Annotated in this window: 216 protein-coding genes and 5 tRNA genes (2 of these 221 cut by a window edge); 134 read left to right on the top strand and 87 right to left on the bottom strand. The window is 61.8% G+C overall.

Translation table 11 applies throughout. From position 1 onward, the window contains the following. From M9924_17705 to M9924_17680, 6 genes are all read left to right on the top strand, one after another. Positions 1 to 543, top strand: the 3' portion of a protein-coding gene (locus M9924_17705; protein ID MCO5066232.1) for a WYL domain-containing protein. Its footprint begins 324 nt before the window's first position; the window shows 543 of its 867 coding nt (coding positions 325-867); its start codon lies off the left edge, out of view; its stop codon occupies positions 541 to 543. 25 nt (positions 544 to 568) lie between these two features. Then, a complete protein-coding gene (locus M9924_17700; protein ID MCO5066231.1) occupies positions 569 to 4072 on the top strand; it encodes a DUF3883 domain-containing protein in 3504 nt (1167 codons plus the stop codon). Then, positions 4069 to 4920 carry a hypothetical protein gene (locus M9924_17695; protein ID MCO5066230.1) on the top strand — a complete coding sequence of 284 codons (852 nt, stop codon included), beginning with the start codon at positions 4069 to 4071 and terminating at the stop codon, positions 4918 to 4920. The genes M9924_17700 and M9924_17695 overlap by 4 nt, the downstream gene beginning before the upstream one ends. After that, complete coding sequence (locus M9924_17690) at positions 4917 to 7712, top strand: DUF1156 domain-containing protein (protein MCO5066229.1); 2796 nt, start codon at positions 4917 to 4919, stop codon at positions 7710 to 7712. The genes M9924_17695 and M9924_17690 overlap by 4 nt, the downstream gene beginning before the upstream one ends. A 13-nt stretch (positions 7713 to 7725) precedes the next feature. Then, a complete protein-coding gene (locus tag M9924_17685) occupies positions 7726 to 11022 on the top strand; it encodes a DUF499 domain-containing protein (protein MCO5066228.1) in 3297 nt (1098 codons plus the stop codon). Between the two features lie 104 nt (positions 11023 to 11126). Then, positions 11127 to 11936 carry a toll/interleukin-1 receptor domain-containing protein gene (locus M9924_17680; protein ID MCO5066227.1) on the top strand — a complete coding sequence of 270 codons (810 nt, stop codon included), beginning with the start codon at positions 11127 to 11129 and terminating at the stop codon, positions 11934 to 11936. A gap of 128 nt (positions 11937 to 12064) precedes the next feature. Here M9924_17680 and M9924_17675 read toward each other — a convergent pair whose 3' ends face one another. The 10 genes from M9924_17675 to M9924_17630 form a co-directional block, all read right to left on the bottom strand. Beyond that, positions 12065 to 13975, bottom strand: coding sequence for an ATP-dependent helicase (locus tag M9924_17675; GenBank protein MCO5066226.1), 1911 nt, complete (start codon positions 13973 to 13975; stop codon positions 12065 to 12067). Further along, a complete protein-coding gene (locus tag M9924_17670; GenBank protein ID MCO5066225.1) occupies positions 13972 to 15882 on the bottom strand; it encodes an AAA family ATPase in 1911 nt (636 codons plus the stop codon). Before M9924_17670 ends, M9924_17675 begins: the two co-directional genes overlap by 4 nt. A gap of 62 nt (positions 15883 to 15944) precedes the next feature. Beyond that, complete coding sequence (locus tag M9924_17665) at positions 15945 to 16940, bottom strand: hypothetical protein (GenBank protein MCO5066224.1); 996 nt, start codon at positions 16938 to 16940, stop codon at positions 15945 to 15947. Positions 16941 to 16958: 18 nt separating this feature from the next. Continuing rightward, positions 16959 to 17321 (bottom strand): helix-turn-helix domain-containing protein, encoded by a 363-nt coding sequence (locus M9924_17660; protein MCO5066223.1) that lies wholly within the window; start codon positions 17319 to 17321, stop codon positions 16959 to 16961. A 4-nt stretch (positions 17322 to 17325) separates the two neighbouring features. After that, a complete protein-coding gene (locus M9924_17655; protein MCO5066222.1) occupies positions 17326 to 17691 on the bottom strand; it encodes a type II toxin-antitoxin system RelE/ParE family toxin in 366 nt (121 codons plus the stop codon). 44 nt (positions 17692 to 17735) lie between these two features. Further along, on the bottom strand, positions 17736 to 18155 hold the full coding sequence (locus M9924_17650; GenBank protein ID MCO5066221.1) for a nuclease: 420 nt from the start codon (positions 18153 to 18155) through the stop codon (positions 17736 to 17738). Further along, positions 18152 to 19405 (bottom strand): site-specific integrase, encoded by a 1254-nt coding sequence (locus tag M9924_17645; GenBank protein MCO5066220.1) that lies wholly within the window; start codon positions 19403 to 19405, stop codon positions 18152 to 18154. Before M9924_17645 ends, M9924_17650 begins: the two co-directional genes overlap by 4 nt. Before the next feature lie 176 nt (positions 19406 to 19581). Beyond that, entirely contained in the window at positions 19582 to 20202 is a 621-nt protein-coding gene (radC, locus tag M9924_17640) for a DNA repair protein RadC (GenBank protein MCO5066219.1), read from the bottom strand. Between the two features lie 88 nt (positions 20203 to 20290). After that, positions 20291 to 21118, bottom strand: coding sequence for a type I methionyl aminopeptidase (gene map / locus M9924_17635; protein ID MCO5066218.1), 828 nt, complete (start codon positions 21116 to 21118; stop codon positions 20291 to 20293). 131 nt (positions 21119 to 21249) lie between these two features. Then, positions 21250 to 21519: a DUF2934 domain-containing protein gene (locus M9924_17630; GenBank protein MCO5066217.1), complete on the bottom strand. Its 270-nt coding sequence runs from the start codon at positions 21517 to 21519 to the stop codon at positions 21250 to 21252. A 355-nt stretch (positions 21520 to 21874) separates the two neighbouring features. Here M9924_17630 and M9924_17625 point away from each other — a divergent pair, with 355 nt between their 5' ends. Beyond that, positions 21875 to 22222: a hypothetical protein gene (locus tag M9924_17625; protein ID MCO5066216.1), complete on the top strand. Its 348-nt coding sequence runs from the start codon at positions 21875 to 21877 to the stop codon at positions 22220 to 22222. A gap of 79 nt (positions 22223 to 22301) precedes the next feature. Beyond that, positions 22302 to 22640, top strand: a complete 339-nt coding sequence (locus M9924_17620) for a hypothetical protein (GenBank protein ID MCO5066215.1) — start codon at positions 22302 to 22304, stop codon at positions 22638 to 22640. 5 nt (positions 22641 to 22645) lie between these two features. On the opposite strand, the gene M9924_17615 is transcribed toward M9924_17620, so the two are convergent. Further along, positions 22646 to 23518 carry an ATP-binding protein gene (locus tag M9924_17615; GenBank protein ID MCO5066214.1) on the bottom strand — a complete coding sequence of 291 codons (873 nt, stop codon included), beginning with the start codon at positions 23516 to 23518 and terminating at the stop codon, positions 22646 to 22648. A 171-nt stretch (positions 23519 to 23689) separates the two neighbouring features. Between M9924_17615 and yajC the strand changes: the two genes are divergently transcribed. From yajC to M9924_17590, 5 genes are all read left to right on the top strand, one after another. Continuing rightward, a complete protein-coding gene (gene yajC / locus M9924_17610; protein MCO5066213.1) occupies positions 23690 to 24031 on the top strand; it encodes a preprotein translocase subunit YajC in 342 nt (113 codons plus the stop codon). Between the two features lie 60 nt (positions 24032 to 24091). Continuing rightward, positions 24092 to 26656 carry a protein translocase subunit SecDF gene (gene secDF, locus M9924_17605; GenBank protein MCO5066212.1) on the top strand — a complete coding sequence of 855 codons (2565 nt, stop codon included), beginning with the start codon at positions 24092 to 24094 and terminating at the stop codon, positions 26654 to 26656. Between the two features lies 1 nt (position 26657). Beyond that, positions 26658 to 27044, top strand: a complete 387-nt coding sequence (locus tag M9924_17600; protein MCO5066211.1) for an Mth938-like domain-containing protein — start codon at positions 26658 to 26660, stop codon at positions 27042 to 27044. Next, positions 27045 to 27884, top strand: coding sequence for a phytoene/squalene synthase family protein (locus M9924_17595; protein ID MCO5066210.1), 840 nt, complete (start codon positions 27045 to 27047; stop codon positions 27882 to 27884). A gap of 105 nt (positions 27885 to 27989) precedes the next feature. Then, positions 27990 to 30134 (top strand): hypothetical protein, encoded by a 2145-nt coding sequence (locus M9924_17590; protein MCO5066209.1) that lies wholly within the window; start codon positions 27990 to 27992, stop codon positions 30132 to 30134. 6 nt (positions 30135 to 30140) lie between these two features. Here M9924_17590 and rsmA read toward each other — a convergent pair whose 3' ends face one another. The 6 genes from rsmA to lptF all read right to left on the bottom strand — a co-directional run bounded on the left by rsmA (position 30141) and on the right by lptF (position 37706). After that, positions 30141 to 30968: a 16S rRNA (adenine(1518)-N(6)/adenine(1519)-N(6))-dimethyltransferase RsmA gene (gene rsmA, locus M9924_17585; GenBank protein MCO5066208.1), complete on the bottom strand. Its 828-nt coding sequence runs from the start codon at positions 30966 to 30968 to the stop codon at positions 30141 to 30143. Then, positions 30968 to 31975 (bottom strand): 4-hydroxythreonine-4-phosphate dehydrogenase PdxA, encoded by a 1008-nt coding sequence (gene pdxA / locus M9924_17580; protein ID MCO5066207.1) that lies wholly within the window; start codon positions 31973 to 31975, stop codon positions 30968 to 30970. The genes rsmA and pdxA overlap by 1 nt, the downstream gene beginning before the upstream one ends. A gap of 19 nt (positions 31976 to 31994) precedes the next feature. Then, positions 31995 to 32933 carry a peptidylprolyl isomerase gene (locus tag M9924_17575; protein ID MCO5066206.1) on the bottom strand — a complete coding sequence of 313 codons (939 nt, stop codon included), beginning with the start codon at positions 32931 to 32933 and terminating at the stop codon, positions 31995 to 31997. A gap of 88 nt (positions 32934 to 33021) precedes the next feature. Beyond that, positions 33022 to 35280, bottom strand: coding sequence for an LPS-assembly protein LptD (locus M9924_17570; GenBank protein ID MCO5066205.1), 2259 nt, complete (start codon positions 35278 to 35280; stop codon positions 33022 to 33024). Between the two features lie 159 nt (positions 35281 to 35439). Then, entirely contained in the window at positions 35440 to 36528 is a 1089-nt protein-coding gene (lptG, locus tag M9924_17565; GenBank protein ID MCO5066204.1) for an LPS export ABC transporter permease LptG, read from the bottom strand. Continuing rightward, the gene (gene lptF, locus M9924_17560; GenBank protein MCO5066203.1) at positions 36525 to 37706 is read right to left on the bottom strand and encodes an LPS export ABC transporter permease LptF; all 1182 of its coding nucleotides are present in this window, start codon (positions 37704 to 37706) and stop codon (positions 36525 to 36527) included. The genes lptG and lptF overlap by 4 nt, the downstream gene beginning before the upstream one ends. A gap of 569 nt (positions 37707 to 38275) precedes the next feature. Here lptF and M9924_17555 point away from each other — a divergent pair. From M9924_17555 to M9924_17525, 7 genes are read left to right on the top strand one after another with little or no spacing between them, the layout of a single operon-like run. Beyond that, on the top strand, positions 38276 to 39769 hold the full coding sequence (locus M9924_17555) for a leucyl aminopeptidase (GenBank protein MCO5066202.1): 1494 nt from the start codon (positions 38276 to 38278) through the stop codon (positions 39767 to 39769). After that, positions 39766 to 40215: a DNA polymerase III subunit chi gene (locus tag M9924_17550; GenBank protein ID MCO5066201.1), complete on the top strand. Its 450-nt coding sequence runs from the start codon at positions 39766 to 39768 to the stop codon at positions 40213 to 40215. Before M9924_17555 ends, M9924_17550 begins: the two co-directional genes overlap by 4 nt. 30 nt (positions 40216 to 40245) lie before the next feature. Beyond that, positions 40246 to 40851 (top strand): hypothetical protein, encoded by a 606-nt coding sequence (locus tag M9924_17545; GenBank protein ID MCO5066200.1) that lies wholly within the window; start codon positions 40246 to 40248, stop codon positions 40849 to 40851. A 16-nt stretch (positions 40852 to 40867) separates the two neighbouring features. Next, positions 40868 to 41725, top strand: coding sequence for a 23S rRNA (adenine(2030)-N(6))-methyltransferase RlmJ (gene rlmJ / locus M9924_17540; GenBank protein ID MCO5066199.1), 858 nt, complete (start codon positions 40868 to 40870; stop codon positions 41723 to 41725). Positions 41726 to 41780: 55 nt separating this feature from the next. Next, positions 41781 to 42254, top strand: coding sequence for a hypothetical protein (locus M9924_17535; GenBank protein MCO5066198.1), 474 nt, complete (start codon positions 41781 to 41783; stop codon positions 42252 to 42254). Positions 42255 to 42261: 7 nt separating this feature from the next. Beyond that, positions 42262 to 42924, top strand: a complete 663-nt coding sequence (locus M9924_17530) for a ribonuclease T2 (GenBank protein ID MCO5066197.1) — start codon at positions 42262 to 42264, stop codon at positions 42922 to 42924. A gap of 5 nt (positions 42925 to 42929) precedes the next feature. Next, positions 42930 to 43529 (top strand): glutathione S-transferase family protein, encoded by a 600-nt coding sequence (locus tag M9924_17525; protein MCO5066196.1) that lies wholly within the window; start codon positions 42930 to 42932, stop codon positions 43527 to 43529. Positions 43530 to 43652: 123 nt separating this feature from the next. On the opposite strand, the gene M9924_17520 is transcribed toward M9924_17525, so the two are convergent. Beyond that, positions 43653 to 44312, bottom strand: a complete 660-nt coding sequence (locus tag M9924_17520; protein ID MCO5066195.1) for a porin family protein — start codon at positions 44310 to 44312, stop codon at positions 43653 to 43655. 70 nt (positions 44313 to 44382) lie between these two features. On the opposite strand from M9924_17520, the gene M9924_17515 reads away from it, so the two are divergent. Next, positions 44383 to 44553 (top strand): hypothetical protein, encoded by a 171-nt coding sequence (locus tag M9924_17515; protein ID MCO5066194.1) that lies wholly within the window; start codon positions 44383 to 44385, stop codon positions 44551 to 44553. A gap of 3 nt (positions 44554 to 44556) precedes the next feature. On the opposite strand, the gene M9924_17510 is transcribed toward M9924_17515, so the two are convergent. Beyond that, positions 44557 to 44913 carry a dihydroneopterin aldolase gene (locus M9924_17510; GenBank protein ID MCO5066193.1) on the bottom strand — a complete coding sequence of 119 codons (357 nt, stop codon included), beginning with the start codon at positions 44911 to 44913 and terminating at the stop codon, positions 44557 to 44559. Between the two features lie 3 nt (positions 44914 to 44916). Continuing rightward, a complete protein-coding gene (locus M9924_17505) occupies positions 44917 to 45678 on the bottom strand; it encodes an SDR family NAD(P)-dependent oxidoreductase (GenBank protein MCO5066192.1) in 762 nt (253 codons plus the stop codon). A gap of 159 nt (positions 45679 to 45837) precedes the next feature. Between M9924_17505 and serS the strand changes: the two genes are divergently transcribed. From serS to M9924_17485, 4 genes are all read left to right on the top strand, one after another. Beyond that, positions 45838 to 47142 carry a serine--tRNA ligase gene (gene serS / locus M9924_17500; GenBank protein ID MCO5066191.1) on the top strand — a complete coding sequence of 435 codons (1305 nt, stop codon included), beginning with the start codon at positions 45838 to 45840 and terminating at the stop codon, positions 47140 to 47142. Positions 47143 to 47147: 5 nt separating this feature from the next. Then, a complete protein-coding gene (surE, locus tag M9924_17495) occupies positions 47148 to 47906 on the top strand; it encodes a 5'/3'-nucleotidase SurE (GenBank protein ID MCO5066190.1) in 759 nt (252 codons plus the stop codon). Beyond that, positions 47903 to 48550, top strand: a complete 648-nt coding sequence (locus tag M9924_17490) for a protein-L-isoaspartate(D-aspartate) O-methyltransferase (protein ID MCO5066189.1) — start codon at positions 47903 to 47905, stop codon at positions 48548 to 48550. The genes surE and M9924_17490 overlap by 4 nt, the downstream gene beginning before the upstream one ends. A 109-nt stretch (positions 48551 to 48659) precedes the next feature. Next, positions 48660 to 49841, top strand: a complete 1182-nt coding sequence (locus M9924_17485) for a peptidoglycan DD-metalloendopeptidase family protein (protein ID MCO5066188.1) — start codon at positions 48660 to 48662, stop codon at positions 49839 to 49841. A gap of 49 nt (positions 49842 to 49890) precedes the next feature. Here the strand turns inward: M9924_17485 and M9924_17480 are convergent, their stop codons facing one another. From M9924_17480 to M9924_17445, 8 genes are all read right to left on the bottom strand, one after another. Further along, on the bottom strand, positions 49891 to 51708 hold the full coding sequence (locus M9924_17480; GenBank protein MCO5066187.1) for a TRAP transporter large permease subunit: 1818 nt from the start codon (positions 51706 to 51708) through the stop codon (positions 49891 to 49893). Further along, entirely contained in the window at positions 51705 to 52289 is a 585-nt protein-coding gene (locus M9924_17475; protein ID MCO5066186.1) for a TRAP transporter small permease subunit, read from the bottom strand. The genes M9924_17480 and M9924_17475 overlap by 4 nt, the downstream gene beginning before the upstream one ends. 155 nt (positions 52290 to 52444) lie before the next feature. Beyond that, positions 52445 to 52792, bottom strand: coding sequence for a monovalent cation/H(+) antiporter subunit G (gene mnhG / locus M9924_17470; protein ID MCO5066185.1), 348 nt, complete (start codon positions 52790 to 52792; stop codon positions 52445 to 52447). Beyond that, complete coding sequence (locus tag M9924_17465; GenBank protein ID MCO5066184.1) at positions 52789 to 53070, bottom strand: K+/H+ antiporter subunit F; 282 nt, start codon at positions 53068 to 53070, stop codon at positions 52789 to 52791. The genes mnhG and M9924_17465 overlap by 4 nt, the downstream gene beginning before the upstream one ends. Beyond that, positions 53067 to 53552, bottom strand: a complete 486-nt coding sequence (locus M9924_17460; GenBank protein MCO5066183.1) for a Na+/H+ antiporter subunit E — start codon at positions 53550 to 53552, stop codon at positions 53067 to 53069. Before M9924_17460 ends, M9924_17465 begins: the two co-directional genes overlap by 4 nt. After that, positions 53549 to 55150, bottom strand: coding sequence for a monovalent cation/H+ antiporter subunit D (locus M9924_17455; protein ID MCO5066182.1), 1602 nt, complete (start codon positions 55148 to 55150; stop codon positions 53549 to 53551). The genes M9924_17460 and M9924_17455 overlap by 4 nt, the downstream gene beginning before the upstream one ends. A gap of 2 nt (positions 55151 to 55152) precedes the next feature. Beyond that, the gene (locus tag M9924_17450) at positions 55153 to 55491 is read right to left on the bottom strand and encodes a Na+/H+ antiporter subunit C (GenBank protein ID MCO5066181.1); all 339 of its coding nucleotides are present in this window, start codon (positions 55489 to 55491) and stop codon (positions 55153 to 55155) included. After that, positions 55491 to 58412, bottom strand: coding sequence for a monovalent cation/H+ antiporter subunit A (locus M9924_17445; protein MCO5066180.1), 2922 nt, complete (start codon positions 58410 to 58412; stop codon positions 55491 to 55493). The genes M9924_17450 and M9924_17445 overlap by 1 nt, the downstream gene beginning before the upstream one ends. A gap of 104 nt (positions 58413 to 58516) precedes the next feature. Here M9924_17445 and M9924_17440 point away from each other — a divergent pair, with 104 nt between their 5' ends. Then, on the top strand, positions 58517 to 58759 hold the full coding sequence (locus M9924_17440; protein MCO5066179.1) for a helix-turn-helix transcriptional regulator: 243 nt from the start codon (positions 58517 to 58519) through the stop codon (positions 58757 to 58759). Between the two features lie 12 nt (positions 58760 to 58771). On the opposite strand, the gene M9924_17435 is transcribed toward M9924_17440, so the two are convergent. Both M9924_17435 and cysK read right to left on the bottom strand, forming a co-directional pair. Beyond that, positions 58772 to 60256: an aspartate aminotransferase family protein gene (locus M9924_17435; protein MCO5066178.1), complete on the bottom strand. Its 1485-nt coding sequence runs from the start codon at positions 60254 to 60256 to the stop codon at positions 58772 to 58774. Between the two features lie 12 nt (positions 60257 to 60268). Further along, a complete protein-coding gene (gene cysK / locus M9924_17430; protein ID MCO5066177.1) occupies positions 60269 to 61354 on the bottom strand; it encodes a cysteine synthase A in 1086 nt (361 codons plus the stop codon). Positions 61355 to 61450: 96 nt separating this feature from the next. Here cysK and M9924_17425 point away from each other — a divergent pair, with 96 nt between their 5' ends. From M9924_17425 to M9924_17415, 3 genes are all read left to right on the top strand, one after another. After that, positions 61451 to 63481 carry a transcriptional regulator gene (locus M9924_17425; GenBank protein MCO5066176.1) on the top strand — a complete coding sequence of 677 codons (2031 nt, stop codon included), beginning with the start codon at positions 61451 to 61453 and terminating at the stop codon, positions 63479 to 63481. A gap of 28 nt (positions 63482 to 63509) precedes the next feature. Then, positions 63510 to 63911, top strand: coding sequence for a DoxX family protein (locus M9924_17420; GenBank protein ID MCO5066175.1), 402 nt, complete (start codon positions 63510 to 63512; stop codon positions 63909 to 63911). A 99-nt stretch (positions 63912 to 64010) separates the two neighbouring features. Then, a complete protein-coding gene (locus tag M9924_17415; protein ID MCO5066174.1) occupies positions 64011 to 64250 on the top strand; it encodes a hypothetical protein in 240 nt (79 codons plus the stop codon). A gap of 269 nt (positions 64251 to 64519) precedes the next feature. Here the strand turns inward: M9924_17415 and M9924_17410 are convergent, their stop codons facing one another. After that, the gene (locus M9924_17410; protein MCO5066173.1) at positions 64520 to 65563 is read right to left on the bottom strand and encodes a glycosyltransferase family 1 protein; all 1044 of its coding nucleotides are present in this window, start codon (positions 65561 to 65563) and stop codon (positions 64520 to 64522) included. Positions 65564 to 65573: 10 nt separating this feature from the next. Continuing rightward, positions 65574 to 66410 (bottom strand): UDP-2,3-diacylglucosamine diphosphatase, encoded by an 837-nt coding sequence (locus M9924_17405; GenBank protein ID MCO5066172.1) that lies wholly within the window; start codon positions 66408 to 66410, stop codon positions 65574 to 65576. Positions 66411 to 66573: 163 nt separating this feature from the next. Here M9924_17405 and M9924_17400 point away from each other — a divergent pair, with 163 nt between their 5' ends. The 10 genes from M9924_17400 (at position 66574) to M9924_17355 (ending at position 78511) form a co-directional block, all read left to right on the top strand. After that, positions 66574 to 67083 carry a hypothetical protein gene (locus M9924_17400; GenBank protein ID MCO5066171.1) on the top strand — a complete coding sequence of 170 codons (510 nt, stop codon included), beginning with the start codon at positions 66574 to 66576 and terminating at the stop codon, positions 67081 to 67083. A gap of 205 nt (positions 67084 to 67288) precedes the next feature. Continuing rightward, positions 67289 to 68083: an IclR family transcriptional regulator gene (locus M9924_17395; protein ID MCO5066170.1), complete on the top strand. Its 795-nt coding sequence runs from the start codon at positions 67289 to 67291 to the stop codon at positions 68081 to 68083. Positions 68084 to 68129: 46 nt separating this feature from the next. Next, on the top strand, positions 68130 to 69455 hold the full coding sequence (locus M9924_17390; protein ID MCO5066169.1) for a sugar ABC transporter substrate-binding protein: 1326 nt from the start codon (positions 68130 to 68132) through the stop codon (positions 69453 to 69455). 36 nt (positions 69456 to 69491) lie between these two features. Continuing rightward, positions 69492 to 70388: a sugar ABC transporter permease gene (locus M9924_17385; GenBank protein ID MCO5066168.1), complete on the top strand. Its 897-nt coding sequence runs from the start codon at positions 69492 to 69494 to the stop codon at positions 70386 to 70388. Continuing rightward, on the top strand, positions 70385 to 71212 hold the full coding sequence (locus tag M9924_17380; GenBank protein MCO5066167.1) for a carbohydrate ABC transporter permease: 828 nt from the start codon (positions 70385 to 70387) through the stop codon (positions 71210 to 71212). Before M9924_17385 ends, M9924_17380 begins: the two co-directional genes overlap by 4 nt. A gap of 10 nt (positions 71213 to 71222) precedes the next feature. Beyond that, positions 71223 to 72401 (top strand): ABC transporter ATP-binding protein, encoded by a 1179-nt coding sequence (locus M9924_17375; protein ID MCO5066166.1) that lies wholly within the window; start codon positions 71223 to 71225, stop codon positions 72399 to 72401. Positions 72402 to 72422: 21 nt separating this feature from the next. Beyond that, positions 72423 to 74240, top strand: coding sequence for an amidohydrolase family protein (locus M9924_17370; protein MCO5066165.1), 1818 nt, complete (start codon positions 72423 to 72425; stop codon positions 74238 to 74240). Positions 74241 to 74249: 9 nt separating this feature from the next. After that, positions 74250 to 75917 carry a CocE/NonD family hydrolase gene (locus M9924_17365; GenBank protein ID MCO5066164.1) on the top strand — a complete coding sequence of 556 codons (1668 nt, stop codon included), beginning with the start codon at positions 74250 to 74252 and terminating at the stop codon, positions 75915 to 75917. Between the two features lie 41 nt (positions 75918 to 75958). After that, entirely contained in the window at positions 75959 to 76846 is an 888-nt protein-coding gene (locus tag M9924_17360) for a 3-keto-5-aminohexanoate cleavage protein (protein ID MCO5066163.1), read from the top strand. A gap of 6 nt (positions 76847 to 76852) precedes the next feature. Further along, on the top strand, positions 76853 to 78511 hold the full coding sequence (locus M9924_17355) for a GMC family oxidoreductase N-terminal domain-containing protein (GenBank protein ID MCO5066162.1): 1659 nt from the start codon (positions 76853 to 76855) through the stop codon (positions 78509 to 78511). An 8-nt stretch (positions 78512 to 78519) separates the two neighbouring features. Here the strand turns inward: M9924_17355 and M9924_17350 are convergent, their stop codons facing one another. Continuing rightward, entirely contained in the window at positions 78520 to 79542 is a 1023-nt protein-coding gene (locus M9924_17350; GenBank protein ID MCO5066161.1) for a DUF1214 domain-containing protein, read from the bottom strand. 81 nt (positions 79543 to 79623) lie between these two features. After that, positions 79624 to 81006, bottom strand: a complete 1383-nt coding sequence (locus M9924_17345; protein ID MCO5066160.1) for a DUF1254 domain-containing protein — start codon at positions 81004 to 81006, stop codon at positions 79624 to 79626. Positions 81007 to 81100: 94 nt separating this feature from the next. Between M9924_17345 and M9924_17340 the strand changes: the two genes are divergently transcribed. Beyond that, positions 81101 to 81790, top strand: a complete 690-nt coding sequence (locus M9924_17340) for a Crp/Fnr family transcriptional regulator (protein MCO5066159.1) — start codon at positions 81101 to 81103, stop codon at positions 81788 to 81790. A 7-nt stretch (positions 81791 to 81797) separates the two neighbouring features. Here M9924_17340 and M9924_17335 read toward each other — a convergent pair whose 3' ends face one another. Beyond that, positions 81798 to 82265 (bottom strand): HXXEE domain-containing protein, encoded by a 468-nt coding sequence (locus tag M9924_17335; protein MCO5066158.1) that lies wholly within the window; start codon positions 82263 to 82265, stop codon positions 81798 to 81800. A gap of 23 nt (positions 82266 to 82288) precedes the next feature. Beyond that, a complete protein-coding gene (locus tag M9924_17330) occupies positions 82289 to 82525 on the bottom strand; it encodes a hypothetical protein (GenBank protein MCO5066157.1) in 237 nt (78 codons plus the stop codon). Between M9924_17330 and M9924_17325 the strand changes: the two genes are divergently transcribed. From M9924_17325 to M9924_17295, 7 genes are all read left to right on the top strand, one after another. After that, positions 82509 to 82967 carry a GNAT family N-acetyltransferase gene (locus M9924_17325; protein ID MCO5066156.1) on the top strand — a complete coding sequence of 153 codons (459 nt, stop codon included), beginning with the start codon at positions 82509 to 82511 and terminating at the stop codon, positions 82965 to 82967. The two genes, M9924_17330 and M9924_17325, sit on opposite strands and share 17 nt — an antisense overlap. A gap of 117 nt (positions 82968 to 83084) precedes the next feature. Beyond that, a complete protein-coding gene (locus M9924_17320) occupies positions 83085 to 83969 on the top strand; it encodes a LysR family transcriptional regulator (protein ID MCO5066155.1) in 885 nt (294 codons plus the stop codon). A 128-nt stretch (positions 83970 to 84097) separates the two neighbouring features. Beyond that, positions 84098 to 84961 carry a transporter substrate-binding domain-containing protein gene (locus M9924_17315; protein ID MCO5066154.1) on the top strand — a complete coding sequence of 288 codons (864 nt, stop codon included), beginning with the start codon at positions 84098 to 84100 and terminating at the stop codon, positions 84959 to 84961. A 14-nt stretch (positions 84962 to 84975) separates the two neighbouring features. Next, positions 84976 to 86043, top strand: a complete 1068-nt coding sequence (locus M9924_17310; protein MCO5066153.1) for an arginine deiminase family protein — start codon at positions 84976 to 84978, stop codon at positions 86041 to 86043. A gap of 4 nt (positions 86044 to 86047) precedes the next feature. Then, positions 86048 to 86773 carry an MBL fold metallo-hydrolase gene (locus M9924_17305; protein ID MCO5066152.1) on the top strand — a complete coding sequence of 242 codons (726 nt, stop codon included), beginning with the start codon at positions 86048 to 86050 and terminating at the stop codon, positions 86771 to 86773. Further along, on the top strand, positions 86770 to 87459 hold the full coding sequence (locus M9924_17300; protein ID MCO5066151.1) for an amino acid ABC transporter permease: 690 nt from the start codon (positions 86770 to 86772) through the stop codon (positions 87457 to 87459). Before M9924_17305 ends, M9924_17300 begins: the two co-directional genes overlap by 4 nt. Continuing rightward, complete coding sequence (locus M9924_17295) at positions 87456 to 88223, top strand: amino acid ABC transporter ATP-binding protein (protein ID MCO5066150.1); 768 nt, start codon at positions 87456 to 87458, stop codon at positions 88221 to 88223. Before M9924_17300 ends, M9924_17295 begins: the two co-directional genes overlap by 4 nt. A 65-nt stretch (positions 88224 to 88288) precedes the next feature. Here the strand turns inward: M9924_17295 and M9924_17290 are convergent. The 3 genes from M9924_17290 to phaC all read right to left on the bottom strand — a co-directional run bounded on the left by M9924_17290 (position 88289) and on the right by phaC (position 91695). Further along, a tRNA-Glu gene (locus M9924_17290) sits at positions 88289 to 88363 on the bottom strand. Positions 88364 to 88467: 104 nt separating this feature from the next. Next, positions 88468 to 89607 carry a YcbK family protein gene (locus M9924_17285; GenBank protein MCO5066149.1) on the bottom strand — a complete coding sequence of 380 codons (1140 nt, stop codon included), beginning with the start codon at positions 89605 to 89607 and terminating at the stop codon, positions 88468 to 88470. A gap of 255 nt (positions 89608 to 89862) precedes the next feature. Then, positions 89863 to 91695, bottom strand: coding sequence for a class I poly(R)-hydroxyalkanoic acid synthase (gene phaC, locus M9924_17280; protein MCO5066148.1), 1833 nt, complete (start codon positions 91693 to 91695; stop codon positions 89863 to 89865). A gap of 91 nt (positions 91696 to 91786) precedes the next feature. Between phaC and M9924_17275 the strand changes: the two genes are divergently transcribed. From M9924_17275 to recJ, 5 genes are all read left to right on the top strand, one after another. Next, positions 91787 to 92137, top strand: a complete 351-nt coding sequence (locus M9924_17275; GenBank protein MCO5066147.1) for a hypothetical protein — start codon at positions 91787 to 91789, stop codon at positions 92135 to 92137. A gap of 69 nt (positions 92138 to 92206) precedes the next feature. After that, positions 92207 to 93424, top strand: coding sequence for an LL-diaminopimelate aminotransferase (locus tag M9924_17270; GenBank protein MCO5066146.1), 1218 nt, complete (start codon positions 92207 to 92209; stop codon positions 93422 to 93424). Between the two features lie 30 nt (positions 93425 to 93454). Continuing rightward, positions 93455 to 94777 carry a homoserine dehydrogenase gene (locus tag M9924_17265; GenBank protein MCO5066145.1) on the top strand — a complete coding sequence of 441 codons (1323 nt, stop codon included), beginning with the start codon at positions 93455 to 93457 and terminating at the stop codon, positions 94775 to 94777. 90 nt (positions 94778 to 94867) lie between these two features. Then, positions 94868 to 95851: a class II fructose-bisphosphatase gene (gene glpX, locus M9924_17260; GenBank protein MCO5066144.1), complete on the top strand. Its 984-nt coding sequence runs from the start codon at positions 94868 to 94870 to the stop codon at positions 95849 to 95851. Beyond that, positions 95848 to 97641, top strand: a complete 1794-nt coding sequence (recJ, locus tag M9924_17255) for a single-stranded-DNA-specific exonuclease RecJ (GenBank protein ID MCO5066143.1) — start codon at positions 95848 to 95850, stop codon at positions 97639 to 97641. The genes glpX and recJ overlap by 4 nt, the downstream gene beginning before the upstream one ends. A gap of 9 nt (positions 97642 to 97650) precedes the next feature. On the opposite strand, the gene M9924_17250 is transcribed toward recJ, so the two are convergent. The 5 genes from M9924_17250 to folE all read right to left on the bottom strand — a co-directional run bounded on the left by M9924_17250 (position 97651) and on the right by folE (position 102471). Next, the gene (locus M9924_17250) at positions 97651 to 98883 is read right to left on the bottom strand and encodes a hypothetical protein (protein MCO5066142.1); all 1233 of its coding nucleotides are present in this window, start codon (positions 98881 to 98883) and stop codon (positions 97651 to 97653) included. A 130-nt stretch (positions 98884 to 99013) separates the two neighbouring features. Next, entirely contained in the window at positions 99014 to 100252 is a 1239-nt protein-coding gene (locus tag M9924_17245; protein MCO5066141.1) for a hypothetical protein, read from the bottom strand. 97 nt (positions 100253 to 100349) lie between these two features. Then, complete coding sequence (locus M9924_17240) at positions 100350 to 101309, bottom strand: patatin family protein (protein ID MCO5066140.1); 960 nt, start codon at positions 101307 to 101309, stop codon at positions 100350 to 100352. A gap of 105 nt (positions 101310 to 101414) precedes the next feature. Then, positions 101415 to 101828 carry a phosphoribosyl-AMP cyclohydrolase gene (gene hisI, locus M9924_17235; GenBank protein MCO5066139.1) on the bottom strand — a complete coding sequence of 138 codons (414 nt, stop codon included), beginning with the start codon at positions 101826 to 101828 and terminating at the stop codon, positions 101415 to 101417. Positions 101829 to 101832: 4 nt separating this feature from the next. Further along, positions 101833 to 102471 (bottom strand): GTP cyclohydrolase I FolE, encoded by a 639-nt coding sequence (gene folE / locus M9924_17230; protein MCO5066138.1) that lies wholly within the window; start codon positions 102469 to 102471, stop codon positions 101833 to 101835. 236 nt (positions 102472 to 102707) lie between these two features. Here folE and M9924_17225 point away from each other — a divergent pair, with 236 nt between their 5' ends. Then, positions 102708 to 103154 (top strand): iron-sulfur cluster assembly scaffold protein, encoded by a 447-nt coding sequence (locus M9924_17225; protein ID MCO5066137.1) that lies wholly within the window; start codon positions 102708 to 102710, stop codon positions 103152 to 103154. A gap of 9 nt (positions 103155 to 103163) precedes the next feature. Here the strand turns inward: M9924_17225 and M9924_17220 are convergent, their stop codons facing one another. Continuing rightward, positions 103164 to 104069, bottom strand: coding sequence for a LysR substrate-binding domain-containing protein (locus tag M9924_17220; GenBank protein ID MCO5066136.1), 906 nt, complete (start codon positions 104067 to 104069; stop codon positions 103164 to 103166). A gap of 246 nt (positions 104070 to 104315) precedes the next feature. Here M9924_17220 and yidD point away from each other — a divergent pair, with 246 nt between their 5' ends. Further along, complete coding sequence (gene yidD, locus M9924_17215) at positions 104316 to 104672, top strand: membrane protein insertion efficiency factor YidD (protein MCO5066135.1); 357 nt, start codon at positions 104316 to 104318, stop codon at positions 104670 to 104672. Here the strand turns inward: yidD and M9924_17210 are convergent. Continuing rightward, entirely contained in the window at positions 104650 to 106731 is a 2082-nt protein-coding gene (locus tag M9924_17210; protein MCO5066134.1) for a tetratricopeptide repeat protein, read from the bottom strand. The two genes, yidD and M9924_17210, sit on opposite strands and share 23 nt — an antisense overlap. A gap of 296 nt (positions 106732 to 107027) precedes the next feature. Here M9924_17210 and thrS point away from each other — a divergent pair, with 296 nt between their 5' ends. Further along, positions 107028 to 108995 (top strand): threonine--tRNA ligase, encoded by a 1968-nt coding sequence (gene thrS, locus M9924_17205; GenBank protein ID MCO5066133.1) that lies wholly within the window; start codon positions 107028 to 107030, stop codon positions 108993 to 108995. Positions 108996 to 109004: 9 nt separating this feature from the next. On the opposite strand, the gene M9924_17200 is transcribed toward thrS, so the two are convergent. Further along, positions 109005 to 110282, bottom strand: coding sequence for a peptidoglycan DD-metalloendopeptidase family protein (locus M9924_17200; GenBank protein MCO5066132.1), 1278 nt, complete (start codon positions 110280 to 110282; stop codon positions 109005 to 109007). A 543-nt stretch (positions 110283 to 110825) separates the two neighbouring features. Between M9924_17200 and gor the strand changes: the two genes are divergently transcribed. From gor to M9924_17175, 5 genes are all read left to right on the top strand, one after another. Continuing rightward, positions 110826 to 112217 carry a glutathione-disulfide reductase gene (gor, locus tag M9924_17195; GenBank protein ID MCO5066131.1) on the top strand — a complete coding sequence of 464 codons (1392 nt, stop codon included), beginning with the start codon at positions 110826 to 110828 and terminating at the stop codon, positions 112215 to 112217. Then, on the top strand, positions 112214 to 113359 hold the full coding sequence (locus M9924_17190; protein ID MCO5066130.1) for a YvcK family protein: 1146 nt from the start codon (positions 112214 to 112216) through the stop codon (positions 113357 to 113359). Before gor ends, M9924_17190 begins: the two co-directional genes overlap by 4 nt. 122 nt (positions 113360 to 113481) lie before the next feature. Then, the gene (locus M9924_17185; GenBank protein MCO5066129.1) at positions 113482 to 114855 is read left to right on the top strand and encodes a 3-deoxy-7-phosphoheptulonate synthase class II; all 1374 of its coding nucleotides are present in this window, start codon (positions 113482 to 113484) and stop codon (positions 114853 to 114855) included. Positions 114856 to 114935: 80 nt separating this feature from the next. Beyond that, a complete protein-coding gene (locus M9924_17180) occupies positions 114936 to 115631 on the top strand; it encodes a DUF502 domain-containing protein (GenBank protein ID MCO5066128.1) in 696 nt (231 codons plus the stop codon). Between the two features lie 80 nt (positions 115632 to 115711). Continuing rightward, a complete protein-coding gene (locus M9924_17175; GenBank protein ID MCO5066127.1) occupies positions 115712 to 117835 on the top strand; it encodes a molybdopterin oxidoreductase family protein in 2124 nt (707 codons plus the stop codon). A gap of 9 nt (positions 117836 to 117844) precedes the next feature. On the opposite strand, the gene trmFO is transcribed toward M9924_17175, so the two are convergent. The 3 genes from trmFO to M9924_17160 all read right to left on the bottom strand — a co-directional run bounded on the left by trmFO (position 117845) and on the right by M9924_17160 (position 119916). Beyond that, on the bottom strand, positions 117845 to 119269 hold the full coding sequence (gene trmFO / locus M9924_17170) for a methylenetetrahydrofolate--tRNA-(uracil(54)-C(5))-methyltransferase (FADH(2)-oxidizing) TrmFO (GenBank protein MCO5066126.1): 1425 nt from the start codon (positions 119267 to 119269) through the stop codon (positions 117845 to 117847). Positions 119270 to 119592: 323 nt separating this feature from the next. After that, positions 119593 to 119733 (bottom strand): DUF1127 domain-containing protein, encoded by a 141-nt coding sequence (locus tag M9924_17165; protein ID MCO5066125.1) that lies wholly within the window; start codon positions 119731 to 119733, stop codon positions 119593 to 119595. A 42-nt stretch (positions 119734 to 119775) separates the two neighbouring features. Further along, complete coding sequence (locus tag M9924_17160; protein MCO5066124.1) at positions 119776 to 119916, bottom strand: DUF1127 domain-containing protein; 141 nt, start codon at positions 119914 to 119916, stop codon at positions 119776 to 119778. A gap of 283 nt (positions 119917 to 120199) precedes the next feature. Here M9924_17160 and M9924_17155 point away from each other — a divergent pair, with 283 nt between their 5' ends. Beyond that, on the top strand, positions 120200 to 121309 hold the full coding sequence (locus M9924_17155; protein ID MCO5066123.1) for a DUF2157 domain-containing protein: 1110 nt from the start codon (positions 120200 to 120202) through the stop codon (positions 121307 to 121309). Next, a complete protein-coding gene (locus tag M9924_17150) occupies positions 121309 to 121893 on the top strand; it encodes a GDYXXLXY domain-containing protein (GenBank protein ID MCO5066122.1) in 585 nt (194 codons plus the stop codon). Before M9924_17155 ends, M9924_17150 begins: the two co-directional genes overlap by 1 nt. Before the next feature lie 4 nt (positions 121894 to 121897). Here M9924_17150 and M9924_17145 read toward each other — a convergent pair whose 3' ends face one another. Beyond that, positions 121898 to 122467 carry a hypothetical protein gene (locus M9924_17145; GenBank protein MCO5066121.1) on the bottom strand — a complete coding sequence of 190 codons (570 nt, stop codon included), beginning with the start codon at positions 122465 to 122467 and terminating at the stop codon, positions 121898 to 121900. A gap of 56 nt (positions 122468 to 122523) precedes the next feature. After that, a tRNA-Leu gene (locus M9924_17140) sits at positions 122524 to 122608 on the bottom strand. 327 nt (positions 122609 to 122935) lie between these two features. Between M9924_17140 and tig the strand changes: the two genes are divergently transcribed. The 5 genes from tig (at position 122936) to M9924_17115 (ending at position 128284) form a co-directional block, all read left to right on the top strand. Then, positions 122936 to 124399 carry a trigger factor gene (gene tig, locus M9924_17135; GenBank protein MCO5066120.1) on the top strand — a complete coding sequence of 488 codons (1464 nt, stop codon included), beginning with the start codon at positions 122936 to 122938 and terminating at the stop codon, positions 124397 to 124399. 69 nt (positions 124400 to 124468) lie between these two features. Then, entirely contained in the window at positions 124469 to 124846 is a 378-nt protein-coding gene (crcB, locus tag M9924_17130) for a fluoride efflux transporter CrcB (GenBank protein ID MCO5066119.1), read from the top strand. Between the two features lie 41 nt (positions 124847 to 124887). Beyond that, positions 124888 to 125871, top strand: a complete 984-nt coding sequence (locus M9924_17125; GenBank protein MCO5066118.1) for an RluA family pseudouridine synthase — start codon at positions 124888 to 124890, stop codon at positions 125869 to 125871. 27 nt (positions 125872 to 125898) lie between these two features. Further along, positions 125899 to 126732 carry an ATPase gene (locus tag M9924_17120; protein ID MCO5066117.1) on the top strand — a complete coding sequence of 278 codons (834 nt, stop codon included), beginning with the start codon at positions 125899 to 125901 and terminating at the stop codon, positions 126730 to 126732. A gap of 76 nt (positions 126733 to 126808) precedes the next feature. After that, a complete protein-coding gene (locus tag M9924_17115) occupies positions 126809 to 128284 on the top strand; it encodes a hypothetical protein (GenBank protein MCO5066116.1) in 1476 nt (491 codons plus the stop codon). Positions 128285 to 128394: 110 nt separating this feature from the next. Here M9924_17115 and M9924_17110 read toward each other — a convergent pair whose 3' ends face one another. Then, positions 128395 to 128670, bottom strand: a complete 276-nt coding sequence (locus M9924_17110; GenBank protein ID MCO5066115.1) for a hypothetical protein — start codon at positions 128668 to 128670, stop codon at positions 128395 to 128397. Positions 128671 to 128890: 220 nt separating this feature from the next. On the opposite strand from M9924_17110, the gene M9924_17105 reads away from it, so the two are divergent. Then, positions 128891 to 130777, top strand: a complete 1887-nt coding sequence (locus M9924_17105; GenBank protein ID MCO5066114.1) for an MFS transporter — start codon at positions 128891 to 128893, stop codon at positions 130775 to 130777. A gap of 127 nt (positions 130778 to 130904) precedes the next feature. Here M9924_17105 and glnA read toward each other — a convergent pair whose 3' ends face one another. Continuing rightward, on the bottom strand, positions 130905 to 132314 hold the full coding sequence (gene glnA / locus M9924_17100; protein MCO5066113.1) for a type I glutamate--ammonia ligase: 1410 nt from the start codon (positions 132312 to 132314) through the stop codon (positions 130905 to 130907). A gap of 51 nt (positions 132315 to 132365) precedes the next feature. Continuing rightward, on the bottom strand, positions 132366 to 132704 hold the full coding sequence (locus tag M9924_17095; protein MCO5066112.1) for a P-II family nitrogen regulator: 339 nt from the start codon (positions 132702 to 132704) through the stop codon (positions 132366 to 132368). Between the two features lie 333 nt (positions 132705 to 133037). On the opposite strand from M9924_17095, the gene M9924_17090 reads away from it, so the two are divergent. Next, positions 133038 to 134540 carry an NAD(P)H-hydrate dehydratase gene (locus M9924_17090; protein MCO5066111.1) on the top strand — a complete coding sequence of 501 codons (1503 nt, stop codon included), beginning with the start codon at positions 133038 to 133040 and terminating at the stop codon, positions 134538 to 134540. Here M9924_17090 and M9924_17085 read toward each other — a convergent pair. Both M9924_17085 and uvrA read right to left on the bottom strand, forming a co-directional pair. Next, the gene (locus M9924_17085; protein MCO5066110.1) at positions 134521 to 135324 is read right to left on the bottom strand and encodes a DUF72 domain-containing protein; all 804 of its coding nucleotides are present in this window, start codon (positions 135322 to 135324) and stop codon (positions 134521 to 134523) included. The genes M9924_17090 and M9924_17085 overlap by 20 nt on opposite strands. A 19-nt stretch (positions 135325 to 135343) precedes the next feature. Next, positions 135344 to 138268: an excinuclease ABC subunit UvrA gene (uvrA, locus tag M9924_17080; GenBank protein MCO5066109.1), complete on the bottom strand. Its 2925-nt coding sequence runs from the start codon at positions 138266 to 138268 to the stop codon at positions 135344 to 135346. Positions 138269 to 139004: 736 nt separating this feature from the next. On the opposite strand from uvrA, the gene M9924_17075 reads away from it, so the two are divergent. Beyond that, positions 139005 to 139511, top strand: coding sequence for a single-stranded DNA-binding protein (locus M9924_17075; GenBank protein MCO5066108.1), 507 nt, complete (start codon positions 139005 to 139007; stop codon positions 139509 to 139511). A 28-nt stretch (positions 139512 to 139539) separates the two neighbouring features. Here the strand turns inward: M9924_17075 and M9924_17070 are convergent, their stop codons facing one another. Next, on the bottom strand, positions 139540 to 140178 hold the full coding sequence (locus M9924_17070; protein MCO5066107.1) for a MarC family protein: 639 nt from the start codon (positions 140176 to 140178) through the stop codon (positions 139540 to 139542). A gap of 322 nt (positions 140179 to 140500) precedes the next feature. Here M9924_17070 and gyrA point away from each other — a divergent pair, with 322 nt between their 5' ends. The 15 genes from gyrA (at position 140501) to glpK (ending at position 156356) form a co-directional block, all read left to right on the top strand. Beyond that, a complete protein-coding gene (gyrA, locus tag M9924_17065) occupies positions 140501 to 143263 on the top strand; it encodes a DNA gyrase subunit A (GenBank protein MCO5066106.1) in 2763 nt (920 codons plus the stop codon). Between the two features lie 379 nt (positions 143264 to 143642). Then, positions 143643 to 144152 carry a pantetheine-phosphate adenylyltransferase gene (gene coaD / locus M9924_17060; protein MCO5066105.1) on the top strand — a complete coding sequence of 170 codons (510 nt, stop codon included), beginning with the start codon at positions 143643 to 143645 and terminating at the stop codon, positions 144150 to 144152. A gap of 19 nt (positions 144153 to 144171) precedes the next feature. Continuing rightward, the gene (locus M9924_17055) at positions 144172 to 144759 is read left to right on the top strand and encodes a peptidylprolyl isomerase (protein ID MCO5066104.1); all 588 of its coding nucleotides are present in this window, start codon (positions 144172 to 144174) and stop codon (positions 144757 to 144759) included. Then, positions 144756 to 145283, top strand: coding sequence for a peptidylprolyl isomerase (locus tag M9924_17050; protein MCO5066103.1), 528 nt, complete (start codon positions 144756 to 144758; stop codon positions 145281 to 145283). The genes M9924_17055 and M9924_17050 overlap by 4 nt, the downstream gene beginning before the upstream one ends. A 7-nt stretch (positions 145284 to 145290) precedes the next feature. Beyond that, entirely contained in the window at positions 145291 to 145743 is a 453-nt protein-coding gene (locus M9924_17045; protein ID MCO5066102.1) for a DMT family transporter, read from the top strand. Next, positions 145743 to 146825: a tRNA preQ1(34) S-adenosylmethionine ribosyltransferase-isomerase QueA gene (gene queA / locus M9924_17040; protein MCO5066101.1), complete on the top strand. Its 1083-nt coding sequence runs from the start codon at positions 145743 to 145745 to the stop codon at positions 146823 to 146825. The genes M9924_17045 and queA overlap by 1 nt, the downstream gene beginning before the upstream one ends. Then, complete coding sequence (tgt, locus tag M9924_17035) at positions 146815 to 147945, top strand: tRNA guanosine(34) transglycosylase Tgt (protein ID MCO5066100.1); 1131 nt, start codon at positions 146815 to 146817, stop codon at positions 147943 to 147945. The genes queA and tgt overlap by 11 nt, the downstream gene beginning before the upstream one ends. Before the next feature lie 58 nt (positions 147946 to 148003). Continuing rightward, on the top strand, positions 148004 to 148240 hold the full coding sequence (locus M9924_17030) for an Lrp/AsnC family transcriptional regulator (protein ID MCO5066099.1): 237 nt from the start codon (positions 148004 to 148006) through the stop codon (positions 148238 to 148240). 176 nt (positions 148241 to 148416) lie between these two features. Beyond that, positions 148417 to 149811 (top strand): circularly permuted type 2 ATP-grasp protein, encoded by a 1395-nt coding sequence (locus tag M9924_17025; GenBank protein ID MCO5066098.1) that lies wholly within the window; start codon positions 148417 to 148419, stop codon positions 149809 to 149811. Positions 149812 to 149838: 27 nt separating this feature from the next. After that, positions 149839 to 150780, top strand: coding sequence for an alpha-E domain-containing protein (locus M9924_17020; protein ID MCO5066097.1), 942 nt, complete (start codon positions 149839 to 149841; stop codon positions 150778 to 150780). 14 nt (positions 150781 to 150794) lie between these two features. Next, positions 150795 to 151589 (top strand): transglutaminase family protein, encoded by a 795-nt coding sequence (locus M9924_17015; protein MCO5066096.1) that lies wholly within the window; start codon positions 150795 to 150797, stop codon positions 151587 to 151589. A 31-nt stretch (positions 151590 to 151620) separates the two neighbouring features. Beyond that, positions 151621 to 152349: a proteasome-type protease gene (locus tag M9924_17010; GenBank protein MCO5066095.1), complete on the top strand. Its 729-nt coding sequence runs from the start codon at positions 151621 to 151623 to the stop codon at positions 152347 to 152349. Between the two features lie 83 nt (positions 152350 to 152432). Next, a complete protein-coding gene (locus M9924_17005; GenBank protein MCO5066094.1) occupies positions 152433 to 153200 on the top strand; it encodes a DeoR/GlpR family DNA-binding transcription regulator in 768 nt (255 codons plus the stop codon). 101 nt (positions 153201 to 153301) lie between these two features. Then, the gene (gene glpD / locus M9924_17000) at positions 153302 to 154843 is read left to right on the top strand and encodes a glycerol-3-phosphate dehydrogenase (GenBank protein ID MCO5066093.1); all 1542 of its coding nucleotides are present in this window, start codon (positions 153302 to 153304) and stop codon (positions 154841 to 154843) included. 19 nt (positions 154844 to 154862) lie between these two features. Continuing rightward, a complete protein-coding gene (gene glpK / locus M9924_16995) occupies positions 154863 to 156356 on the top strand; it encodes a glycerol kinase GlpK (GenBank protein MCO5066092.1) in 1494 nt (497 codons plus the stop codon). Between the two features lie 14 nt (positions 156357 to 156370). Here glpK and M9924_16990 read toward each other — a convergent pair. Further along, positions 156371 to 156445, bottom strand: a tRNA-Lys gene (locus tag M9924_16990). Between the two features lie 109 nt (positions 156446 to 156554). Next, entirely contained in the window at positions 156555 to 157733 is a 1179-nt protein-coding gene (locus M9924_16985; protein ID MCO5066091.1) for a glycosyltransferase family 4 protein, read from the bottom strand. 229 nt (positions 157734 to 157962) lie between these two features. Between M9924_16985 and M9924_16980 the strand changes: the two genes are divergently transcribed. The 4 genes from M9924_16980 to M9924_16965 all read left to right on the top strand — a co-directional run bounded on the left by M9924_16980 (position 157963) and on the right by M9924_16965 (position 162448). Beyond that, complete coding sequence (locus tag M9924_16980) at positions 157963 to 158706, top strand: cytochrome c biogenesis CcdA family protein (protein ID MCO5066090.1); 744 nt, start codon at positions 157963 to 157965, stop codon at positions 158704 to 158706. 65 nt (positions 158707 to 158771) lie between these two features. After that, positions 158772 to 160121 carry a bifunctional UDP-N-acetylglucosamine diphosphorylase/glucosamine-1-phosphate N-acetyltransferase GlmU gene (glmU, locus tag M9924_16975; GenBank protein MCO5066089.1) on the top strand — a complete coding sequence of 450 codons (1350 nt, stop codon included), beginning with the start codon at positions 158772 to 158774 and terminating at the stop codon, positions 160119 to 160121. A 122-nt stretch (positions 160122 to 160243) separates the two neighbouring features. Further along, a complete protein-coding gene (glmS, locus tag M9924_16970) occupies positions 160244 to 162067 on the top strand; it encodes a glutamine--fructose-6-phosphate transaminase (isomerizing) (GenBank protein ID MCO5066088.1) in 1824 nt (607 codons plus the stop codon). 33 nt (positions 162068 to 162100) lie between these two features. After that, positions 162101 to 162448, top strand: coding sequence for a diacylglycerol kinase (locus M9924_16965; GenBank protein MCO5066087.1), 348 nt, complete (start codon positions 162101 to 162103; stop codon positions 162446 to 162448). A 6-nt stretch (positions 162449 to 162454) separates the two neighbouring features. Here M9924_16965 and M9924_16960 read toward each other — a convergent pair whose 3' ends face one another. After that, entirely contained in the window at positions 162455 to 163039 is a 585-nt protein-coding gene (locus tag M9924_16960) for a DedA family protein (GenBank protein MCO5066086.1), read from the bottom strand. Further along, entirely contained in the window at positions 163039 to 163587 is a 549-nt protein-coding gene (locus M9924_16955) for a DUF1003 domain-containing protein (protein ID MCO5066085.1), read from the bottom strand. The genes M9924_16960 and M9924_16955 overlap by 1 nt, the downstream gene beginning before the upstream one ends. 73 nt (positions 163588 to 163660) lie before the next feature. Here M9924_16955 and M9924_16950 point away from each other — a divergent pair, with 73 nt between their 5' ends. Continuing rightward, on the top strand, positions 163661 to 164377 hold the full coding sequence (locus M9924_16950; GenBank protein MCO5066084.1) for a DNA-3-methyladenine glycosylase I: 717 nt from the start codon (positions 163661 to 163663) through the stop codon (positions 164375 to 164377). A gap of 2 nt (positions 164378 to 164379) precedes the next feature. Here M9924_16950 and M9924_16945 read toward each other — a convergent pair whose 3' ends face one another. After that, the gene (locus tag M9924_16945) at positions 164380 to 165792 is read right to left on the bottom strand and encodes a PLP-dependent aminotransferase family protein (GenBank protein ID MCO5066083.1); all 1413 of its coding nucleotides are present in this window, start codon (positions 165790 to 165792) and stop codon (positions 164380 to 164382) included. A gap of 94 nt (positions 165793 to 165886) precedes the next feature. Here M9924_16945 and M9924_16940 point away from each other — a divergent pair, with 94 nt between their 5' ends. After that, entirely contained in the window at positions 165887 to 166105 is a 219-nt protein-coding gene (locus M9924_16940) for a DUF1127 domain-containing protein (GenBank protein MCO5066082.1), read from the top strand. Here the strand turns inward: M9924_16940 and M9924_16935 are convergent. After that, on the bottom strand, positions 166102 to 166842 hold the full coding sequence (locus M9924_16935; GenBank protein MCO5066081.1) for an NUDIX domain-containing protein: 741 nt from the start codon (positions 166840 to 166842) through the stop codon (positions 166102 to 166104). The genes M9924_16940 and M9924_16935 overlap by 4 nt on opposite strands. A 13-nt stretch (positions 166843 to 166855) precedes the next feature. After that, complete coding sequence (locus M9924_16930) at positions 166856 to 167299, bottom strand: PaaI family thioesterase (protein MCO5066080.1); 444 nt, start codon at positions 167297 to 167299, stop codon at positions 166856 to 166858. A 114-nt stretch (positions 167300 to 167413) separates the two neighbouring features. Here M9924_16930 and M9924_16925 point away from each other — a divergent pair, with 114 nt between their 5' ends. Beyond that, positions 167414 to 168238: an enoyl-CoA hydratase gene (locus M9924_16925; protein ID MCO5066079.1), complete on the top strand. Its 825-nt coding sequence runs from the start codon at positions 167414 to 167416 to the stop codon at positions 168236 to 168238. Next, positions 168238 to 168657, top strand: coding sequence for a VOC family protein (locus tag M9924_16920; protein MCO5066078.1), 420 nt, complete (start codon positions 168238 to 168240; stop codon positions 168655 to 168657). The genes M9924_16925 and M9924_16920 overlap by 1 nt, the downstream gene beginning before the upstream one ends. A gap of 280 nt (positions 168658 to 168937) precedes the next feature. On the opposite strand, the gene M9924_16915 is transcribed toward M9924_16920, so the two are convergent. Continuing rightward, entirely contained in the window at positions 168938 to 169747 is an 810-nt protein-coding gene (locus M9924_16915) for a hypothetical protein (GenBank protein MCO5066077.1), read from the bottom strand. Between the two features lie 42 nt (positions 169748 to 169789). Between M9924_16915 and M9924_16910 the strand changes: the two genes are divergently transcribed. The 3 genes from M9924_16910 (at position 169790) to M9924_16900 (ending at position 172085) form a co-directional block, all read left to right on the top strand. Beyond that, positions 169790 to 170311 carry a CoA-binding protein gene (locus M9924_16910; protein ID MCO5066076.1) on the top strand — a complete coding sequence of 174 codons (522 nt, stop codon included), beginning with the start codon at positions 169790 to 169792 and terminating at the stop codon, positions 170309 to 170311. A gap of 146 nt (positions 170312 to 170457) precedes the next feature. After that, positions 170458 to 171741 carry an O-acetylhomoserine aminocarboxypropyltransferase gene (locus M9924_16905; GenBank protein MCO5066075.1) on the top strand — a complete coding sequence of 428 codons (1284 nt, stop codon included), beginning with the start codon at positions 170458 to 170460 and terminating at the stop codon, positions 171739 to 171741. A gap of 2 nt (positions 171742 to 171743) precedes the next feature. Continuing rightward, a complete protein-coding gene (locus M9924_16900) occupies positions 171744 to 172085 on the top strand; it encodes a cupin domain-containing protein (protein ID MCO5066074.1) in 342 nt (113 codons plus the stop codon). Here M9924_16900 and M9924_16895 read toward each other — a convergent pair. Continuing rightward, positions 172082 to 173341: a cytochrome P450 gene (locus tag M9924_16895; protein ID MCO5066073.1), complete on the bottom strand. Its 1260-nt coding sequence runs from the start codon at positions 173339 to 173341 to the stop codon at positions 172082 to 172084. The two genes, M9924_16900 and M9924_16895, sit on opposite strands and share 4 nt — an antisense overlap. An 86-nt stretch (positions 173342 to 173427) precedes the next feature. Continuing rightward, positions 173428 to 174153 carry a hypothetical protein gene (locus M9924_16890; protein MCO5066072.1) on the bottom strand — a complete coding sequence of 242 codons (726 nt, stop codon included), beginning with the start codon at positions 174151 to 174153 and terminating at the stop codon, positions 173428 to 173430. A gap of 218 nt (positions 174154 to 174371) precedes the next feature. On the opposite strand from M9924_16890, the gene M9924_16885 reads away from it, so the two are divergent. The 4 genes from M9924_16885 (at position 174372) to M9924_16870 (ending at position 179735) form a co-directional block, all read left to right on the top strand. Further along, positions 174372 to 175001 carry an ATP-dependent Clp protease proteolytic subunit gene (locus M9924_16885; protein MCO5066071.1) on the top strand — a complete coding sequence of 210 codons (630 nt, stop codon included), beginning with the start codon at positions 174372 to 174374 and terminating at the stop codon, positions 174999 to 175001. Positions 175002 to 175334: 333 nt separating this feature from the next. After that, positions 175335 to 176606, top strand: coding sequence for an ATP-dependent Clp protease ATP-binding subunit ClpX (clpX, locus tag M9924_16880; GenBank protein ID MCO5066070.1), 1272 nt, complete (start codon positions 175335 to 175337; stop codon positions 176604 to 176606). A 246-nt stretch (positions 176607 to 176852) separates the two neighbouring features. After that, positions 176853 to 179264, top strand: coding sequence for an endopeptidase La (lon, locus tag M9924_16875; protein MCO5066069.1), 2412 nt, complete (start codon positions 176853 to 176855; stop codon positions 179262 to 179264). A gap of 198 nt (positions 179265 to 179462) precedes the next feature. Then, positions 179463 to 179735, top strand: coding sequence for an HU family DNA-binding protein (locus M9924_16870; protein MCO5066068.1), 273 nt, complete (start codon positions 179463 to 179465; stop codon positions 179733 to 179735). A 164-nt stretch (positions 179736 to 179899) separates the two neighbouring features. Here the strand turns inward: M9924_16870 and M9924_16865 are convergent. Then, positions 179900 to 179976: transfer RNA gene (locus M9924_16865), tRNA-Asp, on the bottom strand. Positions 179977 to 180193: 217 nt separating this feature from the next. Here M9924_16865 and M9924_16860 point away from each other — a divergent pair. Together M9924_16860 and M9924_16855 are read left to right on the top strand one after the other, a co-directional pair. Then, positions 180194 to 180269 (top strand) — tRNA-Val (locus M9924_16860). 8 nt (positions 180270 to 180277) lie between these two features. Further along, positions 180278 to 181429: a glycerophosphodiester phosphodiesterase family protein gene (locus tag M9924_16855; protein MCO5066067.1), complete on the top strand. Its 1152-nt coding sequence runs from the start codon at positions 180278 to 180280 to the stop codon at positions 181427 to 181429. Between the two features lie 55 nt (positions 181430 to 181484). On the opposite strand, the gene rpsI is transcribed toward M9924_16855, so the two are convergent. From rpsI to topA, 5 genes are all read right to left on the bottom strand, one after another. Further along, complete coding sequence (gene rpsI, locus M9924_16850; GenBank protein MCO5066066.1) at positions 181485 to 181961, bottom strand: 30S ribosomal protein S9; 477 nt, start codon at positions 181959 to 181961, stop codon at positions 181485 to 181487. Positions 181962 to 181963: 2 nt separating this feature from the next. Then, positions 181964 to 182425: a 50S ribosomal protein L13 gene (rplM, locus tag M9924_16845; GenBank protein ID MCO5066065.1), complete on the bottom strand. Its 462-nt coding sequence runs from the start codon at positions 182423 to 182425 to the stop codon at positions 181964 to 181966. 213 nt (positions 182426 to 182638) lie between these two features. Beyond that, on the bottom strand, positions 182639 to 183112 hold the full coding sequence (locus M9924_16840) for a DUF983 domain-containing protein (GenBank protein MCO5066064.1): 474 nt from the start codon (positions 183110 to 183112) through the stop codon (positions 182639 to 182641). Further along, complete coding sequence (gene rnr, locus M9924_16835) at positions 183109 to 185469, bottom strand: ribonuclease R (protein MCO5066063.1); 2361 nt, start codon at positions 185467 to 185469, stop codon at positions 183109 to 183111. The genes M9924_16840 and rnr overlap by 4 nt, the downstream gene beginning before the upstream one ends. Beyond that, a complete protein-coding gene (gene topA / locus M9924_16830; protein MCO5066062.1) occupies positions 185420 to 187984 on the bottom strand; it encodes a type I DNA topoisomerase in 2565 nt (854 codons plus the stop codon). Before topA ends, rnr begins: the two co-directional genes overlap by 50 nt. 208 nt (positions 187985 to 188192) lie before the next feature. Here topA and M9924_16825 point away from each other — a divergent pair, with 208 nt between their 5' ends. Then, on the top strand, positions 188193 to 188420 hold the full coding sequence (locus M9924_16825) for a hypothetical protein (protein ID MCO5066061.1): 228 nt from the start codon (positions 188193 to 188195) through the stop codon (positions 188418 to 188420). Here the strand turns inward: M9924_16825 and dprA are convergent. Genes dprA through M9924_16805 form a run of 4 tightly spaced genes read right to left on the bottom strand, consistent with a single transcriptional unit; the run spans position 188403 to position 192364 of the window. After that, the gene (gene dprA / locus M9924_16820) at positions 188403 to 189521 is read right to left on the bottom strand and encodes a DNA-processing protein DprA (protein MCO5066060.1); all 1119 of its coding nucleotides are present in this window, start codon (positions 189519 to 189521) and stop codon (positions 188403 to 188405) included. The genes M9924_16825 and dprA overlap by 18 nt on opposite strands. A gap of 3 nt (positions 189522 to 189524) precedes the next feature. Beyond that, a complete protein-coding gene (plsY, locus tag M9924_16815; protein ID MCO5066059.1) occupies positions 189525 to 190106 on the bottom strand; it encodes a glycerol-3-phosphate 1-O-acyltransferase PlsY in 582 nt (193 codons plus the stop codon). Between the two features lie 12 nt (positions 190107 to 190118). Continuing rightward, positions 190119 to 191405, bottom strand: coding sequence for a dihydroorotase (locus M9924_16810; GenBank protein MCO5066058.1), 1287 nt, complete (start codon positions 191403 to 191405; stop codon positions 190119 to 190121). After that, on the bottom strand, positions 191402 to 192364 hold the full coding sequence (locus M9924_16805) for an aspartate carbamoyltransferase catalytic subunit (GenBank protein ID MCO5066057.1): 963 nt from the start codon (positions 192362 to 192364) through the stop codon (positions 191402 to 191404). Before M9924_16805 ends, M9924_16810 begins: the two co-directional genes overlap by 4 nt. A gap of 148 nt (positions 192365 to 192512) precedes the next feature. Here M9924_16805 and M9924_16800 point away from each other — a divergent pair, with 148 nt between their 5' ends. Together M9924_16800 and M9924_16795 are read left to right on the top strand one after the other, a co-directional pair. Further along, the gene (locus tag M9924_16800; protein ID MCO5066056.1) at positions 192513 to 194135 is read left to right on the top strand and encodes an acyl-CoA dehydrogenase family protein; all 1623 of its coding nucleotides are present in this window, start codon (positions 192513 to 192515) and stop codon (positions 194133 to 194135) included. A gap of 157 nt (positions 194136 to 194292) precedes the next feature. After that, positions 194293 to 194631, top strand: coding sequence for a DUF6105 family protein (locus M9924_16795; GenBank protein MCO5066055.1), 339 nt, complete (start codon positions 194293 to 194295; stop codon positions 194629 to 194631). Here M9924_16795 and ruvX read toward each other — a convergent pair. Continuing rightward, positions 194585 to 195055 carry a Holliday junction resolvase RuvX gene (gene ruvX, locus M9924_16790; protein ID MCO5066054.1) on the bottom strand — a complete coding sequence of 157 codons (471 nt, stop codon included), beginning with the start codon at positions 195053 to 195055 and terminating at the stop codon, positions 194585 to 194587. The genes M9924_16795 and ruvX overlap by 47 nt on opposite strands. Positions 195056 to 195124: 69 nt before the next feature. Between ruvX and M9924_16785 the strand changes: the two genes are divergently transcribed. The 6 genes from M9924_16785 to M9924_16760 all read left to right on the top strand — a co-directional run bounded on the left by M9924_16785 (position 195125) and on the right by M9924_16760 (position 200564). Beyond that, a complete protein-coding gene (locus M9924_16785) occupies positions 195125 to 195829 on the top strand; it encodes a metal-dependent hydrolase (GenBank protein ID MCO5066053.1) in 705 nt (234 codons plus the stop codon). Between the two features lie 75 nt (positions 195830 to 195904). Next, positions 195905 to 196192 carry an Asp-tRNA(Asn)/Glu-tRNA(Gln) amidotransferase subunit GatC gene (gene gatC, locus M9924_16780; GenBank protein ID MCO5066052.1) on the top strand — a complete coding sequence of 96 codons (288 nt, stop codon included), beginning with the start codon at positions 195905 to 195907 and terminating at the stop codon, positions 196190 to 196192. Between the two features lie 5 nt (positions 196193 to 196197). Continuing rightward, positions 196198 to 196665: a GNAT family N-acetyltransferase gene (locus M9924_16775; GenBank protein MCO5066051.1), complete on the top strand. Its 468-nt coding sequence runs from the start codon at positions 196198 to 196200 to the stop codon at positions 196663 to 196665. Further along, positions 196662 to 198143 carry an Asp-tRNA(Asn)/Glu-tRNA(Gln) amidotransferase subunit GatA gene (gatA, locus tag M9924_16770; protein ID MCO5066050.1) on the top strand — a complete coding sequence of 494 codons (1482 nt, stop codon included), beginning with the start codon at positions 196662 to 196664 and terminating at the stop codon, positions 198141 to 198143. Before M9924_16775 ends, gatA begins: the two co-directional genes overlap by 4 nt. A gap of 521 nt (positions 198144 to 198664) precedes the next feature. After that, positions 198665 to 200065 carry an L-serine ammonia-lyase gene (locus M9924_16765; GenBank protein ID MCO5066049.1) on the top strand — a complete coding sequence of 467 codons (1401 nt, stop codon included), beginning with the start codon at positions 198665 to 198667 and terminating at the stop codon, positions 200063 to 200065. A gap of 61 nt (positions 200066 to 200126) precedes the next feature. Beyond that, positions 200127 to 200564 (top strand): DUF1489 family protein, encoded by a 438-nt coding sequence (locus M9924_16760; protein MCO5066048.1) that lies wholly within the window; start codon positions 200127 to 200129, stop codon positions 200562 to 200564. Here M9924_16760 and M9924_16755 read toward each other — a convergent pair whose 3' ends face one another. Beyond that, positions 200565 to 200831 carry a hypothetical protein gene (locus M9924_16755; GenBank protein MCO5066047.1) on the bottom strand — a complete coding sequence of 89 codons (267 nt, stop codon included), beginning with the start codon at positions 200829 to 200831 and terminating at the stop codon, positions 200565 to 200567. A 36-nt stretch (positions 200832 to 200867) separates the two neighbouring features. Next, the gene (locus M9924_16750) at positions 200868 to 202163 is read right to left on the bottom strand and encodes a D-alanyl-D-alanine carboxypeptidase (protein ID MCO5066046.1); all 1296 of its coding nucleotides are present in this window, start codon (positions 202161 to 202163) and stop codon (positions 200868 to 200870) included. A 281-nt stretch (positions 202164 to 202444) separates the two neighbouring features. Between M9924_16750 and M9924_16745 the strand changes: the two genes are divergently transcribed. From M9924_16745 to clpA, 3 genes are all read left to right on the top strand, one after another. Beyond that, positions 202445 to 202774: a phasin family protein gene (locus tag M9924_16745; protein ID MCO5066045.1), complete on the top strand. Its 330-nt coding sequence runs from the start codon at positions 202445 to 202447 to the stop codon at positions 202772 to 202774. Between the two features lie 238 nt (positions 202775 to 203012). After that, positions 203013 to 203342, top strand: a complete 330-nt coding sequence (gene clpS, locus M9924_16740) for an ATP-dependent Clp protease adapter ClpS (protein ID MCO5066044.1) — start codon at positions 203013 to 203015, stop codon at positions 203340 to 203342. Between the two features lie 7 nt (positions 203343 to 203349). Continuing rightward, entirely contained in the window at positions 203350 to 205797 is a 2448-nt protein-coding gene (gene clpA, locus M9924_16735) for an ATP-dependent Clp protease ATP-binding subunit ClpA (GenBank protein ID MCO5066043.1), read from the top strand. A gap of 49 nt (positions 205798 to 205846) precedes the next feature. Here the strand turns inward: clpA and M9924_16730 are convergent, their stop codons facing one another. After that, entirely contained in the window at positions 205847 to 206635 is a 789-nt protein-coding gene (locus M9924_16730; protein ID MCO5066042.1) for an adenylate/guanylate cyclase domain-containing protein, read from the bottom strand. Positions 206636 to 206801: 166 nt separating this feature from the next. Here M9924_16730 and M9924_16725 point away from each other — a divergent pair, with 166 nt between their 5' ends. Continuing rightward, positions 206802 to 207542: an AzlC family ABC transporter permease gene (locus M9924_16725; GenBank protein MCO5066041.1), complete on the top strand. Its 741-nt coding sequence runs from the start codon at positions 206802 to 206804 to the stop codon at positions 207540 to 207542. Then, on the top strand, positions 207539 to 207886 hold the full coding sequence (locus M9924_16720; protein ID MCO5066040.1) for an AzlD domain-containing protein: 348 nt from the start codon (positions 207539 to 207541) through the stop codon (positions 207884 to 207886). Before M9924_16725 ends, M9924_16720 begins: the two co-directional genes overlap by 4 nt. A gap of 9 nt (positions 207887 to 207895) precedes the next feature. On the opposite strand, the gene M9924_16715 is transcribed toward M9924_16720, so the two are convergent. Then, positions 207896 to 208324 carry an HIT family protein gene (locus M9924_16715; protein ID MCO5066039.1) on the bottom strand — a complete coding sequence of 143 codons (429 nt, stop codon included), beginning with the start codon at positions 208322 to 208324 and terminating at the stop codon, positions 207896 to 207898. 82 nt (positions 208325 to 208406) lie between these two features. Between M9924_16715 and M9924_16710 the strand changes: the two genes are divergently transcribed. Then, positions 208407 to 208742, top strand: coding sequence for a multidrug efflux SMR transporter (locus tag M9924_16710; protein ID MCO5066038.1), 336 nt, complete (start codon positions 208407 to 208409; stop codon positions 208740 to 208742). Here M9924_16710 and M9924_16705 read toward each other — a convergent pair whose 3' ends face one another. From M9924_16705 to M9924_16695, 3 genes are read right to left on the bottom strand one after another with little or no spacing between them, the layout of a single operon-like run. Beyond that, entirely contained in the window at positions 208743 to 209948 is a 1206-nt protein-coding gene (locus M9924_16705) for a GNAT family N-acetyltransferase (GenBank protein ID MCO5066037.1), read from the bottom strand. 40 nt (positions 209949 to 209988) lie between these two features. Beyond that, the gene (locus M9924_16700; protein ID MCO5066036.1) at positions 209989 to 210711 is read right to left on the bottom strand and encodes a glycerophosphodiester phosphodiesterase; all 723 of its coding nucleotides are present in this window, start codon (positions 210709 to 210711) and stop codon (positions 209989 to 209991) included. A 12-nt stretch (positions 210712 to 210723) separates the two neighbouring features. Next, positions 210724 to 211188 (bottom strand): RidA family protein, encoded by a 465-nt coding sequence (locus tag M9924_16695; protein MCO5066035.1) that lies wholly within the window; start codon positions 211186 to 211188, stop codon positions 210724 to 210726. A 139-nt stretch (positions 211189 to 211327) separates the two neighbouring features. On the opposite strand from M9924_16695, the gene M9924_16690 reads away from it, so the two are divergent. From M9924_16690 to M9924_16645, 10 genes are all read left to right on the top strand, one after another. Next, on the top strand, positions 211328 to 212143 hold the full coding sequence (locus M9924_16690) for a cell envelope integrity EipB family protein (GenBank protein ID MCO5066034.1): 816 nt from the start codon (positions 211328 to 211330) through the stop codon (positions 212141 to 212143). A gap of 184 nt (positions 212144 to 212327) precedes the next feature. Beyond that, positions 212328 to 213116, top strand: a complete 789-nt coding sequence (rpsB, locus tag M9924_16685; GenBank protein MCO5066033.1) for a 30S ribosomal protein S2 — start codon at positions 212328 to 212330, stop codon at positions 213114 to 213116. A gap of 130 nt (positions 213117 to 213246) precedes the next feature. Beyond that, positions 213247 to 214170 carry a translation elongation factor Ts gene (gene tsf / locus M9924_16680; protein MCO5066032.1) on the top strand — a complete coding sequence of 308 codons (924 nt, stop codon included), beginning with the start codon at positions 213247 to 213249 and terminating at the stop codon, positions 214168 to 214170. A gap of 118 nt (positions 214171 to 214288) precedes the next feature. Then, positions 214289 to 215011, top strand: coding sequence for a UMP kinase (gene pyrH, locus M9924_16675; protein MCO5066031.1), 723 nt, complete (start codon positions 214289 to 214291; stop codon positions 215009 to 215011). 36 nt (positions 215012 to 215047) lie between these two features. Beyond that, positions 215048 to 215602, top strand: a complete 555-nt coding sequence (gene frr / locus M9924_16670; GenBank protein MCO5066030.1) for a ribosome recycling factor — start codon at positions 215048 to 215050, stop codon at positions 215600 to 215602. Between the two features lie 39 nt (positions 215603 to 215641). Beyond that, complete coding sequence (locus tag M9924_16665; GenBank protein MCO5066029.1) at positions 215642 to 216361, top strand: isoprenyl transferase; 720 nt, start codon at positions 215642 to 215644, stop codon at positions 216359 to 216361. A gap of 26 nt (positions 216362 to 216387) precedes the next feature. Further along, the gene (locus M9924_16660; GenBank protein ID MCO5066028.1) at positions 216388 to 217200 is read left to right on the top strand and encodes a phosphatidate cytidylyltransferase; all 813 of its coding nucleotides are present in this window, start codon (positions 216388 to 216390) and stop codon (positions 217198 to 217200) included. 150 nt (positions 217201 to 217350) lie between these two features. Then, the gene (rseP, locus tag M9924_16655) at positions 217351 to 218460 is read left to right on the top strand and encodes an RIP metalloprotease RseP (GenBank protein ID MCO5066027.1); all 1110 of its coding nucleotides are present in this window, start codon (positions 217351 to 217353) and stop codon (positions 218458 to 218460) included. A gap of 76 nt (positions 218461 to 218536) precedes the next feature. Then, positions 218537 to 219241, top strand: a complete 705-nt coding sequence (gene rpiA, locus M9924_16650; protein MCO5066026.1) for a ribose-5-phosphate isomerase RpiA — start codon at positions 218537 to 218539, stop codon at positions 219239 to 219241. A 72-nt stretch (positions 219242 to 219313) separates the two neighbouring features. Beyond that, positions 219314 to 219826, top strand: a complete 513-nt coding sequence (locus M9924_16645; protein MCO5066025.1) for a DUF2059 domain-containing protein — start codon at positions 219314 to 219316, stop codon at positions 219824 to 219826. Positions 219827 to 219829: 3 nt separating this feature from the next. Here M9924_16645 and M9924_16640 read toward each other — a convergent pair whose 3' ends face one another. After that, positions 219830 to 220321, bottom strand: coding sequence for a peroxiredoxin (locus tag M9924_16640; protein ID MCO5066024.1), 492 nt, complete (start codon positions 220319 to 220321; stop codon positions 219830 to 219832). Positions 220322 to 220408: 87 nt separating this feature from the next. Between M9924_16640 and M9924_16635 the strand changes: the two genes are divergently transcribed. The 7 genes from M9924_16635 to tuf all read left to right on the top strand — a co-directional run. Then, a complete protein-coding gene (locus tag M9924_16635) occupies positions 220409 to 223795 on the top strand; it encodes a DUF3971 domain-containing protein (GenBank protein ID MCO5066023.1) in 3387 nt (1128 codons plus the stop codon). 92 nt (positions 223796 to 223887) lie between these two features. Then, the gene (locus M9924_16630; GenBank protein ID MCO5066022.1) at positions 223888 to 224568 is read left to right on the top strand and encodes a response regulator transcription factor; all 681 of its coding nucleotides are present in this window, start codon (positions 223888 to 223890) and stop codon (positions 224566 to 224568) included. A 157-nt stretch (positions 224569 to 224725) separates the two neighbouring features. Then, a complete protein-coding gene (locus M9924_16625) occupies positions 224726 to 225760 on the top strand; it encodes a cysteine synthase A (protein MCO5066021.1) in 1035 nt (344 codons plus the stop codon). Then, positions 225760 to 226497: an alanyl-tRNA editing protein gene (locus M9924_16620; protein ID MCO5066020.1), complete on the top strand. Its 738-nt coding sequence runs from the start codon at positions 225760 to 225762 to the stop codon at positions 226495 to 226497. Before M9924_16625 ends, M9924_16620 begins: the two co-directional genes overlap by 1 nt. 14 nt (positions 226498 to 226511) lie before the next feature. Then, positions 226512 to 227357: a 3-mercaptopyruvate sulfurtransferase gene (gene sseA / locus M9924_16615; GenBank protein ID MCO5066019.1), complete on the top strand. Its 846-nt coding sequence runs from the start codon at positions 226512 to 226514 to the stop codon at positions 227355 to 227357. Next, a complete protein-coding gene (locus M9924_16610; GenBank protein ID MCO5066018.1) occupies positions 227354 to 227929 on the top strand; it encodes a GNAT family N-acetyltransferase in 576 nt (191 codons plus the stop codon). Before sseA ends, M9924_16610 begins: the two co-directional genes overlap by 4 nt. A 178-nt stretch (positions 227930 to 228107) precedes the next feature. Next, on the top strand, positions 228108 to 229042 hold the 5' portion of the coding sequence (tuf, locus tag M9924_16605) for an elongation factor Tu (GenBank protein ID MCO5066017.1). Its footprint extends 241 nt past the window's final position; 935 of the gene's 1176 nt are visible here — the first part of the coding sequence; it begins with the start codon at positions 228108 to 228110; its stop codon lies beyond the right edge, outside the window.

Genomic DNA, 229042 nt, shown 5'->3' with positions numbered 1-229042 from the left:
GCCCTGACGCCCAAGCGGGACATCGACATCGAGGTCCTGCGCAAGATTCTCGATGCGGTGCGTGAGGGCGTGGCCGTCGAGGTTTTCTACCAGTCGATGAACAAGGTGCGCCCGGACCCGATCTGGCGCAGGATCACGCCACACGCCTTCGGCTATGACGGTTTCCGCTGGCATGTCCGGGCCTATTGCCACCTCGAGCACAAGTTCAAGGACTTCCTTCTGCCGCGCATATTGGAGGTTGGTGCCACCGGCGTTCCCGGCGCGACGGGAGAGCAGGACTGGCTCTGGAACAATTATTTCGATGTGGTCATCGGTCCGCACCCTGCTCTGACCGAGAGTCAGAAGAAGGTCGTCGCCAAGGACTATGGCCTGGATCAGGGCAATGGCGTCCTGTCGGTTCGCTACGCAATGCTTTTTTACGTCTTGAAAAGACTTGGCCTGCTCGGCGAGGCGACCAAGCAAAGCGCTCGCACACAGCATATCGTTACAATAAACCGCAAGGAAACCGAGGCTGCGCTAGAGAAGGCGGAGCTTCAGCTATGAAGACGCAGGGGGGAAGCGCCGGGTAATGGGGGCGAGGCTCGAAGACATAAAGAACGGCGCGTCGGTTCGCGGCATCGCGTCCGCGCAGCTGGTGCAGGTCGTTTCGGTTGACTGGATCGGCGACCAAGCGATCAGCATCGTCTACCGCGACCATAATGGCTCGGTCGCGGAGACCGTGCTTTACCGCGACGACGAGCATCGGCTCGAGGTCGAGCAGAGTGGCCGGCCCTGGTCGTTCGACGCCGATGGTGAACTGTTGCGCCTCGTCACCGAGGCCAACCGGATCAAGCTGGCGCACTATTTCGATCCCTATCTCGCGATCCACACCAGTCTGGTCGATCCGCTGCCGCATCAGATCTCGGCGGTCTATGGCGAGATGCTGCCGCGCCAGCCCCTGCGCTTCCTGCTTGCGGACGATCCCGGCGCCGGCAAGACGATCATGGCCGGCCTCTTCATCAAGGAGTTGATCGCGCGCAGTGACCTGGAGCGTTGCCTCGTCGTCGCGCCGGGCAGCCTCGTCGAGCAGTGGCAGGACGAACTCGGCCAGAAGTTCAATCTGGAATTCGACATCCTCACCCGCGACATGATCGAGACCTCGCGCTCGGGCAATCCGTTCAGTGACCGGGACCGGCTGATCGTCCGGCTCGACGTGCTGGCGCGCAATGAGGAGCTTCAGGAGAAGCTCATGAGCGCGCGCGAATGGGACCTGATCATCTGCGACGAAGCGCATCGTATGTCGGCCACCTATTTTGGTGGCGAGGTGAAATATACGCGGCGCTATCAGGTCGGCCAGAAACTCGGTCAGGTTTGCCGCCACCTGCTGCTGATGTCCGCCACGCCGCACAACGGCAAGGAAGAGGATTTCCAGCTCTTCATGGCGCTGCTCGACGGCGACCGCTTCGAGGGCCGCTTCCGCGACGGTGTCCATTACGCCGACACCGAGGACATGATGCGGCGGCTGACCAAGGAGGAGCTGCTCAAGTTCGACGGTCGGCCGCTATTCCCGCCCCGCCGCGCGCGCACCGTGAAGTATCAGCTCTCGGAAGGGGAGGCCGCGCTCTACACCGCCGTCACCGACTATGTCCGTAACGAGATGAATCGGGTGGAGCGGTTCGCCGACGGCGACAACAAGAAGCGCAACAATGTGGGCTTCGCGCTGCAAATCCTCCAGCGACGCCTCGCCTCGTCACCGGCCGCTATTTATCAGTCGCTGAAGCGTCGCCGCGAGCGGCTAGAAGCCGAACTCGGCGAGGCGCGGCTCACGGCCAAGGGGCGCCGCGCCGAGGTCGCCGAGCCTGCGGTCAATCCCGACATGCTGGGCAACATCGATGAATATGGCCAGGAAGAGGTCGACGAACTCGAAGAGCTGATCTCCACGGGCGCGACAACGGCGGAGACGGTCGAGCAGCTCGCGCTGGAGGTCGAGACGCTGAAAGGGCTCGAATCCATGGCGCTGGGCGTGCTGCGCTCGGGCGTGGATACCAAATGGACCCAGCTCAACCGTATTCTCGATGACGAGCTGATGGTCGACGCAGCGGGCAACCGCCGCAAGCTGATCATCTTCACCGAGCCCAAAGACACGCTCCACTATCTGCTGGAGAAGGTGCGCGCGCGCCTGGGCAACCCCGAAGCGGTGGATGTGATCCATGGCGGGGTGACGCGCGAGGAGCGGCGCAAGGTCATCGAGCGCTTCATGCAGGACAAGGACCTGCTGGTGCTGATCGCCAATGATGCCGCTGGCGAGGGCGTCAACCTCCAGCGCGGGCATCTGATGGTCAATTACGATCTGCCGTGGAATCCCAACAAGATCGAGCAGCGCTTCGGCCGCATCCACCGCATCGGCCAGACCGAGGTTTGCCACCTCTGGAATCTGGTTGCGGCGGAGACGCGCGAGGGCGAGGTCTATGCCCGCTTGCTCGAGAAGCTGGAAGCCGCGCGTGAAGCGTTGGGCGGCCGCGTCTACGATGTGCTCGGCGAGTTGTTCGAAGGCACCTCGCTCAAGGACCTCCTCTTCCAGGCGATCCAATATGGCGAGCGGGAGGACGTGAAGGCCTACCTGTTCCGCCAGGTCGATGGGGCGGTCGACCAGTCGCATCTCCTGGAACTGTTACGCCGGCGGGCACTGACCAACGACACCATGCCCGCAGCCAAGGTCGAGGAACTGCGGCTGGAGATGGAGAAGGCCGAGGCACAGCGTCTCCAGCCGCATCACATCCAGAGCTTCTTCATCGAAGCGTTCCAGCATCTCGGCGGCCGGTTAAAGCGTCGGGAGGAAGGCCGTTGGGAAGTCACCCACGTCCCGGTGCGTATTCGCGAGCGTGATCGTCAGATCGGCACCGGCGCGCCGATCCAGAAACAATATGAGCGGATCTGTTTCGACAAGAGCCAGATCAATCAGCAGCCGGTCGCAGCCTTCATCTGCCCCGGGCACCCGCTGCTCGAAGCGGTGATCAGCCTCATCTGGGAGCAATATGAGTCCATCATGCGCCAGGGCGCGATCCTGGTGGATGAAACCGATCCGGGCGAGGCGCTCTCGGCGGTCTTCCTGCTCGAACACGCGGTGCAGGACGGGCGCACGACCAGCGCGGGCAAGCCGCATGTGATCTCGCAGCGGCTGCAGTTCGCAGCCATCAACAAGGCGGGCCAGGCGACAAATGCCGGGATCGCTCCGCATCTCAACCTCCGCCCGGCGGCGGCCGAAGAGATCGAGGCCGTGCGCGACCTGCTCGGTGAAGACTGGCTGACGAGCGAGCTGGAGAAAACGGCCGTGCGCTTCGCCACGGTGGAGCTGGCCCAGGAGCACGTCGCCGAGGTCAAGGCGCGTCGCATACCCGAGATCGACAAGGTCGAGCAGGAGGTCCGGTCCCGCCTCAAGAAGGAGATCAACTATTGGGACTCGCGAGCCTTCGAACTCAAGGAGGAGGAGAAGGCCGGCAAGAAAACGCGGCTCAACTGGCAGAACGCACAGCGCCGCGCCGAGGAGCTGGCGGAGCGTCAGAAACGCCGGATGGACGAGCTCCAGCAGGAACGGTTCATCTCTTCGCAGCCGCCGCGCGTGCGGGGCGGCATGGTGGTCATCCCGCGCGGTCTTCTCGATGCTCGTAAGGCGCCCAGCGTCCCGAACCACTTTGCTGAAGACCCTGCCGCCCGCAAGGAGATCGAACTCGCGGCGATGCGGGCGGTGATGACGGCGGAACGCGCGCTGGGGCACGCTCCGGTCGACGTCTCCGCCCAGAAGATCGGCTACGACATTGCCTCGCACGATCCGAAGTCGGGGCATCTGCGCTTCATCGAAGTGAAGGGCCGGATCGACGGCGCGGACTCCGTGATGATCACCCGCCAGGAAGTGATCACCTCCCTGCATGAGCCGGAGAAGTTCATCTTGGCGATCGTCTCCGTTACCGGCGGCTTCGCCCATGCGCCACGCTATGTGCGCGGCCCTCTGGTCGAGCGGGAACCGTCATTCCTCGAAACGGCGATCCAGTTCGACCTTCCGCGCCTGCTTGAGCGCGCGGAGGAGCCGAGATGAAGTTGGATTTTACTGAATTTTCGTATGGTTACGCTTTCACGGAGAATTTGATCCGGGCTAGTTCCACGGCTCCGGCGGCAGCTCCCGTCTTTCCGAACCTCGTCCAAGAGGCGCAGCTTGGATACGATGTTAAGGTCGATCTTCCGGGGTTGCCGCTGTTCTTTCAGTTCAAACTGCCGGAGCTGATGGTACGGGAGACAGCGCGGGAAATCTCACAGCTCGCGCTTCGCGGCCTTTCAGTACCGTTTTTTCGTATGCCGCTCATGCGTCGCAATTTGTCAGATCAGCATATCCACTTGATTGGGCTAGAGGCGCGCTTTCCCAATACCGTCTTCTATGCTTCGCCTACTTTTGACAGCGCGTTGACCTTCAACAACGCATACGGCTTCGCTGAGGTTCATTCACGTTCTGCATTGTTTTCGCCAACTGACATCGGACCTCTCCCTGACGACGACGCTCATGCGGTCTCATACGCATCAGGCTCCCATGTTGCTTGGAGATGCTCCGAGCCAAAAGAGGTCAAGGCACTGACCTTCGCCTCTTTGGCGCAAGAGGTAACTGAGAAGCTGACCGGGCGCGCCGGTCGTACTCTTGATGATACGACCCGCGAAATTCGAGAGGGAGTCTGGCAATTGCTATCGCCAGAGCTGCGCCGTGCTGAGAACGCGGTTCGCGATCGGATCGAAGCTCGCCGTCAGACTGCAGCCGATGCTGTGAGCGCTGATGGGCGTATTCGAGCGGTCACGACAGAAATACTTGTCTTACAAGAACTTTCGCGTGTTGGATTGGGTGTTGAATTACTGATTGCCCAGCCTCGAAAATCTAAGAAGGCGACTAAACAGCCATGAATAACAGTTACAAGAAGAAATTGATCGAGGTCGCGATCCCGCTCGAAGCGATCAATGCGGCCTCGGCGCGTGAGAAGTCGATCCGGCACGGGCATCCTTCCACGCTGCATCTGTGGTGGGCGCGCCGACCGCTGGCGGCGTGTCGCGCGGTGCTGTTCGCTCAGCTTGTCGATGATCCATCGAGCGACCTTGAGAAATTCCCCACGCACGAAGCGCAGGAGGTCGAGCGTAAGCGGCTGTTCGGGATCATCGAGGATTTGGTGAAGTGGGAGAACTCGACTAACGAGGAGGTGCTAGAGCGCGCCCGTGCGGAAATCCGCAAGAGCTGCGGCGGCGAGCTTCCCCCGGTTTATGACCCGTTCTCGGGCGGCGGCTCGATCCCGCTGGAGGCGCAGCGCCTCGGTCTGCCCGCCTATGGTTCGGATCTGAACCCGGTCGCGGTGATGATCGGGAAGGCGATGATCGAGATCCCGCCGAAGTTCAAGGACAAGGAACCGATCCATCCCGGCGTGAAGGACCGGCAGTTTTACCGCAATGCCGAGGGGCTCGCAGAGGACGTTAAATACTATGGCGAATGGATGCGCGAGAAGGCGTGGGAGCGCATCGGGCATTTCTATCCGCAGGTGGATCTGCCCAAAGAGCGCGGCGGCGGCAAAGGGACGGTGATCGCGTGGATCTGGGCACGAACAGTGCCCAGCCCCGATCCTGCCTTCTCCGACGTGCAGGTGCCGATCGCGTCGAGCTTCCTGCTTAGCACCAAAGCCGGCAAGGAGGCTTGGGTCGAGCCTATTGTCGATAAGAAGGCGAAGACCATTTCCTATCGGATCAGGCATGGCGGCACGAAAGCCGAACTCTCTGCTGCGAAGGATGGCACGAAGGCGGGGCGCGGTGCGAACTTCCGATGCCTCATATCTGGCACGGCGATCACGCCTAAACACATTACGTCGGCTGGCAAGGCCGGCAAGATGGGGCAAACCCTCATAGCTATAGTATGTGAAGGTAAGGGCGGTCGCGCTTATGTCGCGCCAGCAACAGAGCATGAAACCGTTGCTTTTTCCGCCGAGCCGCAATGGAAGCCTGAGCAACATCAACCAGAGAATCCTCGTTGGTTTTCACCGCCAGCCTACGGCATGGAAACCTTCGGTGATTTGTTCACCGACCGGCAGTTGGTGGCTCTGAATACTTTTAGCGATCTGGTGCATGATGTCCGATCGCAGATAGAGGCGGATGCGATCGCCAATGGTCTCTCATCGGACCCCACACCGTTGCGCGACGGAGGCAACGGCGCCAAAGCGTATGCTGAAGCGGTCAGCGTGTATTTGTCGTTTGCGATTGATCGGCTTGCCGATGCTGGCAGCTCTATAGCCACATGGTCGTCATCGGAGTTTATACGCTTCACGTTTGCTCGACAGGCGATCCCGATGACTTGGGATTTCGCTGAATGCAATGTCTTTAGCGATAGCACAGGAAATTATCTCGGCGCCGTCGATTGGGTCTGGAAGGCCCTTTCAGGTTTAGGGCCAAACGCCGCCGGCACTGAGATTCAGCACGATGCACAGAATGTACATTTGCCGGATGGGGCAGTCGTCTCAACTGATCCACCATACTACGACAATATTGGCTATGCCGACCTGTCCGACTATTTCTATGTCTGGCTCAGGCGAAACCTCAAAGACGTATATCCTGATCTCGGAAGCACCATCTCTGTTCCCAAAGAAGAGGAGTTGGTGGCGACGCCTTATCGCCACGGTGGGAAAGCGAAAGCTGAAGAACACTTCCTCACAGGTATGACGGCGGCGATTTCGAGTCTTGCACGTCAATCATCATCGTTGTTTCCTGCCACGATCTACTATGCCTTTAAACAAAGTGAGGTTGAGCAAGACGGCTTGAGTTCGACCGGGTGGGCGACCTTCCTTCAGGCCGTGATTGAAGCGGGTTATGCGATTGTCGGCACTTGGCCAGTTCGCACGGAGCGCTCAGCCCGGACAATCGCTACTGGCACCAATGCGCTCGCAAATTCTGTCGTTCTTGTTTGCCGGAAGAAGGAGGCCACCGCCGAGAGTATTACCCGCGCCGAGTTCATCCGCGCCCTGAAACGCGAACTGCCTCCAGCGATCTCCGAGCTGCAGGCCGCTAACATCGCGCCAGCGGATATGCCGCAATCGGCCATTGGTCCCGGCATTGGAGTGTTTTCACGCTACAAAGCCGTTCTTGAATCCGACGACAGCCCGATGAGCGTGAAGACCGCACTTCAGCTCATTAATCGGGAACTCGACGAATATCTCGGCGGCATCCAGGGTGAGTTTGACGCCGACACGCGGTTCGCCATCACCTGGTTCGAGCAGAACGGGACCGGCAAGGGGGATTACGGTGTCGCAGACAACCTTGCCCGCGCTCGCGGTATTTCTGTCGATAATGTCAAGCACGCGGGCATCGTCGAAAGCACCGCGGGCAAGGTCCGTATCCTCTCGCGTGATGAACTCGACGACGATTGGGACCCGGAAGACGACCGCCACCTGACGATTTGGGAGTGCCTTCAGCACCTGGTCCGGCAGCATGAGAAGGACGGCGTTTCCCACGACACTGCCGTCCTGCTGAAGAAGATCAACACCAAGGCCGAGGCCGTGAAGGATCTCGCCTACTGCCTTTACGACATCAGCGCCAACAAGCGGAAAGATGCGAAGGAGGCCACGGCCTACAACGCCCTGATCGCTGACTGGACCGAGCTGACGAAGGCGGCAGCGGCTATCTACGACACGAGCGGGGATCGCCAGACCCGCATGGATATTTGAGGGGGAACGGGACGTGGCAAAAAGCACGCGCCAATATGTGTTTGAAGGGATGGAACTGCTGCCGGCGGCGCTGATCCCCTTCGTCGAAAAGCGGCTTGAAACCTCACTCAAGGGGCACTGGCAGGTCCAGGTTCTGGAAAAGCTGCCGAGCCTGCGCCCCAACAGCAACGGCGAGGTCGGCTGGGACCAGGCCGCGCTGTTCAACGCGATGGATCGTTTCTGGAGCGAGGCGTTCAAGACGGTTCTCGGCCGCGCGGAACGCTCGTTGGTCAATGAACTGGGCGATGTCCGCAACAAGCTCTCGCACAACGAGACCTTCACCTACGACGACGCCGAACGCGCGCTCGATTCAATGCGTCGCTTGATGGAGGCGATCAGCGCCGGCGAGACGGCCGAGCAGCTTGGCAAGATGCGCGACACCATCCTGCGCACCAAGTTCACCGAGCTTCAGCGCAATGAGGAGCGGCGGAAAACCCAGCGCCTCGAAATCTCGGTCGAGACGGTGGCGGGGCTTCTACCGTGGCGCGAGGTGGTCGAGCCGCACCAGGATGTCGCCACCGGCGAGTTCCAGCAGGCCGAGTTCGCAGCCGACCTCGCCAAGGTGCATTCCGGCAGCGCGCCACCGGAATACCGCGACCCGCGCCAGTTCTTCAGCCGCACCTATTTGACGGAAGGCTTGAGCGCGCTGCTGGTCGGAGCCGCGAAGCGGCTGTCCGGCAGCGGCGGCGATCCGGTCGTCGAACTGCAAACCAACTTCGGCGGCGGCAAGACGCACTCGATGCTGGCCCTCTATCATATGGCGGGGCCGACGCCTGTGCAGGACCTCTCTGGCCTGGACCAGTTGCTCGAGAAGCAGGGGCTCAGCGTGCCGCAGGGCATCAACCGCGCGGTGCTCGTCGGCACGTCGCGGGGGCCGCAGGACGTGCTCCATGCCGAGGGTGACCGGAAAATCCGCACGACCTGGGGTGAACTCGCCTGGCAGCTCGGCGGCGCCGACGCTTACGCGATGGTGGCGGAAAATGACGCCAGCGGCATCGCGCCGGGCTCGAACCTGCTGGAGGCGCTCTTCCAGAAACATGCGCCGTGCCTGATCCTGATCGACGAATGGGTCGCCTATCTGCGGCAGATCTACAAGGTCGAGGGGCTGCCGTCCGGGTCGTTCGATGCGAACCTGTCCTTCGTTCAATCGCTGACCGAAGCGGTCAAGGCGAGTCCCGGCACGCTGCTGGTCGCCTCCTTGCCGGCCTCGCAGATCGAGGTGGGTGGTGAAGGCGGTCAGGAAGCGCTGGCGCGACTCAAGCAGACCTTCAGCCGGGTGGAATCCTCGTGGCGGCCAGCGAGCCAGGAAGAGAGCTATGAGATCGTCCGGCGGCGTCTGTTCAAGGACATCCCCGGCGACAAGTTCCATCACCGCGACAATGCGATTAAGCAGTTCGCCAAGCTCTATCGGGACAACGCCAACGATTTCCCGCAGGGCTGCGCGGACGAAGACTATCGGCGCAAGCTGGAGAAGGCCTATCCGATCCATCCCGAGTTGTTTGACCAGCTCTATACGAGCTGGGGATCGCTCGAAAAATTCCAGCGCACGCGCGGCGTGCTGCGCCTGATGGCGCAGGCCATTCACGAGCTTTGGATGAACGCCGACCCGTCGGTGATGATTATGCCCGGTAGCGTGGCGGTGAGTTCGCCGCGCGTGGAGCCGGAATTGCTCCACTATCTCGACGTGAGCTGGCAATCGATCATCGCCGGCGATGTCGATGGCACGGCGTCCACTCCCTACAAGATCGATCAGTCAGCGCCCAACCTGAACCGCTATTCGGCGACCCGGCGTGTCGCGCGCGCGATCTTCATGGGGACCGCGCCGACGCATCAGCAGCAGAACACCGGCCTCGACGATAAGCAGATCAATCTCGGCGTCGTGCAGCCCGGCGAGCGTCCGGCGATCTTCGGCGACGCGCTGCGGCGGCTCACCAACCAGGCCAAGTTCATGCACGCCGATCTTGGCCGTTACTGGTATTCGATGTCCGCGAGCCTCAACCGCATCGCGGCGGACAAGGCGACGCAAATCGAGGCGGCGCTGGTCGATATGACGATCGACTCGGAACTCGGCAAATATGTGAACGGCCTCGCCGATCGCGGGCATTTCGACGCTGTGCAGGTTACGCCAGCCTCTTCGGCCGAAGTCCCTGACGAAGCAGGTGGTGTGCGCGTCGTCGTGCTGGGCGTCAAATATCCGCACAACGGGCGCGACGGCTCTGAAGCGCTCGTCGAGGCTAAAGACATCCTCATGCAGCGCGGCAGCACGCCGCGCGTCTATCGCAACATGCTGGTGTTCATCGCTGCGGAAAGCCGCCAGCTCGATCATCTGAAAGACGCGGTGCGTGCCACCCTCGCCTGGGGGGAGATTGTCCGCGACACGGAGCGGCTGAACCTCACCCAGAGCGACAGCGCGCTCGCCAAGACGAAACTGGCCGAAGCCAACGATACGATGAAGACGCGCCTGAAAGAGGCGTGGTGCTATCTGCATTATCCGGCTCAGGAGAACGCCCAGGCGGATTGGGAGTGGGTTTCCGGCAAGATTCCGGCGCAGGACGGGTTGCTGGCTCGCGCGAGCAAGAAGCTGGTGGCTGAAGAGGGCTTGCTCGTCGAGCTGGGGCCGTCGCGTCTCGATCGCGATCTCCAGAAATACATCTGGAACGGCAAGCCGCACCTGTCGCTCAAGGATCTGCGGGAGTACCTCAACCGCTACATCTATCTGCCGCGGCTGAAGAACCAGGAGGTCCTGATCAAGGCCGTGCAGGCCGCGGTCAGCGGCATGCTGCCCGGTCCCTTCGCCTATGCCGAGCGATGGGACGAGAAGACCGATACCTATCTGGGTCTGGCGATCGAGCGCGCCGGCACTGCGGTTGTGGTCATCGATGGCGATAGCGTCATCGTGAAACCCGACGTCGCCGAAGCACATAGGCCGGCTCCTGCTCAGCCGGGGTCCACTGGCGGCCAGGAAGCGCCCGGAGGGAACCCACCGGAAGCAGGAGGCGAGTCGGCTGGAGGAACGCCAGGCTCGCCTGCGCCGGAGAAAAAGCCGACCCGGTTCACCGGGGCAGTCATGATCTCACCGGAGCGACCGGCAAGGGACATCCATCAGATCGTCGAGGCGATTGTCGAGCAACTCACGACACTTCCGGGCAGCCAGGTGAGGCTCAGGCTGGAGATCGAAGCCGATGTCCCGGGCGGGCTTGAGCGCGCCAAGGTGCGGACGCTGGTCGAGAACGCCAATACGCTCGGTTTCGTCGAGAAATCGATCGAATGATGGCGAGGTCGTTCCATCACCCGCCGATCCGGCGATGTCCGCCGCTCGTCCAGAGCGAGCGGAAGCCCAATCGTGCTCGTCCGTTTGGATGGGGAGCCCGAGGGATGAATGCGATCGCGCCGATTGAACGGGACCTGATCTTCATCTCCAAGGCGACGCCCGGCGACGACCAGTTCGTGCTGTGGCTCGCTCCACGTCTCGAAGCCGCGGGCTACAAGGTCTTCGCCGACATCTTCGATCTCGATGCCGGCGACGAATGGCGCGGCAAGCTCACGACAGCCCTTCAGACACGGGCGATCAAGATGTTGCTGTGCTGTAGCGACGAAACCCTCGCCAGAAGGGGTGTCCGGGAGGAAATCTCAATCGCGGAGGACCTGACAAAGCAGCTCCAGGATCCCAATTTCATCGTCCCTCTCAAAATTCGCACTTTTCAGAAGCTCTTCGGTATCGGCGGTCTCCAGTATGTCGATTTCGAAGGCGGCTGGGCCAAGGGGCTTGCGAGTCTTCTCAAGTCGCTTGAAAGGCAGCAGGTGCCGAAGGCAGGCGGCGGAATTATCCAGCCCGAGTGGTATGCGTATCTCCGCCGGCGTGCCGTGAAGATCGAGGCGGCTCCCGAAGTTCTGATGTCCAACTGGCTCCGAACTGTGGGGATGCCGGAGAAGCTGAATCATCTGGTTCCGCGCAACCGGGCCGAGAGCGCGTTGCTACGCAAGCTGGGGGCTTCCTTTGAATTCCCAATGGCCGAATTTGGCGATGGCTTTCTGACCTTCGCGAACCCGCTCGATCTGACGGAGCATTTCGAGCGGGTCAGGCCGCCGCCAGGAAGGCGCGAGTCGATTTCAGTGATCCCGAACGGAAGCACCGATTTCACGCGCTGGCCCCTGCCTTCGATCTTCTCGATCTGCGCGCAATGACTCTATGGCGGGCTCCGGCCGCAAATTCCTCGTTGACCTCTGGGAACGGGTTCAGCATCATGTTCTCTATTTGTTCTATCTTTCCCGCGAGAGAGTCAAGAGTGATATGCTTCTTGAGTGAGCGGCGCTCAGGGATCGGTAAAGCCCATTTCGGACAGGAACCGGGATGGGCCTTTTGACCAGTTTCGATAGTGGGTCGCGCGCGTAAGGATCAGCGTCTTTCGAGTGCGCGTTATCGCAACGAAGCAATTTCGGCGTTCCTCTTCCATCTCCGGAGACTGGTCGCCCGCGCTGACGCTCTGCCATGATGGCATGATCGATTCTGCCAGTCCCGCGACATAGACGACGTCGAACTCCAATCCCTTTGAGGCGTGAACGGTGAGCAGCGTCACGGTAGATGGATCGCGCGGGGGTTCCTTGGATCGCAGGGCGAGTCCTTGAATCAGCTCATCGAGTTCGACATCAGCACCTTTCTCGGCCCGAATTTCCTTCACACAGACATCCCATGCCGCCTTGTCATCGGCAGCGTCGCTGACGACGCCTTCGGCGCTCCCGCCAGAATTCGTGAGAACCGGGATGGCTTCCCGAATAACCTGCCGCCAAGAATTTCGCGATTGTGCGAGACGGATAGCGAAGGCTCCGAGTGCAGCGCCGATCGGATCATCGAGTTCAACGGCAGTCTTGCCCCAATGTTCGAAGTACGCGGCACCAGCGGCATCTGCCTCGGCAGCGAGTATCGCGGCGTCGAGATCTTGCCCCGCCACTCGGTTGGCCGAGTCAACGAGTACCTTGAAAGTCCGAACATCCGTGGGGCGAAGCGCTTGATCTAAACACGCTTGGAGCCATGTGAACTGCGGTGAGATGAAGCGATCGCGCCGTTGAGCGATCACCGACTTAACGCCTCGCGAGGCCAAGGCCTGCTGAATTGGAATTAGCAGAGAGCGCGTCCTGCCGAGGACGGCTGTCTGGCCTCGGTTCGCCACGTCACCATCCGCGATTTCCGCGGCAATGCCTTCACTCTCTGCGACGTCTGTATCGAATAACCGCAAGCTCACCGAAGGCGCCGTCGCCGCTTTAGCGGCAACGAGCGGTTTCTTACCAGGCGTTCGGATGGTGTTGTGGGCGACGAGCAGGTTAGCAGCGCCCACGATCTCCGGCGGGCAACGGTGGTTTTCAACGAGTTGGATGAGTTCTGGACGGAAATCCGCCCGCATCTTTTCAATCTGCCGGTAACTCGCACCAGCCCATTGATAGATGATCTGATCGTCGTCAGCGACGGCAAAGAGATTCTTGAATTTGTCTCCGGCCGCGAGCTGAATCAGACGATATTGAGCTGGCGTAGTGTCCTGAAACTCGTCGATCAACCAGTAAGGGTACGTCCGCCGTGTTCTTTCCGCAACGCCTGCGACGTCTCTGAACAGGCGGCATGCGCCCAGGATAAGCCCATTGAAGTCGACGGTATTTCGTTCGCCCAACGCTTGCTCATATAGCCGATATACCTGCGCGACCACTTCGCCAGTCGAGGCATCCCGAAATTGCGACGCTGCTTTTTCAGGTACGACCAACCGGGACTTCAGTTGATCGATTGTCCGAAGCCACCGGACACCTTCACGAACGTCGATCTCGCCGCGAGCCGTGCCGGCCGCTAGTGCGTCCGCGAGAAGTGCCTCCCGGTCGGCGTCTTGGTCGAAAATCGCAAAGTCAGGTGACATCCCTAGATGCGACCCGTGTTGGCGCAGCAACTGCGTGCAAAAGGCGTGGAACGTGCCGATGAATGTCCTCTCGGTCAGCCCAGGCACCAACTGCTCGACTCGTTCGCGCATCTCGGCGGCGGCCTTAGTCGTGAAGGTTAGTGCCAGAATGCGGAAATTCTTTCCGCGACTGTCGTCGAGAATCTTTGCGATCCGAGAAGTGAGCACCCGGGTTTTTCCCGAGCCTGGCCCGGCAAGCACCATCGCGGAGCCATCGCTCCACGTGGCGGCTTCCCTCTGAATAGGACTAAGACTGGAAAGGACTGCGTCTAACTCAGGCGTCATCATGCACCTCCCTTCAAGGCCTTAACGAGGTCCACGAATGGCTTTGGCATCGACTCGGCCAGGGCCGGGTCGCCTTCGACCTGAAGCGCGAGCCGGCTGATGCAGCCGATTTTCTCGTTCTTGAGCCGCTTGAGAAAGTCGTCCTGGGCGCACGTTAGGGCGGAGTTGCTGGTTGCGTCCGCGAGGATTGCCCTTAGGCGCTGTTCGTGGCCGTCTGCGACAAGCTGATCTTCCAGGCCATGGGGTGGAGTAAGCGTTGCCAATCGGTCGGCGAGATCGCCTTCGACAAAACCTCGCTTAATGAGCTGCGCCCGAAATTTCGCAGCTTCTCCGTCACCGTCGGTGATCATCCACCACCGAATGTCGAACGACGTCGCGAGCGCCGGGTATATAGCTGCATCGCCATTGTTCTGAAAATCGATCACTGCAATGCCGTGGCGATCGAGCGGATAATCGAGTGCCCTTCCAATCGCGTGAAGCAGTACGTATTCCGACTGGCCCTCCACGAGGACCCATCGGCGGGCAAAGAAAATCTCACCGCGAATGCGCCGGCCAAGAAAAGACAATTCGTGCTCTTCCTGTCGCGTGACCATTCCGCGGCACTCGTGACGCAGGTTGGCGATTGCCGTGGAGACCGCGTCTTGATCACCATTGTCTTTGTAGCAACCGGCGAGATTCGTCGCGATCGTCTGGTCGAACCATGATGTCGCGCTGACCTTCCCAGTCGCTGGGTCCTTCGCAAGCATTTTCCCCTGATGTACGGCCAGCTGAGCTACCGCATCGTTCCACGGCAACTGAGACACCACTGATCGAGGCATGTAGGCTAATTCGGTTCGCCCGTCTTGCAATCGAACGAGCCGGAGGTTGTGAAGCGGCACGTGCTGGACGAAGTAGGGTGAGTGCGTGGTCACCACCTTTTGGCCGGGTAGCTCGCTGACGCGATCCCACAATGTTCGAGCTGCTTGGGGGTGTAGGTGGGCTTCGGGCTCTTCGAGAAGGAATATCGGCTCGGTCCCGGGCTGCTCCTCTTCTAACTGCTGGAAGGCCGCAGCTTGGAACAGGAAAATTACGGAAAGGCTTTGCAACCCCTGACCATGATGGTCCAGCGGGAGCCACGGACGAAGGTCCTCGTTCTTGAGCACGACCGCGGCCCGGGAGATCAAGTCCCATGTGTTCATGGGCAGCATTCGCAATCTCGCGTCACCCTCGCTCTGCCCGACCGCAATTTTTGCTGCTTGGCTGATCGTCTTTGCGATATCTGCTAGTCGTGGATCGGCGGCCAACAGTTGTGTGTCGAGTCCGTCCAGCGTGGTTTGAACCTCTGCCTCGACTGCTCCGGGGATGCGAATGGATTTGAGCAGGCGCCCCCAGAGCGAAGAGCGCGGACCGAACTCGTCGGCCGCATCGCGGAGGGCTGCCAGGTAAAAGAGCGGAGCGTAGGAGAAAAAGCCGGACAGGTTGGTCGCACGCTGCGCCTTTTGTGTCAGCGGCTCACCTTCGGGGTTCAGGAATTCCCACGAGGGTTCGAACGCTTCCGACTCCTGCTTCCACTCGCACGTGACACGAAGCGAGATGAGATTGCGGCCGGCGTCGCTCAGTACAACCAAATCATCCAGCGCAGAGACCATGTCCGGGTCCCATTCCTCGGCTTCGGTTTCCTCGAGGCGAAGGAACACGCGGACGGGCGGAGCGGTTTTTGGATCCTGCGTTTCTCCAGGGGAGTGCACGTCATGTTCGGTGAAGCCAGTTCCCCTTCGGCCCCATCGACGCGAGAGCGCAATCCGGATTGCCTCTAGGATCGCGGTTTTTCCGGAGTTGTTGGCACCGATAAACACGGTCGTGTCCTCAAGGCCTACATCCAGCTCGCGGATGCACCGAAAGTTTTCAATTCGGACCTGGCTGATTTTCATGTTTCCCCCAAGTAAAGGCTGCCAGATCCTGTATCTTGATAGTTAAGGGATCCGCTGATTGTTCATTCGAAAATGTTGACCCACATGGGCGTGTCGACGGAGCGCTGGCATATGATTTTGTAGGTGTTGGCTGCTTCCACGACCGAGTCATTTAGTACGAAGAATTCGCTCAACTCTTCCCACTGACCCGCCCGCTCAAATAGGTCGCGTACGCGCTCGTGAAGCGCATCAAACCAATCGTGCAGGCCGAGCTCCTCGAGCTTATCCGCGAGGCGGCCTTCCGTATCGTAGATGTCGATGCCCGCCCCGTCGGCGTGACCGAGAAGGTATCCCGAGAACTTCATGACGCTCCCGATTGAGCTAAATACCGCATCGACGACGAGCTCTAGATCGCGATCCGACCAAAACTGGTCCTTAGCGGCGTTTATGCGCTCGTCGGCGCGCTCCAAAGCTGTGATTACCGTATCGCGATAGCCATCAATGAAAGCAGGATTGAGCGGCGCGCTCCACCGAGATGCGAAGTACTCGTCCCAGCATGCGCTGCTGTGGCGATAGAGGATAGAGGCGTAGCCGTCTTCAATAGGCTGCAGCATCACGCCGGGCAGAGCTTCCTCGACAATGAGGTGGCAGCCGACGTGGCTTAGCTCGTGGGCGATTGTATGAACAGCAAGGGTGCGATCTTCTTCGCTGTCGCCGATCAATGCATACGCAAACCAGGCACTCATCACGACTCGAGTCTTGATGACGCCATTTCGAACGACCGTTGGCGACATTGCGACGCCAACACCGAAGTCCTCCTGGGTCGCGGTGAGGGCGCCACTAGCGCCGAACCCTCGGTCAAGCTCAGCGAGCGCTGCAGCGTAATCATTGGCGAAAGTGAAGCCATCCAGCCGCCCAAGCGGAAGGTAACGGCTCATCGCGGATACAACCGCACTCACCTGTGGAGCAATGCGTTCTGCGGTCTCCTGGTCCGCGCAATCCCTGAAGCTGATCTGATAGTCGGGAACACGAGACGGCGTCTCATCTTCTTCCGCCACTTGTTCGACCTGTTCCGTCATCGCCCCCCCTGGCACGCTCTAGCGTCTTGCGGAGCCGCGGCGCGCGGAAGTATGAGGCGAGGAGCGAGCCAGATCTCCGAGAGAGTGGATTGTTACCGGGGGACGGGCCGGGAGCTTCACTGTCAGTTCGAGCTTGCCACCGACCGCCTCAACATAGCTGCGCAAGGTCGAGAGATACATATCGGCCTGGTTCTCGATCTTCGACACCGAAGGTTGTTTGATCTTCAGCGCTGTCGCGACGTCCTCTTGCGCCTTGCCCGCGATTTGGCGCAACTCTCGGAGGCCTTCGACTTCCTGCTTCAGGTCATTATAACGCGCCTCGATCAGCTCCTGTTGATCGTGGGGCAGCGAAGCTATTACTTCATTCAGGCTCCGTCCCATAGGATCATCCCTTCTTCGCGGATTTCAGGTTTTCCAGGTGATCGGAAAACCGGCTGTCCGCCTTTGCGATAAGCTGCTTGTAGAAGCGCTTCTGGCTAACGCCCGACTTATCACCCGCGATCAGGAGGATAGCCTTCCGTTCGGGATCAAACGCGAAGGCTGCGCGCCATTCGCCGTCGGCGGCCGAGAAGCGCATCTCCTTCATGTTGGTGTGTTTGGAGCCGTTGAGCGTGTCGACATAGGGCCGACCGAGCTGCGGACCGTATTCGGCGAGAAGTTTTGCCATAGCCAGCAGTTCGGTCTGGACCTCGCGCTCGAAAGCCAGGAACTCCACCTCGAAGGAATCGTGCAGTCTGACGTCCCAAGTCATATAGCTTCCAAGCTATGTCAGGTCAAGGGTGGAATATGCCGGCATCAGTTGCCACCCGCGACGATGCCGGCCCGGCGAAGGAGGTCGCCGATGCTGTCGGGACCAATCTGGCAGCGTGCGATTACACGGTCGAATGAGACGACGCGCCCGCCGCGGCCGCGTTCGGCTCTGCATGTGACCTGGCGACCGAGAGCAATGCGCGCGAGCGCCGCCTTGGCCGCGGCGCCGTCAGCTTGGTGAAGCTCGGGCGCGTCGAAGTCGGCGAGGCGGACCTCGATCCACTCCGTGGGGTCGGCCGTCCTGCCGACACAGAGGCCATCGCCGTCACCAATATAACGGACCGCGCCGGAGAATCGCTCTCCGGCCTGTGTCGGCAGGGGGGCCTCGCATGGATCTGCATGGGCAGGGGCGGCCGAGCTGAAAAAGGCAAGCGCGCCGGCAAGAAGGAGCGGCCGGCGGCTCACGCGGCCTCCTGCAACGTTCTGCTGCTCTTCTTCGTTTTCAGGAGCGCTCGGACGAACTTGTCCCATTTCGCCATGGCGGCGCGCTTCTCTGGCATGTAGTTCCAGCGGTCATAGCTCTTGGAGCTGACATCCTGCAGCGTGTGGTTCTGCAAGCGATCCCGGATTTCCTTGGACAGGCCGGCTTTGCCGGCGAGCGTTTTCCACGTCCGCCGCAGATCGCGGTTGGTGACGTAAGGAATGACCTCACGGTCCCGCTGGCGCCACATGAAGGAATAGAGGGTCCCGTGGCTCACCGGCTTTGAGGGATCGGTTGCCGAAGGAAAGAACCAGCCATACTCATTCACGTTGATGGACTCGATGAGCTCGGCCGCGACCGTCGGCACAGGGATCGCGTGCGGTTTTCCGTTCTTGGTTTTCGACCAGTCGATGATCCGTTCCTTCGCGTCCCACTGGTCGATGTGCAGGCGGGCGATCTCCTGCACGCGCTGCCCCGTAAGCATTAGAAGTCTGACCGCGCGGGTGTATGGCGGATGCACGGGAGCGTCGGGGCATTCGAGCCAGCGGTAGAGCCGGAGGAATTCGTCCTCGTCGAGCCAGCGCGTTCCGACCTTCTTGGGTTCGGTCGGTATGCCTGCGGCCGGATTGTAGACGAGACGGAACCGGCGCGCGGAAGCCGAGCGGTAGTCGTGCTCCGACTTCAGGCCCCAGCTGTAAGCCGACCGAATGTAGCTTCGCACATGATCCGCCATCGACCGCTTACCGCGTTCATAGATCGGGCGCAGGATCGCCGTGATCTCATCCGGTTCGATGTCGCGGGCAGGGCGATTACGACCGAGCGTGTCCGCAATCTTGTTGAGGCCCTTCTCCGCCTCCTTCCAAGAGGATTTCTCCGCGCCCTTGAGATAGGCGACATAGGCTTCGAACAGGTCGGCGACGGTCCCGGGCCTCGTGTCACCGGCGATTTTGATGCTGCGACCCTTCTGAATCATCTCCGCGAAATCGCGATTGAACACCTCTCGTGCTTTGCTGAGCGACATCGAGGGATATGACCCGAGCTTCTTCTTGATGCGCTTCTGATCGCGCCACTGCTGGGCCATCCAGTCGGCGGTGACACGGGTCGGCATCGGCTTCATCACGAGAACGAGGCGCCCCGTTCCGTGTCCCTCGCCATCGACGAGGCTCAGCTGTTTTCCGGTCTGTTCGACCTCTTTCAAGGCGCGGCGAATTTCTCCATCGGTAAGGCTTGGCACTGGGGTTCTCCATCGGCTTCCAAGTGGGGTCGCCAGACGGATTTGTGGGGTCGGCGACTGGGGTCAAAAAGGGCTTCAATCCCCTTAAGACCGACCCCACTATGCCACGGTATCCGACTCTACGACAACCCCAAAAAGCCTTGATAATCAGCGTTATCCAGCGTGATCCAGCGTGATCAAAAAAGGTGAGTGGGATGGTTATGGACGAGGATGATAGCCGTTGCGGAAAGCTCCAGCGCCCGCTTCGCGACCTCGCGCGGATAGGCGGGCGTGTGGTCGACGGTTCCGGTCTGTTGCACTTCGTCCGCGATCAGCGCGTTGCGCTTGTCGAGAAACAGGATGCGGAACTGTTCCCTCGATTCATACGCCATTGCGGTGCGCACATAGTCCAGCAGCGATTGCCACGAGGACAAGATTTCGCGCTGTGCGACTTCGCCCTTGGCCATTCTGCGCGCGGCCGCCGCAACGACCTTGAGGTCGAATGCGACGGCGTCGCCGATGCCCTCCACTTCGCGCAGCAAGTGCTGCGCCGCGCCCAGCACCTCGCCCAGCGATCCGAAACGCTGGATCAGCGCCTTGGCGCGGGTTTTGGTGTCGGCACGCGCGATCGAGCGAAACAGCAGCAGCTCCAGCATTTCATAGTCCTGCAGCGCTTCCGGCCCCGCATCGCGCAGTCGTTGGCGCAGGCGCTCGCGATGGCCGAGATAGTGCGGCTTGTCCGTCTTGGCTTTGGCTCTTGTCAGCGGCTTGACCGGCTGCTCGCCGAAGAAACCGCGCTCATCCTGCTCGTCCTGCATGCTTCATCCTGCGCCGCACACCATTATATTAGGGTGCGCTTAAGAAGTATTGAAGCGGGCAGACGTGATTATTCCCGAGGATTTCGGTTCAGGAGGGCAGGCCGGGCCGATCCAGCCCCTTGGGCGACAGTGTGAAGATCTCGCAGCCGGTGCCGGTCACTCCAACCGTATGCTCATATTGCGCCGAGAGCGAGCGGTCGCGCGTCACCGCCGTCCAGCCGTCGGAGAGCACCTTCACATGCGGACGTCCGAGATTGATCATCGGCTCGATGGTGAAGATCATGCCCTCGCGCATCTCGACGCCTTCATGCGCCGAGCCGTAATGCAGGATGTTGGGCGCGTCGTGGAACAGTCTGCCGACCCCGTGGCCGCAGAAGTCGCGCACGACTGAGCAGCGCTCCCGCTCGGCATAGCTCTGGATCGCCGCACCGATTGCGCCGGTGCGTGCGCCGGGCTTCACGGCGGCCACGCCGCGCATCAGGCACTCATGCGTCACTTCCAGCAGGCGCTCGGCGGCGCGCTTGATCTGGCCGACCGGATACATGCGGCTGGAATCACCATGCCAGCCCTCCAGAACATAGGTGACGTCGATGTTGACGACATCGCCCTCGCGCAGCGGTTTGTCGTCGGGAATGCCGTGGCAGACCACATGGTTGATCGACGTGCAGGAGGATTTCGTATAGCCGCGATAGTTGAGCGTGGCGGGCAGGGCGCCGTGATCCATGCCGAACTCGAAAACGAAACGGTCGATCGTGTTGGTCGTCACGCCGGGCGTCACAAGCTCCACGAGTTCGTCGAGGCAGCGCGCCGTGAGCTGGCACGCCTTGCGCATGCCTTCAAAGGCCTCAGGCCCATAAAGGCGGATTTGGCCGGTGTTGCGCAGCGGCGCTGTTTCGGCGTCGAGATAGGTAACCATGTCAAAGTCTCAGGGTCTTGCCCGCAGGCGTGTCCAATTCCCTTCGATTTGGCACCTTGGCTCGAAAATTTCAACAGCGCGGGTCGAACTGGCAACGTGCATGTCCGGCGATCCGTGAAAATCGAACCCGTTCAACCCTTCGCCGGCTTCTTCGCGTCCTTGGAGCGTTTCGCAAGGGCAGGGCCGGCACCCGCCGTCTTGGTCGATGCGCCCTCGGCCTTCGGCTTCCTGGCCACGGCTGCTTTCTTCGCGGCAGGCTTCTTGGCCGGCGCACTGTCTTCCTGGGCGATTTCCTGTTCGGCCTGTTGCCAGTGGCGCTGTGCAGCGCCCTCCGGCCTGCCTTCGCGATCCCAGATAGCGTGTGCCCGTTGTCTTATGCGCTCGTCACGATTTGCGCTCATATCGAACTCCCGGTTGGCGTTTGTACGGCCGAAGCAAGCAGGAATCGGTAGGCGGAGTCAGGCCGCGCATGCAGCCTGCCATAGAGTGCAATTGGTGCAAAGCAAGAATATGCCGCGACTGTCTTACACAGAGGCATATGTCGCTCTGATGACCCGGCGATGCGGGATCAGACACAAGCGAAGGCTGTAGGGTGTATCGCCTACCCTCCTCTAAGTGCTGAATTGTATTGCACTTCGGGGACGCACTAGGATCAGGCACTCATCGCGGCTTTCCCTTAGCGCCCGCCCGAAGCCGTATTGAGTGTGCCCGCCGACTTCGGTCGGCGGGCGCTGTGTCAGTTCTTGGGTTAGAGTTATGACATCAGATCTATTTCCGCTCCCGGAGGTTCGCTTTCCGCTGAGCGTCGACACAATCGGGCAGCATCTGGCGCTTGGCTATGAAGTCTGGGCTTCATGCGACACCACGGGTTGCAACCACACCGTTCGGGTCAATCTCGTGGTCGTGGCAAAATATCTGGGGTCCGGCCACGGCGCGCGCGCCGAAGACCTGAAGCCTTATTTTTATTGTCCGAAATGCAGGGAGGCGGGGCAGCACGATCGGCTGATCGACTTCACCCATTTTTCCTGCACCGCGCCACACTCGATCGTCGTGGCGGCGCAGCGGGACAATCAGGTCGAGGTCGTACAGGCGAAAGCAGGCTAAGCATCGCGCTGGCGCTGGCCCACATACTCCCGTATGGGCTAGCCCAAACGAGCGAGTTGAGTCAGTTTGTGCCTAGATCATGCGGCACAATCTGTTTCCACTTCCCGCTGTACCGGACCCGGCAGACATCAGGACGCTGGGACAGTACATTGCGCTCGGTGTCGATATTCGCGCCCGCTGCACCAGCACGGGATGCAATCACAACGTGCACCTGAACCTCGTCGTTCTGACGCGCTATCTCGGCCCGCACCACAGCGCGTTCGCGTCCGATCTGAAGCCTTACTTCTATTGTCCCGATTGCCGCACGGCAGGACTGGCGGACGAGAATATCGCCTTCTCGTACTATGCCTGCACTGCGCCGCACACGGTTCTCGATGAGATCGTGCACGAAGAGCACCGGCAACTGACGGCAGCCTGACCCGTTCAGTCCAGTGGTTGTCCAAGCCGACCGGCGAGATCCTGGATGAACTGCCACGCGACGCGGCCCGAGCGACTGCCGCGCGTGGTGGCCCATTCAAGCGCTTCGGCACGCAACTGGTCGGCGTCGATCTTGAGGTCGTGATGGCGCACATAGGCGTCGACCATATCCAGATATTCGTCCTGGCTGCATTTGTGAAAGCCGAGCCACAGGCCGAAGCGGTCCGACAGCGACACCTTTTCCTCCACGGCCTCGGACGGATTGATCGCAGTCGAGCGTTCATTGTCGATCATGTCTCGCGGCAGCAGATGGCGGCGGTTCGACGTGGCGTAGAAGATCACGTTCGAAGGCCGGCCTTCGACGCCCCCTTCAAGCGCTGCCTTGAGAGACTTGTAGGACGTGTCGTCGTGGTCGAACGACAAGTCGTCGCAAAACAGGATGAAGCGGCAGGGCGAAGCCTTGAGGATGGCCAGCAGGCGCGGCAGCGTGTCGATGTCCTCGCGATGGATCTCGATCAACTTGAGGGCATCGGCAGGCGCACGTCCCGCATTGATCGCGCTATGGGAAGCCTTGACGAGCGATGACTTGCCCATGCCGCGCGCACCCCACAGCAGGACGTTGTTTGCGGGCAGGCCGGCTGCAAATCGTTCGGTGTTGTCGACCAGTATGTCGCGCACCCGATCCACCCCGCGGATCAGCTCGATTTCGACGCGGTTCACGCGCTGGACCGGGTCCAGCACGCCGGTTTCGGCGTTCCAGACAAAGCAGTCGGCGGTGGAAATATCGGTCGGTTGAGGCGGTGGCGGCGAAAGCCGGCTGATTGCCGCAATCAGTTCATCAAGCTTCGAGTTCAGTGTTTCAATCGTCTTTTCAGTCATTTGCAGGCTTGTGTTCGAGGGAGTTTTCCGGCGGCAGGTCTATCACGCGCCGCCGCGCACGCAAAGGTGACAACTAGCGCAGTTCGTGTGTTGCAATGGGGGCGCGAGCGACTATATTCCGCGCACTTTCGGGCAGGCGGCAAAGAGCCTGCATTTTGTGGGGAGTTCCTTATGTTTGTAACACCGGCTTATGCGCAGACGGCGGGCACAGGACCCGAAGCGCTGGTAAGCATTCTGCCGTTCATACTCATTTTCGTCATTATGTATTTCATGATTATCCGTCCGCAGCGCACGCAGATGAAAAAGCGCGGCGAGATGCTCACGGCGATCCGCCGTGGGGATACGGTCGTGACCGGTGGCGGACTGGTCGGAAAGGTGACCAAAGTGAACGAAGGCAGCGACGAGCTTGAGGTTGACCTCGGCAACGGCGTAAAGGTGACCGCGGTGCGGCAGACCATCGCCGAGGTGCGCGTCAAGGGCGAGCCGGTCGCAAACCAGAACGTCAAGAAATAAGCCTGCTCAGGCAAGGCCGCCGGGCGGGACTGACCCGGCCGGTCGGAACGGAAGACGGATATGCTCTATTTTTCGCGTTGGAAGACGTTTTCGATCTGGGCGGTCGTGCTGCTCGGCGTGATATTGGCGCTTCCAAACCTGTTTTCCAAAGCGACGCTTGAATCCCTGCCGGGCTGGGTGCCCAAGCAGCCGATGACGCTTGGCCTCGATCTTCAAGGCGGTTCGCACGTTCTTCTGGCGGTCGATCAGGAAGACCTGATCAAGGAACGACTTCAGGCGACGCGCGACGACATTCGCACCCTGCTGCGCGACGCGAAGATCGGATATACCGGACTGACCAGCGGAGAGCGTCACGTAACGGTACGCATCTCCGAGGCCAACGACCTCGACAAGGCCAAGCAGGCGCTGGAGGTCCTTACGCAGCCGATTTCTTCCGGCTTGTTCAACGGCGGCGCGATCCGGGAATTCGCGTTGCAGGAGCCGCAGCCGGGCGTGCTGCAATACAATATGACGGACGAAGGGCTGAACTATCGGATCGGCAGCGCCGTGACCCAGTCCATCGAAGTCATCGGCCGCCGCGTCAACGAACTTGGCACCACGGAGCCGATTATCCAGCGGCAGGGTGCCGACCGTATCCTTGTTCAGGTTCCCGGCCTCCAGGATCCGCAGCGCCTCAAGGAAATTCTCGGCCAGACCGCTAAGCTGACTTTCCAGATGGTCGACCAGTCGGTGCCCGTCCAACAGGCGATCAACGGTCGTCCGCCTGCCGGCTCGACCGTGATGTATTCGACCGACGATCCGCCGGTTCCCTATCTGATCGAGAATCGCGTCATCGTCTCCGGCGAAAACCTTGTCGACGCGCAGGCGACGTTCGACCAGCGCACCAGCGAGCCGGTCGTGTCGTTCCGCTTCGACGCCAAGGGCGCGCAGCGATTTGCACAGGCCACGCAACAGAATGTCGGTCGCCTGTTCGCGATCATTCTCGACAGCGAAGTGATATCAGCACCGCAGATTCGCGAGCCTATCCTTGGCGGCAGCGGACAGATATCCGGCAATTTCACGCCACAGAGCGCAAACGATCTTGCCGTACTGTTGCGGGCGGGCGCGCTTCCGGCGGACCTCACCATCGTCGAGGAACGCACGGTCGGCCCAAGCCTAGGCGCGGATTCCATCGACGCCGGCAAGTTCGCCTCCGTGATCGCCGGCATCCTCGTCGTCGGGTTCATGCTGATCGCCTACGGCACGCTTGGCCTGATTGCGAACATCGCGCTTGCGGCGAACGTCATCCTCATCGTCGCGATCCTGTCCCTGCTTGGTGCGACGCTCACCATGCCCGGCATCGCCGGCATCGTGCTGACCGTCGGCATGGCGGTCGACTCCAACGTCATCATCTATGAACGCGTGCGAGAGGAGAGGCGATGGGGGCGCTCACTGGTCCAGTCGCTGGATTCCGGCTTTTCGCGAGCGCTGGCAACCATCGTGGATGCCAACTTCACGACCTTTATCGCCGCCGTCATCCTGTTTTTCCTCGGCTCCGGCCCGGTCAAGGGCTTCGCCGTGACGCTCGCCATCGGCATCATCACCACGGTCTTCACGGCCTTCACGCTGACCCGCTGGCTGGTTGCGGTCTGGCTGCGCCGGATGAAGCCCAAGGAACTGCCGAGCGGGCTTATCACCTTCGTGCCTCACGACACGAAGCTGCCCTTCATGTCCTGGCGCAAATATGCCTTCGGCCTGTCGGCCGCGCTCTCCATTGCCGCCGTCATCCTGTTCTTCTCCATCGAGATGAACTACGGCATCGACTTCCGTGGCGGCACCTCGATTGAGGTTCAGGCAAAGAGCGGCCAGGCAGATTCCGCCGACGTGCGCGCCCGCCTCAACGAACTGAACATGGGCGACGTGCAGGTGCAGGAGTTCGGCTCGCCGAGCGAATTGCTGATCCGCGTGGAAGGCCAGAACCTGGGCGACAAGGCGGAACAGAGCGTCGTCGACAAGGTGCATCTCGAACTGAACGATGATTACGATTTCCGTCGCGTCGAGTCGGTCGGGCCGACTGTCTCCAGCGAGCTTGCCTTCAATGGCGCGATGGGCGTGCTGGCGTCGATGGTCGCGATGCTCATCTACATCTGGTTCCGCTTCGAATGGCAGTTCGGACTTGGCGCGATCATTGCCACCATCCACGACGTCACCATGATGATCGGCCTCTATGTGATCACGGGGCTGGAGTTCAACCTGACCAGCATCGCCGCCATTCTGACGATTGTGGGCTATTCGATCAACGACACGGTTGTCGTCTATGACCGCGTGCGTGAGAACCTGCGCAAATATAAGAAGATGCCCATCGAGGAGTTGCTCGACCTGTCGATGAACCAGACATTGTCGCGCACCATCCTGACCGGCGTCACGACGCTGCTGGCTCTCATTGCGCTCTATATCTGGGGCGGTGAAGTCATCCGCTCGTTCACCTTTGCGATGATCTTCGGCATCCTGGTCGGTACTTATTCCTCTGTCTTCGTCGCTGGCCCGCTGCTGATCCTGTTCAGGCTTCGGCAGGAAGGAACGGAGACTGACAACAAGGAGCAGTTGCCGGCAGCGCCTGCGGGTGCGCAACCTTCAAAGGGCTGAGATGGCAGGAATCGTCATCCGGGAGGCGCATTTTCCCGGGCGCGCGCCAATCGAGGCCTATGGCAATGGCGGATTCCGTTTCGCCGACATGTCGCATCGCGGCTCGATCCTGTGCCTGCCGTCTGGAATCTATGGCTGGGAACCGGCCAATGCCGACGCGCTTGCCACGGACGATTTCGCAAAGCTCATCGCCGAAGCTGACAGCGTGGAAATCCTGCTGGTCGGAACCGGACCGGACCTCAAGCCGCTGGATTCGTCATTGCGGGCGGTGCTGAGGGAAAACCGCATCAGTGCCGACCCCATGTCCACGGGTGCCGCGGTGCGCACCTACAACGTGCTTCTCGCGGAAGACCGCGCGGTGGCGGCCGCGCTCGTCGCCGTGGACTGAATGCCGCAGGAGCCGGACATAGCGGCCGAACTGCGCCGCGCCGACCCGGACCGCTACCTGAGCGTTCTCTATGCTTCGCAGGCGAGCCGCGCCGCGCTGTTTGCGCTCTATGCCTTCAATGTCGAGATCGCCTCGGTGCGCGACCGCATCCACGATCCGATGCCCGGCGAAATCCGCTTGCAATGGTGGCGCGATGCTATTGATTCAACGTCGACCGAAGCCGCTGCCGGTCACCCACTGGCATCCGGGTTGATGCAAGCCATCGCCCGCCATGAGCTGCCGCCCGGTGCCTTCGATAACTACATCGAGGCCCGCATCTTCGATCTCTACAACGACCCCATGCCGTCGCGCACCGATCTGGAGGGCTATTGCGGCGAGACGGCATCGGCGCTCATCCAGTTGTCGGCGCTTGTGCTCGATAAGGCTGCCGCCCCATCTTTCGCGGAACTTGCCGGGCATGCAGGCTGCGCGCAGGCCATTGCCGGGCTGCTGCGGCTCCTGCCGCTGCACCGCGCGCGTGGCCAGTGCTATGTTCCGGCGGAAATCCTCGCGGCGTCGGGCCTCTCCGTGGAGAGCCTTCTCAACGGCGGAGACAACGCCGCGCTTGGCCGCGCCGTTGCAGCGATGACGGCGCTGGCGCGAGAACATCTCACGGCTTTTCTCAGTCAGGCAGGCGACTTGCCCCTGTCACTGCGCCCTGCATTCCTGCCCGTTGCGCTGACTGGCGCCTATCTCGACGCCATCGACAGGAAGGGCTTCAAGGCGGCGCATGAGGTCGCCGACATCCCTGGGTGGAAACGGCATTGGTTGCTGTTCCGCGCGGCGAGCCGGGGCTTTTAGTCCGTTCTTCACTCTCCGTCTCAGGTAACCATGAATGTCTGCCATCGATTGACGGCGCGGAGCCTGTCGGTCACCCTTCCGCCACCGAAAACGAGGGCGGCTTTCATGTTTCGGGCGATTTCGATTCTGACGGTTCTGCTATTTTCCTGCCTGGCGGCTGCGGCGCAGCCATCCATCGACTGGCGCGTGCAGCATCCGTTCCGTTTCTTCACCAACAACGCCGATTTTGAGATGCAGCGCGAGGCGCTGGCCGATGTGCTGGCGGCTGAGGGCGGAACCGTTCCGGCGACCATTGTCTCGGACCTCGAACGATTGCTCAACGACCCGCGCTGGCTGCGTGAGTGGTACAAGACCGACGGCACGCTCTATGCGAATCCGAGAACGAGCGGTCGGCCCGAGCGCGGCTGGGCGCATCATATCAATCGCCGCAAGGCATTTTGCTGGGACGCCAACCTGCAATGGCATTCTTCCTGCGTGGTGGACCGATTTGGCGAAGGCCGTCGCACCGACTACGTGATGCCGCAGGGCCATACGGTTGTGTTGAAGCTCGAGGAACCGCCGCAAGGCGAGTGCATCTGGAAAGCAGATCGCGACGCGCTCATCCGCAACGCGTCGCTCGTCCCGGAGCGGACCACCGATTGCACGGCACAGATCGAAGCCAGAATCCCGTTCGAGCCGGACCGGCCCGAAGCGGAGCAGGGGGTCGCGATCACTGTCACCCTGCCTGACGCCACGGAGGTGACCGCCCCCCGCATCGTGGTCAAGGACCGTCTGGTCGTCGGTATCGGCGACAGCTTCTCTTCAGGCGAAGGCAATCCCGATTCGCCGGTGGAGATCGACCGCCAGTCGCAGCGCGCCAATCTCAACAAGGCGTTCGTCTACGACGAGGTGACGCAGCGGATCAAATACAAGAAGTCCCATTCCCTGCCGGTGCGAGGGCCGAACGGCCCCGCCAACTGGCTGGACCGCAAATGCCACCGCTCGGCCTACAGCTACCATCTGCGCACTGCGTTGCAGATCGCGCTTGCCGATCCGAAGCACAGCGCCGTCACCTTCCTCGGCTATGCCTGCTCGGGCGCGGAGGTGGCGGAAGGATTGCTGCTGCCGTTCAAGGGTGCGGAGGGCATCGACCCCGGACAATTGACCGGCGACGGGCCGCGCCGGCGCGACATGAGCGAGATCGACAGGCTGACCATCGAACTGTGCCGCGACGCGATCACGCGTGCGAACCCGGTGCCGCTGTCACTCAACCAGCCGATTTCGCAAAACGGAAAGACCTACACCTCCGTCCCCCTGCGGCGCTGTCCGCAGGGGCGTTTCCTTCGGCCCATCGACCTGCTTCTGGTTTCGATTGGAGGCAATGATGTCGGCTTCACGCCCTTGATCGTTGACGTGCTGACTAAAACGCGCCCACCGCTGGCCGGCTTCGCCACGCAGTTCAATGTGGTGGGACAAAGCCTTTTGACGCGCATGGCCAGCATCGTGAAGGCGCAGAATGTCGTTGAGGCCGAGCGTCGGGTGCAGGCGCTGCCCGCGCGTTTCTCCGCGCTGAGGAAGGCGCTTGCGCTGCTGCCGATCCGCTCCTCGAACGGCCAGCCCAACGTCATCATGACGGCCTTTCCGAAAATTGAACTCAACCAGAATGGGCGCGTGTGCGGCGAGCAGAACCCGCGCGAACGCATGGATGGATTCAATGTTGGCGGGATGCTGTTCATAGACGTGCCGACGCTGCGTCTCGTGAGCGATTTCGCCAACAAGAAGCTCTACCCGGCGTTGAAATCGGCGGCGGCCGCAGGCAACTGGCACTTCGTGGATTCGCATCGCGAGGCTTTTGCAAAACACGGCGTGTGCGCGCAGAAGCGCACCGCTTCATCGGTCTCTGCGCTGGAAAACATGATGCTGCCCTATGTGGATCGGGTGAACCAGCAGTTCCGTTGGTTCGATTTCGAACCTTTCTCGCCTTACCGCGACCTCGACTTCAGCGCAGTGCGCGACACACGGCCATACGCGCCCCGCCAGCGCTGGGTGCGCACGCTGAACGACATCTGCCTTTTCGTGCAGTACCGGGCGAGCGGCACCCCGCCGCCTCCCAGTCAATGGGGCGTCCTGGACCTTATCGAGGCGTGCCTAGGTGGACCGTTCCACCCGACCGCCGAGGGCCATGCGCATATTGCCGACGCCGCCTATGCGGAGGCGGCGCGCATCCTCGCCCTGCCGCCGCCGGATGTCGCGTCGCTGCGACCGGACTGACGCGCGCTAAATTGCATTTGCAAGCGCGACGAATTCGGCGACCGCAAGCGTTTCGGCGCGCCGGGTTCCGTCGATCCCGGTTGCCGCCAGAAGGCGCTCGCCGCCGAGCGATTTCAGGCTCTGCCTGAGCATCTTCCGGCGCTGGCCGAACGCGGCTTCCGTCACGCGCGCCAGCCGCGCGACATCCGCCGGAAGCGGCTCATGCCGTGGCACGAGATGGACAACCGAAGAGGTCACTTTCGGTGGCGGCGTGAACGCCTGCGGCGGCACGTCGAAAACGATGCGGGCATTGGTGCGCCATCCGGCAAGCACGCCGAGCCGCCCATAGGCATCGCTGCCCGGAGCGGCGACGATGCGTTGCGCGACCTCGCGCTGGAACATCAGCGTCATGGATTCGTAGCTGGGCGGCCAGTCCGGCACGGTGAGCCAGCGGACCAGCAGTTCGGTGCCGACATTGTACGGAAGATTGGCCACGATCTTGAGCGGCAGTCCATCCGCCAGCGCGGACATATCGATCTTCAGGGCATCCCCGAAAATCACTTCGAGCCGTCCGGGATAGTGGGCCGCGATATCATCAAGCGCCGGTCGGCATCTCTCATCGCGCTCGACGGCGATGACTTTCCTTGCGCCGTTCAGCAGAAGGGCGCGCGTCAGCCCGCCGGGTCCGGGTCCAATCTCCAGCACGGTCGACTGCGTCAGGTCGCCCGCGCTGCGGGCGATCTTCGAGGTCAGGTTGAGATCGAGCAGGAAGTTCTGGCCGAGCGCCTTCTTCGCATTCAGCCCGTTTTCCTCGATCACCGCGCGCAAGGGTGGCAGTCCGTCGAGCGCGGCCATCAGAGGCCCTCGCGCCATGCCATGCCGGCGGCCATGCGCAAAGCTGCGACAAGGCTTTCGTGCTTCGCCACGCCCTTGCCGGCAATGTCGAACGCCGTTCCATGGTCAGGCGATGTGCGCACGAAGGGCAGCCCAAGCGTTACGTTGACGGCTTCGTCGAATGCCAGCGTCTTGGCCGGAATGAGCGCCTGGTCGTGATACATGCACAGCGCCGCATCATAGGTCGCACGTGCGCGGGCGTGGAACATCGTGTCCGCGGGGAGGGGGCCTCGCGCATCAATGTCTTCGCCGCGCAGCCGCTCGACGGTCGGAAGCACGATCTCTGCATCCTCGCGACCGAGCGCGCCACCTTCACCTGCATGCGGGTTCATCCCCGCTATCGCCAGCCTCGGCCTTTCGATTCCAAAGCGCGCGGTCAGGTCGTGCGCAACGATCCGCGCGGTGTCGAATATGAGATCGGTGGTCAGTTGTCGCGGCACTTCGGCCAGCGGAATATGGATCGTCACCGGCACCGTCCTGAGATCGGGTCCGGCAAGCATCATCACGGGAAGGACAGCCTTGCCGGTTCGCGACTGCGCCAGATGCGCAAGATATTCGGTGTGTCCGGGGAAGGCGAAGCCCGCATCATAGAGCGGCTTCTTTGCAATCGGGCAGGTGACGACGGCTGAGGCATCGCCGGCCATGACCAGTTCGACCGCGCGGTCGATGGCCTCGATCACCCCGGCTGCATTTTCCCGCAACGGCGTTGCAGGGCTATCGGCGAAGTTAGCGGCAAGTGGCACGACCGGCAGGGCATCGGAAAACGCCGAGGCGGCCGTCTGCGGATCGGCGATCGCGATTGGGATGTTCATATCCAGGCGGCGCATGCGGCTTCGCAGGAAGTCGGGATCGGACAGCAGGAAGAAGGGCGGCAGGCCGAGCGGATGCCGAAGCCGCCAGCAGGCCAGCGCGAGTTCAGGTCCCACCCCGGAAGGATCGCCCGAAGTGAGCGCCAGAATCTTGGTCATATGCGCGTCGAAAAGTGCTTTAGCGTTGTGTGATCTTGGCCTTGTCACGAAGCTCCTTCAGGAACTTCTTGGACAGATCATCGCCGCCTGCGTCCGGACCGCCGTTTTCTTCCTGCTGGAATACCATCTGCGCAACGCGGTCGTCCGACACTTCGCGGGCACTGCAAATCCCGATGAATTCCACGCCGCGTTCCGTATCGCGAACCTTGGTGGCGCCTCCGGCCTTGGTCGCCTTGATCGAATCCGCCCAGTCGATCGGCAGTTGGGGCTCAAGTACGCGTCCGAGATCGCGCACGGTCACGTCGATCAGGCCCTTCGCGAGCTCACGCGACGCATTGCAGCCGTTGAACCTGTTGCGCATCGCCTCCGCTTCACGGCGGCGCGCCGGCAGCTTCGCGCGCTCCTTGGCGGGAACCACAAAGATCACCTGCTGGAGCATGTATTCGGTCGCGCGCGGCTTCTGGCCGCCCTGCTGAAGCATGCGGCGCACGGCTTCCTGCTCGGTGACGCGCCCGTCGCCATTGCCGCCCGCCTTGGCGTTCACGACCTGCCCCCAGCCCATCTGGCTGCGGATGTACTCCTTGAAATGAGATTTCGTCACGCCTGATTTGCTCATGACAGTGTCGAGCTGTTCGAGCGTCATCTTGTTGTTCTTTGCGAACCTGGCATAGGCGTCGTCCACCTGCCGATCGCTGATGCGGATATTCATCCGCTTCATTTCCGCCTGTTTGAGCGATTGCTCGATCATCTGGTCGGAAGCAAGCTGGTTGACGTTCCCCTTCGCGCGCTGAAGCTTCAGGAAAGCGGCGCGGCGCTGGATGTCATAGGTGGTGATCGCCTGTCCGTTGACGATGTACTTGACCTCGCTGGCGACCGCAGGAACGCTCGTGCCTACAGCTCCGGCTGCAAATGCGGCCAGCACACTCAACAGGACCAGTCTTTTCCTCACACCGCGCATCAATTCCGTCCCAATGAATCTGTTTTTGAGGCTCTGCCAATTTTATGCGGCGAAACGATGATCGCCGGATAGGGGTGCAATGATCCGGCTATTGCAGGAAGTTGCTGCTGCTGTTGCCGAAATCGCCGATCGTGCGGAAAGACAGCTGAAAACCTATGTTCTGAGTGTCGTCGGTTTCCCGCGTGTCGCCGATGAGCGTGCGTGACTCGCTATATGTTAACGCGAAAGTGAAGCACTCGTCGGCATATCCGAAGCCGAAAGAGTTCGCCGACACATAATCCGACTCAAGATCATATGTGCCCGAACCGAACACTCTCCAGGATTCGTGGAACCTCAGGCTGCCGCCTACGGTCACTTCATGTCGGTCGGTCGCGAAGCCGTACACGGGCTGGGCCTGGATGAAAGCATATTTGGCGGTGATCGAGACCGGCGAATTTGTGTAGGCGGCGCGCGCCTCGGTGCGACGCGCCTCGAAAGTCTCCTCGTCGAACCGGCCACTCAGCGAGGCGGACAATCCGAACGGGCTGGCAAAGCCGACAAGGCCGACATAGTCCGAACGGTCCGTCTCCAGTCCGGATTCGGCGCCGGCGTTTACGAGGTCAGGCGCGGCGAATGAGTTGAGGCCGCCCAGATGGTAGGATTGGCCGAACAACGCGTTGGTGGTCCAGCCGCTCGCAAGCGATCCGGTATAGCGGATGCCGAGATTCGCGCGCGTCCCGCCTTCGATGCGGTCATAGCCGGCGAACTTGTCCCGGTCGAAGAGGGAGGTCGCGTCGAACACGAAGCTCTGCGAATCCTCGTTGGATATGCCGAGGTCCCTTACATCCTGCTCGTCGGGGCGTACGAAGAGCTGCGCGACGGGCTCCAGAATGTGGGTCGAACTCGTTGTCGAGAACAGAACCGGCCAGCGGACGTCAAGCCCGGCAGTCGCCATATAGCGATAATATTCTGACCGCACGTCCGCGCCGACGCCAAGCTGATTGGCCATGTTTTCGATAGCGGCGGTCGAGGAATCGCTCTGATCGGCCATGCGCGCCTCACCCAGCAGGGCGAGCACCGGCGTAATGACCAGCCCGCCCGGAGCAACGAATTCGCGCTTCCACTCGGCTTCACCGCTCAGCCGGCCATCCGTGCCCTCGATGCCGCGTACCGCCGTCACGTCTGCATCGTCGGGCAGGTCGCTGTCCACGACGTAATCAAGCTCCGAGCGGTTGATGACACGCGAATTGAGCGTGAGCTTCAGCTCACCGCCTGCCACTGGCTCGTCGGGGATCGCAACATAATCGAAGCTCGGCAGCACCCAGGGCTGTTTGTCGTCGCGCGAAGAGGAATTGTCGTCACGCTGCTTTTCCTGCACCTGGAATTTCATGAAGCGCAGGTCGAAATAGTTCCTCTCGCCGAGCCCGGTCAGGTAGACCTCCGACCGATGAATCCACTCGTTGAAGCCTTCGATCGAATAGGTGCGCGAGAAATTCTTGTCGGACTGAAGCAGCAGGTCCCAGCCGAACGTCCAGCGCGGATTGATCTCGAAGCGGCCCTTGGTTCCGACCATGCCGCGCAGCTTGTTGGGGTCGCCGGGCGGGCCGCGATCCACCGAATAGGATTCGAACGCATCCGGGTCGGCCTGATCGATGCCGGCAATCTTGAGATTGTATTCCCCGGAATTGAACTTCTGTCGCCATTCGGCCTCGCCGAGAAAGCCCTGTTTCGTATAGCCGGTGCCCTTGAGCGTGAGGTCATAAGTCGGCGAAAGCGCGATGTAGTAAGGAACCGTGATGCCGGTGCCGAGCTTGCTGTTGAACACGATGCCAGGGAACAGGAAGCCGCTCTTGCGCTTGACCGTCGGGTCGGGGACCTCGAATGCGGGCAAGTAAGCAATGGGCATTCCGAACATTTCGAAATGCGATCGCTCGAAGCGGATCGTCTTTTCCTGTCCGTCCCAGATGATCTTGCGCGACTTGACGCGCCAGATCGGCGCCTTGTTCGGCTGCTCCTCGCAAGGTTCGCAGGCCGTGTACACGCCGTTGTTGAATGTGGTGACGTTGCCGCCCTTGCGGTCGGCGCTCTCGGCGGCGAAGTAGGTCTTTTCGATGGTCTCGACGCGCAGGCTGTTGATGAAGCCGTCCGCGAAATCGTCCGTGACGTCGATCTCGTCGGTGTAGATCTTGTTGCCGTCCTTCTCGACGATCTCGACATTGCCGATCGCCTTCAGCCGCCCCGTATTGCGGTCGTAGGTCACGCGTTCCGCCACGAGGCGGTTGCCTGCATATTCGATGCGAACCTGCCCCGAGGCGCTGACAGTGTTGGCGTCCTGGTCGTAGGTCAGTACGTCCGATTCCAGCAGCATCTGGGAATCGGAAGGGACATCGGCGGCATAGGGGCTGAGGTCCTGCGCAACGGTCGGGTACACGCCGAGCGACAACGCGAACAGGCAGGCCAGCGCCGTCTGCCGGCACAGCCTTTGTGTCGCACTGCGCGTGAGGCTATGTCCCCTCAATGCCCCCACCTAGCCGTCTTCCTTGTACAACAGGAACGTTACTCCAAAAAAACTCGCCACCACGACCGGAATCCAGGCAGCCACGACAGGCGGCACGAGTCCGGCGTTGCCAAACGCCCGCACAAGCACCGATACGACATAAAGCAGAAAGCCAGCCGTGACGCCACCCAGAATCATTACTGAGGATTGACCCATTCTGGCAAACCGCATTGAAACTGTCGCGGCGATCAAAGTCATCGCAATCAGCAAAAAAGGCAATGCAATCAAGGAATGAAGCTGCATGGAGAACGCGTCGGCGCGCAGCCCGAAGGAACGCGCCGCCTCGATCTTGCCGGGCAGTTGGTAGAACGGGATCGTTTCCGGGCGGGCGAGCCTTTCCTGCACGAATTCGGGCTTGAGATTGGTCGGGATGCGCATGCCCGGCAGCATCTCGGTCGCTTCGCCGTCACGGAAGCGCTGCACGCCGACAAGCTCCCAATAGCCGTTGCGCAGGAAAGCCTGCCTGGCGTCGTGGCGCTCGACGATATCGCCGTCGCGATCGAATGAAATGAACACGGCATCGGACAGCGTCATGCCCTGGTCGAGCACGGCGCGCGCGCCGATGATCGTGTCGCCTTGCGAGGTCTTCTGGCGGAGCCACGGGGCGGAGAAGGAAGAAACCTGGTTGGAAGCGCCGGAGCGGATCTGTGTCTCGATCTGCTCGACCTGTCCGATGCCATAGGCGGCCAGCGGATTGAGGATGCCGATTGCGAGCAGGCCGAACGCAAAGGCCCCGACGCAGGGGGGAAGCAGGAATTGCCAGGCCGAAATCCCGGCTGAACGGGCAATGACCAGTTCATATCTGCGGTTAAGCGAGATCAGCATGGCTATCGCCGAAAACAGCGCGATGAACGGAACGGTTTGCAACATGATCATGGGCACGCGCAAACCCGACATCGCCAGGCCGAGCGGCACCGTGAAGCCGGGCAGGCCGCTGATGCGACTGGTCAGCTCGGTGAAATCGACGAGGAAGGCGAGGCAGAAAACGCCAAGGAAAATCCACATCGTGATGCTGGCGTAGCGGCGCAGGAAATATCGGTTGAGCGTCCAGCCCATCACGCGCCCCCCGCTGCCGCATGCCTGCGCGGGACGATGGCGCGCCAGATCGAACCGAAGAGCGAGGCGACCCAGTCAACCACGCCCATCGGCAGCTCCAGCGCGCGGTTCGCCGCGATGAACCCGATGGCGATGGCGCTCGCCAGTGCGGGCGCCCCATACATCGCATAGACGAATACGGGTTCCGTTTCGGCGCGGTCGCTGACGAAATAGCCGACCCACCACCAGAACAGGGCAATGACGATGGCTGTAATCATCGGATGCACCCGTGCCTCCCGGTGGGACCGCGCATCTCCCGCCACCGCAATGGCAATCAGCGCGAAAATGGCCGGATAAAGCCATTCGGTCAGGCGTCGGTGCAGCTCGGCGCGGTAGGCCTGCGGCTTTCTCTGGAAATTGCGGTCGTTAGGGTCCGGGTTGAGCAGATAGGAAAAGGTCTGGTCCTTCGGCTGGAATGTCACCTCGTTGACTTCCGCCGTGAATGTGCCGAGGTCGAAGGAGTAGGAAGCGAAGCGAATGACCGACACGCCGCCTGTCGGTGTTTTCCGCTGCACCACGCCGTCGAACATCAGCAATGCGGACTTGTCCTCAGTCCGGACGACGGTGCCGGTCTTTGCGTAGTAGATGAAGTCGATGTTCGGCTCGCGCGAATCCGCAACGAAGATCTGGCCGAGCTTGCCGTCCGGCAGTCGCTCCCCGATCTGTACATAAAGGCCGTCCTCAATGCGGCGGAATGCGCCTTCCTGAAGCAGCAGCGACAACAGGTCGCCGCGCGAATCGGCGATAAGTTCGCGGTTCTTCTGGCGTGCCGCTGGCTCGACCAGATTGTCGACGGCGAACGAGAGCACGCTTACCGCAAGCGCCAGCAGCATGATGGGCTTGATGACCGTCATCCGCGATGCGCCGGATGCGCTTATCACGGCGAGTTCTGAATCACTGTTCATCGTCGCGAGCGTCTGCGTGATGCCGATGATCAATGCAAACGGCAGGACCAGCGGGATGACGGTCGGCATGACCAGCGTCGCGATCTGGAAGAAGGTAAGCGCCGTCTGGCCGCTGTCGGTCACCAGGTCGATTCGCGCCAGCACCTGTGTCGTCCAGACAATAGCAAGGGTCCAGCCGAGGGCTGCCGCAAAGACGGCGAACACGCGCCGCAATATGTAGCGTTCAAGGACCTTCATGATGATTTGGACTGGTTCGCGCCGCCGGCACCGGGTTGCTCGACATCACGTCTTATCTGGTGCGAGCGAGTCCCTTTGGGGTCCTTCCTTCTGCGAGTCAAAAATGGTCCCGACCTGATGGGTGATACTGGTTTGGATTGGCTTACAAAAGCCGAATAGACATGGTTATCAGTTTATTGACAGAATAACGACCACAGTGGGCTTTTCTTCCAAATCTGGTATGCCACCGGAGAGGGCGCGCTTGCAAATGAGCGCAAATGGAAGAAACCTCCGGCCTGCGGCCAATTCTGATGTGAGATTGCTAGGGTCAGGACCTGTTGATTTGAACGAAATGGCGCCTGAAACGGCAAGAAGATGCAAGGAGAGGCGCGAAGGTCGATGGGGTTCCATCGTCCGAGCGGTTCGACGCGGCAGCTTGCAGCCGTTCCGGTGTCCTTCGGATGTGGTCCATCCGGCCCGCAACTTCGTCGCAAGGAATTTGAAAATGCTTACATTTCCTTCGTCCTTGCTCCTCGTATCGGACCGGATGGCCTCGCACCATTTCGTCCAAATCAACAGGTCCTGACCCTATGAACGCCAAGCCGACGATCACATTTGCCAAGCTCTCCGTTCCGCGCAAGGGATCGGCGATTCTGCTCGTGGCCGACGACCTGTCCCTCTCGCCTGCCGCTACGGCCTGCGATTCCGGCGGTCATCTGGTGCGCAGCTTTTCGATCAGCGGCTTCAAAGGTCCGTTCGGTGGGTCGAGTGAAGTGCTGGCGCCGGGCGGTTCTCCGCTGGACAGGATCACCGCGCTTGGGATCGGCAAGATCGCGGCGCTGAACGAATTTTCCTGGCTGCGCCTGGGCGGGGCGGCGGCTGCCGCCTTTCGCGGGCGCGGCGAGGTCACCATCGTGGCCGAACTGCCGGGCGTGCCGGTCGGTCCGGCGCAGGCCGCCGCGATCGGCGCTGGCATCCTTTTGCGCAGCTATCGTTTCGACAAATACAAGACGAAGCGCGACGATGAGGAACAGGAACCAACCCCGGCGCTCCGGGTCACGATTGCCTGCGCCGAGCCGACGGCGGCAAAGCGCGCCTTCACCGCGCTGGCCAATGTGGTCGAAGGCGTCTGTCTCGCCCGCGACCTCGTCAACGAACCGGCGAACACACTCGGACCGATTGAGTTCGCCGCTGCCGCCAAGGCATTGGAATCCATTGGACTTTCGGTCGAGGTGCTGACCGAGCGGGAAATGAAGAAGCTCGGCATGGGCGCTCTGCTCGGCGTGGGGCAGGGTTCGTCGCGCCCGTCGCGCGTGGTCGTCATGAAATGGAACGGCGGCAAGCCGCGGAACAAGCCGGTTGCTTTCATCGGCAAGGGGGTGGTGTTCGACACCGGCGGCAACTCGATGAAGACCGCATCGGGCATGGAGGACATGAAGGGCGACATGGGCGGTGCCGCCGCCGTCGTCGGGGCGATGCGCGCCATTGCGGGCCGCAAGGCCAAGGCCAATGTCGTTGGCATCATTGGCGTCGTCGAAAACATGGTCGACGGCAATGCACAGCGTCCGGGCGACATCGTCAAATCCATGTCCGGGCAGACAATCGAGGTGATGAACACGGACGCGGAGGGCCGCCTCGTCCTTGCCGACGTGCTCTGGTACTGCCAGCAGCGCTTCCAGCCGAAGCTGATGATCGACCTCGCGACCCTGACCGGCGCTATCATGGTTTCCCTCGGCCAGTTCCATGCGGGGCTGTTCTGCAATGATGACGAGCTTTCGCAGCAGCTCGTCGCCGCCGGCCTGTCGACGCATGAGCGCCTCTGGCGCATGCCGATGGGCGAGGACTACGACAAGCTTATCAACTCGAAAAACGCCGACATGAAAAATGTCGGAGGCCGCTATGGCGGCGCGGTTTCGGCGGCGCAATTCCTCCAGCGCTTCGTCAAGGACACGCCGTGGGCGCATCTGGACATTGCGGGCACCGCAATGGCCGCGCCGCCCAGCGAAATCAACCAGTCCTGGGGAACGGGCTTCGGCGTGCGGCTGCTCGACCGCTTCGTGCAGGACACATGCGAGGGCGCGTGACGGAAGTCCTCTTCTATCATCTCACCGTTTCGACGCTGGAGGACGCGCTGCCCGGCCTGCTGGAGCGCAGCGTCGCGCGCGGCTGGCGCGCGGTCGTCCAGACGGCGAGCGAGGAGCGGCGCAACGCGCTCGACACGGTGCTCTGGACATTTCGCGACGATTCGTTTCTGGCGCATGGGCTGGACACCGAGCCGAATGCGCCCGACCAGCCCATATTGTTGACGACCGGAACGGCGAACGCAAACGATGCGCAAATCCGGTTCATGGTCGAAGGCGCGGAGCCGCCCGACCTTGCCCCATATCAGCGCGGCGTGCTGATGTTCGATGGACATGACGAATCGCAACTCTCGTCGGCTCGCGGCTATTGGCGCGACCTCAAGGCAAAGGGCCACGAGGTGACCTACTGGCAGCAGACCGACGACCGGCGCTGGGAACGCAAGGTGTAACCGAAGAAATATAAGAAGTATCTGAATATCATGCGCTTTTTGTCCCTTCTCCTTCTTCTCGCGGGCGTCGCCCTGGCCGGGATCTATCCGTGGTACCAGAACAATTTCAGCGGCCGTGATCTCGGATCGATCACCGTTTTCGAGCAGTCGACCGGCTTCCGGCCCGTCACCGTGCGCCTTGCCCCGGAAGATGATCCGGTTCGCGTGATGGTCGATCTGGCGAGCCGGGGACCCGCCAATTTCTCGGGCAATATCGCGGTGCTGACGCTTACGGCATCGGTGGGCGGACGCAACGTGCTGACGGACAGGATGTCGTTTTCGAGGTCGGTGCAGCGCGAGCAGAGCCCGCAGTCTACCGAAACGATATTTCGCGACCAAGCGGGCCTCATCACGCCGGTCGAAAATGCGGATTACACCTTCAATGTCGGGCAGGGCGATGCTGGCGGCGTGAATTTCAGCAAGGTCGACCTGATCTTGCGCGCCAATGCAGGCGGGGTTGAACCGCGCGCGCAACCGGCAGGATTCGTGCTGGTTGGGCTCGGTATTGCCGGCTTGATTCTCAGCCGCAGGCGCAAGGATCGCAACCCCAACGAACAGCCGCCGGCTCCGCGCTGGGGCAGGGGCGGCAGCGCGTGAAACCGCGCATTCGGCAATGAACTATCGCCATTCCTTTCACGCAGGAAATTTCGCGGATGTGATGAAGCACGTCACGCTGTGCCGCTTGCTCGAATATCTGAAGCGCAAGGACAAGCCTTTCCGCGTCATCGACACGCATGCGGGCGCAGGGCTGTACGATCTTTCGGGCGGCGATTCTGCGCGCACGGGCGAATGGCTCGGCGGCATCGGAAGGCTGGAAGACGCAGCGCTCGATGCGCCGCTTGCGGCATTGCTCGCGCCCTATCTGGAAGCCGTATCCGCCGCGCGGGAGGCCGGCGCAAGCCTCTATCCGGGTTCCCCGTGGATCACCCGGCACCTTTTGCGGCGCAGCGACCGGTTGACCGCGATCGAACTGCATCCGCAGGATTTTCTCCTTTTAAAGCAATTGTTTGCGGGCGATATTCAGGTTCGGACGATCCAGCTCGACGGCTGGCTTTCGCTTGGAGCACATGTGCCGCCGAAGGAAAAGCGCGGGCTGATCCTGGTCGATCCGCCGTTCGAACAGCAGGGCGAGTTCGAGAGGATGCTGGATGGCGCGGTCAAGGCGCACAGGCGCTGGCCGGGCGGCGTTCAGGCGTTGTGGTACCCGGTCAAGGACCGAAAGGCCGTGGCATCGTTTCGCGACGGGCTGGCGGCAAGTGGCATACCGAAGATACTCGACCTCAGCCTCATGATCCGCACCCGGAGCGGGACACCGTCCCTCGACGGGTGCGGAATGGTCGTCATCAACCCGCCATTCGTGCTGGAGCAGGAGATGCGCGTCATTTTGCCTGCGCTTTGCCGGCTTTTGGGCGATCCGTCCGGCGCGTCGTGGAACACCAGATGGCTTTCGGCCTCCGAAACGAGCGCTTGACCGAAGCACTTCCCTTACGCAATGTGCGCCAACCGGAGATTGTAGGGGACCACCCATGCGCCAATTTGTTCGCGGCCTGATTGCATTCACCCTGGCGCTTGCGCCCGTCAGTGTCGCTACGCCATCGATGAGTGCGGATGCGCTCTACAGCGGGCCGTCGGATTACAGCGGAGCATGCGGCAACAGCGGTGTGCTGGGCCGCATCCAATCGCGCTTCCGCTATCAGGTGACGCATGTGCCGCACCTGCCGGATGTGTCGATCCTTGAGTTCCACAACATCCACGAGAATCGCTACGAGCCAGCCTACGAGGAAAGCACGATTGCCCGGCGGTATTGCGGGGCGACAGTGGCGCTTTCCGACGGCGGTCAGCATGAAATCTGGTATCTGATCGAAGAGAAAATGGGTTTCGCCACGCTGGCGGCGGGCTTCGGCCTCGCAAACGAAACTTACGGCTCGAACGTCGAATTCTGTGTTTCGGGCTTTGACCGCTGGTTCGTCTATAACGGCGCCTGCCGCGTCCTGCGCTGATTGGCAGATGGCGTTTCCAAAGCGTGTGGCGGCCGCACTCGCGGTCGCTTTTCTCTTTTGTTTTCCGTCGTTTGCCTCTGACCAAAGGCCGTCCGGCGATTTCGATTTCTACGTGTTGTCGTTGAGCTGGTCGCCGTCATTCTGCGCGGAGGAAGGCGATGCGGAAAACACCCAGCAATGCGCATCAGCGCGGCCCTACGGGTTCATCGTGCACGGGCTTTGGCCGCAATATGAACGCGGCTATCCGCGCGATTGCTACACCGGACAACGCCGGGTCCCGGATTCGCTCGTCGAGCAGCTGCGCGACATAATGCCGTCCGCAGGGCTGGTCGGGCACCAATGGCGCATGCACGGTTCCTGCTCCGGCATGAGCCAGACGGACTACTTTCGAACGGTCCGAGCGGCCTTTCGCGAAATAGAGATTCCACAGCAATTCCAAGGTGATAATGACATCGGTTCAATTGGCGACACCGACATCGAGCGCGCCTTTTCCGACGCCAACCCCGGCATGCCAGAAGACGGAATCTCCGTGTCATGCAGCAAACGGCTGTTGCGCGAAGTGCGCATCTGCTTGACGAGGGACCTGCAATTCCGCACTTGCGGCGAGCTGGAGCGCAAGTCCTGCAAGGCAGATGATCTGCGCATCCCCAGGCTGCGAGGAAAGGACTGAAAAACATGCCCAGACTGCTTTATGCCACAGCGTCGCCGTACAGTGCGAAAGTGCGGATGTCGGCTGTGCTCGGCGGCATTCCGCTTGAGGAGGAGATCGTCAACACCGGAGAGAACCCGCCGGTACTGGTCAACGCCAATCCGCTCGGGAAGATACCGACATTGATCACCGATGACGGGATCGGCGTATATGACAGCAGGGTCATAACCCAATACCTTAACCGTTTGAGCGGAAACAAGATTTTCCCGCGCAACCCGGCCAAGCGCTTCGAGGCCGAAAAGCTGGAGGCGCTTGCTGACGGCATCACCGACTGTCTTTTGGCTATCGTGTATGAACGGCGCATGCGCCCGGAAGAAAAGGTGCATCAGCCCTGGCTCGACCGCCAGTGGGAGAAGGCCGCTCGCGGCCTGGACGTGCTGAACGCCAACCCTCCGAAGCTTCCGAAAACCATCTCGGCGGGGCAGATCGCGGTGCGGGCGATGATCGGATATCTCGATCTTCGCTTCGCTGGAAAGTGGGAGAAGGGGCGCGGAAAATTGCGCAGATGGTCCGCGCGCTTCGATGAGAAGTGGCCCGATATCGCCGAAAAAACGCCGAAAAACTGAAAAACGCGCCCGCATAAATTCAGATATGTGGGAAGAATGCGCAATTCCTCGCGCAAACCGCAGGAATGCGGACACAAAAAAACCGGGCGTTGAAGCCCGGTTTTTTCATGGGACTGACTTCGGTCAGAACTTGAAGCCGACACCGAGGCTCACCCGGTTGTCGTGGTTGTCCACCGAACGGGTGCCACTTCCGGTTGTGAAGTCCTCGCTGCCGAAATCGGTGTAGCGATACTCGCCGCGAACGAACACGTTCTCGGTGACCTTCACGTCGACACCCGCGCCGGCGGTCCAGCCGAGCATGGTGTTGCGGTCGCTGAGGCCGCCTTCGGTGACCTTGAGGCTCTGCGCCGCACCACCAGCGGTAATGTAGGGCAGAATGTCCGGGCTGACGGCATAGCCGAGGCGCGCACGCAGCGATCCTTCGACACCTGCCTTCGCCTCAGTTCCGGCATTGTCGCCCTTCACGCCCGAATAGCCGACATCGCCTTCGACACCCGCCACGATTCCATTGCCGAAATCGCTCTGGTAGCCGGCGAATGCGCCGCCGAGAACGCCATCGGTGCTGATTTCATTGCCCGGCTCCTGAACGCGGCCCGAGAAGCCGTAGCCGAGCTGGACACCGGCATAAGGACCGGTCCAGGTGGCGAGCGGTGGTTGCTCCATGGGAACCGCCGGTTCGGGAACCTGTTCGATGGCGTCTGCGGCGAACACAGGCGCCGCGCCAAGCAGCGCGATGGCTCCGGCGAGCGCAAGCGGGCGCGCGAACTTAAATTTGGCTGACATTTCTTGTACTCCTTGCCAAAGACGCAAAAACTTTTTGCGGTAGAGCATTCCGATCATCCTTGGGAGGATAATGACCGGCCTGCTGCACGGTTCCCTATCTGGGCGTCAAATACGGCTGCACATAAACGAAAAAAGGGTCATTCGCGGGCGAGAAAACGGCGGAAATACGACGTTGCGTTTCTGCAACATATTGAAATCATTAATGAAAATGGGGCGTCTGTTTACTTTCAATTTACCTTGAATTTTAACGATCGGCCTCCAGCCGCACGCCGACAAAGGCGCAATCGTCGAATATATCGGGTTTTGCGGTCTGCACGACGGCTCTGACGACGCCGGGGTTCGACAGCACGAAGTCCAGGATACGCCGGGCAATCGTCTCCTGAAGCTCGATGTGGCCGGATAGTTCGAGAAGCTTCGCGAAATCCCGGATGCGGTCGTAGTCAAGAGTGCCGGCAAGATCGTCGCCTTCGGCCTGCGCGGCATCCAGCGTAGCCTCCACGGAGACGAGGAGGCGCTGCGGCCTTATCTTCTCATGCTCGTGGACGCCAATGGAAAGGTTCAGTTCCAGGTCGCGGAGCAGGATCGTCTTGCGAAGTCGCATGGGTCACTCCACCACGAAAGCCACGTCGCGTTCGAGCGACATCAGCCGCTGGCCGCCGTCGAGCACGATGATTTCGGCATTGAGGGAAGGGGTCTCCCAGATGAAGCGAACCGTGCGGGCAATCTGCTCGGGGGTAGCCCCCGTGCCGGTCAGCGAGTGCCGCCAGCTTTTCTCGAAATTGGCTTCGGTCTGGTCGCCGCTCGGCAAGGTCACACCGGGCGCGATGCCGCACACGCGCATCCTGCCACGATAGTGCATGGCAAGCATGTCGATGGCGCTTTTCAGCGCAAACTTGGCGAGGCTGTAGCTGAAAAAATCGGGGTTCGGCGAAAAGACCTTGTTGTCCAGCATGTTCACGAGCGTCGCTTCGGCACTCCCCATGCGGCCAAGCGCTTGCGCGACCATCATCTGGGCAACGAGGTTGACGGAAAGAATGCGCTGCATCTGCCCGGCGTCGAAGCTGGACGGCGTATCGAAATCGAAAGCGGAGGCCGAATTGACCACAAGGTCGAGGCGTCCGAACCGCTCGGCGACGGAGCCGACCAGCGCGGATGCGCTGTTCGGGTCAGAGAAATCGGCCTGAAAGACGTCAGCACGACAGCCTGTGGCCGCAAGCGTCGCGGCCAATTCGCGCGCTTCCCCGACGGAGCGGTTGGCATGGATGGCGAGGTCGAAATCGCGCGCCATTTCGGTCAGGATCGCCCTGCCGATGCGTCGCGCGCCACCAGTTACGAGACAGATTGGACGTGCCGCCGAATTGCTCATGATCCTGTTTTGCCGAAGCGCGGCCAACTGTCCAGACCGCATGATGGCGCGCGCACATCTATTGAGAACGCAGGCCATTTTGCTATCGCGACTTGCGTCCGCTGCCGAGGCGGTTTACCCCGTCACCGCCTCATCGCTTCGCAATGGAAGTCATAAGAAATGCTCGATATCAAATGGATTCGCGAGAAACCGGACGCGCTGATCGAAGCACTGGTCAAGCGGGGCAATTCGCCGGAAGCCGCGCAATCGACGGTCGCTGGTCTGCTCGACCTCGACGAGGCGCGCCGCGCTCATCTTGGCGAATTGCAGGTGCGGCAGGAGCGCCGCAACGCCGCCTCAAAGGAAATCGGCAATTCGATGCGCTCGGGCGACATGAAGCGCGCCGAGGAACTGAAGCAGGAAGTGAACGCGATCAAGGCGTTTCTCTCCAGCGCAGAGGCGCGAGAACGCGAGTTCGACGCGGCGCTTGAAAACGCGTTGGCGAGCATTCCCAACCTGCCGCTTGCCGACGTTCCGGTCGGTCGCGACGAGCATGACAATGTGGAGGTTCGCCGCGTCGGTCAGGCCGAGATGAGGTCATTTGCCTCGAAGGAGCATTTCGAGATCGGCGAAGCGCTCGGAATGATGGATTTCGAAGCGGGCGCGAAGCTGTCCGGCGCGCGGTTCACCGTGCTGAAAGGCCAGATCGCGCGGCTTGAGCGCGCGCTCGGCCAGTTCATGCTCGACCTGCACACGACGGAGCACGGCTATCAGGAAGTGTCGCCGCCGCTGCTCGTGCGCGATCCGATCCTTTTCGGCACCAATCAATTGCCGAAATTCGAGGAGGACCTGTTTTTCGTGCCCCATGGCGACAGCCGCCTCGGCCTCATTCCGACCGCCGAGGTGCCACTCACCAATCTCGTGCGCGAGGAAATTCTCGCGGAGGAAAAGCTGCCGCTGCGCTTTACCGCGCTGACGCCCTGCTTCCGTTCGGAGGCGGGTTCCGCCGGGCGCGACACGCGCGGCATGCTGCGCCAGCACCAGTTCTACAAGGTCGAACTTGTCTCGATCACGGATCAGGAAAGCTCGCTCGCCGAACATGAGCGCATGACGCAATGCGCGGAGGAGGTGCTGAAACGCCTTGGCCTGCCGTTCCGCACGGTGGTGCTGTGCACGGGTGACATGGGTTTCGGCGCGCGCAAGACATATGACATCGAGGTGTGGCTGCCCGGCCAGAATGCCTATCGCGAGATTTCGTCCTGCTCGGTTTGCGGCGACTTCCAGGCGCGCCGCATGGAGGCGCGCTACAAAACGCGCGAGACGCGCCAGACGAGGTTCGTGCACACGCTGAACGGCTCCGGCGTGGCGGTGGGCCGCGCGCTGATCGCCGTGCTCGAAAATTATCAGAACCCGGACGGAAGCGTCACAATCCCCGACGTGCTGCGGCCTTATATGGGCGGGCTTGAAAAGATCGAAAGGCCCTGATTCCAATGCGCATATTGCTGACCAACGACGACGGCATCAATGCCGAAGGCATAGCCTGCCTTGAGCGCATCGCGCGCCATTTCACTGACGATGTTTGGGTGGTCGCGCCGGAATTCGACCAGTCCGGCTTTGCGCATTCGCTTTCGCTGTCCGATCCGTTGCGCCTGCGCCGCATCGGGGAGAAGCACTATGCGCTGCGCGGCACGCCGACCGATTGCGTGATCATGGGTGTGCGCAAGCTCATGCCCGAACCGCCGGACCTTATCCTGTCGGGCGTCAATTCCGGTTCCAACATCGCGGATGACGTGACCTATTCCGGGACGGTTGCGGGCGCAATCGAAGGCGCGATGCTGGGCATTCGCTCCATCGCGCTCAGCCAGGCCTATTCGGTCGAGCATGACGAGCGCATCGTCCCTTACGAAACCGCCGAAGCGTTGGCGCCGGAACTGCTCGACAAGCTGATCGGCATGGAGCTTCCCGATGGTGTCCTCCTCAACGTCAATTTTCCCAACTGCCAGCCGCAGGAGGTGAAGGGGACGGAGGTTACGGCCCAGGGTCGCCTTGCCCACGCAATGTGGATCGATGAACGGCGCGACGGTCGGGGCCTGCCTTATTTCTGGCTGCGGTTCGGACGCGCGCCCACGGAAGTCACCGAGGGAACGGACGTTCACGCCATTCGCCAAAAGAAGGTATCCGTCACGCCCTTGCAGCTTGATCTGACGGCTCATAACTTGCGCCGGCAATTGAGCGAGGTTCTTGGATGAGCAAGCAGACGGCGGGTCGGGAAGGTTTGGCGGCTTTCTTCCTACGCCAGCGCGGACGCCTGCCGAAGGAGCTTGCCACAGCTTTTGAAACGACCCCGAGGGGCCTGTTCCTGCCGCCGCAATGGGAAGATTGCGCCTGGTCCGACCGTATGGTGCCGATTGAATGCGGCGAAGCCATCGAAGGCGTCGATCTTCAGGCGGCGGTGATCGCCGCTCTCAACATCGAACCTGCGCACCGCGTGCTGGAGATCGGCACCGGCACGGGCTACACGGCGGCGCTGATGGCGCGCCTGTCGGCCCGCGTCACGACTGTCGACCGCTACAGGACGCTTTGCGAGAACGCCAAGCAGCGCTTCGAGGCGCTGCAACTGAGCGGCGTGACCGTGCGCCATGCCGATGGGTCCAACGGGCTTGCCGCGCAAGGTCCCTTTGACCGGATCGTTGTGTGGGCGGCCTTCGAGACCCTGCCGCGCATTTTCGTGGATCAACTCGCCACCAATGGCGTGATGGTCGCGCCCATTGGCCCGGCGGAGGACGAGCAGGACCTCGCACGTCTCGGCAAGGTCGGCAGCCGTTTTGAGCGCGACGACTTCGCGCGTGTGCGATTTCAACCCATCGCTCGCTCTCTCGCGTCGATCATTTAGCGTTTATCAACCGAGTTTATTTACGCAGCGACTCGAGTCTTAACCGGGCGGTAACATTAACTCGGTTTAATTCTCCTCATCTGGTTCGAGTATTCGCGGGTTTTTTGCGATGAGTTTAATTCTAGTACAGAACCGCCGGATTCGCCTGGCACAGGCCGCCGCACTGCTGATGCTGGGGACGGCTGCCGGGTGCAGTTCGAGCGCAACGCGCTTCACCGACGGACTGGTCACATATTCCACCGCTCCTTCGCAGCCGGTCGACAGCGGACAGATAGCGCCCTCCGAAGAGACATATCCGGTATCGCAAGCGCCCGCAGCGCCTTCCGGCGGCGCGGTGCAGCGCACGCAACTGGCAGCACCCGGCGGCAGCACGCAGCCCGCATCGACGCCGCTTCCGGGCGCAGAGCCGGTGCGCACCGCCCAGATGCAGCCGCCAATCGATCCGCTCAGCCGCTCGGTGGAACGCGACGGCGCCGCTGCTACCGTCAAGAAGCAGCCCGCAACGCTCGGCACTCTGCCGGCCTCCGCTGCTGAGACGAAAAAGGCGGTCGCGCAAAGCGCCGCGAAGCCGGCGTCCGGCACCTATAAGGTCGAATCCGGCGACACACTGACAGGAATCGCGCACAGGAACGGCGTCAGCCTCGCTGCGCTGAAACAGGCCAATGGCATCGAGGACGGGAATGTCCGTATCGGCCAGACGCTCAGGATCCCGGGAGCGGGCGACGCCAAGGTCGCAGCCGCACCGAAACAGGCCGCACCCGCTGCAAAGCCGGTTGAGACCGCCGAAGCTCCGAAGAAACCGGAGGCGGAGGGTACACAGGATAAGCCGAAGCTCGCCGCCTACACCCCGCCGAGTTCGGGCAAGGCTGTGGCGGACGCCGCGAAGTCGGACAATGCCGAGGCTCCCGACGATTCCGGCATTGGCAAGATGCGCTGGCCGGTCAAGGGCCGTGTTGTGTCGGGGTTCGGCCAGGGGTCGGGAACCGCGCGGGATGGCATCGACATCCAGGTGCCGCCCGGAACGCCGGTAAAGGCGGCGGAAAACGGCGTCGTGATCTATGCGGGCGACGGGCTCAAGGATTTCGGCAACACCGTTCTGGTGCGCCACGAGAACGGCCTTGTGACTGTCTACGGCAATGCCAGCGAACTCAAGGTCAAGCGCGGGCAGAAGGTCAAGCGCGGCGAGGACATCGCGCTTTCAGGCGTCAGCGCGGCGACGAATACGCCGAAGCTGCATTTCGAGGTTCGCAAGGACGCCGCGGCCGTCGATCCCAACGACTATCTTCAATAGTCATTTCCAGGACTGCGGGTCGCATCGCGCAACCCGCAGCACTTTTCCGTCAGTTGAAGCTCGGTGGCTTCGTCAGGTCGTTTGCCGGCGGAGCGGACTGGTTGCCGCCGCCCATGTCGGGTGGCGACGACAGATCGTTCGTGTTCGGCTGCGGCGCGGCTCCCGATTGCCCGCCGCCGATTGCCGGCGGCGTGTTGAGGTCGAAGCCGGGAGCAGGGGGCGCTCCGTTGCCGCCCGCAGGCGCTCCGAATCCGGGAAGGTCGGGTATCTTGATGTCGATGGTGGACGGGTCCACGACCTTGCCCTTGTAGTGCATGACCATCTGCGGAAACATGATGACCAGCGCGACCATGAGCACCTGAATGAAGACGAAAGGCACCGCGCCCCAATAGATTTGGCCGGTGGTCACAGGCTCGGTGCGCAGCTTCGTCACGCGGTCGATGTAAGGCGCGCGCGCCGCGACCGATCGCAGATAAAAGAGCGCGAAGCCAAATGGCGGGTGCATGAAGCTCGTCTGCATGTTCACGCCGAGCAACACGCCGAACCAGATCAGGTCGATGCCGAGCTTGTCGGCAGCGGGCGCAAGCAGCGGCACGATGATGAAGGCCAGCTCGAAGAAGTCCAGGAAGAAGGCGAGGAAGAACACCAGCACGTTGACGGCGATCAGGAAGCCGATCTCGCCGCCGGGCAGGGAGGTCAGCAGGTGCTCGACCCACAAATGCCCGTTGACCCCGTAGAATGTCAGGGAAAAGACGCGCGCGCCGATCAGGATGAACATGACGAAGGCCGATAGCCGCGTCGTGGCCGCAAGCGCCTGCTGCACCACGTCGAGATTGAGCCTTCCCTTCGCCGCCGCCATGATGAGCGCGCCGACGGCTCCCATCGCACCGCCTTCCGTAGGCGTGGCGATGCCGAGGAAAATCGTGCCGAGCACGAGGAAGATCAGCGCAAGCGGCGGGATCAGCACGATGATGACCTGCTGCGCGAGCCGCGACATCAAGCCGAGACCGGAGGTGCGGTCGATCAGCGCTGCGACATAGATCACGATCACGCCGACGGTTGCGCCGAGAATGTCGGCGTTCTCGCCATGCATCGGGGCGAGGTAGATGTGCGCGGCATAGGCGAATGCACCCGCGGCCACAAGCGCGACCAGCAGCGAAAGCACGCCCGAGCCGAGCGTGCGCGCCTCCGGCGGCAGCGCCGGCATGGATTTGGGCCGGATGATCGACATGATCAGGATGTAGCCCATATAGATCGCGGTCAGGATCAGGCCGGGTATGAGCGCGCCCTTGTACATGTCGCCGACCGAGCGGCCCAACTGGTCCGCCAGCACGATCAGCACCAGCGAGGGCGGAATGATCTGCGCCAGCGTCCCGGAGGCTGCGATCACGCCGGAGGCGAGTCGCCGGTCGTAACCGTAGCGCAGCATGATCGGCAGAGAAATCAGGCCCATCGCAATGACCGATGCCGCCACCACGCCCGTGGTCGCCGCCAGCAGCGCGCCGACGAAGATGACGGCATAGGCGAGGCCGCCGCGAATCGGACCGAACAACTGGCCGATCGTGTCGAGCAGGTCCTCGGCCATGCCGGATCGTTCGAGCACGATGCCCATGAAGGTGAAGAAAGGGATGGCCAGCAGCGTTTCGTTGGCCATGACGCCGCCGTAGAAGCGTTCCGGCAGCGCGTAGAGCAGGTTCCAGCTCAGATTGATGGTGCCGTTCGAAATGGGCGCGAGTTCCACCCCGATGAAGAAGAAGAGCAGGCCGTTGGCGGCCAGCGCAAAGGCCACCGGATAGCCGATCAGCAGGAATACGATGAGGGAGCAGAACATGATCGGCGCCATGTTCGTGGCGATGAACTCGATCATGACTTGATCTCCTTGGCGAGTGCCTGGCCTTCAAGCTCCGCCGCTTCATGCGCCGAAATGAACGGATTGGGGTCCTCCATGTCCCCTCGCATGATCGCGATTTTCTTGATGATCTCGGAAACGCCCTGAAGGGCGAGAAGGGTGAAGCCCACCAGCAGCAGCGCCTTTGCAGGCCAGATGATGAGGCCGCCGGCATTGGTGGACACTTCGCCTGTCCTGAAGGAGAGCAGGAAATAGGGGACGAAATAGTAGATCATCAGCAGTACGAACGGCATCAGGAAGAAGAGATGCCCCAGCAGATCGATCCAGTGCTGGATCCGCCGCGAAAACATGCCGTACACAATGTCGATGCGGATGTGCTCGTTCTGCTTGAGCGTATAGGCGGCGGCGAGCAGGAAGGCGGCCCCGAAAAGATACCACTGCGCCTCAAGCCAGGCGTTTGAGGAAACGCTGAACACCTTGCGTATGACGGCGTTTATGGCGCTGATGAGGATGGACAGCAGGATCAGCCAGCTTACCCATTTGCCGATAAACTCGTTGAACGCATCAATGGCGCGGGAAAGCGCGAGTAAACCCGCCATCTCCATTCCTCCCTTGTCTTCCAGTGCTCACTTCGATCGTTTGTCCGGCGAGTTCCCCAACCGCCGGCACCGATCATTTCAGGCGCTTAGAGCACAGCCAGCAACCTGTCGCCAGTAAGATACGGCTAAAATATGTGGAGACAAGTCAACGAAAGTCATGGTTGAAACGGAGGCACGATGTCGTTCTTCTCGGTGCGATCCCGGAATAGCGCTGCGCGACCGAGCAGCATCAGCGTGACCGGCGTGGTCACGGTTACGAATGCGGCGATCAGAAGCTCGTGCAGGACCGGCCGTGATTCGGTCATCTGCGAAAAGATGATCGATGAGATCAATATTCCGCCGGCTCCGAACGTCGTACCGAGCGTCGGCGCATGCAGGCGCTGGTAGAAATTGCGGAATCGCAGCAGGCCGATGGCGCCGAGCAGGGTGATTGCGGAGCCGAGCACGAGAAACAGGGAAATGAGTATCGCCGCCCACAGCGGCAGGTCGGTCGGGTCGCTCATTCGATGACTTCTCCCCGCATCAGGAATTTCGCGAGCGCCGCGGTCGAAATGAAACCGAGCAGCGCGATGACGAGCGCGGCGTCGAAGAAAAAGGTGCTGCGCGTGGCGATGCCGAGGCTGAGCATGAACAGCATCGTGGCGACGTAAAGCGCGTCGAAGGCCAGCACGCGATCTTGCGCGCGCGGGCCATAGACGAGCCGCGCAAGGCAGCAGGCCATGGCGGCCAGCAACAGCCAGTGCGAAATCGTGAGCGACCAGTAGAGAAGCGTGAAGCTCATTCGAAGATCTCCAGCAGCAGCGGCTCGTAGCGGTCCTGCACAAGGTCCAGCCAGTGTTGTTCATCGCCGACATCGAGGACATGAAGCAGGAGGAGGCTCTTGCGCGAACGATACTCCACCCATGCCGTGCCGGGTGTGGCGGTGAGTATGCAGGCCAGCATCGCGAGCGCGGTCCTGTCTGCCACTGTCAGGGGGATCAAGATGAAACCCGAGCGCGACGTCGAGATCGGGGCCGAAAGGACCAGCCGCGCCACCGCGATGTTGGATTTCACGATGTCGGCCGAGACCAGGCCGAGCAGCCGGGGGATTGCGCTCCAGCGGCGTATGCGCGGCCGGGACGGCTGCAAAGACGCCATGGTCCAGCTTGCGAACATGGCAATCGGCAGGCCGAGGACAAGGTGGCCGAGCGTCGCGCCATTGAGCAGCAGCCACATCAGCAGCAGCGAGGCGGTCAGCAGCGGATAGGGAAGGAGGCGGCTCATTGCGCGGCCTTCATCGGGGGAGGAACGGGGGCATAGCTCAACACGTCCCGCACATAGCTTGCCGGATCGTGCAGCGCCTGCGCGGTGGCGTCGAGGTAGCGCATGGTCGGTCCGGCCTGCGCCGTCATCCATGTGCACAGCGCCAGCAGGAACGCGACCGGGACGAATTCGATGACGCGCACGCGGGGCACGATGATCTCGACGGGCGCCCAGAAGATGCGGATGCCTGCGCGCAGCATCGCAACGAGAGCGAACAGGCCCGACAGGATGAGCATCGCGAAAAACAGCCAGTTTGCAGTGGAAATCCGGTTGCCTGCGTCGAGCGCGGCCGAAAGCAGGGCGAACTTCCCGACAAAGCCGGACAGCGGTGGAAGTCCCGAAAGCAGGATGCCGCAAATCCCGAAGGAAACGCCGAGAATGGCAAGCGTCGCCGGGATCGTCACGCCCACCTCCTCCTCGATCTCGTCCTCGTCGCCGTCCCCATAGGCTTCCATCGTGACGGAAAGAACGGCAGCCGCCGGGTCCTGCGCGCGGTCGAGAAGCTCGATCAGCAGGAACAGCGCGCCGATGGTCAGCGTCGAATTGACCATGTAATAGAGCGCGGCGGCCGTCGTGCGGTCGTCTGACATCGCCACGGCGGCCAGCAGCGTGCCGCTCGACACAAGGACACTGAACGCGGCAAGGCGCACCATCGCCTGGGAGGCGAGCACGCCAATTGCGCCGAAGGCCAGCGTGGCGAGCCCGCCCGCAAACAGCCATTTGTCGTCGAACCCTGCGGAAGTGCCGGCTGCCGCGCCGAACAGCAAAGGCGAAAGCCGCATCAGCACGTAGATGCCCATCTTGCTGAGCACCGCGAATATGGCGGCCACCGGGGCGGCGGCGGCGGAATATGCGCCGGGCAGCCAAAAGCACAGCGGCCACATGCCCGCCTTCACGAGAAAGGCGATGCCGAGGATGGACGCACCTGCTTCGAGCAGGAAGCGGTTTTCCGGCGGTACCGAACCGATGCGTCCGACCAGATCAGCCATGTTCAATGTGCCGGTTACACCATAAATGAGGCTGACGCCCACCAGGAAAAGCGCCGAGGCCGCGAGGTTTATCGCGACATAGTGCAGACCAGCGCGCACCCTGTGCGGTCCCGATCCGTGCAGCAGCAGGCCGTAGGATGCGGAAAGCACCACCTCGAAAAAGACGAACAGGTTGAAAAGATCGCCTGTCAGGAACGCCCCGTTCAATCCCATCAGCAGGAACTGGAACAGGCTGTGGAAGTGCGAGCCCGCCTTGTGCCAGCGCGCGAGGGAGAAGAACAGGGCTGCAATCGCGAGGAGGCTCGTCATCAGCAGCATGACGGCGGACAGCCGGTCGAGCACCAGCACGATACCGAAGGGCGCTGGCCAGTTGCCGAGCAGGTATACCCCGGTCCCGCCACGGTCCGCGACCTCGAGCAGTGTCATATTGACGACGATCAGCAGCAGCACCGCGCCGACGCTCATCAGCGCCTTCAGCGTGTGCCGGCGCTCGTCGAACAAAAGCAGCAGCGCGCCCGTCAGCAGCGGCAGCAGGATCGGCGCGATGGTGAGGTGGTTCGACAGGTCCATTGTCATGGCTCCCTGCCGTCGACATGGTCCGAACCGGTCAGTCCGCGCGCCGCGAGCAGCACGACGAGGAACAGGGCCGTCGTCGCGAAGCCGATGACGATGGCGGTCAGCACCAGCGCTTGCGGGATCGGGTCGGCATAAGCCGACGGGTCGGTGGGTCCGCCATCCACGAGCACGGGCGCGGCGTTGACGCGCAGGCGGCCCATGGAGAAGATGAACAGGTTGACGCCGTAGCCGATCAGCGAGAGGCCGACGATCAACTGATATGTGCGCGGGCGCTGCAACAGCCAGACGCCGGAACCCACCAGCGCGCCGATGCCGAGTGCGAGAACGAGTTCCATCACGCGTTCTCCGTCACGGTTGCGGGAATCTTCGCGGCGCGCAGCTTGCGGATCGACTGGTGTGCAATTGCGATGAGCATGAGCACAGTCGCGCCCATGACCAGCGAAAAGATGCCAAGGTCGAAGATGAGCGCCGTCGCGACAGGCACCTTTCCGATGAAGGGCACCGCCACATATTGCGCGTGCGAGGTCAGGAACGGATAGCCGAACGCCCATGCGCCCATGCCTGTTGCTGCGGCGATCAGCAGGCCGACGCCCATCCACCTGACCGGCAGCACCCGAAGCCTTTCTTCCACCCAACGCGTGCCGGACGCCATGTATTGCAGGATGAAGGCGGCGGCCATGGCGACGCCCGCCACGAACCCGCCACCAGGCGAATCGTGCCCGCGCAGGAACAGATAGGCCGCGAACACCATGATGACCGGAAAGAGCCACTGCATGATGACCGACGGCACGTACAGGTAGTCCTCGGCCACGCTTGGAGCCGCTTCCGCATCGCCCGTTTCGGGTGCAGGCGTCTGGTTCAGTTGCAGCAATTGCTGCTCCGGCGAGTCGATATTGTCCGGGGCGGGGCGGAAGCGCCGCAGAAGCGCGAAAACGGTGAGCGCGACAATGCCGAGCACGGCGATCTCGCCGAATGTATCGAAACCCCGGAAATCGACGAGGATGACATTGACCACATTGCGCCCGCCGCCCTGTTCATAGGCGTTCAGCAGGAAATAGTCCGCAATCGTCGGCGGCGGATAGCGGGTCATGACAAGATAGGCGAGGAAGCCGGTGCCCGCGCCGCAGGCGATGGCGAGCACCATGTCGCGCCCGCGCCGCGCCCTCGTGATGAGCGACGTTCCTTCCGAGACCGCCTCGAAGCGCTTGGGAAGCCAGCGCAGGCCAAGCAGTATCAGAACGGTCGTCACCACCTCGACGACAAGCTGGGTCAGCGCGAGGTCAGGGGCGGACAGCCAGATGAAGGTCACGCATGTCACCAGCCCCGCGCCGCCCATCAGGATGACCGCGAACAGGCGATGGTATTTTGCCTGGTAGGCTGCCCCGATGGCACAGACAATGCCGATCAGCCACAGGCCAGTGAACAGCAGGTCGGTGTTGCCGAATGTGAGGGGTGGATGAGGCAGTCCCCGGCGCGCGACGGAGAGCGCCCCTGCAAGCAATGCGATGGCGCACAGGATGCTGAGCTGGGGTTGCAGGCGGCGCGTGCCGAGCCAGCTTTCGAGCAATCGTGCCCAGCGCCACGATACCGAAACCATGACGCGCTCGAATATGCGTTGGCCCTTGAGTTCGCGGAAATAGGGCGGGCCTTCCTCGCTTGTGGCGAGATAATTTTTGAGCAGCTTATAGAGGATTGACCCGGCAATGAGCACGAGCACGCTCATCGCGAGCGGCGCATTGAAGCCGTGCCACAATGCGAGGCTGAACGCGGGCATCTCGGGGCCAAGCACTGAGGTCGCCGCGCTCCGCAGATATACGCCGACTGTCTGCGCGGGAAAGATGCCGACCACGAGGCAAATCATCACCAGCAGCGTCGCGGGAGCGCGCATGAAGAAGGGCGGTTCGTGCGGCCGCCGCGGCATGTCGTCGGGAATTGGCCCGAAGAACACGCCGTGGATGAAACGTATGGAATAGGTGACTGCGAACGCGCTGGCGAGAACGGCGACGTAAGGGGCCGCCGTGTCGAGGATCGAATCCGCGTGATGCTCGATCGCCTCGGCGAAGAACATTTCCTTGGACAGGAATCCGTTCAGCAGCGGCACGCCCGCCATCGCGGCACTCGCCACCATGGCGAGCGTCGCCGTGACCGGCATGAGAGAGAACAGGCCGCCCAGCCGACGCATGTCGCGCGTTCCCGCCTCATGGTCGATGATGCCGGCCGCCATGAACAGGGAGGCCTTGAACGTCGCATGGTTGGCCATATGGAAGATGGCTGCCACCGCGCCGAGCGGGCTGCCGAGGCTCAGCAGGAGTGTTATAAGGCCGAGATGGCTGATGGTCGAATAGGCGAGCAGGCCTTTGATGTCCTGCTGGAAGATGGCGAAGAACGCACCGAGCAGCAGGGTCGTCATGCCCGCCAGCCCGACAATGGTGAACCACTCCGGAGTGCCTGCGAGCACAGGCCACAGGCGCGTCATCAGGAACACTCCGGCCTTCACCATGGTGGCGGAATGGAGATAGGCCGAAACCGGCGTCGGCGCGGCCATCGCGTTCGGCAGCCATACATGGAAGGGAAATTGCGCGCTTTTGGTGAAGGCGCCGATCAGGAAAAGGATCAGGATAGGCAGGTAGAGCTTGTGCCCGCGGATCATCGACCCGGAAGCGAGTACCTTGTCGAGATCGTAGCTGCCCACGACATAGCCGATCAGCAGCATCGCCGCGAGCAGGCAAAGCCCTCCGACCGCCGTGATCGTCAGCGCCATGCGCGCGCCGTCGCGGGCCGCTGCATTGTGATACCAGTAGCCGATCAGCAGGAATGAAAAGACGCTCGTCAGTTCCCAGAACACGACGAGCTGGATCAGGTTGCCCGAATTCACGATGCCCAGCATCGACCCCATGAAGGCGAGCAGATAGGCGTAGAAACGCGGCACCGGGTCTTCGGGCGACATGTAGTAGCGGGCATAGATCACCACCAGGAAACCGATCCCTGTGATGAGCATGGTGAACAGCCACGCGAAGCCGTCCATCCGAAACGTCATGTTGAGGCCAAGCTCGGGGACCCATTGCACATTGTGCCGGATCAACCCGCCATTCATCACCTCGGGATAGTGCATCGCCGACAGAACGAACAGGCCGAGCGCGGTGACGCCTGAAAGCCAGGCTTCGGCGTTTCGGGCGTTCGAGGGCAGGGCGAGCGCGATAAGGCTCCCCACGAAGGGTATCGTGACGAGCGGAATCAGGACTGCGCTACCTGTCATGCGAAGGGATGCCTCGAAACCGATTCAGGAGGTGTTGCCTAATGTCAACCATTATGGTTGACTCTGCAACGGAATAATCGGCGAAGCGCAAAGAGTCCTGCTCAATGTCTCTGCTGCCTGAACAATGTCGCGCCGCGCGTGGTCTTCTCAACTGGACTCAGGATCAGTTGGCGGCGGCGGCCGGGGTTTCCCGCAGCACCATCAAGGATTTCGAGTGCCATCGGCACGCGCTCCACAGGGGCTCCGAGGAACTGCTGGTCAAGGCGCTCCGGTTGCGCGGCGTGGAACTGCTGTTCGAGGACGGCGCGGCGCGCGGCGTCGGCGTCTGCATCAAGCCGCCCGGTTGAGGGCCATGCGGGTCAATGTCCGAGAATTGCCGCGCCTGTTTCCTCGATTGCCGAGACCAGCAGCGTGATGTCCTCGTCGCGCGTCCTGTGATTGCAGATCGCGGCGCGCAGGCAGTGGCGGTCGCGGATGGTCGTGTCCGACAAAGCCGCCACGCCGCTTTCCTGAAGGCGCAGCATGATCTCGATGTTGAGGTCGCGCAGGGCGGGTTCGTCCTGCCCGGCGGGGGCGAAACGAAAGCAGACGATGTTCGCCTGCGGCTCGCACATGAGTTCCATGCGCGGGGCTTGCTCGACAAGCGCGGCCAGCAGCCGCGCCTGCGCCATGTTCTGGTCGATCAGCCGCCCGAACTTCTCGACGCCGTGCTCCATCAGCGCCATCCAGACCTTCAATGCCGCGAAGCCGCGCGAGGTCTGCAAGCCGTATTCATAAAGCCATTCGCCCGAGGCAATGCCGCGCGGGGTGCCTTTCAGGTACTCAGGTGAGACGGCGAAGGTGCTGCGGTGCTTTGCGCGGTCCTTGACCAGCGCGCACCCGACCTCGAATGGCGCGTGCAGCCATTTGTGCGGATCGAGTGCGACGGAATCGGCGCGCGCCAGCCCGTCCACACGCCACCCGTTTTCAGGTGCAATCGCCAGTAGCGCGCCGATGCACCCGTCCACATGCAGCCAAAGGCCTTCTTCCTTTGCGAGGTCCGCAAGCGCGTTGAGGTCGTCGATCGCTCCGGTATTGACCGTGCCAGCGGTCGCGATGATGCAGGCGGGCGCATTGCCGCTTGCTCGGTCGGCGCGGATGATCTCGCGCAACGCATCCACGTCCATTCGGTAGTGCTCGTCGCTCTCGACCCGGCGCAGGCTTTCATTGCCGAGGCCGAGCGTCTCCAGCGCCTTGCGATGGCAATAATGGACCTGATCGGAAGCATAGAATTTCAATGTTTTATCAACAAATGCTAATCCTTTTTCGCGGATGTCCGCGCCAGCCATCGCGTTGCGTGCGACGGTGAGGCAAAGCAGGTTCGCCATTGATCCGCCACTGGCCAGCGTGCCGCCGCCATCGTCGGGAAAGCCGACCATGGCGCGCAGCCACCCGACCAGTTGCTGGTCGAGCAATGCGGCGGCATGGCTGCCGCCGCCGAGATTCGATCCCTGTACGGCGGCGATGAAATCGCCGAGCGCGCCGGTGAAATTGCCGGTGCCCATATACCACGACCAGAATCGCGGATGGATGTTGCCCATGGGATAGGACAGCACCGTTTCCCGCAGCGTCTCATAGACGTCGGCAAGTGGCGTGGGCTGGCGTGGAAGCCGGGCCGCAAGCCGCGCGCGCACCTCGTCAGGCATGGGCTGCCAAACGGGCCGGTCGCGCACCCCGGCCAGATAGTCCACCGCATCGTCGACGATGCGGTGGGCAAGTGAGGCGGCCTGTTGCCAGTCCGGCGGGTCCAGCGTTTCCGTTCCGTGCAGCGCGCCGGGCATCGCCGAATATCCGTCCACGTCCATCTTGCGCGTCCTCTATGCCGCCATCTGGCATCCGGGCGTAGACCGCGAAAGCTCCACTTCTTCGTCCGTCATGTCCGCCGGAATCTCCTCGAACATGGGCGTCGAAAGGTAGCGCTCGCCGGTATCAGGCAGCATGCAGAGGATCACCGATCCTTCGTCGGCCTTCTCCGCGACGGCACGCGCCGCAGCGAACGTCGCGCCGCCCGAAATGCCGGTGAATATGCCTTCCTTGCTCGCAAGCAGCCGCGCCCACTGGATGGCCATGGGTCCGGGTATCGGCATGACCTCATCGAAATTCTTGTGGTCGATGGCTTCCTGAAGCACCGCCGGAATGAAGTCCGGAGTCCATCCCTGGATCGGATGCGGCTCGAATGCGGGATGGCTTGCCGTCGGTTCGCCCTGCGGACCGCGCTTCTGCTTTTCACCGCTGCCGAGAAGTTGCGCATTGCCGGGTTCGCACACGACGATCCGCGTTTCCGGTCGCGCCCGCCTCAGAACGCGCGAGACCCCTGTCAGCGTCCCGCCCGTGCCGTACCCGGTCACGAAGAAGTCCAGCCTGGAGCCGGCGAAATCGTTGATGATCTCGCGCCCGGTGGTCGCCTCGTGAATGTCGGCATTGGCTTCCGTCTCGAACTGGCGCGCCAGGAACCAGCCGTTCTTTTCGGCAAGCTCCACCGCCTTGCGGTACATGCCGAAGCCTTTTTCCGCGCGCGGCGTCAGCACGACTTTCGCGCCGAGCATCCGCATCAATCGACGGCGTTCCACCGAAAAGCTGTCCGCCATCGTCACCACCAACGGGTAGCCTTTCTGCGCGCAGACCATGGCAAGGCCTATGCCGGTATTGCCGCTGGTGGCTTCCACCACCGTCTGGCCGGGCTTCAGTGCGCCGGTGCGTTCAGCGTGTTCGATGATGGCGACGGCCAGCCGGTCCTTGACCGAGGAGGCCGGATTGAACGCCTCGCATTTCACATAGATCGTGGTGCCCGGCACGCCGAGATTGTTCACGCGGATGACGGGCGTGTCGCCGATCGTATCCAGCACGTTCTCGAACAGCCTTCCGCGACCTTCAGTTGTCCTGTATGATGAAAGGGTAAGCATCTCGTCCCTCTTGGGTTATGTTTCCCTGAGCAACCGCGACGGTGCCGGGAAATCTCCTGATTCATCTTGAGAAGGCCGGTATAGTCGGAGTGCATGATGGGGAGCGTGGTAGGCGGCGTGGAAACGACCGTGGGAACGAGCGACACGCCCGCGCCCGCCTCGTCCGCGCGCCTTGCGATCAAGCTGCTGGGAGCGTTTTCCGTAGAACGGGACGGCGTGCCGGTCGCCCTGCCGCAGTCGCGCAAGGTGCGCAGCCTGCTGGGCTATCTGGCGTTGGCCGAGCGCCCCGTGACACGCGAACGGCTCTGCGAGCTTTTCTGGCCGGTTCCGAACGATCCAAGGGGTGAACTTCGCTGGACGCTGAGCAAGCTGCGCGCTGTGCTTGAAGGCGACGGCAGGCCGCGGATCGTCACTTCGGAGGACCGGATTTCACTCGACCTCGATGATTGCCGGGTCGATGTCGCGCAATGGCGGGCGCTGCGGCGCGCCGACCTCGCTCTGCTCGACGAAGACGATCTGGCGCCGATGGCCGCGAGCTGGAGCGGCGAGTTCCTGGAGGGGCTGGATGTCGAGCACAGCGCGGAATTCGACCACTGGCTGCTCGCCCAGCGCGCCGAACTGCGGATGCTTCGGTTCGCGGTGATCGGTGAGCTGTGCAGGCGCGCGCCTGTCGGTTCGGACATCGGTCTTCACCTTGCGCGCCAATGGCTGGAGATCGCGCCGCTGGATGCTGGCGCGACAAGCCGCTTCCTGCACGAGTTGGTGGAGCGCCAGATGGTGCCGGAAGCCCTCCAGACCTATGACCGCGCCGCCGAGCGTTTTCGCGCGGCAGGCGTCGATTTCGCGCAGGTGATCGATGCGTGGCAACGGATGCGCGGTGCGCGGCGCTCCGAAGCGCTGCCTGCCGTGGCGATTTCGCCCGAACCTGTCCAGCCGCAGCCGCAGCGCAGGGCTTCGGTCGCCGTCATGCCTTTTCGCGAAATGCGCGAGGGCAGGGTCGCGGCCAGCGAACTGGGCGACGCGCTGGCGCATGACGCAATCACCAAGCTGGCCCGCCTGCGCAGCCTGTTCATCATCGCGCGGGGCTCCGTTTTCGCAATCGCCGATGAGAACCTCGAGCCGCGCGAGGTGGGCGCGCGCCTTGGCGTCGACTATGTCGCGACGGGGCTGCTGCAGCGCGACGGCCAGCATGTGCGCCTCGCCGTGGAAGTCGCCGAGGCCGAGACTTCGCACATATTGTGGGCTGAGACGTTCGAGGCGCATTCGACGGAGCGGTTCGCGATCGTCGACGAGATCAGCGACGGAATCGTTGCTTCCATCGCCTTGCACATCGAAACCGCCGAGCGGGACAGGGCGCTGCTGAAGCATCCCGAATCGCTCGACGCGTGGGAGTGCTACCATCGCGGGCTGTGGCACATGTACCAGTTCATGCCCGCCGAAAACCGCCGCGCCGCCGAGTTCTTCACCCGCTCCATCAAGCTGGACCCGACCTTTTCGCGCGCCTATGCGGGCCTGTCCTTCACGCATTGGCAAAATGCTTTCCAGCGCTGGGACGATAGCGAGGAGCAGACGCGGCAAGCGCTGGCAAGTGCGGCGCGAAGCCTGCTGATCGATGAGGAGAATCCCTCCGCGCACTGGTCCATGGGGCGCGCGCTCTGGCTGACGAACGATTGCGCGGGTGCGTTGCAGGCGCTCCAGCGCTCGGTGGAACTCAGCCCGAATTTCGCGCTTGGCCACTATGCGCTGTCGTTCGTGCATTCGCTGGCCGGCGATCCGACGCAGGCCATCGATTCATCGGAGCAGTCGCGGCTGCTCAGCCCCTGCGATCCGCTGCTGTTCGGCATGTTGGGCACGCGCGCCATAGCGCTCGTCAGGCTGGGCTCGCCACAGGAGGGAGCGGAATGGGCATTGCGCGCCGCCTCTCGGCCCAACGCCCATGTGCACATCCTTGCGCTGGCGGCGCACTGCCTTGCGGTGGCCGGACGCATCGACGAGGCGCGCGATTATGCTGCCCGCATCAAGCTGCGCGACCCGGCCTATCGGGTCGAGGATTTCCTGACCACTTTCCGCTTTGCGCCGCAGGAGCGCGCGCTCTATGTAAAGGCAGGCCAGCGCGCCGGAATATAGAGGCAAGCGCTTTTTGAGGGAACAATTCATGCCTGCATGGATCGAAAAACTGCTGTCGGCGACCTGGTTCGGCTATGTAGCGCGCGCTGTGCTGACCTATATGTTCTGGGCGAGCGGTCTCGCCAAACTCATCGATTTCAGCGGCGGCGTCGGCGAAATGCAGCATTTCGGTCTCGAACCCGCATGGCTGTATAACCTCGCGACCGTCATCGTCCAGCTTGGCGGGTCGCTGCTTGTGATCCTCAATAGATGGACATGGCTCGGCGCGGGCGCGCTCGCCGTTTTCACCGCGCTGACCATTCCGATTGCGCATTATTTCTGGGCGATGCCCGAACCGCAGGCGACCACCGAGTTCTATGTGGTCATGGAGCACATCACGGTCATCGGGGCGATGATGGTCGTGGCTTACGCCTCGATCAGAAAATCGTGACCGGGGGCAGGTGCGCTCCCCTCAAATGTTATTGGTGTTGCCACAATTGCCGGATAGGTTGCCTTCGTCGCTTGAAGAGGTTTCCCGGCAATCAGGCGCTTGAAAGAGAAGATCACGCTTTCGCCTTTGAAAGGAGAGAAAGCGATGCATAATTTTATCGCAGACCCGGCAGATCTGACGACGCTTCGCAGCGTGCTCGACGAGTATTGCGAGCAACATCTGGTGGTCGAGTCCGGTGCACGCGACGAATGCGCCAAGCGCATCATCGCGTTGTTTTCATCCGGTGTGACATCGCGTCAGGCACTGCTTGAAAAGATGAACGGCGCGTTCGCCGGCTAGGTCGTAGTGACGATTTAACGATTTGCTGCGCCGCAGATGAAATTGGTCAGTTCGAGGAAGAAGGAGGAAGGATATGCAGCGCATATTCGACGACGCGTGACGAAGAAATGGCCGATTTCGGCGCGGCCCCTCCGGGGTGGGGCAGAAAAGGCCGCTGAATGCGTCGAAAATGCTCGACGGTGGTCAACACCGCCTTGCGCTTTTCTCCTGTTCAGCGGTCTTTTCCGCTCCAACGCAGCGAACCGTTAAATCGTCACTACGACCTAGTCCTATCTATATGCGGCGTCGACTGTTTCTTCGGCCGGCTGATTTCCGCCGGTGATCGGAGTGCTGTATTCGAGGAACTGTCGCCCGCATTCATGCCAGTCGTAGGACATCGCCCGGTTGCGCGCGGCCTCGCGCGGAATCTCGAGCGCGGCCAGCGCGGCGCGGCCAAGTTCCTCATCGAGTATGCCGCCATGCCCGTCACCGACAATGTCGAGCGGGCCGGTAACCGGAAAGGCCGCGACCGGGCAGCCGCTCGCCAGCGCTTCGAGAATGACATTTCCGAACGTATCTGTCCGGCTCGGAAAGACGAAAACGTCCGCGCCCGCATAGATGGCGGCCAGTTCCTCGCCGCGCCGGGTGCCCAGGAAATGCACGTTCGGGTATCTCGCCTTCAGCCGCGCCATTTCCGGGCCGTCGCCGACCACCACCTTGCTGCCCGGCAGGTCGAGGTCGAGAAAGGCGGGCAGGTTCTTTTCAACCGCGACCCTTCCGACATTCAGGAATATGGGCCGGGGAAGGCCCATGTCCGCCCGCCGCGTCGGGTTGAAGAGCTGGGTATCGACGCCGCGCGACCAGAGCCGGATGTTCCGAAATCCGCGCGAGGCGAGCTCCGCGCCCATTGACGGCGTGGCGACGAGGATTCCCTTGCCGGCATTGTGAAACCGGCGCAGCCACCGATAGCTCCAGTCCTCCGGAAACGGAACGCGCGCGCGGATGAACTCGGGAAAGCGGGTGTGGTAACTCGTGGTGAATGCCCAGTGGCGCGAGATGCAGACCCGGCGCGCGAGAACGCCGAGCGGCCCCTCGGTCGCGATGTGGATACGCTCGGGATTGAACTCGTCCATGCGCCGCGCAACCATGTCGCAGGTTGCGAGCGACAGGCGTATTTCCGGATAGGTGGGCATGGGGAGCGTGCGAAAATCGCCAGGCGTGATCATGGCGACGTCCTTGCCCATTTCCGTCAGCGTCTGCGCCAGCCTTTCGAGCGTCAGCACCACGCCGTTGACCTGCGGTCGCCATGCATCGGTGACGATGAGAATCGACATTGGGCGCTTTTCAGGCCGCCCGCCGCCAGGGCAGGGCCGCCGGTTGTTCCCGGGCACCGTTGAGAACCCGGCTGTGTGTTTGCCAGTTGATGATCTCCATGCGCCCGTCCCGGTGCTCGACCAGCGCGGTGCAGCTTTCGACCCAGTCGCCCGTATTGAGATAGATCAGGCCGTTGATGTCGCGCATGGCGGCTGAGTGGATGTGGCCGCAGATCACGCCGTCGACATTATGCCGCTCGGCCTCCGCCGCGAGTGTTTCCTCGAACTGTCCGATGAAATTCACCGCATTCTTGACGCGCGCCTTCGCCCAGGCCGAGAGCGACCAGTAGGTGAAGCCGAGCCTTCGCCGCACGACGTTGATGCGGTTCGAAATCGCCATTGCTGCGCGGTATGCCCAGTCGCCGAGGAAAGCGAGCCAGCGCGCGTGGCGGACCACGAGATCGAACAGGTCGCCGTGGATCACGAGGTAGCGCTTGCCGTCCGCGGCCACATGCACCGCCGTATCGCTCACCTCGATATTGCCGAAGCTCAGGCCGCAGAACTCACGCAGGAACTCGTCATGATTGCCGGGAATGTAAATGAGCCGCCCGCCTTTGCGCACCTTGCGCAAGAGCTTCTGGATGACATCGTTGTGGGACTGCGGCCAGTACCAGGAGGAGCGCAGCCGCCATCCGTCGATGATGTCGCCGACGAGGTAGATCGTTTCGGCATCGTGCTCACGCAGGAATTCGAGCAGTGCGTCGGCCTGCGCACCCTTGGTGCCCAGATGCACATCGGAGATGAAGATGCTCCGATACCGGGCGGTCGGTGCTGGATCCGAAGAATCGATGGTCGCTCTTGCGTTCATGTGCTGCTTTTGGCAGCGAAGTGATGACAGCAGAATGACATAGCCCATTCTTGAAGCTGGCGGGGATCGTGGTTGCGCCTCCAAGATTGCGCTGTCGGTCAAAGCCGGACTCGTCTAGAATGCCGCAGCGGGCAATGGAAATTCATGCGGTCGGAGGGATCCCATGTTTTTTGGAGTGTCGTTGCTTCAGGACATCCATGTCCTGATCAGCCTTGTCGGAATCGTAACGGGGTTGCTGGTCGTCTGGGGTCTCTTGAAGTCCCGCACCATGGAGGGGCTGACGGCGATCTTCCTTGTCACGACGCTCTTGACCAACCTGACCGGGTTCCTGTTTCCGATCACCGGCTTCACGCCCGCGCTCGGGGTCGGCGTGATCGGGACGCTGGTGATGATCGCCTGCCTCGTCGCCCGCTATGTCCAGAAGATGCATGGCGCATGGCGCGGCATCTATGTCGTGACGGCGGTGCTGTCGCTCTACCTGAACGTCTTTGTGCTGGTGGTGCAGTCGTTCCTGAAGATACCGGCCCTGCACACTCTCGCGCCGAACGGAAACGAGCCGCCGTTTGCCGTCGTTCAGGGACTGGTGCTGCTGGCTGCGATCATCCTCGGATGGCTCGCCTACCGGCGCTTCTTTCCCGGCAGCGGCGCAATGAACAGGCTCGCGCGCACCTGACCGCGCGACCTCGCCTTTTGAGGCGGGTTGTTTGAGCAGTATTTAGGCATCTTCCAAAAGCCCGGCCGCGACCGCCTGAGAGCGTCGCGGGAAGCCCCATTTTGCCATCTGGACAAGAAGCTGTGTCGTGAATGCACGCGGCGGTTGACAGCAAATCGTTTAGCCGTAGAATGTTGACATAGTGTCCACAATACGGACAAAAAAGTTGAAACGTGAACCCACACTATCGCAGTTGGATGACGACACGGGCGCCGTTCGGAGCCTGCGCAAGGCTCTGGCCGTGCTTGAATGCATAGGCAGTTCAAGGACGCCGCCGAGAATTGCCGAAGTGGCGATTGCGGTCGGGATCAGCAGGCCGACGGCCTACCGCATCGTGAACACGCTCATCGCCGAGGGATATGTCACGCAGGACGTCCAGTCGGGACGGCTGTCGATCGGTCATTCGGTGCTGATGCTGTCCGCCAGCCTTCTCGACAGCAACCGGTTGCGCCTTGAATCGCTGCCGCATCTGGAGTCACTGGCGGAACTGACGGGCGAGCGCACCAATCTCGGCATCATTCATCGCCACAAGGTGCTCTACATCGCGGGCGTGGAGAAGCCGTCGCTTCCCACCATCTACACGCGTTTCGGAAAGACTGCGCCCGCGCACTGCTCCTCATTGGGCAAGGCCATTCTCGCGCACCTCCCTCCGGTGGAAGTCGAGCGCATCCTGTGCGCCGAGCCGCTCATTGCGTCCACGCCGAATTCGATCACGACGGCCATCAAGCTCCATGAGGAACTCGCGGAGACGCGAGGGCGGGGCTACGCGCTGGACCGGCAGGAGCATGAGATCGGGTCCTGCTGCGTCGCCGCCCCGATTTTCGGCGACGGTGGTGTCATCGGCGCAATCGGCATCAGCAGCCAGGCAATCGAGCCGCTTCTGGAGCAGGTGGATGTGCTGCGTCACACAGCGGAGGTGATCTCTCACCGCCTGGCTGTGCGTGTCCGAAGCCACGAATAGGCAGATCAAACAAAAATCGCGTGTCAACGTAAAAAGGGGAATAACAATGAGCAGGCAAAAGGAATTTCTGACCAATGGGATGATGCAGTTCGGCAGCGCGTCGAGGCGCTCGGTGCTCAAGGGCACGGCGGCTCTGGGCACTGCGGCAGCCCTCGGCGCGGTGTTTGGGCGAGGCTCGCAGGCAAATGCAGCCACGACGCTCAACTTCCAGACCTCGGCGGGTGCGCGGTTCGGAACCCCCAACGCGGCGCTCATCACCGATTTCAATGCCAAGAACCCGGACCTTCAGGTGGTGATGGAAACGGTGCCGGTGCAGAACTACTTCCCGAAGCTCTCCACCGAAGTCGCGTCCAACGCGGCAAACCTCGAGGTGTTCACGGGCATTACCAACCTTCTCTACGCCTTCGCGGCAACCGGCAAGATCGTCCCCTTCGACGAGGTGTTCACGCCTGAGCAGATCGCCGAAATCGAGAAGGACATCCCAGCGAAATATCTCGACACATGGCGCTACAAGGGCAAGCTCTACGCCATTCCCAACGATTCCAACGCGCAGTGGTCGTTCTACCGCAAGGACCTCTTCGAGGCTGCGGGCGTAACGCCGCCGCAGAAGTGGGAAGATGCGGTGGCGGTGGCCAAGGCGCTGACCAAGGACGGCGTTTACGGCTATACCGCCAGCCTGCGGCGCGGCGAGTATGCGGGCGCACATTTCTCGAGCATCCTGTTCTCCTATGGCGGCGAATATTGGGACGCAGACTTCAACCCGATGCTGAACACCGACGCGGCGAAGAAGGCTATCCAGATCATGCTGGACCTGATGCCTTATGCCGATCCGGGCACGATCAACGCCGGCGAGGACGACACCGCGCAGGTGATCGCCAGCGGCGTCGCGGCATGGGCGCCGCTCGAATGGGGCCGCTCGGACCTCACCGACGCAGCGAAGATCAAGACCGCCGACCAGATCGAGACGACCGTGCCGCCGGACGGCGGCGACCATCCGGCCGCACCCTGCCTCGGCGGGCAGGCTTACATGATCGCGAGTTGGGCTCCCGACAAGGCGGCGGCTGCCAAGTGGGTCGGCTATGCGACCAGTTCGGAGGTCATGCGCACCTTCGTCGCGAACCAGGGCCAACCCGCCCGGTCGAGCGCGCTCAACGATCCTGAGAACGTCAAGATCGGCAGGTATTTCCCGACGCTCCAGAAGGTGCTGGCGCAGGGGCATCCGTTCCCGGCGATCCCGGAATCCTATCAGTTCCTGGTGGAACTCGGGAACCATGTCGCGGATATTCTGACCGGCACGGTTTCGGCGGATCAGGGTTTGCAAAATGCCAATGACGCCTTCGCCAAGCAGTTGAAGGATGCAGGATATCTATAAGATTCTGCTGAATTAAATTGAGCAAAGACGGCGGTCGTGACAGCATCGGCGAACAGTGAAAAAGGCGAGGGCCGGCTGCGAAACTCTTGGATAGGTTTCGTTGTTCCGCCCCTTGCCGTGCTGGCGATCATCATTGTCGTCCCGACCGTCCAGCTCATCTACAACAGTCTCCATCACTGGAGCCTGTTGTCGGGTGTCAAGCGTTTCGTCGGGCTGGGGATGTACGTCTCCGTCCTGACGGATACGCTGTTTACAGGCGCTATGTTGCGCACGCTCGTCTATACCGTGGTCGTGGTGCTGATCGAGCTTGTGCTCGGACTGGCGCTGGCGGTCATTCTCAATCGCGAGTTCCGGGGCGCGCGCATCCTGCGCACGGCTTTCCTGACGCCGATGCTGATGGTGCCGATCATGGTCGGCCTGTTGTGGAGCCTGATGTTCCAGCCGTCGATCGGTGTGGTGAATTATGTGCTCGGTCTGCTCGGCATCGATCCGATCCTGTGGCTGTCGAGCAGCACGCTTGCGCTGCCTTCCGTGGGCATCGCGGAAATCTGGCAGTGGACGCCTTTCGTGGCGATTGTCTTTCTGTCGGCGCTGCAGGGGCTTCCGGCCAATGTGGTTGCCGCCGCGCGGCTCGACGGCGCGGGGCGGCTGCGTCGCCTGCTGACCATCGAGCTGCCGATGATGTGGAACGTGGTCGGGATCGTGTTTCTGCTGCGCTTCATCGATGTCTTCAAGACCTTCGGACTGGTCTATGTGATGACGCGCGGCGGGCCGGGGCGGTCCACCATGCTGGCCGGGTTCTATCCATGGGAAGTGGGCTTTTCCCAGTTGTTGATGGGAAAGGCGAGCGCTGCCGCCTTCGTCCTGATGAACATCATTTCGATCCTCGCGCTTCTGCTGCTGCGGTTCCTGTTCCGTGAGGAAAAGGCATGAGCACGGGTCCCGAAACAAGGTTCCGCAACACCAAGATCGCGCTTTTCGTCCTGGTCGTGGCGGCTTGGCTGACCCCGGTCTACTGGCTGGTGAATGTCGCACTCAAGACGCAGTCGCAACTGTTCGTGCAGACGCCGACCTTCATCTTTGAGCCGACCTTCGAGAATTTCTCGCTTGCGATCTACAAGTTCGGCATTCTTCGCAACGCCCTGAACAGCCTGATTATCGCCAGCGGGGCAACGGCGATCACGCTCGTTTTCGCAACGCTGCTGGTCTACGGCATCACGCGCTTCCGATTTCGGGCGAGGAACCCGCTGCTGATGTGGATTCTCAACCTGCGCATGTTGCCGCCCATCGCAATCGTCATTCCCTACTATGTGCTCTATTCGCAGGTCGGCCTGATCGACACATTTCCGGGCCTGATCCTCGCCTACCTGCCGCTCACCCTGCCGCTGGCCGTGTGGCTGCTCTACGGCTTCGCGCAGGACATTCCGCGTTCGATAGACGAGGCTGCGCGGATCGACGGCGCGAACAGGTGGCAGGTGTTTCGCGACATGGTGCTGCCGCTGATGCGGCCCGCAATCGCGGTGGCCGGAACCTTCTGCTTCCTCGAAGTGTGGAACGAGTTCACGCTGGCCCTGATCCTGACCGGCAGCCAAACCAAGACGGTGCCGATCGGCATGTCGCAATTCCTGACGGAACACTCGGTGGAGTGGGGTCCGATGGCCGCCGCCGCCTTGCTGTTGCTGCTGCCGCTTCTGGTTGTGACCTATTTTCTCCAGCGCTCCCTTGTCCGGGGCCTGACGCTCGGTGCAGTGCGATGAGGATTTGTCGGTGCGCGTACACATAAGAGATGCAAGGAAGAAATTTGGCGGGGGCGGCGGCCATCTCGCGCTGGCCGACATATCGCTGGTGGCGGAGCACGGCGAATTGCTGGTCCTGCTTGGCCCTTCCGGTTCGGGCAAGACCACTCTCCTGCGCTCTATTGCGGGGCTGGAATCGCTCGACAGCGGCGACATTCTCTTTGACGACAAGCGCGTGAATGACGCCGAACCGGCGCATCGCAGCGTCGGAATGGTGTTTCAGGACTATGCGCTCTATCCGCACCTGAGCGTGCACGACAACATCGCCTACAACATGCGAATCCGCAAAATCCCGCGCGCGGAGATCGAGAAGCGCGTGCGCGCCGCTGCCGCCATGCTCGGCATCGAGCCTTACCTTGACCGAAAGCCCGCAGCACTCTCCGGCGGCCAGCGCCAGCGCGTCGCCGTGGCGCGGGCCATAACGCGTGATGCGCATGTGCTGCTGATGGACGAGCCGCTGAGCAATCTCGATGCCCAGATTCGCGAGCATGTGCGGGTCGAACTGCGCGAATTGCAGCAGCGTCTGGGCGTGACGACGATCTATGTGACCCACGATCAGGTCGAAGCGATGGTGATGGCCGACCGGATCGCGGTGATGAATGAGGGGCGCGTCGAACAGCTTGGCGAGCCGGAGGAAATCTATGACCGTCCCGCAACGCTGTTTTGTGCACGGTTCGTGGGTTCTCCGAAAATCAACGAGTTCGGCGGCGACCTCATCCAGCAGGATGCGGTCACGAGGTTCCGGTTCGGCGGCGCAGGCACCACGATCGAGGTGAAGGGCGCGGACCTGAAGCAGGACGGCAGCAGGAAGGTCGTCTTTGCCTTCCGCGCCGAGGATGTCGATTTTGTCCCGGACGGGATCGAATGCGGCGTTTCCCTGATCGAGAACCGGGGCGCCGAAAAATTCGTGGTGGCGACCTTGGACCCCGCGCTCAAGGGCGCGCAAATATCGGCGGACATCCGCGTGCGGATTGCGGAGCGCGACGTCAAGGGTCCGATCCGTTTCCTGCCGCGCACCGCCCACCTGTTCGACGCCTCAAGTGGAGCGCGCATCGCCACGGTGCAGTGCGGCCGGGTGGTTGCGTCTGGAGAAGGCAAGCGCGCCGCGACGGTTGAACGGCCGATTGCACGTCGAACATCGAAGCATTGATCCGAACAAGAGGGGTTTCCAGTGGCCAAGAGTCTGTCTGCGGTTGAACGTTCGAACCGGGATCGCCGTCTGGCGGTGGCTCTGAAGCGCGAGCCTGCGGACAAGGTGCTGTCCGACGTGAAGGTGCTCGACGTTCACGGCGGAACCTTTTTCGAGGGCGGCATCGCCATCGTAGGCAATCGCATCGCCTTCGTGGGCGATGTGGACGACCTCATCGGGCCGGATACGCAGGTGATCGACGGAAAAGGCCGCATCGCCATCCCGGGGCTGATCGACGGGCACATCCACACCTATGAAAGCCATCTGCCGATCAGCGAGGTGGCGCGCGGCTTCTTTCGCCACGGGGTGACGAGCATCATCACGGATTTCTACGGCGAGGCCGTGGTGCGTGGCATGGACGCCATCCGCGCCTCGCTGCGGGAGGCGGAGCCGACCGGCCTGAATACGGTGTTCGTCCTGCCCATGCCCGCGCTCTATCAGGATGAACCTTTCGTCCACACCGGCACCATCGACCTCGCGGCGATGGAGGAAATGGCCGCGTGGGACGAATGCCACGGCCTGAACGAGTGTTTCGTGAAGTTCCTGACCGGAGGCGAGCCGCGCATGGTGCGCCTCGTCGACGCGGTGCAGTCGCATGGCGGCAAGGTGTGCGGCCACGGATCGGAGGCGAGCGAAAACGAGGTGCAGGCGTGGGGCGGCTGGGTGCGCAGGCTCGACGACCACGAAGCCATTTCGGGAGAGGAGGCGCTGTCGCGTATCCGCGCCGGAATCCATGTGATCGCCCGCGAAGGGTCCGGCGTCTCCGATGTGAGGAACATTCTGAGCTATCTGGTGGAAAAGAACGCCGATCTTCGCCGCGTGTCTTTCTGCACCGACATACTCTCTCCGGTAGACCTGCTGTCCAGAGGCAGCATCGACTATTGCGTGCGCATTGCGATGGAGGAGGGGGTTTCGCCCGTCGCCGCCATACAGATGGCGACGATCAATTCCGCCGAATGCCACCAGATCGACGACGATGTCGGGGCGCTGGCTCCCGGTCGCCGCGCAGACATCATATTGCTGGACGGACCGATTGAACAATTCCACATCGGCACGGTGATCGCCGCCGGCGAAATCGTGGCCAAGGAGGGCCGTGACATCAAGGACCGCGCCGCCGTCAAGCGACCGGACTTCGCCTACAACACCGTCTCCATCGGTGCCATCAGCAGCGAGAGCTTCTCCGTCAAGGTCCCTTCGGGGACCAACGGCGTGCTGGTGCGGGTCATCGGCGTCGGCGACGGCACGATTGTGACGCGGTCGCTGGAAAGGCGGCTGCCTGTGAAGGATGGCCTCGCGCAGCCGCTGCTGGAGGGCGGGATCAACCTGGTCGCCGCAATCGACCGGCATGCGGGTGACCCCGGCAAGCTGGGCGTCGGGTTTGTCGAAGGCTTCAACCTGATAAGGGGCGCGATGGCCTCCACCTACAATCCCCACTACCAGCATCTGCTGGTCGTTGGCGCCAATGCGGAGGACATGGCGGTCGCCGCCCGGGCCTGCGCCGAGCAGGGCGGCGGCTTTGTGGTCGTGGACGATGGAAAGGTGACGGCGCGCGTGCCGCTGCCGCTCTATGGCCTCTTGTCCGAAGAGTCCATCGATACGCTGGGCGAGCAGATCGCGGCGGCGTTCGCGGCCCTGCGCGAGCTTGGCTGTCCGCTGGAAACGCCCTTCCACACGCTGGCCTTCACCGGGCTTCCGATATCCATCGGGCGTCTCAAGATCAACTCGCGCGGGCTGGTCGATGTGTGGCGGGGCGAAACCGTTCCCGTGCTTATCGACGAGAGCGGGGGCGCTCGGTCGTAGCATCCGATGATGGACTTTGGCGGAGTTGCGGTCGAATATGATGTGCCCGTCCCGATGCGGGACGGCACCATATTGCGCGCCGACATCTACAGTCCTTCCGACCGCGAGGGACTGCCCGTGCTGTTGCAGCGGACGCCCTACAACAAACGCTTCGCGCAGAGCGGGGTCTACCTGCATCCGGCGTGGTATGCCCGCCGGGGATATATCGTCGCCGTTCAGGACGTGCGTGGCCGCTTTGCATCCGACGGCGTGTTCGAACCCTACCGTCACGAGGCGAGCGATGGAGCCGACACCGTTGTCTGGGCATCCGGCCTCGGAGGCGGGTCCCGCGTCGCCATGTATGGCTTCTCCTATGCCGGAATGTGCCAGCTTGCCGCCGCGTCGGAGCGCCCGCCCGGGCTCGCAGCGCTGGCGGTGGCGATGGCCGGGTCGGACTTCTACGAAGGCTGGACCTATCGCGGCGGCGCATTCCAGCTTGCCTTCGTGCTGTCCTGGGTGCTGCAGGCGCTGGCCCCGGCGGACGCGATGAAGGCAGGCGATGCGGCCCGCGCGCGCAGGCTCCAGCAACTGGCCTCCACCTTGCCGCATGGCTATGGCCGGCCGCTGAAGGACTGGCTCGCGGAGGAGGATCTGCCCTCCTACCTGCGCGACTGGATAGCCAATGACGAACCGACCGCCTATTGGCGCGAACTGGCGCCGTGGCTGGGAAAGGTCCCGGACGTTCCCTGCCTGCACATCGGCGGCTGGTACGATGTCTTTATCGGCGGCACGATAGAGAACTATGTCAGGGCGGCCACGCATTCCGCTGCGTCGGCGGACCAGTCACTTCTTGTCGGGCCGTGGCAGCACGTTCCGTGGGCGAGCTTCAACGGCTCGGTCTTTCACGGACCCGCCGGGGACAATATCGTCAACAGGCTCCAGTGCGACTGGTTCGACCGCTTCCTGCGGGACAGCGCTCCGGCCGAGCCGCTGCCGAAGGTGCGCTATTTCCGCATGGGCAGGAACGACTGGCTGGAGGACGAGAGCTGGCCTCCGAAACAAGCCGCGATGCGCGAGCTTTTCCTGCATTCGGACGGGGCCGCAAATTCGGTGTCCGGCGACGGGCGGCTGACGCCTGCCGAGCCGTCCCGTGAGCCGCCCGACCTCTTCGTCTACGACCCTTCCGAACCTGTCCCGAGCCTTGGCGGCAAGTCATGCTGCCGCGCCGATGTCGCGCCGGTCGGGGCATTCGACCAACGCGAGATCGAAACGCGCAACGATGTGCTGGTCTATTCGTCCGATCCACTTGAGGAAGATCTGGACCTGGCCGGTCCGGTCGAACTGGTGCTGTTTGCCGCAAGCGACGCGGCGGAGACCGACTGGACCGCCAAGCTGGTCGATGTGCAGCCGAATGGCCGCGCGATCAACATCTGCGACGGCATTGTGCGGGCGCGCGCCGCCGCCGAGCCGGGCGAATATGTCATCGACCTCGGCTCCACCGCAAATTGCTTCCGCAAGGGCCACCGCGTCCGGCTGGAGGTCTCAAGCTCGAATTTCCCCGCCTACGATGCCAACGACAACACCGGCCTACCCCTGGCGGAGCGCAATCGCCTGACGGGCCGCCTCGCCACGCAGGCCATCTATCACGACGCAGATCGACCCTCGCGCCTCAGGTTTTCGGTGGGGCGGGGAGCCTGAACATCCGCAATTTTGCAATTCATAACCCTGAAGGATTCAATATGGACAAGCTTATCGTGACCGTAACGTGCGACTCGACGATGTCGTACCCTTCAAATCCGAACAATCCCACGCCCAAGGGATGGGACGCCGTTGCCGACGAATATGTGCGCTCGGTGGCGTCGGGCGCTTCGATCTGCCACCTGCACGGTCCCTATTCGGTGGACGCCAAGATCCAGGCCGACGGCACGAAGCTCTCGGACCTCGACATTCCCGGTTGGCGTCGGCTGCGCGACGGCATCCTTTCGCGCGCCGATGCGGTGATCCAGTACGGCATCGCGAACGGGCGTTTTCCGCAACGCAAGGCCCTGCTGGAGGACCAGCGTCCCGACATGATCTCCACCTGCTTCAACGCCCATGACGAGTGTTTTGACTACGAACCCGGGCGCGAGCCGGTCGAGCTTTACGCAATTCACGACCGCGAGGAACTGCGCGAATATTGCGAGTTGACCAACAAGCTCGGAGTCAAGATCGAAGTGGAAGCCTTCCACTATGGCGGAGTGTGGAACGCCATGCGGATGCGGGAAAAGGGAATCCTCGGCGGCCCGATCTGGGTCACGTTCTTTCTCGGCTGGAAGGGCGGCTGCTGGACCCCGCCGACCGTGCAGGCGATGACCTACATGGCCGATCACTGCCCCGAAGGCTTCGTCTGGAACACCAGCGTCATGGACCCCGTGGAGCAGTGGAAGGTGCTGACCACGGCGATCAGCCTCGGCGGCCATGTCCGCATCGGCATGGAGGACAACCCCTTCATCCGTCCGGGAGAATATGCGCGCTCCAACGCCGAACTGGTTGACAAGATCGTGCGCATCGCGCGCGACATCGGGCGCGAGATCGCAAGCCCGGACGAGGCGCGCGAGGTTCTCCAGATCAAGCGTCGCGCCGCCTAGACCCGCGTGGCCGAGGCGGATGTCATCATCGTCGGGGCAGGGGCGGCGGGCTGCGTGCTTGCCGCCCGGCTCAGCGAGGACCCGCTGCGGCGGGTCGTTCTCATCGAGGCCGGGCAGGACACGCCGCCCGGTGACATACCCGCCGACATTCGCAATGCCTATCCTGTTTCCTATTCCAACCCGGCCTATTTCTGGCCGGGCTTGAGCGCTTCCGCCCGCCGCGCGGAGCAGGCCGCGCCCTTTCTGCAGGCCCGGGTGCTGGGCGGTGGAACGAGCGTCATGGGAATGTGGGCGCTGCGCGGCCAACCGGACGACTACGACGGGTGGCGCGAGGCGGGTGCGATCGGCTGGGGCTGGGACGATGTGCTGCCGAGCTTCCGGCGGCTGGAGCACGATGCCGACTTCGACAATGCGCTGCACGGCACAGACGGGCCGATCCCGGTTCGACGGCATTTTCGCGAGCAATGGCCGGGCTATGCGCAGGCAGCAGCGCATGCCGCCGCGCGCATGGGCCTTTCCTGTCGCGAGGACCTGAACGGAGATTTCGCCGACGGCATGTTTCCCGTTCCGGTCACAACCGAGGGCAATGAGCGCGTTTCGGCGGCAAGCGGCTATCTTACCGCAAGCGTGCGCGCCAGGGCCAACCTTGCTGTGCGCACGGACCAGACGGTGACGCGCATCCAGTTCGACGGCAAGCGGGCCTGCGGCGTCGAAATCCGCCATCACGATGGCCGGCTGGAAGCGATAGGGGGCAGGGAGGTAATCGTCGCCTGTGGCGCGATCCATTCGCCCGCACTTCTGCTGCGGTCGGGCATCGGGCCTGCTTCCAAGCTGCGCGCTCATGGCATCGCGCCGCTCGCGGACCTGCCTGTCGGGCGCAACCTGCAGAACCATTGCGTCCTGAACCTCGCCATGCCGCTTGTCAGGAGCGCGCGGCAATCCGCTCGGCTCAACACCTACGGGCTGGCCTGCGCCCGCGTCTCTTCGAACCTCGCGGGCGGCAGCCCGGGTGACCTGCTCCTCCAGTTCATTGCCAGGACAAGTCCGAACGCGCACGGCAACCGCCTGGGCATTCTGGGTGCGGCACTTTATGCGCCGCAATCGCGCGGCGTCGTCAGCCTGCGCTCCGCCGATCCGCTGGCCGCGCCCGTGGTCGACTTCAACCTGCTTGGCCATGGTTCGGACGTGGCGCGCATGTCGAAGGCCGCGCTTCTCTCACTCGAACTCCTGTCCAGTCCCGAAATGCGCCAGGTTCGCGGGCCTGTCTTTGCGGTCGAGCCCGGTTCGCTGGTGCGCAGGCTCAACCGCCCGGCACCGCTCTATCGCCTGATGTCGGCGCTTCTTGCCGCCGCGCTCGATGCGCCCGCACCCGTGAGGAACGCCGTGCTGCGCCGGGCAGGCACCTTGCTCAGCGAACCCTTCGATATCGGACCCAAGGAATTGCTGCGCTATGTCACGCCGATCTTCCATCCGGCGGGAACGTGCCGTATGGGTGCTGCCGATGCGGACGAAGCGGTGGTCGATCCGCATTGCAGGGTGCGCAAGGTCGAAGGACTTTGCGTCGTCGACGCCTCCATCATGCCGATCATACCGGCGGCGAACACATGCCTCCCGACACTGATGGTGGCCGAGCATTTCGCGGCAATGAGAAAATCCCGCTCATAGCGGGTTGGTCATTTCTGTTCCGTGGCGGCGGGAAATTTCCAGCTTCCATCGAGAATCTGCGGCTCGGGGCGATAGAGACGGACCATGTAGTTCCAATCCGGGGGCGTCGGCAGGCAATTTGCGATCTTGCCGTCGCAGCCGCCGAACTGGATGGTGATCGCACCGTCCGCATCCTTCTGCGCCGTAACATTGTTCAGCGAATAGGCATTCAGGGGATTGGCCTCGAAGAAGCCTTCCTTGTTGTAGACGGTCACCGACCAGAACGACTGCACGGGCACGTCGCGCGCGGTGAGTTTGTAGATCGTCTTTCCGTCATTCTTTTGCGGTGTGAGGTTGAGATAGAGCGCATCCTTGTCCGGGTTTCCGCCCCATGCATTGGCGGTGCCGATCAGGTGGCGAACCGGATCGACCTCCTGACGCGAGCCGAACATATGCGCCGTGTCCGGCAGCAGCGCCGCGAGGTCGAGCAGCGCCTGCCGCGTGCGGTCCTGGCTGGCCTTGTCCCATTGCGGAATCTCGAAGCGCCCGGGCGCGGCCTGCTCGACGCCAATCGCATCCTGCAATGCGTGAACACGATCCATATCGGCGGCATCGTTCGGGTTGGCGAACAGACGGAAGGCAGTCACGACATAGCGCGTGCCGATCTCTTCGCGCGTCAGTGTGTACTTGCCCGGCTCGTAGTGAACGCCATGCGTGAAATGGTCCTCGTCGATGACCTGGAGCGAAATGAAGCGGCCGTCAGAGTCAGGAAGGGTGATCGTCACCGGTCCGGCGTCGAGGTCGAAGAGGGCGGACGAATAGAGTGTGTCGCGGTTCAGCCGGATGACGGTCTGTTTGTCGAGGGGCGCCATCTCGCGATTGTGGTCCAACTTCGCGAAGGCTCCGTTGGCGACCACACCCGCGAAATAGGCGTCGCTTTCGGCGCGCACGAAATTGTCGGTGTTGACGAGGATCGGTTCGGCGCTTGCAGTCAGTGAGCCGAGACATGTCCCGAAAGCCAGCGCGGCTCCCCAAAGCATTCTTTGCAGCATTGGACTTTCCCTTTCCGGAATTTGGAGCGGGCGCTGCCCGCCGATGTGCAAAAAATCGACGATCCGAGATGACGTCCGGCCTTACTCAACTCGCTCCATGGGAGGCGCCTTCCAGCGCCCGTCGAGCGCTTCCGGCTTCGGCCAGTAGAGCCTCATGGTCGCCCAGAACGGTCCGTTCGGAATGGGCAGCCAGTTCGACTCCGGTTCCCGCGCGGGCGCGTCGTGGCTCAGATAAAGGGTGATCCCGCCGTCGGCATCCCGCTTGAGGCTCGACAGCATGGACGAATTGATCAGGTAGCGGTCGATGGAATTGGCATAGAGCAGACTTGAGGGAAGCTCATAGACCGTCAGCGACCAGAAGGAATTGACGGGGGGAAGCCGGCCCGCTGGAAAAACCAGCCGGTAGTTATTGGTGCCGTTCAACAATTCGCTGTTCTGGTCGGTGTAGTAGGCCGGATAGAGGGCTTCTTCCTTTGAATTGCCGTAGATGCCGAACGCGGCGGCGGCCATGCGACCCATATAGTCGTTTTTCATGAATTCGCGCGTGCCGAAGCCTTCAGCGGAAGTCCGCTTGCCGGTGTCCATCTGCGTGCGCTTGAATTCGGCAAAGTCCGCCCATGCGTCGGCCATCCCGTCCTCGACGGCCTTTTGCGTTTCAGGAGGCAGCGCCTCGAAATCGAACTCGCCTCCGGGTCCTATGCCGAGTTTCGCAAAGCGCGCCATCACTTCGGTTTCGGAGGGGTGTGTCGGGCAGAACTGGAGAACAAAGTTCAGCACGTTGAAAAATTGTGGCGACGTGCGTTGCTGTTCGGGCGACAGCGGCTTGATGAATTCAACGGGCGCAGGTGCGGGAGGAGCGGGCTGCCCGAGGTATTGCGACAATGGCTGCACCTTGTAGCCGGCCTGCACCTTTTTGACGTTGTCTATGTCGGCGGCGGAGAAAAGCTGTGTCCTGTACAGCACGAAATCGAAATCTGTCTCGGACCGGATGACCGCCTTGATCCCCTTCGGCGTTTGCCCTTGCCAGCGCGGCCCGACCAGCAGGAAATCACCTGCCTCGTTGCCGGTCGCGCGGCTGCCGACATAGGCGAAGTTGAACGTATACATGTCTACGAACTGGAGAGAATAGTAGCGGGTCGCTTCGATTTCCGGAACGCTGATCACCAGCGGCTCGGCGCGCAGGTCGGCCCCCAATTGCGAATAGGGCGTATCCGAGTTCGGAGTCTGGATGGCCTTGTCATCGGGCGTGAACACGCGCGCAACATTGTTGATCGTATTCCAGGGGGCCTTGTAGTCGGGATTGGCCGGATCGACGAAGTAGGAATACTGCACGCGATAGTTGTCGACGAGTGGAAAGCCGTAGATGGTCGCCTCCCGGGCGATTGCGCGTGCCTCGGCCGGGGAGAGCTGTTGGGCAGCCGCCATCTGCGCAGCCGCAAGCAGTATCATCGTTGCAACAACCATCCTCATCGTCGTAACTCTCTCCTCCGTATCAGCTTGAATCTACATGAACCGGCCACACACATTGCCCGGATCCGGACAGTCTGGAGAATCGAAGTTGAACTTGTCGCGAGAACAGGCGGAGCGGGTCATGCGCGAGGGCGCATGGCTGGCGCATATGACGCCCTCCTTCCGCGACGAGTTCCTGCGCCGCGCGCACCTGCTGCGCTATGCTCCCGACCAGATCATTTACCGGTATGGCGATATTGGCGGCGGCATGTACGGCTTGGTGTCAGGCTGCATCACCGTCAACACCGCGCCGCCGGATTCATCTCCGCGCCCGGTCCATATCGGTACGCCGGGTGGATGGACCGGGGAAGGCCCCTTCCTGACAGGGCAGCCGCGCAGGGCCGAACTGCGCGCGCTGGGCTGTGCCTGGATGATGTATGTCCCGCTCGATGCGCTGAAGCAGATGGCCGCGCATGACCCTGAGGTCACACGCGCCATCGGGATCAACACCGTTTACACCGTGGACGTGCTCATTCGCATCGTGCACGATTTGCAGAAGCGCGACGTGGGCCGGCGCATTGCGTCCGTGCTGCAACGCGCGGGGCAATATGGCGATGTCCCGATCCTGCTGTCACAGGCCGAACTGGGCGTGATGGCGAATGCGTCCCGCCAGCAGGTCAATTCCGCGATGCAACGCTTCGCCTCGCTCGGCTGGATAAGATATACCTATCGATCCGTGACGGTGCTCAATCCACAGGCGTTGCGGCAATTCTCCGAAAGCGACGACGAAGGCCGGTGAGGCGCGTTCATTTCTGCTGGAAATAGGGCAGGCCGCGCAGCCGGATCATGACAATCGGGAAAGCCATCAGCAAGGCGCCGATCACGAAGGCCGCGATCATTGTCGATGTACCGACGCCTTCCCTTGCCGCGATAAGAAAGGTCGCGATGCCGACCGGGTAGAACAGCACCAGTGCGGTTCCGAGCCCCGGAGAAAAACGCCCGCCGGTCTTTATCACGGGAAAGACGTGGAAGAAGGTGGCGTTGATCAGTATGAGCGCTGCAAATGACAGCGCCACAATCGGCATGGCCGAGGCAAGCTGGGCCTGCACAATGCCGACGACGATGACGATTGAGTTGGTCATGTAGAAATCGGCCCAGTCGACCGGCAGTCCCACCACCGACCTTGCCCAGTCGCGCCAGTTGAAGAAAAACTCTTCCATCATGTGCAGCCCATAGGCTGCCACCGCCAACCAAGCAATCTGCGTCAATGTCATCGCTTCTGCCTGCTCGCTTGTACTCAGGCAAGGTGCAGCTTCTTCCGGGCTTTGTCCAGCGGGTCGGCCGCTCCCGAACCTGTGGCGGGTGCATCTGAATTGCCATATGATCCCGGTAAAGCGCGGTTGCCGACCGGCTGGAGATCAAGCAACGCAAGAGCGGCCTGCGCGAGGGAGGCGAAGGTGGAGCGGAATTCGCTGATAGAACCGGCTGGACCTGACGATTTTCCTGCCGTCAGAGACTTGAGCAACAGTTTCATCGCCTGGTGCCGGTCGCGCTATGGCGAGAATGCCTGGTTCGTCGATCGCTATTATACGCCTCAGCAATGGGCCGCGCTTCTCGATAGCCTGCCAAGGATACACGCGGCTCCGGCAGGTGAAATCCTCGTCGCCCGACTGAACGGAAAAGTGGTGGGCTGCGTCATGATGCAACGGATCAACGATAGTACCTGCGAGATGAAGCGCATGTTCGTCGGCCCCGAGGGCCGAGGCTCGGGGTTGGGTCGCCGTCTCGCCGAAAACATCGTCCGCCTGGCTGCTGAACGAGGTTACGCCATCATGCGGCTGGACACAGGTCGCAACCACGACGAAGCCCTGAGCCTCTATCGCTCCTTGGGATTCCGGGAGATCGAACCTTACTACGAGGCTCCCGCCGAACTGCGCGACCATCTCGTCTTCATGGAAGCCAATCTGACGCGGTAGCTTCCTTGCGTTCCACGCTTTGGGTTTGGTCGCAAGCGCTGGACTTAGTCTGCCTGTCGGCTCACCTTGGGCGTGTCCCATCATATTGAAATCGGACAAAGGGATCGCAGGAATCAAATGAAGAGAAAGTTGCCGCCTCTCATCGCACTTCGAGCGTTCGAGGTGGTTGGCCGCACGAGCAGCATTCGCGCCGCGGGAGACGAGTTGGGCGTCAGCCACACGGTGATCTCGCGTCACGTGCGCCATCTGGAAGAATATATCGGAACCAATCTCATCGAGCAGAAGGGGCGGGGCATCGCGCTGACTTCTCGCGGAACGCAGTTCCATGCGCGCATCAATGCCGCTTTCGCGGATATTCTCAGGGCAACGGACGAAGTGTCGCCCTTCCACCGGCGCTCCGTGGAAGTGTGGTGCATGCCCGGCATCGGGCTTCACCTGATGCGGTTCCTGCTTGAAGGGCTCGACAAGGATTTCAGCAAGATCGACGTCTCGTTCCGGCCCACGCTGGAAAGGCCCGACCTTTTGCGCGGGGAAGCCGACGCCGAGGTCTTTTATCTCGACCATGCGGAATCGATCGACATGATCCAATACGAGGAACTCGCCTGCCCACGCGTATTTCCCGTGGCAAGTCGTGCGTTTCTTTCGCAGAACCCGGCGCCGCAATCGGTCGCCGACCTGCTTTCCGCCCCGTTGCTCCACGAACAATCGACGCGCTACTGGTCGTCCTGGTTCAGCGCGGCGGGCGTCACCGACCCACCAATCCTTCCCGGTCCGAAGCTGTGGCATGCCAACTTCACGCTGGAGGCGGCGCGGCAGGGCAAGGGCATTGCGCTCGCCAATGATTTCCTGATCCAGCCGTTTCGCGATGAACTGGTCGAATTACTGGAAACCGACGTGCACATCGGCTCCTATTACTTCATTGCAACCAGCGCGCGCAGAGACGATCCCGAGATGAAGGTGCTGGCAAGGTTGCTGCGGCGCGCGTTCGGCTCTGGTGCATAAAACGCACCAGACAACGACTTTTTCGAATTTGTGCGATGCAAAACGGGCCGGTAGCTTTTCTGGATCGAACCGGGTGCTGACCCTGCGTTCGGCCAACAACAACAGCTCCAACGCTGAGGGGAACCTCTATGAACAAGCGCCAGCTCCTTGCGAGCTTCCTATGCCTTTCGGTCATTTCACTGAACTCGTTCGGCCCGGCTGATGCCGGCACGCTCGAGAATATTCAAAAAGGAGAGCCGCTCCGCGTCGGGGTGGGCATCATGGGCCTCAAGCCCTACATCTGGCAGAACGCCGATGGCTCCTATGCCGGTCTCGAATACGACATCCTTCAATATGTCATGAAGGACATCGGCGCTTCGAAGTTCGAATATGTTTCCACTGAGTGGCAGACGCTCATTCCCGGCCTGAAAAGCAACCGCTGGGACATCATCATGTCTGGCCTCGGCTTCAACCAGGAGAGGCTTGGCGCGGGCGGCATCGCCTTCACCCATCCCTACCTGCTCTATGTCGACTATGCCATCGTGCTGAAGGATTCGCCGATCCAGTCCATTGCCGACCTCAAGGGCAAGTCGGTCGCCTCGATTGTCGGGTCGATGGATTCGCTCAACGCCCACAACATGCAGGAAGGCGGCCAGGTCGGCGAAGTTCGCGATTTCAATGGCTGGGGCGAACCCTTCATCGCGCTGCGCAACAAGCAGGTGGATGCGGTCATCATCGACCAGATGACCTATCTCGGCCAGAATGACGAATTGAAGGACCTGCGCCTCGTGGGCGAACCCATGTTCTACCAGGCCAAGCCGGAATGGGCCGATGCGGAAGCCAAGGCGAGCTACAAGCTCGGCGCGGCGGGCATCGTGCTGCGCTCCGACGACAAGGATTTGCAGGAAGCGATCGACGCTTCGATTGCGAAAATGTTTGCCGACGGCACGCATGAGCAGATACTCAAAAAATATGGCGCATGGGATGCCACGCAGGCCAGCCCCACGAAATGACGGTGCCGCAGGAAATGACATACGCCGACACGAGCTTGAGGAACGACCGGGCCACAGAAAGGCCCGGCGGTGACAGAGGAATCATCTCGGAAGAGGATTTCCGCTATCACCGCATGATCAGCATATTCGCCTCGCAGCCCGAACCGCCCTTCGAGAGCGTGTCGGAACAGGAGGCGATATGGGGCCGCAAATGGGGCTGTTCCAACGATGTCGGAAAGCTCCGTGCGGTGCTGATGCATCGTCCGGGCCGCGAACTCGACACGGTGGACGTGTCCAAGACGCTGCCCGAGATCGGCGGCTATGGCGATCCCGACAAGGGCTGGTACTGGCGCGGAGTGCGCGCGCCGGACCTTGCCGCCATGCAGGCGCAGCATGACGCGCTCACGACCTTGCTCGAAGGCGAGGGCGTGACCGTCGTCAGGCTCAAGCGCGTGGCCGATGGTCGGATGAAATCGTGCTACACCCGCGACAGCTGCATCGCGGTCAAAGGCGGCGCGATCGTCACCCGGCTCGGCGCGCGCGTTCGTCGCGGAGAGGAGCGGCCCGTCGCCGAGACGCTCATAGAGAATGGCTGTCCGATCCTGCGCACGCTGAGCGGCAACGCGATCTTTGAGGGCGGCTCGTTTGCCTGGATCGACAGCAGCACAGCGGTCGCCGGGCTTTCCTCGCGCGGCAATGCGGAAGGCATCCGGCAGGTCGAGGAAGTGTTGCGCGCGCAGGGCGTGAAGCTCCTCGTCCTTTCGGTTCCGGGCTATCGCCTGCACATTGACGGTGCGTTCGTGATGGTCGGCGACAGGCTGGCGCTCGTCAATCCGACGCAACTGCCCTACGACTTCATCTGCGAGCTCAAGGACCGCAACATCACCCTCATCGATGTGCATCCTGAAGACTCTACATGGACGATCAACTGCCTGGCCATCGAGCCGGGCAAGGTGGTCATGAGCGAGGGCGTCTCCATGCGCACCATCGACCGGCTGCGCGCCAACGGCATCGAGGTGCTCACGGTGCCCTATGCCGATGTGACCGCCGGCGGCGGCGGCATCCATTGCAGCACCTCGCCGCTCGTGCGGGACGATCTCTGACGGGATGGCGTGGTTCGAGAAAAAACCGGTCGGCCAGGGCATCACGATGATCTGGGAGCCGTTCGTCCGGCTCGGCATCCGCTGCAACATGTGGCACGTGCGCGGCAGCCGGTTCGACCTTCTCTTCGATTCCGGCATGGGGGTGGTTCCTCTCCTGAAGGAACTCGGTGATATGTTCAGGGCTGAGACGCTGTGCGTCGCCAGCCACACCCATTTCGACCATATCGGAGGGCATCACGAGTTCGATCGGCGCGCCGTGCATGAAGCCGAAGCCGATATACTGGCAAGGCCGACGACGCGGCTGACCGGGATCGATCGCTATGTGGACGAGAGCACGTTCCTCTCGCTTCCCTATGAGGGCTTTGACTGGCGCGCATACAGGATCGAACCGGCCCCGGCCTCGTGGCTGCTGAAGGAGGGCGACGAGATCGATATTGGCGACCGATGCTTCGTGGTGATGCATTTGCCCGGCCATTCACCCGGCTGCATTTCGCTCTATGAGCGGGAGACGGGAATCCTGCTTTCCGGCGACGTGGTCTATGACGGAACGCTCTATGACGATCTGGAGGGATCTTCCATCCGGCAATACAGGCAGAGCCTGCGCAGGCTGCGGGACCTTCCCGTCAGCATCGTACATGGCGGTCATCGCGAGAGCTTCGACCAAGCGCGGATGATCGCGATCATCGACGACTATCTGCGGCGGACCGAGACGAATGACCTGATGCAATGAGCGATTTTCTACAGTTCCTTTTCCATGACGCACCGAGCTTCATGCCCGCATTGCTGCGTGGCGCGCTGGTGACGATTGAGCTTTCCTGCATCAGCATCGTCATTTCCGTCGCGCTCGGGCTTGGCGTGGCGCTGGTGCGCACGTCGCGCGTGCCGGTTCTCAGGCAAATTCTGGCGGCATATGTCGAGATCTGGCGCAACGTGCCGCTGATCGTGCAACTGCTCTTCATCTATTTCTCGCTGCCCCAGATGGGCATCACGCTTTCGGCCTTTCAGGCGGCGGTGATCGGCCTCAGCCTCAATCTGGCGGCCTATCTGTCCGAGGTGTTCCGGGCCGCGATCCTGTCCGTGCCCACCTCGCAATGGGAGGCGGGCAAATCCATCGGCATGTCCGGCGCGCAGATCTACAGGCGCATTATCGTTCCGCAGGCGGCGCTCGTCGCTCTGCCCACGGTGGGCGGTTATTTCATTTCGCTCCTGAAGGATTGCGCTCTCGTCTCGTTCATTTCGGTCAATGAACTGCTGCGCGAAGGCACCATCATCATCAACGCCACGTTCCGGTCGATGGAGGTCTACACGCTGATCGCCTTCATCTATTTCTGGATGAGCTTTCTGGCCGCGCGACTGGTGCGCCGGCTCGAACACGCGCTCACGCCGGGATATCTGCGCGACAGGTCGCTGCAATGAAACAACCAATCCTTGTCGCAAAGAAAATCCGGAAGAGCTTTGGGCAAAAACCCGTGCTCAAAGGCGTCGACCTGGAGGTCGAGCCGGGCGAAGTGGTGGCGCTGATCGGGTCCAGCGGAAGCGGCAAGAGCACCTTCCTGCGCTGCCTGAATTTTCTGGAGATGCCGCAATCGGGTTCCATAACCTTCGGCGGTGCGAGCCTGTGCGACGGGGAGGGCGAGAGCTTCCGCATCGCACCGGAGCGGCAATTGCGCGCCGCACGCGCGCAGATGCCGATGGTTTTCCAGCAGTTCAACCTGTTCGGAAACAAGACCGTGCTGCAAAACCTGATCGAGGGACCGCTCGTCGTGCTGCGCCAGAACAGGGAGGAGACGGTTTCGCGCGCGCTCGAAGTGCTGAACCGCTTTGGCCTGAGCGACAAGGAATCGTCCTATCCGGGCGAGCTTTCGGGAGGGCAACAACAGCGCGTGGCCATCGCGCGGGCGGTGATGATGAACCCGCGTCTGATCCTGTTCGACGAGCCGACTTCGGCACTCGACCCCGAACTGGTCGCGGGGGTACTCAACGCGATCCAGACCCTCGCCAATGAGGGCATGACCATGATTATCGTGACCCACGAAATGGGCTTTGCGCGCAAGCTGGCCGACGTGGTGCATTTCATGTCCGACGGGCAGATTGCCGAGTCGGGACCGGCGGAGCAGATCTTCTCCGAACCGCGTACAGAACCGCTGAAGAAATTCCTGCGGACCTATCTCACCGGCTGACGGCGCAAAGCGTTCACGCTGCGCATCCGGCGGCTTCTTCAAGCAAATGCAAAGAGTGAGAAAATTGGTACGCCCAAGGGGAATCGAACCCCTGTTACCGCCGTGAAAGGGCGGTGTCCTAACCGCTAGACGATGGGCGCGCTCAGGTGAAGCGCCTTATAGTCAGGTCACTTCGCCTCGGCAACCCTTCTTGCCTCAGGAAAGTGCAAAAAAAGATGAGCCTGCGCGGCAGGTCGGGCGCACCTCAGCGCCGCCCGCGGCAGCGCCAGTTCCAGTCGCGTTCCGGCCCCACGTCGATATGAACTGCGTTGGTGTGGCAGTAGGTGCCTACGCCGCCGCGACCGGGCATGGAACGCGCAAAGCTCGCCAATTCCACCTTGCTCACGCCCGGCATGATGACATCCGCTGCCGCACAGTACATGTGCTGCGAGTTGCGCGCGCCGCGCACCCGCCGGTTGTAGGTGGGGCTGCGATAGCCGGACGTTATGATCGCGCGCTTGCCGAAGCGGCGCTCGATCGTCTTGAGGACCCTCACGAGAGAAGGCTTGAGGCAGGCGACATCCACGGTCTCGCGCTGCTTCAGGAGCCCGTTCGGAGCAAGCCGGGCCATGCCCGCCGCGCTGGCGACCTCGTATCCGCCGTCGACATCTTCATGCACGTCCACGTCGCTGTCGTCGTCAATGCCCGATTTGCGCTTGATCTCGAAAAGCGCGCTCTGCCGCACGCCTGGCAGCCCGGTGCCTTCGCCGTCGTCGGCAAATGCCACGGCAGAGGCGCGCGCGGGCTTTTCGCTCGGCATTTCAAGCGAGGCAAGCTGGATCTGCCGGCTGCGCTTGTCGGCAGGCGGCGCGGCGTTTTCCAGCACCTGCTTCGGCCCGGGGTTTTCCAGAAACTGCGTCGGGGCAGGGGCGTTCGCTGCAAGGGCTTCCGTCGCATTGGCGGCGGGTTTCGCGGCGGCTGGCTTTGCGGCCTTGCTGTTGGAGAAAAACGCGGAAAGGAAGCTCTTGGGTTTTTCGGCGGGGGCCGCGCTCTCGCCGCTCTCCGCCTTCGTCGCATCTTCAGCGGACGCCGTCTCGGCAGGCTTTGCCTCGGTGGTGGCTTCCTCCGCGCTGTTTTCAGGCTTGGCTGCGTCTGTGGCGGAAGATTCCGCCGCAGTCACGCGGTCCGCCTTCGCGGTGATCGAGGGCACGGTGGCCAATTGCTGCGGAAGCTGCGGATCGGCGGTCGCGCCCTCTGCGGCAGTTGCAGCCTCGGCGTTGGCTGCCGCCTCGGCGGGCGTTGCATCGCCGGTCTGCGGTGCGGTTGCGTTGAAAGCAGCGGAATTTGGTTCAAGCGTTGCGTCGAGGGTCGAGGCACAGGAGCCAACGAAAACGGACGCGAGCAACGCGGCAGCCAATCGGCACAAAGGTCTGGCGCGTGGTCGCGTTGCTCCTTCCAACCAGTATCCCCTTCTTCTTTTCGGAGGACGCAATGTCCCCTTCCAAATCCCCGGCAGCACGCTTCTCAAGCCTGTGCTGCCCTCACTCCACGCCGGACATGCTTTTGTCCGATTCGCTTTTCCCGACCGCGCATACGTGCCGAATGGGGCAGGAACTTGAATGGCGCTGAACTTTTGGCGTTGTTTGATGCGTCAGTCAACCTATACGCGGACTTTGACAAATGTGCCGGGCGCGTCCGCGAGGCTCTTCAGCCTCTGCGCAGGCACGCGCGCGGGGACGCGTTCCGAATCTCTCTCCTCGATCCATTTCTGCCAGTGAGGCCACCACGAACCGGGCGTTTCCGTCGCCGTGGCAACCCAGTCCTCGAAGCTGCCCTGCGGCTTCGCGCCAGTCCAGTACTGGTATTTGCCGAGCGACGGCGGATTGACCACGCCCGCAATATGCCCCGAGCCGGACATGACATATTCGACATCGCCGCCGAAATGGCGGCAGCCGAGAAACACAGAGCGCGCGGGCGCGATGTGGTCGTCCTTGGTGGCGAGGTTGTAGATCGGTATCTTGACGTCCTTCAGCGAGATATTGCGCCCGGCGAGCTTCATCCTGCCCTTGGACAGGTTGTTTTCCAGATAGCAATTCCTCAAGTAAAACGAATGGTTGGCGGCAGCCATTCGCGTGGAATCCGAATTCCAGTAAAGCAGGTCGAACGGCATGGGGTCCTTGCCGCGCATATAGTTGTTGACGACATAGGGCCAGATGAGGTCGCCGGACCGCAACATGTTGAAGGCCGTCGCCATCTTGGTGCCTTCCAGATAGCCGCGTCCGTTCATCGCCCTTTCGAGCGCCTGCACCTGATCCTCGTCGACAAAGACCTTGAGGTCGCCCGCATAGGTGAAATCGACCTGCGTGGTGAACAGTGTGGCGGACTTGATCCGGTGGTCGCCTTCCTGCGCCATCAGGGCCAGCCCCGCCGCCAGCAGCGTGCCGCCGACACAATAGCCGATGGCGTTCACCGCCTTTTCCCCGGTTTCCTGCTCGATCGTATCGAGCGCGAATTGCAGGCCCTCGCGAATATAGGCTTCCCAGTCCTTGCGTCCGTGGCGTTCGTCCGGGTTGACCCACGAAATGACGAAAACCGTGTGCCCCTGTTCGACCGCCCAGCGGATGAAAGACTTCTCGGGATTTAGATCGAGGATGTAGAACTTGTTGATCCAGGGCGGGCAGATCAGCAAAGGCCGTTTCAGCACGGTTTCGGTGGCAGGCTCATACTGGATCACCTCGACCAGATCGCTGCGCGCCACCACCTTGCCGGGTGTCAGCGCGACGTTTTTGCCGATCTCGAACTTGGAATTGTCGGCCTGCCGGAGCTTGAGGTCGCCCTTGCCGGCGGCGATGTCCTCGGCGAGCATTTTCATGCCGCGTACGAGATTTGCGCCGTTGGCGGCGACGGTCTCGCGAAAGAGTTCGGGGTTGGTCAGCACGAAATTCGAGGGAGAGAGCGCATAGGACACCTGCTTCACATAGAAGCTCGCCTTGTGCCGCGTATGTTCATCCAGCCCGTCGGCATGTTCGACAAGATCGGTCGCCCAGCGCGCCACCACGAGATAAGCCTGCTTGAGGAAGTCGAAAAACGCGTTCTTTCCCCATTCCTCGTCGGCGAATCGCTTGTCGCCGCGCTCCGGCCTGACCGCGTCCTCGACGCCTTCCGCCCCGCTCACGCGATGAACCGCGCCCGTCCAGACGGTGATGAGGCCGGCAAAAAGGCGGGTCTGCGCTTCCAGCGCGCGGGTCGGGTCCGATAGCCAGTATTCGGTGAGCTTGGAGAAGGTCTTGACCATGTCGGCCACCGGCTCGGCCACGCTGTCGTGGGTTTCACCCTTTTCGCGCGGGGCGGCCCAGGCTGCTGCGGCCTTTCCGAGATTTTCGAGCGTCCGCGCCATATTGAGCGCGAATGTTTCCGGGTCCTTGACCAGATAAGGTTCGACATTCGCTGCTTCGGCAGCCGGACTGGACGCCACTTCCGCAGTTTTGTTCATGTTTTGCGCTGTTCCTCCCCTGCGCTTTCTTGACATGGTATCATGGGAAGACTCTAAGGGTCCAACATCATTCGTCGCAAATGGAGCCGGAGTGAAAAAGAAATTCGCATTGCGCTTCACAGCCGGGAATTGCGGTCGCGCCGCAATGATCTCGCTCCTGTTTGCGCTGGCCGCCTGCACGACGCCGGACGATCCGGCAAGCGGGGCGGTCAATACCGGCACCTATCCCAATCTCAACGTCAAGCCGGCAATAGCCGCCGCTCAATTGTCGCAGGAAGAGCGTGATGCTGCGGTCGATTCGCTGAAAGGTGCGGCGGCAGGGCAGGCCGCATCAGGCAAGGGACCGTCGGCCTCGGCCAGCGAGGCGGAACTGCGGCGGCTTGGCGCGACGCACAGCGATGAAACGCTGAAAGAAATTTGCGCCCCTCGACCGACCTGCTGATGGGGTATATAGGGCTGCGCGCGGCCATGCATGAACGGGCCGGGACCCTCAGGGGGACGCGAGATGGAAATGGAAGAATTTCATAAGGTCAGGCGGCTTCCGCCCTATGTGTTCGAGCAGGTGAACCGGCTCAAGGCCAGCGCGCGTTCACGCGGCGCCGACATCATCGATCTCGGCATGGGCAACCCCGACCTGCCGACCCCCACCGCCATCGTGGACAAGCTGGTAGAAGTCGTGCGCGATCCGCGCACCCACCGCTATTCGGCGTCGCGCGGCATTCCCGGTCTGCGCCGCGCTCAGGCCAACTATTATGCGCGCCGTTTCGGAGTGAAGCTCGACCCGGATACGCAGGTCGTCGCCACGCTCGGCTCCAAGGAAGGCTTCGCCAACATGGCGCAGGCGATCACCGCGCCCGGCGATGTCATCCTGTGCCCCAATCCGACCTATCCGATCCATGCCTTCGGCTTCATCATGTCGGGCGGCGTCATCCGTTCGCTCCAGGTGGAACCCGACGACAAGTTCATCCCCGCGCTTGAGCGCGGCGTGCGCCATTCCATCCCGAAGCCGCTTGCGCTGATCCTCAACTATCCTTCGAACCCGACGGCGCTGGTCGCCTCGCTGGATTTCTACAAGGACGTGGTGGCCTTCGCGCGAAAGAACGACATTATCATCCTGTCGGACCTCGCCTATTCGGAAATCTATTTCGACGGCAATCCGCCGCCTTCGGTGCTTCAGGTGCCCGGCGCGATGGACATCGCGGTTGAGTTCACCTCCATGTCCAAGACCTTTTCCATGCCCGGCTGGCGCATGGGCTTTGCGGTGGGCAACGAACGGCTGATTGCGGCGCTGGCGCGCGTCAAATCCTATCTGGACTATGGTGCGTTCACGCCGATCCAGGTCGCGGCAGCCGCCGCGCTGAACGGTGACGGTTCGGACATCGCCGAAATTCGTTCGGTCTACCACAAGCGCCGCGATGCAATGGTTGAGTCGTTCGGTCGCGCGGGTTGGGACATTCCCGCACCGCAGGCTTCCATGTTCGCATGGGCGCCGATCCCCGAGCAGTTCCGGCACCTTGGCTCGCTGGAATTTTCGAAGCTCTTGATCGAACATGCCGATGTGGCGGTCGCGCCGGGCGTCGGCTTCGGCGAGCACGGCGACGACTTCGTTCGCCTTGCCTTCGTGGAAAACGAGCACCGCATCAGGCAGGCGGCGCGCTCGATCAAGAAATTCTTGCAGGCGTCAGCCAAGCAGCCCAACAATGTGGTGCCGCTCGCCGCGCATCGCTGACGGGTTCAATCGACAGGAAAAGGATACGCCGTGGCTCGCGTTGCGAACGCTTTGCATGTTGGGATCGCCGGACTCGGCACCGTGGGCGCATCGGTTGTTCGCGTCCTGACCCGAAAGGCCGCCGAACTCACCCGGCAATGCGGGCAACCTATCGAGGTCACGGCGGTTTCGGCCCGCGACCGTTCGCGCGACCGTGGCGTCGATCTCGGCGCGGCGAAGTGGTTCGACGATCCGGTCGAGCTGGCGAAGTTCGACGGCATCCACGTGTTCGTGGAACTGATGGGCGGCGACGAGGGTGCGGCGCGCGTGGCGGTCACCGCCGCGCTTGAGGCGGGTAAGCATGTGGTCACCGCCAACAAGGCGCTTCTGGCGAAGCACGGCGTGGCGCTTGCCGAAATCGCGGAATCGAAGGGCGTGTTGCTGAACTATGAGGCGGCGGTCGCAGGCGGCATCCCGGTCATCAAGACGATGCGCGAGGCAATGGCTGGCAACAGCGTCAGCCGCGTGTTCGGCATCCTCAACGGCACCTGCAACTACATACTGACGCGAATGGAAGCGGAAGGCATCTCGTTCGAGGAATGCCTCAAGGATGCCCAGCGGCTGGGCTACGCGGAGGCCGACCCGACCTTCGACATCGAAGGCAATGACACGGCGCACAAGCTCGCCATCCTCACCAGCCTTGCATTCGGCACGCGGATCGCCGCCGATCAGGTCTATATGGAAGGCATTTCCAACATCACGCAGGCGGACATTCGCGCTGCCGGCGAACTCGGCTACCGCATCAAGCTGCTTGGCGTCGCGCAGCAGACCGAGACGGGTGTCGAGCAGCGCGTGCATCCGACGATGGTCCCCACCTCGTCGGTGATCGCGCAGGTGCACGGCGTGACCAATGCGGTTGCGGTCGAGACGGACATTCTCGGCGAATTGCTTTTGTCCGGCCCCGGCGCAGGCGGCAACGCGACCGCGTCCGCAGTGGTCGGCGACATTGCCGACATCGCCAAGAGCCTCCCCGGTTTCCAGCACGGCCCGGTGTTTGGCCGCCCGGCCAAGGAACTGAAGCCCTACAAGAGGGCGGGCATCCGCTCGCACGCGGGTGGATATTTCATCCGCCTCACCGTGCATGACCGCATCGGCGTGTTCGCCACGCTCGCAAAGCGCATGGCCGACAACGAGATTTCGCTGGAATCCATCGTCCAGCAGGCGCATGGCGAACTGGATGCGAAGCAAAAGACCGTCATTCTGGTCACGCATGAGACGACGGAGTCCGCAGTGCGCAAGGCGGTCGAGGCGGTGACCAAGGACGGCCTTCTTGCGGATAAGGCGCAGGTCATTCGCATTGAACGCGCGGAGTAGTTTCCTCAATCGATTCAGTAGGGTCGGTTGTCTTGCTCTTGTTGCGTGCCTTTGACAAAAGGGCGGCAACTGAAATCTTGTCGGGGATAAATTGAAATGGCGAAGGGCGTGATTGCTGGACTTGACCGTGTTCTGACAATGGAAATCGTGCGCGTTACCGAGCGCGCCGCCGTGGCTGCGGCGCGCCTGCGGGGGCGCGGCGATGAGAAAGCCGCCGATCAGGTAGCGGTCGACGCCATGCGTGCGGAGTTGAATCGCCTGCCGATCCGGGGCACCGTCGTCATCGGCGAGGGCGAACGCGACGAGGCTCCGATGCTTTATATCGGCGAGGAGGTCGGCACCGGCAAAGGACCGGAGGTCGACATTGCGCTCGATCCGCTGGAGGGCACCACGATCTGCGCGAAGAACCTGCCCAATGCGCTTGCCGTCATCGCTGTCGCGGAGAAGGGCAGTCTGCTCTATGCGCCGGATGTCTACATGGACAAGATCGCGATCGGCCCCGGCTATCCCGAAGGCGTCATCGACATCGATGCCTCCCCGCGCCAGAACATCCATAACCTTGCCGACGCCAAGCGCGTGCCGGTTTCGGAAATCACTGCCTGCATCCTCGACCGTCCGCGCCACGCCAAGCTGATCGAGGCGGTGCGCGACACGGGAGTCGCCATCCGCCTGATCGGCGACGGCGATGTGGCGGGCGTGATCCACACCACCAACCCGGACGACACGGGCATCGACATCTATCTCGGTTCCGGCGGCGCGCCTGAAGGCGTACTGGCTGCGGCGGCGCTGCGCTGCACAGGGGGCCAGATGCAGGGCCGCCTGCTGCTGGACACGCCGGAGAAGGTGGCGCGCGCCGCGAAGATGGGCATTGCCGATCCGAACCGCGTCTACAAGGTCGGCGATATGGCGCGCGGCGACGTGGTTTTCGCCGCAACCGGCGTCACCGACGGCAACATGTTGTCCGGGGTGAAGTTCGGGCGGACCGCCATCACCACCCACACCATCGTGCTGCGCTCTTCGTCGCGCACCGTGCGCGAAATCAAGGCGCGGCACCAGGATATGGACAAGTTTTGACATCGGAGCGGCGCTATTTCCTCGATGTCAGGCGCTCCGCAACCGGCCTTGCCTGGGTGCACCGTCTGACCGAAGCGCAGGAAATGGCGGCGCTCGCAATGGCGCAGGCCGAGGGCATTCCTGAAATCGTCGCGCGCGTGCTCGCGGGCAGGGGCGTGCGCAAGGGCGAAGCGGCGGCCTTCCTCGATCCCACGATCCGGAACCTCCTGCCCGATCCCGAAACCCTGACCGACATGGATGCGGCGGCCTCGCGCATCGCGGATGCGATCGAACGACGCGAGCGGATCGCTATTTTTGGCGACTACGATGTGGATGGGGCCTGCTCGTCGGCGCTCGTCAAGCGCTTTCTCGATCATTTCGGGATCGAATCCGAGATCTATATTCCCGACCGCATCTTTGAAGGCTACGGGCCGAACCCCGACGCCATGCGTGAACTTGCGGGGCGCGCATCGCTCATCGTCACGGTCGATTGCGGCACCAACAGCGCGGTTGCAATTGCGGCGGCGCGCGAGGCGGGCGCCGACGTGGTCGTTCTCGATCACCATCAGGTCGGAGGCGAACTGCCCGCCGGAACGCCCGTGGTCAATCCCAACCGGGAGGACGACATTTCGGGGCAGGGGCATCTGTGCGCGGCGGGCGTCGTCTTCCTCGCGCTGGTTCAGGTTTCCCGCATCCTGCGACAGCGCGGCGCGGCTGCCGCGCAGCCCGACCTGCTGAACTTTCTCGATCTGGTGGCGCTTGCCACGGTCTGCGACGTCGTTCCGCTTGTGGGCGTCAATCGCGCCTTTGTCGTCAAGGGCCTGATCGCCATTCGCCAGATGCGCAATGAGGGGCTTGCGGCACTCATCCGCGCCGCGCGCATTTCCGAGCCGGTCAACGCTTTTCACCTCGCTTTCCTGCTCGGTCCGCGCATCAATGCGGGCGGGCGCATCGGAGATGCGGCGCTCGGCAGCCGCCTGCTCGCCACCGATGACGCCGTTGAAGCGCGCAAGATCGCCGAGACGCTCGACCGCCTCAACCAGGAGCGGCAGGCGATGGAACAGGCAATGGTTGAAGCCGCGCGCGCCGAGGCCGACGCCGAAATGGCGGGCGGCGACGGCCCCGCCGTCGTGGTCACGGCCAGCGATTCATGGCATCCGGGAATTGTCGGTCTGATTGCCGCGCGGCTGAAGGAGCACACGCGCCGGCCCGCCTTCGCGGTGCACTTCCATGCGAACGGAACGGGTGTCGGTTCAGGCCGTTCGATTTCCGGCTTCGATCTTGGCGGGCTGGTGCGCGCCGCCGTTGCCGAGGGCCTGCTGGTCAAGGGCGGCGGTCACGCCATGGCGGCAGGGATCACGGTCGAGCGTGCCCGCCTCGGCGACCTGCGCGCCTTCTTCGAGCGGCAGGCGGCCGCGCAGGTTGCCCAATTGCGGCACGAGGAAAGCCTCGAAATCGACGGCGCCTTGTCGGCTGACGGCGTCACACAGCAGCTTTTCGACACTCTGGAACATGCGGGACCCTATGGCAGCGGCCATGCCGCGCCGGTTTTCGTGCTGCCGCGCCACAAGTTGTTGTCGGCGCGCGAGGTCGGCAACGGCCATGTGCGGGCCGATCTCGCCTCGCTGACGGGCGCGCGCGTGCAGGCGATGGCTTTCCGGGTAGCCCAATCCCCATTGGGCACGTTCCTGTTCGCCAATCAGGGCAGGAACATCCATGCGGCGGGGACGCTTGCTGCAAACCACTGGAACGGCAACCGGACGATCCAACTTCGCATGATCGATGCCGCGCCCGAGGCCGAGCGCGTGTGACGGAGCGGTTCAGGCGAACCTGACGACCCACTCATTGTTACGGACCTTTTCCGCGTAGCTGTCGGGAATGGAGATTTGCCAGGTCCTGTTGGTGGGGTGCACCTTGTATGCGCAAACCTGGCGGCCCAGCTCATCGAATATGAGCATTGTCGCGATCTCTCCATCAGCCATGTCGATCTCTCCGACAAGGCTGCGGGTGCTCAGATTTATGCCTATGTGGTGCTCGAGGTCGAGCGATGCGCCGGGCACATGCGGGAACGGCTCATTGTTGAAGAAATGAAACAGGCGGTCGTGCGAGAGCACGCTTTGCCGGACGGTCGGCCAAACTCTCTTGCGGAGAAAATGCTGGTCAACATGGCTCGGTACGAAATCTCCCGGTTTCACGAATGCGATCATTTCGCGTCGCATGTCCGGGATGACCCCGGTGCAGCCGCCCCACAATCCCGCCAGCATGATCTCCGTGTGCGTATAGTTGTCCCGCATGACGTGGAACCACCTGCCTGATTCCAGCCATGCCTGCACAGCGGCGACCTCGCGTTCCCCGATCAGCGAATTCGCATCGCGCATCAGGAAGCGCGAGACATCGGGATCGTCCGCGGCAAGGAAACGCCACATAAGGGCCGGAATGCTTTCGCGCGCTTGTGCGTCGACCATGCGGATTTCGCCGCCCGCTTCCGTGATCCTGCGAAAGATTTCGGAGGGTACGGTCTCGTCGCAATAGAAGCGGCAGCGCCAGTCTGGCAGCAGTCTTGCGGCCGCCACGCAGTTCATGATCGCGACCTCACAATAGCGTGGGCTTGCGCCAAACAGTGAGTAGGCGATGACCTGGCCCTTGCCGCGAATGCGTGGCGGCGGCCCTTCGGGAAGGGGATAGCGGGGCTCGGCAGCCACAATGCTGTCGCGCAGCGCAAGCGAAGCCGAACCATTGGCCCGCATTTCATCCTGCTTGCCCAGCGCTCCGCAGATTTCAGCCATGAGGTCGAAATACATCTGCTGCCTTTGAGGCGGCGGATTGTTGCTTGCGATCTCGTATGCTTCCTGCGGATGGTCCAGGCGATTCAGGCAAACCGCCTCGGCATAGACGAGGTCGAGGGAGCTGAAAAGCGTGCGCGCATGGCGCGCCACCGCAAGCGCTTCCTCGAATTTTCGCGCCGCAAAGAGTTCATTGTACTGCTGGTAAAGGTGCTCCTGAAGCGCGCGGCCGGTCAGGGTCCCGGTGGCAGGCTGGCGGTCTGGCGACATGGTTTCCCATCGACGTGCAAAGGTCGATTCCGCCAAATCCTCAACACCGCACCAACTGCATATATTCATCCCGAACGACTGCGCAAGGCCCGGCATTTGGCGGCAACTTGCGGAATTTCGGTGACTGAGCCTAGCGGATGATGTCGAAGCGCGCCGACCATTCCTTGCTTTCGATCCTGTCCGCATAGCTGTCAGGCACCGCGAGTGCCCAGCGCTGCCCGCGCACCTCGGCTTCATATGTGCAGACCAGGTTCTTCTGCCCGTCGCGAATGTAGATCCTCACCTTGCTGCCGTCAGGCGCGTTGCAGGGCGAGGCGATGGAACCCGTGCTCTGGTTTGCGCCGACATGGTGTTTGGGATCGAGCGAAGCGCCGGGCACGACCGGAAAAGGTTCGTTGTTGAAGAAATCGAACTGGCTGTCATGCGACAAGACGCTCTGGCGAGCCGTCGGCCAGATCCGCTTCCTCAGGAAATGCTGGTCGACAAATGCCGTGTGCACATTTCCCTCGGCGATGAACTCCATGATTTCGCGCCGCATGTCGGGGATAGCTCCCGTGCAGCCGCCCCATAGCCCCGCCAGCATCAGTTCGGTATGGGTGTAGTAGTCGCGCATGACGTGGAACCATTTTCCCGACTCCAGCCAGGCACCCACCGCGGCCGCCTCCCGCTCGCCGATCAGCGAGTCGGCGTCGCGCATCAGGAAATGCGACACGCCGGGATCGTCGGCGCACAGGAAGCGCCACATCAAGGGCGGGATGGATTTGCGCGTCGCGTCGTTGATGAGGATGATCTCGCCGCCCGCCTCCTTGAGTCTCCGGCGGACATCCGCTGGAACCGTTTCGTCGCAATAGAATCGGCAAGTCCACTGCGGAAGCAGCCGCGCCGCGCTTTGGCAATTCATGATCGCAACTTCGCAGTAGCGCGGGCTGCCGCCATAGAGAGAATAGGAAATCGCGCGCTTGCAGCCTTCCTGTAATGGCGGCGGACCATCCGGTATGCGGTGGCTCGGGCCGCCGCCGAATTTCCTCTCGCGGATCGTCAGCGCGGTCGAGCCATGTGCCTGCAACTGGCCGGTCATGCCGAGAGCGCCGCAAATCTCGGCCATCAGGTCATGGTAGTTTTCGTTGTCGCGCGCTGCCGGGTGCTGGCTGGCCAGCGCGTATGCCTCCTGCGAGCGGTGGAGGCGATGCAGGCAGAGCGCTTCGGAATGGATGATTTCGATTGAATTGGTGATTTCGCGCGCGCGTCGCGCGAGGTCCAGCGCCCGCTCGTAATTGCGTTCGGCATAGGCATGCTGGTATTCGTTGTAGAGGCGCTGGAATTGCGAGCGCCTGTCATCGACCCCTTGTTGAGCCTGAACGTCGGACAATGCTTTCCCCATCGACACGGTTTGGTCGATGCCGCCACATCAAATCCGCACGGGGAATCTATACGACGCGAAGGGTGGCAGGAACAAGTCCCGAAGCTCAAACCATGACGGCCTGAAGCCGCTTTACCTCTTCGATGCGCGCAAGTGTGCTTTCATAGCCAAGCTCGATTGCCTCGTCTGCGCGATGGAATTCCGCGAGGCCGATATGTCCGAGCTTGGGTTGCAGCGACATGTCCGGCGGATCGCCGGCCAGCCTGGCGCGCGAAATGCGGTCCTGTATGATGTTGAACGCCTCGACCATGACGCCTGTGACGCCAAGCCTCGCCTGCGTCGGCGGCGTGTCCTTCGTGTCCCTCGGATTGCCGTTCTTCTCAATCAGCAATTCGCCCGCGCTGTGCTTCAAGACGGCGGAGCGCCCGAAATTGTCGTAGTGCAGGTTCACCGCGATCACCAGCGGCTGCTCATAGGCGCGGCACACCGATACGGGAACGGGATTGACCAGTGCCCCGTCGACAAGGATGCGGCCATCGCATTCCACCGGCTCGAATACGCCGGGCAATGCATAGGATGCGCGAACGGCCCGGATCAGCGCACCTTCGCTCAGCCAGATTTCGTGGCCGGTACGGATCTCGGTCGCCACCGCCACAAACGGCTTCGGCAGGTCCTCGATGCGCATGCCGTTCATGTGTTCCTTCATGCGGGCATTGAGCTTCATGCCGCCGAACAGACCATTGGAGGCGAAAGTGATGTCGAGCAGGCCGAAGATGCGCCGCCTTGTCAGGCTCCTCGCAAATTCCTCAAGCTCGTTGAGCTTGCCCGCCAGATAGCATCCGCCAACCAGCGCGCCGATGGAGGTTCCGGCGATCATGGAAATCTCGATCCCGGCCTCGTCAAGCGCCCGCAGCACGCCGATATGCGCCCAGCCCCGCGCGGCTCCGCCGCCGAGGGCGAGCGCCACGCCCGGCTTCATCTTCTTCGTTCCGGCCAGTCCGCCCGCCGAGACAACGCCGTCGGCTTCCCGGACATCGGCCCGCCGGAACGATGCCCATTCGAGCATCACTTACACTCCATGTCCCAAGCCCGCTAAAGGGTATTTGAGTATTAGAAACACAAATGCAAATGGCCAGTCGAATGAAATAGTCTGACCATCGGAGATTCAGCGTTACCGTTCGACCTTGAGGACAGTACTGCCGTCCGAAAGGCGTACGCTGCGGTAAAAGCAGGAGCGTCGCCCGGTGTGGCAGGTGGCGCCATCGCCGGCAACACGCACCTTGAGCCAAAGTGCGTCCTGATCGCAATCGGTGCGCAACTCCAGCACGCTTTGCAGGTTTCCGGAGGTTTCCCCCTTCTTCCACAGCGTGTTGCGGGAGCGGGACCAGTAGTGGGCGATGCCGCTTTCCAGCGTCAGCGCAAGCGCCTCGGCGTTCATATGCGCCACCATCAGCAATTCGCCGTTGTCGGCGTCCGTAACCACTGCCGTCAACAGGCCGCTTGCGTCGAACTTGGGCGTGAAGCGGTCGCCTTCCTCCAGCGCGGCCTTGTCCGCGGGGGGCGTTTCAAATGTCAGCGATGCCATCCGGTCAGCCCACGACGATGCCGTTCTTGATCATCGACACGAACCGCACCTGCTCCTCCGGGTTGTCCCGGAATGTGCCGGTAAAGGTCGAGGTAGTGGTGACGGAGCCCTGCTTTCGGATGCCGCGCATTTCGATGCACATGTGGTTCGCCTCGATCATCACGGCGACGCCGCGCGGATTGAGAACGTCCTGAATCACATTCGCGATCTGCGCCGTCATCGCCTCCTGCGTTTGCAGGCGGTGCGCGAAAATCTCCACGACGCGGATCAGCTTCGACAGGCCGACGACCTTGCCGTCGGGCAGGTAGCCGACATGCGCCTTGCCGATGATGGGCACCATGTGATGCTCGCAATGGGAGTGAAAGCTGATGTCGCGCATGACCACCATGTCGTCATAGCCCGCAACTTCCTCGAAGGTGCGGCCAAGCTCGTCGGCAGCGCATTTGTCATAGCCTTCGAACATTTCCCGATAGGCCTTGACCACGCGCTTCGGCGTGTCGACCAGCCCCTCGCGGTTCGGATCGTCGCCCGCCCAACGGAGCAGGGTCAGCACGGCTGCCTCTGCCTCCTCCTGTGTCGGACGATCCGTTACCGGCCTGTCCATATAGGTGGAAGGAAGCATCTTCTTGATTGCGGCGTCCATGATAAGCGTCTCCCGTAGTTCCTTTCGCAGAAGGAACGAGTTGAACGGCAGCCTGTCTGCGGGTCTTTTCTGGATTTCAGGCCCGAAATCAGCACAGTTTTCGGTTCCCTGCCATCAAGACCTTCGTCAGCCTTGTCCAGCAGGAAGCCGGAGCACTATATAGGATCGAACAAGGCGAAAGATAGGTGTCGGAACGCGACAAACGTTTCGTCCAGCCGCGACAGGGCGGAAAAATCATGATCAACGACGTCTACAACGCGAAAATTCTCGGTTTTGCCGGAAATATCGGGCGCACGGGCCGCCTTGAGCACGCGGACGCAACCGCAACCGCGCATTCCAAACTGTGCGGCTCGACCGTCACGGTGGACCTTGCCATGCAGGGCGATGTGGTCACCGATTTCGCGCATGTCGTCAAAGCCTGCGCGCTCGGGCAGGCCTCGTCGGCCATCATGGCGGAGCATGTTGTCGGCGCGACAGCGTCGGAACTGCGTGCCGTACGCGAAACGATGTTGAAGATGCTCAAGGAAAACGGCTCGCCACCCGAAGGCCGCTTCGCCGATTTGAAGTATCTTGAGCCGGTGCGCGACTATAAGGCGCGGCATGCATCGACCATGCTGACATTCGACGCCGTGGTCGATGCCATCGGCCAGATCGAACGCAAGAGGGAAGGGCAGGCGGCCTAGATCCTGCCTCTAGATCAACGGTCGAAACGCGGCGAATTCCGCCCGCACCCAGTCCGCAAATGCCTTCGCCGGCTCGGCCAGTGCGTCGAGGTCACGCGCAGCCAGCCAATAATTGCCCGCCGCAATCTTCACGGGAAACGGGGCGACCAGCGCGCCCGACACCAGATCGTCATGCGCCAGGAACGTGCAGCCGAGCGCGACGCCGTGACCCCTGACGGCAGCCTGCAACACCAGCGCCATGTCGGCGAGCGAAGGCCCGCGTGCCGGTTCCGTCGTCGGGCCTGCCCCGGCCAGCTCGAACCATCGGTCCCAATAGCGGCGGTTCTCTTCGTGTAGAAGCGCGAAATTTCTCAGGTCCGCTGGCGACGTGAGGTTCTGCCCGGCGCGGAGGAGTTCAGGCGATAGCATCGGCGTGTCGTGGAGCGTCAGCAGGTGTTCAGCCTTCGTGTCCGGCCACGAGCTGCGCTCCGCGCTGTAGCGCAGGGCGAGGTCCGGGCCGCCGCCGTGAAAATCGACGACGCGAGGTGTCACATCGATCAGCACATCGATATCGGGGCGCAAGTCACGAAACCTGTTCAGGCGCGGCACGAGCCAGTTCGATGCGAGCGCCGGTTCCACGCTCACGCGCACGGCTTTCGGGCCGCCCCGCTGGAGGATCTCGGTCAACGCCGCATCGATCGTGTCGAAACTTGCAGTTATCCGAAAGAGAAGGGCCGAACCGGCTTCGGTCAGTTCGACCTTGCGATGCAGGCGGCGGAAAAGCGGCGCGGCGAGCAGGTCCTCAAGCTCCCTTACCTGCCGGCTGATCGCGGCCTGCGAGACGAAAAGCTCATCCGCCGCCCGGCTAAAGCTCAAATGGCGTCCGGCGGCCTCGAAGCTGCGCAATGCCGTAAGCGGCAACCGACCGCGTTTCATCGGATAATCTCAAGTTATGCGACGGCGAAAATATACTCGTTTGAGCGAAATTGCCAACAGGCATTTACTCCCTGTCCAGGAGGTGTCGCCATGCGCACATTTGTCGAAATTCTCAGCGAAGTCGTCCGTATCGTCACGTTCCAGCCGGTCGCCGGCAGCGGCGGAATGACACCCCTTGATCCACGCCCTCGCAACACGCGAAGAGAGGACATATGTTCAAGGCACTGACAAAGCCGGAGAAGGGTCTTGCACGACCACGCACATGCAAAGCCTGTGGCTCGCCGAACCCGCAACTTCGACGGGCCGTGGCGCAAGACCCCCGGTCGCATGTTCGGCACTACGCTGGTGCGACTGTACCAGCTCACGCTTTCTGGGTTTATCGGCAATTCCTGCCGCCACATGCCCACCTGCTCGGAATATGCCTATGAGGCGATTGCCCGGCATGGTCTGTGGGCGGGCGGCTGGATGGGCGCGTTTCGTGTGATGCGGTGCGGGCCATGGGGCACCCATGGCATCGATCCCGTGCCTGCGCGGCTCGGCTTGCGCTTCCACTGGTTCACGCCATGGCGTTATTGGCGCGTCAACTCTGATCCAGCACCCTGATGTCCGCTGGCGGCTCGCCCGCGAGATATCGCTCATAGGCGCGCCGAAAGCCGTTCTCCAGGTTGCGCGTATAGCGTCGCGTATCGAAAAGTGGATGAATGAAACGGTTGCGCGCGAGACGTTCCCGGATTTCCCGCAACTCGGTGCGGTGTGTCGCCAGGTGCAGGATCCTGGCCTCATATTCCTCTTTCGATTCCGTGATGAGTTCGGGCAGCCCAACCGCATTGAGCAGGCTGGCGGCGACTCGTGCCGCAAACTGCTTGCCTGCCATGGTTATAAGGGGAAGTCCGGCCCACAGCGCATCGCTGCCTGTGGTGTGTGCATTGCAGTTGAATGTGTCCAGAAACAGGTCAGCATGCCGGTGGCGCGCGAGGTGCAGCGCATGCGGCGCCCTGTCGCAAAAGATCAGCCGATCGGATGCGACGCCGCTGGCCTCGGCCGACTTGCGCAAATTGCCTTCCATGCCGTCATCGGTGCGCAGCAACCACAGGACGCTGCCTTCGACCTGCGCGAGGACGCGCATCCAGATGTCGAATTCATCCTTTTTGATCTTGGTGGAATTGTTGAAGCAACAAAACACCATGCCCCGTTCGGGAAGCCCGAACTCGCTGCGCGGTGTAGAGATGTCGGCGGCCCGCCGCAGATTGTCGTTGGGCTGATAGCTGTGCGGAAGGTAGAGCACCTTTTCATCGTAGTACTTGCGATAGCGGCTGGGTATCAGCATGCGATCCGCGACGATGTAGTCGAACACATCCGTTCCGAGCGTGCTCGGATAGCCGAGATAGTTCATTTGGATCGGCGCGAGGCGATAGCCGAATATCTGCGACCGCGTTTCGGCAGTGTAGCCCTTGAGGTCGATCGCGATGTCGAGCTGGTGTGAGCGTGCAAGTTCGGCAAAGGTTTCGTCCGAGAGACCTTCCGCGTAGTGAAAATGCAGGTTGCGCTGGTTGAGCAGGTCACGAAACTGCACGCTTGCCTGCCGCCCGTAGCTGTAGGCGTGAATTTCGAAGCCGGTTCGGTCATGTTCGCGAAGCACGCCCGAAAGCAGGTGAAGCGTCGCATGATCGTGGAAGTCCGCCGAAAAATAGCCGATCTTGAGCTGGTCCGGGCGATATTTCGGGCGCGGCAATTCCGAAAATGGCCTGATGCCTCCGGCGAGTTGGCGCCAGAACGCCTGCGAGCGAAGCTGTTGTTCCTTGGGGTCGTCCTCATAAAACAACGCACTGAAAGGGTTTAATTCAGCGCGATTGATCGGCTTTGCTTCCCCCGCAAAGTCACAAAGCCTCGACTGAATCCACGCCCTTAGCGAGGTCGCCGAACTGTCGTCCGGGTTGAGTTCAAGCGCCATGTCCAGCGCTTCACCGGCCTTGGGCAGGTCCCCCAGTTCATTGTAGGCGTTGCCGAGGCCCAGATAGGCCTCGACCAGCTTCGGATTGAGTTCGACGGCCCTCTGGAATGAAGCGACCGCTTCCTCGTATTTTCCCAGCCTGAACAGGCAGATGCCGCTGCCATAGTGCGCTTCCGCAAAATCGGGCGCGGTTTCGTTCGCGATCCTCCATTCGTGCAGGGCAGCCTCGATGTCGCCCTCCCTGAACAGGAGCATTGCCCTGTTGTGATTGGCGATGGCGAGATTGGGGTCGAGATTGAGCGCGTCGGCATAGCACTCCAGCGCCTCCTGAACCTTGTCCTGTGCGCGCAGCGCATTTGCCAGATTGTAGTGCGCGAGCGCATTCCTCGGCCGAAACGACAACGCCTTGCGCGCACATTTTTCAGCGTGCTCGAACTGCCCGAGTTCATGTTCGGCAGAGCCGAGCAGCGCCCAAAGCATGTAGGAGTTCGGATAGTCTCGTATCAGCGCAATCGCGCTCTTCGCCAGTTGCACATATTCCTTGCGCTCGGAAAGCGCGAAAAGGGACGCAAGCCGCTCCGGGGGCAGGTCGACCTTTCGCGACAGCGCTTCGAGCCTGTCCTTCGCCGTCGAGTTTTCCGGAAAGGACTTGAGAATCTGCGTGTAGAGCGAACGTGCCTGCGCCACTTCCTCGCGCTGCTCGTGCGTCATCGCAATTTGCAGGGCCTCTTCGATGGAGACCCGGACTGGCGCTGGCGGTGCTTGCAATTCTGTGCTGCGTGACATGGTCTGGAATCGTTGCGGTCTATGGCGAGCTTTAACCTTTTACATATTTTACATTAGAAATATATACGCTGCGTAATCGCAAGCCCTACTTCATGCACAGCTTGTGCGTGCGCCCGCCGGCAGGTCATCGGCTTTACGGATCGGGCGAATGAAGCTAAAGCAACGCCGCGCAAAAGGCGCATGACCACCCGCGTTCGTATGCGGGACTGGATAGGAGAATGATCTTGTCGAATGTTTCCCTCACATTTCCCGATGGTTCCGTGCGCGAGTACGACGCGGGGCTGACCGGCGCGCAGCTCGCCGAGTCGATTTCCAAGTCGCTGGCTAAGAAGGCGGTCGCCTACACGATGGACGGTTCGCTGCGCGATCTTTCCGATCTGCTTGCCGCTTCCGGCAGCGTCGAGATCGTCACCCGCTCGGACCCGCGCGCGCTGGAGCTTATCCGCCACGACGCTGCCCATGTGCTGGCGGAGGCGGTTCAGGAACTGTGGCCCGGCACCCAGGTCACCATCGGTCCGGTGATCGAGAACGGATTCTACTACGATTTCGCGCGCAACGAGCCGTTCACGCCCGACGACTTTCCGGTGATCGAGAAGAAGATGCGCGAGATCATCGCGCGCAACAGGCCGTTCACCAAGGAGGTCTGGTCGCGCGAGAAGGCGAAGAAGGTATTTCGCGACAAGGGCGAGAGCTACAAGGTCGAGCTGGTCGACGCGATTCCCGAAGGCCAGGACCTCAAGATTTACGCGCAGGGCGAGTGGTTCGACCTTTGCCGGGGGCCGCACATGGCATCCACCGGCCAGATCGGCAGCGCGTTCAAGCTTATGAAGGTGGCCGGCGCCTATTGGCGCGGCGACGCGAACAACCCGATGCTGACCCGCATCTACGGCACGGCGTGGGCGGAGCAGGCGGAACTCGAAGCCTATCTGCACATGCTGGAAGAGGCTGAAAAGCGTGATCACCGCAAGCTTGGCCGCGAAATGGACCTGTTCCATTTCCAGGAGGAAGGGCCGGGCGTCGTGTTCTGGCACGCCAAGGGCTGGAAGATGTTCCAGAACCTTGTCGCCTATATGCGCCGCAGGCTTGCCGACGACTATCAGGAGGTCAACGCGCCGCAGGTGCTCGACCATTCACTTTGGGAAACGTCGGGCCATTGGGGCTGGTACAGGGAAAACATGTTCGCCGTGCAGTCGGCGGGCGACGAGGCCGAGGACAAGCGCATCTTCGCGCTCAAGCCGATGAACTGCCCCGGCCATGTGCAGATCTTCAAGCACGGCCTGAAGTCCTATCGCGAACTGCCTATTCGGCTTGCGGAATTCGGCATCGTCCACCGCTATGAGCCGTCGGGCGCGCTGCACGGGCTGATGCGCGTTCGCGGCTTCACGCAGGACGATGCGCATATTTTCTGCACCGACGAGCAGATGGCGGCGGAATGCCTCAAGATCAACGACCTGATCCTGTCGGTCTATGAGGATTTCGGCTTTGGCGAGGTGGTGGTGAAGCTCTCGACCCGCCCGGACAAGCGCGTCGGCTCCGACGCGCTTTGGGACCGTGCCGAGGCCGTGATGATGGACGTTCTCAAGACCATCGAGGCGCAGTCGGGCGGCCGCATCAAGACCGGCATCCTGCCGGGCGAAGGCGCTTTTTACGGTCCGAAGTTCGAATATACGTTGAAGGACGCCATCGGCCGCGAATGGCAATGCGGCACGACGCAGGTGGATTTCAACCTGCCGGAGCGTTTCGGCGCTTTCTATATCGGCGCGGATTCGGAAAAGAAGCAGCCTGTGATGATCCACCGCGCGATCTGCGGCTCGATGGAGCGGTTCCTCGGCATTCTGATCGAGAACTATTCCGGGCATTTTCCGCTGTGGTTCGCGCCGGTGCAGGTGGTGGTCGCAACGATCACTTCGGATGCGGACGACTACGCCGCGTCGGTCGTCAAGCAGTTGAAGGCTGCCGGACTGGCGGCGGAAGCCGATCTTCGCAACGAAAAGATCAACTACAAGGTCCGCGAGCATTCGCTGGTGAAGGTGCCGGTCATTCTGGTCTGCGGTCGACGCGAGGCCGAAGAGGGCACTGTCAACATTCGCAGGCTGGGCTCGCGCGATCAGCAGTCGATGGCGTTGGGAGAGGCTTTGGCAATGCTCAAGGACGAAGCTGTTCCGCCGGATTTGCGCCGCGCCGAATAGGCGCGGCCTCTACAGGTAGTGCTCGATCCGCTTGCCCGCCGCCAGGAAATCGGCGGGATCGATGGCCACCCCGTTGCGGCGTATTTCGTAGTGCATGTGCGGGCCGGTGGAACGGCCCGTGCTGCCCACTTCGCCGAGCACGTCGCCGGGCTTCACCTGCTCGCCGACGGTCACGTGAATGGCGCTCATATGGCCGAAACGGGTGGCAAAGCCGTTTGCGTGTTTGATCTCGACCATCTGTCCATAGCCGCCGTTCCAGCCTGCCTCGGTGACGGTGCCGTAGCCCGTCGCCAGTATCGGCGTGCCGCTGGGTGCGCGAAAATCCATGCCTGAGTGCATCGCCGGGGTGCCGAGCAGCGGATCGGTCCTGACCCCGAAACGGCTTGAAACGGAGCGACCGGGCGCCGGGTTCGCGAAGGGCAGGGCGCGCGCCTCCTGCTTGAGGCCGCCCAACCGGTCAAGCGCTTCATCCAGTTCCTTGACCTTCGAGTCGAATATGCCGGCCTGATCCAGCGGTACGAGCGGCCCGCCGACATCGGCCTTGCCGTAGTCGTCTTCGATGTCGACGCCTGCGGTGCGCAATGCGTCGCCGAGCACGGAGCTTTCGCGATAGGCGTTGGTCGCCATCGTGTCGAGCTTGCGCAACTGATCCGCCTCGACGGCTTCCAGCGATTTGTGGATCGCGACGAAATTTCGGTCCGCACGGTCTGCAGCGGTTTCGTCATTGCTTGCGGACAAGAACGGCTGCGCGCCCATGGACCCATAGGCAAGTGGCTGTCCGCCGCTGTCCAGCATGGCCTGCGGCTTGTCCATGCCGGGCGTCTCTATGGACGGTGTCTCGATGGCGGGAGAATCCTGCTCTACCGCTGCCTCGGATATGGTTTCGCCGATCTTCCCGTGCCGGGCGTTCAATGCTTCCTGGCGGGCCATCAACTCCGATACCTTAGTCTCGACCATTTGCTGGTCGAGCATTTGGCGGCTGGTGATGCGGTCCACCTGCGCGCGAAGTGCGGCGATGCGGTCCTCATATGCCTGCTGGATGCGCGCCTGCCGGGCGGAAGCCGCGCTCACGATGTCGTCGCGGAACACAAGATAGGCCGTCGCAGCCAGATAGCCGATCGAAAGCGCGGTCAGCGTTCCTGCAAATGCAGTTACAAGCCAAGGCCGGATTGTAAAATGCCGGATATGGCTGCCTCGCGCGATAATGACTGTGTGAGGCTCTTTTTTCTTTCCGAAAACGGTTGAATGCTGGCCTTTGTTTTTCACGTCAGTGCTCTCACGCCGCATCGAACTTATACGGCGTGATTACACTCCATTAAGGTTAATAAAGAGCTTCAACCCGGCCTTGCGGCATGGCTCAATGCCAGAATAGCCAGAGCAGGATGATGACCGGGATCGGCACGCCGAGAAGCCAGAGCAATATACTGCGACCCATGATTTTCCTCCTGTAGACTGTTCGTCACGGATCAAACGGAGGCGATCCGATTTGGTTCCTTTGAGCCTTCAAAGCCGCGTCTCTATGCACTAGAGCGTTTCACAGTTAGTTTGAATCATTCTGTTTGTCGTTTTGGCGCGGCGGTCCACAAGGAAGGGCGCGAAGGACGGGCTGGTTGCCCGGTCGAGCGGCATGACGAAGTGGGTGCCCGCCAAACGCAAACCCGAAGGGCCGGGCCGGTTTGCGCCAAATCCTTCGGTCTTTGTCTTGTCCGGGCCACCAGCCCGACCTTCGACAAACCCCTTGGCCTTGTCGCAAACCGTCGCCGGCAGAATGCTTCAAACTAACTGCGAAACGCTCTAAGTCTTTTGAGTCTGTCAGGTTGAGGGAATCCTATGGCGAGTTATGACTACGACCTTTTCGTCATAGGCGGCGGGTCCGGCGGCGTGAGGGCCGCGCGCGTTTCAGCTGGGCTCGGCAAGCGCGTCGGCATCGCGGAGGAATTCCGCTTCGGCGGCACATGCGTCATCCGGGGCTGCGTGCCGAAAAAGCTGCTGGTCTACGCTTCCCAATATTCCGAGCATTTCGAGGACGCGAAAGGCTATGGATGGTCGGTCGAACCGGCGAAATTCGACTGGTCGGCGCTCATTGCCGGGAAGGACAAGGAAATTGGCCGACTGGAAGCGATATACCGCAAGGGCGTGGAGAACGCAGGCGGCGAGGCGATCATGTCGCGGGCGACGCTTCTGGACCGTCACACGATCCGGCTCGAAGGCGAGGACCGCACCGTCACCGCCGACCAGATCCTGATTGCCACCGGCGGCAGGCCCGCCGCGCATAAGGCGCTGCCGGGATATGAACATTGCATCAGCTCGAACGAGGTGTTCGACCTCGAGCAGCTTCCAAAAACCATCGTGATCGAGGGTGGCGGCTACATCGCCGTCGAGTTCGCAAACATCTTTCACGGGCTGGGGGTGGAAACCACGCTCGTCTATCGCGGCATGCAAATCCTCAGCCGCTTCGACAATGATTTGCGCCAGCTTCTCCACGAGGCGATGGAGGCGAAGGGCATCCGCATCATCTGCCAGTCGGTGCAGAAGGAAGTGGTGAAGCGCGGCGACGGGCGGCTGGAAAGCCATCTTTCAACCGGCGAGACCATCGTTGCCGATCAGGTGCTGCTTGCCATCGGGCGCACGCCGAACACGGAGGGGCTCGGCCTCGAACAGGTCGGCGTCGAACTCGGCCAGACCGGCGACATCGTCGTGGACAGCTATTCGCGCACCAATGTGCAGAACATCTGGGCGATCGGCGACGTCACCAATCGCGTGCAACTCACGCCGGTCGCGATCCACGAGGCGATGTGCCTTATCGAGACGCTGTGGAAGGACAATCCGACCGAGCCGGACCTTGAAGTCATCCCGACCGCCGTTTTCTCGCAACCCGAAATTGGCACCGTCGGCCTTTCCGAGGAACGGGCGGTCAAGCGTTTCGACGACGTGGACGTCTATCGCGCCCATTTCCGCCCGATGCGCAACATATTGGCCGGTCGCGACGAGAAGATGCTGACCAAGCTTGTAGTGGACGCGCAGACCGGCCTTGTGCTCGGCGCGCACATCCTTGGACCGGACGCCGGGGAAATGGCGCAGCTTCTCGGCATTTCGCTGAAGGCGGGGCTCAGCAAGGAGGATTTCGACCGGACCATGGCCGTCCATCCCACGGCGGCGGAGGAACTCGTCACCATGTACAGGCCGACATATGGCTATCGTCACGGCAAGAGGGTCGATTGAGCGGCGACGCGCCCCGCATCGTTCTCTTTTCGGGCGGCACCGCCTGCCGCTCCATCAACATCGCGCTGAGCCGTCGCGGCGCGTCGCTGACGCGCATCGTGCCCGCATGGGACAGCGGCGGAAGTTCGAAGAGCATCCGCGAGACCTTCCACATGCTGCCGGTCGGCGACATCCGGCAGGCGCTCATGACCATGGCGCATGGCGAGGGCAAGGCGGGCGACGTGGTGAAGATCTTCAACGCGCGGCTGTCGAGCGCGCTCGGGCCTGCGGAAGCCGAAGCGGAGTTCCGGTTTTTCGCGGGCGGCGATCACCCCTCCCTGCAACGCATGGACCAGACGCTGGCCGGAACGATCCTGCACTATCTCGATCTTTTCGGGAGCCGGGTTCCGCCCGGCTTCGACTACGGCAACGGATCAATCGGCAACTTCATCCTGACCGGCGCCTATCTGGCGCACGACAACGACATCAACGCCGCCATCCTTGAATTCCGCCGCCTGCTGGGCATCAGCGGTCATGTCTGGCCAAGCTCGATCCAGCCGGACGTGGAATTGAGCGCGCGACTCGGCAGCGGCCACGAAATCTTCGGCCAGCATGTGGTCACCTCGCTCGACGCCGAAGAGGCTGCGCTCGGCATCAGCGACATTGCGCTCAGCGCCAAGGTGAGCGCCGGTGCCGTGCAGGCAAATCCGCTGATCCTCGGGCCGATTGCGCGCGCCGATGCGATCGTGTTCGGGCCGGGCAGCTTCTACACCAGCATCCTGCCGCATCTGCTCGTGCAGGGCGTTCCGCAGGCGCTCGCTGCCAACCGCACCGCGCGCCGGATATTCATCGGCAACATTCTCGAATGTCCCGAAACGCGCGGGGCCAATCTCGCCGGGCTGGTCGGCGTGTTCCTGGAACATATGCGTCGCGCCTCGGGCGAGACGCCTTTCCTGACGCACATCCTGTCGAATCGCGAACTGTTTCCGTTTGCCAAGACGGTGGGCCGTTTCCGCTACCTGCGCGAAGGGCGCATCGAGGACCTTGGCTACGAAGCCGGTATTTCGGTCATATCCTCCGAGTTCGAGGATGCGTGGAATCGCGGCCAGCATGACGGGGAGGAAGTAGCCTCCGCCATTCTCGGGTTGGCCGAGACGAGCTGAGCGCGCTGTCGACATCTGTCACAATTAACACTGGCACGCGGCAGGGGCTTCCGCTATAGCAGCGCCTTTCCCATATCAGCGGAACATCGGGACAGAATACCCGCGAGTTTTTAGGTGCGAAAATGAAGAAATGGTCACCGGATTCCTGGAGAGCAATGCCGATCCAGCAGGTGCCTGCCTATCCCGACAAGGATGCGCTGGCCGAAACCGAGGCCCGTCTTGCGACCTTTCCGCCGCTGGTTTTTGCAGGTGAGGCGCGCAAGCTCAAGAAGCAGCTTGCGACTGTCGCTGCCGGTGACGCATTCCTTCTCCAGGGCGGCGATTGCGCCGAGAGCTTCGCGGAGCATGGCGCGGACAACATCCGCGATTTCTTCCGCGTCTTCCTGCAAATGTCGGTGGTGCTGACATTTGCGGGCGCGCAGCCCGTGGTGAAGGTCGGGCGCGTTGCGGGCCAGTTTGCCAAGCCGCGTTCGTCGGACACCGAAACGGTGGACGGCGTTACGCTGCCGAGCTATCGCGGCGACATCATCAACGGCACGGCGTTCGACGAGAAATCGCGCACGCCCGATCCGGCGCGGCAGGAAATGGCCTATCGCCAGTCCGCTGCGACGCTGAACCTGCTGCGCGCCTTTGCGCAGGGCGGCTACGCCAATCTCGAAAACGTGCATCGCTGGATGCTCGGCTTCGTGGAGGACAGCCCGCAGGGCGACCGCTACGAGGCGCTGGCCAACCGCATCACCGAGACGCTGGATTTCATGCGCGCCATCGGCATCACGTCGGAATCCACCTTCGCCCTGCGCGAGACCGATTTCTACACGAGCCATGAAGCGCTGTTGCTCGGCTACGAGCAGGCGCTGACCCGCGTCGATTCGACGACCGGCGACTGGTATGCGACCTCCGGCCACATGATCTGGATCGGCGACCGGACGCGGCAGGCCGACCACGCGCATGTGGAATATTGCCGGGGCATCAGGAATCCGCTCGGCCTGAAATGCGGGCCTTCGCTCGACGCGGACGGCCTGTTGCGGCTGATCGACCTCTTGAACCCCGACAACGAGCCGGGCCGCCTGACGCTGATCGGCCGGTTTGGCGCGGACAAGGTCGGCGATCACCTGCCGAAGCTGGTGCGTGCGGTGCAGAAGGAAGGCCGTTCGGTGGTCTGGTCCTGCGACCCGATGCATGGCAACACCATCACGGCCGCCGGATACAAGACGCGTCCGTTCGACCGCATCCTCAAGGAAGTGCAGGCCTTCTTCGAGGTGCACCGCGCCGAAGGCACGCATCCGGGCGGCATTCATATCGAGATGACCGGCAAGAACGTCACCGAGTGCACGGGCGGCGCGCGCGCCATCACGGCAGAGGATCTGCACGACCGCTATCACACGCATTGTGATCCGCGCCTCAACGCCGATCAGGCAATCGAGCTTGCTTTCCTGGTCTCGGACCTGCTCAAAAAAGGCCAGCGCAAGCAGGCGCATACGGAAGCGGCGGAATAGCCGCTTCCCATTGCCCGTAAAATCCCGATACTATTGCGCTGCACAATCCGGGGACGGCGATGGAACCAACATTGTCGGGCATGACACGCCTGAGGAACTATTTCCTCACCGGGTTGATCGTCTGCGCACCGCTGGCGATCACCGCCTATATCGTCTGGTCCTTCATCGGCTGGGTGGATAGCTGGGTAAAGCCCTATCTGCCGGACACCTATAATCCCGACCACTATCTACCTTTCGCGCTGCCGGGCTTCGGCCTGATCGTGGCGCTGACGGTCATCACGCTGATCGGTTTCCTCACCGCGAATTTCATCGGGCGGGCGATTGTCGGCTATGGCGAGCGCGTGCTGCACCGAATGCCGCTGGTGCGGGGCATCTATAAGATGCTGAAGCAGCTTTTCGAGACAGCGCTTTCCAACAAGAAGGAAATGTTCCGCACGGTCGGCCTCGTGGAATATCCGCGCAAGGGCGTGTGGTCGCTGGTTTTCGTGGCAGGCGAGAAGGACACCGAGATCAATGCGGCGCTGGACAAGCCCGGCGATCCGCTGATCGGGGTGTTCATGCCCTGCACGCCGAACCCCACGACCGGCTTCCTGATGTATGTCTACAAATCGGAGATCGTCACGCTCGACATGTCGATTGAGGATGGCGCGAAACTGATCGTGTCCGCCGGGCTCGTTGCCCCGGCCTACAAGCGCAAGGTGCGAAAGTCGGACGGCACGCCGCTGGAGGTCGCGCTGTCGAACCCCGCCATGCAGGACATTTCCAAGCGAGCGTGACCGAGTGAGGGGTCGCATTTCCCCGACAACGCTTCATCACCCACTATCTGTTGCGCTGCACACCGTGTAAAAGCAATGACATGAACCAGCACGCCAGCATCCAGCAAGCCAAGGTGCGCATCGGGCATTCGGCATGCCCGCACGACTGCCCGTCGACATGCGCGCTCGACGTGGAATTGCTCGGGCCGGATCGTATCGGCCGAGTGCATGGCGCGAAGGAAAACAGCTACACGGCGGGTGTGATCTGCGCGAAGGTGGCGCGCTATTCCGAGCGCGTCCATCACCCGGACCGGTTGTTGAAGCCGCTGGTCCGCGCGGGAGCGAAGGGCGATGGCCGCTGGAAAGAGGCAAGCTGGGAAGCCGCGCTTGACCTCGTCGCGGAGAAGTTCATCGAGGCAGAGAGCAGGCTCGGCAGCGAAACCGTCTGGCCCTATTTCTACGCGGGCACGATGGGGCTGGTGCAGCGCGACGGCATCGACCGGCTCCGGCACGCCAAGAAATATTCGGGCTTTTTCGGCACGATCTGCACCAATCTGGCTTGGGCGGGCTGGATTGCAGGCGCTGGCGCTTTGCGGGGCGTCGACCCCCGCGAGATGGCGAAATCCGATTGCGTCGTGATCTGGGGCACCAACGCGGTCGTCACGCAGGTCAATGTGATGACGCATGCGGTTCGCGCGCGCAAGGAGCGCGGCGCGAAGATCGTGGTCATCGACATATACGACAACGCGACCATGAAGCAGGCCGACATGGGCCTGATCCTGAAACCCGGCACCGACGGGGCGCTCGCCTGCGCGGTGATGCATGTTCTGTTTCGCGACGGGCTTGCCGACCGCGACTACCTCGCCCGTTTTGCCGACGATCCGGCGGGGCTGGAGACGCATCTGCAAGCGCGCACGCCGCAGTGGGCGGCTGCAATCACCGGCCTTGCCGTCAAGGAGATCGAGGCCTTCGCGCGCCTGGTCGGAACGACGAAGCGGACTTTCTTCCGGCTTGGCTACGGTTTTGCGCGCCAGCGCAACGGCTCGGTGAACATGCACGCCGCGCTGTCGGTGCCGGTCGTCAGCGGCGCATGGCAATATGAGGGCGGCGGCGCGTTTCACTCCAATTCCGGCGTGCTGAAGCTCAACACGGAAAGCGTGCAGGGCACGCGGATGCTCGACCCGTCGATCAGGCATCTCGACCAGTCGCGGATCGGGCCGATCCTGACCGGCGATGTGGGCTCGCTGAACGGCGGCCCCCCGGTCACGGCCATGCTGATCCAGAACACCAATCCCGCGAACATCGCGCCCGAACAGCGGCTGGTGAAGCAAGGCTTCCTGCGCAAGGACCTGTTTACCTGCGTGCACGAACAATTCATGACCGACACGGCGAAGCTTGCCGATGTCGTGCTGCCCGCGACCATGTTTCTTGAGCATGACGACATCTATAAGGGTGGCGGCAACCAGCATGTGACGCTCGGACCGAAGCTCATCGAGCCGCCGGTCGGACCGCGCACCAACCACTATGTCATCGAGGAACTGGCGAAGCGGCTTGGCGTGGCGCATCTGCCCGGCTTCGGCATGACCGAGCGCGAGCACATCGAAATCATGCTGGAAAAGAAGGGGCTGGGCAGTTTCGACAGCTTCCGGCAGGCGCGCTGGGCCGACTTGCAGCCGGATTTTGAAACCGCGCACTTCCTTGGTGGTTTCGGGCATCGCGACGGAAAATTCCGCTTCCGGCCCGACTGGATCGGCCAGACGGGACCGAATCGCCCGCCGAAAAGCATCGGTCTTTACGGGCCGTTGGAGCGGCTGCCGCAACTTCCCGACCATGTAGACCTGATCGAGGTCGCGGACCCGGAGCATCCGTTCCGCCTTGCCACCTCCCCGGCGCGGTCCTTCCTCAACTCGACCTTCACGGAAACGCCCAGCTCGTCCAAACGGGAAGGTCGGCCCGAGCTTCTGGTGCACCCCGAGGACGCGGCGGCGCTGGGTCTTGCCGAAGGCGACCGCGTGGAGGTCGGCAACCGGCGCGGCGAAGTGGTGCTGCATGCAAAGCTGTTTGACGGGGTGAAGCGCGGCGTGGTGATCGCCGAAGGGATCTGGCCAAACTCCGCGCATGAACGCGGGGAGGGGATCAACGTGCTGACAGGCGCCGATGCCCCGGCGCCTTTCGGCGGCGTGGCGTTTCACGACAACAAGGTCTGGATGCGAAAAGCCGCCTGACCGTAGGCGCTATTGCGCCGCTTGCAGGTCTTTTTCCAGTCCAAGCCACGCCCGGCAGTCGGCCAGCGCGCGCGACGTGGTCGCCCTCTTTTTTGCGATGCTCTTGTCCTTGCCCCGGAAGCGCCCCTCAAAGCCGTCCGGTCTGAGCTTCGTTCCGGCAGGCAGTGGCGGAAACAGGCCGAAATTGACGTTCATGGGCTGGAATGAGCGCTTGCCCGGCTCATCGTCGGAAACGATGTGGCCTCCCGTGATGTGATTGAGCAATGCGCCGAAGGCGGTGGTCGCGGGCGGAATCGACGGTGCGCGCCCGAGACGCTCGGCGGCGGCGAAACGCCCCGCAAGCAGGCCGATTGCAGCGCTTTCGACATAGCCCTCGCAGCCGGTGATCTGGCCGGCAAAGCGCAGACCGGGCCTGCTCTTCAGTTGCAACGAGCCGTCCAGCAGCGTCGGCGAATTGATGTAGGTGTTGCGATGCAGACCGCCCAGCCGCGCGAACTCCGCATTCTCAAGGCCGGGAATCGTGCGGAAAATGCGCACCTGCTCGCCGTGTTTCAGCTTGGTCTGGAAGCCGACCATGTTGTAAAGCGTGCCGAGCGCATTGTCCTGCCGAAGCTGCACGACCGCATAGGGCTTCACCGAGGGGTTGTGGGCATTGGTCAGCCCCATCGGCTTCATCGGGCCGTGCCGAAGCGTCTCCGGTCCGCGTTCCGCCATGACCTCGATGGGCAGGCAGCCGTCGAAATAGGGCGTGCCCTCCCATTGCTTGAACTCGGTCTTCTGCCCTTCCATCAGCGCGCCGACGAAGGCCTCGTACTGCGTCTTGTCCATCGGGCAGTTGATGTAGTCCTTGCCGGTGCCGCCCGGACCCACCTTGTCGTAGCGGGATTGGAACCAGCAGACGCTCATGTCGATGGTCTCGAAATGCACGATGGGCGCAATCGCGTCGAAGAAGGCGAGCGCTTCGGCACCCGTGCGCGCGGCAATGGCGTCCGCAAGCGCCGATGCCGTCAACGGGCCTGTGGCGATGATCGTCTGGTCCCATTCGTCCGCCGGCAGGCCGGTGATTTCCTCGCGCAGGATGGTCACCAGCGGATGCGATTCCAGCCTGCGCGTCACGGCCTCGGAGAAACCGTCGCGGTCGACCGCGAGCGCGCCGCCCGCCGGAACCTGATGCGCGTCGCCGCAGGCCATGATGATCGAGTTTGCAAGCCGCATTTCGGCATGGATCAGCCCGACCGCATTGGTCTCGGCGTCGTCGGAACGGAACGAGTTGGAGCAGACGAGTTCGGCCAGCCCCTCGGTCTTGTGCGCCTCGGTGCCGCGGACGCCGCGCATCTCGTGAAGGACCACGGGCACGCCCGCCTCGGCGGCCTGCCATGCAGCTTCGGAACCGGCGAGACCGCCGCCTATGATGTGGATTGGCCGGGTGTTCATGCGGGGGGAGATAGCCCCATACGCCGAAAATGACAACGCCCGCCGGGGGAGGAGGATCCGGCGGGCGCTGTATGTGCGACTGGCTCCAGGGAGGAGGATTGGAACCAGCCAATTTTGCCTTGGCTGGGAGGAGGATAGCCTCGGCAAAAACCTTTTGCCGTTCGTTTTGAGGCAGCGGCAAACTGCCTTGGACCTTCAGCACCCGCCGGGGGAGGAGGATCCGGCGGGTGCTCTAAGTCCAGCCAATCATCGGGAGGAGGATGACGATTGGCTGTTTCCGTCCCGGCCTGGGAGGAGGTAGGCCGGAGCGAATCTCTTCACCTTCAGATCGCCCGGCGGGCCACCGAAGGAATTTCACCGCGGTTGATGCCGAGATCGGCAAGATGGCGGTTGGAAAGGCGGCTCAGTTCCGTGACGGTTTCACGGTAGCGGCGCCAGTTCCTGTAGTTCTCGATAATGCTCATTTTCAAGTTCTTTCGACGTCTGTCGCGGTATTCGCGCCGGACTTAGATGGCCTTGCGGGCCACCGTGTGAATTTCGGTGCGGTTGATGCCCAGGTCGGCCAACTCGCGGTTGGAAAGGCGATTCAGCTCCGTGACGGTCTCACGGTAGCGACGCCAGTTGCGGAAATTGCGGATCAGGCTCATTTCAGTTCTCGTTTCGTCTTTATTCGTTTCATCATTCTCTCTGAACAATGCCTAGATAATCCCCCTTCCCGGCATGTTAAAGAGAAGATGCTGCATAGCAGCAATGCGTCTTTTGCATTGCACCATGAGATGCGGTTGATGCGTGATTCGCTTGATTCCATGTCATTTTCCTGTCACATCGCGTACATGTACGGACTGTTCGAATGGACAAATCATTCAAACGCAGGTAGCCATTTTCGACTGCGTGTCGCTCACAGATTGAAGGACCGGGGCGCGAAACAGAATGGCCGGACATGCCGCCAGGGTGGGGCGCGACATCGACCGCTGGGTTGAACGCGGCCTGATAGACGAAGCGACGGCCGGCGCGCTGCGGCGCGACGTGGAAAGATCGGACAGATCCGCGATCAGCCTTGGCAGGGTCCTGTCGGTCATGGCCGCTGTGCTTGTCGCGGCCGCAATCCTCATCATCGTGGCAGCCAATATCGAGCAGGTGCCGCGCATTGCACGCGTCGCCGGGTTGTTCGCGATCATCGCGGCCAGCTATATCGGCGGCGCTGTTTTCAAGCTGCGCGACAGGGCAGGATTCGCGGAAGCGCTCTATCTGGTGGGTCTCGCCGCCTTCGGCGCCTCAATCGCGCTGATCGGCCAAATGTATCATATGTCGGGCGACGAATCGGAGGCGATCTTCATCTGGTGCGCGGCGGGCATCATCGCGGCGCTGCTGCTGCGGTCCCCGATCCTGACCAATGCTTCGGTGCTGCTTTCTACGGCATGGCTGCTGACAGCTTTCGATCTCGACCATATCAACCAGGGGCCAAGCTTCGTCTTCCTGCTGATGCTCGCGGCGATCTGGATCGTTTCCTATTGGACGAAAAGCAGCGCGGCCCGTCACCTCGTGATCCTTGCCGCCATGTTCTACGCATTGCTCTATGGCATAAGCGATAGTGCCGTGCTGGTCGGCATTGTGCTGATCGTCCTGTCTGCCGCGGTGTTCCTCGCCGCTTGGTTCGCGCCGGATGCCGTCGAGCGCTTTGCGCAGCTTGGCGGGCCGCAGCCTGTGCACCCGCTGATAGGTTTCCTGCTTGGCATCGGCCTGCTTCAGGCGCAGTTCGCCGATGATTTCTGGCCGATGCTTTGCCTCTCGCTCATCGCTTTCGCCGGGATCGTTGCGGCGTTGGTGTTGCGCGGGCGTCAGAGCCGCCTGATGCGGTGGGTCGCCTATCTTGCGTTCACGCTGGAGCTTGCGGTGCTCTATTTCTCGACCATTGGAACCATGGTCGAGACGGGCGCGCTTTTCCTCTTTTCGGGATTTGCGCTTGCTATCGCCGCATTTGCGATTTCGCGGATCGAGCGCAGCATCGCGGCCAGGGATGCGGACGGGAGGCAGGCATGATGAGCACAGGCCGCACGCTGCTTCCGGCCGCGCTGGTGGCGTTGCTCCAGATCGGCTTTCTCGGCTGGATGATCGCGGGCCGCGCCGCTGTGCTGCGCGACGGACGCGAGGTCGTGCTCAAGGTCGAGCCTGTTGATCCGCGCGATCTCCTGCGGGGCGACTATGTCAGGCTGGGCTATGAAATCGCCCAGATTCCCGTTGGCCTCGTGGCCAATATCCCTCCTGTGCCGGCCAGTTCCGGCAAGGCTCCGATATTCGTTCGCCTTGCGCCGGGCGCGGACGGTACGTGGAACGTCACGCGCGCGTCGTTCGACACGCCGCTGGAACCGCCTCCCGCCTCCGGTGAAGTGGACATCCGCGGCGAGGTGAATTTGCGGAGCATCGCGCAATCGGACGGTGCAGTCGTCCGCCCGACCTACGGCATCGAGCGCTTCTACCTGCCGGAGGGCGAAGGACGCCGGATCGAGCAGGACATGCGCGAGCGTCCGTTTTTCGTGAAGATTGCGGTTGGCCGCGACGGCGCGGCGCAGATCAAGCAGTTCCTCGACGGCGACACGCCGCTCTATACCGAGCCTTTCTATTGAGACGTCAGTCCAGGCTGTCGTACCGCCGTGCGATCCAGCTGAGATCATAGGCCAGCCAAAGAAGACCGAGCAGCATGACGGTCCGCAGGGTGCGCGCCCGCATCGCGGCAATTGCGATGACCACGCCAAACGCGAGACGGACCGGATATTCCGGGCCGAGCGATTGCAGGTAGGCGTTTCCCTTGATCGCCGTGTCGATGAAATCGAAGGCGAACGACGCCGCAAACAGTCCGAAAAACCATCTGCGCCGCTGCATGAAGAACGTTTCGCTTTCGGCGTGATCCGGTATGGCGTCGGGAAAGATCAGCGTTGCCATGAGGAAATTCAACGAGGCGTAGGTGAGCAGGAACAGATAGGTTCCGAAATGCCAGTGATCGACGCCGCGCAGGCCGAACTCCCACCACCAGAAATGCACGGTGCCGAGCAGAATGACGATCGCCCAGACGATCTGCGTGAACATGCCCTCGGTGCGGGAGGGAAGCTGGATTCGCCGCGAAAGGCCGGACAGCACCCGCGTGATCGCAAGACCGAGGATCAGGCTGACAAGAATGCGGAGATGGCTGTAAGCATCCAATACCGGGATTTCCCAAATTCGGTTCCAGCCCATGTAGCGCGGGCGGCCGCAGGAATTGGTGCGGATGAAGGGACTCGAACCCCCACGCCTTTCGGCACCGGAACCTAAATCCGGGGCGTCTACCAGTTCCGCCACATCCGCGTTCCGCGGCTGCACATCCCATGCAGCAATCATTCTGTCAATGTGAGGGCGCATTCGACACCGGCCCCTGAACGGCAAATTCGGTTGAAAATTGGCGTCGCCTATGACAAAAGGCCAACCGAACGTGACCGGGCCAGCGGCTTGCTTTTGTCTTTCGGGAAATTGGCAAGGAATAACAAAAGCTTAGACGCGTTGTAGGAAGGGTTTTCAGAAGTTGCCGGCAAATTGCCGGGCTTCGGCAGGCCCGTCCCGCGCCGTTCCGGCACAGGAATTCCATCAGGATGCTAGGGAAAACCCGCCTCGTGCGGTGACAACAAGGGTTCAAAAATGCAGGTTACCGAGACGCTCAACACCGGTCTCAAGCGCGAAATCAAGGTCACGGTGCCCGCCGGCGATATGGAAGCGCGGCTTGTGAAGCGCCTGACCGACGCCAAGGACAAGGTTCGTATCAACGGCTTCCGCCCCGGCAAGGTGCCGCTCCAGCACCTGCGCAAGATGTACGGCAAGTCATTCATGGCGGAGGTCGTCAACGAGGTGCTGTCCAACTCGGCGCGCGACATCCTGTCGGAGCGCGGCGAAAAGGCCGCCATGCAGCCCGAAATCACCATGACCGAGGACGAGAAGGAAGCCGAGAAGGTTCTCGCCGGCAATGCCGACTTCGAGTTCCAGCTTGCCTATGAGGTCATCCCGGCCATCGAGATCCAGGATTTCTCCAGCATCGCCGTCACCCGCCCGGTCTACGACGTGCCGGATTCGGAAGTCGACGAGCAGGTCGGGCGCGTCGCGGAATCCGCGCGCAGCTACGAGCCGAAGGAAGGCAAGGCCGCCGACGGCGATCGCGTGACCATCGACTATCTCGGCAAGCTGAACGGCGAGCCGTTCGACGGCGGCGCCGGGCAGGACCAGCCGCTCGTGCTGGGCTCCAAGGAATTCATTCCGGGATTTGAAGAACAGCTCGTCGGACTCAAGGCCGGCGACGAAAAGACCATCACCGTTACCTTCCCGGACAATTACAGCGCGCCGCATCTGGCCGGTCGCGAGGCGACCTTCGACGTCACCGTCAAGGCCGTCGAGAAGCCCGGCAAGCTCGACATCAACGACGATACTGCTAAGGCCCTCGGCCTCGAGTCGCTGGAGCGTCTCAAGGAGATCGTGCGCGGCCAGATCGAGAGCCAGTTCGGCTCGATCACCCGCCAGAAGGTGAAGCGCCAGCTTCTCGACCAGCTCGACAAGAGCTACCAGTTCGAGGCCCCGTCGAACCTCGTCGAGGCCGAGTTCAACAATATCTGGCAGACGGTCAACCGCGACCTTGAGCTTGCCGGTCGCACCTTCGAGGACGAGGAAACGACGGAGGAAGAAGCGCGCGCCGAATATCAGCGCCTCGCCGAACGCCGCGTGCGCCTCGGGCTTGTCCTTGCCGAAATCGGCGAGAAGGCCGGCATCAAGGTGTCCGATGAGGAGGTCCAGCGCGCCCTGTTCGAGACCGTGCGTCGCTACCCGACTGCCCAGCAGCAGCAGGTGTTCGAGATGTATCGCTCGAACCAGAACGCGCTCGCCACGCTGCGCGCTCCGATCTTCGAGGAAAAGGTCGTGGACGACCTGCTCGGCAAGATTTCGGTCACCGACAAGAAGGTGTCGAAGGAAGAGTTGACCGCCGACGACGAGGAAGACGAGGCTCCGGCAAAGCCTGCCAAGAAGGCCGCCGCGAAGAAGGCCGACAAGGCGGAAGGCGACGAGGAGCCTAAGAAGAAGGCTCCGGCAAAGAAGAAGGCGGCCAAGGACAGCGAGTAAGCGGGTCCGGCTGCACGAAGTTATCCGAAGGCCGCCGCTCAGGCGGCCTTCCTGTTTGGAGGCATGGACGTGACTGAACTGCTCGTTGTTGCACTTGGCGGCGGGATCGGTGCGGGCCTTCGACACCTCACCAATATTGCGGCGATGCGAATTGCAGGGCCGAGCTTTCCCTACGGCACGATTGCGGTGAATTTCATCGGATGCTTCCTGATGGGCGTCCTCATTGCGGTGCTGGCGCGCCGGTCGGGCGACAGCCAGGCGGTGCGGCTCTTCCTCGCCACAGGCGTGCTTGGCGGCTTCACGACCTTTTCCGCGTTTTCACTGGATTTCGCGACGCTGTGGGAGCGCGGAACCACGGAGATCGCGCTGCTCTACGTGGCGGCCAGCGTGGTGGGTTCGCTTGTTGCGGTGTTCGCGGGCCTTTGGCTCGTTCGCAGCATCGGATAGATAGGGGCTGGACCGGCCTTGGCCGGCATGAAGGAATTTGCATGGCAGGCGTCGAACAGATTGTCGTTCAGAAGGACGAACAGGGCATGCGGCTCGACCGCTGGTTTAAGGCGCACTATCCGGGTCTTGGCTTCGGCCATCTGCAAAAGCTGCTGCGTTCGGGCCAGATCCGCGTGGAGGGCGGTCGCGCCAAATCCGACACCCGGCTTGAGCCGGGGCAGACGGTGCGCGTGCCGCCGCTGGAGGTGGACCGCAAGGGCGATGCGCCGTTGACGGCGAATACGATCCGCAATCAGGGCGATGCCGATGTCCTGTCGAAGATGCTGCTTCATGAAGATCCGAAGGTTTTCGTGTTCAACAAACCCGCAGGACTGGCGGTGCAGGGCGGGTCAGGCGTATCGCGCCATGTCGACGACATGTTGGAGGCGTGGCGCAACCAGAAAGGCGAGAAGCCGCGGCTCGTGCACCGGCTCGACCGCGACACGTCGGGTGTGCTCGTGGTCGCCCGCACCCGGCAAGCGGCCATGAAACTGGCCGAGGCGTTCCGTGCGCGCGAAACCAAGAAGACCTATTGGGCACTGGTGAAGGGCGTTCCACGCAAGCATGAGGACAAAATTTCGACCTGGCTGGTCAAGGAGCAGACGCGCGACGGCGACCGGATGCGCGTTGCGAAGCATGGGGAGGAGGGCGCGGATCACGCCGTGTCCTACTATCGCGTGGTGGAGCAGGCGGGTCAGTCGCTCGCCTGGCTCGAAATGGAGCCCTACACGGGCCGCACGCACCAGCTTCGCGTCCATGCCGCGCATATCGGGCACCCGATCATCGGCGACCCGAAATATTTCGAGGCGGATACCAACTGGGAGTTTCCGGGCGGCATTCAGAACCGGCTGCACCTGCATGCGCGCCGGATCGTCATTCCGCATCCGGATAGGGGCGTGATCGATGTAACCGCCCCGCTGCCGCCCCATATGAAGCAGAGCTGGAACCTGCTCGGCCTCGACGAGGCGGACGCGGAGCGGGGATGACCGCATGCGCTGCGACGGAGTTTGCCAATGCGTGAGATATTGAACGATCTCGAATCCGGTTCGCATCTGTCGGATGCCGACCCGACCCGCCGCGCGCAGAACCAGATGCGGGCGCCCCTGCCGAAGCGCTTCTACAAATCGGTCGCGCTTGCCGAGGAAAATGGCGGCGTTGCGGTCCATCTTGACGGCAGGCAGGTCAGGACACCGGGCAGGGCAGCCGTGATCCTGCCGAACGCCGAGGCCGCACGGTTGGTGGCAGACGAGTTCGACGCGCAGGCCAATGAGATCGACCCCGTCTCCATGCCGGTTACGCGGCTCGTGAACACGGCGATTGACGGCGTTGCGAACGAATCCGAGGCCGTGCTGGAAGACATTCTGCGGTTCGCTTCATCTGACATGCTCTGCTACCGGGCGGATTCGCCGGAGGGCCTCGTCGAGCGGCAGAATGAAATGTGGGACCCTGTGCTGGAGTGGTCGGCACAGGCGCTGCATGCCCGGCTGGCGCTCGCCGAGGGCGTGATGCATGTGAAGCAAAGCCCGATGGCTATTCAGGCGCTGCGTATCCATCTCGCCAACCGGCTGGGTGACGAGGCGGCGGTGCGCGCGCTGCGCCTTGCGGCATTGCATGTCATCACCGCGCTGACCGGCTCGGCCTTGCTGGCCCTGGCGGTCGAGGCGGGAGAGATCGACGCGGAGCAGGCATGGCTCGCCGCCCATGTCGATGAGGACTGGCAGATCGAGCATTGGGGGCAGGACGCCGAGGCGCTGGCCCGCCGCAACGCCCGCCACCGCGATTTCAGTGCTGCGGTGAAGGTGCTTAAGGCGCTGCGGCGGTGGGACTTTTTGAGTCGATTGCGTTAATTTATAGCTGCGCTATGGCTGTTTGCGTTGTTAAATGTTATGGATTGAAACCTTTGATTTACATCAAAGGGTCTGAATGGGCACTTTCTTTAGTGATACGTTTGGCGTCGAGCCTGCCATATTGGAGGCTTATGGAGCCTTCGATATTTCAATCATAAATGATCTGCCGTTGTTTATCGACCCGTTCTTGCTGTTTCACAGCGACAAAGAGGAATACCAAGCACTTCACCGACAGATTATTGACTACTTAGTATTCTTGCGTAATCGTTCAGCCGTCGGTTCGGTGAGCGAGGGTCAGCTCCGAAACTGGTATTGCTTTCCAGAGGTCAAGCAGAATTGGCTCGGGTTTTCTATGGTCGGCAATGGTGGAAGTGGTCTGGGAATCGACTTCGCCAGAACATTGCATGCCAATCTCGGTGCGGTCTTTAGTGATTTCGGTGTGGAAAGCATTACCGAAGGTAGTCATCTAGAGAAGGTATGCTTGATCGCAGATGGCGTAGGCCGGGACAATATCAGTGACTTTGTAACAAACCTCATCCAAGACTTCCTGTGCCGATATACGGAAGAGTTTGCTCGGAGCTACCTCCCTGAAAACTATGCGCGTCTCGTGTCTGTAGACCGGGCCATTTTTAACTATGAGACTGAGAATTGGCAACGGCGCAACTATCGCTTGCCTTGGTATAACGGCGATTACATTCTTCTTACGCCTAAGGACATGCTCACCCGCGACGATACATGGATTAACCGAGCCGACATGATATCAGGGTTCGAGCAAATTCCAGAAGCCATACCGGACGCACAGTTGCGGGCGTCAGTATCCAATTATTTTAGCTTGGCGCTAAGTCGTCGTCATAAGCCAAAGAAGCCACCTACAGCGAAAGAGCGTCATGCTGCGGCTGCAGAAACAATTCATCGATTCCCGGAGCTGATCGATTACTATATTAAATTAAAGGAGATGAATGGGGACAGCGCTGCAGATATTAGCGCGGAAAAAGTTCTATTAACAGAAATATTCTTTTCCAAACGCATGCAAGAAATCGTGCAGCCGCAGCTTGAGCAGACCGATTTCTATCAGATTGCTGGTGGAACCTACGCCGAAGCCCATACACGCTTAGCTTATCTCAAGCACGCCATAGAAGATCAAGGCTGTTGGCGCATATTTTATGACAAAAATAGCCGACCCGTTGAGCGCGAAAGAGACATCCAAATTCTCTTTCGTCTTGTGTGGTTTGGCACCCGATCAGACATAGGCCCGGAGGCGAATGATGGCCGCGGTCCGGTTGACTTCAATGTGTCCAGAGGTCGCCATAAGACTCTGGTCGAGATGAAGCTTGCCAAGAATAAGACATTGGAAGCCAATCTCCAAAGGCAACTTGAAGTCTATCAAGCTGCAGCAGATGCAGAACGGGGCATTAAAGTTATTATCTATTTTAGTTTTGAGCAGCTTAGGAGGGTCCAAACTATCTTAAAGCGTCTCAAATTGGAGGATAGTCGCGACATCGTGCTACTCGACGCCCGCAGTGATAACAAACCGTCAGCGTCCAAAGCTTAACTCGGCCGCCGACGAATTTTTCCAGCCCCCTATTGAATATTTCTTTTTTGGTGCATCGATAATGCAGCGGATGCAGGTTTGCTGCTTAGAGAGGACCCTCAATTTCTGTTTCAGCGCACCCCCCGCATGACACCCATCACTGCCCAACATACGGCGAATATCAGGAAGTTCGCGACGATTCCCAAACCCACCGAAATTGCCATGCCGTGAGGTTCGCTTCCAAACGCGGTGGGTATCAGCACCGCGACAAAGACGATGCCGAGCACCAGAGGCACCGCGCGCCCCATCTGCGCGGCGGTGTTGTTGGCGGTAATCAGCAGCCCGATCATCAGCGCGATGCGAAACGGATCGGTCAACTGCTCGCCAAGTATGCCCAGGAAATTCATGCGTGCTCCTCCCGCACCGATGCTGTCACAAAACGAGCAAAGAGCAAGCGTGCCGGTCTTCCGTCCTCTCTAATACCAAAGTCATAAGACCATCGCATCGCTGCACTTTAGAATTTGCTTGTGCCAGAATGAGAAGTGCTCGCGTTCTGAGGAGTCGATAGGACAATCCATCGAAGGCGCGGCGCAAGTGCAATCGACCCGAGAAAGGGAGGGGAAACCCATGGCAATGGCTTCGGCTGCGGGCAATCGTTCGCGCGGCATGACGCGGGAGGAGAAGAAAGTCATCTTCGCCTCGTCGCTTGGAACTGTCTTCGAGTGGTACGACTTCTATCTGTACGGTTCACTCGCCGCATTCATCGGCGCAACCTTCTTCAGCCAGTATCCGGAAGCAACGCGCAACATCTTCGCGCTGCTCGCATTCGCGGCGGGCTTCCTTGTCCGTCCGTTCGGCGCGCTCGTTTTCGGTCGTCTGGGCGACCTTGTGGGCCGCAAATACACCTTCCTCGTAACCATCCTCATCATGGGTCTTTCGACCTTCCTCGTCGGCCTTCTGCCGGGTTCGGCCAGCATCGGCATCGCGGCCCCGATCATCCTGATCGCGCTGCGCATGCTTCAGGGCCTTGCGCTTGGCGGCGAATATGGCGGTGCGGCGACCTATGTGGCCGAGCACTCGCCCGACGACCGTCGCGGCTACTACACATCGTGGATCCAGACCACTGCGACGCTTGGCCTGTTCCTTTCGCTGCTGATCATTCTTGCTGTGCAGACCTATCTTGGCAGGGAAACCTTCGCCGCGTGGGGCTGGCGCGTGCCGTTCCTGCTCTCCGTTTTGCTGCTCGGCGTCTCGGTCTGGATTCGTCTTTCGTTGAACGAATCTCCGACGTTCCAGCGCATGAAGGCTGAAGGCAAGGGGTCCAAGGCGCCGCTTTCCGAGGCGTTCGGACAATGGAAGAACGCCAAGATCGCCATTCTCGCGCTCCTTGGCCTCACCGCCGGTCAGGCCGTCGTCTGGTACACCGGGCAGTTCTACGCCCTGTTCTTCCTCCAGAACGTGCTCAAGGTCGACGGGCAGGCGGTCAACATCATGATCGCGATTTCGCTTGCGCTCGGCACCGGGTTCTTTGTGTTCTTCGGCTGGCTGTCGGACAAGGTTGGCCGCAAGCCGATCATCATGCTTGGCCTGCTGCTTGCAATCGTCACCTACTTCCCGCTGTTCAAGGCGCTGACCTGGGCCGCAAATCCGGCGCTCGCCGCCGCGCAGGAAAACGTGCGGGCAACCGTGACCGCCGCTCCGGGAGACTGCAACTTCCAGTTCAACCCGACCGGCACTCGCAAGTTCACCACCTCGTGCGATATCGCAACCGACTTCCTCACCAAGAATTCGGTGCCCTATGACGTGGCCGAAACTGCAGCCGCAGGCACGCCCGCGACGGTCAAGATCGGGGACGAGACGGTGACGTCCTATGACGCCATCGCGGCAGGCGACAAGGCCGGCGGCATGAATGCGGCCTTCGTGAAGGGGGTCCACTCGGCGCTCCATGATGCGGGCTATCCGCTGGTGCGCGGAGCGGCGACTGTTGCCGACCAGAAGCTTGACGCATTCGTTGCGGCCAATCCCGAGCTCTCGCTCATGGCGGACACAATTCGCAGCGGCGAGAAGAAGGCAATGTCTGTTGCGGACGCGGTTAAAGCGAAGCTCCTGACCGCCGAAGAGGCTGCCAGTGCAACCGAGGTGACGACCTATACGATCCCCGGCGCCGGCACCTTCACCATGGTTGCCGATCCGGCCGCGGTGAACTGGACGAAGATCATTGCGATCCTGTTCGTGCTGGTCCTGTACGTGACCATGGTCTACGGTCCCATCGCCGCCATCCTGGTCGAGATGTTCCCGACCCGCATCCGGTACACCGGCATGTCGCTGCCCTATCACATCGGCAACGGCTGGTTTGGCGGCCTGCTGCCTGCCACCGTTTTCGCGATGAGCGCGGCGGCCGGCGACATCTACTACGGGCTCTGGTATCCGATCGCGATTTCGGCCATGTCGCTGGTCATCGGCACGCTGTTTGTGCGCGATACGCTCGGCACCAACCTGCACGCCAAGGACTGATCCCGGTCCAATCGACCTATATCAAGAGTGGCGCGGATATCCTCCGCGCCACTTTCTTTTTTGCGCGCAAAAGAAAAACCCCGGGGCGCGAACCCCGGGGTTTTTCCTGATAGTGCCGGTGGGTTGATTAGACCGAATAGTACATGTCGAACTCGACCGGATGCGGCGTCATTTCGAAGCGCATCACTTCGGCCATCTTCAGTTCGATGAACGCATCGATCTGGTCGTCGTCGAACACGCCGCCCGCCTTGAGGAAGCCGCGATCCTTGTCGAGGCTCTGGAGCGCCTCACGCAGCGAGCCGCAAACGGTCGGGATCTTCTTGAGTTCCTTCGGCGGCAGGTCGTAAAGATCCTTGTCCATCGGCTGGCCGGGATGGATCTTGTTCTTGATGCCGTCGAGCCCTGCCATCAGCAGCGCCGCGAAGCCGAGATAGGGATTTGCGCCCGGATCGGGGAAGCGGACTTCGACGCGCTTTGCCTTCGGCGAGGAGCCGAACGGAATACGGCAGGACGCCGAGCGGTTGCGGGCCGAGTAAGCGAGCAGGACCGGAGCTTCATAGCCCGGCACCAGGCGCTTGTAGGAGTTGGTCAGCGGGTTGGTGAAGGCGTTGACTGCCTTGGCGTGCTTGATGACGCCGCCGATGAAATAAAGGCAGGACTCGGAAAGGCCGGCATATTCATTGCCAGCGAAGGTCGGCTTGCCACCCTTCCAGATCGACATGTGAACATGCATGCCCGAACCATTGTCGCCGAAAACCGGCTTCGGCATGAAGGTCGAGGTCTTGCCGTAGGCGTTCGCGACCTGATGCACGACATACTTGTAGAGCTGCATCTTGTCGGCGTTGCGGACCAGCGTGTCGAACTTCAGGCCGAGTTCGTGCTGCGCGGCAGCGACTTCGTGGTGGTGCTTCTCTGTACGCACGCCCATCTCGGCAAGGACGGCGAGCATTTCGGAACGCATGTCCTGGCAGGAGTCGATCGGCGGAACCGGGAAATAGCCGCCCTTGATGCGCGGACGGTGGCCAAGGTTGCCGGTCTCATATTCGGTGTCGTCGTTCGACGGCAGCTCGCTGGAGTCCAGCTTGAAGCCGGTGTTGTAGGGATCGGCCTTGTACTTCACGTCGTCGAACACGAAGAACTCGGCTTCCGGACCGACAAAGATGGTGTCGCCGATGCCTTCCGCCTTGAGATAGGCCTCGGCCTTCTTCGCGGTGCCGCGCGGATCGCGGTTATAGGCCTCGCCGGAGACCGGGTCGAGGATGTCGCACATCACGACCATGGTCGAGTGCGCGAAGAACGGGTCCATATGCACCGTTGCGGTGTCGGGCATGAGCACCATGTCGGACTCGTTGATGGCCTTCCAGCCCGAGATGGACGAACCGTCGAACATCACGCCGTCGGCGAACATGTCCTCGTCCACCTCGACGACATCCATCGTCACATGCTGCAATTTGCCCTTGGGGTCTGTGAAGCGAAGGTCGACGAATTTCACGTCATTGTCCTTGATCTGCTTCATGATGTCAGCGGCTGTCGTCATGCTATTTTTCCCTGTGATGACGTTTAATGAAAGGATTTGCGGGCGCGAGCCCTAGATCGCGTCGTTGCCGGTTTCGCCGGTGCGGATGCGAATGACTTCTTCAATGTTGGAGACAAAAATCTTGCCGTCGCCGATACGGCCCGTCTGGGCGGCCCTGCGAATGGCCTCAATTGCGCTGTCGGCGGAATCATCGGAGACAACCAGTTCGATTTTCACCTTCGGCAGAAAATCCACGACATATTCGGCGCCGCGATACAGCTCCGTATGACCCTTCTGGCGACCGAAGCCCTTGGCTTCCGTAACTGTGATGCCCTGCAAACCGGCTTCCTGAAGGGCTTCCTTCACCTCATCCAGCTTGAACGGCTTAATGATAGCCTCGATCTTTTTCATGCGAATGCGAACCTCCAACAGAAAAAAGCGGACCCGAAGGCCCCCTCTGGGCCTGACGAATGCACGAAACATGCCAATCGAGACGCGATTGCGGGCCATTTGCGGTTTTTGCGGCGAAGCAACATTTTCCAAGCCGTTCGTGTCAAAAGCCTCGCGAAGACCTGCTCCTTCACATCCGGGGACCCGTCTCGTGCAAGATTCAGGTGCACAATAAAGCATCATGTTGATTAAAACATATGCGCTTTCGACCAATGAGAAGTTGAAAGCTGTTGTTTGAACCGTTGCGGATCGCGCCTGTAAGACCCTATCGTGCAGGGCGAACAGGGGCATGCAATGAAGCTTGAAATACTTACGCCGTCCGAAATGGGGCGGGCGGATCGCCGCGCCGCGGAACTCGGACCGTTTGACGGTGTCGGCCTCATGCAGCGCGCCGGAGCCGCCGTGGCGGAGGCCGTTCTGGCCCGGTTTCCACATGTCCCGCATGTCCATGTGCTTTGCGGGCCGGGCAACAATGGTGGCGACGGCTATTGCGCGGCAACCATCCTCGCCCGGTGCGGCGTCGATGTTTCCTTGTGGGCGGACGGCGCCCCGCGACCGGGGAGCGATGCCGCAATATTCGCGGCGCAGTGCCCTGTTGTGCCCGGCAGCCTCGGCGCATTGAAATTGCAGCCCGGCGCACTCGTGGTGGATGCGCTTTTCGGCGCGGGGCTGGCGCGCCCGCTCGAAGGTGCGGCGCGGGCCGCCGTCGAAATGGTCAATGCCGCCGGCCTGCCTGTCGTGGCGGTTGACCTGCCATCCGGCGTGTCGGGTGAGAGCGGCGAAGTGCTGGGGGCGACGTTTGACGCATCGCTGACCGTGACTTTCGTTCGGAAAAAGCCCGGGCACCTTCTCTTTCCCGGTCGGGCATTGTGCGGCGAATTGATCGTCCACGACATCGGAATTGCCGATTCCGTGGTGGATGAAATCGGCAGCCGCTGCCGGGAGAACGCACCGCCGCTTTGGCTCGATGCGTTCCCACATCCGGCGGATGACACCTACAAATATCGCAGGGGCCATGTCGGCGTCTTTTCAGGCGGGCTTTCCTCGACCGGGGCGGCGCGGCTTGCCGCAATGGCGGCGGCCCGGATCGGGTCCGGAGCCGTGACCTTGTTGTCGCCGCCCTCGGCGCTGGCGGTCAATGCCACGCATCTCACCTCGATCATCCTGCGCAAAGTGGGCGATCCGCAGGAGGCGCTTGCTTTTCTGGAAGAACGCAGGCCATCCGCGCTCGTGATCGGCCCCGGCTTCGGCATTTCGGGCGACGCGCAAGCCATGCTGCGTGCGGTGGCTGAAAGCGGACAGCGCGCGGTCGTGATGGATGCCGATGCGCTGACCATGATTGGCGCCGCGCCGGACAGCTATTTCCGCACGTTCTCGGAACAGGGCGAGGCCGATTTCATTCTCACGCCACATGAGGGTGAATTCCTGCGGCTTTTTCCTGACATTCACGCACAAGTCGGCCTGTCGAAACTCGAAAAGGCGCGTTCGGCAGCGGAAAAGGCGCGTGCGGTGATTGTCTACAAGGGGCCGGATACGGTGATCGCCACACCGGATGGTCGCGCCGCGATCAATTCGAACGGCACGCCCTTGCTGGCGACTGCCGGTTCGGGCGATATCCTCTCCGGCATCATCGGCGGGCTGACCGGGCAGGGGATGCAGGCCTTCGAGGCTGCTTGCGCGGCTGTGTGGATACACGCCGAGGCGGCAACGCTACACGGGCCAGGGCTGATCGCTGAAGATTTGCCGGGAATGCTGCCAGCGGTGCTTGCCGACCTGCTCAGCCGACGCGCTGCATGAGCGCCATCGCGCCCTGCGGTGCGCGCACCTTGCCTTCGTGGATGATGTAGACGAACACGTCGCGCGGTTTCGCCGCCGCCTTTGAGCCGGGATCGGCATAGGGCAGGTCGTCGGGCTGGCCGCCGGATGCCCAGATTTTCGCCCGTTCGGCCCATTTGTCGAGCGCGTTGGGCTTATATGCGGTCGCGACATCGTCGCTGCCTTGCTGGAGCCGGGCATAGACGAAATCGCCCGTGATGTCGGCAAATTCGGGGTAGTCGAAATGATGTGCGTAGCAGATCGCCGCGCCATGCTTGCGGGCCAGCGCGACAAATTCAGGAACCGCAAAGGACGCATTGCGCACTTCCAGCGCGTGGCGCAGGTCGAGGCCGCCGGTCTTTGCAGGAAGCAGCTTCAGGAATGCCTCGAAATCACTCGCGTCGAACTTCTTCGTCGGCGCGAACTGCCAGACAATCGGCCCGAGCTTCGGACCAAGCTCTTCCAGCCCCTGCGCGAAGAACTTCGCCATCGACTCGCCCGCTTCGCCCAGAACCTTGCGATTGGTCACGAAGCGGTTGCCCTTGATGGAAAAGACGAAATCGTCTGGCGTCTCGGCTGCCCATTTCGCGTAGGTCGCGGGCGTGAAACCGGAATAGTAAGTGCCGTTCACCTCGATGGTGGGCACCTGTCGCGAGGCGAAATGAAGCTGCTGCTTCCTGGGCAGCTTGTCCGGGTAGAACGTGCCCTCCCACGGTTCGAATGTCCATCCGCCCATTCCGGCGCGGATCGTTCCGCTCTTGCCCATTTTGTCCTCCCGGAAGGTCCTATTCCGCCGCTTCCGCGTTGGTACGGTGCGGCCTGCGCTCAAGCAGTTCCTTGAGAAACTGGCCGGTATAGCTGCGCGGTTCCGCGACGATGTCCTCCGGCGTGCCCGAGGCGACCAGTTCGCCACCGCCGTCGCCGCCCTCTGGTCCAAGGTCCAGCACCCAGTCGGCTGTCTTGATGACCTCAAGATTGTGCTCGATGACGACGACGGTGTTGCCCTGATCGACCAGCTCGTGAAGCACTTCGAGCAGCTTCGCGACGTCGTGGAAGTGCAGCCCGGTGGTCGGTTCGTCAAGAATATAAAGCGTCTTGCCGGTGGCCTTGCGCGACAATTCCTTGGCGAGCTTGATGCGTTGGGCTTCGCCTCCTGAAAGCGTCGTCGCCTGCTGGCCGATATGGATATAGCCGAGCCCGACCTGATTCAGCGTCGCAAGCTTGTCACGCACGCCGGGCACGGCGGAAAAGAACTCGACGCCCTCCTCGACGGTCATGTCCAGTACGTCGGCAATCGACTTGCCCTTGAACAGCACTTCCAGCGTCTCGCGATTGTAGCGCTTGCCGTGGCAGACATCGCAGGTGACGTACACATCCGGCAGGAAGTGCATCTCGATCTTGATGACGCCGTCGCCCTGGCAGGCTTCGCAGCGCCCGCCCTTGACGTTGAAGGAAAAGCGGCCCGGCTGGTAGCCGCGCGCCTTGGCTTCCGGCAATCCGGCGAACCAGTCGCGGATTGGTGTGAAGGCCCCCGTATAGGTCGCCGGGTTGGAACGCGGCGTGCGCCCGATGGGCGACTGGTCGATGTCGATGACCTTGTCGAGGAACTCCAGCCCCTCGATGCGGTCATGCTCTGCCGGATGCTCGCGCGAACCCATGATGCGGCGCGAGGCGGCTTTGAACAGCGTCTCGATCAGGAATGTCGACTTGCCCCCGCCCGAGACGCCCGTGATGGCGCTGAACGTGCCGAGCGGGATTTCTGCGGTGACGTTCTTGAGGTTGTTGGCGCGCGCGCCGACCACCTTGATGCGACGGCCCTTCTTCGGCTTTCGGCGCTCCCCCGGAACGGGGATCGACAGCTTGCCCGACAGATATTTGCCGGTGATCGACGCCGGATTGGCCATGATCGCGGCAGGCGCTCCTTCCGCGATGACGCGCCCGCCATGCACGCCGGCCGCAGGGCCGATGTCCACGACATGGTCGGCATGCAGGATGGCGTCCTCGTCATGCTCCACGACGATGACCGTATTGCCGATGTCGCGCAGGTGCTTGAGCGTGTCGAGCAGGCGGGCATTGTCGCGCTGGTGCAGGCCGATCGAAGGTTCGTCCAGCACATAGAGCACGCCGGTCAGCCCCGAACCGATCTGCGAGGCGAGGCGGATGCGCTGGCTTTCGCCGCCTGAAAGCGTGCCTGAATTGCGCGCCAGCGTCAGGTAATCGAGGCCGACATCGTTCAGGAAGCGCAGGCGCTCGCGGATTTCCTTAAGGATGCGCACCGCGATTTCGTTCTGCTTGGCGTTGAGCTGGTCGGGCAGCGCCGTGAACCACTGGTCGGCCTTACGGATCGAAAGCTCCGTGACTTCGCCGATATGCCTGCCCGCGACCTTGACCGCCAGCGCTTCGGGCTTGAGGCGATAGCCGTTGCAAGCGGGGCAGGGGGTGGCCGACATGAAGCGCTCGATCTCCTCGCGCATCCATGCGGATTCCGTTTCCTTCCAGCGGCGTTGCAGGTTCGGGATGACGCCCTCGAAGGTCTTGGTCGTCTTGTAGGAGCGCAGCCCGTCATCGTAGTTGAACGCGACCTCGCGTTCGCCCGTGCCGTTCAGGATCGCGTCCTGCGCATCCGGCGACAGGTCGCGGAACTTGTCGCCCAGCTTGAAGCCGTAAACCTTGCCCAGCCCGTCCAGCGTTTGGTTGTAGTAGGGCGATGTCGATTTCGCCCATGGCGCGATGGCTCCGTCGCGCAGCGAAAGCGAATCGTCGGGAACGATCAGTTGCGGATCGATGGCGCGCTGGCTGCCGAGACCGTCGCAGGTCGGGCAGGCGCCGAACGGGTTGTTGAAGGAGAACAGTCGCGGCTCGATCTCGGGAATGGTGAAGCCGGAAACCGGGCAGGCGAACTTTTCGGAGAAGAGAATGCGCTCATGCGTCTCGTTCTTCGATTTGTAGGCCGATTCCTCCGATGTTTCCGCCGCGGGGAGGGGGCGGTCGGCAAACTCGGCGACCGCCAATCCGTCGGCCAGCTTGAGCGCCGTTTCCAGCGAATCCGCCAGCCGCGCGCCGATGTCGCCGCGCACCACGATGCGGTCCACCACAACGTCGATGTCGTGCTTGTATTTCTTGTCCAGCCCGGGAACTTCGCCGATTTCATAGAAGGTCCCATCGACCTTCACGCGCTGGAATCCCTTTTTCTGAAGTTCGGCCAGTTCCTTCCTGTATTCGCCCTTGCGGCCACGAACCATCGGCGCGGTGATGAAAAGGCGTGTGCCTTCTTCCAGCGCCAGCACACGGTCGACCATCTGGCTGACGGTCTGGCTCTCGATGGGCAGACCGGTTGCAGGCGAATAGGGAATGCCGACCCGCGCAAAGAGCAGGCGCATGTAGTCGTAAATTTCGGTGACTGTGCCGACCGTCGAGCGCGGATTGCGCGAAGTGGTCTTCTGTTCGATGGAAATGGCCGGCGAGAGGCCGTCGATCTGGTCGACATCCGGCTTCTGCATCATCTCGAGGAACTGCCGCGCATAGGCGGAAAGGCTCTCGACATAGCGCCGCTGGCCTTCAGCATAGATCGTGTCGAAGGCGAGCGACGACTTGCCCGACCCCGACAGGCCGGTCATCACGATCAGGCTGTCGCGCGGCAGATCCAGATCGACATTCTTGAGATTGTGTTCGCGCGCGCCGCGAATGGATATGAATTTATGCTCGGCCATGCCGTTCCGCCGCCTGCCTGAATGTGGATCCACCGGCGGACAAGCCGGCACGCTCTATATGGGCGCTCTGTTGCGAATGTCGAAGGGAATAAATCTCTGCCGTGTTTCGCGCCCCCGGGCAAGCAAAAAAGAACAAAGATCGAACGTATCTACTGACATAAGGGTGTCAGGAGCGATCACAATTTGCGCGAGGCGTCCGAAAAGCCTTGACGCCGCCATGCACCGGACACACAATTCCACCAGTCATCGATGGCTGGCGTGGTGCCGGTTGGCCCTGCGAGGCGCCGCAGGGAGGGCGCGGCGCTCGAACCTGTCGATGGCGCGAGCGTAACGGACGAAGGAGTGGAGGCATGACCCCGCCGGACAGTCCCGATAGGCTCCGCGCAAGGCCGGAGCCGCGACAGGCATAGAGTGCCGCCTGAAAAACGGCAAACTCGCGTCGGTCGGAAATCACCAAAAATCAGAGACTGCAGTCGGATCGCGGCGATGTCCGCATGGCATCCGAATGGTCGGGCCATTGAAGTGGCCTGGTGGCTGGATTTATTCGCCAGAGTGAGCCTTGAGCGCGAATGCGCCAAGGCTCTTTTCGTCTGGGGCCCAAGACCAGCTTGACAGTACAAAAAGAACAAAATAGGAACATATTGCCTGTGGATAGCGGCGAGAGGCTGCGCCAAAGGCCAACACGCCAGAGGATTTGGTGTATGAGAAGCTGGTTTCGGATGAGCGTAGGAGACGCGTGATGGCTGGAAGCGTGAACAAGGTCATTCTGGTGGGCAATCTGGGCGCGGACCCGGAAATTCGCCGGCTTAACTCGGGCGATCCGGTCGTCAACCTGCGCATTGCCACGTCGGAAAGCTGGCGCGACAAGAACTCGGGCGAGCGCAGGGACAAGACCGAATGGCACAATGTCGTGATCTTCAACGACAATCTGGCCAAGGTCGCCGAGCAGTATCTGAAAAAGGGAATGAAGGTCTATATCGAAGGCCAGCTCCAGACCCGCAAATGGCAGGACCAGCAGGGACAGGATCGCTATACGACGGAAATCGTGCTCCAGAAGTTCCGGGGCGAGTTGCAGATGCTCGATTCACGCGGAGAGGGCGGCCAGGCCAGCTATGGCGGCGGCAGTTCCGGGCGCTCGGATTTCGGGCAGTCCGAGCCGGGTGGTGACTATTCACGCGGCGGTGGCGGCTCTGGAAGCCGTGGCGGCGGCTCGCGCGACATGGACGACGACATCCCGTTCTGACGATCGCGGGGCCGTTCGGCTGCGGGTTTCAGACGCCGTAAGCGCCCATCAGCGCGCGCACGCCGTCCGCGACGAACTGCACGGCGAGCGCTGCGAGTATCACGCCCAGCAGGCGGGTCAGGATGGAGCGCCCGGTTTCGCCCAGGAAGCGGTCGATGTGCTGCGCCAGAACGAAGACGAGATAGGTGATCAGCATGCAGGCGAGGATGATCGACAAGAGCGAGATCTGGCCGATTGCGCTGGGTAGACGTCCCGAATGCAGGACCACCGCAGAAATCGCGCCGGGACCCGCGATGAGCGGGATTGCAAGCGGGAACGCGGCGACGTTTTGAACGTGATCCCTGGTGATGGCGGTTTCCGCCGTTTTTTCCTTGCGGTCGTTGCGCTTCTCGAAAACCATTTCGAACGCGATGAAGAACAGTAGCAGGCCGCCAGCTACGCGAAAGGCGGGAAGCGTGATGCCGAGCACCGACAGCACCGAGCTTCCGACGAGCGAGAAAGTGGCCAGGATAAAAAAGGCGATGATCGAGGCGCGTATCGAAACGCTGCGGCGCTGTTCGCGCGTCATGCCACGGGTGACGGCGAGATAGAGCGGGGCCAGTCCCGGCGGATCGATTGTCACCAGAATGGTCGCAAAGGCATTGAGCAGGATTTCGTAGGTCGGCACTGTGTCGTCCCCTCTGACGCCGATGGCTGATGAATGTTAGCCTTGCCTCGCGGAAGAAGAAATGTCCTTTCGCACGGATCAGAGGCAGTTGCAGGCGGGCTCGGCGGGTGCGCTTTCGAACCCTTCAGCCGGTCGCGCTCCCGGGGCTTTTGCCACATTTTCGACAAACCCGAAGCCGGTCAATCCGGATTTCTTCGCAAGTTGACGTAGCGTTTTGATTTACAACGAAAAATCTATGCGGGACAAGACAGCGGTTCATTTGGATTCCGGGCGGGCTTTCCTATATAAAGGTCAAGTGATTCCCAACGACCTGTGATCTATTTTGACCGACCAGAAGACACCAGGCGGGCCGGACGGTCCGGAAGGCATCGAGCCGATCTCCATTATCGAGGAGATGCAGCGCTCCTATCTCGACTACGCCATGAGCGTGATCGTGAGCCGCGCGCTCCCTGATGCGCGAGACGGACTGAAGCCGGTGCACCGTCGTATCCTGTATGCCATGCAGGAAGGCGGCTACCACTGGAACCGCAAGCATGTGAAATCGTCCCGCATCGTCGGCGACGTGATGGGTAAATATCACCCCCACGGCGACGCCTCGATCTATGACGCGCTGGTTCGCATGGCGCAGGACTGGTCGATGCGCGTGCCGATGATCGACGGGCAGGGCAATTTCGGCTCCATCGACGCCGATCCTCCGGCGGCAATGCGCTACACGGAGTCGCGACTGACCAAGGTCGCGCATGAACTGCTCGAGGACATCGACAAGGATACCGTCGATTTCCAGGACAATTACGATGGCGCCGAGCAGGAGCCGAAGGTCCTTCCGGCGCGTTTCCCGCACCTGCTGGTGAACGGCTCCGGCGGCATCGCGGTCGGCATGGCGACCAACATTCCGCCGCACAATCTGGTCGAGGTCTGCAACGGCGCGATCGCCATCATGGAAAACCCGGCGATGGAACTGCCGGAACTGATGGAAATCATCCCCGGGCCGGATTTCCCGACGGGCGGCCTCATTCTCGGTCGGTCGGGCATCTACAGCGCCTATTCGACCGGGCGCGGCTCGATCCAGATGCGCGGCAAGGTGCATATCGAGCCGATGCGCGGCGACCGCGAGGCGATTGTCGTCACCGAGATACCCTATCAGGTCAACAAGGCCGCGATGATCGAGAAGATGGCCGAACTCGTGCGCGACAAGCGCGTCGAGGGCATCTCCGACATTCGCGACGAAAGTGACCGGCAGGGCTATCGCGTCGTGGTCGAGCTGAAAAAGGACGCGGTGGCCGATGTCGTCCTGAACCAGTTGTATCGCTACACGCCGCTCCAGACCTCATTCGGCGCGAACATGGTCGCGCTCAATGGCGGCAAGCCGGAGGTGATGACGCTCATCGACCTCCTGAAAGCGTTCGTGTCCTTCCGCGAGGAAGTGGTCAGCCGCCGCACGAAGTTCCTGCTGCGCAAGGCGCGCGAGCGCGCGCATGTGCTGGTCGGTCTGGCGATCGCCGTCGCCAATATAGACGAAGTCATCAGGCTGATCCGCAATGCGCCTGACCCGCAGACGGCGCGCGAGCAATTGATGACGCGGCGCTGGCCCGCCGCCGACGTGGAAAGCCTCATCAGGCTGATCGACGATCCGCGCCACCGCATCAATGAGGACGGCACGTACAATCTGTCGGAAGAGCAGGCCCGCGCTATTCTGGAGTTGCGCCTGCAGCGCCTGACCGCGCTTGGCCGCGACGAAATCGCCGACGAACTGAACAAGATCGGCACGGAAATTCGAGACTATCTCGACATTCTCGCGTCGCGCGCACGCATCCAGGCCATCGTGCGGCAGGAGCTTGAGGCGGTGCGCGACGAGTTCGGCACGCCGCGCCGTTCCGAGATCACCGATGCCGGCGCGGACATGGAGGACGAGGACCTTATCGCGCGCGAGGACATGGTCGTCACCGTGACCCATGAAGGCTACATCAAGCGTGTGCCGCTCTCGATCTATCGGGCACAGGCGCGCGGCGGCAAGGGCCGGTCCGGCATGTCCACCAAGGACACCGATTTCGTGACGCGCCTGTTCGTGGCGAACACGCATACGCCGGTTCTGTTCTTTTCCTCGCGCGGCATTGTCTACAAGGAAAAAGTCTGGCGGCTGCCCATCGGTACGCCGCAATCGCGCGGCAAGGCGCTCATAAATCTCCTGCCGATCGAAAATGGCGACCGCATCACGGCGATCATGCCCTTGCCGGAGGACGAGGCGCAGTGGAGCGAGCTTGACGTGATGTTCGCCACGACGCGCGGAACCGTGCGGCGCAACAAGCTGTCCGACTTCGTCCAGGTGAACCGCAACGGCAAGATCGCCATGAAGTTCGACGAGGAAGGCGACGCTATCCTTGCAGTCGAGACCTGCTCGGAAAATGACGATGTGCTGCTGACCGCGAGCAGCGGGCAGTGCATCCGCTTTCCGGTTACGGATGTACGGGTGTTCCAGAGCCGTGGGTCACAGGGCGTGCGAGGTATTCTGCTCGGCGCGTCCGAACGCGCCATCTCCATGGCCATCCTCGAACATGTCGATGCCGATGCGGCAGAGCGCGCGGCCTATCTCAAGCGCGCGGTCAATGAGCGGCGCATCGAGGGTGGCGAGGAGGAGGATATTGCGCTGACCAATGAAGAGGTCACGGAAGACGCGGAGTTGACCGAAGAGCGCTACCAGTTCCTGAAAGACCATGAGCAATTCGTGCTTACCGTCACCGAATTTGGCTATGGAAAGCGGTCGTCATCCTATGATTTCCGCCTCACGGGCCGCGGCGGAAAGGGCATTCGCGCGACGGATGTCTCGAAAGCCGGGGAGATTGGCCGCTTGGTCGCGAGTTTCCCGGTGGAAGGCAGCGACCAGATCATGCTGGTCTCGGACGGGGGGCAGGTCATTCGCGTCCCCGTGAACGGCATACGCATCGCCAGCCGCGCCACCAAGGGCGTCACAATTTTCAATACTGCGGACGGCGAAAAAGTTGTCTCGGTGGAGCGTATCTCGGAACCGCAGGACGAGACATCCGCTGACGAGGCGGTCGATGCACCCGAAGGCGAACAGGATCAATAGGCTCCAAATCCTCGGGAACGGTCACTCCGTTCCTTGAGGCGTACGCGCTCGGTTTCCTGATGCACACCTACCGCCGTGGCGATCAGCATGAGGATGGTCATTGCGGCTGCCAGAACTGTTATCAACATGACTTTGTTCTCCACCCTCCCAACGGGGAGCCCGAAAAAAGGTTGCATTGCCCTGTTGCGCGGCAGCGAGGCTGCGCGCTCCTGAGTGGCAAATGTTCGAATCCTTGTCCCCGCGTGCACATTGCACCTGAAGCCATTAAGGAAGCTCCAAGCAAAATGGTAAACGGATTCAATCAGCGCAGTGGACGGTGCTTTCGCATAGGGTGGAAACCGTCTAAAGCAGGCGACGCACAACGGGCATACTTCAAAAGATGACGGATCGCGTCGCAATCTACGCCGGATCGTTCGATCCCATGACCAACGGGCATGTCGATGTCCTGAAGGGCGCGCTGGCGCTTGCCGATACGGTTTACGCCGCCATCGGCGTGCATCCGGGCAAGACGCCGATCTTCTCCTTCGAGGAGCGCGTGGGACTGATCGAGGACGCGGCGGCCAAGGCGCTGGGTGACAACGCAAGCCGCATCAAGGTCATGTCCTTCGACGGGCTGCTGGTGGATGCCGCGCGCGGCATCGGCGCCACGCTTCTGATCCGGGGCCTGCGCGACGGCACCGATCTCGACTATGAGATGGGCATGGCGGGCATGAACCGCGCGATGGCGGGCGGGCTTCAAACAGTGTTTTTGCCGGCGAGCCCCCCGGTTCGCATGATTACCGCCACATTGGTCCGCCAGATTGCGGCCATGAGCGGGGATGTAAGGCCTTTCGTGCCGGCCAATGTGGCCAAGGCGCTGAAGGCGAAATTTCCATCCAGGAAGAAATAGACAGATCGGAGCTTTTTTCATGCCGTTGAAACGACTGGCAGGCGCGTCCCTGCTTGCAGCTGGGCTCTTGCTCGGCGCGGCCGCACAGGCTGCCTCGCCGGAGGATACGCTGGTACTGACCCTGAAGGACGGCGATGTCACCATCGCGCTGCGCCCCGACCTCGCGCCGAAAAATGTGGCGCAGGTCAAGGAACTGGTGCGCGAAGGCGCATATGACAATGTCGTTTTCCACCGTGTGATCGACGGTTTCATGGCGCAGACCGGCGATGTCCGCTATGGCGACACGAAGGACGGGTACAGTCCTGAAAATGTCGGTACGGGCGGTTCCGATATGCCGGACCTTCCCGCCGAGTTCACGAAAGCGGAGCATTTCGTGCGCGGCACGGTTGGAATGGCGCGAGCGCAGAACCCGGATTCGGCCAACTCACAGTTCTTCATCATGTTTTCGGCGGCGCCACCGCTCGACGGCCAATATACCATCGTCGGCCAGGTCGAGAGCGGCATGGAGATCGTCGACAAGATCAAGCGCGGCGCGGACGCCGCCGACGGGGTGGTGAGCGACAACCCCGACATCATCATCAAAGCACGGATTGGAGCAGACAAATGAGCGATAAGGCTAATCCACTCGAAGGGCGCGATCCCGAAAACGTCCTCCTGATGGAGACGACGAAGGGCGATGTCGTGATCGAGCTTTTCCCCGACCTGGCGCCCGGCCATGTCGCGCGGATCAAGGAGCTTGCCCGCGAGGGCGCATATGACGGCGTGGTGTTCCACCGCGTGATCGACGGCTTCATGGCGCAGACGGGCGACGTCCAGTTCGGCAAGAAGGGGTCGCCGTCCTTCAACCCGTCGCGCGCGGGCATGGGCGGTTCGGACAAGCCGGACCTCAAGGCCGAGTTCTCCAACATGAACCACGGTCGCGGCACCTGCTCGATGGCGCGGGCGCAGAATCCAAACTCGGCCAATTCGCAGTTCTTCATCTGCTTCGACGATGCTGGCTTCCTGAACCGCCAGTATACGGTCTGGGGACAGGTGGTCTCCGGCATGGAAAATGTCGATCAGATCAAGCGCGGCGAGCCGGTCAAGGACCCGGACAGCATCGTTTCGGTCAAAGTGGCCGCGGACGCCTGAGCCCGCCATGTGGGGGGTATTCTGGCCGTTGCTGGGCATTGTGGTCGGCGGGTTCCTGGCCATTCAGGCTCCCGTCAACGCGGAGCTTTCGCGCAATCTCGGAATGCCGGTGGCTGCCGCCGGCATTTCCTTCTTCGTCGGGGCGGTGGTGCTCGGACTAATCACCGCCGTTCTGGTGGCGACCGACAATGCGCCGCCGCTTAACTGGAAAGCGCCCGCGCTCTGGATGTTCCTGGCCGGCGGGTTCCTCGGCGCGTCCTTCGTCACCTGCAACATCCTGCTCGCGCCCAGGCTGGGCGCGGCTTCGCTCATGGCGTTCCTCGTCACGGGGCAGCTTGTCGCGGGTTTGCTGGTCGACCGTTTCGGCGCGTTCGGCCTTGCCGTGCGCGAAATTACAATGGGCCGGATCGCCGGCGCCGTCCTGCTTCTCGTCGGGGCGTTGCTGATCCGCTTCGGCTGATGCGGGTCGACCTGTTCGATTTCGACCTTCCCGAGGACCGGATAGCGCTCCGTCCCGCACAGCCGCGCGATTCCGCGCGCCTGCTGGTGTCGAGGCCAGGCGAAGCGCCGGTCGACGCGGTTTTTCGCGACCTGCCGGACCTGCTGGAGCCGGGCGATGTGCTGGTGTTCAATGACACGAAGGTGCTGCCGGCCCAGTTGAAGGGCGTGAGGCATCGCGGCGACGCGACCGCCCATGTCGACGCGACACTGCACATGAGAATGTCGCCCGACAGCTGGCTGGCCTTTGCGCGGCCCGCAAAGCGGCTTGTGGTCGGCGACCGCATCCAGTTCGGGCATGACGGCAGTGTTTGCTATCTGGGCACGCTGAACGCCACCGTCGCGGAAAAGCGCGAGAGTGGCGAGGTGCTCCTCCACTTCGACCTGTCGGGAGCGGCGCTGGACGAAGCGCTGCACGCGGTCGGGCATATACCCTTACCTCCCTATATCGCGGCACGGCGACCCGACGACGACCGCGACAGGAGCGACTACCAGACGATCTATGCGCAAGAGGAGGGAGCCGTGGCGGCGCCGACGGCGGGCCTGCATTTCACGCCCGAGCTTTTCGCGCAGCTCGATGCGCGGGGCATCGAGCGCTGCTTCGTGACGCTGCATGTCGGGGCAGGAACGTTCCTGCCGGTCAAGGCGGACGACACGGATGACCACCGGATGCATGCCGAGACGGGCAGGGTGTCCGCGCATGTGGCCGGGCGGCTGAACGAGGCGCGCGCGGCGAAACGGCGCATCGTGGCGGTCGGCACCACTTCGCTTCGATTGCTGGAAAGTGCCGCGCGCGACGATGGAACGTTGGCCGAATGGTCGGGCGCGACCGATATTTTCATCACGCCCGGCTATCGTTTCAGGGCCGTTGACGCGCTCGTCACCAATTTCCACCTTCCGCGCTCGACACTGGTCATGCTGGTGAGTGCGTTCTGCGGGCTGGAGCGGATGCGCGAGGTTTACGCGCATGCGATTGCGGACGGCTACCGGTTCTATTCCTATGGAGACGGCAGCCTGCTTTTCAGGGAACGCGATGAGCGCTGATTTCTCATTTCGCTTGCTTGCGACGGACGGCAGCGCGCGGCGCGGCGAAATTTTCATGCCGCGCGGCGTGGTCCGCACGCCAGCCTTCATGCCGGTCGGGACCGGCGGCACCGTGAAGGCCATGTATATGGATCAGGTGCGCGACCTTGGCTCCGACATCATTCTCGGCAACACCTATCATCTGATGCTGCGGCCGGGTGCGGAGCGTGTCGCAAGATTGGGCGGGCTGCACGAATTTGCCCGCTGGCCGCATCCGATATTGACGGACTCCGGCGGCTTTCAGGTCATGTCGCTGTCGCAACTTCGCAAGCTCACGGAGCACGGCGTCACGTTTCGGTCGCATATCGACGGCGCGCCATATGAGATGTCGCCGGAACGGTCCATCGAGATACAGGGGCTGCTCGATTCGGACATCCAGATGCAGCTTGATGAATGTGTCGCGCTTCCCGCGAAGCCGGATGAGATCGAGCGGGCGATGGAGCTTTCGTTGCGCTGGGCGGAGCGGTGCAAGGCGGCCTTTGGCGACCAGCGCGGCAAGGCGATGTTCGGCATCGTGCAGGGCGGCGACATCGCCGCTCTCAGGCTGCGTTCGGCGCAGGCCTTGTCGTCCCTCGGCCTGAAAGGTTATGCCGTTGGCGGGCTTGCCGTGGGCGAGCCGCAGGCGGTGATGCTGGAAATGCTGGAAGCGACGTGTCCGGCTCTGCCCGCCGACAGGCCGCGCTACCTGATGGGCGTCGGCACGCCGGACGACATTGTGAAATCCGTTGCGCGGGGCATCGACATGTTCGATTGCGTGATGCCGACCCGCGCCGGTCGCCACGGCCTCGCGTTCACACGACGGGGCAAGGTTAATTTGCGCAATGCCCGTCATGCTGACGATCCCCGACCGCTCGATGAGGAGAGCGACTGTCCGGCAGCGCGCGAATACAGCCGAGCCTATTTGCACCACCTCGTAAAATCCGGCGAGGCGCTGGGCGCGATGCTGCTGACCTGGAACAATCTGTCCTATTATCAGGGTCTCATGCATGAGATCCGCTCGGCCATCGAACGGGGCACGTTTGTCGAACGGGCGGCGGAAATTTCCGCGCAATGGGATCGCGGCGACCTGCCGCCGCTATAGAGCCGGCTTGCGTCGCTCTCGGCGCGGTGCGAAAAGACCAGAAAACGGCAGGGACGCGATGAAGACCTTTTTCGTTCAGTTCAAATGCGCCCTCGGCAGGGCCTACGACGTGGCGAGCGAACTCGCCGAAGCGGAAATCGCGTCGGAAATCTACTCGACCGCGGGCCAGTACGACCTGCTTGCAAAATTCTATGTCGACGACGGCGTGGACATCGGCCATTTCGTCAATGAACGGATTCAGGTCATCGACGGCATTGTCGATACTTTCACCACGGTGACGTTCCGGGCGTTCTGACCGCGATATTGCACAGGGAACAGGCGCGGTGCGCCCAAATCTCGAACTCCCTGCCGCGCGGGTAGGCAAATCGCCGGCTAAGTGCGCGCTGCCGCTTTTTTGCGCTTGCAAATAGTTTTGCGGCCAATTGATATGTCCGTCATCAGGGGAGATGCTTAGTGGTTGCATTCGACGAAATGCTCTCGGGGAGTTCCGGGGTTCGCAATGCATATGTCGGATATGATCGGTGGTTTCAGCAGCAAGACCCCGCCCGGCTGACTGAAAAGATGGCGGATGCCGAGAGCGTTTTTCGCAAGACCGGCATCACATTTGCAGTCTACGGACAGGAGGAGGCAGCCGAGCGGCTGATCCCGTTCGACATCGTTCCGCGCATATTGTCCGGCTCCGAGTGGCGGCGGCTCACGCAGGGCATCGAGCAGCGCGTGCAGGCGCTGAACGCCTTTCTGGACGACATCTACCATCGGCAGGAGATCGTGAAATCCGGCCGCGTACCGCGCGCGCTGATCGCGGGCAATGAAGCTTACCTGCCCGAAATGGTGGGGGTGAAGCCGCCAGCCGGGGTTTATACGCACATTATCGGCGTCGATATCGTGCGGACCGGAGAGGGGGAGTTCTTCGTGCTGGAGGACAATGCCCGCACGCCATCCGGCGTTTCCTACATGCTGGAGAACCGGGAAACGATGATGCAGCTCTTTCCCGAGCTGTTCCAGCAGGTGAAGGTGCGGCCCGTCGAGGATTATCCGCAACTGCTCCGGCGTTCGCTCGCCGCGGTCAGGCCGCGCGGCGCGCCCGAAAAGCCGACAATCGCCGTGCTGACGCCGGGCAGCTACAACTCGGCCTATTTCGAGCATGCCTTCCTTGCCGACCAGATGGGCGTCGAACTGGTCGAGGGATCGGACCTGCGCGTGGTCGACGGCCATGTGGCGATGCGCACCACGGAAGGCTACAAGCAGATCGACGTGCTCTATCGCCGGGTGGACGATGCTTATCTGGACCCGCTGACATTCCGTCCGGATTCCGCGCTCGGCGTTCCCGGAATCATGGATGTCTACCGCGCCGGCAACATCACCATCGCCAATGCGCCGGGAACCGGAATTGCCGACGACAAGGCGATCTATTCCTACATGCCGGAGATCGTCGAATTCTATACGGGCCGCAAGGCCATACTCGGCAACATCCCGACCTGGCGCTGCTCCGAGGAGGACAGCCTCAAATATGTGCTGGAGCATCTTGGCGATCTGGTCGTGAAGGAGGTGCACGGCTCGGGCGGCTATGGGATGCTGGTGGGGCCCGCAGCTTCGAAGAAGGAGCGCGAGGCCTTCGCGTCGAAGCTCAAGGCAAAGCCGCACAATTACATCGCCCAGCCGACGCTCTCGCTTTCCACATGCCCCATTCTGACGGAAAAGGGGCTTGCGCCGCGCCATGTCGATTTGAGGCCTTTCGTGTTGGTGTCGGATCGAATCCAGATCGTGCCGGGCGGCCTGACGCGGGTTGCGCTGAAAGAAGGCTCGCTCGTTGTCAATTCCTCCCAAGGCGGCGGCACGAAAGATACGTGGGTGCTTGATGATTGATATCTTGAAAGTGCGGGGCTTCGCCTGATGCTGCTCGGACGCACAGCGAACGGCATCTACTGGATGAGCCGCTACATCGAGCGGGCCGAAAACATGGCGCGGTTGCTCGATGCAGGGCTGCGCATGGCGTTGACTCGCACCACGAATGCAGCCGACGAATGGACGTCCGTCGTCGTGAGCGCCGGTGTTGAAGATGGCTTTCGCAGCAAGCACAGCGAATTCAACGCCACGACCATCGCGGATTATCTGCTGCGCGATCGCGACAACCCGTCGAGCGTCATGTCGTCCATCGAGGCGGGCCGCAACAATGCGCGCATGGTTCGCACGGCGCTGACGCGCGAGACATGGGAAGCCATCAACGATGGCTGGATGGTGCTGAAGAAGCTTCTCGCCCGCAAGGTGGACGAGCGCGACCTGCCGCGCGTGCTGGACACGGTGAAGCGCGAGGCGGCGTTGATACGCGGCAGCTTCTACGGAACCATGCTGCGCAACGAGATTTTCGATTTCGCGCAGGTCGGCACCTATGTCGAACGGGCCGACAACACCGCGCGCATACTTGACGTGAAATATTACGTGCTGCTGCCGTCGATTTCGTGGGTCGGCTCCACCCTCGACAATTCGCAATGGGAATCGATCCTTCGTTCGGTTTCCGCGCACAGGTCCTATCGCTGGGTCTATGAGGCGGATTACCGGCCGACCAACATCGCCGACTATCTCATCATCAATGGGCGCATGCCACGCTCGCTCGCCTTCTGCTATCGCATGATCGACGAGCATCTGGGCTTTCTCGCCCGCGATTATGGCGAGCGCCACGCCTGTCATGAGACCGCCGCCCGGACGCTGGTGCGGCTCAGGGTCGGGTCCATCAAGGACATTTTCGACGCCGGGCTTCACGAGTTTCTCGGCGATTTCATCCGCGACAACAACAAGCTCGGCCACGAGGTCGCGGAAGATTATCGCTTTTATTAGGGTTGACCGGAGCAATGTTGCTGAAAATCTCGCACCGCACCGAGTACAGCTACGGATCGCCCGTCAATTATGCATTGCAGCGGCTGCGCCTGACACCGCAGATCGGACCGACCCAGAACGTCAAGTCCTGGTCGGTCGTCATCGAAGGGGCTCGGGAGGAAGTGCGTTTTTTCGACCATTTCGGAAACCTGACACAATTGGTGAGCGCCCACGGCTCGCCGCATATGATCAGCGTTGTGGCCGAAGGCATAGTCGAAACGATCGACACATCCGGCATATACGGGCGCGACACCAGCCTTGCCCCGCGCTGGCTGTTCGAGACCGAAACGGATCTCACGGTGCCGGGACCCGGCGTTCGCAAGCTGGTCAAGTCGATCGCCGAAGGCAGCGACATCGACCGGCTGCATGAGCTGATGCACGCCATTGCGCTGAAGGTGAGCTTCACGATCGGCGCGACGGGGCCGGAAACAACGGCTGAGCAGGCGCTCGCGCAGGGCAGCGGGGTTTGCCAGGACCACGCACATGTCTTTATCGCGGCGGCCCGTGCGATGGGCTACCCCGCGCGCTATGTGAGTGGTTACCTGATGATGGATGATCGCGTCGAGCAGGTTGCGGGCCACGCCTGGGCGGAAGCCTTTGTCGACGGCCTGGGCTGGGTGTCGTTCGACAGCGCGAACGGCATCTCGACGGATGAGCGCTATGTTCGCATCGCGGTGGGGCGGGACTACCGGGAAGCCATGCCCGTTTCCGGAATTAGGCTCGGTGTTGCAGACGAACGTCTTGCGGTTCGCATCACTGTGGAACAGTAATCACCGACAAACAGTACTATGATGTGATTCAATGACCTACTGCGTTGCACTCAGGCTCGATTCGGGCCTTGTCTTTCTGTCCGACACCCGCACCAATGCCGGTGTCGACAATGTTTCGACCTATCGCAAGATGCATGTCTGGGAACAGCCGGGCGAGCGCGTGCTCGTCCTGATGTCGGCTGGAAACCTGGCGACCACGCAGGCGGTGGTGAGCCTGCTTGACGAGCGGACCAAGGCGGTAGCTGACCGTGCGCCGACGCTCTACGAGACGCCGTCCATGTTCCAGACGGCGCGGTTGGTTGGAAATACGGTGCGGGAGGTGATCCAGAATTCGGTGCCTGCGGGGCAAAGGGCGGATTCCTATTTCAACGCGTCCTTCATTCTCGGCGGCCAGATCAAGGGCACGGAACCGCGCCTGTTCATGATCTACCCGGAAGGCAATTTCATCGAATCCACGGACGACACGCCCTTTTTTCAGATCGGCGAGACGAAATATGGCCGACCGATCATCGTGCGGGCTTACGACCGCCAGATGTCGTTCGAGGAGGCGGCCAAGCTGCTTCTGGTATCCTTCGACTCTACCGCCAAGGCCAACCTGTCGGTTGGCCTGCCGCTCGACCTGCTGTTCTACGAGTCGGGAAGCCTGCGCGTCGGGCTGAGACGGCGCATCAGCTATGACGATCCCTACTACCGCGTGGTTTCCGATGGCTGGTCGACAGCCCTGAAGCAGGCGTTCAAGAGTCTGCCCGACTTCCACTAGGAAGCTTTCGCTTTGGCGATTGTGCCTTCCAACGATTTTCGTTTTGCTCTAGAAAGAGAAAAAGCGAAAATCGGGAGGCGCGCATGTTCCTTTCACCAAGGCATTCCGAAATTGTGCAGCTTGCGAAGGACCAGGGAAAGGTTCTTGTCGAGGAGCTTGCAGCCCGCTTCGACGTGACGCCGCAGACCATCCGCAAGGACCTGAACGATCTATGTGAACAGCGCATGCTGCGCCGTATCCACGGGGGCGCTCTGTTTCCTTCCGGTATCGAGAATGTGGAGTATGAAGCGCGGCGCAAGATCGCCGCTGACGAGAAGGAGGCCATTGGCAGGGCGGCGGCTCGCCTCATTCCGGATGGCGCGTCGCTTTTCATCAACATCGGCACCACAACCGAAGAAGTCAGCAAGGCGCTTCTTGACCATGACGGGCTCATGGTCATTACGAATAATATCAATGTCGCCAACAGGATGCGGGTCTATCCTCAGATCGAGGTGGTCATTGCGGGCGGCATCGTGCGCGGCTCGGACGGCGGCGTCGTCGGCGAGGCGGCGGTCGATTTCATCAGGCAGTTCAAGGTCGACTATGCGGTGATCGGCGCGTCGGCCATCGACCATGACGGCGCGCTCCTCGATTTCGATTTTCGCGAAGTGAAGGTCGCGCAGGCGATCATCGCCAATGCGCGCAACGTCATCCTCGTTTGCGATGCGACGAAATATGAACGCACCGCGCCGGTGCGCATCGCGCATCTGTCTCAGGTCAACACCTTTATCACGGACCGTTGCGACCTGCCGGTCATCCGGAAGATCTGCGCCGACAGCGACGTGCATCTGATCGAAACGGCCCGCCAGTAGCGTCGATTGGAGTTTTCGTTTGACACGCGTTCTGTGTTCGAATTAATTCGCAGTAGCTTGCAGCAAGCGCGGAATCCTGCGCGTGACGTCGGGAGGGAAGGTTGGCGACGCCGACCCAGTTCGATATTCTTGTGATCGGCGGAGGCATTAACGGCTGCGGCATCGCGCGTGATGCCGTTGGGCGGGGCTTCTCTGTTTTTCTCGCCGAGATGAACGATCTGGCGAGCGGTACGTCCTCCGGCTCGACCAAGCTCATTCACGGCGGACTGCGCTATCTCGAACATTATGAGTTCCGGCTGGTCCGCGAGGCGCTGATGGAGCGCGAGATCCTCTGGAAAAGCGCCCCGCACATCATCTGGCCGATGCGCTTTGTGCTGCCTTATTTCCAGGGCGGGCCGCGTCCCGCCTGGATGCTGAGGCTCGGCCTGTTTCTCTATGACCATCTCGGCGGGCGAAAGCTGTTGCCCGCGACGCGGACGCTGGACATGCGCACCGATCCGGCGCGCAAGCCGCTCAAGCCGCTCTTCACGAAAGCCTTCGAATATTCGGACGGCTGGGTCATGGATTCGCGGCTTGTTGCGCTGAACGCCCGCGATGCTGCCGACCGGGGCGCGGTGATCCGTACGCGCACGAAGGTGGTTGAGGCCGTGCGGGGCGAGAGCGAGTGGACGGTGACGGTCGAGGACACGCGCTCGGGCGCGCGCGAGACCGTGGCCGCAAAGCTGCTGGTCAATGCGGCGGGGCCGTGGGTCGATGACGTTCTGGCCGGTGCGCTCGGGCAGAACGATGTGCACAATGTGCGCCTCGTGCAGGGCAGCCACATCGTCGTGCCGAAAAAGTTCGACGACCCGCGCGCCTATTTCTTCCAGAACAAGGACGGTCGCATCATCTTCGCCATCCCTTACGAGGACGATTTTGCGCTGATCGGCACGACCGACCGCGACTACAAGGGCGACTTGGCAAAGGTCACGATCAGTGACCAGGAGATCGACTATCTCTGTGACGCCGCGAGCGAGTATTTTGCCGAGCCTGTGCAGCGCGCGGATATTGTGTGGACCTATTCGGCGGTGCGCCCGCTCTATGACGACGGTGCGTCGAAGGCGCAGGAAGCGACCCGCGACTATGTGCTGGCGCTCGACAATGGCAATGGCCGAGCACCGCTGGTCAACAGTTTCGGCGGCAAGATCACGACATACCGGCGGTTGGCGGAATCGATGCTCGAAAAGATCGAAGGCCAACTCGGCGCACGTGGCGGGCCGTGGACAGCGAACGCCGTCCTTCCGGGTGGCGAATTCGGTGTTCATGGCTTCGCGTCCGAAGTGGGTGCGCTGATGGCCGATTATCCGTTTCTCGATGAAGCGCATGCCCGCAGGCTGGTGCGTCTCTATGGGACGCGTGCACGCAAGTTGCTCGGCACGGCGGCGTCGCAGGACGATCTCGGAAGGTGCTTCGGCGCCGATCTTTATGAGGCGGAAGTGCGTTACCTTGTTGAGCACGAATGGGCCATGACGGCTGACGACGTGCTTTGGCGCAGGACCAAGCGGGGCCTGCGCCTCACGCAGAAGGAAGCCGTCGCGTTGGCGGACTTCATGGCCGGACTCGAGGGGGGAACGGTCGCGCCGAAGCGGAAAAGGCGGAAATAGCGCGGGGCGGGACTATCGAATGACATCGAATATCCTTGCGATCGATCAGGGCACGACATCCACGCGCGCCATCGTGTTCGACGCCGATATGAAGATCGTCGGCCTCGACCAGAAGGAATTTTCACAGCACTATCCGGCTTCCGGCTGGGTGGAACACGATCCGGAGGAAATCTGGGCGACAGTCGTCTCGACGTGCAGGGCGGCCCTCAGGAAGGCGAAGCTGACGGCAGCCGACATCGCGGCGATCGGCATAACCAATCAGCGCGAGACGGTGGTCGTCTGGGACAAAGCGACCGGCGAGCCGATCTACAACGCCATCGTCTGGCAGGACCGGCGCACCGCGCCGCTCTGCCACAGGCTTAAGAAGGCAGGCAGGGAGCCGACATTCGTCCGCAAGACGGGGCTTCTGCTCGACCCGTATTTCTCGGGCACGAAAATCACTTGGCTGCTGGACAATGTAAAGGGCGCGCGAAAACGCGCGGAAGCCGGCGAATTGCTGGCGGGCACAATCGATTCCTTCCTGATCTGGCGACTGACCGGCGGCAATGTGCATGCAACCGACGCGACCAATGCTTCGCGGACGCTGGTCTTCAACATTGCCGAGAATCGCTGGGACGAGGAACTGCTTCGGCTCCTGAAAATACCTGCCGCAATGCTGCCGGAAGTGAGGGATTGCGCGGCGGATTTTGGAAGGACACAAAAGTCCTTTTTGGGAGCCGAAGTCCCAATTCTTGGAGTCGCAGGCGACCAGCAGGCGGCAACCATCGGGCAGGCTTGCTTCCAGCCCGGCATGATGAAATCGACCTACGGAACCGGCTGCTTTGCGCTGTTGAATACGGGCACAGACATGGTGCGTTCGAAGAACCGCCTGCTCACGACGATTGCCTACCGCCTCGGGGGCAAGACGACCTACGCGCTGGAAGGCTCGATCTTCATTGCCGGAGCGGCTGTGCAATGGCTGCGCGATGGCGCGAGGATGATAGGCCATGCCGCGCAAAGCGGGGAACTGGCGGGCGAGGCCGACCCGTCGCAGAACGTCTATCTGGTGCCCGCCTTCGTCGGCCTTGGCGCTCCGCATTGGGACGCTGACGCCCGCGGCGCGATCTTCGGCCTGACGCGCAATTCTGGACCGGCCGAGTTTGCGAAAGCCGCGCTTGAATCGGTCGCGTTCCAGACGCGCGACCTGCTGGACGCGATGAAGAAAGACTGGAGGGGCCACGGCGGTCGCAAGACGGTGCTGCGCGTCGATGGCGGCATGGTTGCGTCCGACTGGACGATGCAATGCCTCGCCGACATCCTTGACGCGCCCGTGGACCGCCCCACCGTGCTCGAAACGACGGCGCTGGGCGCGGCATGGCTGGCGGCTTCAAAGGCGGGCGTCTGGCCGAAGGCGACCGGGTTTGCGAAGCGCTGGGCGCTCGACCGCCGCTTCCAGCCGCAGATGGAAGAGAAAGTGAGGCGCGCGAAGATAAGGGGTTGGCACGATGCTGTCCGGCGAACGCTGACAGCCTGACGCGGAAATGACTGTGGTGAGCCGGGAGGGAATCGAACCCTCGACCACATGATTAAAAGTCACGTGCTCTACCGCTGAGCTACCGGCCCCAAAAAGTGCGCGGAACATAGGGAGCGAGGCATCGGCGGTCAACCGGAAAATCCGGACCTTTCAAGCACCTCTGTGGATCGGCGGACGAGCGCCTTCAAGCCACTGATTTCATGAAGCGATCGCCTCGATGTAGTCTGCCGCGATCTGGCGGAACGACAGCGAACGCTCGGCATATTCGCGGCCTTTCCTGCCCATTTCCATGCGTTCTTCGGCACTCATGTCGGCCAGCGCCAGCAACGCCCTGGCGATGTCGCCCGGATCGTCACCAGTGACAATGCCGCAGCCCGACGCCGACACCGGGTCGCCTGCGGTCGTGACCGGCAGGATGATAGGCAGGCCCACCTGCATGAAGTCGATGATCTTGTTGAAACTGATTCCATGCTCGAAAACGCTGCGGAAGTTTCGCTTTCCCGCATAGCCGATGTCACTGTGCGCGGTGAGCCAGAGTGCTTCGGGTTTAGGTACAGGCGGCACGAAGAAAACGTCTTCGTTCAGGCCGAGCCGGTTCGTGAGCTGCTTGAGTGTGTCGGCGGTGTCGCCGCCCCCCACGAGCAGCAGGCCGAATGGCTGACTGCCGCGCTCGCCGGCAGCGTTTGCGACGCTCTTAAGCAATATGTCGAGAGCGCTGGGATAACCCTGCGTACCCGGATGAATGACGATCAGACGCCCCTCGCGCCGCCAGAGCGCCAGCCGTTCCGCCGCCGCTTTGCCTTGCGGCGTGGAGGGCGCAAGCGTCGCCGCAACCTCGTCGTCGCTGACCCCGTTGGGCGCATGCACGAACCTGCCGCGAAATCCGCGTTCGCGCAGAAAGGGCTCGGCGTTGCCGAGCAGCGAGCCGATGACATCGGCGTTGCGGCAGGCGAAGCGTTCCGCCGCCCAGGCCGCAATCGTGATTGGATGCCATCTTGGCGTTTTCGTCATCTCGATGATCGAAAGCGGCCACATATCGCGGATTTCAAAGACCAGCTTCGCGCCGTAGCGACGCGCAAGCCGCGCCGCCGGAAAGATCGGGAACGGGTGCGGAGAGGATACGATGATCGCATCGGGTCTGGGCAGGTCCGACGGCAGGCGCAGCATCGAACGGCAGAAATCCAGCATGTTGAGCGCGCGGCCCGCGCCGTTGCCCGCATAGGCCCGCGCGGGTAGGGAAACGAAGGGGACGCCGCCGACGGTCTCGCGTTCCGGCAGGGGGTCGGGCTGGTCCATCAGGTGGTGGTTGCGGCTCACGAAGCAGGTGACGTTGTGGCCGAGCCGGACCCATTCCTTGCCGAGATAGAATGGCCGCAAGTATTTTCCTCGCCCCGGCGCGCTACCGTATGGATGAAAATACCAGATGTTCATGAATGTGGATTTCACGGGCCGATTTTGCTTGGTCCTAAAGCTCTCGGGCCACCAATACAAGTGCGGGCGAAACGAGGGTTCGGAGCCTGTCGCAAGGATTTCCACGCTTTGGTGATTGGCGGGAGGGGGTCGCGCCGTCTATAGCGCGGCGACATGATTGCATCGGGATGAATCGATGGCTGTAGATGTTGGCTTTGCAACCGCGTTTGGCGCGGGCGCGCTTTCCTTTCTGTCACCTTGCGTCCTGCCGCTGGTGCCGCCCTACCTTTGCTATATGGCCGGAGTCTCGGTCGAGGAGTTTTCCGGTGAACGCAAGGCGGCACCGCTCGCCGCACGCACCGCATTGTTCGGCGCGGCCACCATGTTCGTGCTCGGCTTTTCGACGGTTTTCGTCGCGCTTGGGGCAGGGGCATCCACAATCGGCCAGTTTCTGCGCGCCTGGCAGGAGCCGCTGGCGATGGCGGCGGGAATCATCATCATCGTGATGGGGCTGAATTTCCTCGGCATATTGCGCATCCCGCTGCTGTCGCGGGAAGCGCGTTTCCAGTCGCACACGCGCCCGACAACAGTGCTGGGCGCCTACGTCATGGGTCTGGCGTTCGCGTTTGGCTGGACGCCGTGTATAGGGCCGGTGCTCGGCCCCATCCTGACCCTTGCGGGCGGCAGGGGCACGGTTGCTGACGGCGCGCTGCTTCTGGCCGTCTATTCGCTGGGGCTCGGCCTTCCCTTCCTGATCGCCGCAATGTTTTCGGGAGCCTTCATGCGCTTTCTTCGCAAATTCCGCTTCCATCTGGGTCGCGTGGAAAAGGCCATCGGGGCGCTTCTCGTGCTTGCTGGCGTTTTGTTCCTCACCGGGGGCATGCAGGCCGCGGCCTACTGGTTGCTGGAGACTTTCCCGGCGCTCCAGACGCTTGGATAGCCGCCTCATGGCGATTTTAAGTATTGGGTGCTAAAAGCGCGCCCACATTTCATTCGGATCTTCGCATGACCTCACGAAGCTGCCTGTCCATCATCCTCGCCGCGGGCGAGGGAACGCGCATGAAAAGCGCAATGCCCAAGGTGCTGCACAAGATTGCCGGTCGCCCCATGCTCGCGCATGTCGCACACGCTGCACAAGCCGCTGGTGCCGGCGACCTCGCCTTTGTCGTGGGCCATGGCGCGGACGCCGTGACAAAGGCGATCTCGGGTTTCGCACCAGGTGCTGCGACATTTGTGCAGGCCGAACGGCTTGGCACCGCGCATGCCGTCCTTGCGGCGCGGGACGCAATCGCGCGCGGATATGACGATCTGCTGGTGATGTTCGGGGACACACCTTTGATTGAATCATTGGTATTGTCCGAGGCTCGGGCAAAGCTTGCCGAAGGGTTCGCGGTCGTGGTGGTCGGGTTCCGCACGCCCAATCCGGCGGGCTACGGTCGCCTGATCGAAAAGGACGGGGTGCTGGTTGCGATTCGGGAGGACAAGGATTGCTCGCCGGACGAACGCGCCATCACCTTCTGCAATGGCGGCTTGATGGCCATTGCGGGAAATCATGCTCTGGCGCTGCTCGACAGGGTCGGCAATGCCAACGCCAAGGGCGAATATTATCTCACCGACATCGTCGAACTGGCGAACGCGAACGGGCTGAAGGTGACGTCGACGGAAGCGAGCTTTGAAAGTGTGCTGGGCGTCAACAGCCGCGTCGAACTGGCCGAGGCGGAAGCCATATGGCAGGGCCGCAAGCGGCGCGAAATCATGCTCTCGGGCGTCACCATGATCGCCCCGGAAACCGTCTATTTCTCAGCCGATACCGAGATAGGCAGCGACACGGTGATCGAGCCCAACGTGTTTTTCGGCCCGGGCGTGAAAGTGGCTTCGGGCGTGAAAATTCATGCGTTCTCCCACATTGAGGGGGCGACGATCGCGCAAGGCTCAGACATCGGACCCTATGCGCGGCTGAGGCCGGGTGCCGACCTGCGGGAAAATGCGAAAGTCGGCAATTTCGTCGAGATCAAGAAGGCCGTTGTCGAGGAAGGTGCCAAGGTCAACCACCTGACCTATATCGGCGATGCGCGCATCGGCGCGGGCGCGAACATCGGCGCGGGCACCATCACCTGCAATTATGACGGCTTCTCCAAATTCTTCACCGACATCGGCAAAGGCGCGTTCGTCGGATCCAACTCGTCGCTCGTCGCGCCGATCAGCATCGGCGACGGTGCCTATGTCGCCTCGGGCAGCGTGCTGACCGAGGATGTGGAGGCGGATGCGCTGGCTTTCGGGCGCGCGCGGCAGAAGAACCTGCCGGGAAAAGGCCGGGAACTGCGAGAGAGATTTTCGCGCGCCGCCAAGAAATAGCCAAATGCCTTGCTTCGCAGTCGCTTGGCCCGCTGACATGAAGCGTCACGCAAATTGATTTTTAACCCCCGGCGGCGCTTCGTAGATATCGCCCGGAAATTCGAATCCTTGGGACATCGTATATGTGTGGAATTGTTGCCATTGTCGGTCATGCGCCTGTCGCGCCGTTGATCGTCGATGCTTTGAAGCGCCTCGAATATCGTGGCTATGACTCCGCCGGAGTGGCCACCGTCGAGCATGGCGAACTGGGGCGCAGGCGCGCCGAGGGCAAGCTCGTCAACCTGGAGAAGCGGCTTGAGGCCGAACCGCTCGCAGGCACCATCGGCATCGGTCATACGCGCTGGGCGACGCATGGCGTTCCTAACGAAACGAACGCCCACCCGCATTTTTCGAACGGCGTAGCCATCGTTCACAACGGCATCATCGAGAATTTCGCCGAACTGCGCGACGAGTTGAAGAAAGACGGATTTGTGTTTTCGTCGCAGACCGACACCGAGGTCGTGGCGCATCTGGTCAGCCGGGAACTGGCAAAGGGGGTTGCTCCCGTCGAGGCCGCCCACAATGCGCTGCGCCGCCTTCATGGCGCATTCGCGCTGGCGATCATGTTCGAGGGCGACGAAGACCTCATCGTCGGCGCGCGCAACGGCCCGCCGCTGGCCGTAGGGCACGGCGAAGGCGAAATGTTTCTCGGCTCGGATGCGATTGCGCTAGCGCCTTTCACCAACTCCATCACCTATCTGGAGGACGGGGATTGGGCGGTGGTGCGCCGCAACAGTGTCGAGATTTTCGACATGGAGGGCAAGCCCGTCCAGCGCAAGCGGCAGCGCTCCATCGGCAGCAGCTACATGGTGGACAAGGGCAATCACCGCCACTTCATGGAAAAGGAAATCCATGAACAGCCGGAAGTGATTTCGCACACGCTGGCCCACTATATCGATTTCACGACTGGCCGCACAAAGGCGCTGGAACTGCCCTTCGACTTCGCCGAAATCGACCGCATTGCCATTTCGGCCTGCGGCACGGCCTATCTGTCGGGCCTTGTCGGGAAATACTGGTTCGAGCGCTATGCGCGCCTGCCGGTCGACATCGATATCGCGTCGGAATTCCGCTATCGCGAAATGCCGCTGGCGAAGAAAAGCGCCGCGCTGTTCATTTCGCAATCCGGCGAAACCGCCGACACGCTTGCGTCGCTGCGCTATTGTCGCGGCGAAGGCGTTCCCATCGGCGCGGTGGTGAACGTGCGCGGCTCGACCATTGCGCGCGAATCGGATGTGACGCTGCCGACGCTGGCGGGGCCGGAAATAGGCGTCGCCTCGACCAAGGCGTTTACCTGCCAGCTTTCCGTCATGGCGGCGCTTGCGATCCATGCGGCGGCGGCGCGCGGCACGGTTGACGAGGCCGAAGAGCGAAGGCTGGTCAAGGAACTTGGCGAAGCGCCTCGGCTGGCAAGCCAGGTGCTGAAGCTCGAACGGCAGATCGAAAAGGTGGCGCGCGAACTGGCGCACTACAAGCACGTGCTCTATCTCGGGCGCGACACCAATTTCCCGCTCGCGCTGGAAGGCGCGCTCAAGCTCAAGGAAATCTCTTACATCCACGCCGAAGGTTATGCCGCGGGCGAACTCAAGCACGGCCCCATCGCACTGATCGACGAGAACATGCCGGTGATCGTCATTGCGCCGCATGACCGCATTTTCGAGAAGACCGTCTCCAACATGCAGGAGGTCGCGGCGCGCGGTGGCAAGATCATCCTCATCACGGATCGGGAAGGCGCGGAAAAATCGACTATCGACACGCTGGACACCATCATCCTGCCGCCCGTCCCCGAAATCGCCGCGCCGATCCTCTACGCATTGCCGATCCAGATGCTCGCTTATTACACAGCCGTGTTCATGGGAACCGATGTCGATCAGCCGCGCAATCTTGCCAAGTCGGTGACGGTTGAGTAGCGGAACGGGCTGAACATCTAAAGCGATCCCGTCATGGAACGACTGATTAACGCCTGGCACAATTCCGTCCGCGCTTTCACCTGGCTGGCGCGAAACGAAAAAGCATTCCAGCAGGAGTTGATTCTCCTGGCCGTCGCGCTGCCTGCCGGGTGGTTTCTGGCGGAAAACTGGTCGTCCTATTTCTTTCTCATCGGCTCGGTGCTGGTGCTGATGCTGGTCGAGGTGCTGAATACCGGGATCGAGGCGGCATGCGATGCGGTCAGCCTTGAGTTCGACCGTCAAATCCAGATCGCCAAGGACTGCGGATCGCTTGCGGTGCTCATCGCCATCATCCTTGTGGCAGGCGTTTGGCTCGGCGCGCTGATTGAGCGCATGAACTGAGGCGCGCTAACGCGGCTCGTGCGGCTCCTTGCGCGCCATGCGATGGGCGACGAACGCCGCGATGATTGCGGCGACGAGGGCCAGGCCGAGGCCAATCAACAGTCGGTGGTGGGTCCTGAACGTGTCGCCGATCAGCGTTTCCGCGCCGAGGCCGAAGAAATAGCCCAGCCCTATGAAGACGCTCGACCATATCAGCGACGACAGCGCATTCAGGATGAGGAAGCGGGGTGCCGCAATGTTGGCCATTCCGGCAGCGATCCCGCCAACAAGGCGCAGGCCATAGATAAAGCGGTTGGTCAGCACGAATATATTCGGATGACGGTTGACCAGCCGGTATGCATGACTGAACCCCCGCTTGTGACGCAAGCGAACCACGATGGGGTGATCGGTGAAGTGACGTCCGGCGAGGAAAAACATTCCGTCCCCAAGGAACGAGCCGAGAAAAACAGCCAGAAAGACGCCAACGAAGTTCAGTATTTCCTGATGCGCAAAAAAGCCGCCGAGAATGGCGAAGCTCTCTCCCTCGGCGACACATCCGATAAAGATCGCGATGAGGCCATATTGCTCGACAAAGGCGCGTAAGGTCTCCATCAGCCGTCGCGCTTTTCGGCCTTGCCTTGCACGAGGCTGGTGAGTTCCGAAATCTGCCGACAGAGCAGGGCGATTTCCTGGCTTCGAAGTTCCTCGATCTTCGCATGCAGCGCCATGATCTCGATTTCAGCCTTGAGGTTTACTTCATAGTCGTGCGCAGCGTCGAGCCGGTCGCGTTCGGCCTGCCTGTTTTGCGACATCATGATGATCGGCGCCTGCAATGCGGCGATCATCGACAGGACCAGGTTGAGAAACACGAAAGGATAGGGGTCGAAGGTCGCGCGCCCAAGCAGCCACGCATTCAGCGCGGCCCATGCGAACAGGAACACGAGGAAGGCGATGATGAAGGTCCATGATCCACCGACGCGCGCGATTGCGTCCGCCAGACGATCGCCGGTCGAGAGCCTTTTCGCAAATGCCTTGTTGGTGTCCGAAGCAATCGTGCGGTGTTCGACGGCGCTTTGAAGGACCCGGTGCTCAGCCTCGCTCAAATTCTCAGGCTGGCGGCGGAGCCATTGCGCGGCGATGTCGGAAATGGATTTATGCATGGCGAAACCTCGGTGCCCGTGTTCGTAATTTGAAGAAATGCTAGATAGGAGCCGATTGGGCAAGGATAAGGCGATGATCAATTTCAGCAGGATTCGCGAAAGGGCCGAAAAGCGCAAAGGCGGCAGCGAAATACTGGACCGGCTGCTCGGAAGCGCACCGGACAATGCAGCGCTTGCCCAGGTGCCGGACGATCGGGTTCTCTCGGCCATGACGCAGCGCATTTTCAGTGCGGGTTTTGTCTGGAGCGTTATCGAGGCGAAATGGCCGGGTTTCGAGGAAGCGTTTCTCGGTTTCGATGTCGCCCGCCTGCTTTTCCAGCCGGACGATTTCTGGGGCGCGCTGGCTTCGGACACGCGCATCGTGCGCAACGGCCAGAAAATCATGTCGGTCCGGGAAAACGCGGCTTTTGTCGCCAGCGTTTCGAAGGAACATGGCAGTTTCGGGAAATTTCTTGCCGATTGGCCGGTGGACGACCAGATCGGCCTGATGGCTTATCTCGACCGGCACGGCAGCAGGTTGGGCGGAGCGACGGGGCAATATTTCCTGCGCTGGATCGGCTGGGATTGCTTCGTGATCTCGACCGATTTCGCCGCCGCGCTGCGCGATGCCGGGCTGGAAATCGCGGAGAAGCCGACCTCCAAGCGCGATCTGGCGCGCATCCAGATGCAACTCAACGCCTGGCATGAGCAGACCGGCCTGCCGTACCGGCACCTGTCGCGCATATTGTCCATGTCCATCGGCGAGAACCGACCGCCCGAGCAATTGCTGGCGTATATGTCCGAAAATTGATCTTAATCGAAGCGCTCGTAGCCGGCGCGGCCTTCGTCCAGCAGGCGGCGTATCACGGCCAGTCCCGCGCGCACATCTTCACGGTCGCGCGGTTGCGATATCGCAAAGCGCACGCGGTGGAACACCTGCTCGGAGCGGCCCGCCTTGAACTCGTCCTCATCGTCCAGAAGAACGCCGTTCTCAAAGGCTGCATTCTTGAAGGTTCCGGAGTTCCACGCTTCCGGCAAGGCCAGCCACACGAACGGGATGCTGGGCTGGCTGTTAAAGCTGTAGCCTTCGAGCGCGACGCGCACGAGGGCCGTGCGCGCCCTGATTTCCTCGATGCTGCGGGCCTCGATTTCCCGTGCTTCGCCCGACAGGACAAGACGCGCGGCCAGCGCCGACAGAAGGTAGGGACTGCTGCCGCTCAGTAGCCTGTGCGCGACGCGGATGCGGTGCCGGTAAGCTGTCGGGCAGGACAGCCAGCCGCCCCGCACCCCTGCGGCAACCGATTTGGACAGGCCGGAGGCGACGATTGTGCGTTCCGGCGCAAACTCGACCAGCATGGGCAGCCGGTCGCCACTCAGACGGCCGTAGAGGTCATCCTCAATCAGGAAAACATTGTGTTTGCGGGCAAGCTCGGCAATGCGCTGTCGCCGGTTGGAATCGAGGCTGACGCAGGTCGGATTGTGGGCCGAAGGCATGAGGAATGCCATCGTCGGGTGCTTCTGCGCGCAGACATGGTCGAAATGGTCGGGATCGAGACCTTGCTCGTCAGACTGCACCAGCGCAATGCGGCGTCCGGCAAGCGCGGTGGCGCGCGCTACCTGCGAATAGGTGGCGTGCTCGAAAACCACATAGTCACCGGGAGAGGTGAGCGCCACGATGGCGGACATCGCACCGGCATGCGTGCCGAGCGTTGGGACGATCGTATCGGGCGCGGGGCAAAAGCCGCCACGCGAAAGCCACGCGCTGCCAGCCTCGAACCATTCGTCCGGAAAGGTTCGCGTGTAGCTCGATATTTCGGCGGGTGCTTCGATGCCCAGTTCCGCGACCAGGCGGGCGACAATTGCCCCTTGTCCGAGATTGGGCGCAGAGGTCGTGTCGAAGCGCAGCTTGTCCGCAGGCGCATCCATCGGCCGCGTTCCGTCCTGGCGCGGATCGGCGGTGGACTGCGCCGTTGAGCGTTCGCCGCTTGAAAGCACATAGGTTCCGCGTCCGACTTCTCCGCTGACCAGTCCGCGCTCGCGCAAGAGCGCATAGGCGCGCCCCACCGTCCCGACAGTCGTTCCGATGTCGAATGCGAGATTGCGCTGCGGGGGGAGCTTCGTCCCCGACGCAATTGCGCCCTTGTCGATATCCGCCTCGATCCTGTCCGCGAGCCGCTGGTAAAGCGGTCCGACGCCCGTCGACAGATCGGGAAGCCAAGTTGTCATAGTGACAAGTTTCCATATTGCACCGGAAAATGAGTCAAATAGATAGACGGATATGAAGTCAATAGATTCAATGTGAGATTGGCACAGGTGCAATATGCCGACGATGCATACAATTCTCGAAACAGGTGCGGAGGCGGATATTGACACCCGTCCAGCCGGCCTGGTTGCGATTGTGTCCGCGTGGATAGCCAAGCGCGCGCAACTGCGCCGCACGCGTGCAGATCTGCTGGATCTCAGCGATCATCAGTTGCGCGATATCGGCCTCACTCCGCAGCAGGCGGTGCGTGAGGCGCTGCTTCCGTGGTGGCGCTAAAGAATGACCTTGCGAAACCGCCCGTTCAGCATTCGGTAGAACGGCACATTGCCGCCGGGCGTCAGATCGGGGTCGATTGCAAGCCTCTCGGACAGTTCAGCGAGGACGGTGCGCGTGATCGTGGGAATATCAGCATCCATCGCATCGGAAAGCGGCAGCCAGACGATTTCTTCCAGCTCATCCGTGGGGCCGCCCTCGGGCAACTCGACGGCCACATCGCTTCTCCACGCCGCCAGAAAGCGTGTGTCGTAGCGGCGAACGCGGCCGGGAGGCGTGATGGCGCGGGCAATGTATCGAAGGGCTGCGAGCGATGGCTGCACGGCGTGCGTGGCAAAGCCCTGCCAGTCTCCCCGCGTGGTTGAGAAATCGCCCTTGCGGCCGATCAACAGGCCCGCTTCCTCATAGGTTTCGCGAATCGCCGAAAGAGCGATGGCGCGCGCCCGCGCGGCGCTGGCGCGGCTGCCTTGCCCGATCAGCTTTTGCTCCTCGGCCGGGTGCAGTCCCTCGGCGATCCTGACGCGGCTGTCGGCGGGGTCTGTCCGCCCGCCCGGAAACACGAATTTGCCGGGCATGAATGTGTGGCGCATGTGCCGGCGGCCCATCAGTACGCGCGGCGCACCGGAGTCGCGGTCGAGCAGGATCAGTGTCGCGGCGTCGCGTGGACGCATCGGTTTGCCGCCGAGTGCGAAATCCTGATTTTCCTTTTTGTCGAGCTGGGCGCGCGTCAAACCATCCATCGGGTGACCTTTATCAACGTTTCGGCGGAATGGAATAGGTCCCGGTCGCATGAGCGACCAGATGCCCGTCGGCGCCTGCGACCATCTCGATGTCGAAAACCATGAGGCTGCGGCCAAGCTTGAGAATGCGGCAATGGCCGTCAATTGGCCCCGCCTCGGCCTTGCGCATGAAATTGATGTTCAGGTTGGTGGTCACGGAAAGCGCGTCCGGTCCCGCATGTGAGAGGACGCAGACATAGCCAGATATATCTGCAAGCGCGAACAGAGATGGACCTGAAACCGTGCCGCCCGGGCGCAGATGATTGTCGCCTGCGTTTAATCTCACGGTACAGCCGCCGGGGCGAATTTCGCGGACTTCGAAGGCGCGGTCCACGTTGAACTGGGGAAAGACCTCGTCGAGCATTGCGCTGACTTCGGCCACGGTCATGACGGGTACGAGATCTGGCTGGGCTGGCATTCCGCATCCTTGGTGCTAACGTGGCTTCCGACGAAGGAAGCGCCGATTTGCCGGAAGTCAAGCTGTGGCGCTGAATTGTTGGCAATTTGCATGACCATGTTCAAGGAGAGATCCATGGGGGAGATTCTGGCGATGCCACGCAACGCCGAGCAGCGAAGCTTGCTCGATGTCCAGCAATCCGAAGGTGTGTTGAGGCTGACACTTACCAATCCGCCCGCGAACGCGCTGTCCATTGAGCTTATCTCCCGGCTGCAGGCTGAACTGGACAGGTCTGCCGAAGATTCGTCCGTCCGCGTGATCGTCATTGCCGCGGCGGGTAAGGTCTTTTCCGGCGGCCATGACCTTAAGGAAATGACCGCACATCGCGGCGATGCGGACGGCGGCGAGGCGTTCTTCAAGCACACATTCGATGCGTGCGGGCGCATGATGCAGTCGATCATGCAGCATCCGCGCCCGGTCATTGCCGAGGTGAATGGAATCGCGACAGCGGCGGGGTGCCAGCTTGTTGCGACCTGCGACCTCGCAATTGCTTCGGACAAGGCGACATTCGGCGTGAATGGCATCGATGTCGGCCTGTTCTGCACCACCCCGGGCGTCGCGTTGGCGCGCGGCCTCAAGCCGAAGCATGCGATGGAAATGCTATTGACGGGCGAAATGATCGACGCGGCGACGGCCCGCGAATTCGGGCTGGTCAATCGCGTCGTGCCGCCCGAATATCTCGCGCAGGTCGTCAGCAAATACGCACAAGCGATTGTTTCGAAATCGCCTTCCGGCATTTCGAGAGGCAAGCAGGCCTTCTACCGACAGGCGGAGATGGGGCTGACCGAGGCCTATGACTATGCGGCGCAGGTCATGGTGGATAACATGCTGGCCCGGGATGCACGGGAGGGCATCTCGGCATTCATCGAAAAGCGCAAGCCGCAATGGGGCCCGGAATGATGGAGCCACGCGTCTCGATCATCACCATTGCGGTCGATGATCTCGACCTGATGGCTGGCTTCTATCGCTCGATGGGTTTCAAACGCCATCGGATCGACGATGGCGTGGCATTTTTCCAGATTGGGGGCACCATCTTTGCCCTGTTTCCGAGGGAAAGCGCGGAAAAGGATTCAGGCATTGAGTTTACGGGCGGTCATTCGCGCGTTTATCTGGCCTACAACACGCGCACCGATTTCGAGGTCGATGCGGTGCTGGAGCTTGCCGAACGGGCGGGCGGCGAGATCGTGAAGCCTGGCGGAAAGGCGTTCTGGGGCGGCTGGTACGGCTATTTCGCCGACCCGGAAGGAAATGTCTGGGAAGTCGCTCACAATCCCGACTTTCCGATCGATGCAGCCGGTAACATTTCGCTGCCGGCCTAGGTCGTAGTGACGATTTAGCGATTTGCTGCGCCGCAGATGAAATTGGTCAGTTCGAGGAAGAAGGAGGAAGGATATGCATCGCATATTCGACGACGCGTGACGAAGAAATGGCCGATTTCGGCGCGGCCCCTCTGGGGTTGGGCAGAAAAGGCCGCTGAATGCGTCGAAAATGCTCGACGGTGGTCAACACCGCCTTGCGCTTTTCTCCTGTTCAGCGGTCTTTTCCGCTCCAACGCAGCGAACCGTTAAATCGTCACTACGACCTAGGGTCCTGACCCAGCTATTTCAGCGCGCACAAGCCGGTGCATTCATCGCTTTTCAGTTCGTTGATAAAGGCGTTCATGTTTTCCTCCACGGTTTTTGGGGCGTAGAGCAGGGCCTGCGTCGCCGCATTTGCGATGTTGCCGCGCTCGGCGACGAGGATGATGTCGCGAAACGCCAGCCCGTTTTCGGCGAGCGCCTCGGCGAGGATCTGCTTGTTGGCCTCAGAATATTGCGGATTCTGGACCAGTGAGACCGCGCTTGAGAAAATCTGGCTCACACCCATCCTGTATTTGGCGAGCTGGGCCTTTTCCGGTTCCGTGAAATCGGCTGCCGGCTTGCTGTCGGCATCGTCCGTCAGCGCCAGAGATAGCGCGCCGCCTGCCTGCACCATGCCCTTGGCAAGAAGTGCAAGCTCGTCCTGATAGGCCACTTCCGGTCCTTGCTCCGGCGGCTTCCCGCTGGCGTCGCGATGCTCGATATAAACCTTTGAAAGTGCAAAATAGCCCGAAAATATAGCCAGAAGCGGCTGTATGTCCTGCTTCGTGTAGGGCGACTTGCCGATGATTTTGTCCCGATCGAGCAGTGCGGCGAAAACGACTTTCACCTTGTCTTCGCCGATGCGCGGCGGGTTTGCGGCATATTCCGGCTGCTGAAGCAGCGTCACGAATTCAACCGCCGCCTTATCCATGCTCGCCAGCCCGTCCGGCGGAACGCCTGCGGACGCGTTCGAGGGGATCAGGGCTGCCATCCCCAAAAGGGCCAACAGTTGCGCCAGCGACTTGCGCATGTAGTCTCTCCGCTTGTTCAGTCCGGGCCCTGCAGTCATGTGACTGGATTTCAGGACCGAATGCAACCCGGCGAGGGCAGCTTGAACCACGACTCCTATGACAACCAGTACATCGCCGACATCCTCAACGAGGTGCGCAGCATCGCAATTGTCGGCGCATCCGCGAACGATGTGCGTCCAAGCTTTTTCGTTGCCAAATACCTCATTGCCAAGGGATTTCAGGTCTTTCCAGTCAATCCGGGGCAGGCGGGAAAGGAGATTCTTGGCCAGCACGTGTATGCACGCCTGTCGGAGATCTCCGTTCCTGTCGATATGGTGGACATTTTCAGGGCGACGGAGGCCGTGCCGGGGATTGTCGAGGAGGCGCTTCAGCTCTCTCCCTTGCCAAAAGTGATCTGGATGCAGCTCGGCGTCCGGCACGACGAGGCGGCGGCGCGCGCGGAAGCAGCGGGGTTGAAGGTTGTCATGAATCGCTGCCCGAAAATCGAGTATGGCCGCCTTTCCGGCGAGATCGGCTGGACCGGGGTCAATTCGGGAGTCATTTCATCGCGCCGTCCCCTGATGCGCGGCGGGGTGCAGAGTTTCGGCGTGCGCTCGAAATAGGCGATTGTTCCTCGAAAGCGGCTGCCGGCGAAAACAGACGAATGGAACCCGGCGTTTTTGAGAAAATCCATCGTTGCAAGAGGGGCGGCTTCCTGCGCAAAGTCCTGCCTCAATTTCACAGATCCACATGTTGAGGAGAGGAAGTCATGTCGCCACGTATCCCCGGATTTTCCACGCTTGCAGTGCACGCCGGGGCAAAGCCCGATCCGGCCACGGGAGCGCGCGCGACGCCGATCTACCAGACCACCTCCTATGTGTTCGAGGATGCCGACCACGCCGCTTCATTGTTCGGCCTCAAGGCCTTCGGCAACATCTATACGCGCATCATGAACCCCACGCAGGCGGTGCTGGAGGAGCGCCTTGCCGCGCTTGAAGGCGGCACGGCTGCGCTTGCGGTTGCATCCGGCCATGCGGCGCAGATGCTCGTCTTCCACACCATCATGGCGCCGGGCGAGAATTTCGTGGCTGCCAGGAAGCTGTATGGCGGTTCGATCAACCAGTTCGGCCATGCGTTCAAGAATTTCGGCTGGGAGGTGCGGTGGGCCGAACCGGAAGACCCTTCGAGCTTCGAAAAGCAGATCGATGACAAGACCAAGGCGATCTTCATCGAAAGCCTTGCCAATCCCGGAGGCACGTTCGTCGACATCGAGGCGATTGCCAAGGTTGCGCACAAGCACGGCATTCCGCTGATCGTCGACAATACGCTGGCCACGCCCTATCTCATCCGGCCCGTCGAGTACGGCGCGGACATCGTGGTTCACTCGCTGACCAAGTTCATCGGCGGCCATGGCAACTCTGTCGGCGGCGTCATTGTCGATGGCGGGACCTTCGACTGGTCGAAGTCCGGGAAATACCCCATGCTGTCGCAGCCGCGTGCGGAATATGGCGGCGTGGTGCTGCACGAAACCTTTGGCAATTTTGCGTTTGCCATCGCCGCTCGCGTGCTTGGCCTGCGCGATTTCGGCCCGGCCATCTCGCCGTTCAACGCGTTCCTGATCCTGACCGGGGTCGAGACGCTGCCGCTGCGCATGCAGAAGCATTGCGACAACGCCGCCGCCGCCGCGGCCTGGCTGTCCAATCATCCCAAGGTGGCCTGGGTTTCCTATCCGGGCCTCAAGGGGGACAAGAACCACGCATTGCAGCAGCGCTATTCGCCGAAGGGCGCCGGAGCGGTTTTCACGGTCGGCCTGAAAGGCGGCTACGATGCCGGCGTCAAGTTCGTCGAGGGGCTGGAACTTTTTTCGCATCTCGCCAATGTCGGCGACACGCGCTCGCTGGTCATCCATCCGGCATCGACCACCCACCGCCAGCTTTCCGACGAGCAGAAAGTGGCGGCGGGCGCCGGTCCCGATACCGTCCGTCTTTCGGTCGGCATCGAGGACATCAACGACATCATCGCCGATCTCGACCAGTCGCTGGCGAAGGTCTGACGATGCCGCGTTTTCTGGTCGTCAAGGCCATCGGAGCGCCCGAATCCGGCGCTCCGGCGGAAGATCGCGTCATTTCCGGTGATCCTCGCTTCCTGACGTGGAACGCGGAAGAGGCCGATGGCGGCCTCTTCGCCGGGATCTGGGAGGCCACGCCGGGCAAATGGCGGATCGAATATGACGAATGGGAATTCTGCCACATCCTTTCCGGCATCTCGATCATCACGGAGGATGGCGGAGAAGCGCGCAGGGTCACGGCGGGAGACAGTTTCGTCCTTCGTCCCGGCTTCAAGGGAAGCTGGGAGGTCGTCGAGACCACCCGCAAGGAATACGTAATCCGGCTCTAGTCGGCCCTGACCATCAGGCTTCGCAGCCCGTGGAAATGATAGGTGTCGCCATAGATCGGCGGTTCCGCGAATTGCAGGTCGGGCAGTCGCGCAAAGAGCATGGCGAGCGAGGCCTGCAACTCGACGCGCGCCAACGGCGCTCCGATGCAGAAATGGATGCCCGCGCCGAAGCTGACATTCTTCTGGTCGCTTCGCGAGGGAAGGAAAGAGGATGGATCGGCGAAAGCACGAGGGTCGCGATTTGCCATGCCGAGCAGCAGGGCGATCTGCCGGCCCGCATCGACCGCGATGCCGTCGCCGAAATCGGTATCCCGATACACATAGCGCGTGAACATGTGCAGCGGCGCGTCGAAGCGCAGGCATTCCTCGACGGTTGCAGCCACTGCATCCGGCGTGGCGAACAGCGTGGCGGGATCGGTGCGGCCCGCATTCCGCTCGAGAATGAGCGTGCGTACCGCATTGCCGGTCTGGTGTACGGTTGCTTCGTGTCCTGCGTTCAGGAGCAGAATTACCGACGAAACCAGTTCGTCCTCGCTGAGCCTTTCGCCGTCCTCCTGCGCCGAGAGCAGCAGCGACAGGAGGTCGTCACCGGGTTTGCGTCGCCGCTCCGCCGCATAGCCGCGCAGGAAATCGGAAAACGCGCGCGCGGCGGCGTTGGCGGCGTCTTCCGTCTCGCGCGTCCGGCCATGCATGTACATAGCCACCTGCCTGTGTGACCAATCCAGCAGTTGCGGACCCATCTCCACCGGCACGCCCAGCATCTCGGCGATGATCGTCATGGGCAATGGCGTGGCAAAGGCCGGAAGCAGGTCGAAGGCGCCGTCGTGAAAGGCGTCGATCAGATCATACGCCAGACGTTCGGCGCGCGGGCGCAGCCGCTCTACCTGACGCGACACGAATGCGCGGTTGACCAGCGTGCGCAGGCGCGTGTGGACGGGCGGCTCCAGTTCGAGCATCGAATGCGCCTCCACGGCATCGAAGGCGGCAAGATGCTCGCGACCCTTGGCGACACTCGCGCTGCCCGGGATGCCAAGCGGATTCTGCCTGCCAAGCGATCTGTCCCGCAGCAGGCGATTGACCTGCTCGTAGCCGCCGAAGCACCACATGCCGTAGTCTTCCCAGAAAAAGGCGGGCGATCGCTCGTGCAGCCAGGCATAGGCTTCGTAAGGATTCTGCACGAAGCGCGGTTCGTGCGGATCGAGCCGCAACCGTCTGGTCGATGCCTCGAAATGAAGATAGGGCGGCGCGTGCTGCATGCGGCTCTGTTAGCATCCGCGCCGGGAAACATGAACGTGGATGTGCACGCTGTTCCGCGACAATCCGGGATCAGGCCGGCTGGTCACTACATCTTGCAGCGGTCGGGAATTGCGATCCGCTTATAGGCATCCTCGCCGGGGCGCAGCAGCACCTTGCGACCGACGGTCCGATAGGCCGGCGCAACGGGTCTCTCCCTGACGATTTTCGGTCGAAGCACGACCTGTTCCGTTTCCGAGGCAAAGCGCGCGGGTATGACATAGCGCTCATGGCGCTCCGGCGCGACTTCTATGACCTTCTCGCGATAGCCATATACGGCCGGTATCGTCTGGTTGACGGTGCGGGCCGGTCCAACCGGCACACGTTCGGCCACCTTTCGGTAGGTCGATGGCACCGCGATCTTGCAGAGCACCCTGCGACCGTTGATGACACGCCATTCCCACTTGTAACCGCCGGGAACAAGCTCCTTGCGATAGCGGATTTCGGTGCGGGGAGGGAGTTGCCTGCGCACGACCTTGGCGGGTTCGAGGAGCACGCGTTCCCTGATGGTGCGGTATTGGGCTGGTATCACGCGAACGCCTTCCGATTCCGGCGTGATCTGCGTGACGCGTTCGCGGGTGCCGACAATTGCGGCGGATGTCTGCACATCCGTGTAAGCGGGATACAGTTCCACCCGCTCCGTCACCGTACCGTAGAGCGGCTTGCGATAAATGTGCTGATAGCATTCGATCGGAGAGCCGCTCGCAACCGCGCTCGGCGCCGTAACGCCGATGGCAAGAATTGTCAGGACGAAACGCCCGGCTTGAGATCTCATGGGACCAGTCTCCACACGCAACAAGCTGGCGACTTTAGCCGGGAGCCCCGCGCTTGAAAGCGGATTCGCTCCACGTCGTTAAGGAGAAAGGTTAAGAAAAATCGGCTTTTCCCTGCCCTTGCACACCGTGGACCGGGCGTCCTATCTACAGGCAACTGTTCCGATTCCGATTCTGCATCCGAAGCTGCGGTGCGCGACCCTGTTGAGAAGGTAATTCCATGAAAGACCCGGTCGAAACCTACATGAACCTCGTTCCGATGGTGGTCGAGCAGACCAATCGCGGCGAACGGGCCTACGATATTTTCTCGCGCCTGTTGAAAGAGCGCATTATTTTCATCACCGGTCCGGTCGAGGACGGCATGGCGACGCTCGTCTGCGCGCAGCTTCTGTTCCTCGAAGCCGAGAATCCGAAGAAGGAAATCAGCCTCTACATCAATTCGCCCGGCGGCGTGGTCACGTCCGGCATGGCCATCTACGACACGATGCAGTTCATCAGGCCGGCGGTCTCGACGCTCTGCACCGGGCAGGCCGCGTCGATGGGCTCGCTGCTTCTCTGCGCCGGTCACAAGGATATGCGCTTTGCGACGCCCAATGCCCGCATCATGGTTCACCAGCCTTCCGGCGGTTTCCAGGGGCAGGCTTCGGACATCGAGCGCCACGCGCAGGACATCATCAAGTTGAAGCGCCGCCTGAACGAAATCTACGTGAAGCACACCGGCAGGGATTACGATACCATCGAGCGGACGCTTGACCGCGATCACTTCATGACTTCGGACGAGGCGCTGGAGTTTGGCTTGATCGACAAGGTCATCACCACCCGCGAAGCCATGGAGGGCGCGCGCGCCTGACGCGGCGTGCGGCCAAACGGCTTACCCCGAACAACAAAAGTTGATGTCGTGATTGCACCCCATGCCGGATATACGGCCCAATGGATGCATCCGCAGCACACAATTCCATTGCTTATCTTTGAACTGGCCCCTTGACGTCCTACGTTAAGCTTCTGTTGATTTACGGATGGGTAGCCTCGACAAGGGTTGCTGCGAATCATTGCCACGTCTTCCGATTTGTGTTTCGTACGAAGGGCGTTGCAGGGATAGCCGGCTTTCCGACCGGGCAATATGCCGGGGTCGGTTGGGCGGCGCTCTCGAAAGAGAGCTGAAACGGCTGAAAGGACGTATGAAATGAGCAAGGTAGGCAACAGCGGCGATTCCAAGAATACGCTCTATTGCTCATTCTGCGGCAAGAGCCAGCACGAAGTGCGTAAGCTGATTGCCGGACCGACCGTGTTCATCTGCGATGAATGCGTCGAGCTGTGCATGGATATCATCCGCGAAGAGAACAAGACCTCGATGGTGAAATCCCGCGAGGGTGTTCCCACCCCGCAGGAGATTCTCAAGGTTCTGGACGACTATGTGATCGGGCAGGGCTACGCCAAGCGCGTGCTGTCCGTCGCGGTCCACAACCATTACAAGCGCCTCGCACACGCGGGCAAGAACAACGACGTCGAGCTTGCCAAGTCCAACATCCTGCTGATCGGGCCGACCGGCTGCGGCAAGACGCTGCTTGCGCAGACGCTGGCGCGCATCATCGACGTGCCATTCACGATGGCCGACGCCACGACGCTGACCGAGGCCGGCTATGTCGGCGAGGATGTCGAGAACATCATCCTGAAACTGCTCCAGGCCGCCGATTACAACGTCGAGCGCGCCCAGCGCGGCATCGTCTATATCGACGAAATCGACAAGATTTCGCGCAAGTCCGACAATCCCTCGATCACCCGCGACGTTTCGGGCGAGGGCGTGCAGCAGGCACTGTTGAAGATCATGGAAGGCACCGTGGCTTCCGTGCCGCCGCAAGGCGGGCGCAAGCATCCGCAGCAGGAGTTCCTGCAGGTCGATACGGCCAATATCCTGTTCATCTGCGGCGGCGCGTTTGCCGGGCTCGACCGGATCATTTCCGACCGGGGCCGCAAGACATCGATCGGCTTCGGCGCGAGTGTCGCGTCGCCGGAAGAGCGCCGCACGGGCGACCTGTTCCGCCTCGTGGAGCCGGAGGACCTGCTGAAATTCGGCTTGATCCCTGAATTTGTAGGCCGCCTGCCGGTGCTTGCCACGCTGGAGGACCTCGACGAGGCCGCCCTGATCCAGATCCTGACCGAACCGAAGAACGCGCTGGTGAAGCAGTATCAGCGCCTGTTCGAGATGGAGAATGTCGAACTGACGTTCCATGAGAATGCGCTTTCCGCCATCGCCAAGCGCGCCATCGAGCGCAAGACCGGCGCGCGCGGCCTTCGTTCGATCATGGAGGCGATCCTGCTCGACACGATGTTCGAGCTTCCGGCTCTGGAAGGCGTGCAGGAAGTCGTGATTTCCGAGGAGGTCGTGTCGGGCAACGCGCGACCGCTTTACATCTACTCGGAGCAGAGCGAGAAGAAGAGCAGCGCAAGCGCCTGAGGGGCGCTTCGCGGATGCTGTCGCGGGGCGCGCCATGTGCCCCGCCATGCGTTTTTCGATGCAGCGCCCGGCATTTCGGCATGGCCCTTGATCTTTGCCGGCGCGCTCTCCAATTAAGCTCTCAGGGCAGAGGTTTCTCTCCGCGCTTTTTCCAGCATCCAGCCAATGGGTGATAGGCGGATCGATCCTGTGTCGCTATGATCGAGAATCGCGGCTGGCCTGGTGCGGCCGCATGAAAGGTTCAAAATGAGCAAGACAACCAAGCCCTCAGGTTCCGGCGTGTTTGCGGTGCTTCCGCTGCGCGACATCGTGGTGTTTCCCCACATGATCGTGCCGCTGTTCGTCGGCCGCGAGAAATCGATCAAGGCGCTTGAAGAGGCGATGGGTTCCGAGCGCCAGATTCTGCTCGTGACCCAGAAGAACGCTGCCGACGACGATCCGCAGCCCGACGCGATCTATGACGTCGGCACGCTCGCCAATGTGCTGCAGCTCCTGAAGCTGCCCGACGGAACGGTGAAGGTTCTCGTCGAGGGCTCCGTTCGCGCAAGCGTCAAGGGCTTCCTCGAACGCGCCGATTTCCATGAGGCGGAAGCGGAAGTTCTCGCTGAGCCGAAGGAAGAGGAAGTCGAGATCGAGGCGCTTGCGCGCTCCGTCGTCGCCGACTTCGAGAACTATGTGAAGCTTAACAAGAAGATTTCCCCGGAGGCTGTGGGCGCTGCCGGCCAGATCGAAGACTATTCGAAGCTGGCCGACACGGTCGCGTCGCACCTCGCGGTCAAGATCGTTGAGAAGCAGGAGCTTCTCTCCACGCTTTCCGTAAAGGAACGCCTTGAGAAAGCGATGGGCTTCATGGAGGCCGAAATCTCCGTGCTCCAGGTGGAAAAGCGCATCCGCTCGCGTGTCAAGCGCCAGATGGAGAAGACCCAGCGCGAGTACTATCTCAACGAGCAGATGAAGGCGATTCAGAAGGAGCTTGGCGAGGGCGAGGACGGTCGCGACGAAGCGGCGGAAATCGAGGCCCGCATCAAGAAGACCAAGCTCAGCAAGGAAGCGCGCGAAAAGGCGGAGGCGGAGCTGAAGAAGCTGCGCACCATGTCGCCGATGTCGGCGGAAGCGACCGTCGTGCGCAACTATCTGGACTGGCTGCTCTCCATTCCGTGGGGCAAGAACTCCAAGGTCAAGCACGACCTCACTTTTGCAGAGGAAGTGCTGGACGCCGATCACTACGGCCTGGACAAGGTCAAGGAGCGCATTGTCGAATATCTCGCGGTGCAGAGCCGGCAGCGCAAGCTAAAGGGTCCGATCCTGTGCCTCGTCGGTCCTCCCGGCGTCGGCAAGACTTCGCTCGGCAAGTCCATCGCTAAGGCGACCGGGCGCGAGTTTGTGCGCATGGCGCTGGGCGGCGTGCGCGACGAGGCTGAAATCCGCGGACACCGCCGTACCTATATCGGCTCGATGCCCGGCAAGGTCGTCCAGTCGATGAAGAAGGCCAAGAAGTCGAACCCGCTCTTCCTGCTCGATGAGATCGACAAGATGGGGCAGGATTTCCGGGGCGATCCGTCCTCGGCACTTCTGGAGGTGCTGGATCCCGAGCAGAACGCCACGTTCATGGACCACTATCTGGAGGTCGAGTACGACCTTTCGAGCGTGATGTTCGTGACCACGGCGAACACGCTGAACATTCCCGCGCCTTTGATGGATCGCATGGAGATCATCCGGATCGCCGGCTACACCGAGGACGAAAAGGTCGAGATCGCCAAGCGTCACCTTCTGCCGAAGGTGATCCGCGACCACGCCTTGCAGCCCAAGGAGTTCAGCATTTCGGAAGACGCCATCCGCGTCGTCATCCAGACATACACACGCGAGGCGGGCGTGCGCTCGCTGGAGCGCGAGCTGATGAAGCTCGGGCGCAAGGCGGTCACCGAAATCCTCAAGACCAAGAAGAAGTCGGTGAAGATCACGCCCGACAACATCCACGACTATCTGGGCGTGCCGCGCTATCGGCATGGCATGGCCGAGGGCGAGGATCAGGTCGGCGTCGTCACGGGCCTGGCTTGGACCGAGGTCGGCGGCGAGCTGTTGACGGTTGAAGGCGTGATGATGCCCGGCAAGGGCCGTATGACGGTGACCGGCAATCTGCGCGATGTCATGAAGGAGTCGATCTCGGCTGCCGCATCCTATGTCCGCAGCCGGGCGCTGGATTTCGGCATCGAGCCGCCTCTCTTCGACAAGCGCGACATCCACGTGCACGTTCCCGAAGGCGCGACGCCAAAGGACGGTCCGTCGGCCGGCACCGCGATGGCGACCGCCATCGTTTCCGTGCTGACCGGCATTCCGGTTCGCAAGGACGTCGCGATGACGGGCGAGATCACGCTCAGGGGCAGAGTGCTTCCGATCGGTGGTCTCAAGGAAAAGCTCCTTGCCGCGCTGCGTGGTGGCATAAAGAAGGTGCTGATCCCCGAAGAGAACGCGAAAGACCTTGCCGACATTCCGGACAATGTGAAAAGCGGAATGGAGATCATTCCGGTTTCGCGGGTCGGGGAGGTGTTGCAGCACGCGCTGCTGCGCATGCCGGAGCCCATCGAATGGGTTGAGCCCGCAAGCTCGGCTGCCCCCGCCGACAGCGCGGAAGACAGCGGCAAGTTCGTCGCTCACTGAGCGGCAGCGATTAGCCGACAATCAGTGCAGCCGGGCCGACGCCCGGCTGCATCTTTCCTGTAGAAAGCCGTAGAAAACTTGGGTTTTTCCTTATTTTGCTAGGGTTTCCGCTTGGTGGCCCTGTCAACTCTCACTAATATCGCCTTCTCTTAGTTGAGTCGCTAGATCTCAAATTTTCTCCTAGGAAGGAAACTCTTCATGAACAAGAACGAGCTGATTGCAGCGGTTGCGGACACCGCAAATCTCTCTAAGGCGCACGCGCAGGCAGCTGTCGACGCGGTGTTCTCGGCAATCACCGGCGAGTTGAAGAAGGGCGGCGACGTACGTCTTGTTGGGTTCGGCAATTTCAGCGCGGTCAAGAAGGCAGCTTCGACCAGCCGCAATCCTCAGACCGGCGCGGAAGTGAAGGTGCCTGCACGGGTTCGCCCGAAGTTCTCTGCGGGGAAGGGTCTCAAGGACGCGCTGAACTAAGCATTCTACAGCACTTCCTGTCATCAGGCGGTCGGGGATTCCCGGCCGCTTTTGTTTCTGGCAACCGGATTGGCCCTGGACCTTTCGGCATCTCGCTGCGAAGCATAGCGGCAGGGGAAAAGGCGGCGTCTGCGCTGCTTGCTGCTCATCGATGATTGAGAAAATGGCGCGAGTGACGGGGCTCGAACCCGCGACCTCCGGCGTGACAGGCCGGCACTCTAACCGACTGAGCTACACCCGCGCATTGCGACACCGGTTCGATCGAACCGCGTCGATGGGCGTGGAATTAAGGGGTTCGTTGGGAGGTGTCAAGGCGCTGGCATCGCTTATTTTCAACTATGCTGGAATGCTTTGCCGGATTTGTTGAACGGCCTTGGCGAAGTGCGATTCACGCGGGAAATGACCCCGATTTGGGCTTGCGCGGGCGGGCGTTAGCGCTTAAAGGTCCGCGCCTGCAGGGGCGATTAGCTCAGTTGGTAGAGCGCTTCGTTTACACCGAAGATGTCGGCGGTTCGAGCCCGTCATCGCCCACCAGTCTCCCCTTGATCCCGCACGCAGGCGTCATTGGCGCTTCGTCAAAGCTTCACATCGCTGTTGCATGGCGCGCCTATCCCGGCGCCAACGGAAATGTCGAGGGATTCGACATGCGTCTTGTTCCAGCGCTCGCTGCGCTCCTGCTCCTCGGGACCCATTCGCCATCCCGGGCCGGGCAATTCGAGCCCCGTGTTGTCTCCATCCTGGATCGCTTCGAGCATGCCAACCAGTGGCGGGACCATGTGATGGTGGTCGGCCATCGGGCCGGTGTGCGGGAGAACGGACAGGTCGTGCGGGCCGAAAATTCGCTCGACGCGATCAGCGCCGCAGTGGCGCTCGGTGTCGAGATCGTGGAGATCGACGTCCAGAAAACGCGCGACAATGTGTATGTCGCCCTGCATGACACCTGGCTGGACCGGACCACGACGTGCCGGGGTCAGCTGGTCGAGAGGACACTTGCGGATCTGGCGCCGTGCAGGCTTCGGATCGAGGAGACGGGCAAGGTGACCGACGAACCCGTTCCGACGCTCCGAGACGTCCTGGTCGCCGCCCGTGGTCGTGTTCTGGTCAATATCGACAACAAGCTGGACTTCTCCGAGCTTGGCGGGATTGTGGAGGAGGCGCGTTCCCTCGGCGTCGAGGATCAGATCATCATCAAGCAGAATCTCTGGAATGCGGACAAGGTGAGCGAGGCGACGGCGCTGCTGCGAGGTATGGACGCTCGCGTGCATTTCATGCCGATAATCGCCGACGACGCGGTGCGCGATGCGTCGTTTGTGCGCTCCACGACGGGCGCGGTCGGCGCCGACGCGGTGGAGATGATCAACTGGCGCCGCGAGCCCGGCGAGGTGACTGCGGATGGCGGCGCGCTGTTCCGTCCGCATGTGCGGGCCGAAGCGATCCGGGGCGACTGGCACATGTGGGTGAATACCTATGCCATCGTGAACAAGCCGGCGGGCTATCTCGCGGGCGGGCGCGGCGACCAGTTGGCGGTGAATGCCTCGAATCCCGACGATGTGTTCGGTTTCTGGATCGAGCAGGGCGCGACGATTGTCCAGACCGATGAACCCAAGGCGGCAATCGAGTGGCTGGAGGCGCACGGCTTCCGAAAGCCGTATGGTCCGGTCAATATGAGTTCCGCGGACCATTTCGGCGGGTAGCGCCACAACAAAAAAGGCCGCCCGGAGGCGGCCTTTTTCCACGATGGGGAAGCGATCAGCGCTTGGAGAACTGGAAGCTGCGGCGGGCTTTCGCCTTGCCGTACTTCTTGCGCTCGACCGTGCGGCTGTCGCGGGTCAGGAAGCCGCCCTTCTTGAGCACGCTGCGCAGCGCCGGCTCGTAATAGGTCAGCGCCTTGGAGATACCGTGGCGCACGGCGCCGGCCTGACCGGAGAGGCCACCGCCCGTGACGGTCGCAACGATGTCGAACTGGCCGACGCGGTTGGACGCCACGATGGGCTGGTTGAGTATCATCTGGAGCACCGGCCTTGCGAAATAGGCGGCAAATTCCTTGTCGTTGACGACGATCTTGCCGGAGCCGGGCTTGACCCAGACGCGGGCAATCGCGTCCTTGCGCTTGCCAGTGGCGTAGGCGCGGCCCTGGCTGTCCAGCTTCTGGACATGGACGGGTGCTGCCGGCTGCTCTGTTGCGGCCACCGTGCCGAGTTCGGCGAGGGAGCTGAGTTCGGCCATTGTTAAGCCCTCTTGTTCTTGGTGTTCATCGCGGCGACATCCAGCGTTTCGGGCTGCTGCGCCTCGTGCGGGTGAGAAGTTCCGGCGTAAACGCGCAGGTTCTTCATCTGGCGGCGGCCAAGCGGGCCACGGGGAATCATGCGCTCGACGGCTTTCTCAACGACGCGCTCCGGAAAACGGCCCTCGAGCAACTGGCGCGCGGTGCGCTCCTTGATGCCGCCCGGATGGCCGGTGTGCCAGTAGTACATCTTGTCGGTGTACTTCTTGCCGGTCAGCGCCACTTTGTCGGCATTGATCACGATGACGTTGTCGCCATCGTCGACATGCGGGGTGAAGGTCGGCTTGTGCTTGCCGCGCAGGCGGTTGGCGACGATGGAGGCGAGACGTCCGACGACGAGACCCTCGGCATCGATCAGCACCCACTTCTTCACCACTTCCGCAGGCTTTTGCGAAAAGGTTGTCATGGCATTGTCCTGTTTGGACCCTCAGGCGAGGGCGTTTCTTGTTGCTTGAATTGGCGCACCGGAAAAAGGGTTGCCAATAATAAAACGGCGGCCCGTCAGGCCGCTGTCTTGCGCAGGCTTATAGTTCAGATCGAATATGCGGTCAATTCAACGAAACAGGAAGCAGAAACAAAAAAACAAGCAAAAACATATAGATAAAAATGTGGTATTATTTTACCGTGCCGTTTCGGTCAATTCCGGGTGCGTTTCGAGGCCGTCGCCCTCACCGCCGAAGCCGTGCATGTAGTTTGCCCATTGCAGGCCGACGACCGCGCCCTTTGCGGGCTGGAGGAGTGCAAGCGACATCACCAGCGTGACGGGAACCCAAAGTGCGAGGTGCTGCCAGCTCGACCAGTTGAGCACCAGTTCCGCGATCAGGAACAGGGTCAGCACGACGTGCCCGACAACGGTGATCACGAGATAAGCCGGCAGGTCGTCAGCGCGATGGTGGAACATTTCCTCGCCGCATGCTTCGCAGCGGTCCACAGTCTTTGTAAATGCGCGGAACAGATGGCCCTCGCCGCAGGCAGGGCACCGACCCAGAATGCCGCGCTTGATCGCTTCCTTGAGCGGGCGGGCAGGGCGGCCCGAATGGTTCTCGCCGCCGAATACCTGTTCAATTCCAGTGACCTGATCCGCCATCGTCATCTCCTGTGCCGCGGGCCGCGCGGCTGCGAGGCGCGTTGCCTCGCCTTGTTTTTCGCACCCTTCGACTTGTGATACGACCGCCTTGTGCCCGGAAGCGGCTTGGGGTCGCTCAACATTTCGAACCGCATCGCGCCGGCCAGAGGTGCATTTTCAACCAGTCGCACCTCAACGGTGTCCGCCAGCCGAAAACCTCGACCGGAGCGCTCGCCATAGAGCGCGCGCGCACCTTCGTCGAAGCGGTAGTAGTCGTCTCCGAGCGTAGATATGGGAACAAAACCGTCTGCGCCAAATTCGGGCAATTGGACAAACAGTCCCGCCTTGGTGACGCCGGATATCCGCGCTTCGAAGATTTCGCCAATTCTTTCAGAGAGATACGCAGCAACCAGCCGGTCAACAGTGTCGCGTTCGGCCGCCATGGCGCGTCGTTCGGTCGCGGAAATCAGCGCCGAGATTTCTTCGAGCCGCGCTTCTTCCGCGCCGGTGATGCCGCCTTGGCCGAGGCCCAGCGAACCAATGAGCGCCCGGTGCACGATGAGGTCGGCATATCGGCGGATCGGTGAGGTGAAATGCGCATAACGGTGCAGGTTGAGGCCGAAATGGCCGATGTTCTCGGGGGAATATTCCGCCTGGCTCTGTGAGCGCAGCACAACCTCGTTGACGAGCGTTTCATTGTCCTCGCCATGCACGCGCTCCAGAATGCGGTTGATCTGCGAGGGGCGCAACTGCGCGCCGCGCGCAAGCGAAATTCCGATGGTCTGGAGAAATTCGCGCAGCGATTCCTGCTTGGCGAGCGACGGGCCGTCATGGATCCGGTAGACCAGCGGCTGGCTCTTGCGCTCCAGCGTTTCGGCAGCCGAAACATTGGCCTGGATCATGAATTCCTCGATGAGCTTGTGCGCGTCGAGCCTTTCGGGAATCACGACCCGGTCGACGGTGCCATCCGGCTTCAGCAGGATCTTCCGCTCCGGCAGGTCCAGTTCCAGCGGCTCGCGGGCCTCGCGCCCCCGCTTCAACACCGCATAGGCGGCCCAAAGCGGCTTCAGCACGGAATCGAGCAGCGGCGCGGTCTTTTCGTCGGGGTTTCCGTCAATCGCTGCCTGTGCCTGCGGGTAGGCGAGCTTGGCCGCCGAGCGCATGGTCACACGATGGAAGCTGTGCCGTAGCTTCCGGCCTTCCGCCGCGAACGTCATGCGCACAGCCAATGCGGGCCGGTCGAGCCCTTCCTTCAGGGAGCAAAGGTCATTGGAAAGACGTTCCGGCAACATCGGCACCACGCGGTCTGGAAAGTAGACCGAATTGCCACGGTTCAGCGCCTCACGGTCGATGGCCGATCCGGGGCGAACATAGGCCGCGACATCGGCGATTGCGACCGTGACGATGTATCCGCCCGCATTGGATTCGTCGGGATCGGGTTCGGCAAACACCGCATCGTCGTGGTCTTTGGCGTCGGCGGGGTCGATTGTGACGAGCGGAACCGTGCGCCAATCCTCGCGTCCTTCAAGCCCGACCGGCTTCATAGCTTCTGTTTCGGCTAGTACATCCGCCGGGAAGATATGCGGAATCTCGTGGGCATGGATGGCGATCATCGAGACCGCCTTTTCCGAGGTCAACGACCCCAGCACCGCGAGCACCTTGGCGCGCGCCAAGCCGTATTGTCCGATGCGGACCGGCTCGACCTCGACGAGATCGCCCTCCTTTGCCGCGCCACGAAATTCGGGATCAACGATCAACTCGGCCTGGCGGCGTTCCACCGGCACGATGCGCAGCGTTCCGTCGGTCGCGGCGCGGAATATGCCCAGAACGGCCTCGCGCCGCCGCTCGAACACCTTCATGATCCGGGCGGTATAGGGCGGGCCTTCCGCCCGTTCCGCCGGGAAGGTCTTTGCAAGCACGCGGTCGCCAACGCCCGCGACAGGCCCGCCGCGCGAGACGCGGATCAGGACGGTCAGTTCGCCGTTTCCGTCTCGCGCTTCCGTGGGGCGCCCAAGCAGGCTGCCGTCGGAATCGCGCCCGAAAATGTCCAGCACGGTTACATGGGGCAGTGTTCCGGGCTTCACGAGACGCTTGTTGCGCCTGCGCAGGAAGCCCTCCTTCTGCAAATCCCTCAGCAGGTCCTTCAGCCAGAGGCGGTCATCGCCCTTCAACGAGAAGGCCTTGGCGATCTGACGCTTGGCTGCGCCATCCGGGTTCTCGGAGATATATTTTATTATATCATCACGGCTTGGCCGAATGCCCTGTTTCCGGGAGCCGGTGTCGCCGGAATTCGATCCGCCACCTTTTCGGCCTCCCGGAATGTCCTGGTTCAAGCTATGCCTTCTTTCCACGCCGGAATGGCTTCTTGCCGCCGTTCGCCGCATCCTTTTCGGACTTCGCGGCGATCAGCGCAAGCGCTTCCTCAAGCGTCACGCTCGCCGGGTCCTTACCCTTGGGAAGCGTGGCGTTCACCTTGCCGTAGTTGACATAGGGACCATAGCGCCCGTCGCGAACAGTGATCGTGCCGCCCCCATCGGGGTGCGCACCGAGGTCCTTGATTGCCGCAGGCGTGCCGCCGCGCGCGCGAGGCCCCTTCTGCTGCTTTTCTGCGATGACCGACACAGCACGGTTGAGGCCGATGGAGAACACGTCCTCGATCGATTCGAGATTGGCGTAGGTGCCGTCATGCAGCACGAACGGACCGTAGCGCCCGAGCCCGGCGGAAATCATCTTGCCCGTTTCAGGGTGCTTGCCAACGTCGCGCGGCAGCGACAGCAGGGCGAGCGCCTTTTCGTGGTCGACGGATTCGGCGGTCCAGCCCTTGGGCAGGCTCGACCGCTTGGCTTCCTTGCCCTCTCCACGCTGGACATAGGGGCCGAAGCGCCCGGACCGAAGCGTGATCTCTTCCTGGGTGTAAGGATCGGTGCCTAGTGCCTTCGTGCCGTCTTCCACGGATTCGGCTTCGCCATTGCCTGACGCGTCTCCCAACTGCCGGGTGAAGCCGCATTCGGGATAGTTCGAGCAGCCGACGAATGCGCCATATTTGCCGAGCTTGAGCGAAAGCGTTCCAGTCCCGCATTTCGGGCAGACGCGGGGGTCGCTGCCGTCTTCCCGGGCGGGGAACAAAAGCGGCGCGAGGTCGTCGTTCAGCGCGTTCAGAACGTCGGTGACGCGCAACTCCTTGATGCTTTCCACGGCGGCGGAAAAATCCCGCCAGAAATCGCGCAGGACCACCTTGTATTCGAGCTTGCCATCCGAGATTTCGTCCAGCTTTTCCTCAAGGTCGGCGGTGAAATCATATTCGACATACTTGTCGAAGAAGCTTTCCAGAAAGGCCGTGACGATGCGGCCCCGCGAATGCGGGATGAGCTTGCGCTTGTCGATCACCACATATTCGCGGTCTTCCAGCGTCTTGAGCGTGGCGGCATAGGTGGACGGGCGACCGATCCCCAATTCCTCCATCTTTTTGATGAGCGAGGCTTCGGAATAGCGGGGCGGCGGCTCGGTGGAATGCTGCGTGGCGTTGACCGATTCGCGCTCCAGCCCTTCGCCGGCATGAATTTCCGGCAGGCGCCTGTTCTCCTCGTCCTCCGAATCCTCGTCCTTCACGTCCGTATAGGCAGCGATGAAACCGTCGAACTTGACGACCGAGCCGACCGCGCGCAGCCTTGCCGTGCGGCTGCCATTGGCCGCGTCGATTTCGACCGTCGTGCGCTCGATTTCCGCCGGCTGCATCTGGCTCGCGACGGCCCGCTTCCAGATCATTTCGTAAAGCCGTGCCTGGTCGGCATCGAGATATTTCTTCATGTCCTGCGGCAGGCGCGAAAAATCGGTCGGGCGAATGGCCTCGTGCGCTTCCTGCGCGTTCTTCGCCTTGTTGGCGTAGTAGCGCGGCTTTTCAGGCAGGTATTTCGTGCCGAATTCGTGCTCGATCACGTCGCGTGCGGAAGTTATGGCTTCGGGTGCGATCTGCACGCCATCGGTACGCATATAGGTGATCAGGCCGGCCGTCTCTCCGCCAATGTCCATGCCTTCATAGAGCCGCTGCGCAACCTGCATCGTGCGGTTCGCGGAAAAGCCGAGTCGCGAGGAGGCTGCCTGCTGGAGCGTCGAAGTGGTGAAGGGTGGGGCCGGGTTCCGCCGCGTCGGCTTGGCCTCGACGGATGCGGCCTTGAAGGCAGCGCCGTTCAACATCCCTTTGATATCATCGGCTTGCTGGCCGGTCTTGATGTCCAGCTTTTGCAGTTTCCGACCTTCGAATTCGGTCAGCCGGGCCTCGAAGCTTTCCGCGCGCGGCGTGCGCAGCGTGGCGGCGATCTGCCAATATTCCTCGCGGACGAACCGCTCGATCTCGGCTTCGCGGTCGCACACGAGGCGCAGCGCAACCGATTGCACTCGCCCCGCCGAGCGCGCGCCCGGCAATTTCCGCCACAGGACCGGGGAGAGCGTGAACCCGACCAGATAGTCCAGCGCGCGCCGCGCGAGATAGGCTTCGACCAGCGGTGCGTCGATCTGGCGGGGATGCGCCATCGCGTCGAGCACCGATTGCTTGGTGATGGCGTTGAACACAACGCGACTGACGGGCTTGTCCTTCACGACGCGCTTCTGCTTGAGCACTTCAAGCACATGCCATGAAATCGCTTCGCCCTCGCGATCGGGGTCGGTTGCGAGGATAAGGCCGTCTGCATCCTTCAACGCCTTGGCAATATCGGTCAGCCGCTTGCCGGATGCGGCATCGACGCTCCAGGACATGGAAAAATCGTCGTCCGGACGCACGGAGCCGTCCTTCGCGGGCAGGTCCCGCACGTGGCCGAACGAGGCGAGCACCTTATAATTGCGGCCCAGATACTTGTTTATGGTCTTGGCCTTGGCGGGCGATTCGACGACGACAACGTCCATTTGTCTCGATTCTTTCTGGCCATGCTGCGGGGCAGGGTGGCGGGGCGGTGCGCTCAAAAACGCAGAAGGATCGTCAAATGGCTTTGCTTTTCCGCCCGGTCAAGGGTCGGGTTGGATTTTTTCCCGTGGATATATTAACAACTTAAAATAAATATAGTGATTGTATATGGAATTGTGGTTGCAAGGCTCTCATTTGCGCGATAGCTAATTGGAAGAACTGCATCCGGCAATGGCGGACGACAGCATGGACAGCGACGACAGGCACGAACAATTGCTGGCAATTGAATATATCGCGGCGATGTTGAGTCAGTTGCGTTTGATGGCCCAGAGCAAGGAATTGCACGTACTGGCCTATCTGATTGACATGGCGCAGATCGAAGCGAGCGAAACGGCGACGCAGATAAAGGTGTTGCCGCCGCTAGCAGTCAGAAACTAGGGAAACCAGACCGCCGGGGTGCCGTTCCAGCCTTCCGGCAAGGTCGAGTTCGAGCAGAACCAGATGAACATTCGCGGGATGTATCCCCGAATGGGCAATGAGATCATCGACCGGGACCGGCGCGGGTCCGAGTAGCTCCACGATGGTTTCCCTGTCCTCGTCGCTGTGAGACGGCGCGCCCGTAAAGTCCACCGGCTCATCGAGCCGGGGCGTTGTCGCCCGCTCGCGCCCGAGCATCGGCTCCAGATGGTCCAGCACATCCCGCGCGTCGGTGACCAGAATCGCCCCCTGCTTCAACAAATTGTTGGTGCCCCCGGCGCGTGGATCGAGCGGAGAGCCGGGCACGGCGAAGACGATCCTGCCGAGTTCGCCCGCCATGCGCGCGCTGATGAGGGAGCCGGAGCGCATCGCCGCCTCGACCACCACGAGGCCCAGCGAAAGCCCGGCGACGATGCGGTTGCGGCGCGGAAAGTCTTGCGCGCGGGGCTCCCAGCCAAACGGCATCTCGCAGATCACCGCGCCGCCTTTTTCGACGATCTGGTGCATGAGCGGCACATTTTCTGGCGGGTAGGGACGGTCGATACCGCCCGCGAGCACAGCCACCGTGCCGCTTTCCAGCGCACCGCGATGCGCCGCCGTATCGATGCCGCGCGCCATGCCAGAGGCGATGGTCCAGCCATGGCCGCCGAGATCGAGCGCGAGCTTCTGGGCGAATTTCATTCCCGCAAGCGAGGCATTGCGAGCGCCCACAATCGAAATGGAGGGCCGCGCCATAGGCTCCGCATGCCCCAGCAGGGTCAACAGCGGCGGCGGATTGTCCGATTGTGCGAGAAAGGCCGGATAGTCGGCCTCGCCGATGGCAATGAGACGCGCGCCGATGCGCGCGGCGGCATCGATTTCGGCCTGCGCTTCGGCGACAGACGGGATGCGTGACGCACTGCGCGCCCCGCCGCGCGCAGCCAGTTCAGGCAGCATCTCAAGGGCATTCTCGGCAGAGCCGTAGCGGTTGATCAGCGCGCGAAAACTGGCGGGGCCGACATTCTGCGTGCGGATAAGACGCAGCCATTGCACCCGCTGGCGGTCGGAAAGTCGTGGAGACAATGCTTAGCCTTTGGAACCGATCTTCGTTTCGGTTCCGGCAGCCAGCCGCTGGATGTTGGCGCGGTGCTTCCAGAAGACGATGACGCTCATCACCGCGAACATCAGGGCGACGGGAAACATGCCCATGTACCAGAGTGAGACCGGAACGATGATCGCGGCGGAAAGTGCCGCCAATGACGAAAAGCGGAACATCACCGCCATCGCGACCCACACAACGCCGAAAACGAGCGCCGGGTTGATACCGAAGCCAAGCAGCACGCCGAGATAGGTCGCGACGCCCTTGCCACCCTTGAAGCCGAGCCACACGGGGAAGATGTGCCCGATGAAGGCGGCAAAGCCCGCCGCCATCGCCGGCTCAAGGCCGAAGCGTCCGGCGATCAGCACCGCCACGGTGCCCTTGAGCATGTCGAGCAGCAATGTCGCCGCCGCCAAGCCCTTGTTGCCGGTGCGCAGCACATTGGTCGCGCCGATATTGCCCGAGCCGATCGAGCGCACGTCGCCGAGACCGGCGGCGCGCGTCAGCAACAGCCCGAACGGGATGGAACCCAGAAGATAACCGAAAATAAGCGCCGCCAGAACAATCACGGCATTTCCCCCTCACTGGCCGAATACCTTGCGACCGGCGACCCAACTTTGCAAGACCTTGCCCTGAAGCCGCGCGTCCTCGAAACAGGTGTTCTTCGAATGCGAGCGAATGTCTTTTTCGCGCACGATCCACGGCTCGTCCAGATCGACAAGCGCGAGGTCGGCAATCGCACCTGGCTTGAGCGTGCCGCCAGGCAGCCCGAACAGGCGGGCGGGCGCGGTCGAAAGCGTTTCGATCAGGCGCAGCAGCGGAACCTCGCCGCTGTGATGCAGCCTCAAGGCGACCGCGAGCAGGGTCTCCAGCCCGATTGCGCCCGCCGCCGCATCCGAGAAGGGCAGGCGCTTGGTGTCCACGTCCTGCGGGTCGTGCGACGAGACAATGACATCAATGGTGCCGTCACGCAGCGCCTCGACTATGGCGAGCCGGTCCTCCTCCGCGCGAAGCGGCGGATCGAGGCGGAAGAAGGTGCGGTATTCGCCGATATCGTTTTCGTTGAGGCTGAGATTGTTGATCGAGACGCCCGCAGTCGCCGTCACTCCCTCCTGCTTTGCGCGCGCAATTGTCTGCGCAGAGAGGCCGGTGGAAATCTTCGCGGCGTGATATGAGCCGCGCGTCAGGCGCGCGAGCATCAGGTCGCGCATCAGCGGGATAGTCTCGGCCTCGCGCGGGATCCCGGAAAGCCCCAGCCAACTGGCGAACAGCCCCTCATTCATCACGCCCGACGATGACAGGTCCGCATCCTGTGTCTCGTGGGCGATCATCGCCCCGAAGTCGCGGGCATAGGTCAGCGCGCGCCGCATGACGAGCGAGTTCGAAATGGTGTGGCGTCCCTCGGTGAAGGCGACCGCGCCCGCTTCGCGCAGCAGGCCGAATTCCGACAGTTCCTTGCCGTGGAACCCCTTCGTGATGGCCGCGGCGGGAAAGACGTTGATCTTCGCGGTATCGCGGGCCGTCCTGAGCACGAATTCCACCAGCGCTACATCGTCGATCACGGGATCTGTGTCGGGCATCATGACGATGGAGGTCACGCCCCCGGCAGCGGCGGCCTCGCTCGCCGAGGCGATTGTCTCGCGGTGCTCCGCGCCCGGCTCACCGATAAAGACACGGGAGTCGACAAGGCCGGGAATGATCGTCCGGCCCCGGCAATCGATGCGCGTCGCCCCTTCGGGAATGCCCTGGTTGAGCGCGCCCTTGCCGCTCGCGGCAATCTTGCGGCCCTCGACGATCAGCGTGCCGATTTCGTCCATGCCGCGCGACGGATCGACGATCCGCGCATGCTCGAAGACCGTGACGATCATTGGCCGGCCTCCGCGTTGCGGCGTGGGTCGAGCAGCGCCTGCATGACCGCCATGCGCACGGCGACACCCATTTCAACCTGTTCCTGAATAACGCTTTGCGGCCCGTCCGCGATCTCGGAGGCGATCTCCACGCCACGGTTCATCGGCCCGGGATGCATGACCAGCGCGTCCGGCTTGGCATGCGCGAGCTTGGTGGCGTCCAGCCCGTAGTAGCGGAAATATTCCCGCACCGAGGGAACGAAAGAGCCTGCCATGCGCTCGCGTTGCAGGCGCAGCATCATGACGACATCGGCGCCCTTCAATCCTTCCTGCATGGTGCGGCACACCTCGACGCTCATATCCGCGATCCCGGACGGCAGCAGCGTTGACGGGGCGACGACGCGCACCCGCGCGCCGAGCGCGTTGAGCAGGATGATGTTGGAGCGCGCCACGCGCGAATGCAGGATGTCGCCGCAGATCGCGACCACCAGCCCCGCAACCCGCCCCTTGGCGCGGCGTATCGTCAGCGCGTCGAGCAGCGCTTGCGTGGGATGCTCATGCGCGCCATCGCCGGCATTGACGACCGAACAGCCGACTTTCTGGGCGAGCAATGCGGCGGCCCCGGCGGACTGGTGGCGGATGATGAGAATGTCCGGGCGCATCGCATTCAGCGTCATCGCCGTGTCGATCAGCGTCTCGCCTTTTTTCACCGAGGAACTGGCGACCGACATGTTCATGACATCCGCGCCGAGCCGCTTGCCGGCAAGCTCGAATGAGGATTGCGTGCGGGTCGACGCCTCGAAGAACAGATTGATCTGCGTACGCCCGCGCAGCACGGCGGACTTTTTCTCGGCCTGTCGGGATATGGCCACCGCATCGTCGGCCCGGTCCAGCAGGTCCTCGATGTCCTGCGGGGACAGGTCGCGTATGCCAAGTAAATGGCGATGTCGGAAGAGCGGCAGAGCGTCAGATCGGGTCATCTGAGCGAATTGCTATAGAAGGGGTGCGCAAATGCCGCAAGTCAGGCTGCGAAGGACAATTTTCTGATTCAACAGATTATTTGTTCATATGACTATGTTCTGATGCAGTGTTTCGTCGTACCGGGTGTGCGCAGATTGGAGACAGCGTGTGACGCATGAAGTGACCAACCAGACACCGCCGATGAGTGGAGGCAGCGCCTGGCGCAACGACCCTTTGCTGGTCCAGATCGCGGAAGACTACCCGGAAGAAATTCGCAAGGACTTCGACGCCATCGGAAGGTTTGTGCTGTCCACGGATGCGCAGGAGCTAGCACGTCTCGCCAATGTCGAAACGCCACGGCTGAAAACGCATGACCGACAGGGCAGGCGCATCGACCTGGTCGAATTTCACCCCGCCTACCACGCGCTCATGCGGCGCTCGATCGCCAACGGCCTGCACAGTTCCATCTGGGAAAATGCCCAGGCCGAGACCAACCGCCGGCACCAGGTGCGGGCCATCCGCTACTTCCTGACGGCGCAGCTCGAATGCGGCCATCTGTGCCCGGTCACGATGACCAGCGCCTCCCTTGCCGCACTGATGTCGAGCACCAAGCTTTTTCGGGAGTGGGCACCGCGCATCACCAGCCGCAAATATGACTCGACGCAGAAGCCGCCGGTCGAAAAGACCGGGCTGACGCTCGGCATGGGCATGACGGAGAAACAGGGCGGCACGGATGTGCGGTCAAACAGCTCGCATGCCGAGCGCGCGGGCGGTGCGGTGTACCGGCTGACGGGCCACAAATGGTTCATGTCCGCGCCGATGTCGGACGCGTTCCTGATGCTGGCGCAGACGACCGAAGGGCTTTCATGCTTCCTCGTGCCGCGCATTCTCGGTGACGGCAGCATGAACGGGCTGCGGTTCCAGCGGCTCAAGGACAAGCTCGGCAATCGCTCCAATGCCTCGGCGGAGGTGGAATATTCAGGCGCGCTGGGCGAACTGGTCGGCGATCCGGGCGCGGGCATCAAGACGATCATGGACATGGTGACGCTGACCCGTCTCGATTGCGCGCTGGCGTCCGCTGCCCTGATGCGCGCAGCCGTCGCGGAGGCCGTTCACCACGCGCGGCATCGGCAGACTTTCGGCAAGACGCTGATCGACCAGCCGCTGATGCTCCGCGTGCTGGCCGACATGGCGCTCGACGTGGCGGCGGCGACGGCGCTGTCCATGCGCCTTGCGCGGTCGTTCGATCTCGCCGCGCAGAACAGGACGGAAGCCTCGTTCGCGCGCATCATGACGCCCGTCGTCAAGTACTGGGTGTGCAAGACCGCGCCGTCGCTGGTCTATGAGGCGATGGAATGCCTTGGCGGCAACGGCTACATCGAGGAAGGTCCGCTTGCACGCTATTATCGCGAGGCTCCCGTCAATGCGATCTGGGAAGGTTCGGGCAATGTGATGACGCTCGATCTGCTGCGCGTCATGGCGCGCGCGCCGGCAATCCTGGACGAGGTGCTGGGCGACATCGAAGCCAGTCTCGGCAAGGAGGCCGAGGGCACATCCGTGGTGCTTCGCGCCGCGCGCGACGTCGCGGCATCGGACGAGGGGTCGGCCCGCATTTTCGCGGAGCAGCTTGCCCTGTCCGCCGCCGGAGCCGAATTGCGGCGGCTCGGGGCAGGCCGCATTGCCGACGCCTTTGTCGCCACGCGGCTTGGCGGCCAATGGAGGTCCACCTACGGCATGCTCGGCCCTCGCCATGATCCCGCGCTGATCGTGGATTCGCTTTTCCCCGCCTGACGAGGTCATCCACAGGCTTGACGGAAATTAACCTTAACAATTGGTTTCCGTTGCGGGCTGCGCGGTTCGCCTTCAAAGTTTGGGAAGGCGGGCAAGCGATGTCGATTATTCCAATAATTGCGGTTCAATTTCGAAGCGGCTCCAGGGGCGGGTCCGCATGAAATATGTGTTCTTTGCCTGGGCGATCCCCATGGGCGCCTTCTGGGGCTGGTACTTCGTTTCGTACAACAGCCTGTTCGGCGACTACTTCATGCTTTCGCGTTCCGGCAACGAGCTGGTGTTCAACATTTACGGCCAGATCCTGGGCATGGACCCCGCCGTCATTCCGTGGATGGTGGGCAAGGCGTGCATTCTTGACACGCTGTTGATCGCCGCGATCTGGGCATTCCGCCGACGCCGCGAAATCGGCGCATGGTGGCGGGCGCGCAGAGAACGGCTGGCTGACGCGCCTATCGCTGTGCAGAGCGCAGCCGATCCAGCACACCCTGGAGGATGAAGGCGGCGGCGGCGGAATCGATCCGTTGGTCCCGTTTCCTGCGCGAAACATCCATCTCGATCAGACTTCGCTCGGCCGCGACGGTCGACAGACGCTCGTCCCAATAGGCAAAAGGAAGTTCGGTCAGGCGGTCCATATTGCGCACGAATGCGCGGGTCGCCTGCGCGCGCGGCCCTTCCGTTCCGTCCATGTTGAGCGGCAGACCAATCACCGCCGCCGCGACATTTTCCGCCTTCAGCGCTGCGATCAGCGTATCGGCGTCGCGCGTGAATTTCTTCCGCAGTATGACCGGCCTTGGATGCGCGAAGGAGAGGCCGCGGTCGGATATGGCCAGCCCGATGGTCTTTTCGCCGAGGTCGAGGCCGGCCAGCACCTTGCCGGAAAGCAGGAGCGGCGGAAGATCGTCGATGTTGACAACGGCCATGGCGCTTTCCTTTTGACTCCGACGTTCCCGCTTCTATCCTGCCGGCACGTTTGAACCAAGGAGCATGAAATGAAGATCACCTGGTATGGGCAGTCGGCCTTTCGCGTCGAGGCTGCGGGAAAGGCGATATTGATCGATCCGTTCCTTGAAAATCCGCTCTGGTCGGGCGGCTGGGAGAAACCGGCGGAAGGCATAACCCATGTGCTGTTGACCCATGGCCACAACGATCATGTCGGCAATACGCTCGATATTCTGAAGAAGACCGGCGCCCAACTGGTCGCCAATTTCGAGATCTGCATGTTCCTTGTCGGGCAGGGCGCTGATTCTTCGCGGATCAATCCGGGTAACACCGGCGGCACGGTGGATTGCGGCGGGTTCACGACGACCTTCGTCCAGGCGCTGCACTCGTCATCCTTCAGCACCGGCGACGGCTCGAACACCTATCTGGGAAATCCTCTCGGCCTCGTGCTCCATTTCCCCGAAGACAAGACGCTGTACCATATGGGCGATACTGATATTTTCGGCGACATGGCGCTCATCAACGAACTGCACGAGCCCGCCATCGGCATCGTTCCCATCGGCGACCGCTTCACCATGGGAGGTGCGGTGGCCGCACTGGCCTGCCGACGCTATTTCAACTTCGAGACGGTCATACCCTGTCACTATTTGACCTTTCCGATGCTGGACCAGACACCGGACAAGTTTGTCGAGGGGCTGGACGGGACCGGCACGAAGGTTCTGGTGCCGAAAATCGGAGAAGCTTTCTCTCTCTAGACAGCGCAATATTGCGCTGCGGCGGCAGCCTCGCTATAGCCCGCACGGCCCTTGGCCGGCATTTGGAGTTTCTTCATGTCAGTGGATATCGCAACCGTAAAGCGCGTCGCGCGTCTTGCCCGCATCGCCGTGAGCGAGGAGGACGCCGAACGCATGACCGGCGAACTGAACACGATCCTCGGATTTGTGGAACAGCTCAACGAGGTGGATGTCAGCGGCGTAGAGCCGATGACTTCTGTGACGCCGATGGCCATGAAGAAGCGGCAGGATGTGGTGACCGATGGCAACAAGGCCGCCGACATCGTCGCGAATGCGCCTGCCACCGAGGAGAATTTCTTCCTCGTTCCGAAGGTTGTCGAGTAGGGCCGATGACCGTCACCATTGCCGCCGAAACGCCTTTGCAGGACGATGTGCGCCGCATGGTCGCGGAGTTGAACGACTATCTGATTCCGCTCACGCCGCGCGAGTTCCAGTTCCAGCTTACGGTCGAGCAGATGGCCGAGCCGGGCGTCACGGTGTTCGTGGCGCGAGACGAAGAAGGCCAGCCGCTCGGAATGGGTTCGCTCAAGGACCACGGTGATGGTCTGGGCGAGGTGAAGCGCATGTACACCTTTCCACAGGTGCGCGGCGCGCGGATCGGCGCACGGCTGCTCGAACACATCGAAGAGGCGGCGCGCGGCAAATCCATTGGCAGGCTGGTGCTGGAAACGGGCGAGGCGCCGGGCTTCGAGCCGGCCTGGCGCGTCTATGAGCGCGGCGGCTTTTCGGTTTGCGGCGCCGTTCTCGACTATCCGGACTCCGGCTTTTCCCGATTTTACGAAAAGATACTTGCATGACCGACCTGACGAGATTCACGATTTCCGAGGCGCGCGAAAAGCTGAAGGCGCGCGAATTCAGCGCGCTTGAGTTAACCGACGCCTATCTGGCCGCAATCGACGCGGCCAACGGCGCGCTCAACGCCTATGTCGCGGTGACGCATGACAGGGCGCGTGACATGGCGAAGGTGTCGGACGCGCGCCTTGCCAAGGGCGAGGGCGGGGCTCTGGAAGGCATTCCGCTCGGCATCAAGGACCTGTTCGCGACGGAAGGTGTGCACACGCAGGCGTGCAGCCATGTGCTCGATGGCTTCAAACCGCGCTATGATTCCACCGTCACCGCGAATCTGTGGGCTGACGGCGCGGTGATGCTCGGCAAGCTCAACATGGACGAGTTCGCCATGGGTTCGTCCAACGAAACCTCCTATTACGGCCCGGTGGTCAATCCGTGGCGCGCTTCGGGCAGCAATGCGCAGCTCGTTCCGGGCGGCTCGTCGGGCGGCTCGGCGGCGGCGGTGTCTGCCTTCCTGTGCGCGGCGGCGACCGCGACGGATACGGGCGGCTCGATCCGCCAGCCCGCGGCGCTGACCGGCACGGTCGGCATCAAGCCGACCTATGGGCGCGTTTCCCGCTGGGGGGTCGTCGCCTTCGCGTCCTCGCTCGACCAGGCGGGGCCGATTGCGCGCGACGTTCGCGATGCCGCGATCATGCTCCGCTCGATGGCGTCGGTCGATGACAAGGACACCACGTCCGTGGACCGTCCGGTGCCGGACTACGAGGCCGCGCTCGGCAAGTCTGTGAAGGGCATGAAGGTCGGCATTCCGAGGGAATACCGGATGGACGGCATGCCGCAGGAGATCGAGGCGCTTTGGCAAAAGGGCATCGCATGGCTGCGCGAAGCGGGCGCGGAGATCGTCGACATCTCCCTGCCTCACACGAAATATGCGCTGCCGGCCTATTATATCGTCGCGCCTGCCGAGGCGTCGTCGAACCTCGCGCGCTATGACGGCGTGCGCTTTGGCCTGCGCGTTCCGGGCCGGGACATCATTGAGATGTACGAGAACACGCGCGCCGCAGGTTTTGGCCGTGAGGTCAAGCGCCGCATCATGATCGGCACCTATGTGCTCTCTGCGGGCTATTATGACGCCTACTATCTCCAGGCCCAGAAAGTGCGGACGCTCATCAAGCGCGATTTCGAGACCGTGTTCGCTGATGGCGTGGACGTGATTCTGACGCCTGCCACTCCGTCGGCGGCCTTCGGCGTTGCGGATCAGGACATGAACAGCGATCCCGTCAAAATGTATCTCAACGACGTGTTCACGGTGACGGTCAACATGGCGGGCCTGCCGGGCATTGCCGTGCCTGCCGGTGTCGATGGCCGCGGCCTGCCGCTGGGACTCCAGTTGATCGGTCGGCCATTTGACGAGGAAACCCTGTTCCAGGCCGCGTATGTGGTGGAGCAGGCTGCCGGCCGCTTCCAGCCTCAAAAGTGGTGGTAGGCGCCACGCGACAAAGCTTCAATTGTTTATCCGGCTGCACTCGGGAGACGGGTGCGCCGCCATACTTTCGCCCAATGCGCTTACGAAGCGTAAACTGCAATATATAGACATAACATGTTGATTCGGAAGATATTTGCGAAGTTGTAGCAGGCAATTTCCTCAGATGCCCGTCACGAATATGCCTTATTTCGGGCTTGTCACGCCGCATTTTTCGTTTTATGTGCAGTGCAAAATCTGCCCCGTTAACGCTCCGTCAACCAAGTGACCGCTGCCCGCAAAATGGATCAAGAAAACAGCCAATCCTGTTGGGGTTTGACCGCGAAGTGCCTTGTCGTCATTGCCGCCTTGCTGCTGCTGACATGGCTGGTCGGCGGAGGCGCCCACACGGGCGCAGTGCTGGCCACTGCGGGCTGAGAGGCAGGCCCGCACGTCGCGGGCGCGCCAGCGTTCGTCGGCGGTTGAAATGGATTTGTCTGTGAGGACGCGCTAGATCAGCATGGCAATTGCCATGAGGATGCGACTTGTTTCTCTCGGTTTTCGATCTTTATAAAATCGGTATTGGTCCATCGAGTTCCCACACGATGGGACCGATGACTGCGGGTGCGCGATTCCTCGATGAAATATTGAACGGAGAATGGCCGCGTCCGCGCGGTGTCGAGATCGCCTCGCTTGGCGCGAGCCTGCACGGCTCGCTGGCCTTCACAGGCATCGGGCACGGAACCGACCGCGCCGTGGTGCTTGGATTGGCAGGACTGACGCCGACGACTGTGGACCCCGACACGGCGGACGAGATCATCGAGCGCATCTCGCGCGAAAAGCGCGTCACGCCGCAGGGACATCCGACCTATCGATTCGATCCGGCCAAGGACCTCGTCCTGGACAAGAAAACGCCGCTGCCGGGCCATGCCAACGGCATGCAGTTCTACGCCTACGATGCCGACGAGCGGCTGTTGCTCAAGCGGGTCTATTACTCGATTGGCGGAGGGTTCGTCGTTTCAGACGAGGAATTGCAGCGCATGAAAGCACGAGGGCCGGAAAAGCCATCCCGCAAGGTGCCGTATCCCTTTGCATCTGCGAAGGAGATGCTCTCCATGGCGGCGAAGAGCGGCCTTTCAATTGCCGAAATGAAACGCGCCAACGAGGAGGTATTCGTGACGCGTGACGAACTGGATGAGGGGCTCGACGCCATCTGGTTGGCGATGAAGGGGTGCATCGAACGCGGCCTGACAAAGGATGGCATCATGCCGGGCGGGCTGAAGGTTCGCCGCCGTGCGCGCCAGCTCCACGACAAGCTCCAGGACGACTGGCAGCGCAACAGGCCGAATCCGCTGCTCGCCAATGATTGGCTTTCGATCTACGCGATGGCGGTGAATGAGGAGAACGCCGCGGGTGGGCGCGTCGTCACGGCGCCCACGAACGGCGCGGCGGGTGTCGTTCCGTCGGTGCTGCGCTACTGGCTGCATTTCCACCCCGAGGCGGACCAGTCGAGCATTCGCGATTTCCTGCTTGCCTCGGCCGCAATCGGCGGGATCATCAAGACCAATGCTTCGATTTCGGGCGCGGAGGTCGGGTGCCAGGGAGAGGTGGGGTCTGCTTCGGCAATGGCCGCCGCCGGCTTGTGCGCGGTGATGGGTGGCACGCCGGAGCAGGTGGAAAACGCTGCCGAGATCGCGCTGGAGCACCATCTCGGCATGACCTGCGATCCCGTCGGCGGACTGGTGCAGGTGCCGTGCATCGAGCGCAATGCGCTGGGCGCGGTCAAGGCGGTGACGGCCGCCTCGCTTGCCATCAAGGGTGACGGAACGCATTTCGTGCCACTGGATGCGGCGATTGAGACGATGCGCCAGACGGGGCTCGACATGAGTGAAAAGTACAAGGAAACAAGTCAGGGTGGACTGGCGGTCAACGTTGTCGAATGTTGAACGTCCTGTGGAGAACAGCGCTTTCTGTTGACCTCGGCGGCGCGCGGGCTACGGTCTGGCCATGTCACTCAATCTCATAAAGCTTTGCGTCGGCTGCGACAGCGTCGAGGACCTTGAGGAATGGATCGCGTTCCGGCTCGATGAGCGCCGCCGTGCCGGTGAACCTGCGGAGCAATGGCACACCACGCGCATGGTGCCGAGCCGGATTCAGGAACTTGTGGGCGAGGGTTCGCTCTATTGGGTCATCAAGGGCAATGTCCAGTGCAGGCAGCAACTGCTCGACATCCGCCCGTTTGTCGATGGCGAGGGCATTTCGCGCTGCCATCTGGTGCTGGAGCCGAAGGTGCACAGGACTGTCTGGCAACCGCGCCGCGCCTTCCAGGGATGGCGTTACCTCAAGCCGGAAGATGCTCCCGCCGACCTCGGCAAGCGCGAGCGCGCGGTCATGGAAATGCCGCCCAAGCTGCGGCAGGAACTCGCCGAACTCGGCCTTTTGTAATCAGTGGAAGTTGATGCGGACCGCAAGCCGCCCTTCCGGCGAGCGGACCCTGAGCCGCACGAAGGCGCGAGGTTGGCTGTTGCGCCATGTACGCGCGCCGTGGCTGAGAAGCAGGCTCACCAGATCTCGCGTCTTGAACCGGGGCGCGCCGCGCCTTGCGTCTGCGAGGCGGCTGGCGGCATGGTAGAGCGCCTGCACGCCGGGATCGTCTGAACGCGACAGCGACATTGCGGCCGTGTCACGCTGGATATCAAACTCGGAACTCATACCCCGTCTCCTCGAACGCCTTACTCGTACGCTTACTCAATCCTGCTGCGTGGCATAGCAGGGGATCTTCTTGCGCTTCAGCGCCCCACACGCTTTCGAAGCGTCAACCTGCGATTCAAAACCGCCGAATCGCGCGCGATAATAGGTCGTGCCGTCCTTCACGAAGGGCACCGTGTAGGACGATGCATCCGCAAGGACGGTCGCGGCGCTGCGCGTCCGGGAAAGGATGGATTGCGCTTCCTTCGCACTTGGCGACGAAGCGACCTGAATGACCCACCGGCCTGCCTCGGTTGCGGAAGCGGCGCCCGGCTCGGTGTCGCCTTCGGCCTCAGGCTCTTCGGCATAGGCCTGCGCGCTGATTTCGCTTGCAGCAGGTTCGGAGTCCTCGATCATCGCGGCAAGCTGGTCGCCGCCGTTCGTGTTTGACAGGTCGGGCCGGGCGTTCGGGGTCGGGATGTCCGTCTTGGGCAGCATCATGGCGGCCAGCGCGCGCGAAGGCTTGTCATTGCTGCGGGCAACAAGCGCACCGCCGCCGCGATTGGTTGCCTTCGGCATGTAGGATGCGATCAGTTGTGTCATCTGCTTGTCGCGGGACGGGCCCGACTGGCCTCCCATGACGACCGCAACGATGCGGCGATTGCCGTCCGTAACCGAGGAGACCAGATTGAAACCGGAAGCGCGGGTATAGCCGGTCTTGATGCCGTCCACGCCGCGAACGCGCCCGAGCAGCTTGTTGTGGTTGGCTATGCGCTGGCGTCCATAGGTGAAGGACCGCACCGAGAAATACGAATAATACTGCGGAAAATGTTCGCGCAGCGCGATGCCCAGCGTGGCCATGTCACGTGCCGTGGTGAACTGGCCGCTGTCGGGCAGGCCGTTCGGATTGCGGAAAACGGTGCTGCGCATGCCAAGCGAACGCGCCTTTTGGGTCATCATGATCGCAAAGCGCTGCTGAGAGCCGCCGAGCGTTTCGGCAAGCGCCATGGCCGCATCATTGGCGGACCGGGTAATCAGGGCATAGATTGCCTGCTCGACCGTGATCGAGTTGCCGGCCTTCACGCCGAGTTTTGTCGGAGGCTGCGCCGCCGCCTGGGCGGAAAAGGCCACCGGGCTGTTCTTGCGAATCTTTCCGGAATTCAGCGCTTCGAAGGTGAGGTAGAGCGTCATCATCTTCGTGAGCGACGCAGGGTAGCGACGTGAATCGGCGTTCGCGGAGTAGAGGACCTTGCCGGACCTCGCGTCGACGACGATAGCTGCGTATTTCGAAGACGCGGCTGCGGCCGACCCTGATGTTGCCAGAAGCGAGGTTGCGACCAACGCCGCGAAAACCACAAATGCGACCGGCGTCCGCCAACTCAAACCAGAATACACGCTACCAACCCTATGATTGTTACGATTGCAAAACTCGATACGGCAAAGGGTCCGTGACCGAGTGAGCGTTCAGGTTAGGGCGTCGGCGTTACCAATCCGTTTATGGTAAGCGGCGCGTTCATAAATTGGGCCGCAGTTGAAGCGCATTCGGTTCAAATTCTCGCGAGGCACGGACCTTGACATTTTTTGTGCAGTGCACAATATTTATCGCATTGCACAATGGAAATGCGAAAGGTTGCGTTATGAGCAAGAATTTTGAGGACCTCAATGCATTCGCCAAAGACACGCTGGACAACGGCTTGAAGGCGTTTGCGGCTTTCTCCAAGGGCGCGCAGGCCATCGCCGTCGAAACGGGCGAGTACACGAAAAAGACTCTGGAAGATGGTGCGTCGGCTTTCCAGGGGATGCTTTCGGCGAAATCGTTCGAAAAGGCCGTCGAAATCCAGACGTCCTATGCGAAGACTTCCTATGAGGCGCTCGTCGCGGAGGCCACCAAGCTCAGCGGCCTTTATGCCGATCTCGCCAAGGACGCTTACAAGCCGTTCGAGGGCGCGCTCGCCAAGGTAAAATAAAGATCCCGGGCAGGGCATCGCGTGAAAGACCCGACCGTTCACCGACGGTCGGGTCTTTCGCATTTTCACATTGCTAATAATTCAATCGGAATAGGCTTGTTGCATATTGAGTGTAATGGCGAAGCCCTTACAATCGGTCTATGGTGACCTACATGACGGTTCGGGCGAGGATTCGGCGAAAGGGAATGTCGGGGTGAAAACCGGCGAGACTGGCATAAAAAGCAGCTATACGATTCGTATGCAGGATGATGAGCGGCGCAGCGGCGGTTCCGGGCGCGGCACCGCGGTGATCACCCGAACCAAGACGCGCACCCGCAAGCCCAGCCTGTATCGTGTGCTGATCCTGAACGACGACTATACCCCCATGGAGTTTGTGATCGTGGTGCTCGAGCGGTTCTTTCAGAAAGACCGCGAGACAGCCACGCGCATTATGCTTCATGTTCACAATCATGGTGTGGGCGAGTGTGGCGTCTACACTTTCGAGGTGGCCGAAACCAAAGTGGCGCAAGTCATGGATTTCGCCCGCCAGAACCAGCATCCGCTTCAATGCGTGATGGAAAAGAAGTGAGGTTCTAATGCCCGCATTCTCCCAGGGGCTTGAAAAGGCGCTTCATCAGGCGCTGACGATCGCCAATGAACGCCATCACGAATACGCGACGCTGGAGCATCTGTTGCTTGCGCTCATCGACGATCCGGACGCGGCCGCCGTCATGCGTGCCTGCAATGTCGATCTCGAAGAACTGCGCCAGACGGTCCTGAACTACATCGAAACCGAGCTGGACAATCTCGTCACCGGATATGACGAGGACTCCAAGCCGACCGCCGGTTTCCAGCGCGTGATCCAGCGCGCGGTCATTCATGTGCAGTCCTCGGGTCGGGAAGAAGTGTCGGGCGCCAACGTGCTCGTTGCCATCTTCGCCGAGCGCGAGAGCCATGCCGCCTATTTCCTCCAGGAACAGCAGATGACCCGCTACGACGCGGTGAACTACATCTCGCACGGCATCGCCAAGCGCCCCGGCTCGTCCGAGCGCCGCACCCCGCGCGGTGCGGAGGAGGAGCAGCCGGAACAGAGCAATGAGGAAGAGACCAGCAAGGGCAAGAAGCAGCAGGACGCGCTGACGGCCTATTGCGTCAACCTCAACCAGAAGGCCCGTTCCGGGAAGATCGATCCGCTGATCGGACGGGCGTCGGAAATCAACCGGACGATTCAGGTTCTGTGCCGGCGCTCGAAGAACAATCCGCTTTATGTCGGCGATCCCGGCGTGGGCAAGACCGCGATTGCCGAAGGTCTGGCCAAGCGCATCGTCGAGGGCGATGTCCCGGAAGTTCTGAGGAACGCCACGATCTTCGCGCTCGACATGGGAACGCTGCTTGCCGGGACACGCTATCGCGGCGATTTCGAGGAAAGGCTCAAGCAGGTCGTCAAGGAGCTTGAGGAATATCCGGGCGCGGTGCTCTTCATCGATGAAATCCACACGGTGATCGGCGCGGGCGCCACATCGGGCGGTGCGATGGATGCGTCGAACCTGCTCAAGCCGGCGCTTTCGTCCGGCGCGATCCGCTGCATCGGCTCGACCACCTACAAGGAGTTCCGCCAGTTCTTCGAGAAGGATCGCGCGCTTGTGCGCCGGTTCCAGAAGATCGATGTCAACGAGCCGTCAATCGAGGACGCAATCGAGATCATGAAGGGGCTGAAGCCCTATTTCGAGGAGTTCCACAAGGTCAAGTACACGAGCGAGGCGATCAAGGGATCGGTCGAATTGTCGGCCCGCTATATCAGCGACCGCAAGCTGCCCGACAAGGCCATCGACGTGATCGACGAGACCGGCGCGTCCCAGATGCTGCTGCCCGAAGGCAAGCGCAAGAAGACCATCGGCATCAAGGAGATCGAGGCGACCATCGCTACGATGGCCCGCATTCCGCCGAAGACGGTTTCCGCGGACGACGAGCAGGTGCTAGCTGGTCTGGAAACGGAGCTGCGCCGCGTGGTCTATGGTCAGGATACCGCGATCACCGCGCTGGCCTCGTCCATCAAGCTCGCCCGCGCCGGATTGCGCGAGCCGGAAAAGCCGATCGGCTGCTATCTTTTCTCCGGTCCGACGGGCGTCGGCAAGACGGAGGTTGCCAAGCAGTTGGCTGCCTCGCTGGGTGTCGAGCTACTGCGCTTCGACATGTCCGAGTACATGGAGCGGCACACGGTCTCGCGGCTCATCGGTGCGCCTCCCGGCTATGTCGGGTTCGACCAGGGCGGCCTGTTGACCGACGGCGTCGATCAGCATCCGCACTGCGTGCTGTTGCTTGACGAGGTGGAGAAAGCACATCCGGACCTGTTCAACATTCTGTTGCAGGTCATGGATCACGGCAAGCTGACCGATCACAACGGCAAGTCGATCGACTTCCGCAATGTGATTCTCATCATGACGACCAATGCGGGCGCGTCGGATCTTGCGAAGGCGGCCATCGGCTTCGGGTCGTCGAAGCGTGAAGGCGACGACATGGACGCGATCAACCGCCTGTTCTCGCCGGAGTTCCGCAACCGTCTGGATGCGATCATCCCGTTCGGGTCCTTGCCCGTTCCTGTCGTGCATCAGGTTGTGCAGAAGTTCGTCATGCAACTCGAAGCCCAGCTTTCGGAGCGCGGCGTCACTTTCGATCTGTCTCAGGAGGCAATCGAATGGCTGGCCGACAAGGGCTATGACGAGCGCATGGGCGCGCGGCCTCTGGCCCGGGTCATTCAGGAGCACATCAAGAAGCCGCTTGCGGAAGAGGTGCTCTTCGGAAAGCTCAAGAAGGGCGGCACTGTTCGCGTCACGGTCGAGAAGAAGGAAACCGGCGAGACGGGCCTCAAGCTCGAAAGCATCGCGGACGAGATTCCGGTCAAGCCGAAGAAGGAAGAGGTGGAGCAGGCGCCACGAAAGAAGGCCGTTCGCAAGCCTGCCGCAAAGAAGGCAGCTTCGCCAAAGGCCAAGGACAGCGGCGGCAAGAAGCGCAGCCTCGTTCCGCAGCTTCCGCGCAAATCCTGAAGTATCGTTCAACTCATGCGAAAGCCGCCGGTCAAAGCCGGCGGCTTTTTTATTTTCGGCAACGCAGAAATCGAACCACTGCTAGCGCCAATATGGGTACCGCCGGGTAAATGACCCAGAGCTCCCTAATCCCGGCAAACAGATTGATGCAGAGCAAAAGCCCGACCGCTGCCGCAGGCAGAAGCAGGCTCGACCGGCACCGGATCAACCCGGCACGCCCGCTGTGGGCAGACGCATTGACGGTGTGTGAAGCGACGCGGGCATCCGTCAATCGCACTCGATACCCCGCTACCGGCGCTTCCCGTCCTTTGACCTGACGCGATCCGGCAAAATCGAACGCGAGGGGCAGTTGCTTGTGCGTCAGTGCGTAGACCGTGTCCGAAACCATGATGCCGCCGGGTTGAGCAAGCGATTCGAGGCGGGCCGCTGCGTTCACTCCCTCGCCGTAGATGTCGTTGCCGTCCTCGATCACGTCGCCGAGATTGATGCCGATGCGAAAATGCATCCGCCGCTGAGGCGAGAGGTCGGCGTTCTCCGCGCCGATGGCAGTCTGAATCTCGACGGCGCAACGCACAGCCTCTACCACCGATGCGAACTCTGCGATGATCGCATCGCCCCAGGTATTCACCATGCGCCCCTCATGGTGTGAGAAGCATTCGCCCATGATCGACCTGTAGCGGCGCAGCCGTTCCAGCGTGCCGGTTTCGTCGACCTGCATCTGACCTGCATAGCCGCATGCATCCGCGCAAAGTACGGTGGTCAACCTGCGCTTCACCGCAGGCAGTTCCGAAGACATGCCGATGTGCGCAACGGAACTGTGGGTGCGTATCGCGTGCATCGCAATTCTTGCTCCTGATTTCGGGATGTTCGTTTGAGGACCGGCCTCAAATCTGAAAAGGAACAATACGGGAACATATGACCGCCCGCAAGGAATTTGATCCTATTGCGAGGGCATGGGCACAACCATACTGACTCATGCTTGGCAGCATGGTATGCGGCCCAAAATGACCTTGCCGCTCCAGCATGAATCGGAACACAGCCGCCCCCATTGGTATTCGCGGGGAGCACGGGCGGCGTTCTCGATTCCAGGCTTGATACTCTCCAGCGCCTTTGTTGGTTTTGCGGGTTTGGCCAAAGCCGCCGGGCTGACGCTGATGCAAAGCGTGTTCATGGTCGGTGTGGTGTGGGCGCTGCCCGCCAAGGTCGTGCTGATAGGAGCGATCCTGTCCGGCGCATCGCTTCCGGCGGCTGCGTTCGCGGTCGCGTTGTCTTCGATCCGGCTAATGCCGATGGTTGTGGCGCTGGTGCCGGAAATGCGCAGCGAGCGCACACCGCGCTGGGTGCTCTATCTGCTTTCCCATTTCGTGGCGGTGACGTCATGGGTGCTGGCGATGGAGCAGTTGCGCAACGTGCCGCGGGAAATGCGCACCAGCTACTATGCCGGTCTGGGCAGCACACTGGTCATCGCCAACATGGTGCTGGTCGGTGTCGTCTATGTTCTGGCCGGCGCCTTGCCGCCCATTGTCATGGCGGCGCTGCTGCTGCTCACCCCGATCTATTTCCTCACTTCCTTGTGGGGGTCGGCGCGCGAAAAGGCGACTTATGTCGCAATGATCCTCGGCATGGTCATCGGGCCGCTCGCGCATATCGCCTTTCCGGGCTTTGACCTGCTGATCGCGGGCTTGATCGGTGGAACGCTCGCATTTGCCTGGCACAAGGCAAGGGTCGGGAAACGCGCCGCATGACCTTTCATTCAATAGATCATTGGTGGTGGCAGTATCTTTTCATCCTCGTTGGGGGATGGCTCGCCACCGACACGTGGCGCTTTCTGGGCGTGTATTTCGGCGGGCGGGTTGCCGAGAATTCCGACAGCATCGTTTTTGTACGCTGCGTCGCAACTGCGCTCGTTGCGGCAGTCATTGGCAATCTGGTCGTTTTTCCGAGCGGAGAACTGGCGAACACGTCGGTTGTCCTGCGCGTCGGGGCCATGCTAGCGGGATTTGCCGCATATCTGCTGATCCGGCGCAGCATCGTCGTGGGCATCGCCGTTGCGGAGGCGGTCCTCATCGCCGGAATGCTGTTGCCGTGACCGGCCCTGTCAGCCGAGCGCGGCCCGGAGTTTTTCGGCGTTAGCCGCAAGCACGGCGTGATCCTCCATCGGTCCGCCGGGCGGCTTGAGCGCCACGCCCTCGAAGCGGGGGATGACGTGGAAGTGGAGGTGGAATACGATCTGCCCGCCAGCGCTCTCGTTGAACTGCTGGACGGTGACGCCGTCGGCGTCGAACGCCTTCATGCTGGCCCGGGCGAGCTTTTGCGCGCTTTTCGCGACGGCGGCCAGGCTGTCAGGCTCGATGTCGAGAATGTTGCGGGCAGGGCGCTTCGGAATCACGAGGCAATGACCGGGACCGCGCGGCATGATATCCATGAACGCAAATGTCTCTTCGTCTTCGTAAATCTTGTGCGCTGGCATCTCGCCCCGCAGAATCTTGGCGAAAACATTGCCGGAATCATATTCTTTCGCAGTCATCTCAACCTCGGCATGCAATTTCCCGACACCACTCATTTGCTGCCGAAGCGCCCGCGTCAACCGTCCTGAAAGCGAAAATAACATGAACCCGACCTATATGTGGCTCATCGTTGCCATTGGTCTTGAGGTGATCGGCACCTCGGCGCTCAAGGAGACACAGGGCTTCACCCGCCTTTGGCCGTCGATTCTTACGCTGGTGACATACGGTTTCGCCTTCTATTTCCTTTCGCTGACGCTGAGAACTCTGCCCATGGGAGTGGTCTATGCTGTCTGGTCGGGCGCGGGCATCGTGTGCATCGCCACGATAGGCTGGGTGGTGTTCCGGCAGGCGCTCGACATGCCGGCCTTGATCGGGATTGCGCTCATCATCGCGGGCGTCGCGATCATCAACCTGTTCTCGAAATCCGTCGCGCATTGACTACGGCGTTTCCTGCCTGAACGGGCTGTGCTCGCTGTAATAGGAGGAGGAGGCCTCGGCGTCGCGCCGTTCGCGCGCCAGATAGTCGGCAATGGCGCGGCGCAGGCCCGGATGCTCGATATAGTGGGCGGAGCGTGTCGCCACGGGCAGGTAGCCGCGTGAAAGCTTGTGCTCGCCTTGAGCGCCCGCTTCCACGACATCGAGCTTGCGCGCGATCGCAAAGTCGATGGCCTGATGGTAGCAGACCTCGAAATGCAGGAAGGGGTGATCCTCGATGCAGCCCCAATTGCGGCCAAACAGGCGGTCCGATCCGATGAAATTGATCGCGCCTGCGATGTATCGACCGCCGCGCCGCGCCATCACGAGAAGCACATCCTCCGGCATTCTTTCGCCGATCAGCGCGAAGAAGCGCCTGTTCAGATAGGGGCGGCCCCATTTTCGCCCGCCAGTATCCATGTAAAACCGGAAGAAGCTGTCCCATGCTTCTTCGGTGATGTCCTTGCCGGTCAGCCATTCGATGGTGATTCCGGCTGACAGCGCCTCCCGCCTTTCCTTTTTCAGCGCCTTGCGCTTGCGCGAAGCGAGGTCCGACAGAAAGTCGTCATAGCTGTCGTAGCCGCGATTGAAAAAATGGAACTGGTGATCGATGCGCTCCAGAAATCCGGTCTGGACGAGTGCGTCCATATCCGCATCCTGCGCAAAGGTGACATGCGCGGAGGAGACGCCGAACTGGCCGGTTGCGTTTCTGAGCGCGGCGGCAAGCATGCGCTTGATGGCGGGCCTGTCGGCGTCGCGCCGCGCGAGCAGCCTTGGCCCGGTAGCGGGCGTGAACGGAACGGAGGCTTGGAGCTTCGGATAGTAGCTGCCGCCCGCCCGCTCCAGCGCATCGGCCCAACCGTGATCGAACACATATTCGCCCTGGCTGTGCGACTTGGCATAAGCGACGACCGCGCCCTGTAACGAACCGTCAGCCGCTTCGAGCCTCAAATGGCAGCCTTGCCATCCTGTCTTTGACACCGCGCAGCCGGACTCTTCCAACGCGGTCAGAAAATCATATGAAATGAAGGGATTATAAGCGTTTGCCGAATCATCGCGCGAGGTAGCTTCGAGGCGTTCCCACTCCTCCCGCGTAAAGGCGCCGATGCTTGCGGCGACCCGAACCGTGTGGTTCACGTCGTCTTGCTTGCCGGGAGCCGCGTCGTCCATGCGTTAATAGGTGGCACCCGGATGCGGCGCTGACAAGGTGTCAGGCCGCCGCAATGTCGGGATCGAACCCTTCGAAGGTGATCTGCCCGCGATGCTGCTGGCTGAGGCGCAGCGCTGCCTCGTCGCGAACCGTCCAGGTGACCAGCGGCATGTCGAGCCGCGACTGAATATAGCTGACGAACGGGTTCGGCAGATGCGCCAGGCAATAGGACACGAAGTCGATGCCGTGGCCGAGCATCGAGAAATGCGCCTCGAAATCCTTGTTGTCGGTGCCGAGCGCGGTCAGTCCCGCCGGGATCTCGGGCAGTTTCGAAAACTGCCTGACCAGCCAGTGATCGAAGGACATGATGGCGACCTTGCCCTGATAGCTTGCCAGAAGGCGACCGACCGCTTCCACGAGACCGTCGTCGTAGCCGGGGATGCCCTTCAACTCGATGATGAGCGGAACCTTGCCGTCGACCGCATCGAGGACCTCCGACAGCCGGGGTGGATGGTCCCTGGTGCCGCCGATCCGCAAGGCCGCGAGTTCTGCGGCGCTGCGCTGCCAGATGAAGCCGTCCGTGCCGGTCAGCCGTCCAAGCGTGTTGTCGTGGAAAACCACCACCTCTTTGTCCGAGGTCAGATGCACGTCGCATTCGATCGCAAAGCCCTTCTTCCGCGCCCGCTTGAATGCGGTCAGCGTGTTTTCCCAGGCCGCGTGGTTCAGGTCGTGCAGCCCGCGATGCGCAATGGGGCGCTCGGTCAGCCAGGCAAGATCGGTCATGGACATGTCGGCCTATGCGATTTCGACGATGGCTTCGATTTCAACGGATGCGTTGAGGGGCAGCGAGGCCACGCCGACCGCGGAGCGGGCGTGCTTGCCCTTTTCGCCCAGCACATCGGCCAGGAAATCCGACGCGCCATTGGCGACGAGATGCTGTTCGGTGAAGCCCGGATCGGAAGCGACGAACACGGTGATCTTTACCAGCTTGCCGATGCGTTCGAGGCTGCCGAGGGCCGACTTGACCTGCGCCAGAATGTTGACCGCGCAATATTTGGCGGCTTCTTTGCCCGCCGCGACATCGACATCACGCCCGAGCAGGCCGCTCACAGCAAGCTTGCCGTCCTTCAGCGGAAGCTGCCCGGCGGTCAGCAGGAGATTGCCTGACTGCATGAAGGGCACATAATTTGCCGCCGGCGCGGCGGCTGCCGGAAGCGTGACGCCAAGCTCGGCAAGGCGCTTTTCGGTTTTGTCGGTCATGCTGCTCCTGTCCGGTTGTCATTCTGTGCGGTCGGAGCGGAAACTGCTCTTTTTGCCTCGCTTACGCCACGACTTTTTTTACGCTATGCGTGAACATTCACAGACTCGCGACGATTGCGGGTCTCTTGCCGGAGAAATCATGCGCCAAGCGTTTGCCTGCCTGCTTCTTGCCGCTTCCGTCGCGCCGGTCGCCGCTGCGCCTCAACTCGCGCCCCACCGCGCCGTCTATGACCTCGCGCTCGACAAAGCAACCGAAAGGTCCGGCATCACCGGGCTGACGGGCCGCATGGTCTATGAGTTCAACGGTTCGCCTTGCGAAGGCTATACGGTCAACTTCCGCTTCGTGACGCGCATCGACACGCGCGAGGTCAGCCGCATGACCGACCAGCAGACGACGACATTCGAGGACGCGGAAGGCAAGACGTTCAGTTTTGTCACCAAATCCTATGTGGATCGCAGCCTCGACAAGGAATTGCGCGGCACCGCTACCAAGGACTCCACCGGGCTGCATGTCGAGATCGACAAGCCGGAGAAGGAATCGCTGGAGCTGATGGCCACCCAGTTTCCCACCCAGCACCTGCTGGAGCTTCTGGACAAGGCTGCCAAGGGCGAAACCTTCTTTGAGACGAACCTTTTCGACGGATCGGATGACGGCGACAAGGTGATGACCACGACCGTGGTGGTTGGCAGGGAAGCCGCTCCCGATGTCGGCGACCCCGAGGTGAAGGCGGATTCCGCGCTTCTGTCCAAGGAGAAATTCTGGCCGGTCGACATCGCCTATTTCAACCTCGAAGGGCAGGGCGGCGAGGAACTGCCGGAGTATCGCATCTCCTTCAAGCTTCACCCGAACGGCATGACGCGCGACCTCGTCATGGACTATGGCGACTTTTCCATGAAGGGAAAACTGGTCGATCTGGCGCTGTTGCCGCAGTCCGGTTCCTGCGCCGCGAAATAGGCGCGCTTGCATTTCCGGCGCGATGCCTCTATATGCCGCGCCATTCCACACACGGGCTTTGGGTGTCCGACCGGGAGAAATCCGGCGGAAACCTCCGGTGGCGGCAAGGCTTCACCTGCGGAATCGCAGGCTGAACCAAAACCGTCAGATGTCCGTGGAGGCCAACCGGAAAGGAAAACAACGCATGGCTCTGCCAGATTTCTCCATGCGCCAGCTTCTGGAAGCTGGCGTTCACTTCGGCCACCAGACGCATCGCTGGAACCCGAAGATGGCGCCCTACATCTACGGCGCCCGCAACAACATCCACATCATCGACCTGTCGCAGACGGTTCCGCTGCTTCACAACGCGTTGAAGCAGGTTTCGGACGTCGTGGCGCGCGGTGGCCGCGTGCTCTTCGTCGGCACCAAGCGCCAGGCTTCGGACATCGTTGCCGACGCGGCGCAGCGCAGCGCGCAGTACTATGTCAACGCGCGTTGGCTGGGCGGCATGCTGACCAACTGGAAAACGATCTCCAATTCGATCCAGCGCCTGCGCAAGCTGGACGAAATCATCGCGGGCGGCGACGCTTCGGGCTTCACCAAGAAGGAGCGCCTGAATCTCGATCGCGAGCGCGAGAAGCTGAACAAGGCGCTGGGCGGCATCAAGGAAATGGGCTCCACGCCCGACCTGATGTTCGTGATCGACACCAATAAGGAAGCGATCGCCATCCAGGAAGCCAAGCGTCTCGGCATTCCGGTCGTGGCGGTCATCGACAGCAATTGCGATCCGGACCAGATCGATTTCCCGATCCCGGGCAATGACGACGCGGCCCGCGCGATCCAGCTTTATTGCGACCTCATCGCGAAGGCCGCGGTTGACGGCATCGCACGTCAGCAGGGCGGCCTCGGCATCGATGTCGGCGCTTCGGCCGAGGCTCCTGTGGAGCCCGCGCTTGAAGAAGCGCCCGCCGAGGACAACAAGCCGGAGGCGTAAGCCGCCGCGTCTGCGGGGGTGGGTTCATTCGCCCTCGGCTTTCATCAATTTGACGCCTGACGGCGTTACGTGCGGCGCATCATCGGTTTCCGGTGGTGCGCTCGCGCATTCAAGACACGAAGAGGCAAAGATGAGCATTTCTGCTGCACAGGTTAAGGAACTGCGCGAGTTGACCGGCGCGGGCATGATGGATTGCAAGGCGGCGCTTGCCGAAACCAATGGCGACATCGACGCGGCAGTGGATTGGCTTCGCAAGAAGGGCATCGCCAAGGCCGACAAGAAGGCCGGGCGCACCGCTGCCGAGGGCCTGATCGGCATCGATTCCGGCCTGCGCGAGGCAGTGGTCGTGGAAGTGAATTCCGAGACGGATTTCGTCGCGCGCAACGACGCGTTCCAGGACCTCGTCCGCAGCGTGGCAAAGGTCGCGCTGGCGCATGGCGGCGACACGGCGAAAACGGCGGCGGCGAATTATCCGCATTCCGACAAGTCCGTGACCGAGACCATCAAAGATGCCGTCGGCACCATCGGCGAAAACATGCATTTCCGCCGTGCCGCGCGCCTTGGCGTCGAGCATGGCGATGTCGCGACCTATGTGCACAACGCCGTCACCGACAATCTTGGCAAGATTGGCGTGCTGGTCGCTGTCGAGACGACGGGCGATGCGGCTGCGGCGAAGGCTTTCGGTCGCCAGGTCGCGATGCATGTCGCCGCCACCAACCCGCTGTCGCTCGACGTCGATGCGCTGGACCCCGCCGCCATCGAGCGCGAGAAGGCTATCTTCTCAGAGCAGGCGCGCGCGTCCGGCAAACCGGAAAACATCATCGAAAAGATGGTCGAAGGCCGTCTGCGCAAGTTCTATGAGGAGGTCGTGCTGCTCAAGCAGTCCTTCGTCATGAATCCCGACCTGACCGTCGAGGCCGCACTCAAGGCCGCCGAGAAGGAAATCGGCGCCCCGGCGAAGATCACCGGCTTCGTCCGCTTCGCGCTGGGTGAGGGGATCGAAAAGGAAGAGAGCGATTTCGCCGCCGAGGTCGCAGCAGCGGTCAAGAAGTAAAGCAACCGGCATTTCTTCTGCTTTTGAGACGGGCGCCGCGTGACATCGCGGCGCCCGTCGTGTATCCGGCTTGCGGTCCCGGCTGAGCCGGACGAGCGATCATCAATCGAGGATAGAAATGGCGGAAAAGCCCAGATACCGGCGCATTCTACTCAAAGCCTCCGGCGAAGCGCTGATGGGCGAACAGCATTTCGGTATCGACGTCTCCGTCGTGGATCGCATCGCTTCCGATATTGCGGCGGCCCGCCGCATGGGCGTCGAAGTGGGCGTCGTCATCGGCGGCGGCAATATTTTCCGGGGCGTCGCCGTTGCATCCAAGGGCGGCGACCGCGTGACCGGCGACCATATGGGCATGCTGGCGACTGTCATCAATTCGCTGGCGCTCCGCACCTCGCTGGTGAAGATCGGCGTCGATGCGGTCGTTCTTTCGGCAATCGCCATGCCCGAACTCTGCGAAAGCTTCTCGCAAAGGCAGGCGACCGCCTATATGAACGCCGGCAAGGTGGTGATCTTCGCGGGCGGCACGGGCAATCCGTTCTTCACCACCGATTCGGCAGCGGCGCTCCGCGCTGCCGAAATCGGAGCCGATGCGCTGTTCAAGGGAACGCAGGTCGATGGCGTCTATTCAGCCGATCCGAAAAAGGAGCCGTCCGCGACACGCTTCGAGCATATCACGCACAAACAGGTGATCGAGCGCGGGCTTGCGATCATGGACACGGCGGCGATTGCGCTTGCGCGTGAAAATCACATTCCGATAATCGTGTATTCTATTCATGAGCAGGGTGGTCTGGGGGAAATCCTGCGCGGTGGCGGGCGCTGCACGGTCGTTTCCGACGAATAGGCCCTTTCGGGGCAACGCACAGGCAGGGAGAAAACAATGACTGGCAATTTCAACGACCTACAGCGCCGCATGGATGGCGCGATCAATGCGTTCAAGCACGATCTTGCTTCGCTGCGCACCGGACGTGCGTCGAGCAATCTGCTGGATGCGATCCAGGTTCCCGCCTACGGCTCGACCATGCCTATCAACCAGGTTGCTACGGTTTCGGTGCCCGAGGCGCGCATGCTGGCGGTCAATGTCTGGGACAAATCTATGGTCGGCGCGGTCGACCGGGCCATCCGCGAGGCAAATCTCGGCTTCAACCCGATCGTCGATGGAAACAATCTGCGCATTCCCTTGCCCGAGTTGAATGAGCAGCGCCGCAAGGAACTGGTGAAGATCGCGCATGGTTACGCCGAAAATGCCAAGGTGGCCGCGCGTCACGTGCGTCGTGACGGGATGGATCATCTCAAGAAAGCCGAAAAGGACGGTGATATCAGCGAGGACGATCATCGCCGCGAATCTGAAAAGGTTCAGAAACTCACCGATGATACAATCAATATGATCGACAGCTTGCTTGCCACCAAGGAAGCCGAGATTATGCAGGTATAGGGTCAGGCTTCCGCTTCGAAATGCGGAGGAAGGCGGAATATGGGGACGCCCGCTCACGTCGCGATCATCATGGACGGCAACGGCCGCTGGGCGAAAGCGCGCGGGCTGCCTCGCGCCGCCGGGCATCGCGCCGGTGTCGAAGCCTTGCGCGCCACTGTGCGCGCGGCCCCGGATCTCGGCGTGGAATGGCTGACCCTCTATGCGTTTTCATCGGAGAACTGGTCGCGCCCCCAGTCGGAGGTGAGCGACCTGATGGGATTGCTCAAGCTGTTCATTCGCCGCGATCTCGCCGAACTTCACAAGGCGGGCGTGCGTGTACGCATCATCGGTGCGCGCGAAGGTTTGGAGCAGGACATATTGGCGCTGCTGCGCGAGGCCGAGGTGCTGACGGCAGGCAATGACCGGCTCAACCTCAACATTGCATTCAACTATGGCGGCCGTGACGAGATTGTGCGCGCGGCCCGCAAGCTCGCGGATGCAGCTCGCGGCGGCGAGATCGAGCCGTCGGCCATCACGGCGGAGCGCTTTGCCGCGGAACTGGACACATCGGGCATGCCCGATCCCGACCTGATTATCCGCACCAGTGGCGAAATGCGGTTGTCCAACTTCCTCTTGTGGCAAAGCGCATATTCCGAACTGGTGTTCATGCCTTGCTACTGGCCGGATTTCGGTGCGCAGCATTTTGAGGAGGCGATCAGGACTTTCAGCGAACGGGACCGCCGTTTCGGTGGTCGCAAGGCCGGAGGTCTCGCGTCGTGAGCGCGACCAGTGAACCACGCCGCCCCATGAGCAATCTCCAGCTCAGGGTCATTTCCGCTGTCGTGCTGGCGGTGCTGGTGCTGCTGTTGACCTGGCGTGGCGGCGGGCCTTTCAGGCTTCTCAGCGTCGTCATTGCGGTCGCGATCTTCATGGAATGGTGCCGCATGGCGCGCAGCCCGTCCAATGCCTTGAATCAGATCGTCGCTGCCGTTCCGTTCGCGCTCGCCATGCTTGCCCTTTTGCTCGGAATGCAGGCGCTGCTCGTGCTGCTCCTGCTTCTGCTCGGAGTAGCGGTGACATTTGTTCACGCGCTCTATTCGGGGGTAGATCGGTGGGCGACTGCCGGACTGGCCTATGCGGGGCTCTCGGGAACCGCACTTGCATTTCTGCGCGCCGATGACGGTCGCGGCCTCGCCGCGATCCTGTTCCTTTTCGCGGTGGTGTGGACCACCGATATTTTTGCCTATTTCGTGGGGCGAGCGCTCGGTGGGCCGAAGCTGGCGCCCGCGATTTCGCCCGGCAAGACGCAGAGCGGCGCGGTCGGCGGCGCGGTCGGCGGCGTGCTGGCCGGGCTGTTTCTGATGTCGTGGCTCAGCTTCGGCAGCCCGCTCGCCTATGGGGTGCTGGCGCTTGTTCTTTCGATCGTGTCGCAGGCAGGCGACCTCTTCGAATCCTGGGTCAAGCGCCGCCATGGTGTGAAGGATTCGAGCCATATCATCCCCGGCCATGGCGGCGTCATGGATCGTGTGGACGGGCTCGTGGCTGCCGCGATTGTCCTGTACATTGCAGGCGCTCTTTCCGGAGGGCCGGATTTTCCGGCGCACGGAATTTTCAGTTGAGTCATCGTGCCGCAGGTTGCAGCGATCACGTCGAGTTGGTCGTGTCATGCCTTTTCTTTGGCATGTTCCTTGCGTAAGGCAGTCTCGATATATGTGGCGGTTGATTGGACCGGCTAACGGGTGGGCGAATTCTTGACTTCAATATTCAGCATGGACGGCGTGCTGTTCGGCACGCTGGTTCCGTTCATATTCGTCCTGACCATTGTCGTGTTCGTGCATGAAATGGGCCACTATCTCGTGGGTCGCTGGTGCGGCATCGGCGTGAAGGCGTTCTCCATCGGCTTTGGTCCCGAGATTGCGGGTTTCAACGACCGGCACGGCACGCGCTGGAAGCTCTCGGCCATTCCGCTCGGCGGCTATGTCAAGTTCGTGGGCGACATGAACGCCACGAGTACGCCTGAGAGCGGCGAACTGGAGAAGCTTTCGGAAGGCGAGCGCAAGATCGCTTTTCATACTCAGCCTGTCTGGAAGCGCGCCCTGACCGTGTTTGCCGGTCCGCTGTTCAACTTCCTGCTCACAATCGCGGTTTTCGCGGTGATGTTCTACGCATATGGGCGCGCAGTCAGCGAGCCGATGGTCGCTTCGGTGCAACCCGATTCGCCTGCGCAGGAAGCGGGTTTCATGCCGGGCGACCGCTTCGTCAGCGTGGACGGCACGCCGGTGACGACCTTTGCCGATGTGCGTCGCCTCGTTTCGGGTCGGGCAGGGGATCCGCTGGTCTTTGTCCTTCATCGCGCAGACAAGGAAATCAGCATCGTCGCCACGCCGCGCGTCATGGAGCAGGAGGACGCGCTCGGCAACAAGGTGAATGTCGGCGTCATCGGCGTCGTCAATGACGAGAAGCTCGGCCAGCCGCGCGTCCTGCACTACGGACTTGCCGGCTCCTTGGTCGAAGCCGTGCGCGAAACGGGTTCGATCATCGGCCAGACAGGCCAGTTCATGAAGCGGTTCGTCGTCGGGCGCGAGGATCGCTGCCAGTTGGGCGGCCCGGTCAAGATAGCCAAGATCTCCGGGCAGGCGGCCAAGCTCGGCTTTGAGTGGCTGGTGCAGCTTGTCGCCTTGCTGTCGGTCGGCATCGGATTTCTGAACCTGCTGCCCATCCCGCCGCTCGATGGCGGACATCTGGTTTTCTATGGAATTGAGGCGGTGCTGCGCAAACCCGTATCGGAACGGGCGATGGAAGCCGTTTACCGCGCCGGTTTCTTCCTTGTGTTGATGTTTATGGGGTTCGTGTTCTGGAATGATCTGTTCGGCTGCTAATCGACCATAAATTCTTTGCCCTTGCCGGGAAAAATGGTACGAGCGCGGCCATTGAACACGCCGGAATTGTTCGCTGATGGATGCAAAGGCCCTTAAGATCGAGGCAGCGCGGGCTGCGCTTGGCTATGTCGAGGACGGAATGCGCCTTGGCATCGGCACCGGCTCCACAGCCGAGGAATTTGTGCGGCTCCTTGCCGCCGCAGTCGCGAAGGGTCTTCGCGTGGTGGGCGTAGCCACGTCCGAGCGGACAGAGGCGCTCTGCCGCGAACTCGGCGTCGCGATGTCAAATCTCGACGAGACGCCGGAACTCGACCTGACCGTGGACGGAGCCGATGAGATCGACCCGGATCTCTCCCTTACAAAGGGAGGGGGAGGCGCGCTACTTCGCGAAAAGATCGTGGCCTTTGCGTCCAGTCGGATGGTGGTGATCGCGGACAGGTCCAAGGTCGTGAAGCATCTGGGCGCCTTCGCCTTGCCGATCGAGGTCAACCGCTTCGGCCTCAAGGCGACAATCGATGCCATCCATCGCGAGAGCGGCGGGCTCGGCCTTTCCGGGCCGCTTACGCTGCGCATGCGGGACGGCGAACCCTTCGTGACCGATGGCGGCCATTTAATCGTGGATGCATCTTTTGGCCGCATTCCCGATACAAGAGCGCTGTCAAGCGCGCTGCATGCAGTGCCGGGGGTCGTTGAACACGGACTTTTCATCAACCTGGCCGATATTGCCATCGTTGCCGGCAGCAACGGCATCGAAACACTCCGCCCTGTTGGCGCATCGTAGGAATTTCAAGGAGTTATGACTGCTATGACTTTGCTTTCGTTTGCCCGCGCCGCCCTTCTGACGGGTGCGGTGATGGTTGCGGTAATTCCGGCATCGGCGCAGGATATCTCCGAATCGCATCTTAAGGCGGCGCGCGATGCAGTATCCGCCATCCAGGCCACGTCGATGTACGACAACATCCTGCCGCAGGCCGCATTCGCGCTGAAGCAGGAGTTGATCCAGCAAAACCCGGACATGCAGGACGCGATCAGCAAGACGGTGGATGAGGAAGCGCTCAAGCTTGTCTCGCGCCGGACCGATCTCGAACGCGAAGCGGCCCAGGTCTATGCCAAGGCCATGACGGAAGAGGACCTGCGCAATATAGCCAATTTCTACAATTCCGATTCCGGCAAAAAACTGCTCGAAACAGCGCCCATCGTGACGCGTGAAGTCATCAAGGCCGCTGACATCTGGCAGCGTGGCGTCGCGCGCGATCTCGCACAGGCCGTCGGGGAAAAGCTTCAGGCGTTGGACAAGGCGGCCGGGAAGGCAGCACCCGCTCCGCAGGAGCCTGCACCGGCGGAAGGCACCCAGCCCCAAAACTGATAGTCAGACCTGCAAGGCGCGGAGCCGCTCCAGGACCTCGTCGACGTGACCCTTGAGGCGGACCTTGCGCCAACTCGCCGCGATGTGACCGGCGGGGTCGATGATGAATGTCGATCGATCCACCCCCATGTGGGCGTGACCGAAGGTGGATTTTTCGATCCAGAGCCCATAGGCATCGATTGCGGTGCGGTGCTCGTCGGAAATCAGGTCTACGCGCAACGCATGCTTTGCCCTGAAGTTTTCATGGCGTTTGATGCTGTCCGGCGAAATGCCGAACAACGCCGCTCCGGCGGCCTCGAAATCGCCCGCCGCCGCTGAAAAGGCGACGGCTTCGGCGGTGCAGGTCTGGCTGCCGTCCTGCGGATAGAAAAAGAGTACGACCCATCTGCCGCGAAGGTCGGAGAGGCGAATATTTGCTCCACTTGTCGCAGGCAAGTCAAAATCGGGTGCAATGGGGTTTGATGACTGTTCGAGTTCAGTAGCTGTTTTGCCCAAGATGTAATTTCCAATGCTTTACTTTTCGAACTACGGGCGAACCGCTAAAGCTAGCTGCGCGAATCGTTCGCCGGCAAGGACGCGCTGTTGACGAACCAGACAGCAAAAAACGACGATACACACGAGAAAATTCGATTCCGAAGGGAAGAGATTGTCGATCTTTCGGCCATGCCTTCCGCTGACGGAATCCCGTTTTCGGCGCGCAGGCTGCGACGCGGGGGAAGGATAGCACGCTGGAGCATCAGATTTGCCGCGCTTTTCTTCGCCCTGGTTTTCGGCTTTTTGGCCTTCCTGCAGATGCTCGGCCTTTCCGGGTTCGGCGCCCAACGCCTCACGCAGATCGCACAGACGGAACTGCGCGCGTTTTTCGGGCAGGACATCGATGCTGCAATTGGGGGCGCGCGCTTTTCTGTCCACGGACCGGGTACGCTGACCCTCGATCTCTCTGATGTTCGCATTTCCAAAGGCGGTTCGGACGATGTGGCAATTGCTGCGGAGACCTTGCGTCTCAGGCTGAACAGCTGGTCATTGCTGGTGGGCGTCCCGCGCCTGTCGGGCGCATCGCTGAACAATGCCCGCATTGTGGTGGCGGCCATGCCGGGACAAAGCAATGCGGCCTGGATGTCGGGGCTGCTCAATCCCGACGGGTTGCTTGATCCGGACAAGGTCCTGCGCTTCGTTTTCGATGCCGCAAACAACGCGTCGCATCTCTTTTCCAGCGGCCGCGTTCCCGAGGTGGAAATCAGCGATGTCCAGTTTGAATTGCCGGAAGGTGTCCCAACCCGCATCATCGGGGTAAAACGCGCCACGTTCGAGCACGACGAGGGACGCGTTGCCTTGAACGGCGTCGCCAGCGCGGACAGTCACAATGCGGAGTTCCACGCCGAGATCATCCCGAACCAGCAGGATCGCTCTGCCGAGAGCTTCAACCTGTCTTTCAGCACCATAAGGCAAGATGATGAAAGACAAAGCATTTCGCTCGGGAAATCTACTGTTTCCATAGCCGGTTATGCGCCGCGCCATGGAGAAGTCGAAAAGCTTGAAGCGACCATTCTCGGGGATGGCCTCGCCGTCGATCTGGGCAAGCGCGGCATCCTGTCCGGCAAGCTCGATATTCTCGCCACCCTTGCCGCAGGCTCCGGGAAACTCGAATTCGACAGGTTCAACACAACGATTGGCCGGTCCGTGTTCAAGATGTCCGGTGCAATCGCACCGCGCCCGACGGAGCCCGGTCAGGAATCCTCTTATCGCTTCGAGCTTGTCAGCCCGGATTCGTCATTGGCGCCGGAGGACACGAACGAACCGGACATGCAATTGTCGCTCACGCTCGAAGGTTCATATGCCCCGAATATCCGGCGCATCGAGGTCGACAAGATCGGCCTGTCGAGCGCAAGCGGCACGGCATTCGGCGATGCCGCCGTCACACTTATCGACCACGGTGCACCTGGCATCGCGCTGGATGTGAGCGTCTCGAACATGTCGGTCTCGCATGTCAAGCAATTGTGGCCGTGGTTCTCGGCGGGACCGGCGCGCCGCTGGGTCAATGAAAACCTGTTTGGTGGGACGGTGCCGAGCGGGTCGATCCATTTCGCGGTGGTGCCGGGGCGACTCGGAAACGGACAGAAGCTCAACGAATCCGAGGTTTACGGCCAGTTTCAGGTCTCGCAGACCCGGTTCGACATTGCCGGCCTGCTGCCGCCCGTGCGCGACGCGGTGGGAACGGTAAGCTTCGCGGGCGACGATGTGGACATCACCCTGAACAGCGGCAAGGTGTTCCTGTCAGACGGCAAGAGCGTGTCCGCCAGCGCGGGCCGCCTGACGATCACGGACGCCGGCAAGCGCCCTGTGATCGGCACCCTCAAGATCGACGTTGCCGGCGACGCATCGGCGATTGCGGAGCTTGCCTCCCTTGAGCCGATCAATGCGATGAAGAGCACCGGCATTGCGCCTGCGGCGCTGTCCGGGCCGGTGCGGGGCACCGTCGATGCCCGCATTCCGATGCACAAGGGAATCGATAAATCGCTGCTGGACTGGCATGTCGATCTGGCCTTCGAAAACCTGTCGATTGCCGAGCCGGTCGAAGGGCAGAAGATCACGGATGCGGACGGCACGATCGTGCTCGACAAGCAGAAGGCCATCATCAAGGCGCATGCCATGCTCAACGGCTTTCCGGCAGAACTGACCCTGACGGAACCGCTGGCGCAAAGCGACGTGACGCGCCAGCGCGACATCGTGCTTGTTATCGATGAGGCCGCGCAGGCCCGGCTGTCGCCCGGGCTGGACGAGTTTATAGCGGGGACGATCAGGCTCGATGTCACGAACGGGGAGGGCAGCCGCAGGCATTTGGCGGCCGACCTCACCGGCGCAAAGCTGAACCTGCCAATGGTCGGATGGAGCAAGGGCGAGGGGATACCGGCAAAGCTCAGCTTTGAAATCGCGACCGACTCCGGCCAGATACAGATTACGAATTTCGATCTCTCTGGATCGGCTTTTGCCATCGCCGGAGACATGAGCATCGCGGACGGCGGCTTGCGCTCAGCGAAGTTCAGCCGGTTCCGCCTGACGCGGGACGATGACGTCGCCGTCGCGCTGCAACGCTCCGGAAAGGGCTACGCTGTGAGTGTGTCAGGCGCCTCGCTTGATGCCCGGGCGCTGATCCGCCGCGTCACCCAGCCGGATCCGAAAGGCGATACGGGAAGCTCTTCGACGCCGATAACCCTCAAGGCCAATGTCGACCGCATCATCGGGTTCAACGGCGTCAGCCTTGGCCGCGTTGCGCTCACCTATTCTGCCGCGACCAGCGTGACGGGCCTTTCGCTTGCCGCGACGCTTGGCAACGGCAGTCCCGTCACGGTTTCAAATTCGCCCGACGGCGCGGGGCGTCGTTTCAAGCTGGCTGCACAGGATGCCGGTGCGCTGCTGCGTTTCCTCGACGTCTATGGCCGCATGGAAGGCGGAACGGTGGCGCTTTCGATGGCTGCCAGCGGCGGCAATTACGCGGGACAGCTCGACCTGCGCAATTTCTGGATCGTCAACGAGCCGAAGCTGGGTTCGATTGTCTCGACGGCTCCCTCGGCCGACACAAGAAGCCTGAACGAGGCCGTGCGGGGCCGCATCGATACATCGCGCGTCCAGTTTGAGCGCGGTTTCGCCGACATCGAAAAGGGGCCGGCCTATCTTCGCGTTCGCAACGGCGTCGTGCGCGGGCCGGCGGTCGGAACTACTTTCAGGGGGACGGTCTATGACGAGAACGACCAGATGGACCTGACCGGCACTTTCATGCCCGCCTACGGCCTCAATCGTCTGTTCGGCGAATTGCCGCTGATCGGCCAGATACTCGGAAACGGGCAGGATCGCGGCTTGATCGGCGTGACATACAGGCTGACCGGAGACGTGAACGCGCCGCGCCTTCAGATCAATCCGCTTTCTGTGATTGCTCCGGGAATATTCCGCAATATTTTCGAGTTCCAGTAGGCCATGTACTATTTGGCTATGGCAGGCTGGCTTGCTCGTCCTATCCTTTCGGCCCCGTTGCGAATGCGGCGGCGAACCTTCGGTTGGAGACCATGAGCGCCACGAGTGAACGTGTCCGTTTTCTGATTATCGACGACCATCCGCTGTTCCGCGATGCGCTGCACGGCGCGGTGCGTGTCGCATATCCCGACGTTGAAACCGTCGAGGCGAAATCCATCAGCGAGGCGCTGGACGTGCTCGCAGCGGGCAGCTTCGACCTGTGCCTGCTCGATCTCAACATGCCGGACGTGCAGGGCTTCGAGGGACTGCTTCAGTTGCGCACGCGCCATCCAAGCCTTCCCGTCGTCGTGGTGTCGGGCCACGAGGAGCCGCGCATCATTTCCGAAGCACTTTCCTATGGGGCTGCGGGCTTCATCCCCAAATCGGTGCGCAAGACCGACCTCGCCGACGCCATCCGCTCGGTGATGGAGGGTGAGGTTCACGTGCCTGAAAACTACCGGCCACAGCCCGCCGACGCCGGTCGCGAGGACCGTGCGAAGATGGTGCAGCGGCTCGCCACGCTCACGCCGCAGCAATTGCGCGTGCTCCAGATGCTGCGTCAGGGCTTGCTGAACAAGCAGATCGCCTATGAGCTTCAGGTCGGCGAAACGACCGTGAAGGCGCATGTCTCCGAAATTCTGCGCAAGCTCAATGTTTACAGCCGCACGCAGGCTGTTATCGAAGTGTCGAAGCTCGATAACGCCGAGCTGTTTCGGGACCAGTCGAGCTTCTGAGCATTTTCGTCGTTCGGGCCTGATGAGGCACGGGAAGCCACAATCGGCGATTGTGGCGCAAAATTGAGAGCGTTCGGCGGGCCGGGGCCGGTAAAACGTCTCTTGAAACCTCCCGCCCGTGTTCATACGGTCGCGCCGGAATTGGATGGGCATGCATATGTATCAATCAGTTATCGACGCAATCGGAAACACGCCGCTGATCCGGCTGAGGCGCGCCTCCGAGGAAACCGGCTGCGAAATACTCGGAAAGGCCGAGTTCATGAATCCGGGCCAGTCCGTGAAGGATCGGGCAGGGCTGTTCATCATACGCGACGCGGAAGCGCGGGGATTGCTGCGGCCAGGCGGGGTCATCGTGGAAGGCACGGCAGGCAACACCGGCATCGGCTTGACCGTCGTCGCCAAGGCGCTCGGATATCGCACCGTGATCGTCATTCCCGAGACGCAAAGTCAGGAAAAGAAAGACGCATTGCGGGTGCTTGGCGCGGAACTGATCGAAGTTCCTGCCGTGCCCTACAAGGACCCGAACAACTATGTAAAACTGTCCGGTCGCCTCGCCGCGCAGCTTGCGCGCACGGAAGCCAACGGCGCGATCTGGGCGAACCAGTTCGACAATGTCGCAAATCGCGACGGGCATATCCGCACGACGGCACAGGAAATCTGGGAGCAGACCGGAGGCCGGGTTGATGGTTTCGTCTCCGCCGTCGGCACGGGCGGCACGCTGGCGGGCGTTGCCGATGGGCTTCGCGAGAAGGATCGCAATGTCAGGATCGCGCTTGCCGATCCGTTGGGCGCGGCACTCTACAGCTACTACACGACCGGCGAACTGAAAGCCGAGGGAAGTTCGATCACCGAGGGCATAGGGCAGGGGCGCATCACGGCGAACCTCGAAGGCTTCACGCCGGACTTCTCGTTTCAGGTCACGGACTCGGAAGCGCTGCCGATTGTTTTCGATCTCATTCAGGAGGAAGGGCTGTGTCTCGGCGGCTCGACCGGCATCAACATTGCGGGGGCGATCCGGCTTGCCCGGGAACTGGGTCCCGGCCACCGCATCGTGACCATCCTGTGCGACTACGGAACGCGCTACCAGTCTAAGATGTTCAATCCGGAATTTCTGCGCGGCAAGGGCTTGCCTGTTCCTGTGTGGATGGATCAAAAGAGCGCTATCGAAGTGCCCTTTGAAGAGGTGTCGTAGTGTCCGCCCAGACGGAGTTGATCTTCCGCGAAGACGCATATCGCAAGGAAGACGAAGCGCGCGTCGTTGCTGTCGATGAGCGTGGCATTCTTCTCGACCGCACGATTTTCTACGGCACTTCCGGCGGACAGCCGGGCGACACCGGCAAGCTCTTGCGCGGCGACGGCGCGGCAATCGACATTGTTTCCACCGTGACAGGACACACAAAGGACGAGATCGTGCATGTGCCTGCGCCCGGCGGATCGCTGCCCGAAATCGGCGAGCGGCTGCAACTGGCGATCGACTGGCCGCGCCGCTACAAGCTGATGAAGATGCACACGGCCTGCCATCTGCTTTCCGTCATCTATCCCTATCCGATCACCGGGGCTTCCGTCTCCGAGGACGATTCGCGCGTCGACTTCGACTTCTCCGAGGGCGAGTACAGCAAGGAAGACGCGACAGCGCGCCTGATGGAAATGGTCGAGGCCAACCATCCGGTGTTTACGCGCTGGATCACCGAGGACGAGCTTGCCGCCAATCCCGGCCTCGTGAAATCGAAGAATGTCCGCCCGCCATCGGGTACCGGGCGCATCCGGCTTGTTTGCATCGGCGAGAACGCCGCGGTTGACAGCCAGCCATGCGGCGGCACGCATGTGGCCTCGACCGGCGAGATCGGGCAGATCCATATCGGCAAGATCGAAAAGAAGGGCCGTGAAAACCGCCGCTTCCGTATCCGTTTCGGTTCGCCGCCGGCCTGACAGGAGAAGAGCGAATGAGCGACAATCCCGCCTTTGTCAGCGCGGACTGGTTGGAAAAACATCTCGGTGAACCGGGCCTGAAGATCGTCGACGGCGCCTGGTATCTGCCCTCGCAAAAGCGGGATGCGCGCGGCGAATATGATGCCGGCCACATTCCGGGTGCCGTTTTCTTCGATCACGACTCGGTCGTCGAACCCGGATCGAAGCTTCCGCACGCCTTGCCGTCGCCCCGGAATTTCGCCCGGTTCGCCGGCTCGATGGGCATTTCGGAAACCGATACCATCGTCGTCTATGACGGCTTTGGACTCTTCTCCGCACCGCGCACACGCTGGCTGTTCCGTGTCATGGGCGCAGAAAAGGTGTTTATTCTCGACGGCGGCCTCGACGGATGGAAAAGGGAAGGGCGGCCTTTGACGACCGAGCAGACAAGGATTGCGCCGAACGTATTCACCCCCGACTTCAAGGCCGAACGCGTGGCTTCGCTCGCCGACATGCGCACCATTGTCGCTGGCGGGTCGGCGCAGGTGGCGGACGCGCGTCCAGCGGGCCGTTTCAAGGGTGTCGATCCGGAGCCGAGGCCGGGCCTGCGCGGCGGTCACATGCCCGGTGCGGTCAACATCGCATTCTCCGGCTTCTCGCGCGATGGACACATGGTCGGCAAGGATGAGCTGAAGACGATACTGGAAGGGGCGGGGCTGGACCTGTCGAAGCCGGTGGTGACGTCCTGCGGCTCAGGAGTATCGGCCGCGATCATCTCGCTCGCGCTCGAAACGGTCGGTCACACGGACAACAGGCTCTATGACGGCTCATGGGCCGAGTGGGGCAGCCTGCCGGATACGCCGGTGGTCAAGGACGAATGACCCGTACAAGCAAGCGCACGTCGCACGAACCGATTCCCGTCACGGTGACGCATCTTGAGATGACTGCGCCGCCCGCGCATTATCCACCGCTGCCGCTTGGACAGAACATCGCGCTGCTTTCGGCGCGTTCGATGCCTCGCCATTATTATCGCTATCTCATCGACCGCGTCGGCAGGCACTGGCATTGGGTCAACATGCTGATGCTGAGCGACGCCGAACTGGATGCGAGGCTGGCGGAGCCGGGCAGGGTCATCACCACACTTTATCTCGACGGCGCGCCGGCCGGGTTCTACGAAATCGCGCCAACGCCCACGGGAAGCAGCGAACTGCTCTATTTCGGCCTCATGCCGCATGCGACGGGGCGGGGGTTGGGCCGCTGGTTCCTCGGTGCGGCAATCTCCGCCGCCTGGGCGTCTGGCAATCCGTCGTCGGTGATCGTGCAGACCTGCACGCTGGACCATCCGGCAGCGCTGCCGCTTTACCAGAAGCTCGGTTTCAGCCCGGTCGGGCAATCGCACGTCATGGTGCAGCCATTGTCGCCCGCGCAACGCAGGTCCATTATCATGCGCTGAACAAGCGCTCTCGATTGAAATTTTGCCGCCGAAACCCATATTCCCTGCATCCCCGAAAGGTGCGGCGCCTGCGTAAGGGCTCAAAGAGCTTGTGAAAGAGCTTGTCTTTTTGGCCCGTTCTCGCTAATCGCCCCGCATCGCTGACAACCCGGCAAACGGCTGCCCAAGGAAAGAGACGATGGCAAAAGGTAAATTTGAGCGTACGAAGCCTCATGTGAACGTTGGCACGATTGGTCACGTTGACCATGGCAAGACGTCGTTGACGGCGGCGATCACGAAGTATTTTGGCGAGTTCAAGGCGTATGACCAGATTGATGCTGCGCCTGAGGAAAAGGCGCGCGGGATCACGATCTCGACGGCGCATGTGGAATATGAGACGCCGAGCCGTCACTATGCGCATGTGGACTGCCCCGGCCATGCTGACTATGTGAAGAACATGATCACGGGTGCTGCGCAGATGGACGGCGCGATCCTCGTGGTTTCGGCTGCTGACGGCCCGATGCCGCAGACGCGCGAGCACATTCTTCTGGCTCGCCAGGTTGGCGTTCCGGCGATTGTGGTTTTCCTGAACAAGGTCGATCAGGTCGACGACGAGGAGCTTCTCGAGCTTGTCGAGCTTGAGGTTCGCGAGTTGCTGTCGAAGTACGAGTTCCCGGGCGACGACATTCCGATCGTCAAGGGTTCGGCGCTTGCCGCTCTGGAAGACAGCAACAAGGAGATCGGCGAGAACGCGATCCGCAAGCTGATGGAAGAGGTTGACCGCTACATCCCGACGCCGGAGCGTCCGGTTGACAAGCCGTTCCTGATGCCGATCGAGGACGTGTTCTCGATTTCGGGTCGCGGCACGGTCGTGACGGGTCGCGTCGAGCGCGGCATCGTCAAGGTCGGCGAGGAGCTTGAGATCGTCGGCATCCGCCCGACGACGAAGACGACCTGCACGGGCGTCGAGATGTTCCGCAAGCTGCTCGATCAGGGCCAGGCTGGCGACAACATCGGCGCGCTGTTGCGCGGCGTGGACCGTGACGGCGTGGAGCGCGGCCAGGTTCTGGCCAAGCCGGGCTCCGTGAAGCCGCACAAGAAGTTCAAGGCGGAAGCCTACATCCTGACGAAGGA

The sequence above is a fragment of the Rhizobiaceae bacterium genome, assembly GCA_023953835.1.
GTDB lineage: Bacteria > Pseudomonadota > Alphaproteobacteria > Rhizobiales > Rhizobiaceae > Mesorhizobium_G.
Note: the sequence above shows the minus strand (reverse complement) of the source record. Positions and strands in the feature narration are given on the sequence as shown.

Excerpts from the sequence above, each read along its gene's own strand:
- M9924_17700 (MCO5066231.1), top strand. The coding sequence starts at position 569 with ATGGGGGCGAGGCTCGAAGACATAAAGAACGGCGCGTCGGTTCGCGGC.
- M9924_17695 (MCO5066230.1), top strand. The coding sequence starts at position 4,069 with ATGAAGTTGGATTTTACTGAATTTTCGTATGGTTACGCTTTCACGGAG.
- M9924_17690 (MCO5066229.1), top strand. The coding sequence starts at position 4,917 with ATGAATAACAGTTACAAGAAGAAATTGATCGAGGTCGCGATCCCGCTC.
- M9924_17680 (MCO5066227.1), top strand. The coding sequence starts at position 11,127 with ATGAATGCGATCGCGCCGATTGAACGGGACCTGATCTTCATCTCCAAG.
- M9924_17675 (MCO5066226.1), bottom strand. The coding sequence starts at position 13,975 with ATGATGACGCCTGAGTTAGACGCAGTCCTTTCCAGTCTTAGTCCTATT.
- M9924_17670 (MCO5066225.1), bottom strand. The coding sequence starts at position 15,882 with ATGAAAATCAGCCAGGTCCGAATTGAAAACTTTCGGTGCATCCGCGAG.
- M9924_17665 (MCO5066224.1), bottom strand. The coding sequence starts at position 16,940 with ATGACGGAACAGGTCGAACAAGTGGCGGAAGAAGATGAGACGCCGTCT.
- M9924_17660 (MCO5066223.1), bottom strand. The coding sequence starts at position 17,321 with ATGGGACGGAGCCTGAATGAAGTAATAGCTTCGCTGCCCCACGATCAA.
- M9924_17655 (MCO5066222.1), bottom strand. The coding sequence starts at position 17,691 with ATGACTTGGGACGTCAGACTGCACGATTCCTTCGAGGTGGAGTTCCTG.
- radC (MCO5066219.1), bottom strand. The coding sequence starts at position 20,202 with ATGCAGGACGAGCAGGATGAGCGCGGTTTCTTCGGCGAGCAGCCGGTC.
- map (MCO5066218.1), bottom strand. The coding sequence starts at position 21,118 with ATGGTTACCTATCTCGACGCCGAAACAGCGCCGCTGCGCAACACCGGC.
- M9924_17630 (MCO5066217.1), bottom strand. The coding sequence starts at position 21,519 with ATGAGCGCAAATCGTGACGAGCGCATAAGACAACGGGCACACGCTATC.
- M9924_17625 (MCO5066216.1), top strand. The coding sequence starts at position 21,875 with ATGACATCAGATCTATTTCCGCTCCCGGAGGTTCGCTTTCCGCTGAGC.
- M9924_17620 (MCO5066215.1), top strand. The coding sequence starts at position 22,302 with ATGCGGCACAATCTGTTTCCACTTCCCGCTGTACCGGACCCGGCAGAC.
- M9924_17615 (MCO5066214.1), bottom strand. The coding sequence starts at position 23,518 with ATGACTGAAAAGACGATTGAAACACTGAACTCGAAGCTTGATGAACTG.
- yajC (MCO5066213.1), top strand. The coding sequence starts at position 23,690 with ATGTTTGTAACACCGGCTTATGCGCAGACGGCGGGCACAGGACCCGAA.
- secDF (MCO5066212.1), top strand. The coding sequence starts at position 24,092 with ATGCTCTATTTTTCGCGTTGGAAGACGTTTTCGATCTGGGCGGTCGTG.
- M9924_17600 (MCO5066211.1), top strand. The coding sequence starts at position 26,658 with ATGGCAGGAATCGTCATCCGGGAGGCGCATTTTCCCGGGCGCGCGCCA.
- M9924_17595 (MCO5066210.1), top strand. The coding sequence starts at position 27,045 with ATGCCGCAGGAGCCGGACATAGCGGCCGAACTGCGCCGCGCCGACCCG.
- M9924_17590 (MCO5066209.1), top strand. The coding sequence starts at position 27,990 with ATGTTTCGGGCGATTTCGATTCTGACGGTTCTGCTATTTTCCTGCCTG.
- rsmA (MCO5066208.1), bottom strand. The coding sequence starts at position 30,968 with ATGGCCGCGCTCGACGGACTGCCACCCTTGCGCGCGGTGATCGAGGAA.
- pdxA (MCO5066207.1), bottom strand. The coding sequence starts at position 31,975 with ATGACCAAGATTCTGGCGCTCACTTCGGGCGATCCTTCCGGGGTGGGA.
- M9924_17575 (MCO5066206.1), bottom strand. The coding sequence starts at position 32,933 with ATGCGCGGTGTGAGGAAAAGACTGGTCCTGTTGAGTGTGCTGGCCGCA.
- M9924_17570 (MCO5066205.1), bottom strand. The coding sequence starts at position 35,280 with ATGCTGCTGGAATCGGACGTACTGACCTACGACCAGGACGCCAACACT.
- lptF (MCO5066203.1), bottom strand. The coding sequence starts at position 37,706 with ATGAAGGTCCTTGAACGCTACATATTGCGGCGCGTGTTCGCCGTCTTT.
- M9924_17555 (MCO5066202.1), top strand. The coding sequence starts at position 38,276 with ATGAACGCCAAGCCGACGATCACATTTGCCAAGCTCTCCGTTCCGCGC.
- M9924_17545 (MCO5066200.1), top strand. The coding sequence starts at position 40,246 with ATGCGCTTTTTGTCCCTTCTCCTTCTTCTCGCGGGCGTCGCCCTGGCC.
- rlmJ (MCO5066199.1), top strand. The coding sequence starts at position 40,868 with ATGAACTATCGCCATTCCTTTCACGCAGGAAATTTCGCGGATGTGATG.
- M9924_17535 (MCO5066198.1), top strand. The coding sequence starts at position 41,781 with ATGCGCCAATTTGTTCGCGGCCTGATTGCATTCACCCTGGCGCTTGCG.
- M9924_17530 (MCO5066197.1), top strand. The coding sequence starts at position 42,262 with ATGGCGTTTCCAAAGCGTGTGGCGGCCGCACTCGCGGTCGCTTTTCTC.
- M9924_17525 (MCO5066196.1), top strand. The coding sequence starts at position 42,930 with ATGCCCAGACTGCTTTATGCCACAGCGTCGCCGTACAGTGCGAAAGTG.
- M9924_17520 (MCO5066195.1), bottom strand. The coding sequence starts at position 44,312 with ATGTCAGCCAAATTTAAGTTCGCGCGCCCGCTTGCGCTCGCCGGAGCC.
- M9924_17515 (MCO5066194.1), top strand. The coding sequence starts at position 44,383 with ATGACCGGCCTGCTGCACGGTTCCCTATCTGGGCGTCAAATACGGCTG.
- M9924_17510 (MCO5066193.1), bottom strand. The coding sequence starts at position 44,913 with ATGCGACTTCGCAAGACGATCCTGCTCCGCGACCTGGAACTGAACCTT.
- M9924_17505 (MCO5066192.1), bottom strand. The coding sequence starts at position 45,678 with ATGAGCAATTCGGCGGCACGTCCAATCTGTCTCGTAACTGGTGGCGCG.
- serS (MCO5066191.1), top strand. The coding sequence starts at position 45,838 with ATGCTCGATATCAAATGGATTCGCGAGAAACCGGACGCGCTGATCGAA.
- surE (MCO5066190.1), top strand. The coding sequence starts at position 47,148 with ATGCGCATATTGCTGACCAACGACGACGGCATCAATGCCGAAGGCATA.
- M9924_17490 (MCO5066189.1), top strand. The coding sequence starts at position 47,903 with ATGAGCAAGCAGACGGCGGGTCGGGAAGGTTTGGCGGCTTTCTTCCTA.
- M9924_17485 (MCO5066188.1), top strand. The coding sequence starts at position 48,660 with ATGAGTTTAATTCTAGTACAGAACCGCCGGATTCGCCTGGCACAGGCC.
- M9924_17480 (MCO5066187.1), bottom strand. The coding sequence starts at position 51,708 with ATGATCGAGTTCATCGCCACGAACATGGCGCCGATCATGTTCTGCTCC.
- M9924_17475 (MCO5066186.1), bottom strand. The coding sequence starts at position 52,289 with ATGGCGGGTTTACTCGCGCTTTCCCGCGCCATTGATGCGTTCAACGAG.
- mnhG (MCO5066185.1), bottom strand. The coding sequence starts at position 52,792 with ATGAGCGACCCGACCGACCTGCCGCTGTGGGCGGCGATACTCATTTCC.
- M9924_17465 (MCO5066184.1), bottom strand. The coding sequence starts at position 53,070 with ATGAGCTTCACGCTTCTCTACTGGTCGCTCACGATTTCGCACTGGCTG.
- M9924_17460 (MCO5066183.1), bottom strand. The coding sequence starts at position 53,552 with ATGAGCCGCCTCCTTCCCTATCCGCTGCTGACCGCCTCGCTGCTGCTG.
- M9924_17455 (MCO5066182.1), bottom strand. The coding sequence starts at position 55,150 with ATGGACCTGTCGAACCACCTCACCATCGCGCCGATCCTGCTGCCGCTG.
- M9924_17450 (MCO5066181.1), bottom strand. The coding sequence starts at position 55,491 with ATGGAACTCGTTCTCGCACTCGGCATCGGCGCGCTGGTGGGTTCCGGC.
- M9924_17445 (MCO5066180.1), bottom strand. The coding sequence starts at position 58,412 with ATGACAGGTAGCGCAGTCCTGATTCCGCTCGTCACGATACCCTTCGTG.
- M9924_17440 (MCO5066179.1), top strand. The coding sequence starts at position 58,517 with ATGTCTCTGCTGCCTGAACAATGTCGCGCCGCGCGTGGTCTTCTCAAC.
- M9924_17435 (MCO5066178.1), bottom strand. The coding sequence starts at position 60,256 with ATGGACGTGGACGGATATTCGGCGATGCCCGGCGCGCTGCACGGAACG.
- cysK (MCO5066177.1), bottom strand. The coding sequence starts at position 61,354 with ATGCTTACCCTTTCATCATACAGGACAACTGAAGGTCGCGGAAGGCTG.
- M9924_17425 (MCO5066176.1), top strand. The coding sequence starts at position 61,451 with ATGGGGAGCGTGGTAGGCGGCGTGGAAACGACCGTGGGAACGAGCGAC.
- M9924_17420 (MCO5066175.1), top strand. The coding sequence starts at position 63,510 with ATGCCTGCATGGATCGAAAAACTGCTGTCGGCGACCTGGTTCGGCTAT.
- M9924_17410 (MCO5066173.1), bottom strand. The coding sequence starts at position 65,563 with ATGTCGATTCTCATCGTCACCGATGCATGGCGACCGCAGGTCAACGGC.
- M9924_17405 (MCO5066172.1), bottom strand. The coding sequence starts at position 66,410 with ATGAACGCAAGAGCGACCATCGATTCTTCGGATCCAGCACCGACCGCC.
- M9924_17400 (MCO5066171.1), top strand. The coding sequence starts at position 66,574 with ATGTTTTTTGGAGTGTCGTTGCTTCAGGACATCCATGTCCTGATCAGC.
- M9924_17390 (MCO5066169.1), top strand. The coding sequence starts at position 68,130 with ATGAGCAGGCAAAAGGAATTTCTGACCAATGGGATGATGCAGTTCGGC.
- M9924_17380 (MCO5066167.1), top strand. The coding sequence starts at position 70,385 with ATGAGCACGGGTCCCGAAACAAGGTTCCGCAACACCAAGATCGCGCTT.
- M9924_17365 (MCO5066164.1), top strand. The coding sequence starts at position 74,250 with ATGGACTTTGGCGGAGTTGCGGTCGAATATGATGTGCCCGTCCCGATG.
- M9924_17360 (MCO5066163.1), top strand. The coding sequence starts at position 75,959 with ATGGACAAGCTTATCGTGACCGTAACGTGCGACTCGACGATGTCGTAC.
- M9924_17350 (MCO5066161.1), bottom strand. The coding sequence starts at position 79,542 with ATGCTGCAAAGAATGCTTTGGGGAGCCGCGCTGGCTTTCGGGACATGT.
- M9924_17345 (MCO5066160.1), bottom strand. The coding sequence starts at position 81,006 with ATGGTTGTTGCAACGATGATACTGCTTGCGGCTGCGCAGATGGCGGCT.
- M9924_17335 (MCO5066158.1), bottom strand. The coding sequence starts at position 82,265 with ATGACATTGACGCAGATTGCTTGGTTGGCGGTGGCAGCCTATGGGCTG.
- M9924_17330 (MCO5066157.1), bottom strand. The coding sequence starts at position 82,525 with ATGAAACTGTTGCTCAAGTCTCTGACGGCAGGAAAATCGTCAGGTCCA.
- M9924_17320 (MCO5066155.1), top strand. The coding sequence starts at position 83,085 with ATGAAGAGAAAGTTGCCGCCTCTCATCGCACTTCGAGCGTTCGAGGTG.
- M9924_17315 (MCO5066154.1), top strand. The coding sequence starts at position 84,098 with ATGAACAAGCGCCAGCTCCTTGCGAGCTTCCTATGCCTTTCGGTCATT.
- M9924_17310 (MCO5066153.1), top strand. The coding sequence starts at position 84,976 with ATGACATACGCCGACACGAGCTTGAGGAACGACCGGGCCACAGAAAGG.
- M9924_17305 (MCO5066152.1), top strand. The coding sequence starts at position 86,048 with ATGGCGTGGTTCGAGAAAAAACCGGTCGGCCAGGGCATCACGATGATC.
- M9924_17300 (MCO5066151.1), top strand. The coding sequence starts at position 86,770 with ATGAGCGATTTTCTACAGTTCCTTTTCCATGACGCACCGAGCTTCATG.
- M9924_17295 (MCO5066150.1), top strand. The coding sequence starts at position 87,456 with ATGAAACAACCAATCCTTGTCGCAAAGAAAATCCGGAAGAGCTTTGGG.
- phaC (MCO5066148.1), bottom strand. The coding sequence starts at position 91,695 with ATGAACAAAACTGCGGAAGTGGCGTCCAGTCCGGCTGCCGAAGCAGCG.
- M9924_17270 (MCO5066146.1), top strand. The coding sequence starts at position 92,207 with ATGGAAGAATTTCATAAGGTCAGGCGGCTTCCGCCCTATGTGTTCGAG.
- M9924_17250 (MCO5066142.1), bottom strand. The coding sequence starts at position 98,883 with ATGTCGCCAGACCGCCAGCCTGCCACCGGGACCCTGACCGGCCGCGCG.
- M9924_17240 (MCO5066140.1), bottom strand. The coding sequence starts at position 101,309 with ATGCTCGAATGGGCATCGTTCCGGCGGGCCGATGTCCGGGAAGCCGAC.
- hisI (MCO5066139.1), bottom strand. The coding sequence starts at position 101,828 with ATGGCATCGCTGACATTTGAAACGCCCCCCGCGGACAAGGCCGCGCTG.
- folE (MCO5066138.1), bottom strand. The coding sequence starts at position 102,471 with ATGGACGCCGCAATCAAGAAGATGCTTCCTTCCACCTATATGGACAGG.
- M9924_17225 (MCO5066137.1), top strand. The coding sequence starts at position 102,708 with ATGATCAACGACGTCTACAACGCGAAAATTCTCGGTTTTGCCGGAAAT.
- M9924_17220 (MCO5066136.1), bottom strand. The coding sequence starts at position 104,069 with ATGAAACGCGGTCGGTTGCCGCTTACGGCATTGCGCAGCTTCGAGGCC.
- M9924_17210 (MCO5066134.1), bottom strand. The coding sequence starts at position 106,731 with ATGACGCACGAGCAGCGCGAGGAAGTGGCGCAGGCACGTTCGCTCTAC.
- M9924_17200 (MCO5066132.1), bottom strand. The coding sequence starts at position 110,282 with ATGCGGCGTGAGAGCACTGACGTGAAAAACAAAGGCCAGCATTCAACC.
- gor (MCO5066131.1), top strand. The coding sequence starts at position 110,826 with ATGGCGAGTTATGACTACGACCTTTTCGTCATAGGCGGCGGGTCCGGC.
- M9924_17185 (MCO5066129.1), top strand. The coding sequence starts at position 113,482 with ATGAAGAAATGGTCACCGGATTCCTGGAGAGCAATGCCGATCCAGCAG.
- M9924_17180 (MCO5066128.1), top strand. The coding sequence starts at position 114,936 with ATGACACGCCTGAGGAACTATTTCCTCACCGGGTTGATCGTCTGCGCA.
- M9924_17175 (MCO5066127.1), top strand. The coding sequence starts at position 115,712 with ATGAACCAGCACGCCAGCATCCAGCAAGCCAAGGTGCGCATCGGGCAT.
- trmFO (MCO5066126.1), bottom strand. The coding sequence starts at position 119,269 with ATGAACACCCGGCCAATCCACATCATAGGCGGCGGTCTCGCCGGTTCC.
- M9924_17165 (MCO5066125.1), bottom strand. The coding sequence starts at position 119,733 with ATGAGCATTATCGAGAACTACAGGAACTGGCGCCGCTACCGTGAAACC.
- M9924_17160 (MCO5066124.1), bottom strand. The coding sequence starts at position 119,916 with ATGAGCCTGATCCGCAATTTCCGCAACTGGCGTCGCTACCGTGAGACC.
- M9924_17155 (MCO5066123.1), top strand. The coding sequence starts at position 120,200 with ATGGCCGGACATGCCGCCAGGGTGGGGCGCGACATCGACCGCTGGGTT.
- M9924_17150 (MCO5066122.1), top strand. The coding sequence starts at position 121,309 with ATGAGCACAGGCCGCACGCTGCTTCCGGCCGCGCTGGTGGCGTTGCTC.
- tig (MCO5066120.1), top strand. The coding sequence starts at position 122,936 with ATGCAGGTTACCGAGACGCTCAACACCGGTCTCAAGCGCGAAATCAAG.
- M9924_17125 (MCO5066118.1), top strand. The coding sequence starts at position 124,888 with ATGGCAGGCGTCGAACAGATTGTCGTTCAGAAGGACGAACAGGGCATG.
- M9924_17120 (MCO5066117.1), top strand. The coding sequence starts at position 125,899 with ATGCGTGAGATATTGAACGATCTCGAATCCGGTTCGCATCTGTCGGAT.
- M9924_17115 (MCO5066116.1), top strand. The coding sequence starts at position 126,809 with ATGGGCACTTTCTTTAGTGATACGTTTGGCGTCGAGCCTGCCATATTG.
- M9924_17110 (MCO5066115.1), bottom strand. The coding sequence starts at position 128,670 with ATGAATTTCCTGGGCATACTTGGCGAGCAGTTGACCGATCCGTTTCGC.
- M9924_17105 (MCO5066114.1), top strand. The coding sequence starts at position 128,891 with ATGGCAATGGCTTCGGCTGCGGGCAATCGTTCGCGCGGCATGACGCGG.
- glnA (MCO5066113.1), bottom strand. The coding sequence starts at position 132,314 with ATGACGACAGCCGCTGACATCATGAAGCAGATCAAGGACAATGACGTG.
- M9924_17095 (MCO5066112.1), bottom strand. The coding sequence starts at position 132,704 with ATGAAAAAGATCGAGGCTATCATTAAGCCGTTCAAGCTGGATGAGGTG.
- M9924_17090 (MCO5066111.1), top strand. The coding sequence starts at position 133,038 with ATGAAGCTTGAAATACTTACGCCGTCCGAAATGGGGCGGGCGGATCGC.
- M9924_17085 (MCO5066110.1), bottom strand. The coding sequence starts at position 135,324 with ATGGGCAAGAGCGGAACGATCCGCGCCGGAATGGGCGGATGGACATTC.
- uvrA (MCO5066109.1), bottom strand. The coding sequence starts at position 138,268 with ATGGCCGAGCATAAATTCATATCCATTCGCGGCGCGCGCGAACACAAT.
- coaD (MCO5066105.1), top strand. The coding sequence starts at position 143,643 with ATGACGGATCGCGTCGCAATCTACGCCGGATCGTTCGATCCCATGACC.
- M9924_17055 (MCO5066104.1), top strand. The coding sequence starts at position 144,172 with ATGCCGTTGAAACGACTGGCAGGCGCGTCCCTGCTTGCAGCTGGGCTC.
- M9924_17050 (MCO5066103.1), top strand. The coding sequence starts at position 144,756 with ATGAGCGATAAGGCTAATCCACTCGAAGGGCGCGATCCCGAAAACGTC.
- M9924_17045 (MCO5066102.1), top strand. The coding sequence starts at position 145,291 with ATGTGGGGGGTATTCTGGCCGTTGCTGGGCATTGTGGTCGGCGGGTTC.
- queA (MCO5066101.1), top strand. The coding sequence starts at position 145,743 with ATGCGGGTCGACCTGTTCGATTTCGACCTTCCCGAGGACCGGATAGCG.
- tgt (MCO5066100.1), top strand. The coding sequence starts at position 146,815 with ATGAGCGCTGATTTCTCATTTCGCTTGCTTGCGACGGACGGCAGCGCG.
- M9924_17030 (MCO5066099.1), top strand. The coding sequence starts at position 148,004 with ATGAAGACCTTTTTCGTTCAGTTCAAATGCGCCCTCGGCAGGGCCTAC.
- M9924_17025 (MCO5066098.1), top strand. The coding sequence starts at position 148,417 with ATGCTCTCGGGGAGTTCCGGGGTTCGCAATGCATATGTCGGATATGAT.
- M9924_17020 (MCO5066097.1), top strand. The coding sequence starts at position 149,839 with ATGCTGCTCGGACGCACAGCGAACGGCATCTACTGGATGAGCCGCTAC.
- M9924_17015 (MCO5066096.1), top strand. The coding sequence starts at position 150,795 with ATGTTGCTGAAAATCTCGCACCGCACCGAGTACAGCTACGGATCGCCC.
- M9924_17010 (MCO5066095.1), top strand. The coding sequence starts at position 151,621 with ATGACCTACTGCGTTGCACTCAGGCTCGATTCGGGCCTTGTCTTTCTG.
- M9924_17005 (MCO5066094.1), top strand. The coding sequence starts at position 152,433 with ATGTTCCTTTCACCAAGGCATTCCGAAATTGTGCAGCTTGCGAAGGAC.
- glpK (MCO5066092.1), top strand. The coding sequence starts at position 154,863 with ATGACATCGAATATCCTTGCGATCGATCAGGGCACGACATCCACGCGC.
- M9924_16980 (MCO5066090.1), top strand. The coding sequence starts at position 157,963 with ATGGCTGTAGATGTTGGCTTTGCAACCGCGTTTGGCGCGGGCGCGCTT.
- glmU (MCO5066089.1), top strand. The coding sequence starts at position 158,772 with ATGACCTCACGAAGCTGCCTGTCCATCATCCTCGCCGCGGGCGAGGGA.
- glmS (MCO5066088.1), top strand. The coding sequence starts at position 160,244 with ATGTGTGGAATTGTTGCCATTGTCGGTCATGCGCCTGTCGCGCCGTTG.
- M9924_16965 (MCO5066087.1), top strand. The coding sequence starts at position 162,101 with ATGGAACGACTGATTAACGCCTGGCACAATTCCGTCCGCGCTTTCACC.
- M9924_16960 (MCO5066086.1), bottom strand. The coding sequence starts at position 163,039 with ATGGAGACCTTACGCGCCTTTGTCGAGCAATATGGCCTCATCGCGATC.
- M9924_16955 (MCO5066085.1), bottom strand. The coding sequence starts at position 163,587 with ATGCATAAATCCATTTCCGACATCGCCGCGCAATGGCTCCGCCGCCAG.
- M9924_16950 (MCO5066084.1), top strand. The coding sequence starts at position 163,661 with ATGATCAATTTCAGCAGGATTCGCGAAAGGGCCGAAAAGCGCAAAGGC.
- M9924_16945 (MCO5066083.1), bottom strand. The coding sequence starts at position 165,792 with ATGACAACTTGGCTTCCCGATCTGTCGACGGGCGTCGGACCGCTTTAC.
- M9924_16940 (MCO5066082.1), top strand. The coding sequence starts at position 165,887 with ATGCCGACGATGCATACAATTCTCGAAACAGGTGCGGAGGCGGATATT.
- M9924_16935 (MCO5066081.1), bottom strand. The coding sequence starts at position 166,842 with ATGGATGGTTTGACGCGCGCCCAGCTCGACAAAAAGGAAAATCAGGAT.
- M9924_16930 (MCO5066080.1), bottom strand. The coding sequence starts at position 167,299 with ATGCCAGCCCAGCCAGATCTCGTACCCGTCATGACCGTGGCCGAAGTC.
- M9924_16925 (MCO5066079.1), top strand. The coding sequence starts at position 167,414 with ATGGGGGAGATTCTGGCGATGCCACGCAACGCCGAGCAGCGAAGCTTG.
- M9924_16920 (MCO5066078.1), top strand. The coding sequence starts at position 168,238 with ATGGAGCCACGCGTCTCGATCATCACCATTGCGGTCGATGATCTCGAC.
- M9924_16915 (MCO5066077.1), bottom strand. The coding sequence starts at position 169,747 with ATGACTGCAGGGCCCGGACTGAACAAGCGGAGAGACTACATGCGCAAG.
- M9924_16905 (MCO5066075.1), top strand. The coding sequence starts at position 170,458 with ATGTCGCCACGTATCCCCGGATTTTCCACGCTTGCAGTGCACGCCGGG.
- M9924_16900 (MCO5066074.1), top strand. The coding sequence starts at position 171,744 with ATGCCGCGTTTTCTGGTCGTCAAGGCCATCGGAGCGCCCGAATCCGGC.
- M9924_16895 (MCO5066073.1), bottom strand. The coding sequence starts at position 173,341 with ATGCAGCACGCGCCGCCCTATCTTCATTTCGAGGCATCGACCAGACGG.
- M9924_16890 (MCO5066072.1), bottom strand. The coding sequence starts at position 174,153 with ATGAGATCTCAAGCCGGGCGTTTCGTCCTGACAATTCTTGCCATCGGC.
- M9924_16885 (MCO5066071.1), top strand. The coding sequence starts at position 174,372 with ATGAAAGACCCGGTCGAAACCTACATGAACCTCGTTCCGATGGTGGTC.
- clpX (MCO5066070.1), top strand. The coding sequence starts at position 175,335 with ATGAGCAAGGTAGGCAACAGCGGCGATTCCAAGAATACGCTCTATTGC.
- lon (MCO5066069.1), top strand. The coding sequence starts at position 176,853 with ATGAGCAAGACAACCAAGCCCTCAGGTTCCGGCGTGTTTGCGGTGCTT.
- M9924_16870 (MCO5066068.1), top strand. The coding sequence starts at position 179,463 with ATGAACAAGAACGAGCTGATTGCAGCGGTTGCGGACACCGCAAATCTC.
- rpsI (MCO5066066.1), bottom strand. The coding sequence starts at position 181,961 with ATGGCCGAACTCAGCTCCCTCGCCGAACTCGGCACGGTGGCCGCAACA.
- rplM (MCO5066065.1), bottom strand. The coding sequence starts at position 182,425 with ATGACAACCTTTTCGCAAAAGCCTGCGGAAGTGGTGAAGAAGTGGGTG.
- M9924_16840 (MCO5066064.1), bottom strand. The coding sequence starts at position 183,112 with ATGACGATGGCGGATCAGGTCACTGGAATTGAACAGGTATTCGGCGGC.
- rnr (MCO5066063.1), bottom strand. The coding sequence starts at position 185,469 with ATGCGGCGAACGGCGGCAAGAAGCCATTCCGGCGTGGAAAGAAGGCAT.
- topA (MCO5066062.1), bottom strand. The coding sequence starts at position 187,984 with ATGGACGTTGTCGTCGTCGAATCGCCCGCCAAGGCCAAGACCATAAAC.
- M9924_16810 (MCO5066058.1), bottom strand. The coding sequence starts at position 191,405 with ATGATCGTCACGGTCTTCGAGCATGCGCGGATCGTCGATCCGTCGCGC.
- M9924_16805 (MCO5066057.1), bottom strand. The coding sequence starts at position 192,364 with ATGACCCGATCTGACGCTCTGCCGCTCTTCCGACATCGCCATTTACTT.
- M9924_16795 (MCO5066055.1), top strand. The coding sequence starts at position 194,293 with ATGAAATATGTGTTCTTTGCCTGGGCGATCCCCATGGGCGCCTTCTGG.
- ruvX (MCO5066054.1), bottom strand. The coding sequence starts at position 195,055 with ATGGCCGTTGTCAACATCGACGATCTTCCGCCGCTCCTGCTTTCCGGC.
- M9924_16785 (MCO5066053.1), top strand. The coding sequence starts at position 195,125 with ATGAAGATCACCTGGTATGGGCAGTCGGCCTTTCGCGTCGAGGCTGCG.
- gatC (MCO5066052.1), top strand. The coding sequence starts at position 195,905 with ATGTCAGTGGATATCGCAACCGTAAAGCGCGTCGCGCGTCTTGCCCGC.
- M9924_16775 (MCO5066051.1), top strand. The coding sequence starts at position 196,198 with ATGACCGTCACCATTGCCGCCGAAACGCCTTTGCAGGACGATGTGCGC.
- gatA (MCO5066050.1), top strand. The coding sequence starts at position 196,662 with ATGACCGACCTGACGAGATTCACGATTTCCGAGGCGCGCGAAAAGCTG.
- M9924_16760 (MCO5066048.1), top strand. The coding sequence starts at position 200,127 with ATGTCACTCAATCTCATAAAGCTTTGCGTCGGCTGCGACAGCGTCGAG.
- M9924_16755 (MCO5066047.1), bottom strand. The coding sequence starts at position 200,831 with ATGAGTTCCGAGTTTGATATCCAGCGTGACACGGCCGCAATGTCGCTG.
- M9924_16745 (MCO5066045.1), top strand. The coding sequence starts at position 202,445 with ATGAGCAAGAATTTTGAGGACCTCAATGCATTCGCCAAAGACACGCTG.
- clpS (MCO5066044.1), top strand. The coding sequence starts at position 203,013 with ATGCAGGATGATGAGCGGCGCAGCGGCGGTTCCGGGCGCGGCACCGCG.
- clpA (MCO5066043.1), top strand. The coding sequence starts at position 203,350 with ATGCCCGCATTCTCCCAGGGGCTTGAAAAGGCGCTTCATCAGGCGCTG.
- M9924_16730 (MCO5066042.1), bottom strand. The coding sequence starts at position 206,635 with ATGCACGCGATACGCACCCACAGTTCCGTTGCGCACATCGGCATGTCT.
- M9924_16725 (MCO5066041.1), top strand. The coding sequence starts at position 206,802 with ATGACCTTGCCGCTCCAGCATGAATCGGAACACAGCCGCCCCCATTGG.
- M9924_16720 (MCO5066040.1), top strand. The coding sequence starts at position 207,539 with ATGACCTTTCATTCAATAGATCATTGGTGGTGGCAGTATCTTTTCATC.
- M9924_16715 (MCO5066039.1), bottom strand. The coding sequence starts at position 208,324 with ATGACTGCGAAAGAATATGATTCCGGCAATGTTTTCGCCAAGATTCTG.
- M9924_16710 (MCO5066038.1), top strand. The coding sequence starts at position 208,407 with ATGAACCCGACCTATATGTGGCTCATCGTTGCCATTGGTCTTGAGGTG.
- M9924_16705 (MCO5066037.1), bottom strand. The coding sequence starts at position 209,948 with ATGGACGACGCGGCTCCCGGCAAGCAAGACGACGTGAACCACACGGTT.
- M9924_16700 (MCO5066036.1), bottom strand. The coding sequence starts at position 210,711 with ATGACCGATCTTGCCTGGCTGACCGAGCGCCCCATTGCGCATCGCGGG.
- M9924_16695 (MCO5066035.1), bottom strand. The coding sequence starts at position 211,188 with ATGACCGACAAAACCGAAAAGCGCCTTGCCGAGCTTGGCGTCACGCTT.
- M9924_16690 (MCO5066034.1), top strand. The coding sequence starts at position 211,328 with ATGCGCCAAGCGTTTGCCTGCCTGCTTCTTGCCGCTTCCGTCGCGCCG.
- rpsB (MCO5066033.1), top strand. The coding sequence starts at position 212,328 with ATGGCTCTGCCAGATTTCTCCATGCGCCAGCTTCTGGAAGCTGGCGTT.
- tsf (MCO5066032.1), top strand. The coding sequence starts at position 213,247 with ATGAGCATTTCTGCTGCACAGGTTAAGGAACTGCGCGAGTTGACCGGC.
- pyrH (MCO5066031.1), top strand. The coding sequence starts at position 214,289 with ATGGCGGAAAAGCCCAGATACCGGCGCATTCTACTCAAAGCCTCCGGC.
- frr (MCO5066030.1), top strand. The coding sequence starts at position 215,048 with ATGACTGGCAATTTCAACGACCTACAGCGCCGCATGGATGGCGCGATC.
- M9924_16665 (MCO5066029.1), top strand. The coding sequence starts at position 215,642 with ATGGGGACGCCCGCTCACGTCGCGATCATCATGGACGGCAACGGCCGC.
- M9924_16660 (MCO5066028.1), top strand. The coding sequence starts at position 216,388 with ATGAGCAATCTCCAGCTCAGGGTCATTTCCGCTGTCGTGCTGGCGGTG.
- rseP (MCO5066027.1), top strand. The coding sequence starts at position 217,351 with ATGGACGGCGTGCTGTTCGGCACGCTGGTTCCGTTCATATTCGTCCTG.
- rpiA (MCO5066026.1), top strand. The coding sequence starts at position 218,537 with ATGGATGCAAAGGCCCTTAAGATCGAGGCAGCGCGGGCTGCGCTTGGC.
- M9924_16645 (MCO5066025.1), top strand. The coding sequence starts at position 219,314 with ATGGTTGCGGTAATTCCGGCATCGGCGCAGGATATCTCCGAATCGCAT.
- M9924_16630 (MCO5066022.1), top strand. The coding sequence starts at position 223,888 with ATGAGCGCCACGAGTGAACGTGTCCGTTTTCTGATTATCGACGACCAT.
- M9924_16625 (MCO5066021.1), top strand. The coding sequence starts at position 224,726 with ATGTATCAATCAGTTATCGACGCAATCGGAAACACGCCGCTGATCCGG.
- sseA (MCO5066019.1), top strand. The coding sequence starts at position 226,512 with ATGAGCGACAATCCCGCCTTTGTCAGCGCGGACTGGTTGGAAAAACAT.
- M9924_16610 (MCO5066018.1), top strand. The coding sequence starts at position 227,354 with ATGACCCGTACAAGCAAGCGCACGTCGCACGAACCGATTCCCGTCACG.